This window comes from Halolamina pelagica, from assembly GCF_001307315.1.
GTDB classification, from domain to species: Archaea; Halobacteriota; Halobacteria; order Halobacteriales; family Haloferacaceae; genus Halolamina; species Halolamina pelagica_B.
On sequence record NZ_LGUC01000001.1, the window covers coordinates 2,075,730 to 2,297,074 of the forward strand.

Genomic DNA, 221,345 nt, shown 5'->3' on the forward strand with positions numbered 1-221,345 from the left:
AGCTCCAAGACGTCGAGGAACAGCGCGCGGCCGAGGACGACCGTGAGCTCCGCTACGAGCTCGCACGCGCCATCGAGCACGTGAACCGGTTCGCGCTGCTCGACGCCGAGGAGTCCCGCGAGCTGGTCGAGCGACTCAAGGAGCTCGACAAGGTCGACAACCCGACCGCCCACAAGATCGCGGATCTGCTCCCTCGCGACCGCGACGAGCTCCGGACGGTGTACGCCCAGGAGCGCTACTCGCTCTCCGGCGACGAGCTCGACGCGATCCTCGACATCGTCGCGGAGTACGCCTAACTTCTCGCGGACCCGGCCTCACACCGGGCAACAGTTTATCCGTCGCGGTGACTTATCAGGGGCATGAGCGATGCAGAAGAGTCCGACACGGCCGAGGAACCGGCCGAGGACACAGCGGTCGAGCACGCGGTCGTGCTCGACCACCTCCCCTACGGTCGCCCCGACGACGACCGGCCACAGCACCAGAAACCCGAGATCGCCTACGCGGTCGGCGAGGAGCAGTTCGACCTGTTCGAACTCACCCTCGTCGACGGCGCCGACGTGAGCATCGGCGACCGGATCGTCGTCGCGCCCGACGCCGACCGTGACCTGGTCGATCGCTACCGCGAGATCGACCACGGTGACCTCTCCAGGGGCGCCGAACAGGAGCTCGACTACGTCATCGAGGAGATCGTCGACCGCCACCCACAGCGCTTCCTCGACTACTTCAACGACGCCCAGCCCCTGACCCTGCGGCTCCACCAGCTCAACGTCCTGCCCGGGATCGGCGACAAGCTCCGGGACGACATCCTCGAGAGCCGCAAGCGCCAGGGCCCCTTCGAGAGCTTCGAGGACCTCGAAGAGCGTATCTCCGGGCTCCACGACGCGAAGGGCGTCGTCGTCGAACGGATCATCGAAGAGCTCACCGAGGACGTGAAGTACCGCGCGTTCGTCGGCGACGAGTAGCCGTCCCGCCCCGCACTGACAGTCGCCGGACAGATCGAACGAGGCCGGAGCGGGGCTTTTAACGCCGGTGGCGCGCTATCGCGGGTAATGACTGGGCCCGACGACCTGCGGGACCCCGACGCCCTCATCCGCCGTGCCAAGCGGGGGAACCCGGAGTTCGACCAACACTTCCTCGTCGACGATCGGGTGCTCGACCGGCTCCCGAGCTACCTCCCCGAGTCTGCCGACCGCAGCCACGTGCTGGAGATCGGCGGCGGCACGGGAGCACTCACCGACCGACTGCTCGCAGCCGCTCCCGACGACGGCGAGGTGACCGTGGTGGAGCGCGACCCGGATCTCGTCGCGTTCTTGCGCCAGGAGTTCGCCGACGCCGTCGACGCCGGCGAGCTGACCGTGGTCGCGGGCGACGCGCTGGAGGTCGAGCTTCCGGAGTTCTCTGCCTCGGTGTCGAACCTCCCCTACGGCGCCTCCTCGGAGATCGCGTTCGACCTCCTTCCCCGGAAGCGGCCGCTGGTGTTGATGTTCCAGCAGGAGTTCGCCGAGCGCATGGTCGCCGAGCCGGGCGAGGACGACTACGGCCGGCTTTCGGTGTCGGCCCAACACTACGCCGACGTGGAGATCGTCGAGCACGTGCCGGCCGACGCGTTCGATCCCCGGCCGCGGGTCGACAGCGCCGTCGTGCGCTGCACGCCGCGTGCGCCCGAGTACGAGGTCGCCGACGAGGCCTTTTTCCTCCGGTTCGTGAAGGCGCTGTTCACCCAGCGCCGGAAGACGATGCGCAACGCGGTCCGGAACACCGCCCACATCTCCGGGCTCGCGGATCCGGACGCGGTCGTCGACGCGGCCGAGGAGTCCCTGATGAGTCGGCGCGCGGGAACCGTGTCGCCCGCCGAGTTCGCCGAACTGGCGGCGCTGGCCCGGCAGGTCGATCCCGGCGTCGAGAGAGGTGGCTGAATGGCCACGAACCCCATCCGCGAACTGATCTGGGCCGCGACGATGTCGACGGGGGCCCGGATCCTGGCGACGGTGCTCGTGCTGGCGCTGTTCGCTGGCATCAGCGTCGGCGTTCGCCGGCTCGGAAGCCGACTGAAACAGCACGTCGGCGACACCGTCGCGGAGTCCGCGCAAGCGACGGTCGTCGCGCTCGCGAGCGCGGGGACGGCGATGGTTCTGGTGGCGGTCTGGCGGGCTGGCTGGCTGCTCAAGCAGGGGTTCGATCAGATCGACCCGTCCCGCCAACAGGTCGTCGCGATCGTCTTGAGCGGCGTCATCTTCGTCGCCGCGTACCTGCTGACACGGTTCACCAAGAACAGTATCCGTCGACTCTCGAAGGAGCGCGGCGCCATCACCGACCACCAACAGGAGGTCGCCCACCACCTCGTCCAGCTGTTGATCTTCGGGATGGCCGTGTTGGTCGTGCTGGGGATCTGGAACGTCGATCCGGGCCAACTGCTGCTCGGGGCCGGGGCCGCCGGTGTCGTGATCGGCCTCGCGGCTCGGCAGACTCTCGGCGCGGTGCTCGCGGGGTTCGTCGTGCTGTTCTCGCGACCGTTCGACCTGGGCGACTGGGTCGTCATCGGCGAGGAGGAGGGGATCGTCACCGACATCAGCGTGTTCAACACCCAGATCCGCACGTTCGACGAGGAGTACGTGATGATCCCCAACGACATCGTCACGGACACGGAAGTGCGAAACCGCACGCGGAAGGGTCGGCTGCGCCTCGAAACCGACGTGGGCGTCGACTACGACACCGACGTGGAGCACGCGATGGACGTCGCCGCCGAGGCGATGGCGGACACCGAGACGCCGATGGAGCGCCCGGACCCCAACGTCGTGCTCGCGGAGTTCGGCGGCTCGAGTGTCGTGCTCCGGCTCCGCTACTACATCGACAACCCCAGCGCCAGGAAGATGTGGAAGGCCCGGACGGAGGTCATCGCCGCGGTCAAGCAGGCGTTCGCCGCCGAGGGCATCAAGATCCCGTTCCCGCAGCGCGAACTCTCCGGGCGACCGGAGACGGGGAACTTCGCTGTCTCCGCCGGCGCGAACGAAGTGGCCGACGACGGCGACGATGGGAGCGACGACTCGGACCGGGTGGAACGTGCGGACGCCGCCACGGACGGCGCCGGCGACGACGACACGGGGGCACAATGACCGCGAACGACTCCGAGGAGACCGAATCGACCGCGACCACGCTCGCGGACCGTCGCGGGCAGGAGACGAAAGTGTACCAGCCCGCGGAGGACTCGGGGCTACTCGCCGACGCCGCCGAGGAGTACGCCCGCGGGCGGACACTGGAGGTCGGCACCGGCTCGGGCTGGGTCGCCGAACAGGTCGCCCCGCACGTGCCGCAGGTCGTCGCCGCCGACGTGAACCCCCACGCCTGTCGGCAGGCCCGAGAGCGCGGCATCGAGACGGTCCGGACGAACCTCTTGGACGCGTTCGCCGACGGGAGCTTCGAGACGGTGCTGTTCAACCCCCCTACCTCCCGACCGATCCGGAGAACGAGTGGGACGACTGGATGGAGCAGGCGCTGTCGGGCGGCGAGAGCGGCCGCGAACTGATCGAGCCGTTCCTCGACGACCTCGGGCGCGTGCTCGCACCCGGCGGACAGGCGCTGCTGCTCGTCTCGTCGCTCGCCGGCTACGAAGCGGTCGAGGAGCTGGTGCGCGACGCGGGCTTCGTCCCCGAGGAGGTTCGCCAGGAGTCCTACCCCTTCGAGACGCTGTCGATCCTGCGGCTCACTCGGTTTACGCTGTGTGGCAAGCCGTCGGCCGGGGAGATCGAGTAGGGCGTCGACGCCCGGTGGCGCCGCTGTTCGAGTCTAAGTGTTGCGAGGGAAGAACGCTCTGTGAGCGCCCTCCCGCATGGGTGCGTGGTTGCGCACCGACATGCGAGGGAAGGGATTTGAACCCTCGGACCTCTACAGGAGCGGATCTTGAGTCCGCCGCCGTTTCCCAGCTTGGCTACCCTCGCACGCAGTCTGGGGAAACGGCCCATCGCGGTTTAAGCCACCGATTCGGGCTGACTCCCCGCGGGCCCGGGCCTGGGTTCACACTCGCCGCCTGCTCGGCCCGGCGATAGTTTCACACTCGCCGCCTGCTCGGCCCGGCGATAGTTTCACACCCCCGCCCGTTCTACCGGTCGACGATGGACGAGCACACCCGCGACCCCGGCGTCGCACCGCCGTTGGGGATCCAACCGGGTGGCGCGATGATCGCCGCTGGGAGCACGCGACGCTCCGCCGGGCCGCCGAACACGGCGTTCGGTTGTACAACGACGGCGCCTACACCGAGAGCTACGACTGCTTCAAGTTCGAGTGGTACAACTACGGCCGCGGCACCGCGGAGTCGGCGTTCTGCCACGGGATGCAGCAGGTCGCCGCCGGCACGCACAAACACGCCGCCGACTGCGGCCGCGGCGCCGACGCCGGCGACGCCGGGATGCGCTCGTTGTTCTCGACCGCGCTGGGGTATCTCCAGGGCGTCCCGGACGACTTCTACGGCGTCGACGTGGCCGCAGTCCGGCGCCGCCTGCTCGTCGCCATCTTCGAACCTCAGTTGATCGACGGCTGGCGCATCGCCATCGACGACCACACCCCCGACGCCTACCCGGCCGACTACGAGTACGCCGCGGGGCTGGGGTAACGTGCTGGCGCCCGACCGCGTCGCGGCCGCCGAAAACGCTAAGCGGCGCGTGCTCGCCGACGTGACCGAGACACGCTTCGGGACGTTCGTCCACGACCCGGCCCACGAGAACCGCGCGGCGGCGACCCAGCTCCTCGACGCGCGCCTGCCGCGCGTCGACGCCCCGCCGGCGCCCGCGCGAGACCAGGCCGCCCGGGCGCTCTTCGGCCGGCTCAACGCGCTGTTCGACCGTCACGGCCTCCCTCACCGTATCGTCGCGGGCGTCGACGCCGAGACGGCCGCCCGGCTCGCACCGCTAGCCAGATCGCGTGGGTACGAACGGGAGGACTACTGGGCGCTGGTCGGGCACGGCGTCGACGCGCCCGCAATCCCGGACGGCCTCCGGCTCGAAATCCGACCTCACGGCAGCGACGCCGCAGGCCTCGTCCACGAGTCGGTGGGGCGCGACCGCGACGGCGTCGCGTACGCGGCCGCAGTCGCGAGCGAACTCGGCGGGCAGGAGCTGCTCGCGTTCCGTGACGGCGAGCCAGTGGGCGCAGCGGGCTGGTACGTCCACGGTGACGCCGACGATCCGGTGGCGCGGCTGACCCACGTCGGCGTCATTCCCGCGGCACAGGGAGCGGGCGTTGGCTCGGCGCTGGTCCGTGCGGTCGTCGACCGCTGCCCGCTGCCGGCCGATCGCGTCGTCGTCTGTGCGACCGCCGCCCGGGCGGGGTTCTACGAGCGACTCGGGTTCGTCCGGAACGCCGCCCTCTGGCGGTTCGCCCGGCTCCCCTGAGCCGGCGAGGGTCGCCCCGACCGGAGCGCCTTTGCCCGCGCCGGGAGAGTCTCGGGTATGCACGACCGCGAGCTGCTGTTCGATCTCTCCGCGGCCGCCGGCCCGGTGGGCTACGAGGACGGCGTCCGTGAGGTGGTCCGGGAGGCGCTGGCCCCCCACGTCGACCGACTCCAGACGGACGCGATGGGGAACGTCGTGGGGACGGTCGACGGTGAGAGCGACCGCGAGGTCGTCGTCGCCGCGCACATGGACGAGATCGGCTTCATGGTCGCAGCCGTCACCGACGACGGCTTCCTGAAACTCGACTCGCTGGGCGGCTGGAACGCGCAGATCCTGCGGGCCCAGCCTGTGACCGTGCACACCGAGGGCGGCGAACTGCCGGGCGTCATCGGCGCCGAACCGGCCCACACCCGCGACGAGGACGACGTCGAGGGGTCGACGATCTCGCGGTGGATCTGGGACTCGACGGCGACGCCGCCGCCGACGCGGTCGCCGTCGGTGACGTGATCACGCTCGACACCGAGCCGCGCGTGCTCGGCGACTGCGTGACCGGGAAGGCGCTCGACGACCGTGCGGGCGTGTACGCGCTGCTCGCGGCCGCACGGGTCGCCGAACCCGACGCGACGGTCCACTTCTGTGCCACGGTGCAGGAGGAGGTCGGCCTCCGCGGCGCCCGCGCGATCGCGACCGACGACCAGTTCGACCCTGACCTCGTGATCGCGCTCGACGGCACACTCGAACGGAGCGTGCCGGGCGTCGACGAGGCCGAGACGATCACGACGCTCGGCGACGGCGTCGGCATCAAGCGCAAGGACGCCTCCGTGATCCCGACGCCGATGGTCGTCGACTGGCTGACGGATGTGGCCGAGGACGAGGGCGTCGAACACCAGCGGGAGGTGGCCTGGAACATCGGCACCGACACCGGCGCACTGCAGAACGCCGGCGGCGCCGTGCTGTCGGGAGCGCTCTCGGTGCCGGTTCGCTACCACCACTCGCCGGTCGAGACCGCCCATCGCAGCGATCTGACAGCGACGGTCGAACTGCTCGCGGCAGCGCTCGCGCGAACCGGCGAGCTGGTCGACTGACGGCCGCTCGATCGCTGCCGGCGACGCAGTCCGGAGGCGAGCCCTTCTTGCCCGTTCGTCCCGTCTCGGAGTGTATGCAGATCCACCAGTTGGGCGAGGGACAGCCCGAACTGGCCGTCGTCGCCGGGATCCACGGGGACGAGCCCTGCGGCGTCGAGGCGGTCAAGCGCCTCGTCGCCGACGACCCAGCGGTCGAGCGGCCGGTGAAGCTGATCATCGCCAACGAAGAAGCGCTCGAGGCCGGCGAGCGGTTCCTGGAGGAGGACCTCAACCGCGCGTTCCCGGGCGATCCGGACGGCGACACCCACGAGTCGCGGCTGGCACACGAACTCGCCCGCGAGGTACAGGGCTGTACGGTGCTGGCGCTGCACTCCACGCAGTCCTACGCCGAGCCGATCGGGGTCATCGACACCGTCGACGAAATCGCGCGCTCGCTCGCGCCGTTGTTGCCCGTCGACGTGCTGATCGAGACGGACAACCACACCGACGGCCGGCTGATCGAACACGCCCACACGATCGAACTGGAGTGTGGGCTCCAGGGGACCGACGAGGCCGCCGACAACGCCTACTGGCTCACACGGTCGTTCCTCTCGGCGACCAACGCGCTGTCGGTGCCGGTATCGGACGACCGACTCGCCCAGCCCGGCCGCGACGAGGTGCAGGTGTTCCGCCTGGACGGCCCGATCGCCAAGCCGCCGGGCCGGGAGTACGACGTTGTCGTGCCGAACTTCGAGCGCGTCGAGGCCGGCGAGCGGTTCGCACTCGCCGACGGCGAGGCGCTGACCGCCGACGAGCCGTTCTACCCCGTGTTGCTCTCGGCGGAGGGGTACGACGACATCTTCGGCTACGCTGCCGAAGCCGTCGGCACCATCGAGTAGGCGAAGCGACCGACTGGCACGGCGTCGGCGGTTCGGTACGTTTATTTCCGGCACCGGGGTTTGAGTGACCATGAGTGGACGCCCGCTCGACGTGCTCGAGGAGTCGCTCTCGGAGCCGGTGACGGTCCATCTGAAGGACGGCGAGTCCTTCTACGGGACGCTCTCGGGCTACGATCAGCACATGAACGTCGTGCTCGAAAGCGCCGACGCGAACGAGGCCGTGCTGGGCGAACTCGACGTCGAGGAAGTGGACAACACAACGATTATCCGTGGGGACAACGTCGTTTCGGTAACTCTATGACCGGCGCAGGAACACCGAGCCAGGGGAAGAAGAACAACACGACCCACACGAAGTGCCGTCGCTGCGGCGAGAAATCCTACCACACCAAGAAGAAGGTCTGCTCGTCGTGTGGCTTCGGGAAGTCCGCGAAGCGACGCGACTACGCGTGGCAGTCGAAAAGCGGCGACAACTAACGGATCTCTCTGCGGCCGTTCTCTACTTCGCTAGCGACAGCGCTCTCCGTGCCTTCGTCGTCGACGACACCCACAGCGACAGCGTCGTGTACGGGTGGCTATCCACGATAGTGCATACTCTTTGGAAGTGACGGCGAGTATGTAGCACGATAGCGGGGGTTTTTGGTTCCCGAACCCGGACCGACAGGTATGCACGAGGGTTCGGCTGGGAGGCCGGCCGGCGAGGACGGGATGCGAGACAAATGCGGCGTCGTCGGCGTCGCACTCGAAGACCGCGGGGCCGCCCGCCCATGCTACTACGGGCTGTACGCGCTCCAGCACCGGGGCCAGGAGTCCGCGGGGATCGTCACCCACGACGGGTTCCAACAGCACGACCACGTCGAGATGGGGCTGGTCGGCGAGGCGTTCACGGAGGACGACCTCGACGGCCTCCAGGGGGCGACCGGCGTCGGGCACGTCCGCTACCCGACCGCCGGGAGCGTCGACAAAGCCTGCGCCCAGCCGTTTACCGTCTCCTTCCGCTCGGGGTCGCTGGCGCTCTCACACAACGGGAACCTGGTCAACGCGGGCGAAATCCGCGAGGAACTGGCCGGCGAGGGGCACGCGTTCACCTCCGACGGCGACACCGAGGTGATCGCCCACGACCTCGCCCGGAACCTGCTCGATTCGGATCTCGTGCGCGCGGTCAAGCGCACGATGGACCGCATCCACGGCTCCTACGCGCTGACGGTGATGCACGACGAGACCGTGCTGGGCATCCGTGACCCGCAGGGGAACCGCCCGCTCTGTCTCGGCAAACTCGACGACGGCTACGTGCTCGCCTCGGAGTCGGCGGCGATCGACACCCTCGGGGGCGAACTCATCCGGGACGTGAAGCCGGGCGAGCTCGTCCTGCTCGACCCCGACGGCACCGGCTACGAGAGCTACCAGCTGCTCGAGGAGGAGAACACCGCCCACTGCTTCTTCGAACACGTCTACTTCGCGCGGCCCGACTCGGTGATCGACGAGGAGCTCGTGTACGACACGCGCCGCGATCTCGGAGCCCGTCTCTGGGCGGAGTCGGGCGTCGAGAGCGACGTCGTGATGCCCGTCCCCGACTCCGGACGCGCGTTCGCGGGCGGCTACGCGGAGGCAGCGGCCGAGGAACTGGGCGACGACGCCCCGGAGTTCGCGGAGGGGATGATGAAGAACCGCTACGTCGGCCGGACGTTCATCATGCCGACCCAGGACCAGCGCGAGCAGGCAGTCCGCCTCAAGCTCAACCCGATCCGCTCGACGGTCGAGGGGAAGTCGGTCACGCTCATCGACGACAGCATCGTCCGCGGGACGACGTCGACGCAGTTGGTCTCCCTCCTGGAGGAGGCCGGCGCCGCCGAGGTCCACCTCCGCATCGGCGCGCCACAGATCGTGGCCCCCTGCTACATGGGGATCGACATGGCCTCCCGCGACGAGCTGATCGCGGCGGGCCAGGACGCCGACGGGATCCGCGAGACCGTCGGCGCCGACACGCTGTCGTATCTCTCGGTCGACGGCGTCGCCGAGGTGCTGGGGGAGTCGCGCGTGGACCTCTGTCTGGGCTGTGTCACCGGAGAGTACCCGTACGACATCGACGACGAGGAGACGGACCGGGACGTGACGCGACCGGATATCGACGCGGTCGTCGCCGACGACTGATTCGGCGGGCGGCTCCCCGGCTGACAAACTGAGCCGGCACAAGACGTTTGTCCTGTCGAACAGACCGATGGCGCATGCAGACGTTCTCGCCGGAGGAGGACGCCACTCGGCAGTCACTCTCGGACGCCCTCGACACGACCGACGTGGCGATCAATCGGTACCGACTCCCGGCGGACGAGGGCCTCCCGGGCGGGCTCCACACCCACCTGAGCCAGGAGGAGGTGTTCGTCGTCCTCGACGGGACGGTGCGCTTCGAGACGCTCGCGGACCCGGTCGTCGTCGACGCTGGTGCGGCAGTCAGGTTCGCACCCGGCGAGTACCAGACCGGTTTGAACGACGGTGACTCGCCGGCGGTAGTGCTGGCTCTCGGTGCACCGAAAGCGAGTGAACTGCGCGTCCCGCTCGACTGTCCGAACTGTGGCCACCGCGGGCTCTCCCCGAAGTGGCAGGACGGCGAGGTGATGCTCGGCTGCCCAGATTGTGACGCCGACCACCGGACGCGGGGTTGTCCGGAGTGTGAGCGAGAGGAGATGCAGGCGGCGCCGGGCGGGAGCGACGGAGAGGCAGTCGTCGTGTGTCCGGACTGTGGGGCGGTCCGGTCAGAACCGCAGTGGGTGTAGTTAGCCGACCACGTACACCATCAGGTACACCACGACGCCGAGGGCGAACGAGATCGCCCACAGCGGCGCCGCGACTTTCCCGACCTTCCGGTGGTTCGTCGCCGGGATCTCGCTCACGGGGTGGCTCCAGGCCAGCAACAGCGTGTAGAACAGCAGCGGCACGGAGAGCACCGCGAGCGTGATGTGGATGCCGAGGATGGCAAAGTAGACCGTCTCGATCAGCCCCGATCCGGGGAACTCCGTCGGGCCGATCAGGGCGACTCGGTAGAGGTAGCCGACGAGGAACACGACGAACAGGCCGAACGCCGACCCCATCAGCTTCCGGTGGCGGTCGATGTTCCCGTCGCGGATGGCGCGGACGCCGACGATAATCAGAACGAACGCGACAGCGCTGACGGCGGCGTTCACGTGCGGGATGGCGTCGATGATCACCGAGGGCGCACGCGGCAGCGCTTCGGCGGGGACGACTCGCAACGCGGCGGCGAACACCAGCGCGACCGCGGCGGTTGAGAGCACCGCCGCGGTACCGAGGGTGTGGTCTCGAACGGCAGCACGGAAGTCCATACCGGACCGTCGGCCCGGAGGGGATTAAACGTGTGGCGACGGCACGGGCGGACCCGGAGGTCGGCCCCCTCGGATAGCGCCGTCGCCCGAGGGGAAAGGGAAGCCCTTTTACTGGCCCGACGGCAACGAAGGAATGCAGCAAGAACACGCGAGCGTGGGTAGCCAAGCTAGGCCAACGGCGCAGCGTTGAGGGCGCTGTCCTGTAGAGGTCCGCCGGTTCAAATCCGGTCCCACGCACTCTCCTAACAGTACGAATCCGCTAGCCGGCGCTCTCGCTACCACGAGGTGTTCGGCATGAGCCGCGGTCGCTTCCCGCAGTTCAACGCCGCGGCGCAATCCTTCCTCGAGGCAGATGTCGGGCCTGTCGACCCCTCCACTTCCTGTGGGCTAGGTGCCTGTAACACAGCCGCCGTCTACCGCGTTCCGTGGCACAGCGTCGGCGGCCATCGCCTACTGCGGCTACCATCTCGCTCGGTATCGCGAGCGGCATCCCGATCTGTTCCAGCGCATCCAGGAGGCAGTCGACGAGGACCTGACCGCGTTCGCGACACGCGGTGACCGCTTCCTCACTTTCGACGCCGTTCCCGAAACGCTGTTTGAAGAGAAGTTCGTCGCCATCGCGCTGCTCGCGAGCGGTCACGCGCTTGGTCGGGCACTCTGTTACGACGCAGCGGTAGTACTCCTAGCCGACAGGAGACTCGAAGGAGACACCGGCTTTTTATCATCTGTATTGGAAGCGTATAGCGTTCAGGAGATGTTTGATGCGAATCTACCGCTTCTACTGTCGCTCCTGTTACGCGTTTTGGGAGTCATTCTCTCACTGTTTCTGTTACGGCAAGTCGGAGACCGACGGTTCGTATTCTTCACCGCACTGCTCTCTCTGATGGCGATTCGGCAGGCCATCACGGTGTTAGGTGCACCACCGGGGCTCCGCGAGGTGCCGGGGTTCATCGTCAGCATACTCACAGTTGTACTCGTTCTCTATCTGCTGCAGTATGTCCGGCAAGAAGCAGCCCTCAAAGACCGGCTGCAAACGATCAACGACGAACTCCGCGCGAATCAAAACCGTCTCCAGGCCGTCCTTGAGGGATCGCCAGACACGATTTTCCTCGTCGACGAGGCCGGTCGGTGTCGCGAGATACTCGCGGGGACTGAAACGTTCCTGGATGAGGAGGCGGCAGCCTCCGTAGACCGTCCGATCGACGAACTCCTGTCTGACGAGGCTGCGACTGCGATCCAGGAGGCGGCCGAGACGACACTCCGTACAGACGACAGCGAGCGCATCGAGTACTCTGTCGAACGGTCCAACGAACAGCTCGCGTGGTACGAAGCGCGGACGGCCCCACTCGAGCATCCGACCAAGGAGTCCGATCTCGTCCTGTTCACGGCACGCGACGTGACCGAACGGAAAGACCGCGAACAGAATCTCAGGCGTTTCCGCCGCGCGATCGACACGGCCGGGCACGCTATCTACATTACCGATCACGACGGCACGATCGAGTACGTCAATCCCGCATTCGAGGAGGTTACCGGCTACGCGCCCGAGGAAGCTCTCGGTCAGACGCCGAAGTTGCTCGACTCCGGACGGATGGCTGATGAGTACTTCGTCGACTTGTGGGAGACGATTCTGGCGGGCGACGTGTGGGAGGAGAACGTGCTCAACGAGACCAAAAGCGGCGCGCTCTATCACGCCCACCAGACGATCGCACCGATTACCGACGAGTCCGGCACCGTCGAGGAGTTCGTCGCTATTCAGACGGATATCACACCGCTCAAAGAGCGCGAACGGCAACTCAAAGTGCTCTCGCGAGTCCTGCGACATAATCTTCGAAACGAGATGAACGTAATCCTCGGGAAGGCAGGGGAGATTCAACTGACCGCCACTGGGAAGACTGCAGCGGATGCGGCACAGATCGAACAGACCAGCGAAGGGCTGTTGTCGCTCGCCGAGACATACCGTGACATTCTCGATCTCATAGAGACGTCGGAGTCCCCGCGTCCGATCTCGCTCGTCGACCGCCTCCGAACGCAGGTGCAGCAGTTCCGACGGGAGTATCCTGAGGCACGCGTGACTGTCGAGATAGACTGTCCCGAAGAGACGGCTGTCGTCGCGATGCCAGGCATCGAACGGGCAGTCGGAGAGCTACTCGAGAACGCTGCTGTGCACGCGGAGCAAGCGCATCCAGCGGTCACGCTGCGAGTCGAAGACCACACCGACACAGTTCGGATCCAGGTCGCCGATACCGGTCCAGGTATCCCCGCTGTAGAGCGCGAGACACTGCTGGGCGAGACCGAGATTGGATCGCTGTCTCACGGGACCGGGCTCGGCCTGTGGTTCGTGTACTGGATCGTCAGGCGGTCGAACGGCCACCTGTCGTTCGAAGAGAACGATCCTCGAGGGAGCATCGTGACGATAGAACTGGAGCGATCGACGAGGGAGTAACAAACGAGGGAGTTCAGCTTACTTACTAGAGAGGGTGTCATAGAACGCTTCTCACACCGAGATGATCGTGCTTCCCGGATCGTCTCCACGTTCGTAGTTAGTGATTGCGACGAGGAGGCGAAGCCACAGCGCGAAAATCATCTTGCAGGGTCGCTGAACTCATCCACCTCAGCATTCACCCTGCTCTTTGGTGTGCCACTCGTTCTATGACACCCTCGGGCGAGTGGCAACTCGGCTCCATATGAACCGTCTGTACTTAGCAATCTTCTCAGTCTATTTCAGCCACTGTAGCGTGACTGATTCGCATCTCTCATCTACCGGCTGTTTCAGATGAGAACCTATCCGGAGAAGAGGATTTCAACAGAGCCACTGACTCCACCGACTATCTTGATTTGTTGAAGAAGACGACCTGCTCCAACACTACCCAGCATATCCCGACGAGATTTCCTTGGATTACTGTACACGATCTGTTCTCTGGGATAACGAGTGGCGGTTACCGTCTACACAAGAGAAGAGCTCCACCCAGCAGCGAGACGAGGGCTGATACAATTCCGAACCCTGGTGCGGACGTCCCGGTTGTCGTTGGTGCCGGCGTTGTTTTAGTCGCCGTGTCAATTGAGGGTACGGGTTCAGTCGTCGTTGGTGTCGTCGTTGACGTGCTAGTCTGGGTGCTAGTGGTAGTCGGTGTAGTGGTCGTTGTTTGTTCAGGTGTGTCCTCTACGACGACAACGAATGTCGGGAAACTCTGTGTGTCGATCCTATACGTATCGTTTCCGAGATACGTTTTTTCAGTTTGACCCCACGTCTCGCCGTCCGCGTGATAAACATCGACTGCTGACGGGTCATCAGGCATCTGTTCTTCTGGGACCCGTACTGTAATTTCACCGTTCGTGACTCTATCTGCGAGATTCCCGTCGATAGTAACACTCACGTAGCCCGTCTGCTCAGCATCACTGTATTCGGGGACACCTTGTGGTGGTTCCGTTCCGGCTTGGACCTTCATATCGTTGTGGATGTTTGTCCCCATGTCGAAGGACACGTTTACTCGCTCAACGACGATTGTTTTCGTATCCACGTTTTCGGTCGGAACGGATAATGTATCCCCGATTTTGTACCCAGTAATAGTGCCCTGCATCTCTCCATCTTCGGTCGCGGTTTCAGTATCCTGCTCATCGATCTCGAACCCTGTCGAAATACTACTACCACCCCCGCCAGTGGACGGATCCGTCGTATCGACATCATACGTCGTCGACACCGCACTGCTCATCTCATTCCCGTCTAGGTCTTTCGCTCCATCGACTTCCAAACTTACTCCCGTTACCTCCTCGTTGTCATCCGCAAATTGAACGTCCAGTTTAAAGGTTTGAGCATCAGTCCAGCGTTTATTCTCGACTGTCGGAACAGTCGATAAGTCACCGTTGACGTCCGGCGTGACTGTGACATCATCCGTATTTTGGGACATTCTTTCGCTAAATGACACGGTGACCGTAACCTCATTGCCATCACCGGTCTCCGCATTAGTTATCGGCGTGGGTGAGAGAATCGGCGTGCTTCCCGTCGGGTTCGTCGTACTGACGACGAACGTGTTCGACGTATCCGGACTGCTCATCACGTTTCCGTTCGAATCGGCAGCCCCGCTCACCTCAATCGTTGCTGTCACGTCCTCGTCATTGTCCGCGATAGTGACCGCCCCTGTCCAAGTGGAATCACTGAACGAACTCTCAGAGACTGTGATCGGACCACCACTCACACCCGTAATCTCGACTATTGGAGTCGTCGATGTATCCATCGATTCTGCAAACTCAACAGTGACTATCTGCTGATTTCCTGCATTTCCATCAGTTATCGGCGTGTTCGAGATCGAGGCGCTGCTCACTTTCGGGTTCGTCGTATCGACATCATACGTCGTGGACACCGAACTGCTCATCTCATTCCCGTCTAGGTCTTTCGCTCCATCGACTTCCAAGCTTACCCCCGTTACCTCCTCGTTGTCATCCACAAATTGAACGTCCACTTTAAAGGTTTGAGCATCAGTCCAGCGTTTATTCTCGACTGTCGGAACAGTCGATAGGTCACCGTTGACGTCCGGCGTGACTGTGACATCACCCGTATTTTGTGTCATGTCCTCGTCAAACGTTACCGTTACTGTAACTTCATTCGTGTCGCCCGTCTGGGCATCCGTGATCGGAGTCGTTGAGAGTTTGGGTGTGGTTCCGGTCGGAGAGACAACAGCATCGCTCGTTTTTGCTGTTGCCGCTCCACCGAAGAAGTTGAACGAACCTGCCTCATTTTCGGTTACGTTGATCGTGATTTTCTCTAACGTCTTGTCCGAGTTAGCAGAGATTGCAAACCCCCAGATTCCGGGAGCATCTGCATCCTCGTAATATGAGGGGTAAACCGACGGATCACCCTCATGGTACCATCGGTCCATTCCATCTTTGAGGACGTATCCCGGATTGTTAGGCGGACCTCCATACCAATCCGGAACTGTGAATTCTTGAGACGTGTAGGAAGTGCCATCACTATAGTGAAGTTTGGCCCTGAATTTTGCAGGTGAACCGGCGCCAGCTCCCCCGGCAGAGGCAATCACGTGAACCGTTTCATACTGTCCATCTGAAACAGTGAACGTATTTTCATTCGTTGTGGAGACTTGCCATGCGTTGTTACCAGCGTTGCCATGAGTAGTAGCGAGTTCTATCCTTGGGTGGGTCGAAGTTGAAGGGAAAACGCCATCATCCGGTAATCCATCACCTGAATTCGCATTATTACCTGCAACAGTATTTGTAACTAACGCTCCCCAGCCATCAAAGTCCCCGGACTCATCTTCTCCATATACGACGTCTGCATTGTAGGCTGAAGAAAAGTCGAATTGAACTGTATTACCGGCTGCACTCGCTGATCCTGAGACGGCTACAACACCGACGAATATCGACGACACGATCATTAGAGACAGCCACACAGCCCCTAGTTTATCTACACTTGACATCACTCCACCCCCCTCAGTTGATCCGCGAACCGTGCTCTCATTGGTGCATCTCCTTGCGCGGACAATACTGAACACTCTGTAGACTTCCGACCGAGCGACAATCCCCCCAATCATGAACACGAGCCGGCCCTTTCGTGCCACCCCGCAACCGAGCCTTCCCGAGATCTAGTCCTCCGTCAGTCCAGACGGTAACGGACTCATTGATTCCCAAGACCTCCCGCGGCTCCCCCTTCCTTTGGCTTCTTGGTTCGCCCCCGGCGAGCGAGCGAACAATGTCAGGTACAGCTTCAGGTTGGTGTCCATTTTGTACGTCGCTCGCGCCACGCCTAAGCATGTTTAACGATTACATACCTATACCAAAACCGTTTTGGCGCTCATCCATTTTGAAACCGCTCACTGCAATATATTGTAAGGTAGGAGTCCCGTGATCTAGACGGTCAGTGAGTAGATTTCAGCCAAAATAGTCGGGGATCATATAATTGTCACGGCCACTCGGCGATCACTGGTCCAAAGAAGAGCAAAAGGCGGGTCAACAATCAAGTATGGCCTACGCCGAGCGGCTGTTTCAGAACGCCGAAACTGTCGCTATCCCTTTGTCGGTCTTCGAGCGCAAGAAAGTATTGCGCTCGCCAACCAGGCGGCCTCCACCATCCGGGCCTTGCCCACCCAAAATCCGTCCGAACGATAGCCAACGAGCGACAGCGATATCCTGCGGAACTATGGGTCAGGACTCCCGAGCCACGCGTATGCCCGGTCGATCCAGCGACTCCCCACTGCTTATCGTCATCGGACTGGCCGTCGCGGCCATCGCGTTCGTCGGAACCGCGGTCTTCGGCTGGGAGTTCGGTGCTACCAGCGGTCCAGTCCCGGTAGTCATCGGTGTCGCCTGTGCTATCCTCGGTGTGGTCGTCTATCTCCGACAGTAACTCGACGACCAGCCAGCAAGGCATCGTGTTCCCGGTCGCCGACGCTGCGATGCTGTCTCAGCAGGGCAATCCGGATCGACCCACCGACGTGGTCGACGAACCGCCGGCGTCGTGAGTCGACGGCGCCACGGCTCTGCGGTCGGCGTCGAAAGAAAGCGGCACTGTCGAAGCGGTCGAGAGCGGAGAGCCGGTTACCCGAACAGCTCGCCGAGGCCTTCGCCGCCGTCGCCTTCGTCCTCGTCTTCTTCCTCTTCCTCGGCCTCGGCCTCCTCCTCGGCCTCGTCCGCTTCGTCCTCGGCCTCGTCGGCGCCGCTGGCGCCGCCGGCGGCCGCACCGCCCGCGGCGGGCGCAGCGGCGGCCGTCTCGATGGCCTCCTCGATGTCGACGTCCTCCAGCGCGGCCACCAGGGCCTTGACGCGGGACTCCTCGACGTCGACGCCGGCGGCTTCGAGCACCGCCGTGACGTTCTCCTCGTTGATCTCCTCGCCCGATTCGTTCAGCGTGAGTGCAGCGTAAACGTATTCCATTGTACTGAGTTACCCGAACATCTCGCCGAGCCCTTCGCCGCCGTCGCTCCCGTCGTCGTCGGAGTCGTCCTCCGGTTCGGAGTCGTCGGCGTCCTCGGCGTCCGTTGCTTCGTCGTCCTGTGCGTCCTCCTCGTCGGTCTCCTCGGTCGCTGCCGGGGCTTCGACGCCCTGCAGCTCCTCGGGGAGCGCCTCCTCGTCGTCGATCTGGGCGGCCAGCGCACGCAGCTGTGCGTCCGCCTTGCCGATCAGATCGGGGGCCAGCTCCTCGTTGACGATCGTCGCCTCGAGGCCGACGGACTTGGCTTCGCCGGCCGCCTTCGCGAGCAGCGTGCCCGCGTTCTCGGCAGTCGGGTAGGCCGCGTTGACCGAGAGGTTGCGGGCGGCCGCGGCGGCAGCCTGCACGTCCTCGCGGTACTCGTCGACGTCGATGGCCAGCTCGTCAGGCTCGAACAGCACGCCGTCGGCGTAGACGGCGCGCAGGTCGAGACCGACCTCCTTGGGCTCGATGCCCATCTCGGCGAGCACGTTCGCCAGGTCCTGGTCGACGACCTCGCCGGCGTCGAGCACGTGGGAGTCCTCGGTGACCTTGATCGACCCCTCCATGATCCGCGCGGACGCGCCGATCGACTGGAGTTCGCCCACGAACGGACCGGGGTCGATCCCGGTGTCACCCTCGGGATGACGATGTCGTTGGGCGCGGTCTCGCCGGCGCCGATCGGCGCCGGCGTCTTCGAGGCTTCGAGCTCCTTGAACAGCCCGAACGGGTTGTCGTTCGTGCCGACGAAGGCGACCTCGCCGGCGATCTCGGCGGCGAGCTGCTCGAGGCCCTCGTCGACCTGCTCGACGGCGCGGGTCATGAGCGTGTTGCGGCTCATGCGCACCTCGGCGGTGCCGTGGAGCCCGCGGCGCATGCTCTGAAGCTGCCGCGAGGGGATGCCCGTGACGCCGACGATGCCGACGGCGTCGTAGCGCTCGAGGAAGTCGACGAGCTCGTCGACTTCCGCCTGCTTCCACTGGGGCACCGTCTCGGTCTTGCGGACGTCTTCGGCTTCGCTCATGCGGGCACCTCCACGGACGGCCCCATCGTCGTCTTCACGAAGATGGAGTCGATGTTGAGGGGCCCCTTCTCGAGGTCAGCCTCGAGCCGTCGGACGATCACGTCGATGTTGTTCGAGACCTCCTCGGGCGTCATGTCCTGGGCGCCGACGCGGGTGTGGAACGTCCGGCGGTCGCCGGAGCGGATCTGAACGGTGTTTTTCATCCGTTCGACCGTCTCCACGACGTCGTCGTCGGGCTGGAGCGGGGTCGGCATCTTCCCTCGCGGACCGAGCACGGTCCCGAGGTAGCGGCCGATATCTTGCATCATCGCGGCCTCCGCGATGAAGAAATCCGTCTCGTCGGCGAGGTCTTTGGCCTCGTCGTCGTCGTCGCCGAGGTCCTCGAGCTCGTCGGGGCCGAGCACCTCGTCGGCGACGTCCTCCGCACGAACGGCGGTCTCACCGGTCGCGAAGACGACGATACGGGTCTCCTGTCCGGTACCGGACGGGAGAACGACACTCTCGTCGACCCGGTTGGACGGGTCGTTCAGGTCGATATCGCGCAGGTTAATCGCGAGGTCGACCGTCTCGGTGAAGTTCCGAGCCGGGGCGTCCTCGAGTGCGCGGGATACTGCTTCCTCTATTGAATCTGCCATCTTTCACCTCCGTAGTACGCGTAGGCGGCTCCTACGGGTGAGTGAAACAGGCTACGCCTGTCTCGTCGGAGAAGACGGCGATGCGAGACTTAAAGCCGTCGAACTGGGGAGCCGTCGAAACCCCGGGATGGCACCGGCTCGAGCCCTGTGACCGCGTCCCGTGGCGGGGCCGCGAGGAGAGCTTGCGGCCCGGGACTCCGTCGGTGAGCGCCGCCCGACAGCAAGGCCTATACCCCGAACTGCACAATCGGGCACAGAGATGGAGGACCGCACGCGTAACTACCTTCGGGGCCGCTTCGGCGACTACTACGCCGATGCCGACCTCTCGGTGCCGCCGGCGCCCGACGCCCGCGAGTGGGGGCACATCCCCTACACCGAGAGCGCCGGGACGACGATGGTGCGCCACCGCTCGCTGTTGGACATGGGCGGGGATGCACAGTCGATCCGGGAGTTCCTCGAGCGTGAATCGCCCCGACACGCCTACTTCTCGGCGGCGCGCTACGACGACCCCGGCGCCCGGCAGATGCCCGAGAAAGGGTGGCGCGGCGCGGACCTCGTGTTCGATCTGGACGCCGACCACCTTCCCGGCGTCGACGAAACCGAAGCCAGCTACGCCGAGATGCTCGACGCCTGCAAGGACGCGCTGCAGCGCCTGCTTGATCTCCTCCGGGAGGACTTCGGCTTCGACGACGACGAGCTGCTGATCGTGTTCTCCGGCGGCCGCGGCTACCACGTCCACGTTCGCAACGACGCGTTGCTCGAACTCGACAGCGAGGCGCGCCGCGAGATCGTCGACTACCTGCGCGCGGTCGATCTCGACCGCGACGACCTGATCCGCACGGTCTCCTACGACGGGACGACCCGCCGCGAGCTCAAAACCAGCGGGGGCTGGGGTCGGCGGGTCCACCGCGAACTCGTCGAGTTCGTCGCCGACCTCCGAGAGCAGAGTCGCGAGGACGCGATGGACCGACTCACCGCCTTCGACGGCATCGGCGACGGCCGCGCGGGCACCATTCTCGACGCCGTCGAGCGCAACCCCGAGGCGATCCGCGAGGGGAACGTCGAGGCGGGCGGCCCCGGCCTGCGAAAGCTGGTCGAGGCGCTGAGCGCGCAGGTGGTCGGGAACGAGACCGCGCCGATCGACGAGCCGGTCACGACCGACGTACGCCGGCTGATCCGCCTGCCCGGCACGCTCCACGGCGGCACGGGGTTCGTCGTGAAACCGATCGCTCCGGCTGACCTCGACGCGTTCGACCCGCTCGAGGACGCCGTCGCCGACCGGTTCCGCGGGCAGCGGATCATGGTGAACGTGACCGAGCCGGGCCCGATCGACGTTGGCGCCGAAACAGCTATGGACCCCGGTCCGCAATCAGTTGAAGAGTACGTCGGCGTGTTCCTCATGGCGAGGGGGCGCGCCGAGAAAGCCGCAGAGTAATCGAACAGGCCCGCAGGCCCCCGGCGGTACGCGCACAACGACACCAAACATGGACATCGACGAACTCCAAACCGTCCAAAGCAAGGAGCGCCAGAAGGACAGCCTCCAGCACCTGCGGGACTCCTTCTACGAGGACGTGGCGGCCTACATCGAGGAGCTGAAGCAGGAACGCAGCCGCGTCGCCGAGGCGACCGACGATCCGTTCTCGGATCCGGAGGTCTCCCAGCTCTCCGACGACATCGAGCGCGCGGAGGACGTGGTCGAGGCCATCTACGAGCGCCGGGTCGGCAAGGTCGTGAAGATGGCCTCCTTCGCCGCCGCGGACATGCCCGTCGAGGAGGAGGGCCTCACCACCCAGGAGCGGGACCTGTTCGAGGACATGGTCGGCCGCATCGGCGAGAACCGCTCGCGGGTGCTCGACATCCTCGCCGGCGAGGGCGACAGCGTGCCCGCATCCTCCGTCGGCGCGCCCGGCGCCCAGCCCGAACCGACCGAGTCGGCGACGCCCGAGGAGCCGGCCCCGGCGCCCGAGGAAGCGGCGCCGACGCCCGGAGAGTCCGTCCCGACGGGCGACGAGACTCCCTCCCGGGACGAACCGGCAGTCGGCACCGGCACGACGGCTGCGTCGCCCGCCGGCCCGCCCGAGGAGTCGGACGACGTTCCCGCGGCGCCGCCGGACGCGCCACCGCGCGACGCCGACCAGCCGTCGTCGCCGCCGGAGGAGCCGGCCGATCCCCGATCCGACGGCGGAGTTGCGACCGCGTCGACGCCGGAGGGGTCGCCGGCATCCACCGAGGACGCCGACACCGACCGGACGACCGTCCGTGTCACCGAAGACGTGGGGCGCCTGCTCGGCGTCGACGACCGCGAGTACGAGCTCAAAACTGCGGACGTGGTCGCACTCCCCGACGACAACGCCGAGGCGCTGCTCCAGCGCGAGGCCGCCGAAGAGCTCTGGTAGTGAAGCCCCCTCGGGGAATCACCGGTTCGGTTTTCGTTCCTGTTCGGGGTGGTCGGCGATGAACACGCTCGTTTCGTCCGGGACGTCTTCGGTCACCCACGAGTTCGCCCCGATGCTCACGTGATCGCCCACCGAGACCGTGCCGAGGACGTTGCTTCCGGCGCCGATCACGACGTGATCGCCGATGTCGGGGTGGCGCTTGTACCCTTTCGCCAGCATGTGTTCCTCCCCTTCCTCCTCCTCGAAGTGCAGCGCACCGAGGGTGACGTTCTGGTAGATCCGCACCCAGTCGCCGACCGTCGCGGTCTCGCCGATCACCGTCCCGGTGCCGTGATCGACGAAGAAGTACTCCCCGATCTCCGCACCGGGGTGGATGTCGATCCCCGTCTCCGACTTCGAGTACTCCGCGAGCTCGCGGGCGTAGCCGACACAGCCGTGCTCGTAGAGCCCGTGCGCGACGCGATGGGTGAGGATCGCGTGGAACCCCGGGTACGATCGGATGATCTCGCAGTACTGCGTCGCCGCCGGGTCGCCCTTGTAGGCGGCCTCCACGTCCCGTTTCAGCTTCTGCCTGACTGTGGGCAGCCGGTCGAGCGTCTCGTCGACGATCGCGGCCGGCGCCGCCGACCCGCCCGAGTACGCCCGGATCCCCCGGCGCATACAGCGCCCCAGTTCGGTCAGCTGGGCACGCGTCGCTCCGGGGTCGCCCAGCAGCTCGCCCCCGTTCCAGCACCGCGGGAACAGAAGCCGCTTGAGCAGCGGTGGTTCCTCGCGTAAGGAGTCCTGACGCGGGTACGCCGACGGCGCGCCCGTCGGGAACGGGGACTCGTCCGCGCGGTACGATTCGACGAGCGCCGTGTGTGCGTCTCCGTCGTACTCGTAGGCCATTCGTGTGACTGCTTCGTGGGGGCGCGTAATCTCTTTACTGCCTCTCCCGGCGACGCCACGGCCCGTGGTTGTCTGGGTAGTGGATGGGTGGCTGTGGCCACACCGCTGGTAGCGGAAAGCGTTAGTCCCCGCCGCACGCAGTTCCGGCCATGCTCGAACCCGGCGACGACGCACCCGAGTTCTCACTCCCGAACCAGAACGGCGAGGAAGTCTCGCTCGCGGCGCTGCCCGGCGAGTACACGGTGGTCTACTTCTACCCCCGCGCGGACACGCCTGGCTGTACCACCCAAGCCTGCTCGTTCCGCGACGACTGGGACACCTACGAGGCGGCCGGCATCTCCGTCGTCGGGATCAGCGACGACCCCGTCGAGGATCTCGCCGACTTCCGCGAGAAGTACGATCTCCCCTTCGATCTGCTCTCCGACGAGGACGGCGCGGTGTCGGCGGCGTACGACTCCTACGGCGAGAAGAACGTGTTCGGCAACGAGGTGATGGGCGTGTTCCGCAACACGTTCGTCGTCGACAGCGAGGGTGAGATCGTCGCCGTCTACGAGGGCGTCGACCCCGAGAACCACGCCGACGAGATCCTGGCGGACCTCGACTGAGTGTCAGGCCGTCAGTTTGCCGAGCTCCGCACTCACGGCTTCGCGGTTCAGGACGAGGAAGCCGACGAGAATACAGCTGAAGCCGGCGATCGCCAGCGGCGGTAGCCGCTCGTCGAGCAGCGCCCACCCCGTGACCGACGCGACCGGCGGCACGGCGTAGCTGACGAGGTTGGCAGTGAACGGCCCGCGCCGCCGCATCAGCGTGAAGTACGCGCCGTAGCCCACCGAGCTCGCGACGACGCCGACGTACGCCACGGCGAGCAGCGTCCACTTCCCGGAGGGGACCATCGGCGACTCCCCCATCGCGAGGCTGGCGGCGTGGAGCATCAGTGCGCCGACGGCCATCGCCCAGCCGGTCGTCGGGAGGCTCGCCATCGGCGCCTCGATCCGGCGCAGCAGCACGCTCCCGGCGGCGACACCGATGACGGCACAGAACACCAGCGCCGCGCCGACACCGTCGGGGCCGAGCACCGCAAAGGCGGTCGAGAGGAACTCCGGCGCCTCGGCCGGCGCGGTGTTCGTCGCGGCCGGGTCAGGGCGGGCGATCAGGAGGACGCCGATCAGGCCCAGGCCGACGCCGACGGCGTCCCGAGCCGCGAAGCTCGTCCCCGAGAGCAGGAGGGCGGCGAAGCCGACGGTCAGCACGGGGTTGAGGCTGTAGACGACCGACGCGATCGAGCCGGAGGTGTAGAGCTGGCCGACGAAGAGGAAGAACACGTTGGCGAACACGAGCAGGGCGGCGGCGACGAAGATAGCGTACCAGTCGGCCCGCACCTGTGGGCGGTCCAGCCGCCCGAGCGCCGCGAGCGCGACCAGCGTCACGACCGCACCGATGTCGAACCGGAAGCCGCCGAACAGGATCGGGGGGATCGTCTCCAGCCCGACTTCGATGGCGGAGAAGCCCGCCCCCACGCGACAGCCAGCACCGCGAACAGCCCGGCGTCCTGGTAACGAGACACGGCGGACCTCGTGGCGGCGGCGGCTTGAGCGTGTTCATCGCGGCCAGTTGCGTGGGCGGCCTCAGTGCATGATCTTCTCGAACAGCGGATCGACGTACTCCCACTTGGCGTCCACGAGGAACGGCAGCGCGAACAGCACCAGCACCGTGAGGCCGCTCGCGATGTTCCCCGGCAGCCCGAACGTCGGAAGGATCGACCCCGCGAACGCGCCGGTGTGGGCGCCGGCGATGACGAACAGCAGTTGGCGGACTGAGCGGCGGCGACGGTCGCTGGGCGTCGACTCCATGGGCGCTCGTCGCCGTGGGTCCGTAAAAATCGATGCGGCTCGGGGCTCAGTAGCCCCGGTTGATCAGGTAGTCAGCCAGATCCGCGAGCAGGTGGCTCGCCTGATTGTCCGGCAGCACGTCGAGATGCTCCTTCGAGCGGGCGGTCAGCTCCTCGGCCTTCGACCGGGCGTACTCGATGCTGCCCGCGTCTTCGAGCGTCGCCACGGCGTCGGCGACCTCCGTCTCGGTCAGCTCGTCGGCGGTCTCGGCGTCGACGAGGCCGTCCACGTCGACGCCCTGCTGGCGCGCGTGGAGCGTGATCAGCGTCTCCTTCTCGCCGACGAGGTCCGAGCCGCGCTGCTTGCCCAGCTCCTCGCTGGGCACCGTGAGGTCGAGCACGTCGTCCTGGATCTGGAACGCGCGCCCGGAGTCGATGCCGTACTGTCGTAGCGCCTCGACGGTGTCGTCGTCGGCGCCGAGCAGGATGGCGGGGATGGCCGCGGAGGCGCCGTACAGCACGGCGGTTTTGAGTTCGACCATCTCCAGATACTCCTCGGGCAACACGCCGTGACGGTTCTCGAACTCCACGTCCAGCGCCTGCCCCTCGCAGATCTCCGTACAGGTGCGCGCGAGGCGGTTGGTGGCGGCGACGGAGAGTTCGGGCTGGCTCCCGGTGTCGGTCATGAACTCGAACGCCTTGGCGTACAGCGTGTCGCCCGCGAGGATCGCCGTCGCCTCGTCGTACTCGCGGTGGACCGCCGGCACGCCGCGCCGGAGGTCGTCGTCGTCCATGATGTCGTCGTGGATCAGCGTGAACGACTGGATCACCTCGATACTGACGGCGGCCCGCAGCAGGTCGACGTTGCCGTCGAACAGCGCCGGGAACTCGCGGTAGTCGGCGCTGCCAGGCTCCACGTCGGCGAGTGCCTCGCCGACCAGGAGACACACCGTCGGCCGGAGGCGCTTCCCGCCGGCGTCGAGGAGGTAGCGAGACGCCTCGTACAGCCGTTCGGGCTCCTGGATCGGGAGCTCCTCGGTGATCGCGTCGTTGACCCGCTCGCGGCGCTGTGTCACCGCGGCGAGCAGCCGTTCGACCGTCGCTTCGTCGCTCATCGTTACTCAGTCAGCGTGTGGACCGTGCCGTTCCGGGAGAGGTGGACGTCGTCGCCCAGGCTGTACCCCTCGGACTCACAGAGGTCGACATACTTCGCCAGGTTCTGGAGGTTCTGGTGGGCCGGGATCACGTTCTCGGGCTGGAGCGCCTCCAGCATCTGGTAGTGGCCCTCCTGGCTCAGGTGGCCCGAAACGTGGATGTCGTCGTAGATGTGCGCGCCCTGCATCCGGAGCAGCTGCTCGGACTGGTAGCGCTGGCCCTCGTTGGTCGGCTCCGGGATGACCCGGGCGCTGAAGATGACCTTGTCGCCGTCCTCGATGTCGTAGGGGTCTCGCCGCGACCCATCCGGGTGAGCATCGCGCGGGGCTCGCCCTGGTGGCCGGTGACAATGGGGAGGTAGTTCTCCTTGCCCTCCTTCATGATCCGCTTGAACGTGCGGTCGACGGACTTGCGGTGGCCGTACATCCCGAGGTCGTCCGGGAAGTCGACGAAGCCGAGGCGCTCGGCCGTGCCGGAGTACTTCTCCATCGAGCGACCGAGCAGCACCGGCTCGCGGCCGATCTCCTCGGCGAACTCGACGAGGCTCTTCACGCGGGCGATGTGGCTGGAGAAGGTGGTGGCGACGATGCCGCCGTCGTAGTCCTCCAGACTCATCATCACGTCACGCAGGTGCTCGCGGGCGACGCGCTCGGAGGGCGTCCGGCCCTTCTTCGAGGCGTTGGTACAGTCCTCGATGTATGCGAGGACGCCCTCCTCCCGGCTGATCTCGCGGAACCGGTCCATGTCGATCGGGTCGCCGATGACCGGCGTGTGGTCCATGCGCTTGTCCAGCCCGTACACCACGGCGCCTTCGGGGTGTGGAGGACGGGGTTGATCGCGTCGATGATGGAGTGGGTGACGTTGACGAACTCGAGTTCGGTGTCGTCGCCGATCTGCATCGTCTCGCCCGGATCCATCTTGATCAGGTCGTTGTCGACCTGGAACTTGGACTCGCCCTGGATCTGCTGTTTGACCAGTTCGATGGTGAACGGCGCCGAGACGATCGGCGCGTCGTAACGGTGTGCGAGCTTCGAGATGGCGCCGATGTGGTCGAGGTGACCGTGCGTCGGCACGATGGCCTGCACGTCGCCCTCGATCTCGGACATCACGCGGTCGTCCGGGATGGCACCCATGTCGATCAGGTCGAGGCTGTGCATCTGCTCGGTCTCGACGTTGTCGTGGATCAGGACCTTACTCAGGTTCAGGCCCATGTCGAAGATGACCACGTCCTGTCCCGCGCGGACCGCGGTACACTGTCTACCGACCTCTTCGTAGCCGCCGATTGTTGCGATTTCGACTTCCATGGTTGGATGCACTCAAAGCCACGTTTGTGGCGGTGTGCGTACTGAAACAGCCGCGAGTTTGGGGGTCGTGGACCCCGGCGTCTTACAGCGCGTCGGTCACCGATCCCCGCAACGCCTCGCTGGCGTTTACCCGCGGGATGTTCTTACCCGTCCTTCTGGGCCAGGGGGTAAAAATGGCGCGGGTCCACCGTCGACGGCTCGGCCGGGCGTCGGCGACGCCCGCAGACACCGCCTCAGACTCCGAACACCGAACGCAGCAGATCTCGCGTCCCCGGGCCGAGACCGACGGCGCTGACCGCGATCAACAGAAGCGTCGTGTACCGCGGCGTCTCCTCGACCAGTTCGGGTTCGAACACCCAGATCAGGAACGTCGCCGCCGCCATCTTCACGACCAGGAACGGCCACGCGGCGCCGAAGAGATCGACGATGAACCGGTTCGCGGGGTGTTTGGGGGTCAGGTTGTACGGGACGCCGAGCGCCATCAGGTAGTCGAGTCCGATCACGTTCGCCGCGCCGTCGACGGCGTGAGCGACGAGCACCATCGCGCCGGCCAACCCGGTCCCCTCGTTGATCTTCGGGGCGAACGCCTCGATGGCGTACCACGTCCCGGCCGCGGCGGCCGCACTGAGGCCGACCATCGCGAGTAGCACCAGCGGGTAGAACGTCACCTGCGGCTCGGTCGCCGCCAGCATCGTGAGGTACGCGACGGAGGCGAGGAAGGCGAGGCTCCCCATCGCCGTCAACGGACGCACGTAGTCGTCGACGTAGCCGCGCCGCGACAGCCAGAGCGCGAGGAGGATGCTCCCGAGTGCGATCACGAAGATCGTGACGTAGATCGTCGGACTGATCAGCAGCGTGTTCAGCGGGTAGTCGAACCAGCTGTCGCCGATCGCGTTGTGGGCGTCTTCGACGGTTCGGAGCGCGCCGCCGAGGAACATGAACGGCACCATCGCCCAGAACAGCCCGCGGTCCTCGCCGATGTTCAGGTACTCGAGCAGCAGCACGACGCCGGTGATCGTGATCAGCAGCGCGACGATGTAGCCGATCTCGCTGACCACGGTGTAGCCGGGCTCGGCGACGGGCTCGGCGGCCGCCTGACAGGCCGAGGAGCTGTAGAGGTACTCGACCGTGCTGCCGGGCCGGACCGCACAGACCGCGTTGTGGGCGTCGGCCTGCACTGGCCCCAGAAGTAGTGCCAGACGAAGCCGTCGTACACCGTCTCGGGGAACAGGATCGAACCCCCGATGAGGGCAGCCAGAAGCGTCCCGACGACCGCAGCCCAGGCTCGTGCTGGGTTCTCGGCGGCGCGCTCGCGGAGGGAGAACATACCCCAACAGCACACAGCGCGGGGCTTCAGGGTTGCGGTATCCCCGACCAGTAACGTTACTCCGGGCGGCGCCGCCACCGTCGATATGGTCACGCCGACACCGATGTTCGTCGCCGCCGGCGTCGTACTGGCCGGGCTCGTCGTTTACGTCGCCTACCGGAAGGGAGAGCGGACGGAATCCGGCAGGCGCAGCGGGCAGCCTCTCGCGAGGCCCACGAGAACGCGACCGACCGCGAGCCACCCGTCGAGATCGGCGAGCGAGTCACGCTCGGCATCAAGGAGTTCAACGCCCACCACTCCGGCGAACGCGTGGCGGTCTGCAAACGGGAGGGGTTCGTCATCTTCGTCGACGGCGTCCCCGAGCGCGCCGACGTGGGCGACGTGGTCGACGCGGAGATCGTCTCGTTCGGTCCGGACCGCAACTCCGCGGAGGCTGAGTACGTCGGCAACTGAGTCCGTCGGTCAGATGGGCAGGCCGTCGGCCTCGTAGTCGGTGCCGAGGACGATCATCGTCTGGGAGCGGGTGAACCCCTCGGTGTCGGCGATGTGGTCGAACATCAAATCCCGGAGCGCGTCGGTGTCCTCGGCGTGGAGTCGCACCATCACGTCCCACTGCCCCGTGGTCAGGTGGACCTCCTGCACCTCGGCGAGGCCGGCCAGATGCGCGAGCGCCTCCTCCTCCCGGCCCTGTTCGGTCCGAAGCCCGACGAACGCGCTCACGCCGTAGCCGACCGCCCGGGCGTTGACCTTGGCGTGGTACCCCTCGATGACCCCTGCGTCCTCCATGCGGTTCACCCGATCGTGGACGGTCGCGCTGGACATGTCGATCCGGCGCGCCACCTCGCTGAACGGCGTCCGGGCGTCCTCCTGGAGGATGCGGAGGATCTGCCGGTCCGTGTCGTCGAGTTCCATACCCGGAGGTGAGAGGTGGGGCCTCTTTGGGGTTGCGGCTGTCGCGGCGGCGACGGGGAAAACCGGATTACTGCTCGGCGTCGATCTCCTGGGCCGCGTCCAGCAGCACGTCGTGGAGTTCGCCGTTCGAGACGACCAGTCCGCGGGCGTCGTGGTGCCACGGCTCGCCCCGGAGATCCGTCACCGTGCCGCCGGCCTGTCGGACGAGGTGGACGCCGGCGATCGTGTCCCACGGCTTCGTCTGGACGTTGGTGATCACGCCCTCGACGGCGCCGGCGGCGACCATCGCGAGTGCGGCCTGTGCGCTCCCGGGCCGGCGGAGATCACCGAACCGGGAGACGATGGCCTCGCAGGCGCGGGCGTACTCGTCGCGGCGCGCCTGTGGCCACCAGACCGTCGGGATCACGGCGGCGCGCTCGGGGTCCGCGACCGTCGAGACCGAGATCTCGGCGCCGTTCCGGTAGGCCGCCTCGCTGTCGGCGGTGTACACGTCGTCGAGTGCGGGTAGGACGTTACAGGCCGCGACAGGCTCGCCGTCGACGACGCAGGCGACCGCAGTCGCCCAGGTCGTCAGCTCCCGGACGAAGCTGTTAGTGCCGTCGATGGGGTCGACGACCCAGGCGGGCCCCGCACTCGGCACCTGCTTCAGCGCCTCACCCTCCTCGCCGACGAACGGTTCCGCTGGATGCTCCGCGCGGATGGCCGTCTCGACCGCCCGCTGGGCCGCGCGGTCGGCCTCCGTCACCACGTCCGTCTTCCCGTCTTTCGTCTCCACCGCGACGCCGGTGCGGAAGAACTCCGCGGCGACCTCGCCGCCCGCCACCGCCGCACTGTGAACCAACGCGGCGCGGCTGGTCGCTGCGTGCTCGTGCATGGCTTTCGACATCTGTGAGCCAGCCCCAAGAACGCTCGGGTCCTGCCTAGTGACGAACTGTCGGTAGGTCGATATCGGTGTGGGGTCCCCGTTCGACCGGTTCCAGGCCTCCAGCGGGCGGTGCAGGTGAAAATCCCGGATACTGGGACGCGGCGACAAGCTTCAAGGCCTCGCCGCGGGAATCAATACGTGTCTATGGACATCTCTGATATCGCTGTCAAGGAGTTTGTCGAGGTCGAGGCCGACACCCGGGTTGCGAAGGTGCGGTCGCTGTTCGAGCGGGAGAACCCGAAGGGGATCGTCGTCATGGACGACGGCGACTGTATCGGCGTCATCCGTGAGAAACAGCTGATCCAGTCTCACGTCGAAGACGACACCAAAGCTGGGGCGATCGTCCGCTCCTCCCGCAGCGGCGGGAGTCCGCCGAACGTGCGGCGCTACGACGACGTCCGCGAAGTCAGCCGGGTGCTCGTCGAGGGCGACGTGAAGATCGCGCCCGTTTACGAGGGGAGAACCTCTGGGGCGTCGTGACCGCCGACGACATCCTCCGCGCAGTCCACGAGAACCTCAAGGCGATCACGGTCGGCGACATCGCCTCCGAGTCCATCGTCACCGTGACCGAGGACGACCACGTCGGGAAGGCGATCAACCGCCTTCGGGAGAACGGCATCTCCCGGCTCCCGGTCACCAACGAGAGTGGGGGACTCACCGGCATCGTCACGACCAACGACATCGTCGACTTCGCGGTCCGTGACGAGGAGCGCCAGGGCGAGGGCGACCGCCGCGGCGAACTCGACCGGATGCTCGACATCCCCGCGTACGACCTGATGTCGAGCCCGGTCCAGACGATCACCGCCGGCGAGACCGTCGACGAGGCGGTGTCGGTCATGTTCGAGAACGGTATCTCCGGGCTGGTCGTGACGGCGACGCCCGACGGCTCGGAGATCGAGGGCGTCATCACCAAGACCGACGTGCTGCGTGCGCTGACGCACACCGAGGAGGAGTCGATGGACGTCCAGATCACGAACGTCAATCTGCTGGACGTGCTCACTCGGGAGGACATCGTCGCCGACATCACCAGCGTCGCCGACAAGTTCCAGGAGATGAACGTGCTCCACGCCCACGTGCGCTTCACCCAGCACAAGGAGAAGCTCCGTGGGACGCCGCTGCTGCGCTGTCAGATCCGCCTGCGGACGACGCAGGGCCAGGTCGCCGGCTCCGGCGAAGGGTACGGCGCCGAGCACGCCTTCCACGTCGCGCTCGACCGACTGGAGCGTAACGTCCTCGAACTCAAAGGTGTGAAAGCCGACGAGGAGTACCGCGGCCAGCTGATGCGGAAGCTGAACGAACTGTAGAGAGGTGCCGACCCACCGCTGACGAACCGCCTCCTTTTTTCCCGACCCGTATGGTCGTAACCCGGCGTGTCTCGTCGAGGATTTCTCCCCGATGTGGCGTGCTGCTCTATCGGGTGCCCTCGTTGGAACGATGCTGCTTCCGCTCGGAATCGCGTTTGTCGGTACCGCGCCGGACCTGCTGTTCTGGGCGTGCCGTTCGTCGCTGGCGCTGTCGCCGGCTTCGTGGCACCGAGATTGACGCCTACGCGAGGAGGACGGGCCGGCGCCGTCACCGCGCTCCCGTTCCTCCTCGTGCTCCTGTTCTTGTTCGGCCGGAGTCTGCTCTCGGGGCCCACGTCGAGACTCGCGTAGTCGCCGCCGCATTGGGATACGTCGCCTTCGGTGTCGACCTCGGCTACCTCGCCGGCGGACCGGCGCCGGAATCGGCGGCTGGCTGGCGGTCCAGTTCGGCAGCAAAGGGCCCGCTTAGAACTCCTCGGTCGGCTCCAGTCCGGCACCGGTGATCTGGAAGGTCGCCGAGTCACCGGTCGGCTTGGAGCGGTGTTTCTCCAGGGACGCGCGGCGGTTCCCGCCCCGGAACCGCTCCAGCCGCAGCACCACGCCCGTCCAGTGCTCCAGCGTGTTGCCGCCGAGCCCGCGGGTCCGGTCGGCGTCGGGGTCGCGGAACACTTGGTTGGTGATGACGACGGCGAGCTCGTGTTTTCGGGCCAGCGAGAGCAGGTGGGTGACCTGGTCGGCGACCTTCCGGAGCGACTCGCCGCCGGAGTCGTCGCCGGCGCGTTCGAGCCGGTAGAACCCCGTCGCGGAGTCGAGCACGATCAGGTCCGCAGTATCGGCGAACTCCGCGGCGTCCCGGACCGCCTCGGCCTGCTCGTCGAAGTCGTGGGCCTCCGAGACGACGATGCGGGAGGCGACTTCCTCGAAGTCGGCCTCGCCGTCGGTCTTCCCCTCGACGATCTGGCGGAAGCGGTCGATCGATAGCCCCTCGGTGTCGATGTAGAGCGCGCGGCCACCGTTGACGGCTGCTTCGACCGCCGCCGCGAGGACGAGGTTGGTCTTCCCCGCCGCGGGTTCGCCGTAGACCTGCGTGACGGTGCCGCGCTCGAAGCCGCCGCCGAGCAGGTCGTCGATCGGGTCGCAGCCGGTGGGGACGGGGTCGCTCATCGGGCGTGGGTAGCGCGGGGGGTACGAAAGCGCTCGGGACTCGGCCCAGCACCGCCGACTCCCGGCGGGCGCTCAGTCGCCGAACGCGTGCCAGGGTGGAGGGATCGTGCCGATGACGGTCAGGACGACGGCGGGGAACCAGTAGATGCCGACGACCGCCGGCGTGAGCTCGCGACGGACTGCCAGCCACCCACCGAAGCAGAGGAACGGCAGCACGAACACCGCCCAGACCGCGACGGTCCGTTGTCGTTCTTCGTCCACATCGGACAGGTGGGTGATTCGTGTCACTAAGCTCCGACGGAACGTGGTCGCTACTCCCGGACTGCCTCCTCTGCCCGCCGAACGACCTCCCGGACCGCCACGCCCGTCTCCTGGGCAACCTCGAGAGCGTCGTCGTACTCCGCGCTGCGGTCGAACACCACGCCGTCGTCGTCGCTCGCGACCTTTACCGACAGTTCGTAGCGCTCGCCGTCGATCTCGATCTCGGCGGTCTCGAACTCGCGGTTCGCCACCCACCGGTGGCCGGCGCCGTGTTCACGGATCCCCAGCGTCCCCGTCTCCTCGGCCAGTCGACGCGCCACGCGCTCGGCGTCGTTCGGGCGGCAGATCACCTTCACCAGGTGGCCCGGTCGCGATTTCTTCATCGTCGTCGGGACGATGGTCACGTCCCGCGCGCCGGCGTCGGTGAGCGTCTCCTGCAGGCTCCCGAGCACCTCCGGCGTGGCGTCGTCGAGGTTCGTCTCGAGGACGGAGATCCCCTCCCGAGTGAGGCTCCCGTCGGTCTCCCCGATCAGCGCGCGCACCACGTTCGGGTGCTGCTCGAACTCCTTCGCCCCGGCGCCGTAGCCCGAGGCAGCGACGCGCAGTTCCGGCAAGCTCTCGACACCCTCCGCGACGGCGGCGAGGATCGCGGCGCCCGTGGGTGTGAGCAGCTCGGAATCGATCGGCCCGCCGCGCAGCGACCAGTCCGCGCGCTCGGCGATCTCGACGACCGCGGGCGAGGGAACCGGGTACGTGCCGTGGGAGAACGTCACCTCGCCGCCGCCCGCGCGGACGGGTGTGGTCACGACGCGCTCGACGCCCTGGGCCCGGAGGTCGTCGAGGAGGAGCATACAGCCGACCACGTCGGCGATGGCGTCGTCGGTGCCGACCTCGTGGAACCCCGTCTCCGCGAGTTCCATGCCGTGAACCGACGCCTCCGCCTCGCCGAGGATCCGGAACGCCTCCAGCGCGTCTGCCTCGACCGAATCGGGGAGCTCCATCGACTCGACTAGCTCGACGACCTCCGCGTAGGTGCGCGTGTGGCCGTGCCCCTCGGCGTCGCCGTGGTCGTGGGAGTGACTGTGAGAGTGATCGTGGCCCTCGTGAGAATGATCGTGAGCGTGGCCGTCGTGGCTGTGGTCACCGTGCGTGTGGTCGGACTCGCCAGCCTCGGCGTCCTCGTGGACCACTCGAACCCGTGTCGCGCGGATGGCGTTCCGCATCACCTGTTCGGCCTCGAACTGGATCGGCATCGACGCCTCGACGGGATCGAGCACCGCGCTGTCGGCGCCCGCCGCGAGCAGGGCGCCGAGCAGCATGTCGCCTGCGGCGCCGGTCCGGCCGTCGAACGCGAGCGTCTGCATACCGACGCTGGGTCGCCGTCGGAGAAAGAGGCCACGATTCGGTACCCGAAATGGTTGCAGAAAACTCGACCCTAACGCCACACTTATGCGCGGACACCCCTTGGTTACACGTAACTCACTCCGGGTCACTCATGAACGAAGTTCAACTGGAAGTCGCGAAAGCGTACCCGAACGACTCGGGCCGTGGCATCGCTCGGCTCGACCCCGACACCCTGCTCCATCTCAAGCTCTCCCCGGGGACATCATCGAGATCGAAGGCGCCGAAACAACCGCTGCGAAGGTCTGGCGCGCCGACCGACAGGACTGGAACACCGACACAGTCCGCATCGACGGGTTCACCCGCCAGAACGCCGACGTGAGCATCGGCGAACGCGTCACCATCCGGAAGGCCGAAGCCGAGACCGCCGAGAAGCTCACCCTCGCGCCGCCGGAGGAGGCCTCGGTGCAGTTCGGCTCCGAGGCCGCCGGCATGGTCAAACGGCAGATCCTCAAGCGTCCGGTGGTCGAACGCGACATCGTCCCCGTGATGTCGAGCACGAACCACCCGTTCATGCGCTCGCCCGGGCAGGCGATCCCGCTGATCGCCGTCGACACCGAGCCCGACGGCGTCTGTCTGATCACCGAGGAGACCGAGGTCGAGCTCCGGGAGGAGCCGATCTCCGGGTTCGACAAGACCGGCGGCGGGATCACCTACGAGGACATCGGCGGCCTCGAGGACGAGATCCAGCGCGTCCGGGAGATGGTCGAACTGCCGATGAAGCACCCCCAGATCTTCAAGAAGCTCGGCATCGAGCCGCCCCAGGGGTGTTGCTCCACGGCCCGCCCGGCACCGGGAAGACGCTGCTCGCGAAGGCCGTCGCGAACGAGACCTCCGCGAGCTTCTTCTCCATCGCGGGCCCGGAGATCATCTCGAAGTACTACGGCGAGTCCGAGCAGCAACTCAGGGAGATCTTCGAGGACGCGAAAGACGAGAGCCCCGCGATCGTCTTCATCGACGAACTCGACTCGATCGCGCCCAAGCGTGAGGACGTGACCGGCGAGGTCGAGCGCCGCGTCGTCGCCCAACTGCTGACGATGATGGACGGGCTCGACTCCCGCGGGCAGGTGATCGTCATCGGCGCCACCAACCGGGTCGACAGCGTCGATCCCGCACTCCGCCGGCCGGGCCGGTTCGACCGCGAGATCGAGATCGGGGTCCCCGACGAGACCGGCCGGAAGGAGGTCCTCCAGATCCACAGCCGCGGGATGCCGCTGTCCGACGACATCGACCTCGACCACCTCGCGGCCGAGACCCACGGCTTCGTCGGCGCCGACATCGAGAGCCTCTCGAAGGAGGCCGCGATGAAGGCGCTGCGGCGCTACCTCCCCGAGATCGACCTCGACGAGGAGGAGGTCCCGCCCAGCCTGATCGACCGCATGATCGTCAAGCGGGAGGACTTCCGCGGCGCGCTCAACGAGGTCGAACCCAGCGCGATGCGGGAGGTGCTCGTCGAACTGCCGAAGATCACGTGGGACGACGTTGGCGGGCTCACCGACCCCAAACAGCAGGTACAGGAGGCCGTCGAGTGGCCGCTCTCCACCCCCGAGAAGTTCGAGCGTATGGGCGTCGAGGCGCCGAAGGGCGTGTTGCTGTACGGCCCGCCCGGCACCGGGAAGACGCTGATGGCGAAAGCCGTCGCCAACGAGACCAACGCCAATTTCATCTCGGTCCGCGGCCCCCAACTCCTCTCGAAGTGGGTCGGCGAGTCCGAAAAGGCGATCAGGCAGACGTTCCGGAAGGCCCGGCAGGTCTCGCCCACGATCATCTTCTTCGACGAGCTCGACTCGCTCGCGCCGAGCCGGGGCGAACAGTCGGGGACGAACGTCTCCGAGCGCGTCGTCAACCAGCTGCTGACCGAACTCGACGGGCTGGAGGAGATGGGCGAGGTGATGGTCATCGGCGCGACCAACCGCCCGGACATGATCGACCCCGCGCTGATCCGCTCGGGCCGGTTCGACCGCCTCGTGATGGTCGGCGCGCCCGATCAGGGCGGCCGGGAACAGATCCTCGACATCCACACGGGGAACACGCCGCTGGCGCCCGACGTGAGCCTCCGGGAGGTCGCCGAGATCACCGACGGCTACGTCGGCTCGGATCTGGAGTCGATCTGCCGTGAGGCCGCCATCGAGGCGCTGCGCGAGGACGACGACGCCGACGAGGTGGAGATGCGCCACTTCCGACAGGCGATCGAGGCCGTCCGCCCCACCATCACCGACGACCTGATGAACTACTACGAGAGCGTCGAGGAGGAGTTCCGCGGCAGCTCCAGTGCGAACGTCGACCGGGGCAACCGTCTCGGCTTCCAGTAGGCACAAACCGGCCTTTTTGCCTCCACAAGCGCCTTTTCGCTCCCCGCCGGAGTCATGCGTATGCGACGACGTGCCCTCCTCGCCACGCTCGCGAGCGGGAGCGCCCTGCTCGCCGGCTGTGGCGCCACCGAACCGACCGATACCGGAACCGACCCCGCGACGGACCCCGGAACCGACACGCCGTCGGCGACGCCGCCAGGGACGCCCGACGAACTGGTCGAACTGGACGGCAACGCGCTGTTCGGCGCCAGCGTCGTCGACCTCGACACCGCCGACCGGACGTACGCGCTGTCGCCGATGCGCTACCGCACCGAGCGCGGCGCCGAGATCCGGATGCGCTTCGACGCGACGGCGACCGCCGCCCACCCCGCACGGATCGTCGCGTCGGTCCAGAACGTCGAGACGTACCCAGAGCAGTTCGAACTCGACTGGCTGCCGCCGTTCGGGCGTGCCGCGAGCGAACCGCCGCGCGAGCATCACGAGCGACTGATGGGCGCCGGCCTCCGCGACGAGGGGAGTCTGGTGCTCGCGCCGACCGACAATCACGGTCTCGTCGACGATCCGCCCGCGGTCGAGCGCGACGGAGACGGGCTCTGGCGGCTCGCGGGCGAGATCGACCGGTGGCTGCCCGAGACGCTGACGCTTGACGCCGGCGAAGCCGTCCGCGGCGAGTACGCCGTCGTCGGCCACCCCGAGGGCTCGGGCCGGCCGACGGGCGTCTACGAGTTCCTCGGCGGCCGCGACGCCGAGGACGTCGGCATCACGGTCTGGGAGACGAGCGCGCCCGGCCCGGACGAGCAGTCGCGGTTCGCGGGTGAGTCGGTGCCGTCGATCGACGGCGACGGCGAGGCCGGAGCCGGCTGGTACCACACCGCCGACGCGTCCTCGGGGACGTATCTGCGCCCCGAAACCGAGCGGGCCGAGCTCCCCGCCGGGATCACGTTCCAGTTCGTCAACCACACCCGCGAAGAGCTGGGCTGTGGCCACTGGTACGTGTACAAACTCCACGACGGCGAGTGGTTCGACCTCGGACCGTACGTCCGGACCGACGATTGCCGGAAGGTCCCGCCGGCGGGGGCGAAGTCCTGGACGCTGCACGCCTACCGCGGCGGCGGCGACCTCCCGCCTGCCGACGGGCGCGCGTACCCCTACCTCGGCGGCGGGCGCTACGCGGTCTCGGTCGGCTACGGCGCCGAGTCGTCGTCGAGCACGGCGATGGTCGAACTCGTCGGCGACCCGATCGAGATCGTCCCCACCGACGGCGTCGAGCACGAACGCGACGGGAGTACCGTCACGGTCACCGCGCCGGAGTGGGACGGCGGCGAGAGCGAGGAGGACGTGACGGTTTCGGTGACGCGGGCCGACGAGGCCGAGGAGAGCCTGATCCGCGAACAGGTGATGCGCAGGTGGTACCGCGGCCTCCGGAACACGCTCCCCTTCTTCGAGGACGGCGTCGACGAGGTGGTGCTCCGGAGTCAGAACCAGGTCACATACGGGATGATGGGGTTCGACGAGCCCGAGTATCGGTTCGAGTTCGAGGGGCAGCCGTACGAAGTGACCACGGTCGACCAGTAGCGCTGCCGGGAGCACAACGCCCAACCACGCCGCTCCCCAGCCCTGCCGTATGGTCCAGAACCAGAGCGACACGTTCGAGATCGGCGAGCACACCGTCAACCGACTCGGGTTCGGTGCGATGCGGCTCTGTGGCGAGAACATCATCGGCGCGCCCGAGGACGAGGAGGCGGCCCGCGAGGTCGCGCGAGAGGCAGTCGACCTCGGCGTGGACTTCATCGACACCGCCGACTCCTACGGCCCCGGCACCAGCGAGCGACTGCTCAGCGAGGCCGGCGTGGTGGACACGGGTGCGACCGGCGACGGTCGGCCGGGCGCGGACGACGCGCTGGTCGCCACGAAGGGCGGCCTGCTCCGGAACCCCGACGGCGACTGGCTCCCCCTTGGCGACCCGGACTACCTCCGCAACGCCGCGTTGGCGTCGAAGGACCGCCTCGGCGTCGACAGCATCGACCTCTACCAACTCCACCGCCCCGACCCCGACGCCGACTTCGAGGAGTCGGTCGCGACGCTCGGGGAACTCAAAGACGACGGCCTGGTCGACAACGTCGGGCTGAGCAACGTCTCCGTCGAGCAGTTGGAGACTGCCCGCGACCACGTCGAGGTCGCGACGGTCCAGAACGAGTACAACCTCGCGAACCGGGAGCATCAGGACGTGCTCGACGCCTGTGAAGACGCCGGGATCGGGTTCATCCCCTACTTCCCCATCGGGGCGGGGGATCTCGACGGGAAGGCCGCGGTCGTCGACGAGGTGGCCGAGGCCCACGACGCTTCGCGCTATCAGGTCGCGCTGGCGTGGCTGCTCGGGAGTTCGGACGTGACACTGCCGATCCCGGGCACGTCGAGCATCGAACACCTGCGGGAGAACGTCGCCGCGAGCGCGATCGACCTGAGCGACGACGAGATCGCGCGGCTGGGGGAGTAACGGGCGGCGAGCGCGTCCGGCGGCTCAGTAGATGAGTTCGTCGGAGTTCTCGACCATGTACAGCGTCCGCGCGGCGACGTTGACCGTGTGGTCGCCGACGCGTTCCAGGTCGCGCACGGTGAGCAGCAGCCGGGACACGTCGGCCATCAGGTCCTCGACCTCCTCCTGATCGCTGGCTTCCTTCTCGATCAGGTCCCGAACGATGGTCTCGGAGGCGTCCTCACACAGCGCGTCGAGATCGTCGTCGTGCTCGGCGACGGCGAAGCAGCCGTCGGCGTCCTCGTCCTCGTAGGCGGCCATCGCCATCGCCAGCATCTCCAGGGTCTCGTCGCCGATGCGCTGCACGTCGACGTCGGGGAACACCTCGTAGCGGGCCTCCTTGGCGTACTCGCCGAGGTTGGTCGCGAGGTCGGCGACCCGCTCGAGGTCGGTGATGATCTTGAACGAGGAGGCGATGAAGCGCAGGTCGCCGGCGACCGGCTGCTGGAGCGCGAGCAGGTCGATGCAGTCCTGTTCGAGTTCGAGGTAGAGCTCGTTCACCTCGCTGTCGCGGTCGATGACCTCCTGACCCAGTTCGCCGTCCTGCTGTTCGAGCGCGTCCAGCCCCATGCGGAGGCGCTCGGCGACGACCTCGCCCATGTAGAGCACGTCCTCGCGGAGCGATTCGAGTTGCGCTTGGTAGTCCTCTCGTGGCATACGCGGGGTAGCGGCGGTGGGTTGATAACTGTTCGAGACTCGAAACTCAGTACCGTGGGAAACGTAGACAACCGGTCCAGTCCGGAGTCCGCGGCCGGCGACGGCCCGGCGAGCTACCCGAACTTCCCGGTGATGTAGTCCTCGACGCGGTCGTTCTCGGGGTTCTCGAACACTTTCTCGGTGTCGTCGAACTCCACGAGCTCGCCGCCGGTGAGGAACACCGCGGTCTTGTCGGAGATGCGGGCGGCCTGCTGCATGTTGTGCGTGACGATGACGACGGTGTACTCCTCGGCCATCTCGTCGATCAGGTCCTCGATCTTCGAGGTGGCGACGGGGTCGAGCGCCGACGCGGGCTCGTCCATCAGCACCACCTCGGGGTCGACGGCGATCGCGCGGGCGATACAGAGTCGCTGCTGTTGCCCGCCCGAGAGGTCGAGCCCTGACTCGTCGAGTTGGTCCTTGACCTCGTCCCAGAGCGCGGCCTTCCGCAGCGCCTCCTCGACTTTCTCGTCCAAGTTCTCGGTCCGATCCTGCAGGCGCAGGCCGTAGGCGACGTTGTCGTAGATGCTCTTGGGGAAGGGGTTGGGCTGCTGGAACACCATCCCGATGCGGCGTCGCAGCGCCACCGGGTCCACGTCGTCGTCGTAGACGTTCTTCCCGTTGAACAGCATCTCGCCCTCGACGCGCGCGGCGTCGATCAGGTCGTTCATCCGGTTGATGCTCCGGAGATACGTCGACTTCCCACAGCCCGAGGGCCCGACCATCGCGGTCACCCGCTTCTCGGGGATCTCCATGCTCACCGACTGCAGCGCCTGGTTGTCGTTGTACCAGACGCTGAGGTCGCGACTCTCGATGATCGTCGACGCCGCGCCGTCGGCGTCGCGATCCCGCCCCCGTCCCTCGGGGACGCTGACCGCGTACTCGTCGCCGCTCGATCCCTCGCTCACGTCAGTGCTCTGGTCAGCGTTGCTCATAGTGGTTGCGCACGTAGATGGCTATCGAGTTCATGCTCAGCATCGCCGTCAGCAGCACCACGATCCCCGCCGCGAGGACGGTGGTGTAGAACGCCGGGCTGGCGTACGTCGACGCCCAGACGTACAGCTGCAGCGGCATCGCACCGATGGTGGAGGTCCAGGAGTCGGGAACGCCGAACACCTGGGCCGCACCGATCACCAGCAGCGGCGCGGTCTCGCCGATCGCTCGCGAGAGCGCGAGGATCGTCCCCGTCAGGATTCCCGGGAACGCCCGGGGCAGGACGACGTTTTTTACGGTCTGCCAGCGCGTCGCGCCCATCCCGTAGGACGCCTGCCGGGCGGAGTCGGGCACCGCACGGATCGCCTCCCGGGCGGAGATGATGACGATCGGGAACACGAGCAGCGCGAGCGTCGCGCCGCCGACCAGCAGCGTGCCGGTCGGCTGGCCCCCATACCGGACGAACAGCCCCAGGCCGAGCAGCCCGTACACGACGCTCGGCACCCCGGCGAGGTTGCTGATGTTCACGTCGATGATCCGGGTGAACCGCGTGTTCGGCGCGTACTCCTCCAGGTACACCGCGGCGCCGACGCCGGCCGGGACGGCGATCGCGGCGACGACGAACATCAGCAGGATCGTGCCGACGATGCCGGAGTAGATCCCCACCGAGCGGGGGTCGCCGCTCTGGGTCGTGCTGGTCAGGAAGCTCCAGTCGACCCAGGACTCGGGCCCGGCGAAGCCGAGCGCGCCGACGAGTAGTTCGCCGGCGACCATGCCGACGACGATCACCGCGGGCAGCAGCAGGCCGATCCGACGGTCGGGGCGCTCCCGAACGACGATGGCGGCGTACAGCCCCGTGGGAACGAGCGCGAACAGCGTGAGGGCGACGCCCGGGACCGCGCCGAACCCGGACACCATCCCGACGACGCCGCCGACGGCGCTCCCGACTAGGATCGCCGCGCCGGCGATCCAGCCGTCGCGACGGCCCCAGCGTCCCTCGATCCAGCGACCGAGCAGGAACGCCTCCGGGAGCCCGAGGGTGAGCACGAGCACCATCCAGTCCGCGGGCACCGTCGGCAGCCCCTGGACGAGGCCGGGCACCACTAGGAGCGAGCCAACCGTGACGCCCAGCACCGCGCTCAGTTCGGCGAGGAACGGGACCGAGCGGTCGGTGCGGCGGAGTGCGACGATGACCCCGGCCGGGATCGCGAGCGCGATCACGAACGAGAGCCAGACGAGCGTCGGGATCACGTCGATGAACAGCGCCGCGAGTCCGCCGGCGTACAGCGCCGCGATCCCCGGCATCACGATGCCGAGCAGCCCCGTCGCGAGCGTGCCGTAGCTCCGCCGGTAGCTCAGCCAGCCCGTCGCCAGAGTTGGGACGACGAGCGTGAGCAAGAACACCAGGTGCCAGCCCGGATCGGCCGTCAGCGGCTGGAACGCGTCGTTGGCGACGTACACGAGCAGCACCGCGAGCGTCAGGATCCCCGCCAGCGTCGACGCGAACAGCACCCCCCGGAACAGCTTGCCGATCCGGCGACTGACTCGGCCGAACCCGTCGTAGCTGCCACTCATTGGTAGTCCTCCTGGTACCGTCGAGCGATTACGTCACTCAGTACGTTCATGCCGAGGGTGATTACGAACAGCACCAGCCCCACCGCGAACAGGCTGCGGTAGGCCAGCCCGCCGCCGGTCACGTCGCCGGTCAGGAGCTGGATCATCGCCGCCGTCATCGTCATCCCCGGTTCGAGGTAGGAGTCGGGGTCGAACAGCGAGAGGTAGGAGGCGAGACTCGTCGGGTCGAAGCTGCGGGCCAGCGAGCCGCCGGCCAGGGTCACCGCCATCGTCTCGCCGATCGCCCGCGAGAGCGCGAGGATGAACGACGAGAAGATGCCCGAGGCCGCCGCGGGGACGACGATCCCCGTCGACACGTCGTACTTGGTCGCCCCCATCCCGTAGCCGGCCTGTCGGAGGTCGTCGGGCACCGCCTGCATCGCGTCCTCGCTGACGGACGCGACCATCGGGAGGATCATGATGCCGACGACGATACAGGCCGACGCGACGTTGAACAGCCCGTCGACGCCGAACAGCGTGTCGAGCACGGGCGTGATGTACGCCACCGCGAAGATGCCGTAGATGATCGACGGCACCCCGGCCAGGATCTCCAGGGCGGGCTTGAGGTACGACCGCGCCCGCTCGCTCGCGTACTCGCTGAGGTAGAGCGCGGTCGCGACGCCCAGCGGGATGGCGATCAGGCCGGAGCCGATCGTCACCATCAGCGTCACCGCGACCAGGGGCATGACCCCCAGGTTCGGGCCCTGGAGCCCCCACTCGCTCCCGGTGAAGAACTCCGTCAGCGTCGCCGTCGGGCCGTCGATGCCCAACAGCGGCGCGGAGATCGTGAAGAACTTCGCAGCCTCGTACACGAGGAGGCCGATGATACTCAACGTCGTCGCGACCGAGAGCGCCGCACACCCGAAGAAGAACGCTTTCGCGAGCAGTTCCCGCGAGGAGTTCTGCGTCCGGCGGGTGAGCCCATCAGTCGCTCCGTCCCCGCTCATAACGTATTCCTCATCGGTGCTTCGTCGAAAAAGCGCTTCGTTGTGTGGCTCACGACTCGGTAGCTACTCCGAGGCGGCCTCGATAGCCGAGTCGAGCCGGTCGAGCATCTCGTCGCGTTCGTCCTCCGTGTTCGGGACGTAGCCGACTTCGTCGGCGACGATCGACTCGCTGGTGCTGTTCTCGAGCCAGAAGCGAGCGAACTCGGCGACGTGCTCCTCGGCCAGCGCCGACTGCGCGGGGTAGGTGAACAGCGGCCGGGAGAGCGGCTGGTACTCGCCGCTGCTGGCGGTGTCAAGCGTCGGCTTCACGCAGCCGTCGCCGTTGTCGATCCCGAGTGCGGTCACGCGGTCGGTGTTCTCGGAGTAGTAGGCGAAGCCCATGTAGCCGATCGCGTACTCGCTGTTGGCGACGCCGTTGATGATCTGGTTGTCCTGCTCGGTCGACTGGTAGTCCGTCCGGTGGCTCCCTTCCTCGCCGATGACCTCCTCGATGAAGTAGTCGAACGTCCCGGAGGCGTCGGTCGGGCCGTAGAGCTGGATCTCCTCGTCCGGCCAGTCGCTGTTCACGTCGCTCCAGGTTGTCGGCTTGTCCTCGGCCGACCAGACCTCCGCGAGCTGCTCGACGGTGAGACACTCCTTGCCCTCCTCGCCGAACCAGTCGGCGTCGTTGTTGACGACGACGGTGAGCGCGTCGGTGGCGACTTTCAGCTCCACCGGCGTCACGTCGTTGTCCGAACACTGCCCCTCCTCGACGCCCTTGATGGGGCGGGAGGCGTTGTTGAAGTCGGTGTCGCCGGTACAGAAGTAGTTCGTGAACCCGCCACCGCTCCCCGTGGAGTTGACCGAGATGTCGACGTTGGGGTGCATCTCCTCGGCCGTGAAGTCCTCGCGCATCGCGACCGCCAGCGGGAACACCGTCGAACTCCCCGAGATGTTGATGTCGCCCGAGAGCCCACCGTCGGTCTCGGTGCCCGTGTTACTCGTACAGCCGGCTGCCGCGACTGCCCCGGTCGCGGCGGCGCTAGCCAGGAACGTTCGTCGGGAAACGCCGTCGGTCTGTTTTGCCATCACTACACGCCAGCACCCTCGACGGTAAATACACTACTATGAAATCTATATAGCCGAACGTTTGTAAAAGATACCCATACCTCATTCTCCCTAACGCGACACGCTACCCGCCACCCTTGTTCGATTCGCCGGGCGAATCCTCTCCAATAGCGTCTACCAAACTGTCGCTATCCGCGAACGTCCGTCCCGGGTCGTTCCGTTCGTACGGCGCCGTCGTATCGAAGTATATAGCCGAAAGGAATGTTTAAGACCAGCGGGACGTCTACGTACCGTCGATGGTTGAGACCCGGAAGGTGCAGGTCACCGGCGGTTCGACGTTCACTGTTTCGATTCCCAAAGACTGGGCCACCGGGAACGAGGTCGAAGCGGGGACGCGTGTCGAGTTCCACCCGGAGGGCGACTCACTCATACTCACGCCAGTCAGCGACGAGGGGCGCACGGAAGGGAGCCTCGAGGTGGCGGGGCTGGAGGGCGAAGAGCTCCGCCGGGCGGTGATGACGATGTACGTCTCGGGGTTCGACGTCATCTCGCTCGAAGCCGACCGGATCACGACCGATCAGCGCCGCTGCATCCGGCAGGCGACCCAGAGCCTCGTGGGGCTGGAGGTGCTCGAGGAGACGAGCGACCGCGTGGTCGTGCGGGACCTGCTCGACTCCTCGGAGCTGTCCATCCACAACGCCGTCGACCGGATGCGCCTCATCGCGTCGTCGATGCTCGAGGACGCCGTCGAGGCGCTGGCGGAGGACGACGCGGATCTCGCGCGGGACGTGATCCAGCGCGACGACGACGTCGACCGGCTCTACATGGTCGTCTCCCGGATCTTCCGGGCGACGCTGCGCAGCCCGACCGCCGCCGAAGAGCTCGGGCTCCCCGCGAGACCTGCTTCGACTACCACTCGAGCGCCCGGCAGTTGGAGCGGGTCGCCGACCACGCGACCAAGATCGCCCACCTCTCGCTGGAGCTCGAGGGGACGCCGCCGGCGGAAGTGACCGAGTCGCTCCGAGCGCTCCAGTCGGCGGCGGCAGCCGTCATCGAGGACGCGATGGCCGCACTGGTCGCCGAGGAGAACGACGAGGCCATCCGGCTGGCCAACGGCGCCCGCGAGCGTGTCCAAGAGATCGACGGCAACGCCCGCGAGATCGACGCGCTCCTGCGGGACCTCGACCCCGCGCGGGCACAGCTGCTCGGGCTCATCGTCGACTCGCTCTCCCGCTCGGCCGACTACGGGGGAACGTCGCCGAGACCGCGCTGCAGAAGGCGGCGCCGACGCCCTGATCGGGAGATACGGCGTCGAACCGACTGACGGCGGACAGCGCCGGCGGAACAGCGCGGCTCCGGTGGTGCCGACCGGGCCAGCACGGCGGTTCTTACTGCGGAAATAGCTCACTCCACGACAACGTCGAATGCCCGTCCGCTTGACCGGTGGCGAAGCCGCCCTACGTGTCGGTGCCGGAGTCGTCGGTGTCAGTGTCGGTGTCGTCCCCGCCGTCTGGCGGTTCCGGAGTCGATTGGTCGGTGGCAGGCTCGTTGCCGGGCGTTGCCGTCTCGGTACCGGTTTGGTTGTCAGGCGTTGCAGTGGCAGATTCGTTACCGGGTATCGGCGTCGGAGTGGCGGTTTGGTTATCGGGCGTAGGCGTCGCAGTGGCAGTTTGGTTGTTTGGTGTGGGCGTTGCAGTGGCAGTTTGGTTGTTTGGTGTGGGCGTTGCAGTGGCAGTTTGATTTTCCGGCGTTGGCGTCTCGGTAACAGTTTCGTTGCCGCTTGCCGTCTCGTTGGCAGTGGCGCTTTCGTTGCCCGACGTGGGCGTTTCGGCAACCGTTTCGTTAGCGCCGGCGGGTGTTTCGGTGACAGTCGCGTTGCCGCTCGCCGTCTCGTTCGCACTGGCAGTTCCGTTACCGGGTGTCGGCGTCGCAGTGGTGCTTTCGTTGCCGGGCGTCGGCGTCGCGGTGACGGTCATGTTGCCGTCGACGGTCTCGTTCCCGGACTCGTTCCGCTCGCCCGCGATCGGCGGCGATAGCTCCCCGCCGAGTGCCGTGACGCCGGGTTCAGGGACCGCAGTCGGGGGGTCCCCGCTGGCGACCAGCGGCGCCGACGCCGTCTCGCTGTCGGACAGTAGGGCGACGGTCACCCCGCCGGTCAGCGCCGCGACGGTGACGAACACCGCCACGAACACGACGACAGCGTTACTCCGCATCGTGCATCTCCTCCTGCGGGACGCCCGCCGGTGGTGTGTTCCCGGCGGCCGACGGTGCGTGGCGGACCGGCGGCTCGACCGTGATTGCGCGACCGTTCGCTGCGGGGCTGGCCGGACTGTCGACGGGGGCGCCGTCGGTCGCGGTCTGGACGCCGACCGGGGCGCCCGTCGGCTCCCCGCTTACGCCCGTGGCTTCGTCGGCCGTGGGGGTCGGGTCGTCGGCGGTAACCCGGAGGTAGCCGAGGAACGCCAGACAGACCAGCGCCCCGGAGAGCACGGACATCGTCTCCGCGCGGGGGGCGCCGAAGCTGTCGAACTGCCAGTACGCGTTCCAGGCCGCGTACGTCGTCAGCCCCGCCGCGAGCAGCATCGACGCCGTCATGTCCCGGCTCGTGACGCCGCCGGTGCCGGCGAGCGCCTCAGCCTCGCGGAGTCGGTCCGCCGCGGCGTCGTAGTACGCTTCGGCGGCCTGTACCGGGTCGTAGATCGCCGGTAGCTCGGCGTCCACTGCGGCATCCTCGCGGCGGCCGACGACGGCGCTGTAGCCGACGTCGAGCACCAGCAGCGCGAACGGGACGACGACCAGCGCGACGAAGCCGTACTGGCTGTTCGCGGCCGTCATCACGCTGCCGACGTAGGGGATCGAGAACGTCACGACGCCGATCACTTGATCGGCCCCGACGAGGCCGACGTCGGGGTCCTCGTTGGCGTCGCCCTGCGTGCGGAACAGCAGGTCGCCGTCACGCTCGACGATCTCGATCACCCGGTGGGTCGTCGGCACGTCACCGCCACGGTCGAACGTGACCACGTCGCCCACGCCGATGCTCGCCGTCGGGACGGCGCTAACGAACACTACGGCGCCCGGGTCGATGGCCGGGCGCATACTCCCGGTGAGCACGATGTAGCTCTCGTCGGCGCCGACTACGCCCGGCACAGTGTAGGCCGCAAACGGCGCGACCAGGAGCAGCAGGACGAGCAGCCCGACGACGTGCCGGGGCGAGATGGCGTCCAGACGGCTCATTCGTCACCTCCGTTCCCGGCGGCGTTCCCTTCGGGGGTAGCCTCACCAGGTCCGTTGCGTTGGTCGCTGTCGGTCCCCTCGGGGGTGCCGCGCTCGTCGACGCGTGGTTCGGAGACGAGATCCGCCGGGCAGTCGCCGTCGACGGCCGGGCGGCAGACGCCGACGGTGACGTGGCTGATGGCGTAGCGGTCCGTACCGACCACGGCCAGCGCGGCGTCGTCCTCGTAGCGGAACACATCGGCGTCAGCCTCCGGCCCACGGCCGGCCTTGACGATGACTTGACAGGGGTTGACGACTGTCGTCGGGTCGTCGACGAGGACGACACGGAAGCGCGCGGCGATCGGTTCGCCGTCGTCGTTTGTCACCACGTCAGTCACCGAAAGGCGGTGCTCGGTCGTGCCCTCGGTGAAGTCGTAAAGGCCCGGGACGAGCGTGTCGCCTTCGATCTCGTACTTCCCGACCAGCGGACAGCACGTGCACTCGGTAACGGCTGCGCAGTCTGCGCCGCCAAGCGGGACGGCGAACGCGGGCGGCCGCTGGCTCGGGTCGACGCGGCGGCACTGCACGGCCGCGCCTTCGATGAGCAGGCGCGTGGCCTCCGAGCCGACGTACGTGGGCGAGAGTTCGTACGCGAGTTCGAGGCGGGCGGTCGTCCCTGGGGAGACGCAGCCCTGCTCGCCCGCCAGGACGGCGGCGCCGGTGGCGTCGAGCGGGACGCCGTCGCCGAGCGCGTCGAGCAGCCCCGCGAGGTCGCCGTCGTACAGCGTCGCCGCCCGTCCGTCCACTCGCGAGAGCGTCACAGCGAGCTGGTCGCCCAGCCCGCTCGTGGCACCACAGCCGACGCGGAGCCAGAGGTACGCGGGGTTGACCGACGCCTCGTCCGGCACGTCGAACGCGAACGCCACGGTGCCTGCGTCCCCCGCGTCGAGCGCGGGGAACGGCAGTTCGATCGGGCCGCCGACGGCGTCCGTCGGGCCCGTTCCGGTATCGACACGGAGCTCGACTCGGCCACCCTCGACGCTTCCGGCGAGAGTTTCCCGGTCGGTCAGCAACGCCGCGGTACCGACGCCCGAGAGCGTGCCGGCCGCCCCGGCGGCGGTGATGCCCGCAAGCAGCTGCCGGCGGGTCACGGGGGTCACGCCCCACCTCCGTGAAGGGGTTGGCGTCGTCGCCACACGCCGTGGCGACGAACTCCAGATCGAACGAGAGCGCGTCGCTCTGGATCAGGTTGCCGGCGGACTCCGGGATGGCCCACTGGAAGCCGACACAGCGGTTCCCGCCGGCCGGGAGCGCGTCGGGACAGCTCTCGCCGCCGTCGAACGGCAGGCGGACGCCGTCGCCGAAGTCGTCGGTGACCGCCCCGAACGTCCCGGCGGCCGCGGTGTCCGCGGCGGTGACCAACTGCGGTTCGAAGAGGCCGCGCTCCCCGTCGCAGGCGCCGAAGACGACGCCGTTGTCGAGCCAATACGCTACCTCGGTGAGGCTGTCGAGTTCGCCGTCGCCGTCCGTGTCGGCGCCCTCCGCGAGCAGTTCGGGCTCGGTCTGGCCGTTCTCGGCGTCGACGGTTATCCGCGGGCGAATCCAGACGTTCAGGTCGGCGTCGACGGCCTGGAGACCGACGACCAGCGTGCCGCTGTCGCCGGGGAGCACGTCGTCGAGCGAGACCACCGCGCTGGGCGCCTCGTCGACGTACGTCGGTGCGGTTTCGGGGGCGAGCGTGTCCACGGCGTCGGCGTCGACGCCGCCGCTGCCCTCGATCGGTTCGCCGTTGTAGCGTTCGTACCAGGAGACGCGGAGCGAGCCGCTCCCGGCGGTTGACTGTGCGAGCGTGTACCGCGAGAACGGCGGTCGCCTGCCGGCGACGAGCCTCGGCCCGGCGACCGTGCCGAGGCCAACGCCCCCGAGCGCCGTCAGAACGCCCCGTCGTGTGAGATAAGTCATGGTGGTGTGCCGCGTCCGCCGTCGCGGGCGCGTTGATAGTCTACTGGGCCTGTGGAAGCGTTAGTACGAGCAGCCACCCACGGAGTACGGTGGCCGGTGTCGGTCAGTACGGCCCGCGCCACTCGGGGGTACGGTCACCCTGCCGGTGTCGGCGTGGCGGGATCGCCGGCCGTCAGTGTGCAACACCCCAGGGTCTCGTCGTCGGTTCTGAGAGCGCCGATAGCGTCCCGACGGGTCGCCGGGGCGTCAGCAGGGGAAAGTGAGAAAAAAGAGAGTTAGGCCGAGATGAAGGGGTTCGTCGGCTCCGCGTTGTGGCGGCACTGGACCGCGGCGAAGTCGAAGTCGAAGCTGACCGAGTCGCTCTGGATCTCGTTGCCCACCTCGGGGTCGATCGACCACTCGAACGCCACGCAGTGGGTGCCGGGGTGGAAACAGATCTCGTTCGTCGTCGCGCCGCCCAACAGCGGCGCCGGGTCGAGCGCGATCCCGTCGGCGAACGCGTCGCCGAACTCCCCGAGCGTGCCCTCGAACAGCACCTCCTCGGCGACCACGATGGTTTGGAGGATGGAGTCGAAGATATCGACCGCAGCGGTCGCGAACGAGGCGTCGGCGCTCTGGTAGTAGTCGGTGCCGTCGCCGTCGCCGGCGGTGGTGGTGGTGGTGGAGCCGGCCATGTCTCGGAGGAGCTGGGGCTCGCCGTCGCCCGCATCGTTGATGTCGATCATCACGATCCGGGTGCCCTCGGATTTCGCGGCGTTTGCCGCGGCGAGTTCGTCGATGTTCGAGTCGAACTGCTCGCCGTCGGTCAGGACGACCAGCACGGGCTGGGCGCCGCTGCGGCCGTTGTTCTGCAGGAAGTCGTTACCCGCCTGCACCGCGAGTCCGAGCGCGGTGCCACCGACGCCCTCCGCGGCGGCGTCGACGCTCCCCACGGCGGTGTCGAACGTCGACTCGTCGTTCGTCGGTGCGAGCGCGATGCCCACGTCGTCGCCGGCGGGGGTGTCGTCGCCGATGTAGTCCTCGTTGCCGAAGGTGAACAGACCCATTTCCACGTCGGCGGGGCTGGCGAACGCGGTGTCGCCGAACGCCTCGATGGCGTCTTTGGCGACGGCGATCTTCGTCGTCGTCCCGCCGCTACCGTCGTCGATGACGCCGCCGTTGCCGGCGTACTCCATCGAGCCGGAGATGTCCTGCACCACCAGCACGTCGGCCAGGCCGGTGTTCTCGTCGTACGTGTTCGAACAGTCCTCGTCGTACCACATCCGCACGTCGATGAGCTCGGAGAGTTCGCCGGCGTCGAGAGTGGAGTCGACTTCGGCCTCGGGCTCGGTCAGCCCGTTCTCGGCGTCCGCCCCCACGTTGCCACGGAAGAAGACGTGCGCGGGGTTGTCACAGATGTGGAAGCTCATCGTGACCTCGCCGTAGTCACCGGGCTTCACGTCGTCGAGGTCGAACACCGGCATCGCCTCGCCGTCGATGAGGCCCTCAGTGTCACAGGCGAACCCGAGGTCCGCACGTTCCTCCCAGGTCAGCGGGCCGTCCATCGCCTCGCCGTACTGATCGATCAGCTGCTGTTCGCTCGGCGCCTGGCCGATCAGCTCCGTGCCGTTGGGGCCGTCGTAGCTCGCCTTGTAGTCGAGCTTCAGGTCGAGCGTGCCGGCCTCCAGCGTGTTGCCGCTGAAGGATTCAGTGTCGCTGAAGTAGGCAGTGGTGCCGAGGCCCGCGCCCGCGGAGGCGAGGCCGACGGCGCCCATGCCGGCGAGGATCTGGCGTCGAGTCGTGTTGTACCGTTTCTTGTCTTGGCTCATGGTTGTGAATCGCTCGCGACAGTCGCGAGCTACGACCCGGAGACGGAGTCGAACCGTCGAGGCGGGCGTCGGGTGCCCGCTTCGCCGGCCGGGTCAGTGGGTTCGGCGTCGTCGCTTACTCGACGCTGATGTCGAAGGCTACGTCCTCGTCGCCGCCGGGGAAGTCGCCCTGGATGTCGACGGTCACGTCGCCGCGGATCTCGAAGGCGTCGGCCACGTCGGCCGCAGCCGTCTCCACGACGAGGTAGCTGACCTCGCGGTCGCCGTCGTCGTTGGCGGTAGCGTCGTCGTTGCTCGCCGAGACCATCGCCGGTCCGTCGAGCGTGACGGCCTCGCCGGCGAGGTCCAGTTCGAGGTTCTCGACGGCGATCGTCGCCTCGTCGGCCTTGGTCGTGATGCCGAGCTTACCGTTGGCGGCCGGGACGGCGCCGCTCACACTGTTCCCGTCGAGTGTGAACGTCGCGTTACCCATGCCGTCACTGACGTAGCTGAACGGGACCGACTGCCCGGGCGTCCAGACGTAGTTGGCCTGATCGAGGATGTTCGGCGTGGGGTTGCCGGGCGTCCCGAGCGCGACCTCCCACGCGCCCGATGCGAGATTGTCGCCGAACCGGCCGCGGGCGAAGGCGCTCTCGATCCCCGCGTCGAACTCCTCCTGCTTCAGGAAGCCCTGGCCCGTTCGGGTGGTGATCTCGGGGGTGGGGTCGTTGTGGCGGCACTGCTCGGCATCGAAGCCGAGGTCGAACGCGATGCTGTCACTCTGGACCTGGTTGCCGACCTCGGCGGGAAGCTCCCACTCGAAGCCGATGCACTGGGTCGTCGCGCCGGGGTAACACTGCACGCCCTCGGCCTGGCGGTCACCGTCGAGGTCGATCCCGTCGGCCAGGAGGCCGAACACCTCGGCCATCGTGCCGCTGGCGATCTTCTGTTCGCCCTCCAGCACGACCTGCGCGATCTCGGCGTAGACGGTGTCGAGGTCGGCGGGGTCGGGCGCGAAGAAGGCGTCCCCGGGTGAGGAGGAGATGTCGGTCACGAGCGCGGTGTCGACGCTGTTACCCAGACCGATACCGAAGACGCGAATCCCGGCGTCCTTGGCGTCCTGGGCCGCGTCGCGAGCGTCGCCGATGTTCTCGAACCCGTCGGTCAGGACGATCATCACCTTCGAGGCGCCGCCGGTCGCGTTCGTCCCGTTGAGGAGCTCGTCCTCGGCGACGACGATGCCGCCCGCGACGTTGGTGTTGCCACCCGCGGTGTAGTTGTTGATGGCGTTCTGGACCGCGGCGTAGTCCGTGGTCAGCTCCTGGTCCAGCGAGGTGCTGGTGCTGAACGAGACTGCGGCCGCCTCGTCGGGCGAGGAGAGGTTCCCCACGAAGCTGGTGGCGGACGACTTCAGGGCGGTCAGGTTCGCGCCGCTCATCGAGCCGGAGGTGTCGCTGACGAGGGCAACCTCCAGTTCCTGCTGCTGGCCGGTGCCAGTGGGCTCGTACACGTTGTCACAGTCTTCGTCGTACCAGACACAGACCTCAATCTCGTCGGCCAGTTCGCCGACAGCGCCGGCGTTCAGGTCGAGAGCCTCCATCTCGGCCTCGTTCATGCCGTTCTCGAGGTTGTCGTACAGCGCACCGTTCATGGTCACCCACGCGGGGTTGTCACAGATGTGGAGGCTGACCGTCACTTCGCCGGAGTCGCCGGGCTTGATGTCCTCGAGGGAGAACACCGGGATCTCGTCGCCGTTGACGAGGTACTCGTCTGCTTCCGGCGAACAGAAGTCGAACTCGTTGCTCTGTACGAGGTTCTCCCACTCGATTTCGTCTTCGGGTGTCGGCGCCTGTCCGAGGAGGTAGCGGCCGTCGCCGAGATCGGTGGCGTCGGGGTAGCCCATCGCCTGCACGTGCTCGAGACGGCCCGGGCCACCCATGTAGGTGGATTTGTAGTCGAGCTTCAGGTCGAGCGTGCCGGCCTCCAGCGTGTTGCCGCTGAAGGATTCGGTGTCGCTGAAGTAGGCAGTGGTACCGAGGCCCGCGCCCGCGGAGGCGAGGCCGACGGCGCCCATGCCGGCGAGGATCTGGCGTCGAGTCGTGTTGTACCGTTTCGGGTTGTCGTCCATTGGTGTAGTTTGGGGTTGTTCGTCTGGCTGTCTTCCCGCCCCGGCGGCGGCGTTCGTCGTTGAATTGGGCCGGGGGCCCATCGACGTACGTCCCTCCGTCGGGGGCCCACTTACTCATGGACCGCCACGCCGTTCCCGAACCGCCCCTTCGGTGCCGCAAAGCCGTTTTCGGGGCCATATACGGGACTCGACAGGACACGCCTGCCACCCAGAGCGCCGGAGTAGGAACCGCATACCCGCTTTCCGCCGGGTCGACACCGTCGAGGCGCAGGGCGGCACGAACACCCTTCCCGACTCGCGGGGCGACACTACCGGCGAGAGGGTCGTGCTACCCCCGAAGCAGTGGGCATCCCACGCTGGACGTGGCTCCCCGTTCCGTCGCGAGTGGCTGTCCGTGATTAGGAGTCACGGGCGCGTAGTGGGCGTGAACGCGGGGCCGTGGCGGATCACCGACGGCCGACCGCGGGTACATCCCATGAGCCACACACTCACTGACTCGGAGTTCTACCGCGTACTGAGCTGTCAGCGCCGACGGCTGGCCATCGAGTTCCTCTGGGACGCAGCCGTTCCGACGCCGCTACCGGCCGTCGCCGACGCCGTCGCGGCCGTCGAGGCGGGCGTCGACCCCGCACCGCGGGCGCTCAGAGAGAGCGTCTACACCTCGCTCCGCCAGACGCACGTCCCGACGCTCGAACGGTACGGGCTCGTCGCCGACGCGGACGGCGGCCTGCGTGCGACGCCGGCCGCCAAGCGCGTCGTCCGTCGGCTCCGTGACACCGGCCCGTTCGGCCTGCGCTGGAGCGAGCAGTACCGCGCCATCGGCGTGCTCGGCCTCTGCAGCGTCGTCGCCGCCCTCGCCGGCGTTCCGCTGTTCGCCGCGTTCGACCCGCTTCTGCCGGCGATCGTCTCGCTGGCGGCGTACGCGGTGACCTCGGCGTACCACGCGTGGACGCTGTACCCGCGGGGCTCCCGTTCGCCGCGGGGGCTGGCCGTCGAGGAGGAGTGGGCCCCGACGCGGGCGTGACTCGGCGATGCTGCCTCGTTCTTGCGACCGCCCGACGTGGAGCTGAAAAAGGAACGCTGACCGATCAGGCGCCGGCCTCGCCGCCGGCGATGGCGGCGTCGATCTCGAACAGCCGACTGTTACAGCTCTCGCAGGCGGCGACCAGCACCTCGTAGGAGCGACAGCACGACTCGGCGGTGTCGCTGCCGAGCGTCACGTCGCCGTCACAGGCCGGGCAGGTGTCGAGCGAGAGTCGCAGTGCGCCGAGGAGGCTCGCCCGCGTATCGGCGGGGAGCGCCCGCCACCCGCCGACACGGTCGGCGAACAGCTCGTGTGCCGCGAGATCCGTCGCAAGCGCGACCCGTGACTCCCAGCGGCCGGCAGGCTGGCCTCCGACGCGGGCGCTGTACCCTACGCCCTCCGGCTGGACGGTCACGTCGTCGGGGTCGAGCGCGAGTGTCTCCGCGAGCGCGCGAGCGAGGCGTTCGTCGCTGTCGAGTGCGGCGACGCCGTCGATGAGCGCCACCCGGGTCGCCGGCGTCAGCGCCAGGTCGCCGTCCTGGCCGTCGGTGACGGCGCCGGCCGCACGGAGGTACGCTTCGGGGTCGATACCGCCGAGCGCGTCCCCTGTCGGCGCCTTGTCGAACCACGCGAGCACGCTGTCGGGAAGGTATCGCTTGGTGAACGCCGGCGTCCCGGGCACCACGTACCCCCGGAGCCACGTCGTGAGCAGGCCGCCGGCGCCGACGAGCGCGCCCGTCGGCGGCGAGACGAGCCCGACCGCGACCGCCGCCGCGGCTGTCAGGCCGAGGTTCACCCCGGTACAGGGGAGACAGCGGTTCGCGCCGGTGTATGCGGGGTTTCGAAGGCGCGAGATCGCCGTGTCGATTCGGCCGCGAACGCCGCCGGTTCGATGTGTGCCGCTCATGACGCCTCCGTACGACAGGTAGCCTATTCAACAGGCACCGCCAGCGGGAGTAGAAGGATGTCCCTACCGTCGCAGGCAGTAGCTTACGGGCTATCGATTTGTGGGCTAGACGGCCTGAAAAGCCGGAATTCCTGCCAATCGGCGAATGACTTATGTTGGCAACACACTACCTTCTTCTTGCCGAGTCGGCGGTCGGCCGACAAGTGGCGGAGCCAGGAACTCGATGAAAGACCAACTACTAATTCAGGACGACAACGGGGTACCGGAGACGAAGGACCGTCCTACCGAAGGGGATACGTCGCTCCAACGCGACGTCGCGTACACGCTACTAAGCAGCCGGCGCCGACGGAACGCGCTCCACGCGCTCTACGACGCCGGCGGCGAGTCGACGGTCGCCGACCTCGCCCGCCAGCTCGCTGCGTGGGAGACCGACCAGACACCAACCACGATCAGCTCCAAGGAGCGCAAGCGCGCCTACACCGCGCTCAGGCAGACCCACCTCCCGACGCTCGCGAAACACGGCATCGTTGACTACGAGGCCAACCGCGGGACGGTTCGGGTGACCGACAGGGGCGGCGGTTCCGCCCCTACCTCTGGTCCCCGGTGGAACACGGGAACCCGCTCCTCGGAGGCGTCGCCCTCGCCTGCTCGTCGATCGTCGTCGCGCTCCTCTCCTGGCTCGGCGTCGTGCCGTTCGCGCTCCTGAGCGGCTACCAGCTCGCCGGCGTCGTCACGCTCTCGTTCAGCCTCCTCGCAGTGGGGTTCTACCTCAACTACCACCCGACGCGGATGAACCGCCTCGCGAAGCGCCACGACACGGATTACGGTTGCGACGACGACTGAACGACACGTTCTCCGGCGGCGCGGCAGCGGTACCCAGTGTGTGCTTAATACCGCCCGACACCATCTGTCCCCATGGTACCACTGTTCGGCATGATACCCGGCGGCCCGGAGTTAATTATCCTCCTCGGCATCCTCGTGTTGCTGTTCGGCGCGGAGAAGGTCCCGAAGCTCGCACGCTCCAGCGGCCAGGCGATGGGCGAGTTCAAGCGCGGCCGCGAGGAGTTGAAGGACGATCTACAGGAGACCGTCGAGGAGGAACGCGAAGCGATCACGGCGAGCGACTGACCGACGAACCGCAGCTCGTTTTTCGACCGCCGAGCTCGCGGACGATCTGCCGACGGCTCCCGGCGTCTGCTATCCGGCGACGGATCGCGTCGCCGCGAGAAACCGACCACTGCATCGATAGAGGTGACAGGATCGCGCTGCCACGTCGGCACGAACAACTGCTCCAACGCGCCTCGTGGTCGAGGCAGGGCGCCTCGACCACGACAGGCCTTACTCCTCGACGACGACGGCGCTGACCTGGCCGGACTGGCCGGGTCGCGAGGTGACACGCGCCGTGCCGGCGCTGGTCTCGATGACGGCGCCCTTCGTGATGATGTTCCGTCGGACGTAGTTGACGTTCGCCGGGTTCTCGGTCACGTCCTCGATCTCGGCCTCGACGGTCTCCTCGCCGTCGGCGACCTGTGCGACGTTCGTCGAGAGCGCGCGGATCTTGCGCTCGTTCCCGCGGGCGTCGACGGTGCGGAATCGCGGCTCGGCAACCGTGGTCTCGGTGGGCTCGTTACCCAGCTGGTGGCGCTTCTTCTTTCGGGATCGGACGCGTCGCCCCCCGGTTCGCTTGCGCGGAGAGGGTCCCTGGTCTTGCATACTCCGGGGAACGGCCAGCGAGCACTTGAAGCGTTCGACTCCCGACGGCCGCTCCGCAACGCTTAGGCCCGCCGCCACTCGGCACACGAGTATGAGTCTGGAGACCACCGTCGCCGTCCCGTTCCGTCAGGAGGGGCGGGACCGACTCGGCGACGGCGAGTTCGTCGTCGCGCTCTCGCTGGATCGGGACTGGTTCTCCCCGGATCAGGCGAAACGCGTGGTCGACGTGGCGCTCGGCCGCGGGCTGCTCGAACGCGAGGACGGCGACCTGGTCGCGACGTTCGACCCCGACGGCGTCGACGTGCCCGAGGAGTTCTCCCCGGACGCCGACGTGCTGCGTGAACAGAGCGCCTTCGAGCAGGTGCTCGACCGTGTTACCGACGCCGGCGTGGAGAAACAGGCCGCCGTCGCGGGGATCAACGAACTCCAGCGCGAACTGGGGCTGACGATCGAAGCCGCCGCCGTCGTCTACGCGCGCCGGGAGGGCGTCGACGTGCGTGACGCCGCGGGTGCGGCCCGCAACTCGGTGCTGGGCGAATGAGCGCCGACCGAATCGACGACGGCCACCGGCTCGCCCAACTGCTCGCCTCGGAGCTGGAAAGCGGCGCCAGCGCCGACGCGTTCGCGGTCACCGACGCCGACCCCGACGTGGATCCCACGCCCGAGGGTGCGCTGGCGTACCGCGTGCGCGACACCACGATCGACGAGCCGATCGCGACCGTCTACGTCCAGCCCGACCGCGCCCGCGTGGAGTTCCGCGCCGCGCCCGCGGCGGTCGCCGACGCCGCGACGGCGGCGGGACTCCGCGTCCGCCCGAAAGCCGCCGAGCCGCCCCAGACCGTCGTGTTCGTCGAAGACGGCGCCCAAGTGAAGCGCGTGCTTCCGGCGTTCGAGGCCGCGCTGGCGGCGGGCGACTGATCAGGGTTCGAGCCGGGCCAGAATCGGGATCTCCGCGAGTCGCTCGTCGTCGAGTTCGTCCCAGTCGATCCCCGCGGGCTTGGCGGCCGGCGCGTCCGTCCGGATCGACCGTTCGGGCGTGCACAGCCAGTCCATCGGCACGTCCAGCGGCGTCGTCGGAACGTCGTCGTCGACCACTTGGATCTCGTGCACCGTCGTCGCCGTGGTCGTGTCATCGTCGACCAGCCCGCACTCCCGCAGGACCGCGAACTCGAGGTCGCTGTACCCCTCACCCTTCCCGACGCGGCCGCCCGCCTCGGTCACGGCGACGCTGCCGGAGACGATCAGGTCGATCGGCGCCATCCCGTCGGGGGCGACCTGCACCCCGAGCTCCGCGGAGCCGCCGATCGTCGTGGCGTGGTCGATGTCGTCGATCTCGGCGGGGTCGAGCCGCAGAAAGCAGTCCTCGTCGCGGAGCCGCGGGACGGCCATGTACACCACCTTCCCCGCCTCCAGCGCTCGCCGTCGGACGGGCCGTTGGGGCGCATCCGGGTTCGCCTTGATCACGTCCGCGGCCGCCCAGTCGTCGGTGGCCGCGAGCCGTTCGGCCGCCCGCTCGGCGCCGGCGAAGTTGGGGATCCGGCCGTGGGGCGGGAACGGAAAGCGGGCGTCGCCGCTGGCGTCCAGTTCGTCCCACACCCGCTCGCGGAGCGCTTGCTTCTCCATGTCGCCCCGTGGGAGCGCCAGTGGCTTAGCCCCCGGACGACCGCCCCGACGGCAACGCTTTTTCCGGGGCGGTGGGATGTGGAGGCGTGAACGTCGGTCAGTTCCCCGACCCGATCCGGTTCCTCGGGTCGCTCATCGATAGGGTGGCCCCCTGTTCCCCAACTGGGGGAGCTCTCCAGCCGTGAGCTTCCTGATCCTGGTGCTGTTCACGGCGTTCGGCTACGGGCTGTCTCGCTACGTCGTGCGGCTCGTCGGTCGGCAGGTCGCCAAGCGCTTCCGGCGCCAGAGCGTCGCCCAACAGATCCTCCGGCTGATCCGGGCGCTGGTCTCGCTGTTTTTCTTCCTGATCGGTGCGGGGCTGGTCGGCCTCGAACTCGGCAACATCGTGCTCTCGGTGACGGTGTTCTCGGCCGTGATCGGGATCGTGCTGGCGCCGCTGGTGGGGTCGATGGTCAACGGGCTGTTCCTGTTGGCCGACGAGCCCTACGAGATCGGCGACATGATCGAACTCCCCGACGGCACCCGGGGGTTCATCGACGACATCACCATCCGGTACACCAAGATATTCACGCTCAACAACACGTTCCTCGTGATCCCCAACGACGTGATCCGACAGGACAAGGTGACGAACCTCTCGGCGGAGGACGAACGGACCCGCCTGTCGCTCTCCGTCGAGGTGACCTACGAGAGCGACGTGGCGACCGCGCGTTCGCTCATCGAGAGCGCCGCCAGGAAGGTCGACGAAGTGATCGAGGGCGGGCCGGACATCCGGATCGGCTCGGCCCGTTACCCGGCGCGGCCCACCTGCTACATCGACGAGTTCCACGACGACGGCGTGATCCTCACGCTTCGCTACTGGGTGAACCGCCCGTACAAACTCATGAACGCCCGATCGCGCGTCCAGACGGCGATCTGGGACCAACTGGAGGAGGAGAACGTCGACGTGGAGATCGCCTACCCGCACCGCCACCTCGTGTTCGACGACACCAGCGGGGAGGCTCGGGTCGCGACCCGGGAGGCAGCCGAGCGGAAGTCCGTCGACTCCGCGGCCGTCCGCGGTGATGCCGGCGATTCGGAGACCGGCGACGCCGAGGGCGACCGCTGACCCCGTCACCGGTTCGCGCGGGCGCGCGCCCGAACCGTTACCTTTCTGCCTCGCCGGCCCCGAGTTAGGGGTATGACTACAGGGATCGCCGTGCTCAACTTCGGTGAGCCGGCCACAGCCGACCGGGCGGTCGTCGAGGACTACCTCGAACGGATCTTCTTCGCGAACATGGATATCGAGGGGAGACCACCGAAACGGCGGCCCGCGAGCGCGCCCGCACGCTGGCCGAACGTCGCGCCCCCGGCCTGATGGAGGAGTACGGCGAGATCGGCGGGTCGCCGTTGAACGCCCACGCGCAGCGACAGGCCGACCTCGTCGAGACCGAGCTCCGTGACCGCGGCTACGACGTCCAGACGTACGTCGGCTACCAGTTCATGGAGCCGTTCATCGGCGACGCCGCCGAGGCCGCCCACGAGGACGGCGTCGACCGGCTCATCGGCCTGCCGGTGTACCCGCTGTGTGGCCCCTCCACGACGGTGCAGGCCCTGGAGAAGCTCTCGAACGCGGTCGACGAGCTCGACTGGGACGTGCCGTACACCGAGATCACGGGGTACCACACCCACTCCGCGTACGCTCGCCTCCGCGCGGACAACATCCGCCAGACGCTGGATCGTGAAGGGCTCGAACTCGACGAGGACACGCGCCTGATCTTCTCGGCCCACGGGACGCCGACGTACTACCTCGACGAGGGGAGTCGCTACGTGCAGTACGTCGAGGAGTACTGCGAGATGGTGGCGGGGATGCTCGGCTACCCCGACTACGAACTCGGCTACCAGAACCACGCCAACCGCGACGTGGAGTGGACCCAGCCCGACGTGGAGGACGTCGTCGAGGAGATCGACGCCGAGCGCGTCGTCGTCGACCCGACGAGCTTCATGCACGAACAGAGCGAGACCCTCGGCGAACTCGACGAGGACCTCCGCGAGGACGCCGAGGAGGCGGGGCTGGGGTTCACCCGCGTGCCGGTGCCCTACGACGACGAGCGGTTCGTCGGCCTGCTCGCCGACCTCACCGAGCCGTTCATCGCCGACTTCGACCCGGATCTCTACGGCCTCCAGCAGTGTAAGTGCCGGCCGGAGCCGAACGCGATGTGTCTGAACGCCCGACGCAACGAATGAGCGACACCACCGCCGCGGCCGACGACGCCGACCCCAGCGTCGCGATCGTCGGGGGCGGGTTCACCGGCCTCTCGACGCTGCACGCCCTCGCCGAGCGCGGCGTCGACGCCGCCGTCTACGAGGCGACCGACGAGGTCGGCGGCGTCATCAAGAGCCGCGAGATCGAGGGGAAACTGCTCGAAGTCGGCCCCCAGCGCCTGCGGATGACCGACGCGATCCGGGCGATGGTGACCGATCTCGACATCGCCGACGAGGTGGTCACGGTCGACGACGACCTGCCGCTGTTCGTCTACGCCGACGGGAAGCTCAGGGAAGTGCCGCGGTCGCTGTCGGCGTTCCGCCGCACGGATCTGCTGTCGGTGCGGGGGAAACTGCGGCTGCTGGCCGAACCCCTGACGGACCCGATCGGCCCCGACGAGTCCGCACAGGACGCGTTCATCCGGAAGTTCGGCGCCGAAGCGTACACGAACCTGCTCTCGCCGATCTTCGGCGGCACGTACGGCTCCGATCCGGCGGCGATGCCCGCCGAACACGCGCTGAAGCCGATGATGGGCCTCGAGCGGCAGAAAGGGAGTCTGCTGCGGGCGGCGCTCTCCCGACTGGTGTTCTCGGAGGAGGAGACGCCCCCGGCCGCGAGCTTCGAGTCGGGGCTCCAGCGGCTCCCGTCGGCGCTGGCCGAGGCGTACGCGGATCGGGTCCAGCGGGAGACACCGGTGACCGGCATCGAACGCGCGGGGTCCGGCGCCGACGGCGAGTGGCTCGTCCACACCGAGGACGGGAGCCAGCGCGTCGACCACGTCGTGGTGACGACGCCCGCCGACACCACCGCCGACATCGTCGAGGGCGTCGACGCCGAGAGCGCGGCCGCGCTCAGGGAGTTCAACTACAACCCGCTGGTGCTGGTCCACCTGGAGAGTGCGGCCCGCGCCGACGGGTTCGGCTACCAGGTGCGCCGAACCGAGCCGATGCGCACGCTGGGCGTCACCTGGAACACGAGCCTGTTCGACCGCGACGGCGTCTACACCGCCTTCCTCGGCGGGATGCACGATCCCGAGGCGATCAAGCGCGACGACGAGACGCTGGGCGAGACGGCGGCCGAGGAGTTCCGGCGCGTGATGGGCGTCGACGCCGAGGTGCTCCACGTCGAACGCATGCCGCGAGCGTTCCCGGCCTGGGACGACTCCTGGGCGGCCATCGAGCGCGTGGATCTGCCGGAGGGTATCACGCTCGCGACGAACTACACCGGGCGAATGGGGCTCCCCTCCCGGGTTCGCGAGGCGCGCCGGCTGGCGGGGGAGCTCTCGAACTCGATCAGCGAGTAGCCGGCGCGTCGGTCCGACTTACTCCCACTCCCAGTTTTTCGCCGTCTCGACGAACGCCTCGACACCCTCGATCGGCGTGTCGCGGTTGACGCCGTGGCCCAGGTTGAGGATGTGTCCCGCCGGCCCCGCCGCCTCGATGATCTCCGCGGTCCGCTCGCGGACGGTGTCGGGGTCGGCGAACAACAACGACGGGTCGAGGTTGCCCTGGACGGGCCGCTCGCCAAGTTCCGTCCGCGCGGTCGCCATGTCGACGGTCCAGTCGAGTGCGATCACGTCGGCGCCGGTGGCGTCGAGACTCTCGAGGCGCCCCCCATGTTCCGGACGAACTCCACCGTCGGGAGGTCGACGCTTTCCACGATCTCGCGGTGGAGCGGCAGTACGTACTCCGCGTAGTCGGCGGGGGCAACACGCCGGCGTACGTGTCGAACAGTTGGACCGCGTCGGCGCCGTGGTCGGCCTGCATCTGGAGGTACTCGGCGACCACGTCCGCGAAGCGCGCCATCAGTTCGCGGAACGCGTCGGGGTGGCGGGCGCGGAACTTCCGAACCGCCTTCCGGCCGCGGTCCGGGCCGCCGGCGACGACGTAGGAGGCGAGCGTGAACGGGCCGCCGGCGAACCCCAGGACGGCGTCCTCGTCGGCGACGCTCTCGGCCAGGCGGTCAAGCAGGTCGGCGACGAACGACAGCTCCTCGCGCACGTCGCCGCGGCGGCGGGCCACGTCGTCCGGCCCCTCGACGGGGTTCTCGATCACCGGACCCACGCCGGACTCGATGTGGTAATCGAACCCCAGCGGTTCGAGGCAGGTGAGGATGTCCGAGAACATCACGACGCCGTCGACGCCGTAGCGCTCGTACGGCTGGAGCGTGATCTCCTCGGCGACTTCGGGCGTCTCGATCGCCTCGCGGAACGAGTACTGTTCGCGGAGGTCGCGGTACTCGGGCAGGTGGCGGCCGGCCTGTCGCATCAGCCAGACGGGCGGGCGCTCGGTGCGCTCGCCGCGGGCGGCGCGGACGAGCAGCGGATCGGTCATAGTGGGGTTCGGCGGGTCGGGGTTAGTGCGTTTCCGTTCGGGCTGTCCGATCGCGGGACTACTTCCACTGCTCCACGTCGGGTTCCGACTGGAGTTCGCCCTTGGCCTGCCGGCCGTGCGGCCAGAACGTGAGCAGCAGCACGCTGCCGTAGAACACGCCGACGCCGAGGAGCACGGCCACGCCCGGAAGCGCACCGACAGTTGCCGCTCGAACGAGACTCGTGAAGCTCCCGAACACGGTCAGGCGGACGGCCCACGCGCCGACCAGCACGGAGATCAGCGGGAAGTACACCCGGCGGAGCCGGCGGGAGGTGGCCTCGAACCCCGAGATCTTGATCGTCGGCTCGCGCAGGTCCTCGCTCAGCAGTTCACGCCAGTTGGACTGGACGGCGCCGTCGGGGTCGAGCGCGTTCGCGAACACGTTCTCTTCGAGGAGCCGGAGCCGGGAGCGCCAGATGTCGTACACCCGGTAGCGCCGCACCTCGATCCAGAGGAAGATCATCACCATCGCCATCCCGATGAGCAGGATGTAGTGGGGCCGTGAATCGGCGGAGAACGCCCAGGTGAGCAGCGTCGCGGTCACGACGACGGCCCAGTTGGTCGTCCGGTCGATCCGGGTCCGCCAGGCGCTCATCCGGGAGAGCTCCCCGCGGTAGCTGTGCCCCATCAGCGAGAGGAAGTCGGACCGGTCGGTGGCTGCCTCCCCGGCGATCTCGCGTTCCTCCGGGGACTCCGGGTCGAAATCGGGCGGGATGTCGGTCACTCGCGAAGCTACACCCGCCGCCTGTATAAGCGTGTGACACCAGCCCACGCGGATCTATCGGGGCGAGTCGCCCCCCTCAGATCGGGCGCAGGTGCTCGCAATCCCCCGCCGTCACGCGCTCGCGCTCGCCGTCGTCGGTCTCGACGAGCAGCGCGCCGGGGAAGGTCACGTCGACGGCCTCGCCGACGATCTCGCCGCCGGGCGTGTCGACCCGCACGCGCTGGCCGAGCGTCGCCGCGTGCTCGCGCCAGGCGTCGAGGACCGAGTCGGGATCGCTGCGGAGATCGTCGAACGTCTCCAGGAGGCGCTGGGTGAAGGCGCGGCGGTCGACCGGCTCGCCGCGCTCGATCTGGAGCGACGTGGCCCCCTCGGGAAGTGAATCGGCAGCCACGTTGGCGTTGATCCCGATGCCGGCGATCAGCCACGCCACGCGGTCGGCCTCGCCCTCCATCTCGGTGAGGATCCCACAGAGCTTCTTCCCGCCGCGTTCGCCCGACCCACCCAACACGTCGTCGGACGAGTCCGACTGGCTCTCGTTCGCCGGGTCGCCGGCGGCTTCGCCGCCGCCTGCAAGCGGAACCTCCGGTTCCGCCCTGCTCACGAGAACGTCGTTTGGCCACTTGATCCGCGCGTCGACGCCGGCCTCCCGCGCGGCGCGAGTCACGGCGACCGCGGCCGCGAGCGTGTAGATCGGCGCGTGGGCCGGCGGCACGTCCGGGCGGAGCAGCAGCGAGGTGTAGATCCCGCCCGGCGGGCCGGTCCAGCCGCGGTCGAGCCGCCCGCGGCCGGCGGTCTGCTCGTCGGCGACGACCGCCACGTCCTCGTGGCCTTCGGTGGCCAGTTCGCGAGCGCGCTCGTTCGTCGAGCCGATGCTGTCGTGGAACTCGACGGCGAAGCCAGCATCCAGCCCGAACTCGATCGCGGCGCCGCCGAACTCGGGCACGTCGGTCACGCGGTAGCCGTCGTCGGTGCTCTCGATCCCCCAGCCCTCCTCACGCAGCGCCTCGACCTGCTTCCAGACCGCGGCGCGGGAGACGCCGAGGCGCTCCGCGAGTGCGGGGCCGGCGACGGGGCCCGCCGCGAGCGCGTCGAGGAGTGCGCGGCGCGTGTCAGTCATGGGTGCGGCTGGGGTCGGCGGGGTAAAGCGGCGATGATGTCGGTCGACCGGAGCCCCGATCCGGGATCGCCGATCGTTCGACAGGTGACGTACCCGTCGTCGGACCCTGGTTCGCGGGGGCTCCGTTCCCCGCTCGGTTCTCGGGGGAGTCCGCCTCCGCACCACGTTCGGGGTCGCTCCATCGTTCGGAATCCTTTTGCGGCACGTGGGCGACCCTCCGACAATGACTGCAGGTGGTCCACAGTGACGATGGAGGACCGCATCGAGGAACTCCGAGAGAAGCGCGAAGAGGCCCTGAAAGGTGGGGGCGAAGCGCGTATCGAGCGCCAGCACGAGAAGGGGAAGATGACCGCTCGCGAGCGGATCGACTACTTCCTCGACGACGGCACGTTCACGGAGTTCGACCAGTTCCGAACCCACCGCAACCACAAGTTCGGGATGGAGGAGAAACAGCCGTACGGCGACGGGGTCGTCACGGGCTACGGCGAAGTCAACGGCCGGAAGGTGTTCGTGTTCGCCCACGACTTCACGGTGCTGGGCGGCTCGCTCGGCGAAGTGTTCGCCGAGAAAGTCACGAAGGTGATGGACAAGGCGATGCAGGTCGGCGCCCCCGTCGTCGGCCTCAACGACTCCGCGGGCGCCCGGATCCAGGAGGGCGTCGACGCACTCGGCGGGTTCGCGGAGATCTTCCGCCGGAACCAGGAGGCCTCCGGCGTCGTCCCGCAGGTGTCGGCGATCATGGGCCCCTGTGCCGGCGGCGCGGTGTACTCCCCGGCGATGACCGACTTCACGTTCATGGTGAAGGACACGAGCCACATGTTCATCACCGGCCCCGACGTGGTCGAGACGGTCACCGGCGAGGAGGTGACGTTCGAGGAGCTCGGCGGCGCCGTCACTCACGCCTCCACCTCCGGCGTCGCGCACTTCGCCGAGGAGAGCGAGGAGGACGCGCTCGACAACATCGCGCGCCTGCTCTCCTACCTCCCGCAGAACAACGTCGAGGACCCGCCGCGAGTCGATCCCTGGGACGACCCCGAGCGCGCCGACGAGTCGCTCAACCAGGTCGTGCCGGACGAACCCCGCAAGCCATACGACATGCACGACGTGCTCACGTCGGTCGTCGACGAGGGCTCGTTCTTCGAGGTGCACGAGGAGTTCGCGAAGAACCTCGTCACCGGGTTCGCCCGGATGGACGGCCGCTCGGTCGGCGTGCTCGCGAACCAGCCCCGAGTCAACGCCGGCACGCTGAACATCGAGGCCAGCGAGAAAGGCGCCCGCTTCATCCGCACCTGTGACGCGTTCAACGTGCCCGTCCTGACGTTCGTCGACGTGCCCGGCTTCATGCCCGGCACCGACCAGGAGCACAACGGGATCATCCGCCACGGCGCGAAGCTGCTGTACGCCTACTGCGAGGCGTCGGTCCCGCTGCTGACGACGATCACCCGGAAAGCGTACGGCGGCGCCTACGACGTGATGGCCTCGAGCCACGTCGGCGCCGACGTGAACTACGCGTGGCCGACCGCGGAGATCGCGGTGATGGGCCCCCGCGGCGCGGTGAACATCCTCTACAGCGACGAACTGGAGGCGGCCGACGACGCCGAGGCGCGCCGGGAGGAGCTCATCGACGAGTATCGCGAGGAGTTCGCCAACCCCTACACCGCCGCCGACCGCGGCTACGTCGACGACGTGATCGAACCGCCGGAGACTCGCGCGCGCCTGATCTCCGACCTGGAGATGCTGCAGGGCAAGCGCGAGCAGACGCCCCAGAAGAAACACGGCAACATCCCGATATGACCGACGCGGAGTCGGGCGACCCGGCTGCGGGCGAGTCGGCGGCGGGCCTCGTCGACCGCCTCGATCTCCCGGACGACGCCGACGCGGCGGAAGCCGCGGCCATCGCTGCTGCGGTCTCGGCCCACATCCGGGATCAGGAGGCTGCGGCGGCCGCCGCCGCGGCCGAACGCGAGGGGGAAAGCTGGCAGGACAAGCGCTGGGGGTTCGCAGGTCGCGTGGAGTCACTCCAGCGCCGGACGGTCAGAGTCCGGGACGGCACGCCCACCGACGCCTGGAGCGCCGCGGGCCGTGCGGATCGACTCTGAGTCGGCTTTTCCTCAGTCACCGAAGTAGAGGTACGCCCGCGGGGCGACGATGCCGAGCAGGATGACGATCCCGAAGGCGATCCACTCCGGTACGTCCGTGAGCACGGCGACACCGACGCCGAGCACCGCCGCGACGACCGCGAAAACGAGGCGGACACGGATCTCCCGGTCGAAGTCGAGTTCGCTCATGGCCACTCTCAACGGGCCGGGCCCCTGAACGCGTCGGTCGCTACTCGCTCGCCACGACGGCGTCGCCGACGGCGATCTCTCCGCCCTCGACGACTGCACACCGCAGGCCGCCGCGGTGGACCAGCGCCTCCTGGACGCCCTTCTCCTCGAGTTTCCGTTCGAGATACGTGCAGGGCTCACAGAGTTCGGTCCCCTCGACGACCGCGTCGCCGACGCGGAACCGCTCGCCGAGCAGGCGGTTCAGGCCGATCCCCCGAACCGTGAGGTTTCGCCGGTGGGCGCCGGGCTCGAACGCCACGTCGTACTCCGCCTCGGCCTGTTCGATCGCTTCGGCCTCGATCAGCGTCACGTCCTGCTTGCTGCTCTCCCCCTCGCCGGAGAACGTCCCCTCGTTCTCGAAGTAGCGATCACCCTGCAGCCCCTTCCCGACGACGGCGTCGACGGACTCCCGCTGTTCCGGCGGGGCGCCCGCCTCGTCGGCGACGTGCACGTACTCGACGGTTCCGGTCATGCTCTCGGGTCGGTACTGGCGGTCAATAAGCGCGCGGGTGGCGGCGACTACTCGGCGCTGACGAACTCGTCAAGCGTCGACGCCCGACCGCGGCGCTCGCTCACCAGCGCTCCCTGCACGTCCAGATCCAGTCGGTCGACCGCCTCGCGGCCGACGCGTTCGGTCGCCGTCCCGACGGTGTAGACGCCGAGGCGCCACTGCTGGTACTGGGCGGTCCGGAGCGCCTTCACCAGCGGGGACTGCCGGCCCAGCCGACGGATCTCGTCGCCGACCATCACCCGGCTCGTGGATTCGGTCATCGACGGCTCCGCCGGCACGTCGACGAGCACCTCCCGCGGGTCGAGATCGCAGGCCGCCGCGATCTCGGCCTCGAGCGTCCGGACCTCCTCGTGGTCGGCGTCCAACAGCCAGTCCGGCACCCCGCCCAGCTCCGCCCAGACCGCGCGCTTGTACAGGTCTCGCTCGGCGTAGCGCCGGGCGAACTCGGCGGTCTCCTCACAGAGCCGCAGTGCGACGATGAGGCCGTGGTCGTCCATCCGCCGGAGCTCGGTGGCGGTCAGCTCCGGATCGCTCCGGAGCAGTCGTTCGGCCGCGCTGCGGAGCATCGCCTTGCTGATCCGGGCGACGTGGTGGGAGTAGACGGTGGGGTTCATCAGCGCTCGAGCGACGAGCAGCGACTCGGCGCTCTGGACGTTCCCCGGCGCGAGCACGAGTTCGCCGTCGACGAACCGCAGCGCCCGCACCAGTCGGCCGGGATCGATCGTCCCGTACGGAACTCCGGTGTGGTGGGCGTCCCGGACGAGGTAGTCCATCCGGTCCACGTCGAGTTCGCCCGAGACCAACTGGCCGTACTGCCCCTCGCCGGCGACCAGCCCGGCGACCCGCCCGGGGTCGAGGCCGTTCGCCCGCAGCACGTCGCCGACCTGCCCCTCGGCGAGCAGGTCCGCGACGTCGTCGTGGTACTTGCCGGTTTTCCGGTGGGTCAGCGACTCGATGTTGTGCGAGAACGGGCCGTGGCCCACGTCGTGTAGCATCGCCGCCGCGCGGACGCGCTCGGCGTCGATACCGTCGACCGCCATCTGGTCGAGCGCCTGTTCGGCGAGGTGGTAGACGCCCAGCGAGTGCTCGAAGCGGGTGTGGTTCGCGGAGGGGTAGGCCAACTGCACCGTCCCCAACTGCTTGATGTGGCGAAGCCGCTGGACTGCGGGGGTGTCCAGCAGGTCGGCGGCGACCCCCTCCACCTCGATGTGATCGTGGACGGAGTCCTTGATCGTGGTCATACGCCGGCTTTCGGCGGCATCCGGTAAAAATGACGGCAGCCTGGGCCCACGTGGCGCCCCTACTCGGCCTCGAACTCCCGCTCCCCGAGGTGGCTGCGCAGCGTGTCCACGTCCTTGTTCCCGGCGCCGGTGTTCAGGAGCACCACCGTGTCTTCGCCGCCGAGCTCGCCCGATTCCGCCAGGTCGAACGCGCCCGCGGCCGCCGCGGCGCAGGTCGCGCCCATCTCCACGCCCTCGGTCCGGGCGATCTCGACGGCGGCGTCGAGAATCGCCTCATCGCTCGCCGCGACGGCGCCGCCGCCGCTCTCTTCGAGCGCGTCGAGGATCATCGGGCTCGCCCCCGGGTCGGGGACGGCGATCCCGTTGAGCACGGTCGAGATGTTCTCGTCACCCCACGCCTCGTGGGCCGACTTGCCTTCGTCCCACGCCCGCACCACGGGCGCGCAGCCGGCGGCCTGGGCGGCGTACATCCCCGGCAGGTCGTCGATCAAGCCGAGGTCGCGGAACTCCGTCGCGCCCTTGTGCATGCCGACGAGGCCGACGCCGCCGCCGGTCGGGTAGACCACCGCGTCCGGGACCTCCCAGTCGAGCTGTTCGACGGTCTCGTACAGCATCGTCTTCTTCGTCTCGTGGCGGTAGGGGGTGACGAACGTCTTCGTCGAGTACCAGTCCTCCTGCTCCATCCGCTCGGCGTAGCCGGCGCCCGCGTCGGTGATCTCCCCCTCGACCACGTGGAGTTCGCCGCCGTGGACCTCGACCATCGCCTTCTGGGTGTAGCCCGCGCGCTCGGCCAGCCAGACGTGGGCGTCCATGTCCGCGCGGGCGGCGTAGGCGGCCGCGGCCTGCCCGGCGTTCCCGGCGGTGTTGAGCGCGATCGTGTCGGCGCCGTGCTGGGCCGCGGCCGTCACCGCGCCCGTCTGGCCGCGGTCCTTGAACGTCCCGGTGGGGTTGTGCCCCTCGTCTTTGATGTACACCTCGCCGACGCCCATCGCGTCGGCGAGCGCGGGGCACTCGACCAGCGGCGTCGCCCCCTCACCGATCGAGACCGCGGCCTCGCGGGGAACGGCAACAGCGCGTCGTAGCGCCACAGCGAATCGAACGGCTCGGCCGCGAACGTCTCCCGGCTCACGTCGACGGCGTCGTAGTCGTAGGCGGGGTCGAGGATGCCGCCACAGTCCGGACAGCGGTGGGTCGCCGTCTCGGCGTCGAACCGCTCGCCGCAGTCGATGCAGTCCAACCCGACGAACGCGTCAGTCGTCTCCATACCCCGGGCTGGGTGCGCCACGGGTAATGGGTTGTGCGATGCGGCAAGGTGTGTCACTCCTCGGCGGGCGAGGGAGGCCGTTCGAGCATCGCGTCGGCCTCAGCCGCGTCTGGCGCCGTCGCCGACGGCTCGTCCGCAGCGAACGCCCACGCGTCCGCGGTGAGCCGCCCACAGTCGACCGACCGCACCTCGACGGGCATCGCCCCGTCGACGGTGGCGTCACAGACGAGGTCGAGTTCGACGAGCACGGTCGTCATCGGCGGGGGTCGTCGCCGGGCGCGGCCGGCAGCGAGCGCGAGAGCAGTTCCGCGGGCGTCGTCGCGTCGTCCGTCCCCGGGCGGACCAGCCCCTCGCGGACGAGGTCGAGAAACGTCGGCGTGACGCGGGCGTACGTGAACGCGTCCGCGGCCGGGCCCGCGTCGCGCTCGGCGGCGACGAACAGCGGCATCGCGCCGGTTCCGGTGTCGAACTCGACGAGCTCACGCAGTCGGAACGACGCCGCCAGCCGCGAGCGCGCGTCGGCGGCCGCCTCGGCAGTCAGCAGGCTGCCGTCGACGGCCATCGAGAGCCGCCCGCAGGGAGCCAGCCACTCGCCGGCCCGGTCCAGAAACAGCGTCGATCGGTCGGCCACGCCGGTCGCGGTTTCGCCCCCTCGACCGGTCCGGACGCGCCCTCGGGAGCCCCTGTCGGCGCGTCGCTCACGACGAAGCCGAACCCCTCGCGGGATCGTACCGTGGCGGCCTGCTCGCGGCGACGGGCCCGGTCGCCGTGTGCCGCGCCGGTGTACTCCCCCCGCCCGGACTGGAGCGCGTCGGCGCGATAGACGCCGAAGCGGCCGAGCGAGAACTCGTCGTCGGCCGCGGCCGCGTCGCTGTGCACGTCGATGGTTCGGAGCAACAGCCGACTCTCCGTGAGGTGGACCGCGTACGGGTGGCGGTCAATCCCGTGGATCCGGTCGCGAACGGTCGACAGCGTCGCCGCGGCCGTCGCGTCGGTCCGGGCGAGACGGTCGAGCAGGCGGTCGGCCGCGCCGACCAGCAGGCTCCCGTCACCGCAAGCGGGGTCGAGCAGGTCCGCGTCGGCGTCGTCGATCGTCGCGTCGGCCGTGTACCCCGCGCGATCGAGCAACAGCCCGGCCGTCGACGGCCGCGTCGCGCCACGGACCAGCCGCGCGTCGGCGTCGAGATGTGCCTCGAACGCCTCGGTGAGTTCGCGGGCGGAGAGGTCGCTCACGTCGATGGCCGCGAGCGCCGACACCGCGTCGGCGAACGCGTCGGCCACGTCGGCTTCGAACACCCACGCGAACGTGCCGTCGTCGGTCGCGCCCGCGCTCACCCCGGCGAGCTCCTCGCGGACCGCACGCACCATGTCGGTGGCGTCGCGCTCGGCGTGCTCGGCCTGATCGGCCCAGAACTTGCGGTAATCGCCGAGGTCGCCGGCGAGCCCGCGGTCGGCGGCGACGCGTGCCAAAAGCAGCGTGTCCAGCGCGACCGCGGCCGACTCGACGGCGAACCGGTCGGCGGCGGCCGCCTCGTCGTCGGCGTCGACGACGCGACGCCAGCGGGCGAAGCCGGCTTCGAGCCGGCGGGCGGTCGCGTACGCCTCGCGGAGCTCGAACAGGTCTGCACGGAGATCCGTCACCGCCGGCTCGTTGCCGGCGGCTTTCGCCGCCTCGATCCGCGCCTCGATCTCGGCTTCGCGGTCGGCGAACTCCTGGATACGGTGGGTGAGCTGGTCGAACGCGTCCGAGACCGCTGGTCGCAGGATCTCGGCGAGCAGCTCCGTCAGCGTCTCCGCGAGCGACGACGGCGTGGCCGCGGCCGGCGACTCGTCCGTCGTCGCGAGCCCGCCGAACGTCGGCTCGGCGTCGGCGCCGGCCGACCCCTCGGGCGCCGACGAGACGGCGTCGCGCTGGAGCGCGGTGAGTTTCGCGAAGGAGAGCTGCTGGCCGGGCGTGAGCGCCTCCGCGATCGAGCGATCGCCCACGCGCTCGACGGTCGCCCGGAGGTCGATCTCGGTGAGTTCGCGGGTGGCGACGCCACGGCGCTCGGTGGCGTCGGGGTGGCCGGGCTGGGCGCGGGCGAGCACGACCAGGCGGTCACGGTTCGTCGCGACGGCGTACCGCGCCGCGGGCTCGGCGTCGAGCGCGTCGAGCGCCCGCCGGCGGGCGGCCCGGATGTCGTCGCCGGGGGCGCCGCGGCGAGCACGACCGCCGGCTGCCCGTCCTCGTCGACGAACGTGACCTCGCGCCACTGCTCGCACTGGGAGTAGGCGATGTCGTCGTAGCCGAGCACGTCGCCGAACAGCTGCCGGACCAGAAGCGGCACGTAGTCCGCGGCCTCGACCGCGGCCGAGCGACCGAACAGCTCCCGAACGCCGTCGATCGCGCGGAAAACGAACCCGCCTCGCGTCCGTGTGCGTGTCATGGCCTGGCCCGAGTTGTCGGAGCCACGTGTCGGATTGACTTAATCCCGCGGGTCCGGCGGGCGCGAGAAGCCGACTGCCACTGGCGGCAGAGTTAGGTAGACACAGCCACACATAATCACCGTGTACGAGCGTTCCGTCCGCCGCAGTCAAACCGCCGGAGGTGGGCAGGGTCGATGAGCGACGACGCTCGGTCGGACGGCGGCGACGCGGCCGTCGAGACCGGCGGCGACCCCGGCCCGTCGGCGTTCGAGCCGCTCTCGGTCGAGGCCGCGGCCGACCTGATCGGGGAGATCGTCGACAACGTCGAGCGCGTCATCGTCGGGAAGCGCGACGCCGTCGAGCATATCCTCGTCGCCACGGTCGCCCGCGGCCACGTGCTGCTCGAAGACGTGCCCGGCACCGGGAAGACGATGCTCGCCCGCGCCGTCGCGACCTCCGTCGACGCCTCCTTCCGCCGCGTCCAGTTCACCCCCGACCTGCTGCCGTCCGACGTGACGGGCGTGAACGTGTTCAACCAGAAGACCCAGGAGTTCGAGTTCCAGGCCGGCCCCGTGTTCGCGAACGTGGTGCTGGCCGACGAGATCAACCGTGCGCCGCCGAAGACCCAGAGCGCGCTGCTCGAGGCGATGGAGGAACGGCAAGTGACAGTCGACGGCGACACCCGCCCGCTCCCCGAGCCGTTCGTCGTGATCGGGACCCAGAACGACGTGGAGTCCGGCCGTACCTACGAGCTTCCGATGGCCGAGATCGACCGCTTCGCGAAGAAGCTCCGGCTGGGCTACCCGGACGACGAACAGGAAGCCGAGATCATCGGCCGCACCGCCGGCCACCACCCGATCGAGGAGCTCGAGCCGGTGACTGACGGCCACACCCTCCGGCGCGCCCGCGAGACCGCGAGTCAGGTGACGCTGAGCGAGCCGGTTCGGGAGTACATCGCCCGGCTGGCCGAGCACACGCGGAACACGGCCCAACTCGGCGTCAGCCCACGCGGGAGCATCGCGCTGGCTCGCACCTCGCAGGTCCGGGCGCTGCTCGACGGCCGCGACTACGTCACGCCGGACGACGTCCAGGCGGAGGTACGGACGGTGTTCGCCCACCGCATCCGTCCGCGAACCGGCAGCGAGACCGGCGAAGACGTGGTCGCGTCGGCGGTCTCGTCGGTCCCTGTCGAGTGATGCTCACGCGCCGTGGCCGCGCCGTCGTCGGCGTCGCGGCGCTCGCGGTGGTGCTCGCTGGGACGTTCGGCCCGCGGTCGCTCAACGCCGTCGTCGCCCCCGCGGCGGTCGTGCTGGCCGCCGGCTACCTCCAGGTTCGGAACACCCCGGACGTAGTCCTCGACCGAACGCCGCCAGCGAACGCCCACGTCGGCGAGTGCCGAACAGCCGAACTCTCGTTCCGCCGACGCGACGGCAGCGCGCTCGCCCGCCCCTTCCTCGCCGACGTGACCGAGCGCGTCCAGGGTGGCCTTCGCCCGGTCGAATCCGACGACGCCACCGTGACCGAGCGCGCCGACGGCGACGCCGAGATCACGTTCGAGACGACGATCGGCGACGACCCGCTGCGCTACGAGGTGGCGTACGAGGGCCGCGGCCAACACGCGCTCGGCCCGGCGACGCTGACCGCGACCGACGCGTTCGGCCTGTTCGAGCGGGAGATCGAGCTCCGGGGCACCGAGACGACGATCGTCTACCCGCAGGTCCGACGCCTCGGCACTGTCGGCCGTCGCTCGCTGGGCCGGTTACAGGAGTACAGCCGAAGCGACCAGCGCGGGGAGTTCGAGGAGCTCAGAGAGTACGTCCCCGGCGATCCGCTGCGTGACATCCACTGGAAAACCACGGCCAAACGAGACGAACTCGTCGTCACGGAGTTCGCCGCCGAGACCGACGCGGAGTCGGTCACCGTCGCCGCGGGCGCCAACGCCGACGGCGCCGACACGATGGCCGAGGCGACCGCGAGCGTCGTGCTGGGCCTGGTCGGCGAGGGCGTCCCCGTCGAACTCTCGCTGCCGCGCGGCGAGCTGCGGATCGGCCCGGAGTACGGCGGCCAGCAGGCGATGCTCCGGACGCTCGCGGTGATCGAGTCGGGGCCGATCCCCGATCCCGACGCCGACGTAGTGATCAAGGGACGGGCGAGCGACGCGAGCGTCGACGTGCGTGGGAGCCAACACCGGTTCGCCGAGTTGATCGACAGCCGCGTGGCGGTCGATCCAGCCCAGCCGGCGGAGGTGGAGTCGTGACGACCGCCGCCGGGGCGGAGGGAGAGTCGCAGCCGAGCCCGTGGGGGCGGACCGACACGGACTGGTCGCTCCGTGAGGCCGTGGTCCAGCCCGCGATGCTGGGCGTTCTGCTGCTGACGGCGTCGTACCTCCGAGTGCTGATCCACGTCACCGACGTGGTCGGCGGGACGACGCTGCTCGCGGCCGAAGTGGTCGCGGTGGTCGCGCTCGGCGCGGTGCTGGCCGCCCGCGTCGACGCCCGGACGGCGTTGCTGGGCAGCGCCGCCGTGCTGGTCGGGGGATGCTGACGTACTACTTCTCGATCCCCGCCAGCCAGCGGGCGCTGATCGATTTCGGCGTCGTGATCCGCGATCTCGTGGCGCTGCTCAGCGGGCTCTCGGTGTTCCGGCTGGTGCAGGCCGATGTGTGGGCCCTGGCGGTGCTGCCGGCGCCACTGCTCGGCTCGTGGCTGCTCGCGCTTCGGGGCCGGTACCCGACGAGCGTCGCCGTCGGCGGGACCGCGCTCGGCTTCTTCGTGCTGACGGGTGACGCCGGCTCGCTTACCACGCTGACGGGGGTCGTCGGCGCCGCCGTCGCCGTCGGCTTCGGCGAACTCGGGCCGCGGCGGGCGATCGCGGCCCACTGGGACACGATCGCGCTCGTCGTCGCCGTCATGGTGGTGGTCACGTCGGCCGTCTCGGTCGTCCCCGGGGCGGGCCGAGCCCGATCGTGTCCGGGAGTTCGGCACCCACGCTCGAGGGGAACGTCGTCGACAACGCCGACTCGGTCGGGATCGTCGGCTCGATCCGGCTCTCACCGGAGGTCCGCTTCACCGTCGAGGCCGAGCGCAGCTCCTACTGGCGCGTCGGTGCGTACGATCGGTTCACCGGCGGCTCCTGGGTACGGACGGGCGACACCCGGAGGTACGACGGCGAGTTGGCGTCACCGCCGGGGGTGACCACCACGGTCGAACAGACGATCACCGCCGAGACGACGCTCAACTCGATGCCCGCGATGTGGAAACCCGTCTCCGTCGGCGGGAACGTCCAGCAGGCGACGCAGGTGACCGCCGAAGGAGGCCTCCGGGCGGCGGCGCCGATCGCCGAGGGCGAGTCCTACACCGTCGTCAGTGAGCGCCCAGCGTACACCACGCGGGCGCTCCGGAACGCAGGAACCGACTACCCGGACGCGATCCGGAACCGGTATCTCGGGCTCCCCGACAGCACGCCCGACCGCGTGGGCGAGCGGGCGGCAGCCGTCGCCGACCGCGCGAACGCGTCGACGCCGTACGCCACCGCGGTCGCGATCGAGGAGTACCTGGAGTCGGACAAGGAGTACTCGCTGAACGTCGAGCGCCCGCGGGGCAACGTCGCCGACGCCTTCCTGTTCGAAATGAACGCGGGCTACTGCACGTACTACGCGACGACGATGGCGGTGATGCTGCGAACCCAGGGGATCCCGGCCCGGATGGCGACGGGCTACACGACCGGCGAACGCGTCACCGAGGACGAGTGGGTCGTCCGCGGCCTCAACGCCCACGCGTGGGTCGAGGTGTACTTCCCGGAGGTCGGCTGGGTCGCGTTCGACCCGACGCCGAGTTCGCCCCGCGAGGAGACGGGCGAGCAGCGCCTCTCCCAAGCCCGAGAGGCCGGCGAGGCGGGCGTCGACACCAACCAGAGCGGCCCCGGCGAGTGGACGCCTACCCCGACGGCGACGCCGGCGGGGAGTCAGGGGCGAACGACACGGTCGGCGCAACGTCGACGCCCGATCTGGCGGCGATCGCCGGCGGGCAGCGGACCGCCGGCCCCGGCGAGCTCGGGAGCTTCACCCCCGGCGGGGGCGGCGGGTCGAGCGGGATGTCGCTGCCAACGCCGGAAGAGGTGGGCTACGGGCTCGTGCTCCTGTTCGGCGCGGTCGCGGCCGGACGGCGGTTCGGCGTCGACGACCGGCTCTACCGGTTCGTCTGGCTGCGCTACCAGCCCCGCACGGGCCCGGTCGCGGACGTGGAGCGGGCGTACGACCGCGTGGAGACGGTACTGACGACCCAGCGCCGCCCGCGACGGGCGGGCGAGACCGTCGCGGACTACCTCGACAGCCTCGGCGTCAGGGACGCCCGCGTCCACCGCGTCGCAGCGCTGTACGAGCGGGCCCACTACGGCGGCGACGCCAGCGCGGCCGACGCCGACGAGGCGGTGCAGGCGGCGGACGCGGTGGTCGGGGAGACGACGCCCCTGCTGGGCCGACTCCGTCGTTCCGGCTGAACTGCCCGCAACGCGGAAGTTCAGTCGTTACCGAACCATTTAGTTCCTCCATGTGATATAGCTACACATGTCCGGCCTGTTGCCGTCCGAATCAGACACGGTCACCGCCGGCGAGGCTGACGAGGAGGGGGGCACGCGGCTGCTCTGGCTCGACGACGACGAGGTCGAGCCGCTGATCGGGTCGCTCTCCTCCGAGACGGCCCGCTCGCTGCTGACGGCGCTGCACGAGGAGCCGCGGACGGCCTCCGAGCTCGCGGACGCGATCGACACGTCGCTGCAGAACGCCCGGCACCACCTCAGCAACTTACAGGACGCGGATCTCGTGGAGATCTCCGAGACGCGCTACTCGGTCAAGGGGCGCGAGATGAAGGTGTACGCCCCCGTCGACGATTCGCTCGTGGTCTGTGTCGGGAACGAGGACGAGCGGTCGGGGCTGCTCGACTCGCTCCGGCAGTACGTCGGCGCCGCCGTCGCCGTGCTGGTCGGGGCAGTGCTCATCAACGCGACCGTCTCGGTGGGCACCGGCGGGATCGCCGGCCCCTCGAGCCCGCGGGTCGCCGACTCCATCGACTCGGGGGCGCTGTTCGGCACGGTCCCCCGGCGGCGCTGTTCCTCGCTGGCGGCCTCGTCGCGCTCGCGGCGGTCGCCGTCCAGTACCGCAGATCGGGATGAGTCCACGACCGGAGGTCACGCGATGAGGATCGAGACGGCCGCAACGCTGTTCGTCGTCGTCATCGTCGTCAGTAGCGTCTCCTTCGCGGTGCCAGTTGGATCGAGCAGCGCCGTCCACGACCGGCCGATCGGCGCACTCTCGAGCGACACCGGCCCGGCCGACCAGGTGTCGACCGTCGATCCGACCCCTGCGACGAGCGATCCGGCGACGCTCTCCGGCTTCAGCGCCGTCCACGCCGCCGGCGTCACCGGCGACGACGTACGGGTGGGGATCGTCGGCAGCCAGTTCGCCGCCGACAACCGTCGAATCAGCGACGCCGTCGCCGCTACCCGTCGGTTCGCCGGGCGCTCGTCCGGCCTGTTCGCCGACACCAGCCACGACACCGCGGTCGCGGAGATCGTCAGCCGGACAGCGCCCGACGCGGAGCTCTACCTCGCGAGTATCGGCCCCGACGGCGGCCCCGAGACGTACGCCGAGGCCGTCTCCTGGCTCCGCGAGCAGGAGGTCGACGTGGTCGTCGACGCCGGGAGCTACTTCCCCAGCAGCGCCGACGGGATGGCGAAGCTGAACCGGGTCGCGTCGGCCGCCGCCCGGAACGACACCGCCTTCGTCACCTCCGCCGGGAACTACGCCGATCGCCACTGGCACGGTACCGGGAGCGAGGGCTGGCTCGCGTTCGAGAACGGCACCCGGTACAACACGCTCGGCAACGGCGAGATCGGTGGCGCGGTCTCGTTGCGGCTCTACTGGCAGGGCGACGCGGACTACGACCTGTACCTCTATCGCGCCGTCGACGGCGAGGACCCGCTGGTCGCCAAGTCCGCGGCCAACGCCACCGGCCAGACCGAGGCGATCGACGCCACGGTCCCCACGGGGGAGTACTACGTCGCGATCCGGGGCGGCCCCGACGCGAACGACACCAGCGTCGACCTGTTCGCCTCCCACCACGAACTCGGGATCAGTAGCGACTCCGGGGGATGGTCGCGCCCGCGACCGCGGAGGGCGTGATTGCCGTCGGCGCCGCCGACGCGGTGAGCGGTCAGCGCCGCCCCTACAGCTCCACGGGGCCGGCGCTGGACATCTCGGCGCCCGACGGCGCCGACACCAGCGCGGCGGGGAGCTGTACGGGAGCTCCGCGGCCGCGCCGCTGGTCGCGGGCACGCTGACGCTGATGCTCGCCGGGAACGAGAGCCTCACTCCACGCGAGGCACAGCGCGTGCTGCGAGCCACCGCAGTCAGCCACGACGGGGAGCTCTACCTCGACGCCGCCGGCGCGGTGCAGGCGGTCTCGACGACGGAGCGGGCGTTCGATGATCCGGCGCTCGACTGGTACAACGAGACGGTGAGCGAGGGCGGGCGTTAGGAGAGCGCGGCGGGCTCGTCGTCGGCGTGGGCCCGCACCCAGAGTTCGCCGATGCGGGACAGCGACGTGCGGTGGGAGTTGCCGTGTGCCTCCTGTTCGACGTAGGCTTTCCCGCCGGGGCCGAGCCGGTCGACGTTGTAGATGACTTTCGACCGGAAGCTGTCGGTGTACTCCTCGCCCATGTCGGCGGCGAGCGTCTTCGCGAGTTCGCTCACGCTCTCGAACTCGCCGTGTTCGCCCAGCGTGAACAGGATCACTTCCTCGAACGGCTCGACGCTCGAGAACGCCGCGACCGGGAGTTCGACGATGTGGTTGTCGCCGATCTTCTTGGCGCCGATGGTGGTGCCCCGCTCGTCGAACTCCGAGAGCAGCCCCTCGATGCTCTCGAGTCGGTCCGCGAGCACGGCGTCGTCGACGCCCCCGTCGCCCCGGAGTTCCGCGAGGAGATCCCGCGTCTCCCGGAGCTCCTCGGCCATCTCGGTCTCGAGGTACTTCTCGGGGCCGTGTAGTAGGTGTGGATGCGGTGGCGGTCGTCCTGGCGTTCGAGCGTGATGGAGTGGGCCGCGGTGGCGAACGCGAAGCTGACGGGCCGGGGCATCGAGGAGATGTTGACCCAGACCTCCCGGCCGGTGTCCAGGTGGGCGTTGATCAGGTCGTACGCCCGCTCGAACGCGGCGTCGTAGTCGTACACGTCAGTGAGTGCGACGCGTTCGGTCTCGGCGCCCAGCAGGTTCTGGAAGTCCTGTTCGAGTTTGCCCGCGAGGTTCTGGGAGTACTCCACGTTGGCCTCGCTGCCGACGGCGCCCTCGAGCAGTACCACCCGGTCCACGTCGAACTGGTCGCGGATCAGCGGCGCGATCAGCCGGTCGTAGTCGAAGCCCACGGGGACGATGTGGGTACCCATAGCTGTGGATGGGGCGGGGGCCCGTAAAAAGGGACAGTTCGTCGCCCCCGGCGGCTCAGACCACACCCCGGGCCAGCGAACCGAACGCCGGGAGGAGGAGCCCGATCCCCAGCGCCAGCCAACTCGGCTGCCCCATCGCGAGCGTGGGCCCGACGGTCCCCGCCAGCGCGAGTTGGGCGAGGAAGGCGGCGACGACCAGCCCGCCCATCGCGACGCCGGCGGCGACGCCCCGCCGGAGCGACCGCTGGGGCAGTGCGATCAGCGCGCCGGCGAGCAGGAGTCCCGACCAGTGGACCGTCGCGAGCGCCAGCCCGAGGCCGACGGCGGCGACGGTCGCCGCGAGCCGTCTCTCGCGGTCGGCCCGGAGTCCGGCAAGCGCGCTCATCGGTCACCCTCCGTGAACTGCAGATCCACGCTCTCGGGGAGCGTCCGGCGCATCGACTTGTACTCGCCGTTCGCCCACGTCGTGAGCTGGTCGTCGTAGTGGTCCGAGAAGTAGTCGCCGGAGTTGCCGCCGGGCAGCACCGCCCGGGAGTCGCCGTCGAACGTGGCGACCATCCGCCAGCTGGCGCCCGTCGACGCCTCGCTGTGGAAGTTCCGCACGGTTCCCGCGGAGCCGGCGGTCGGGTGCTGGTCGTAGTTCAGGAACGGCTCGTCGAAGGGGTGCTCGAACCGGACCCGGTTCCAGTCGCCGTACCGTTCCCACTGCTCGTCGTCGATCCGCTTGCGGACCGTCCCCAGCGCCTCGGCGGCCACCGCGGCCCGGTCGCCGTCGAAGTAGTCGCTGTCGGCCGGCAGCGTCCCCAGAACCCAGTCGTTCGGCTCCGCGAACTCCACGGGGAGTTCGGCCTCGCTGAACTCGTCGATGAACGTCAGATCGCGGAACGTCCGGAGCCACTGGTCGAACAGCAACGGCTCCGCGAGGTCGGGGCGCATCTCGCCGTCCCACTCCAGCAGCGACTCGCCCGTCGGCGCGTCGAGGTCGTCCGACCCGGCGGAACCGGCCGCCACAGCCTCCTCGATGATCGGCCGGAACAGCTCGTACCGACCGTCGACCACGTCGGTCTGGAGGTCACGGTGGAACGCCGCATCCATCGGCTCGTCGCTCTGGGCGCGGGCGTCGAGCCGGTCGTAGATCCGCTGCCCCCGGAACGGCGGCGCATACCCCTCCGAGAGGTAGTGCTCGGGGTCGTTCGTGATGCGCTGGTTCGCGGTGGCGAGGTAGTCCGGGTTCCGGACGCCCGGCTTCTCCTCGAAGGGGACGAACCCCTCCCACGACGACTCGCCGTAGGGCGTGTAGCCGTCGCCCCACTCGCCCTCCCGTGCCGAGCCGTCGAAGATCCGCGTGCCACGGACCGGCTCGCCGTCGGTTCGCCGGATCGGGATCTGACCGGTGACCCAGAAGTAGGTGTTGCCGGCGTCGTCGGCGTAGACGAAGTTCTGGGTCGGCTCGTCGAACTTCCGGATCGCCGCTTCGGCCTCCTCGAGCCCGTTCGAGCGATTGAGCTCGCGGACGGCCTCGACGGTCCGGGTGGCCGAGAGCCCAGTCCACGCGACGCCGAGTTCGTCGGCGACCGCGAAGCCGTCGCCGTCGGGGTACTGCGTGAGGACGGCGCCGTGGACCGAGCGCTTCACCTCGATATCGACGTTCTCTCCGCCGTCGACCGCGATGGTCTCGGTTCGGGTATCGAACTGCCGTGTCTCGTCGCCGTACCGGTAGGCGTCGCCGTCGTCGACGGTCTCGTAGGTGTAGAAGTCGATGGCGTCGGCGCCGGCGTTGGTGAACCCCCACGCACCCGCGTGGTTCTGGCCGATGACGACGAACGGGACGCCCGGGAAGGCGACGCCCCGGGTGTCGAACTCGGCGCCGACGACGTGCTGTTCGTACCAGACCGGCGGCACCGAGAGCTCGAGATGCGGGTCGTTCGCGACGATCGGGTCGCCCGAGGCGGTGTGCTCGCCCGAGACCACCCACGAGTTCGAGCCGATCCCGGGGTCGGTCTCGAAGTCGGCGAGCCACGAGACCAGCCCGGGATCTGGCACGGCGGCGTCGGCGACACTCTCGGCGAACGACACCTCGCCCTCGCGGAGGATCGGCGTCTCGTGGTCCAAGAGCCGCGGGTAGAGCGTCGCCGTCGCCTCGCTGCCGAGGCGGTCACGGGCCAGCGCACGTCGGAGGGTGCGAAACGAGCCAGTCAGCCCCCACGCGATCTGCTTCGAGACCAGCAGCGACGCGGTGGGCGTCCACCCCCGGGGTTCGGCCTCCAGCAGCCGGTACTCCAGCGGCGTCCGCTCGGCCTCGCGAGCGTGATTGACGCCGTCGACGTACGCCTCGACGACATCACCGGTCTCGGTGCCCTCGGTTCGTTCCCACGTCGCCTCGGCGGCTGCCTTGAAGTCCATCTGACGGTGGAAGGCGTCGGAGTCGACCGTCGACGCGCCGACCAGTTCGGAGAGCTGTCCCGTCAGCAGTCGGCGGTAGAGATCCATCTGGAACAGCCGGTCGGCGCCGTGGCAGTAACCGGTCGCGTAGTACGTCGCGCGTTCGCTGTCGGCCTCGACGTGGGGACGTGGTAGTCGTCGTACCGGACGGTTGCGGGGCCGTAGGGGCTCGATAGCTCGGCGGGCGCGTTCTCAGTCGCCGCGCTCCAGACGCTTCCCGACCCGGGCGCGAAGCGCTGCAGGTACGATCGGGCGTCGGTCAGCGCCATCCCGCCGACGCCGGCGCCGAGCACTGCCGAGAGAAGCGCTCGGCGAGTCGTTTCGCTGTCCATAGCCCGTACAGAACGCGGGAAGCCTCGTAAAGTTTGTCCGGGCGGTGCTACTGAATCCGGTAGCGCAGCAGCGCGGCGATGCCGCCCAGGTTCGACAGCTGTTCGCCGGGCGCGAACTCCGAGGAGAACACCACCACGTCGCCGCCTTTCTGCTCGACGGTTTCGATGATCTCGTTGGCGTCGCGCTCCCAGTCGCCCTCGTCCTGGCGCTCGGTTCGGAGGCGGTCGTCGACGACGAGCAGCGTCTCGACGGCGCCGAACTCGGCGGCTTCGGCGGTCTCCTCGACGCCGTACGTCGCCTGCTCGCCGGTCGCGATGCGTTCGGTGAGTTCGTCGATGAGTTCGCTCTCGCGGGCGATCCGGGTCTGGTCCTGCACCTCCTCGACGGCGCCGCGTTTGAGTACCTCGTGAACCCCTCTGTCGCCGGCACCGGACGTGTCGACGGTCGTCGTGACTTTCTCGGCCACCTCGGGGTACTCCTCGGTCAGGTAGTCGAGCGCGTCGCGCTTCGTGAAGCCGGGGCCGGCCATGATGATCGCCTCGGCGTCGACGTGCTGGAGCGCCGAGCCGAGCTCCTCGAACAGCCGATCTCGGGGCTGTGCGTACTCGCCTTTCCCCGTCGGGGCGGTCAGCGAGACGTACTCGTCGGTGCCGTACTGCTGGACCGTGTGGACGTAGGCCTCGCCTTCCTCGACGGTCGCGATCGCCACGTCGGGGGCGTCGGTTGCCTCGGCGGCCTCCTCGATCCGGTCGCGCTGGTCCGGTTTGAGGAACTTCTCGATGGTGAGCTCCTCGTGGGTCTCGACGTTGATCGTGTGGTGGAGGCCGATCTGGTCCTCCATCGAGCAGTGCTGGATCACCCCGCCGACGCGCAGGCGGTTGGCGAAGCGGGCGAACTCCACGTCCTCGACTTCGAGGGTGACGTGGAGGTGTTCGCGCTCGCCGCCGGTGTCGCGCATCTGGTCGTCGTTGCGCTGGATCCGGCGGGTGGTGTCGCCCTCGACGAGGTCGCCGGGTTCGAGGACGTGCGAGAGGTGCCAGAGGTCGTCGACGGTCTCGGGGACGAGAGTCACCCGGTCACGACCCTCCGCGCCGTGACCGCGCTGGACGATTCGCATGCCCGAAACTGGGGTCGCGGGGGTCACGACTCTTTCCCTCTGACTGTCCGGTGGGTCGAGCGGAGCGAAGCCGGAGGTCGGGCGCCTCGCGACGCTCAGGCCCGCATGACCCGAGGGTTGAAGAAGCGAACGAGACGGTCGAACTCGTCGACGATCTCAGCGGCCGCCACCTGGTCGTAGCTGGCGAACTCCCGACTGCCGTAGAACCCGTCGTAGCCGTCCGCCACCTCGTAGCCGAGTTCGGACTCGATCGCCGTCTCGTGCTCGCGGATGAGCGCGCGCATCTGCTCTTTTTCGGCCTCGCTGCCGCCGTAGATGTTCACCGCGAAGTCGACAGTCCCGTCGGACTGGACCCGCAGTCGGTAGCGGAGCACGCCGCCGGCGTAGGCGGGGTGATCCGGTCGAACGAGCAGTTCGCTGCCGCGCTCGACGGAGACCACGTCCGCCGGGTCGGCGTCGAACGTGCCGACCAGCCGGTCCCGAACCCCCTCCGAAACCGCCTCGAGCAGCACCGGGAGATCCAGTGGCTCGTCCGCGGCCGCGCCGTCGCTTGCGGGCTCCGCCGTCGACTCGGCGTCCGCTGTGGCCTCCGCGGTCACTGTGCCGGCGTCCGCGTCACCGTCGGCCGCATCCGCGGCCGCGTCGGTCGCGTCGGGGGCCGTGGCCGACGACCCGGCCGCGTTCGTGCCGGCAACCCACTGATCGCCCGTGGCGTCGTCGGTGTCGGTGTCGGCTTCCGGCTCGGCGTCGTCGCCGTCGATCGCGTCGAACTGGACGAGGAACTCGTCGCTGGTGGGGGCGCCGAACGCCTCGACGCGGATGGGGTCGACAGCCACCTCGCGGTCGCTCAGGAACCGCGCCAGATCGATCGCGTCGCCGGCGAACGCCGGGCCGACGAGGCGAACGCGCTGGTCGTCGTTGAACGCCTCGGGGGCGAGCGGCTCGCGATCGAAGTAGTCGGCGTGGGCCTCGCGGAGGGAGTCGCCCGCGTAGCGCTCGTCGAGTGCGTCGTAGGACTGTTCGGCGACGGCGCTCGCGCGCTGGAGCGCGTCCGTCACCACCGCGCTGCCGACTTCGCTGTCTGCCGCACCGACGACGACGGCGTCGCCCGCGGCGTCGAGCGCGATCGCGGTCGCGGTGCCGTCGTCGACGGCGGCGGTCACGAACAGTACGTCCTCGGCGCCGAGGGCGCCCCCGGGACCCCGGAGGAGCGCGGCGGCGAGCCCCGTCGTCGCCCCGGGATCGAGCGGCTCGACGGGGACGAGCCCCGACTCACTGGTCCGATAGAGGTTCATACCGTACCCACTCCCAGCCAGTCAATCAAGGTTACGCAGCGAGTAACGCGGGGGCGTCGTCCCCGGATTCGACAAGAAAGCTTATGCCGGGTCCGCAAAAACACTCAGGTGGACGCCGGTACGGTACCTGGGTAGGGGTACTTTGGTACCACGCCGGCCCATTCATCTCCGCAGTATTCACGTCGACGAGCGACGGCTATCCCTCATGGAGTTCCACGTCTGGGAGCCCGTCTACGAGCGCATCCTCGCCGACTTCGGCTTCGACCGTGCCGGCGACGAGCGCGCCCGCGACCGACTGGCCGCGATGAGCGAGCCGTTCGATCTCGACGCCGTTCCCGGGTTCAGCGGCGCCACCGTCGCCGTCGCCGGCGCCGGGCCGACCCTGGCCGAGGAGGTCGAGACGGCCGCCGCCGCCGACTACGTGGTCGCCGCGTCCGGGGCGGCGGCGACGCTTCGGGACGCCGGCGTCGAGGTCACGCTCGCCGTCACGGATCTCGACGGGGCGCCCGCCAGACTTGCGACCGCGAGCCACGACGGCCTCCCGGTGGCGGTCCACGCCCACGGCGACAACGTCGACGCGCTGGAGCGGTGGGTGCCACAGTTCGCCGGCGACCGACTGCTGCCGACGACTCAGGCCGCTCCCGCCGGGCCGGTGCGGAACTTCGGGGGTTCACTGACGGCGACCGCGCGGCGTTTCTCGCGGACGCCCTCGATGCGGCCACGCTCACGTTCGTCGGCTGGTCGTTCGACGATCCGACGGTGAGCGATCTGAAAGCACGGAAGCTGCGGTGGGCCGAGCGGCTGCTGTACTGGCTGGAGACGCGCCGCAAGGAGCAGTTCCCGGTGCTCGACGGTCGCCGCAAAAACCTGACGCTACCGACGGCCGACCGTCGGTAGCAGCCGCCTACACGTCCAGCAGGTCGCTCCCGCCCGGCGGCAGGAACTCCTGGATCCTGTCCGCGCTCGCGATCTTGCGGACGAACGACTCGTCGGTGAACCGGGACTTGAACTCCCGGTAGCACTTGACGGCGGCGTCGTTCTGGGCGAACTTCCCGGGTTCGAGCGTAATCGTCGTCTCGGCGTCCGGTTCGATCGCGCTCGGGGGGCCGCCGATGACTCGCGTCTCGTCGGCACAGGTGATCCCGACGGCGACGCGGCAGGGCATGTCCCGGAAGTACTCCCGGTCACCGCGGATCGCGAACCCGCCCTTCTCGAGATACTCGCCGGACTCCGGCGTCTTGCTCACCTGGTCCGGTTCGACCATGTAGGCGTCGCCGGCGCCGCGACCGTCCTTCCAGACCGAGGAGTACGCGACCGCGAACTGGGCAGCCTCCTGCAGGCTGGCGTCCGGGAAGTCGACCGGGCTGGACGGCTCCGAGGGCCCGCTGGCCTTGAGGATCGTCACGGGACCGCCGTGGGCCTGCGTGTGGAAGAAGCGGTCGTGCTTGTCGAGGTACTTCTTCACCAGCGCCTCGTTCTGGTCGGCGTTGCGCCCGCCGATGACGAGGTAGCCGTCGCTGGTGTGGAACCAGCGGAACTCCTCGTACCACTGCTCGGGCTGCCGGACCGGGATGCTCTCCCTGGCGAGCCAGTCGGTCTCCTCGTGCTCTCCCTCCTCGGGTTCGGGCTCCGGTTCGGGTTCGGCCTCCCACTCCTCCCGGCGTCGTTTGACGGCTTCGAGGCGCTCGCGCGTGTCCTCGATCGCCTCGCGGGCGCCCTCCTTCTTCCCTTCGACCCGTTTGGCCTCCTGGTAGAGGCGGTCGGCGTTCTTCTCGACGCCTGTGGTGGCGTCGAGCGTGATGCGTTCGTCGTCCACGTCGACGGTCACCGTCCCCTCCGCACCGTCCACGTCGACGACCGCCTCCGCTGCGGGGATGCCCTGCTCGGCGCCCTGCTCCAGCGTCTCCTGGATGTCGGCCCACGGGGTGTTCCGCTCCCGAGCGGCCTGAATCGTCGAGAGCACCTCGTCGATCAGGTCGTAGCGGGCGTAGCAGATCTCGGCCTTCCGACGGAGCTCCGCGGCCTCCTCCTCGAACCCCTCGATCGCCTGCTCTTGCTGTTCGATGATGCGCTTCTCCTTCTCGATCTCGGCCTCGAAGTCGGGTCGTTCGCGGCCGCCGCCCTCCTCCTCGCGCTGGGCCTGCTCTTTCAGGCGGTAGAAGTACTCCTCCAGCGCGGGGTTGAACGAGTCGAACGCCTGGCTGGGCAGCTCCGACCGCTCCTCCAGCACGACGGGGCTCACGTCGACGACCGTTCCGCGTTCGGTCAGCGGCCCGTCCGCGTCGTCGTCGCCGTCCTCCTCGTTGTCGCGTTCGACGTACACCCGGGGATCGAACTGGCCGCTCCGGAGCGCGTCGGCGAGATCCATCAGCTCGCGGTGGATCGCGCGGAACTCGTCCTCGCCGGCGTCGGCGATCTCCATCGTCTTCTCGACGCCCGCACGGGTACAGAGCTCCTCGCCCCAGAAGCCGCCGAGGTTGAGCTGGGTGGCGACGGTGCGCACCACGTCGGTGTCGGACTGCTCCATCCGGGCTTCGAGCGTGTCGTAGTCGACTTCGAGCGGGTTCAGTCGGGACTTGGGAAACTCGTACTGGCTCCCCGGGGCGACCGTACGGGACTTGAGCCGCACGGTCTCCAGCGAGCGCACCACCTCGCCGTTGCCGTCAAGGACGGCGACGTTGCCGTCGCCGAACAGTTCGACCACGAGCGTGGTGTTCTGGTCGGGACGCTCGAACTCGAAGACGAGAATGCGGTCGAACTCGTACTGCTCGACCGAGACGAGGTCGGCACTCTCGATGCGCCCGCGCAGCATCATCGCGAACTCCGGGGGGCGACCCGGCGCGTCGGGCACCCGCGAGGGGTCGGCGACGTGGGCCTGCTTGTTCTCGCCCACCTCGATCAGGAGTTCGATCCGGCCGCGGTCGAAGTCCCGAAGCTTGAGCCGCAGGAGGTCCTCGTCGTAGAGATACGCCTTGTCGAGCTTGGCTCCCTCGTAGCGGGAGAGCTCGGTCGCGAGCGCCGCGAGGTCGACGCTCGACAGTTCGCGTTTCGGCTCCATACGCCGAACGTCTCGTGCGATGGGGAAGGGCGTTCCGTTCCAGACGTTCCGCAAACTCCCTCGCTACTCGTCGAACCGTCGTACACCCCGGCCCACTGCGAAGCCGGCGACGCCGACCGCGAGCGAGGAGAACGAACCCACGGCGAGGATCCACAGCGTCGCCTCGCCGGGGTCCCGGAGTTCGAACACGATCGCCGGGGCGTAGAAGCCGACGCCGACGCCCGCCGCGAGCGCGATGGAGACGAGGACGCCGCTGTTGACGTAGGCGCCGACCGCGGCGACGACGAGCATCACCGCCGCGACGACGCCGATCACGACCCCGTCGCTCGTCGTGATGCTGCCGAGGTAGCGGACGGGCAGGTGCGCGAACAGTGCGAGGAAGAACAACGCCCCGGCGACGCGGACGAACTGCGCCGACAGCGCCGGCTGCTCGCCGAACAGGAGCGTGTCGACGGTGTCCCGGGAGGGCATCGTCGGGCACGACGGCCGGCCGGTGGTTAGGCGTTTCGGGAGGCCGCTGTGGCTACCGCTCGCGTTCGACCGCCCGCTCGTCCCGGCGGGCGTACGCCTCGGCGTCCTCCATCGTCTCGGTCTCGAGTAGCTGATCGAGCTTGCGTTCGAACTGCGCCTCGCTGAGCTCGCCCTCCGCGTAGCGCCGACGCAGCGTCTCGAGCGGCGTCTCCTCACTCTCGCGCTGCTCGGTTTCGGACACGCCGTGGTCGTTTTCGCCGAGCCACTCCGCCCTGTCTTCCTCGTCGCCGAACAGGATGGCCGTCACCGGGACGAGCGCGACGTAGCCGACGAGCATCGCCGCCAGCCACCAGCTCTGGCCGGTGAACATCGCCCCCAGCCAGATCGCGGTGACGAGCGTGCTCACGATGCCCGTCGCGTTCTCCCGGAGTCGATGACCGAGCGAGTCCCGTTCGCTGCCGCCGGCGTCGCGCATACGCGTGCCGTTCGGCTACGTTGACAAAAATGCCACCCCTTCAGAGCCGCTTGGAGACGTACGGACCGTCCTGGTGGTAGCCCAACTTCTCGCGGTAGTACTCCCGGACGCCGATGCCGGAGATGATGCTCAGCTTCCCGTAGCCGGCCTCGCGAGCCTGGCGCTCGGCCTCCCTCACCAGTCGCTTGCCGTAGCCGCGGTGCTGCCACTCCTTCCCGTCGTCGTCGTCCCCGCTGCCGTCGAAGGTGGCTTCGGAGCCGTAGACGTGGAGTTCGCGGACCAGCGCCGCGTCCGTCAGCTCCCGTCGGACCGGATCGTTCGGGAACCGCAGCCGACAGAAGCCGATCAGGAGGTCCCGAACGGGGTCCTCGAAGGAGATGAAGCGCTCGGTGCCGCCGGCGGCCTCGTACTCCATCGTGTCCAGCGTGATCTCCGCCGGGTCGGGGTCGGCGTCGTTGTGGCCGACCTCGCGGGCGCGGATGTCGCGGATCTCGTACCCCTTCTCCTCGGCGCGCTGCTGGGCGAGCTGGCGGAGGTTCGACTTCCAGACGCCGCCCTCGATGAAGTCCGCCGGGATGTCCCGCTGGACCCGCTGGAGCCGGCAGTACTTCGGGATCTCGTTCATCGCGTCGGCGACCACGTCGGCGGCGGTCTCGTTGTCCAGCGGCTCGAAGTCCTCGCGCTTCCACATGTCGTAGACGCGGGTGCCCTCAACGACCAGCGTGGGGTAGATCTTGAGGTAGTCCGGGCGCCACTGCGGCGAGTCGAACAGCTGGCGGAAGTCCTCGCGGCACATCTCCTGGCTCATGCCGGGCTGGCCCGGCATCATGTGGAAGCCGACCTTGAACGCCGAATCTCGCAGGCGTCGGTTGGCGTCGATGGAGGCCTGGGTGCCGTGCCCGCGGTGCATCTCGCGGTTGATGCGCTCGTAGGTGGTCTGGACGCCGACCTCGACTTTCGTGCCGCCGAGATCCAGCATGCGGTTGATCTGTTCGGGGTCACACCAGTCGGGCTTGGTCTCGAACGTGATGCCCGTCACCCGGATGTCGCCGGTCTCGTTCCGCGCGATCACGTCTTCGAGGTACTCGAACTCCTGCTCGTCGGGCGACTGAGCGAAGCTCTCGGTCTGGCTGGGGTTCGGATCGGCGTCGAGGTCGTACTCGTTCATCGCCTGCAGCGCCCGCTTGACGAACCACTCCTGGTAGTCGTGGCTCCGGGCGGTCATCGTGCCGCCCATCAGGATCAGTTCGGCCTTGTCGACGGGGTGGCCGATCGCCCGGAGCTGTTCGAGCCGCAGGGTCACCTGCCCGTACGGGTCGTAGTCGTTCTGCTCGCCGCGGGCCGCCGCGGGCTCGTGGCCGGTGTAGGACTGCGCGGAGGAGAACTCGGAGGCGGGGCCGCCGGGGCAGTAGAGACACTTCCCGTGCGGGCAGAGGTGTGGCGAGGTCATGATCGCGATCGGCGAGACGCCGGAGGCGGTCCGAACCGGCTTGCGCCGGACGACCGACTTGACCTCCTCGCGCCACTCGTCGGGCGCGTAGCTGAGGATGTCCCCGTTGGTGGGCACCTTCGGCGCGCCGGTGTCGCTGCAGACCTCCCGCTTGGCGGCTTCGAGGTCGTCGCGTTCGAGGCCGTCCTCGATGATGCGGCGACAGAGCTCTTCGCAGGCGTCGACGAACGCGGGGGGTCGCCGTTTTCGGTTTCTGCGGCGTCCGTGCTCATTATCGGTGTGTGGGTGGGTTTCGGGGTTAAGGGTTGCGAGCGAGGGAGGTAACCGTCGTGACCGGAGAGAACGACGGAAACCCCCTCGTTAGGCGAGCGGGGAACGCAGTGACCCGCGAGTTGCGGGGCGTCGCGGGAGAACATGAGGAAACGAAGCGATGGGGGAACCGTCTCGAAAAGCGAACGGCAAATCCGGCCGAGTTCGCTCAGAGACAGCTACTGTGAACACGACCGCGGAGTGAGCATGACCACTTGTGACCGCAACCGCTCCGCACAGCCCTCACACCTCCCCGGCCGACTCGCTCCCTTACGGTCGCTCGTCCCTCGGGCTGAGGGGTGGGGAGTCGGCGCTGTGCCGGGCCTCGTGCCCAGCCCCTGCGGTCGCAAGTGGCCAACGGACGAGATGCCGTTGCCGTCGCTGTCCACGGTGTGAGTTCCGCAACCGCGAAAACCGGAACCGAAGGAGACGCGCTATCGGTCGAACTGCTCGACGACGGCGCCGACGACCGCGATCTCGACCTCCTCACGTGCGCCCGAGAGGAACTCGATGCGCCCCTCGCGCAGGCCAGCGGCCGTGAGGCCGGCGTCCGGCGCGTTCGAGGCGGCCTCGCGGGCGACCTCGCGGAGATCGAGGTCCGTGTCCGCGCGGACCCACAGCTCGTCCATCGCGACACCGATCGTCACGTCCGCGTCGCCGCGGCGGTGGAGCTCGTCCAGCAGGAGCGAGCTCGGGGGAAGTCGTACTTGTGGGTGTACTCCTCGGTGTCGAGCACCGCCACGTCGACGCCGCCGCTCTCGCTCCGCTCGAGGTTGGCCTGGGCGGTCTCGACTTCGGTGTCCATCTTCTCCCGGAACTGGGTGGCGATGTGGCCCGCCAGCGTCTCGCTCTCGGCGGCGTCCTCGGGCGCGCCGGCGGCGACGGCCTCGGGGCTCTCGCCGAACAGCAGGTCGCCGACCAGTTCGCGCTTCTCGTCGTAGGACTGGTAGAACGCCTCCAGCGCGATCGCCTCGCGCAGTTCCGTCACGGCCTCCTCGTCGAAGCCGGCTTCGCGGGCCGCATCGAGGTAGGACTCGGGCGTGTTCTCCCAGTAGCTGACTGCCGGCAGGTGGGCGATCTCCTCGCGGATCTCCGGGGCGACCGTCGTCGCCACCGACGACGCGAGCGCGCCGGTCGAGAGGCCGTCGGCCGTCGGGTTGACCAGTACGTCCGCGGCGTCGGCGATCTCCGGATCCGCCGGCGTGGCGTCGACGACGACGCGGTCAGCGCCGTAGATCCCCAGCATCTCCAGGCCGTCCTCGCTCTCCACGGTGGAGGCGGTGCCGGCCAGCACCACGAGCGGCAGCTTCTCGTCGTGCCGGTCGCGGTCCTGCAGCATGCTGGTCACGTCGTTGGTCGCGTCGTTCATCTCGTACACCGCCTCCTCCAGCGGGCGGCGGTTCACGTAGTGGTACTCGGCGTCGCTCTCGGCGTGCTCCTCGCGGACCATCGGGAGGATCGCGCGTTCGAGCGCCACGCCGGCGACGTAGCCGTCGGCGGTCGCGGCGTGGCGGACGACGATCGGCCGTGACTCGAGCACCGCACGCCGGATCGCCTCCGCGGCATCGAGAAGCGTCTCCTCGGCGCCGGCGACCGACTCGTCGTCGGCGACCAGCGTCGCCTCGTCCGGGCGGGCGCGCTCGGTCATCGCTTCGGCCAGCCGTCGTTCCACGGCCTCGCGCTCCTCACCGGACAGGGCGACCAGCGCCTCGGTTTCGACCTGGAGCTCCTCGCGGCGGATCTCGACCTCGCCGTCGAGGCGGACGATGTCGCCGACCTCGATCTCGGGGTAGGCGCGCACGCCGGCCTCGACGAACGCGGCGCAGTCGACCACGCCGGTCTCGTCGCGGAGTTCGAACACGGTCGGCCCGCCGGTCTGTCGCGCGCTGACGACCTCGCCCTCGATACGGACGTTCTCGCCGACGCGGTCGGAGAGCTCGCCGATGTCGCGGCGCGTCACCGACTCCGCGTCGGCTGCCGTGGGTTCCTCGGCTGCGTCGTCGTCGGTATCAGCTTCCTCTTCGGTCGTGTCAACTTCCTCGTCGCCCGCGTCGGTCGCCGACTGGTCGGTGTCGTCGGAGGTTTCGGACGGCGCGGACTCAGTCGCCGCAGCCCCGGCGCCGCTGCCGTCGGTCTCTGTCGACGCGGCGGACGCCGGCTCCGAGGTGGACGGTGCGACGTCCCGCTCACGCCCGTTTCCCTCTTCGGCCTCCTCGCCGTCGGCCGCCTCACTCCCGTTTCCCTCTTCGTCCTCCTCGGGGAGCAGCTCCTCGGTGCCGTCCTGGATGAGCGAGCCGCGGAACTCGCGGTCGGCCTGTCGGATGGAGGTCGTCAGGTCGACGTTCCCGTTGTCGCGAACGTTCTTGACCTGGACGAACACGGTGTCGCCCGCCTCCCAGTCGAGGCTCTCGAGACGCTTCTCGAGTTCGGAACGGTGGAGCAGCCCCGTGACGCTCGGGGAGAGGTCGATGAACACGCCGAAATCGGCGTAGCCGTCGACGACGCCGCGGTAGAAGCGGTTCTCGACGAGCTGGTCCGGGCTGTCGCCCCGGAACTGGAAAACGACGTCCTCTTCGTGTGACTGGCAGATGTGGCCCTCGGTATCGGCGCCACAGATGATACAGTTACCCATTTGTGAGAAACCACACGGTCCGCCCTAAAGGCGTTGTCGAAAGCTACTGCGAGCCGCGAGTGACGCCGACTCAGAGCCCCGCGGCCGCAAAGCCGCCGTACCCGTAGCCGAACACCAGCACCGCCGGCAGCGCCGCCGCCACCGCCGCCCGCGGAATGCTGGTCCGGTGGCGCACCGAGGTGCCGACGACAAGCAGGGCGGTTCCGTACAGACAGCACACCACCCGCAGCGTCGGCGACGGCACCGCGGTCAGCAGGCAAGGGGCGGTCGCGTACGCGATCACCTGCACCGTCTCGCTCACGCCGCCACGGTCGGGGGCGACCAGCGTCAGCCCGATCGTCTCGATCGCCGCCGAGAAGTGAAACGTCGCCGGGGCGAGAAAGAGGCCGACGATCAGCAGCACCAACACGGCCTGCAACAGCGGGGACTCGGGCACGAACGTCGGCGTGACGTCGACGCTCTCGAACGTCGGGAGATCGCCCGTCGCCAGTCGGCCGCCGACGGCGGCCAGCGCCACGAGCACGCCGAACACCAGCCCCGGCGCCTGATCGGCGGGGGCGATCCCGTTCCGGAAGAACCGCTTCGGGCGCACGAGCACCTCCGCCCACGCGCGAGCGAGCGCTCGCGGCCCGCGGTCGCGTCCCCCCTCGGGGTCGGCAACCCACTGTGTCACTGTCGGCGCACCTCGATTCCGTGCATCAGTCGGTCCTGAGCGTGTGACAGCTGCGGCAGCGTGCCTCGTAGGACTCGTCGGCGCCGACGACGATCGTCTCGTCGTCGACATGGGCGGGCTCGCCGTCGACCAGCCGCTGGTTCCGGGTCGCCGGCTCGCCACAGACGGTGCAGATCGCCTGGAGCTTGTCGACGTACTCCGCGATCGCCATCAGCTCCGGCAGCGGCGTGAACGGCTCGCCCCGGTACGTGATGTCGGTGCCCGAGACGATGACGCGCCGGCCGTCGTTGGCGAGCACGTTGCAGACGTTGACCAGGTCCCGGTCGAAGAAGTTCGCCTCGTCGATGGCGACGACCTCCTCGCCGTTGAGGTAGTCCTGTAACTCCCAGACGCCGTCGCCGTCGTTGTCGATGACCTGTGCCTCCCACTGCCGCCCCTCGTGGGAGCCGATGGTGGTCTTGCCGTACCGGTCATCGATGGCGGGGGTGAACGCGGCGACGCTCTGGCCGGCGATCTCCGCCCGTCGGAGCCGCCGCAACAGCTCCTCGGTCTTCCCCGAGAACATCGAGCCGGTGACCACCTCGACGAAGCCGCTCCCGGTGATCTCGTGCATACTGGGACCGGGGAGGGGAGGGGTAAAGGGTTGCTGAAGCGGGCCCGCGGATCGTCGCACCGGGACGACTGTCAGCCGTCGCCGCGGATCGTCGTCCCCGGCCCGTCGCCGGCCAAGAACGCCCCGATGTCGTCGGGGCCGAACACCGACGCCGGCGCACCGAGATCCAGCAGCTCCCGCACTTTCGCGGCCATCCCGCCGGTCACGTCCTCGCCGGCGTCGCTGCCGCCGAGGGCGTCCGCGGTGTCCTCGTACGCCGTGATCTCGGGGATCACCTCCTCGTCCGTGTCGAGCACGCCCGGCACCGTCGAACAGAGTCCGACGCGCTCCGCGGAGAGGGAGGCCGCGGCCGTGGTGACGATCTCGTCGCCCGAGAGCACCGTCACGCCCTCGCCCTCGGTCGCGATCACGTCGCCGTGCAGCACCGGGACGAACCCCTCGCCGAGCATCGTCGCCGCCTGGGACAGCGGCAGGTCGAGGCCGCCGTCTGCGTTGCGGGCGCCCGCCGAGAGCGGGTGGACCGGCAGCGCGGGCACGCCCCGGTCGTGGAGCCGCGAGAGCACGAACTGGTTGAGCGTCTTCATCGCGCCGTGGATCGCGACGGCGTCGGCGGCGGCGTCGGTGCCCTCCGTCGTCGTCACGCCCGCCGCACTGGCGTGGTGGTGGCCGAAGCTCCCGCCGCCGTGGACCAAGATCAGGTCGGACACGTCGCCGCACTCCATCGCCGCCGCGACGGCGTCGGCTGCGGCGTCCAGCGCGTCGCCGTCGAGCGTCTCCGCGCGGTCCTTCTCGGTGATGACTGAGCCGCCGAGTTTGAGGATCGTCGGCGTCATTCCTCCGCGCGCACCCCCTCGGTCGCGAGTTCGGCCCGGAACGTCTGGTCACAGCCCGGCGAGTACTCCAGCGCGCGCCGAGTGGCCTGCCCCTCGTCGAGTGCGACAATACAGCCGCCGCCGCCCGCGCCCGTGAGCTTCGCGCCCGTAGCGTCGGCCTCGCGGGCAGTCCAGACCATCCGGTCCAGCGAGCGCGAGGAAACGCCCAGCGCGGACAGCAGTCCGTGGTTGAAGTCCATCAGGTCGCCGAGCTCCTCGAGCAGCACCGGGCCGGGATCTCCGTCGGGGTCGGCCGCCGCCAGCAGCTGCTCCCCCTCCCGGGTGAGGTCGCCGATGGTCTCGACGGTGTCGGCGGCGAAGCCGTACTCCTCTTTCAGCGCACGGACGCCGGCGACGAGTTCGCCGGTGTCGCCCGCGCCGCCGTCGTAGCCGATCACCAGCGGGAGTTCGGGCGCCTCGATCGGCCGGGTGTCGTCGCCCTCGACACGGACTGCGCCGCCCATCGCCGAGCAGTACGTGTCCGCCCGGGAGGCTTCGCCGCCCTGGACGGTCGACTCGGCCTGATACGCGCGGTCGGCCAGCTCTTCGGGTTCGATCGTCTCGCCGCTGGCGCGGACCGCGGCGTCGATAGCGGCGACGACGACCGCCGCCGAGGAGCCTAGCCCGCCGCCCAGCGGGATGTCGCTCTCGATCGTCACGTCGAACCCAGCCTCGGGGTCGCCGATCGCGTCGCGAGCTTGGGACAGCGCCTCGTCGACGTACCCCGTCGCGGCCTCGACGAGGTTCGACGGCACGTCCACGTCGTGGTGCTCGTCAGCCGGCCCGCCCCACTCGACGGTGAAGCCGTCCAGCGTGAGGTCGTCGGACTCGACGCGGACGCGGTGGTCGTCGCGTGGTTCGACGCTCACCCGCGCCCGGCGCTCGATCGCGCAGGGCACGGCCGGCTCGCCGTACACCACGGCGTGCTCCCCGAACAGGTACACCTTCCCGGGAGCGCTCGAAGTCGTCATGCGTCAACGCTCGCTCTCGATGGTTACAGTCGTTCCGACTGGCGGCGAGCCCCCGGCCGATCACGCCTCGCCGTGGGGGTCGTAGACGTGCACGTCACCCTCGGTCTGTGGCGCGCCGACAGCGAGCACCTCCGCGGCCCTGTCGGCGTCCGCCGGACAGTACGCGCGGTGGGGACTCCCCGCGTCGGCCGCGAACAGTTCGTCGGCGCCGACCGCGAACGTCCCCTCGGGCGTCTCGACCTCGATCTCGCCGGCGAGGACGTAGAACGCCTCCTCCTGCTCGTCGTGGTAGTGGTAGGCGAGCGGGATCTCCTCCCCGGGGGCAGCGCTGTAGCGGTTGAGCGCCACGTGTTCGAGGCCCGCGGCCCCGGTCAGTCGGCGAAGCTCACAGGGGCGGTCGGGCGTCGGCTCCACGGCCGCACTGTCGACAGTTCGGTAACCCATAGGCACAGCCTCGGCGACCGGCCGCAAAAGCCCGTCGAGGGGCGCAGTTTTCACGAGTGAGACACGCGGCGGGGAACTTTTGTACCACTCCGTGCAGGGTAGGGGTGTGGCGACACGCTGCCGCGGCGTGTCGGACGCGACCCCGTCGCGTCGTCGCCGGGCGTCGACTCCCCCAAAGACGCCCGGTGACCCGACTCCCGTCGGTCGGGTTTCCGACCGACATCCCCATCCGCTTTCGACCGTCGCGAGCGGCGGCGCCGTCGCTACTCGGGCGTAAAAACGATCGCAGAAACGTTCTCGACGGGCCTAGAGCCCGGCCTCGAAGTCTTCGAGGGCGTAGCTGGGCTCTGCGCCGCGTCGGTCGAGCGTCTCGTTGGCCAGCAGCCAGTAGACGACCGAGAGCGCGCGTCGGCCCTTGTTGTTGGTCGGGATGACCAGGTCGACGTTCGAGACGGCGTTGTTCGAGTCGCACATGGCGATGACGGGGATGCCGACCGTGATGGCCTCCTTCACCGCCTGGGCGTCACCGATCGGGTCGGTGACGACCACGACGTCCGGCTCGATGTAGCCGTCGTACTTCGGGTTCGTCAGGGTGCCCGGGATGAACCGACCCGTGCGGGCGCGGGCGCCGATGGCGTCCGCGAACTTCTCGGCCGGGAAGCGGCCGTACTGCCGCGAGGAGGTGACGAGCACCTGCTCGGGGTCGTAGTTGGAGAGGAACTCCGCGGCGGTCCGGATGCGGCCGTCGGTCTGGCTCACGTCGAGCACGTAGAGGCCGTCGTCGCGGACGCGGTGGATGAACCGCTCCATATCCTTCGTCTTCTGCTGGGTCCCGATGTGGACCCCAGCGGAGAGGTAGTCCTCGACCGGAATGAGGAGGTCTGCTTCCTCCTCGCCCTCCGGCATGACGTTCTCGTCGAACCGGGACTCCTCTTCCTCGGCCTCGTCGGCCTGTTCTGTCTCTGCCTCGTCGCTCGAGGCGCTCTCTGCCGCCGCCTCGGAGTCGGCGACCTCGTCGGTCACTTCCTCCTCGGCGGGTTCTGTGTCGTCGTTCTCGCTTTCGCTCATACAGCGTCCTCCGCGATGCGGATGAGTTCGTTGAGTTTGGCAGTTCGCTCGCCCCCGACAGTGCCCGTCTTGATGAACGGTGCGCCGGTCGCGACGGCGAGGTGTGCGATGGTCGTGTCCTCCGTCTCCCCCGATCGGTGGGAGATGACGGGCGTGAACCCGTTGCGGGTCGCGGTTTCGATGGCGTCGACCGCCAGCGAGAGCGTCCCGATCTGGTTGGGCTTGATCAGGATGCTGTTGCCAGCGGCCATCTCGATACCCTGCTGGAGTCGCTCGGTGTTGGTGACGAACAGGTCGTCACCACACAGCAGCGTCCTGTCGCCGACTCGATCGGTGAGTTCGGCGAACCCCGCGAAGTCGTTCTCCTCGAGGGGATCCTCGACGTACGCCAGTTCGTACTCCTCGACCAGGTCGGCGACGTAGTCGATCTGCTCCGCGGGCGATCGACTCGTCTCGCCGTACTGGTAGGCGTCGCCGTTCCAGAGCTCCGAGGCCGCCATGTCGAGGCCGAACGTGACCTCGAAACCGACGTCCTCGGCGACTCGCTCGCAGGCCTCGGCGACGATCTCAAACGCCTCGGCGTCGTCGATCGCCGGCGCCCACGCGCCCTCGTCACCTTTCGCGGCCGGGACGCCGCGCTCGGTGAGGAGTTCGCCGACGGTCTCGTGGACCGCGGCGTTGGCGAACGCCGCCTCCGCGACGGAGGGGGCGCCGACCGGCGCGGCGAGGAACTCCTGGATGTGGGTCGCGTCGGCGGCGTGCTCGCCGCCGCCCACGACGTTGCCCAGCGGTACCGGGAAGTTCTCGCCCCGGAAGGCGCCGCCGAGATGCTGATACAGCGGCGCCCCGAGCACGTCGGCGCCGGCCTTGGCGGCCGCCATCGAGATGGCGACCGCGCTGTTGGCGCCGATCTCCGAGAAGTTCTCGGTGCCGTCGGCGCCACGCAGGGCGGCGTCGACCTCGCGCTGGTTCCCCGCGTGGACAGTCTCCACGAGTCGGGGGACCGCGTGCTTTCGGGCCGCGGCGATAGCCTCACCGGGCGGGAGCTCGATCGCCTCGTGCTCGCCAGTGCTGGCCCCGGACGGGGCCGCCGCGCGGCCGAAGCCGCCCGACACCGTCAACACGTCGGCCTCCACCGTGGGGTTGCCACGGGAGTCGAGCACGCGTCGGAGCGAGACGCCGCTGATGCGCGTCATTTGCCCTCCCGTCGAACGGTGAACGGCAGCACACCGGCATCGTACTCCTCTGCCGCGATGAGGTACGGTTCGGTCCGCTCGGTCTCCACAAGCACCGGCGCGCCGTAGGACAGCTGCAGCGCTCGGGCGCCGATGATGCGGGCCTTCTCGTACCGGTTGAACTCGGTGTTCGTGCTCATTGGTAGGGGGAGACGACGTCCACCAGATCGCGGTGGCTGACCATCATGCGCCGGCAGCAGTGCCGATCGACGCCGAGGTCGTCGAGCACCGCTGCTGGGTCCTCGTCGCCGTCACGCGCTCGGTCTTCGAACTCCTCCCAGTGTTCCCCGATGACTTTGCCACACGAGAAACACCGGACGGGTATCATCATGGTTTGATCACCTCAGCGGTAGGACTTCTGGTAACGGGCACGCGCGCCGGGCCCGCCCCACTTCTTCGGCTCGGACTGCCGGGAGTCGTTCACCAGCAGCGAGCGGTCGAACTCCATGTAGGCGTCGCGGAGCTCGGCGTCCTGCAGGTGCTGGACGAGTCCACGCGCGATGGCGGTGCGGGCGGCGTCTGCCTGTCCCGCGAACCCGCCGCCGGAGATCGACACGTCGATGTCGACCCCTCACGGAGTTCGTCGCCGGCGATGCGGAACGGCTCCAGCATCTTGAGCCGGGCAAGCTCCGGTTCGACCAGCTCGACGGGCTGGGAGTTGATGCGAACGCGACCCTCGCCCTCGCTCACGGTGGCGCGGGCGACGGCCGTCTTCTTCTTGCCGGACGTGTTCGTTACCATGTCTTGTTGGCGCCGAGGGTCTCGGAGATCTCACCGAGAGTGGTGAACTTGATGTTCGAGAGCCGGTCGAGCGAGGTGCCCTCGAGCACCTCGCCGTCCCGATCGTGGGGGTTGCCCACGTAGATTCGGATGTTCTCGAAGGCCTCGCGGCCACGGTCCTGCTTGTACGGAAGCATGCCGCGCACGGATCGCTTGAAGATGCGGTCCGGGCGCTTGGGGTAGTACGGCCCCGAATCGGAGCCCAGATTCGCCCGCGTGCGATAGGTCTCCATCGTGGCCTCCTCGTTACCGGTGATCACCGCCTCCTCGGCGTTGATCACGGCGACGCGGTCCCCGGCGAGCGCGCGCTGTGCGATCTCGCTGGCGACACGGCCCATGATGCAGTCACGGGCGTCGACGACGACGTCGGCCTCCCACTCGGCGACGCTCATCGAATCACCCGCACGTTGCTGCCTTCGGGGTTGTTTTCGAGTGCCTGTTCGAGCTGCACCGCCTCGCCGACCTGGTCGATCTTCTTCCGGGCGGTGCCGGAGAAGCTGACCGCGGCGACGGTGACGTCCTTCTGGAGCACACCGCTGCCGAGTACCTTGCCGGGCACGACGACGGTCTCGTCCTCCTGGGCGTATCGCTCGATACGACCCAGGTTGACCTCGGCGTGCGTGCGGCGCGGCTTCTCGAGTCGGTCGGCGACGTCGGCCCACACGTTGGCGCCAACGTCACGCGAGACCGACTTGAGCTCGGCGATGAGGCTCCCTAGTCTCGGGTTCGTCTTGTTGCTACTCATGGATTAACCTCTAGCGTGGAGTTGCCTCCGGAAAACTGAGAGTGCAGGGAGCAGGATTTGAACCTGCGGACCTCTACAGGACAGCGCCCTGAACGCTGCGCCGTTGGCCTGACTTGGCTATCCCTGCCTGCACTCTCGCCTACTCGATGTCCCTTGAAAGCGGTTTCGGTCCGCACCCACGACGCGCCGGCGCCGCGGCTCCCGGTTCGGGGGCTGGCGTCGGAGTGTCGTGGGGTCCAGGTCATCAGACTGCGACTTTCTCTTGCAGTTCGTCCGCGCGCGACTCGATCGAGTCGATACCGCGGAGCACCAGTTCTTCGACCGTCATGGAGCCGTCCGTCTCCACGTGGAAGACGAACGCCCCGGGGACGTCCTCGACTTCGAGTTCCTTCCCGGGGTAGCGCTCGGTCAGGTCGTGATCGAACTCGTCGGTGGGGACCAGCTCACCCTCCTCGGTCTCGATGACCCCGCGGAGAATGTTGGTCTCCTCCTCGTCGAACTCGCCGCGGTCGCCGACGACCGACACCTTACGCAGGTGGCGGTAGCCGACCGCGACGCCCCCAGACTGCTTGGCGTGGCTCTTGCCGTCGTCGAGGACGGCTTCGGCCTCCAGCTCGATGCGCTGGTTCTCGCCGCTAGGGTTCTCGTTGAGTTGGATGATCGGGATATCTTCGTCGGCCGGCTTGACGTCCGGATCCGAGGACTCGAGATCCCCGGAGTACGCCGTGTCCGGCCCCTCGACGTCGAGCGAGAGGGTGACGGTGTCACCGTACTCGAAGTCGTCGGGCGTCGTCAGCGGGACGAGCCCGAGTCGGAGCCCGATCATCTCGTCGAACATCACCGAGGAGTTCTCGACGACGCGGAGCGTGTCGATGCTCAGCGTGGGCACGTCCGCGATCATCGCCCGGCGAAGCCCGTTGGCGAACGCCGGGGTGAGACCGCGCACGAGGATCCGCGCCTCGCGGTCGTCGCCTCGGATGAACTCGACGTCGAATTCGTCTGCCATGTGTTACAGTCGGTTCTTCTTGGGTGCGCGCGTCCCGTCGTGGGGAAGCGGGGTGACGTCCTCGATGCGACCGATCTCGAGCCCGGCGCGGGCCAGCGCACGGATCGTCGCCTGCGCGCCCGGCCCGGGGACTTGGTGTCGTTGCCGCCCGGTCCGCGAACGCGGACGTGGACGCCGCCGATGCCGGCGGCCTTCACGTCCTCGACGACCGCCTCGGCCATCTGCATGGCCGCGTACGGCGACGCCTCGTCGCGGTTCTGCTTCACGACCGTCCCACCGGAGGACTTCGCGACCGTCTCGGCGCCGGTGGCGTCGGTCACCGTGATCAGCGTGTTGTTGAACGACGCGAACACGTGTGCGATGCCCCACTTCTCGCCGTCGGCTGTGGTCTCGCTCTCGCTCATTCGTCTTGACCCTCCGCACGTGCGGGGTGGAGTTCGTCGGCCAGCACGGAGTTCTCGTCGAACTCGATGCTGTCCTCCTCGTCGACGGTCACGAACTTCGAGGGCTCGGTCATCCGAGCGCCGTCGACGGTGACGTGGCCGTGGACGAGGAACTGTCGAGCCTGCTGGGGCGTCGACGCCAGCCCCTGCCGGTAGACGACGGTCTGGAACCGACGCTCGAGCACGTCGGTTTCGTCGAGGTTCAGCACCTCGGTGATGTCATCGTTCTCGTTGAGGATGCCGATCTTCCGGAGCCGGGCGACGAACTCGCTACCGCGTTCGTTCGCCGTCTCGACGTCGCCCTGTGCGTCGCCGAGCAGCCGTCGAGCCTCGCGACGGAAGTCACGCAGGCGCGACTGGGCGCGCCAGAGCTCCTCTTTGCTCTCGAGTCCGTAGCGATCGACCAGCCCGGCCTCCTCGGCGATACGCTCGCCCTGGAACGGGTGGTTCGGTGTCTCGTAGCGTTTGGTTGCGTTTCCGGTCGTCATTCTTCATCACCGGCTGCGTCTTCTTCCATCTCCTCGCGGATCTCCTCGATGTTGACCCCGATGGTCCCCTCGGTTCGACCCGTGGACTTGGTCCGCTGTCCGCGGACCTTCTGCCCGCGCTCGTGGCGGACGCCCTTGTAGGAGCTGATCATCTTCATGCGGTTGATGTCGTGGCGCCGGGACTCCTCGAGGTCGCTCCCGGTCACGTGGGTGGTCTCGCCGGAGAAGAAGTCCTTCTGCCGGTTCGCCATCCACGAGGGAACGTGATCCCCGAGGTTCTCGACGACCTCGACGACACTGTTGATATCGTCGTCGTCGAGGCGTCCGAACGTCGCCTGCCGGTCGACGTCCGCCTCGTCGGCGACGATGCGCGCCATGCGCTTGCCGATGCCTTTGAGTTCGCTGAGGGACCGCTCGACGGATTTCGTCCCGTCCAGGTCGGTCTGCCCGATCCGGACGAAGTACTGGAGGTCCTCCTCCTCCGCCTCGCCGTCCGCTGGTTCTTCTGCACTCATATCTGGTTGGTGTCGGTGCGAGCGTTGCGGCGGGGATTTGAACCCCGGAGGCTGTGCGCCACAGAGTTAGCAACCCTGCGCCTTGGGCCAGGCTAGGCTACCGCAACCCGCGTGCTGGTATCGTCGCCCGTCGAGCCAATCCGACTCGTGGACTCGGGACACGGCGCCCCTACAGTTCACTACACTCTTCGATTCCGGGACTGGATACTTAAACATCACGGAACGGGGGAGGTGTGTGAGAGGCAAACACCGACGGACGGCGTCGACGTGTTTGCGGTCCCGACGACACAGTACCGGGGCTCGTTCTCGAGCGAACATCGTCGTCGCCAATCTGTCCCCCGCACGTCGCCGCCCGAGGAACTCGCAGGTGTCGGGTGCCATCTCGGTCACACCGACCGGCACTCACGACGCTCGGTACCACACTCTACGAGGCCGTGCTGATAGATCACACACCCCCGGCGGACCGCCGGATTTTTTCCGCCGTTCCGGGTAGGCCGGCGCGTGCCCGCCGACGGATCACCCGACGAAGAAGCTGTTGACGACGTGACTCGTCGGCTCGACGACGCCCTGGAACGGGTCGCCCACGGCGCCGCGGTCTCGGTGCCGAGCATCCTGCTCCAGCGCGGGCTCACCGTCGTCTTCACCGCCGCGCTCACGAACGGCCTTGGCGCGGCGCCGTACGGCCTGTTCGCGCTCGCTCGGCGCATCCAGCGCTTCCTCGCCCGTATCGTGCTGGGGTTCCGGAACGGGCTGAGTCGCTTCCTGCCGACCGCCGACCAGGAAGAGCGGGACGCGCTGGCGACGTTCGCGTCGCTGCTGCTGCTCGGGGTCGCCACCGTCTTCGGCGTCGGCCTGTTTCTCGCGGCGCCGCGGATCACGTCGATGGCGGACCAGACCGCGCAGTTCGAGCTGCTCGTGCGGGTGTTCGCGCTCGGGATGCCCGCGAGCGTCTGGCTGTTTACCGTGACCGAGGTGCTGCGCGGCATCGAGGCGGTCGCGCCCCTGAACCTCACGCTGCGGCTGGCGTTCCCCGCCGCGCAGTTGGTCGTCGGCGTCGTCGGCGCCTTCGTCGTCGGCGACATCGTGTTCGTCGCCGGCGGCGTGCTGGCCGTGATGGGGCTGACCGGCGTCGCGGCCGCAGTCTGGATCGTCCGCGCACGCGGGTTCCGCCCGCGCCTGCGCGGTCCGGGGCTCCCCGCGCTCCGCCGTCGCTACCTCGAGTACACAGTCCCGCTGTTTCTCGGCGGCATCGCGACCACGACACAGCGCCTCGGCTTCTACCCGCTGATCGCCGTGTTCCTCTCGGGGGTGGCCGGCGGCGTGTTCGCGGTCGGCGTGCTGGTCTCTCAGCTCGTTCGCCTGCCGCTGATGGCGATCAACCAGTTCATCCCGCCGGTCGCCGCCGCGCTCAACGAGGAGGGCCACGACGACGCGCTCTCGCGGCTGTATCACGTCACCAGCCGGCTCGTGCTCGTCGGCGTCGTCGCCGCCGCCGTGCCCGTCGTCGTCTACCGCGAGACCGTGATGGCCGCGTTCGGCCCGACGTTCACCGAGTACGCGCCGCTGTTGACGCTGTTCGTGCTGGCCCAGATCGCGGCCTGCGCCGCTGGCAGCGTGGGGATCCTGCTCCGCATGACGGACCACCAGCAGGCGCTGCTCGTCACCAACGTCGGGATCACGACCGTGCTCGCGATCGTCGCCGTCCCGCTCACCGTGGAGTTCGGGCTCGCGGGCGTCGTCTGGACGTACCTGCTGATGCTCACGCTCAACAACGGGATCGAGGTCGCCGTCCTCTACCACCTCGAAGGGCTCCAGCCGTTCACGAAGCGCCACAGCTACCCCCTGGTGGCGGCGCTGCCGTTCGGGGGGTCGCGCTCGTCGCGCGGGCGCTCGCTCCGGGCGTCGTCGGCGCCGTCGTCGGCACGCTGCTCGGGCTGGCGGCGTTCGCGGCGACGCTCAGGACGTTGGGGTTCACGCCGGTCGAGCGGCGGCTGGCGTCGACGTTGATCGAGCGGTACGGAGAACTGCTCCCGGGGCGATAGCGGACGGCTCAGTCCGCGGCGGAGATGTACTTCTCGTTGATCTCGTACTCGCCGCGCTCGTTCTCGACGAGATACTCCCCGTAGTAGGGGACGCGCTCGGCGACGACCTGCTCGAACGCCTCGCGGATCTCCTCGCGGCTCATCTCGCCCATCGACTGCAGGTCGTCGTTGCGGTTGAGACAGCCCTTCAGGTACCCCTCGTGGGTCACCCGGACCCGGCCGCAGTTGGCACAGAAGTCGGCGTTCTCGACGGGATCGACGATCTCGATCATCCCGCCCTGGAACTCGTCGAGCTCGGACGGCTGGGGGTCGGCGGCGACGGATTCGGCGGCCTCGGGGTTGACGAAGTAGCGCTTCCGGTCGTGCATCTCCCGGTGTTCGACGTGGTCGGCGATCTCCGCGAGCCAGTCGTGGACGCGCTGGATGTCGATGTTCCACTCCGGCCGGCCGGTGAGTTCGGGCATGTACTCGATCAGCTGGAGCTGGAGCCCCTCGTTCTCGGCGACGTGGTCGACCATCCCCTCGACGTAGCCAGCGGTGTGCTCGAACACGACCATGTTGAGCTTCACCGGCGCGAGCCCGGCGTCGACGGCGGCCTGGACGCCCTCCATGACCTTGTCGTAGGCGCCCGATTTGGTGATCTCGGCGAACTCCTCGGGGTCGAGCGCGTCCTGCGAGACGTTCACGCGGTCGAGCCCCGCCTCCTTCAGCTCCTCGGCACGGCCCGGTAGAAACGTCCCGTTGGTCGTCATCGAGACCTCCATCGAGTCCGGGGCCCGACGGATGATCTCCGCCAAGTCCTCGCGAAGCATCGGCTCGCCGCCGGTGAGCTTCACCGAGTCGACGCCGTACTCCGCGACCACATTCAGGAAGCGAACCACGTCGTCGGTACCCATCTCGTCGTCGCCGGGCTCCATCGGGCCGCGCGTGTCGCCGAGTCCCTCGTTGTGGCAGTAGACACAGTCGAAGTTACACCGGTCGGTGAGGGAGACGCGGACGCCCGTCACCTCGCGACCGAACTCGTCCGAGAGCGGCATTAGCTAACTGTTCGTCCGAACGGGCTTAAGGGTCCGGGTGGCGACACCCAATTTGTAACTGGTTCCGGTTACTTCAACCCGGCTGTGAACGCGCGAGCGGGTTCAAAATCGGCCTCGGAGCGAGGGGGCACTAATACCGGGTTCAAAACCCTCATTAGCGGAACGCGCTACCTCCCGCTATGGACGAAGCCGCCGTACGCGACCTGCTCGCGGAGGTCGAGGATCCGTCCCTCGGCGACGATCTCGTGTCGCTGGGACTGGTCAACGCCATCGAGGTCGAGGACGGGACCGCCAAGATATCGCTGGCCCTCGGCGCGCCGTACGCGCCTCACGAGTCGGCGATCGCCGCGGAGGTCCGGGAGAAGATCCAGGCCGCCGGCCTCGCGGTCGACCTCTCGGCCAACATCCCCGACGACCAGGCCGACGACGACCAGGTGCTGCCGGGCGTGAAGAACATCATCGCCGTCGCCTCCGGGAAAGGCGGCGTCGGCAAGTCGACGATGGCGGTCAACATCGCGGCCGGGCTGTCGAAACTCGGCGCCGAAGTCGGCCTGTTCGACGCCGACGTGTACGGGCCGAACGTCCCGCGAATGCTCGACGCCGACGAGGCGCCGCGGGCGACCGACGAGGACACCATCATCCCGCCGGAGAAGTTCGGCGTGAAACTGATGTCGATGGCGTTTCTCTCGGGCGAGGACGACCCCGTCATCTGGCGGGGGCCGATGGTTCACAAGCTCCTGACCCAGCTCGTCGAGGACGTGGAGTGGGGTGAACTCGACTACATGGTGCTCGACCTGCCGCCGGGGACGGGCGACACCCAGCTGACCATCCTCCAGACGCTGCCGCTGACTGGGTCGGTCGTCGTCACGACGCCCCAGGAGGTCGCCGTCGACGACGCCCGGAAGGGGCTGCGGATGTTCGGCAAGCACGAAACGCCGGTGCTCGGGATCGCCGAGAACATGGCCTCGTTCCGCTGTCCGGACTGTGGCAGCGAGCACGAGATCTTCGGCGAGGGCGGCGGGCGGACCCTGGCCGACGAGAACGACCTGCCGTTCCTCGGCGGCATCCCCATCGATCCGGCGATCCGCCAGGGCGGCGACGAGGGGAAGCCGGTCGTCCTGCGCGAGGGCGAGACCGCCGACGCGTTCCGCGTGCTGACCGAGAACGTCGCGAACAACGTCGGCGTGATCCGTCGACAGAGCGTCCAGCAGCATGGCTGGTGAGGACGGCGACGACGCCGCCGGGAACGGGGACGACGACTGGCAGATGGCGCCCGACGCCGAGGCGACGTTCCCCGAGGACGCCCCGAAGCGGGAGACGCTGCGGGAAGTCGCCGACGAGATCCGCGCCCGCGACGACTCCTCCGAGGCGGCACAGATCGGGGCGTTTCTCTACCGCGTCTCCGACCTCTACAAGGAGGGCGAGGAGACCTCGATCCCGGAGATCTACATGAACATGCGCCACATCCTCGAAGTCCGGGAGCAGGGCGGGCTCAACCCCGACGAGGAGTAGCCGGCTCGTTCTCGCTGTCGGTCGCCCGGAACCGTTTTCCCCCGCGGTCGGCAACCACCAGCGAACGTGGACGCCCACCAGGACGAACTCGCGAACCCGTTCGCGATGGACGAAGACTGCCGGAACTGTCCGGCGCTCGCCGACTGCCGCAACCAGGTAGTGCACGGCTACGGCGACGCCGGCGCGGAGTTCGTCTTCGTCGGCGAAGCCCCATCGTCGGGCGCCGACGCGACCGGGGTGCCGTTCACCGGCGACGACGCCGGCCAGCGAGTGCAGCGCATCCTCGGCGAACTCGGCTTCTCGCGGTCACCCCGGACGCCGCGGAGCCGGACCTCCAGAACGTCTACCTCACCTACCTCTCGCGCTGTCGCAACCCCGAGCGGGCGGCAACCGACGAGGAACTCCGGAACTGCGAGCCGTTTCTCAACGCCGAACTCCGGATGATCAACCCACACATCATCGTCCCCGTGGGCGACCGGGCGCTCCGGGCGCTCGCGATCGAGTACACCACCCGCGCGCCCGAGAGCTTCGACGTGGTCGAGGAACACGCGACCACGGTCCGGGGGCGTGGGTTCGAACTCGTCCCCATGATCCCGCCCGCGGCCCAGACCGACGAACAGGAGGCCGCGTTCGTCGAGCACGTGAAAGAGAACGTGTTCTCGCGGGACTATCGGCAGACGAAAGGTCGCAGGAGCCGGTAACGGTCGCGACGGTTCGCTCGGGAGTTACGACCAGTAGGCGGTTTCTGTCGGCCGATCGCCGGTGCCGGCGGCGACGCCAACGACGACGGCCACGACACAGAGTGCGAACGTCGCCCCGCTCGCCGCCATCGTCGGCGAACCGGGGAGCAGTCGGACGAACGTCGCGAGCCCGCCCAGCGCCAGCGCCGAAATGACGCCGGAGGCGAGCAGGCCGAGCGCGCGGGAGTCGAGCATACCGGGGGATCGGCTGGCAATCGCTTAAGCGCGGCGCTCCCCGTGGCGTCGACGCCCGCCGACCGCGACCCGCCGGATTGAAGCGCGCCGCGAGCCGAGAGTGACCGATGACAACCGTCGTCCTGCTGGCCGACCCGCCACGTCCCGGCCTCCGGTTTCCCGACCTCGCGGCGACGAGCCCGTTGAACGAGTCGGAGGTCGCCGAACTCGCCGGCGCGATCGATCGCGACGCCATGCGGGCCATCGAGCGCTCCGGCGCCGACCTGCTCGTGAACTACCGCCCCGAGGACCTGCTCGACGAGGCCCACCGCACCGAGGTGTCGCCCGAGGCGGAGATCCGCGCGCTGGCTGCTGACGCCGTCTCGGACGTGGGCGAGGTGCGCTTCGAGCCACAGGTCGGCTCGACCCCGAGCGCGCGCGTCGGCAACACCGTCACCCACCTGCTCCGCGAGGAGGGGGCCCGCTCGGTCGCGGTGCTCCCCGGCACCACCCCGTTCATCACCCGAGCGGGGATCGACTCCGCGGCGATGAAACACCGGAGCAACGACGTGGTGCTCGGTCCGGGCCCGGGCGGGTCGGTGTACTACGCCGGCTTCTCCGACACCGTCGACTTCACCGACGCGATGACGCCGCCGGCGCTGAACACGATCGCGGAGCTGGCCCGCGGCGAGGACCACGAGACGGCGTTCCTCCCGACACAGCCGACGGTCCGGACCGGCGACGAACTCGCGAGCGTCGTCGCGGAGCTCCGTGCCCGCGTCGCCGCCGGCCGCGCCGTGCCGGATTTCACCGCGGCGCTGATCGAGGAGTACGGGCTGATCGTCGACGAGGACGGGCTCACGCGGCAGTAGCGCCAGCCCAACGGTTTTCACACCGCTCGGCCAATCGGGGACCATGTCGGTACGAAACGGCAAGCGTCTCCGCTACCCCCTCGGTGTCGTCGCGCTCGTCGTGGGGATCGGCCTCCTCCAAGGCGTGCTCGAGCTACTCGTCCAGCGAGCCGTCGCCGGCGGGCTCCCCACGTGGCTGCCGACGCTCGGGACGACCGGCCAGACGGTGACGGCGTACGTACTGGCTGGCAACGCGTACACCTACCTGCTCGTTCCCGCGGCGGCGTTCTGGCTCGGCGTGCGTTACGCCCGGGCCGCCGCCTGAGGGTGGTCCGATAGCTTCAACCCTCCCGAGGGGAAACGGAGGGTTGTCTGGTGGGATGGCAGAGTGGCCTATTGCGCCGGTCTTGAAAACCGGTGGCGTCAGCCTCCTGGGTTCAAATCCCAGTCCCACCGTCGTCTCCGAACGAACGTGAGGAGCGACGCGTGTCGGATTTGCTCCCTGCGAGACGCGCACAGCGGCGGAGCGAGCACGTCTCGATCCGGTTCAAATCCCGGTCCCACCGCATCCAAACCACCGAGCGGTTCGCTTCTCGCTAGCGGCGCCGAACCACGTCGAACGCAAAGGCTTTGGGCCGGTCGGGCCAACCCCCAGATAATGAGCGACGCCGACGACTGGCCCCACGATCCGGACGGCGAGGAGGGAAGCGAAGGCCGGCGCAAGTACGGCCACGCCGTACTGGCCAAGAAGATCGACGAGGACGAGGACTTCCCGCTGACTGCCGAGGAGTACGTCGCCGACTACGGCGACCACCCGGTGCGGATCAGCTACGAGCAGGTCGTCTCCGTCGAGGAGATCTTCGAGAACGTCGAGAAGGAGGAGTTCGCGGACTTCGTCGAGTTCCACGAGACTCTCGGGGAAGTGATGCGCGAGAACGGCTACTGGTTCTACGAAGGCGCCGAGCAGTTCGTCGACGCCTGAACACGGCCCGCAGTTCTCTGTCACGCGTCCCCCGAAGCCGTGACGCCGTGCTCCGCCTCTTTTGGGCCGACCTAAAAGCCGAAACCACTAAATGCTTTTAGGCAAGCCTAAAGAGTATGCGACGGGCAGGCATCCACACACTCGCCGACCGATCCAGCGGACGCGCGGGCACCCCCTCGGCCCCCGCAAGCGCCGGTGGCCGGCCTGGGGTGGAGCGATGACGGAGGGGAAGCTCTGCCGTCTGCGTGAGCGTATCGAGTCCCTCGCGAGCGACGGCGGGGAGTACTACCTCGTCTGTGGCCGCTACGGGGACCGGCCGGTACCGGCCGACGCCTGTCGGTTCGACGAGCCGACGGCGGCGCGGCGGGCGGCGACGCTGACCGAGGAGTATCGCGCCGCGCTGCGGGAGTACGACCCTGCCCTCCCGCAGTACGACATCGTGGTTCGCCAGACACCCGACATCGGCACAACGGCCTCGCCCGCGGACACCATCGAGTCGGCGCCGGAGGACGGGCGATGATCGAGACGCACGTCGACGGCGCGACGGAAGCGGTCGAGCGGGAACGGGCGGCGCTCACCGAGCAGGGGGCCGCCTACGAGGAGTTTCGCCGCCGAGTCGCGTCGCTGTCGACGACGGAGAGACGCCCCGGGAGCGCTGGGGCGACTGTTCACGGGGGCGGCGCGGCGCGGACCGCCAGGGCCGACACCGGCGGGGCCGCCTGCGAACGGGTCCGGGAGACGTTCGCCGAGACGGTCCGACCGCACAGCATCGACGACGTGGGTGAGGAGCCGCTGCTCGAGACGATCCGCGAGGAGCTCGGCGACGGGGTCGCCCTGGCGCTGGCGCCGACGACCGACGCGGGGTTCACGCCCAAGACGAAGCAGGCGGTCCTCACGGCCGCGCGAGAACGCTCGAGGGGGATCGAGGCGACGCTCGCATCTATCGACAGCGAACTCGAGTCGCTCGAGGGGGCCGCGGACGTGGTGGCGGAACTCACCGAGTGGCTGGTGGCAGCGGACGAGACCCCGCTGTCGTCGCTGGGGTTCGACGCGCTCCGCGACCGCCACGAGCGACTGGCCGCCTATCGCGCGCGGTGTGACAGCCTCCTCACCGAGCGCCAGGAGCTGTTGGCGTCGACAACCGGGCGGAACCGGTCGGCCGACGTGACCCACCGGTCGCTCGTGCGATATCTCTACAGCTCGTTTCCGGTCGTCTACCCGGTACTCTCGACGGTGACGCGACTGGTCGACTTGCTCGGCGACTGCCAGCGGGCGGTTCGATCCCACCTGACCCGGCGGGCGTGAGAAGGGAGTCGGCGCCGCCATCGGCGACCGGTCGCCGAGCCGTGAACCGCTGGGTCGATCACTCGTTGTCGAGCGACATCCGCTCGCCCAACTGCTGTTCGATCGCCCCGCGTTCCCACGTGCGGGTCCCCTCGCCTTCGACTTCGGACTCGATCTTCTCCTCGAGGAGGTTCACGGCCACCGAGTTCGCGCCCTCGGGATGATCAGGTCGGCGTGCTTCTTCGTCGGTTCGATGAACTGCTCGTGCATCGGTTTCACCGTCGAGAGATACTGGTCCATCACGTCTTCGAGCGCCCGGCCGCGCTGGACCACGTCGCGCTTGATCCGCCGAAGGATCCGCACGTCGGCGTCGGTCTCGACGTACAGCCGGAGATCCATCATGTCGTTGATGGTCTCGTCGTACAGCGCGAGGATCCCCTCGACGATGATCACGTCGGTCGGGAGCACCGTGACGCGCTCGTCCTTGCGGTTGTGGATCTCGAAGTCGTACTGGGGCATCTCCACGGCCTGGCCCTCAGAGAGCGCACGCAGATGCTCACACAGCAGCTCCCACTCGAACGCCTCGGGGTGGTCGTAGTTGATCTCCTCGCGCTCCTCGCGGTCGAGGTGGCTCAGATCCTTGTAGTAGTTGTCGATCGGGATGCGAGTTACCGACTCCCCGACGCGCTCGGTGATCAGGCGGGCGACCGTCGTCTTGCCGGCGCCGGTGCCGCCGGCGATGCCGACCACGAACGAGGGGATACTCATCGCACGGTGCGAGGAGAGCGCGGCGTTTCAAACTGCTGTTTCGGAGCGCTCCGTGGGTTAGCCGGCCAGTTCCAGTTCGTTCGCGACGAGGAAGGCGCCGGCGACGCCGAGGGTGAGAACCGCCCCCAGAACGCGATCACCGGCTCGCTCCAGCCGTCGACAGCGGTGACGGCGGCGATCCACCCCAGCAGTCCGGTCCCGAGCACGAATCCGGCGTCGAACTTCTCGACCATACGCCCGCTCGCGGCCGGCGGCTACGTTAGTGTGACGCTCCGGCGTCGACCAGCGAGGCGCTGAGCTGCTCGGACTGTCGGGAGCCGTCGGCCGTCCCCGTCACCGGCCCGGACAGCGCCGCCCGCGCGATCGTCGCCGCGAGCCCGTCTGGGTCGTCGACGACCGGCGCCAGCGCGGCACGGAGCGTGGTGTCCTGCACGTCGACAGTCGGACTCGTGCCCTCCTCGCGGGCGCGCTCGGCTCGCGCCCGCAGTTCCAGCCACGCGCGCACGGTCGTACCGGTGTACTCCCGCGCCAGCGCGACCGGGTCGTCGACGCCCGGCACGGTCGAGAGGAAGCGCGGCCCCGGGCCGTCGGCGTCGACGCGCTCGGCGACCCACTCGCGGACCCGTTCCGACGACGCGTCGGCGGCCAACTCGGTCGTCGCCCGCTCCAGCAGGTCGGCCTCCCGTTCGGCCACGCGGTGGAACGCGTCGCCGACGACGACGGTGTCGGCGCCAGCCTCCCGGACCGCGCGCACGTCAGCGGCGTCCGCGAGGCCCCCGCCGTACCACACCCGGGAGCGTACCAGCGCGCCGTCCATCCGTTCGAGTATCTCGACGGCCTCGTCGCCGCCGAACGTCCCGGAGTACTCCAGGTAGACGATCTCGGACTCGAGATGGCGGTCGGCGGCCATCGCCCGGCGTTTGGCGTCGGTCGCATCGAGTCGGTCGGCGGCCGTGACGCCGGACTCGCGAGCGGCCGCGCTGTCGGGGTTCTGGACGATGTACGCCTCGAAGGCGGCCTCCGAGAGCAGCAGGGAGGTGGCCACGCCCGCCAGCCAGTCGGCGAGGCGGGCGGGGAGCCACGACGCCGTCCGGCGGATCAGCTCGGGGGCGAGCTCCTCCCGGACGCTCTCGATCGCGAGCCCCAGCGTCCCCACGAGCGCCTCGCTGTCGCCGTTGAGCACCTCGGGAATCAACAGCAGATCGGCGGCGTCCTGGCTCTGCTCGGTGACGTGGTCGGCGCCGCTGGGCTCGTGACAGACCGGCGTCGACAGCGGCGCGAGCAGATCGAACGCGGCCGCGGTGTTGGCCGGCGTCACGTCCGAGGAGCCGCCGACAGAGATCGCGTCGGTCTCGGCGAGCCACAGCGGGTACAGCAGCGGGAGCTTCTTTGCGCCCTCCGGATCGACTTTCGTCACGTGGTCCCAGTCGGGCACCGGATTGGTGTCGAGCGCGCTGCGAGCCAGCAGCCGCGCGCCGTCGACTGCGCGCTCGCCCCACGCCGCGAGATCCCGTCGCATACGGACACCTCGCTGCCGGGAGGCAAAAACCCGGTCGGTTCGGGGATGGACAGCTTCAAACCGCTGGTCGGCTCACTCCGACCCATGTCCGGACCGCTCCGCGGGATCGCCGACCGCCTCGCGGGCGTCGGCGCGCTGCCGACGCCCGCCCGCGCGGTGTTCAGTCACTACGCGGCCGGCGGCTCGCTCCAACTCAGGGCGATCCGCCTCCAGCGGCGCGTCGAAGCCGAAGTGGAAGCGATGATCGAGGACGCCTACGCGGACGTCGAGGCCGCACTCGCCGACGAGTTCGGCCGCGAGTCCGTCTCGTTCGACTACGACACCAAGCTCACACTCCCGGTCGAGCTCACGCTCGCACACGTCTATCGTCGGGCTAGCGCGGCGACGCCGCCGGGGGTCGATCCGATCTCCGGCCGCCGGGCGACCGACCCGATCTCGCGGCTCCGTCGCCGCCGGTCCACGACCGAGGTCGACGCCGCCGAACTCGTCCGCGAGACCCGCCGCGCTCGCGAGGTGGCGGAACTGGTCGTCGTCGCCCTGCTGGACGGCGACATGCGCGACGCGATCAACGACGGCGAGTACGAGGACTTCGAGGTCGACTTCGCGGTCGAGGACCGTGCCCGCGTCGCCGAGGTCGCCCAGGAGGTGCTCCAGGCCGCGGTGCAGGAGCAGTTCGCGGCGTTCGACGACGAGGTGCGCGCGTGCTACGACGCCGCCGTCGACCGCTCGGAGGCCCACCAGGACCGGGATCCGCATTTCCGGGAGCTGATGGCCGGCGCCGTCGCCGCCGCCGAGGCCGACGCCGTCGCCGACGTGACCCCCGCGGACGTGGACGGCGAGAGCGGGAGTCGCGATCCCGAGACCGCCCGCGAAGCGCTGGGGGCGGAGTACAAACACCGCGCGTTCGAGGAGCCGCCGGCGCTGTTCGAGACGGCCGAACTCGATCTCCCCTACCTCGTCACGCAGTACGGTCGTGTCGGCGTCATCTACCACGGGATGGTCGAGATGTTCCGGGAGGCCGGCATCGAGCTCTCGCGGGAGTTCGAGCGTGCGGTGGTGCTCTCGATCATCGCCGCACAGATCTGGCTCGACGACGTGGACGACTTCGCGGCGGACGTCCGCGAGGGGCAGCTCACCCCCGTCACGGCGGAGTACCTGTTGGCCGAAAGCGACGCCGTCGCCTACGACGCCACGGTCTCGATCACGGAGGCCTACCTCGACGCCGCCCGCGACGCCGCCGACGCCTCCGACGCGCCCATCACGGGGATCGCCGTCGAGTACATCCGCCACGACGGCGAGCCGGCGAAGCTCCCGCGCTGAGCAGCAATCACGACCGTTATTAACTCCAAACTCGTTGTTCATAACAGATGGATACAGAGGAGAGTCCGCAGTCGCGCCGCGGTGAGCGGATCGTCGGGGCGATCGGGGTGCTGTCGATGCTGAGTGTCACGGTGATCGCGGCGCTGACGGGCGCGTGGAAACCCATGCAGATCGGCTGGGTCGCGTTCATCGCGATGGTCGGCGGCGTCGCGCTGGCACTGCGAACCGAGAAGAACCAGGCGGGCGCGCTGGTCTGGGGCTCCGGGCTGGCCAGCGGCGCGATGATCGTCAGCGTCGGGCTGTTTCTGCTCCCCGACGCGCTGAACCACCACCCGCGGTTCGGCGGCCTAGGCGTCGCGTCCGGCGTGATCGTCGGCTTCGCCGGCCACGCGATCGGCCACCGGCTCTCCCACATCGAGCTCCCGATGGACGCGACGGTGGCGCAGTTGACCGCCCACACGATCGCCGCGGGGGCGATCATCGGCATCGTCTACGGCAACATGCCCGAACTGGGGCCGCTGCTGGGCGTCGCCATCGTCTCCCACAAGGGGCCCGCGGGCTACGCCGCCGCGGACCGACTCACCCGGAACGGCCGATCGTGGCTTCCCATCCTGCTGCCGGCGGCCGGCGTCGGCGTCGTCGCAGTGCTGGCCAGCATGGTGAGCCTGCCCGCCTCGGCGCCGCTCAACGGCCTCGTGTTCGGCTTCGCGACCGGCGTGTTCCTCCACGTCGCGATGGACTTCCTCCCGCGGTGTGAGCTGGGGAGCGAGGTCCACGACGCGCTGAGCGTCGAGGGCGACGCCCACGCGATGCTCGACCGGCTGCGCCTGCACGCGGTGGCGTCGACGCTGCTCGGCGGGGCGGTCGTCGTCGTCCTGTGGTGGACGGTCGCGCCGTAGCTACGCTCGGAGCCGTCGCACCTGCCAGACCATTCCCGTCCCCACCAGCAGCAACACCACCAGATTGAACGCCGCCTGGAACAGCGAGCGGTACTCCCGGCTGATCCACTGGTTGATCGTCGTGGACACGTTCAGGTACAGCTGGAGCGTCGCGATCAGCGCCAGGAGCGAGAGCCCCGCGAGCAGCACGTAGTTGAGCGTGCGCCGTAGGTCGCGTCCCTCGTCCTGTTCGGGTCGCTCCTCGTCCTGTTCGGGTCGCTCCTCCACTCGGTTCCGGGCTCCGTCGTCGGCAGCTGTGTCGGTCATGGTGTCCTCCGTTGGGGATCGGTCGTCGTCGCTCATCGTCGCCTCCGTGCCAGCAAGCCCGCGCCCAGCAGCGCGATCACGGCGACGGCCGGCCCGAAGCCGGGCGTCTGGGCCGCCGTCTCGCCGGTCTCGGTCGCCTGGTCCGGTCGCCGGCCGTCGCGGTCGAAGTCGCTGGCGTTGAACTCGACCTCCTGTCGGCGCTCGTCGCGGTCGATCGTCTCCGTCGGGTCGAGGTTGACGACGCCGCCGGCGGTGTCGACGATCACGCCGTCGCGGGTGAGGATGGCGTCGACGTAGTAGTTGTACTCGCTGGGTACCGACACCTCGGTCGTGACTGTCTCGCTGCGACCCTCGCCGAGCCCGCCGGCGTCGACGCTGGTGCGGGCGGCGACGACGTTCGACTCGGCCTGGCGGACGACGAACGTCACCGACAGCGAGTCGGCCTCGCTCGGGCCGACCGCGGTGAGCCAGCCACCGAGTTCGAGCGTCGTGCGCTCCTCACTGGCGTCGACGATCGACACCGTCACCGGTTCGAGCACGGGGTCGTCGACGAAGCTCACGTTCGACTCGGCGTACGGCGGCGTCAACGCCCCGACGCCGCTGACTCGCCGACTGAACTCGTCGACGCGCGTCCCGTTGCGGTAGACGACGCCGGTGAGTTCGTAGCCACCCTCGCGGGGCACGGTGAGCGTGGTCGAGACGCGGCGTTCACGGTCGGCCGTCAGATCGCCCGCCGTGACCACGTCTTCGGCGACGAGCAGACCGGACTCGGCGTCGGTCGCCTCGAAGCGCACCGTCACGTTCTTCGCGGGGTTACCGCGGTGCTCGAGCGTCGCGAACAGATCGAGTTCGGCAGTCTGGCCCGTGATCTCCCCCGTCGCGATATCCGCGTCGACGACCCGTACCGGGCCCGGTCGAACCGGATCGTCGTCGGGCGGGGCGACGGCGCCGGGGACCACCGCGGCCGTGAGGAGGGCGGCGACGACGACCACGGCGGCGCCGCCGAGGAGGGCTCGTTCGTTGTCCATAGCCGATACGTCTCCTGACGGTAACAAGTGTTTTGTGCCTCGTTCACACGGTCGCTACAGTTCGGCGTCGAGGAAGGCGAGTTCGTAGCGCAGCGTCCGGTCGAGTTCCTCGCCGTCCAGCGCGCCGTAGTGGGAGGCCGGCACGCGGACCAGCGAGGCGTTCCGGACGCCGTCGCTCGCGGCGACGACCGACGCCGGCGGCGCCACCGCGTCGTGCTCGCCGGCGACGAACAGCGTCGGACAGGAGAGCTCCTGGACAGCCTGGCGCACGTCGTGGCGCTGGAGCGTCACGAGCGAGCGGGCGGGCGCGGTTCCGGGCTCGCGGCCGAGCACGTCGCCGACGGCGCGCGCGGCGCCGTCGGCGGCGATGGCCGCGACCTCGTTGGGCTCGCCGAACAGTGGCACCCGCAGCCCCCGCTCGTCGGCGTCGACGCCGCGGAGCCGATCCACCGCGGCGGCGGGGTAGTCCGCGACGCCCCGAGTGAGCCCCCGAGTCGTGGCCGGACCCACGCGGGGAGGACAGTGGCGCCCGAGAGTACCGGGAACCGGGCGATCACGGCGTCGACGGCGAGGGAGTCCGTTGCGGCCGCAAGCGCCGTTCCCGCCGAGAGATCCATCCCCCAGAGCGCGAGGCGCGTGCCGTCGACTTCCGGCGCCTCGCGGGCCGCCTCGACGGCCGCGTCGAGATCGGCACGCTGGCGACTCGGCGAGAGGAGGTGGTCGCCGTCGACGTGGCCGAAGCCGCGGTGGTCGAACGCGAACACGGCGTAGCCCCGCGCCGCGAGCCGCTCGGCCGTCGACTCGAGCGCCGCCCGCCACGGGAGCCCCGCGCCGGGCGCGAGCACGACGACCGGGGCGTCCGCGGGCCGGTCGGGGGTGAACAGGTGGCCGGTGCGGCCGTCGAACTCGACACGGCGAGTCGAGAACGCGTACCGGCTCGGCTTCTCGCGGCGAGCGTAGCTCACGGTCGCCCCGCGTGACGCCAGCGGTCGTGACGGACTCGGTTCATGTCGGCAGTTGCACTGGCGAGGAGTAAAACGTTCCCGTGAATGTCGGCCCCTCACCGGAAGGGGGCGAGGGGCCCACATCGTGCGGAGGGTGGGTTATGTCAGAGGCAGTCAGTTTCCCTCTCGCACGTACTCGATACTAGACACGCACCTATCAAAAACGCTCGGTGAACTGTGTTTCACTAGTCCGAGCGAGATAACTGCCACCATGGAGCGGGGTGATCGCGTATTCGTGCTAACAGTTCACCTGCGGAAACTCGACGTTTGACCGAAGCTATATATCGCTGCGCCGTGGGGTTCCGTCCGAATGAGCGACGATGGGTCGATCGAGGCGTTCGACCTGCTGTCGAACGAGGTCCGGCTGGACATCCTCCGGACGCTCGGCGAAGCGATGGCCGCCGGCGAGAACCCGCTGGCCTTTACCGAGCTGCAGCACCGCGTCGGCGTCGAGGACAACGGTCGGTTCAACTACCACCTCACCCGGCTGGTCGGGCAGCTCGTCGGCAAGGACGAGGACGGGTACGAGCTCAAACCGTCGGGGACAACATCTATCGAGCGATCGTCTCCGGCGCCTACACCGACGACGACGGCCTCGATCCCGTCCCCGTCGAAGGGGAGATCTGCCCCTACTGCGGCGCCGACGCGGTCGCGTGGTACGAGGACAGCCACTTCCACCTCGGCTGTAGCGAGTGTGACAACCTCGTCATCCGCTACCCGATCCCGCCGGCCAGCTTCGACCGTGACCGCCCCGAGTCGCTCCTCGTCGCCGGCGGCGCCTTTATCCTACGGGACCAGACGGCGATGCGCAAGGGCGTCTGTCCCTACTGTGCGGGCACAGTGTCGGGAGCGCTCACCGAGGAAGGCGGGGGGCTCGAAGAGTTCAACGAGCGGGTCTACTCCTCGGTCGCGCGGTACGTCTGTGAGCGCTGTAGCTGGTCGATGCACTGTGGCGTCCCGTTCGCGTTAAACATGGAGCCCGCAGTGGTGAGCTTCTTCCACGACCACGGCATCGCTATCTTCGATCGCCACCCGTGGTCGATCTACCAGTACGCCGACGACCGCGTCTGCTCGCGTGATCCCTGGCGCGTGGAGGTGACTTGCCGGATCGACGGCGACGTACTCCGAATCGTGATCGACGGCGACGTCGACGTGATCGAGACGGCGATCGAGGCGGCGGCCTGAGCTACCGTCCCAGGAGCCCGCGGAGCCGTTCGAGCGCCCCGCGGTCGCGCTTTCGCTCGGCCAACAGCACCGAGCAGTCCACATCGTCGACCACGTCGGGGACCAGCGAACCGGTGAGCACTCGTGAGAGCACGCCCCGCTGGCTGGCACCCATGATCACCAGCGTGGCGTCCGCCGCGGCCGCCTCGATCGCGGTCTCGGCGTCTCCGGTCTCGACGCGGAGTTCGGCGTCGACGCCCTGGGCGTCGGCCCAGCCCTCCAGAAACTCGCGCCCCTCCCCCTCGTCGTCGGCGACGTGCAGCAGGGTGAGTTCGGAGCCGAACTCTCGCTGGAGCAGCTCGCCGATCTCGACGGAGAGCGCCGAATCCGGCCCGCCCGCGGTCGGAATCAACACGCGCTCGGGATCGAATCCGCGGTCCTTCAGCATCAGGAAGTCACAGGGGAGGTCGCTGGTGAGCTCGTCGACCGCGCCCTCGACACGGCTCCCGCTGTCGGGCCCCCAGCCCATGACGGCGAGATCCGCCTCGTGGTCGGCGGCGGCGTCGAACACCTCCTCGATCCCGCGGTGGGAGATGATGGTGTGGGTCTCCACGTCGACGCCGAACGTCTCCGCGTCGGCTTCGGCGTCGTCGAGCACGGAGCGGTGGTCCTCCTCGATCCGGCTCACGTGGTCGGCCGCATAGCTCAGCGAGGTCTGGTCGGGAACGGTGATGACGTGGACCGCGTCCACGATGCCGTCGCGCTGTTTGGCGATCGCGCTCGCGAGCGTGATGAGCTCCTGCTCGTGGGCCGGGTTCGCGAGCGGCACCATCACGCGGAACTGGGTATCACCCGTGGGCTGGACGCTCTCGACGGCGTCGACGGCGGCGTCGGGCATCTCCTCCTCTCGAGAGAGGATGTACTCGCTCAACAAGCCTTGCTTCTCGGTCTTGGTCCGGGCGTAGGCGAGATACCAGATCGCGGCGAACAGCACGATACCCCGCCGACGAGCCGGGGAACGGGTTCAATGTAGTAGATGAGCGCAAAGGAGAGCAGTCCGCCCACGATGGGGGTGAACGGGTACAGCGGCACCGTGAACGACGGCTCGTAGTCGATGGCGTCGGCCTCCCGCATCACCACCAGTGCGATGTTGAGCAGGCCGTAGATGACTAGATGAAGGAAGCTGCCAATGGACGCCAGCGTGTTGATGGGTGCCGCGACGATGAACAGGAGGATGAACGACCCAGTCAGCGCGATAGAGCGGTACGGCGTGCCGAAGCGCTCGTGGATCTCGTTGAGGTTCGGCGTCACGATGCGGTCTCGGCCCATCGCGAAGTTGATCCGCGAGGACGCCATGATCGACGCGTTCGCCGAGGACGCGGTCGCGAGCAGGCCACCGAACAGCATCGCGCCCGCGCCGATGGGGCCCATCAGCAGCCGTGCGACCTCGACGACCGCGATGTTGTTAGCCTCCGACTGGGTCTGGATGAAGCCGGGTTCGACTGCCGCACTCATCACGACCAGCACCAGCGCGTAGATGAGCGTCACGATGACCACCGAGCCGATTATCGCCCGCGGGAGGTTCTTCCCGGGCTCCTTGATCTCCTCGGCGACGCTAGTGATCTGGACGAAGCCGAGGTAGGAGACGAATATCAGCCCCGTCGTCTCCAACATCGGCGTCAGCCCCTTCGAGCCGGGAATGTTCGCCGGGGTCGCGCGTGTCGCGCCGTACACGGTGAACACGCTTAGGATCAACACCAACACGACGACGATAACGTTCTGCAGTCGCCCGGTCTCCTTGGCGCCGATGTAGTTGACGAGCACGAACAGCGTCGCCGCCAGCAGGCCGATGAACTTGATCCACGGCACGGTGACGCTGGCGACCACGAACCCGTCCGGGAGGCCCGCGATAGCGACGACGTACTCGCCGAATCCGACCATGTAGAACGCGCTGGCAAACGCCAGCCCGAGCCAGTTGGCCCACCCCGCGATCGAACCGAACAGCGGCCCCAGCGCCTCGTTGACGTAGAAGTACGCGCCGCCGGAGCGGGGCATCGCCGTCCCGAGCTCGCTCGCCGACAGCGCCGTGAACAGCGCGATCCCGCCGCCGAGAACGAACGAGATGATGGCGAACGAGCCCGCCCGAGTGATCGCCTCCCCTGGGAGGACGAAGATGCCGGCCCCGATCATCGTCCCGATGCCGATGGTCAGCGCGGCCAGCGGGCCCAGGTCTTTCGCGAGTTCCTCGTCGCCGCTCATCCGCTTCGGCCCGGGAGCGTGATCACCGGCCGGTCGGCGTCAGTCACCAGCCGGAGCGTTCGATCGCCCGCGAGGAACTGCTCGAGCCGGCCACCTTTGCGTGGTTGGAATGCGATGGCGCTGGCCCCCATCTCGGCGGCGACGTCGACGATTCCCTCGACCACGTCCCGGCTGTACACCATCTCGGTCTCGGCCTCGGGAAACCGCTCGCGGAACGCGTCGAAGGCAGCCTCGGCGACCGACTCCGACTGTTCGACCGGCGTCTTGTCCGGGACGCCGCCACCCTTCTCGACGACGTGGACGACAGTCACTCGTTCGGGGTCGTACATCGCCAGCGCGACTGCAGTCTCGCGGGCGTCTTTTTCGGTTGCGACGGGAACGAGCAGGTGCGATAAAAGCGAGGCTGACGAGTCGTCTGTCATAGCGGGGGTTTGTCTCGCGTCCCGTTTAACCCTACCCTCTGCGGCCCACCGGATCGGAGACTCGAAGGGATGGCGGTCGAACCGAAAGCCGGCCGGAAAGCTATCGGATCTCGTCGAGCGAGACCGCGCTGTCGAGGTCGGCAGTGACCCACTCGGTCGTCGACAGCTCCTCCCCCGGGAACAGCGTAACCTCGGCGGGGTCGTCGTCGTCGTCGTACCGACAGCTCAACCCGAAGTCGGGGTACGATCCCAGCAGCTCACCCGACGGCGTCTGTCGTACACTCATAGTTTCCTCGCCGGCGCGTGTGATCCGCGCCTCACCTCCCCGTAGTCGCAGTAGACGGATAAATGCTTCAGAACGAGATCGGGTGAATCGAACCCCATAATCGACGGAGTACGGACTGGTGGGGCTGGCTGTCGGGAGTAAGCGGTGCGGTCGCAGACTCAGTCCGCGGTGGCGGTGACCGCCTCGGTCTCCGCCGTGTTCTCGTCGCCTTCGAGTTCGTCGGTGACGCCGTGAATCAACGCGAACACGGCCGCTTTGTGGTCAGTTTTCGAGCGGTGGATCGAGGTCGGCTGCACACCAAGCTCTCGGTACTCCTCGGAGACGGTCTCGCCCGCTGCGTCGAACTGGCTCTGAAGTTCGGCGAGAAGACCGTGCAGGTGGATGAGCTCCTGCTTCTTCATGGACAATGGCTGTATCGGCCGGAGGGTTATAACCTTACTCTGAGTCGGAGTACCAAGGCTCGTACGCGGTCCGTTCGACGCCTGCTCGTGGGTCCGGTGCCGAGGCCAACCGGTCCGTACGTGGCCGACCGGCGGCGACGATCAGCCGGCGATCGACTCGACGAACGCCCGGATGCGGTCCTGGTTGTAGTAGCCGGCCACCGAGAGGACGGCGACGAGCGCCAGCAGCCCCAACGCCAGCCCGGCCCGGCCGTTCGCGAGTTCGTCACCCGCGTAAACGGTGAGCGCGTAGGAGGGGAGCCGGCCCAGCGCCATCACGGGGAGGAACGTCCGGAGCCGCCACGTCGTGAGCCCGCTCAGGAAACAGATCATGTCGTCAGGGAGGCCGGGCACGACGACGAACAGGAACAGCCCCGGCACCCCGATCCGCTCGACGAACCCGTCGAACCCGGCGACGATCTCCTCGTGGAACACGCGTTCGACGAACGGGCGACCGAACCGCTTGGCGAGTTGGAAGGCGATCGCGCTCCCGATCAGGACGCCGAGCAGACTGTACACCGTGCCGGCGACGGGCCCGAACAGGTACCCGCCCATGAGCGCGATCGCCTGGCCCGGGATCGGCGCCACGACGACCTGGACAGCCTGCACGATCACGAACGCCAGCGGTGCCAAGGGGCCGAACTCCGCGACCCACGCCCGCAGCGCGCGGGCGTCCATGAGGAACGGGAGATACTGGCGGACGGCCACGTAGAGGCCGACGAACCCCACGAGCACTCCGAGGAGGGCGAGCAGGGCTCGCCTGCGGTCGGCCGGCGACGAGAAGACGCGCATACAGACACGTCGCGGTAGGCGGTGTTGAATCTATCTCCGAACGTCGCGAGGCGGCGAAGAAGGAGTGCGCCGACTGTGGTGGCGCGTTACTCCGAACCGAACATCTGGCGCATCATCGGGTGCATCTCCATCAGCTGCTCCTCGGCGATCTCCTCGTACAGCTTGTACGTAATGGAGACCGTCAGCAGCAGCCCCGTCCCGGAGACCTGCCCGATCGTGCCGAGCATGTTCGCCATCACCGCCAGCAGCCCGACGAGGGCGCCGCCGATGACGGTGACCTGTGGGATGTACCGCTCCATCACCTTCTCGATCACCTGCGGGTTGCGCCGGAAGCCGGGGATCTGCATCCCGGAGTTCTGGATCTGCTGGGCGGTGGCCTCCGGGCCCATCCCGGTGGTCTCCACCCAGAAGATCGCGAAGATCGCGCCGCCGACGATCATGAACGTCAGGTCGACGCCGATCCGGAGCATGACCTGCCACCAGTCGGCGGTGACGGTCGCGCCCACGAACCACATCCACTCCTCGGGGCTCTGGATCGGTTTGAGGTACCAGAACAGCCCCTCGGTGACCTGGCCCTGATCGCCGTAATCACCTAGCCACGTCGGCATGCCGCTCCACTGACTGTGGAGGATCTGTCCGAGGAACTGCAGGTTCGCCTGCAGCGCACGGACGAGGATCATCGGCAGGACGCTCGCGTAGATGAGCTTCACGGGGAACTTCCCGCGGGCACCTTTCACACGTGCGTGCGAGAGGGGAATCTCCACGCGAACGCTCTCGGCGTAGACGACCACGACGAAGATCAGCACCGTCGTGATCATCGCGAGGATCATCCCCTGGCCGAGGAAGATGGCGCTCAGGCCGTCACTCGTGAGCGGCGAGCCCGGCAGCTCGGTGCTCCCAGTGAGGATCCCGATCCAGACGGCGATGAAGCCGTCCGAGGAGGTCGGGGTGAGACCGCTCCAGGAGAACAGTCCGCCCACCAGTCGCTGGCTCACGCCGGCGATGATGAACAGCCCGACCCCGGAGCCGACCCCCCACTTGCTCACGATCTCGTCCATGAACAGGAGCAGGATCCCGCCGACGGCGATCTGGGCGAAGATGATGCCCTCGACGCCACGGGTTCCGATCCCGAGCTGCTGGACCACCTGCGGGTCCGCGTTGAGCAGCGGGCTGGCGAACACCATCGGTGCGCCGGTCAGGACGATCATCACGCCCACCAGCAGCTTCTGGAGCCCCTGGTAGAGCACCTGATCGCGCGGGTCGTTCTCGGTGTCGAGCCCGAGCAGGTCGGCGCCGCCGAGCAGTTGGAGCACGATCGACGCCGTCACGATCGGCCCGATCCCGAGCTGCAGGATCGAGCCGGACGCGCCGGCGAGGATCGAGCGGAACTGCCCGTAGAAGTCGCCGCCCTGGGTGGTGGTCTGGAGCCCGTACAGCGTGACGTTCGTTAGGAAGAAGTACATCACGAGGATGCCGGCGGTCCACAGCAGCTTCCGCTTGAAGGGCACGTGCCCCTCCGGCCGCGCGACCGTGGGCATCCGCGTGAGCACCGGTTCGGCGGTCTCCTTCCAGCTCATGGTTAGTCCTCGCTCTCGTCGTCAGCGGCCTGCTCGGCCTCCCGCTCGGCGCGCTCCTGGGCGCGCTCGGAGACGGTGGTCGAGCCGCCGGCGTCCTCGATGAGTTCGGTCGCGGCGTCGCTGAAGTCGTCGGCGGTGACGTGCAGCTCCTGGCGGACCTGCCCGTTGCCGAGCACCTTCACCACGTCGGCCTCCCAGCCGTCCTCGGCGACGTCGCGCGCGTCGATCGTGTAGGCGCCGTCGTCGTTCTCGGCGACGCCCTCGGCCGCCAGCAGCGCGGCGTCCTCGTCGATCTTCTGGACGCGTACCTCGGCGACGTTGTCCTGTACCTCATCGGGCTGGGTGAAGCCGTGCTTCGCCCAGGGCCCGTAGTGGTGCATCTCGTGTTTGCGGCTCCCGGCTTTGCCGCGGCCGCCACGGTGACCGGCGCCGCGCCGGTTCTTGTGGCTACCGCCGCCGTGCGTGCGGGATCCGCGCTGTCGTCGTTTCTTGCTCGTCATTATCGCATCGCCTCCAGGAGCGGGTCGATGTCCTCGTGGGGACCGAGTTCACCGCCCGTGCTGTCGGGGTGCTTGATGCCGTCGTGGCCGCCGCGTGGCGGGTGGAGTCGCAGCGTCGGGGAGATGTTCTGCTCGCGCAGCGTCGTCTCCTCCTCGAGCAGCGCCTCGGCGAGCGCCTCGAAGCTGTCGTAGTCGGTCTCCTCGGCGAGGTACGCCTCGTCGACGGCGGCGTCGGCGTCGAGCGCGTCCGCACGCTTCTCGAGCACGACCGCCAGCGTCTCCGCGGACGGCTCGCCGTGGGCGACGAAGTCGTTGACCTTCGCCACCATCCCGTCGTACGTGTCCGTCTCGGGGACGAGCGCCGCGTGGTTGACGCGGCCGAGGTTGAGCATGTCGAGCGTGTCGCGCTGCCCGGCGGTCATGTCGACCTCGCCGCGCAGTTGGACGATCGCCCGCATCAGTTGCTCACCCCGTCCTCGGCCTCGCGCTGGACGCGTCGCGCGCGGTCAGGCGTCCGTGCCTGCGAGGCGTTCTCGAGCGCGTTGAACGTCGCTTTCGCGAGGTTGACCGTCGTCCGGGTGTTGCCGTTGGACTGGGTCCAGGCGTCCTGGATCCCGGCCAGTTCGAGGATGTTCCGGACGGTCTCGGCGCCGGCCAGCCCGAGCCCCTGCGGGGCCGGGATGACCGAGACCTCGACGGAGCCGGCCTTCCCCTCGGCCTTCCGGGTCAGCGAGTTCACGCCGCCGGCCTGGTCCTCCCAGGAGCCCGAGCCGCGGTCGACGCTGATCACGTTCAGCTTGGCCACCTCGATGGCCTTCTGGATCGCGCCGCCGACCTGGTCGTCGCGGCCCTCGGCGTAGCCGAGGTAGCCGTCGCGGTTGCCCACGACGACGACACAGCGGAACTTCACCCGCCGGCCGGAGTCGGTCATGCGCTGGACCATGTTGATGTCCAGTACCTCGTCCTCCATGCCGGGGAGGAGCTGGTCCACGATCTCGTGCTCCTTCAGCGGGAGCCCGGACTCCAGCGCCTCCTCCATGGAGGAGATCTCTCCTTCCTGCACTTTCTTGCCGAGCCGGGTAACCGGCTCCCAGCCGTCGTTATGGCTCATTCGTAGTCCTCCTGGAGCGCCTCACGCACGTCGTCGAAGTGCGCCGGCAGCTCCGTGGCGTCGAACTCCCCGCTGTAGAGGTCGCCGTCGACCTGTTCGGCGTACTCGGCGATGTGCTCGCCGCGGTTTCGCGACCAGTCCGCCAGCACGCTGTCGCTGTGGGGGATTTCGAGCCCTGCGTCGATTGCACCTTCCTGTACTGCGAACACCTTGTTGCCGGGCGTCGCCGTGTTGAGACCCAGGTCGAGCACGGCCTCGGAGAGGCCGGCGTCGACGGCTCGCAGACCGGCGAGGAAGCCCGTCAGGTACGCGCTCGGGAGATTGCCCGTGGGGGCCTCCCAGCCGTACTCCGACAGGTCCTCGCTGGACGCTGCGGCGTGGATCTCGTCGCCGTCGGGTCCGGGACTCGCCAGCTGCGCCCTGACGTGCTTGTTGCTCACCCGGGCGACCAGGCGAGGCTTGCCGGATTTCAGCAGGCGCAACCGCTGATGGTAGTCCGTCCGGACCTCACGGCGACGACGCATCGGCACCTTGTATCGTGGTCCTGTTGCCATTAGTCGTCGCCTCCGATCTCGACGTCGTAGTTGTTCTCCGCGAAGGCCTCGAGACGAGCGACGCTGTCGAACTCGCCACCGCTGGCCTTGTTGTAGAGCTCGCGGTACTGGGAGGCGTCGAGAACCTCCTCGTCGTCGCGAAGCTCCTTGAGTCGGGCGCGCTGGGCGCGGATCCGGCTGACCCACTCGTCCTTGCTGTCCCGTCGCGCGCCGGCTTTCCCCTTCCGGGAGCCAGCGCCGGTTCGGTGCCCGTAGTCGCGCTTCGCCTGCCGCTCGCGGGCGCGACCGCGGGAGTTGGACTTCGCGTCCTCGGCGCGGATGGTTCCGTCCGCGATCAGATCGCGGATGTCCTCGCGGGTGATCGCGTCCGCGAGCTCGTCCTGTGCCTCCGGGTCGAACCAGACGCGGTTCTCGCCCACGTCCAGCTCTTCGGCTGCGAGTCGCTTCTGTGCGCTCAGATCCGTCATTCCTCTACCTCCACTTCGACGTAGGTCGGGTTGAGGACGCGAATGCCGGCGTCCTCACACTCCTCTTCGATGCGCTCGCGCTTGCGGGCGCCGACCTTCGAGGCGATACGGACCGCCTCGGTGTCGCCGTCGACGCCGTCGAGGTCGTCGACGTTGTGGACGTACACTTCCTCGAAGCCGCTGGGGTGCAGGCCACGGGCGGCCGTCGGCGAGCGGAAGCCCGCCTGGACTGTGTCGCCCTTGCCCTTGATGCCGCGTCGCTGCTTCGAGAGGCCGCCAGTCGGGCGTCGCCACGAGGTGGGGACGCGCTTTTTCTTGTGGTAGTCCTGGCGGTTGAACTGCGGCTTGCCCTCGCGGTGCTTCTGTGCGAGTGCGGCCGCGGTGTCGTCGTCCAGGTCGGGCGTCTTGTCGGCGTGACCGCGAGGCTGGAGTTCGGTTTCGACCGCCTCCTCGTCGGCTTCGGCCGCTTCCTCGCTCTCGTCCTCGATCTCGGCCTCGGTCTCCTCTTCGACTTCGAGACCTCCGACGTCGGCCTTGATACGGGCGGCGAGCGCGTTCCCGACGCCGTCGACCTCCGCGAGTTCGGACTGGGAGGCAGCCTTGAGGTCCTCGACGGAGTCGTAGCCGGCCTCGGCGAGCGTCTCGGCCTTCGAGGGGCCGACGCCGCTGATGTCCTCGATCTCCTGGGGTTCGTCGTCAGCCATCAGGCATCACCCGTGGGTTTCTGCGTGATGTACACGCCGTCCTGGAAGACGCGGTTGTCCTTGTCGCTCACGCGAGTGAGCTGTTCGATGTCGGCGGCAGTCTGGCCAACGGCCTCCTTGTCGGAGCCCGAGAGCGTGATCTGCTCGCCGTCGATCTCGACCTGCGTGTCGCCCCGGATCGGCGTCCGCCGCGGGGCGCGCTCGCCGAGGAAGTTCTCGATGACGACCTCCTCGCCCTGCACTTCCACCTGCATCGGGAAGTGGGCGTAGAAGACCTCCATCTCGTAGGTCCATCCCTCGGTCACGCCGTGGAACATGTTCCGAACGTGGCTCTCGAAGGTGCCGACCGTCGCGCGGGTCTTCGCGTCCCCCTCCTCGGGGGCCTCGATGACCACGGTGCCGTCCTCGACGCTCACGTCCACGTCGGGGTACCAGAGGCGTCGGGTGACCGAGCCGTTGGGACCCTCGACGGTGAGGTCGAGGTGGTCGAGCTCCGCGGAGACGTCGTCCGGGATTGTGAGTTCTGTTCTGCTCATCAGTAGACGTATGCGATGACTTGGCCACCGATGCCCTTCTCGCGGGCCTCGTAGTGGCTCATGACGCCGTGGCTGGTCGTGACGATGAGCGACCCGTAGTCTCGGGCCGGGAGGAACCGCTTCTCCCACTGCTCGTACTCGTCAGCGCCGACCGAGTAGCGGGGCTTGACCGCCCCGCAGTCGTTGATGGCGCCACTCAGTTCGACCTCGAACTTGCCCGATCGGCCGTCGTCGACGAACTCGAAGCCGCCGATGTACCCGCGGTCGTAGAAGACCTCGAGGATGCTGCCGATCACGTTCGAGGCGGGTGCTACCGTGTGGTCGAGGTGCCCGACGCTCTCGGCGTTGTCGATGCCGGAGAGGGCACTCACCAGTGGGTCGTTTCCTGCCATAGTTATCGATACTTCCGGAAGCCCATGCTGCGGGCGATCTCTCGGAAACACTGTCGGCAGACGAAAACGCCGTACTTGCTCACCAGGCCCTCGGTGCGCTCGCAGCGGCGGCACTGCCGCTCCTGCGTGCTGCCCTGGGTGGCGTGCTCGCCGGTCTCTTCGTTGCCGGTGTGTTCGCCGTCTAGTTCACTCATTCGTCGATCTCCACGTCGAACTCGTTCTCGAGGAACGCGATGGCGTCCTCGGCGGTCATGCGGTGCTTGTCGGGGATCGACCGCGTCACCTGATCGCGCTTGGCGACACGGTAACCCGGACGGACCAGCGTGACGGTCACGTCGAGCCCGTAGATCCCGGTGTTGGGGTCGTACTCCTGGCTCGGGAACGCGGTGTGCTCGTCGACGCCGAAGCTGACGTTGCCGGCGTCGTCGAACTGCGAGGCGCTGATGTCCGCGAGCGGGAGCGCAGTCTCGAGGAACGCTTCCGCGTCCTCGTTCCGGAGCGTGACCTTCGTGCCGATCGGGTCACCCTGCCGGATGTTGAACGCCTGCACCGTTCGCTTGGCGCTGGTCCGGACCGACTGCTGGCCCGTGATCTCCTCGATGATCTCCTCGGCGTTCCCGAGGTCGCGCCCGCCCTGCCCGACGCCCATGTGGACGACGACCTTCTCGATGGACGGCTCGCGCATCGGGTGGAACTCCGACTCGGCCTCACTCATCGTCATCACCCACGAAGTTCTCGTCGATGGTGACGACGTACTCCTCGACGGTCTCGAAGGAGCCGTCGTCGGTCGAGACGGTCACGGCGTTGCGGCCGGAGCCGGGGTGACGAGGATCTCCTCGACCTTGCCGATCTCGCCGGCGTGCTGGCCGTCGACGGCGGTGACGAGCGCGCCCTCCTCGTACTCGAAGTGGGCCACGATCTCCTTGTCCTCGTTGTCGATCACGAGGGAGTCGCCCGCGCTGTACGCGTCGGCGTCCGCGATCTGGATCGTGGAGCCGTCGTGCAGCGAGAGCTGGTAGTCGCCGCCGCTGACCTGGCGCTTGCCAGTGATCTTCCCGAGGCGGGAGGCCGCGCTCTCCTCGTCGATCGGGGTGAGCGCGAGGCGGCCGCCCTCGCCGGGGAACACGCGGAAGTACTCGTCACGGGCCGGGAACGCCAGGATGTCGAACATCCCGATCGGCCGGGCCTCGTCGGCGACGGCGTCGCCGTTGACGAGCACCGCGTCGTTGTTCAGCGCGTAGCGAGCCTCCTTGCGAGAGTCCACGTAGCCGAGCACGTCGCGCAGGACGATCAGGAGGGGAACCCCCTTCTCGCCGTGCGGACCCGCGTCGGCCTTGACCGTGAACGTCTCCTCCTTCCGTTCGACCGGCCAGGAGTTCGGTACCGAGAGTCGCTTCTGGTGGTTCGTCATTCGTTGTCCTCCTCGAGACGCTCCTGCCGGACCTCGTCCTCGAGGTCGAGCTCGGTCACGCGGACGTTCGAGGCGTCGAGCGGCCGGGGAACCTCTTCCCCGTCCGTCTTCTCGACGGTGACCTCTTCGACGTGGATGACCTCGTCCCGAAGGTCGACCTTCAGGACCTCGCCCTCCTCGCCGGCGTGGTCGCCGCGGAGCACCTCGACGGTGTCGCCCGCGTTGACGCGGACGTTCCGCTGGCCGTACTCCTCGCGGAGGTCGGCCGTCAGCGTGGCCCGAACCTGCTTCTGCTTCTCGTGCAGGGGGCGTCTCGCTTCTTGTTTCGTTGTTTGCGTGGCTGTCGTGTCATGCTTAGACGATCATCGTCGCCGTGCTGGCGATGGTGCCGAACCGCTCTGCGACCTCGCGAGCGACGGGCCCCTTGATCTCCGTGCCGCGGGGCTCCTCGTTCTCGTCGATGATGACGGCGGCGTTGTCCTCGAACTTGAGGCGCTGGCCGTCGGGTCGGCGGATCGGCTTTCGCTGGCGAACGACCACCGCTTCGAGCACCTGGCGACGCATTTCGGGCGTGCCCTTGGTGACCGAGACGGTGATCTTATCGCCGAGACCGGCTTTCGGGTGACGGTTCTTCGTCCCCGAGTAGCCGGCGATGCTGATGACCTTGAGCTCGCGGGCGCCGGTGTTGTCGGCGCACGTGATCTTCGAGCCCTTCTCGAGACCCTGCGTGACGTCGGCTTTCAGCGCCTCCATCATTCACCCCCGTCGTCGACGACTTCGACGACGACGTGTGATTTGGTCTTCGAGAGCGGTCGAGTCTCTGCGATACGGACCGTGTCGCCCTCCTCCGTGTCGACACACGGCGGATGATGGGCGGGAACGCGAGAACGGCGCTTCATGTACCGGTCGTACTTCGGTACACGAACGTCGTACTCCCGCTCCACGACGACGGTCTTGTCCATGTCGGTGGAAGCGACTTCACCCTCGAGCACCTGCCCGCGCACGGAGAGGTCTCCGTGGAACGGACAGTTCTCGTCGGAGCAGGTCTCCTCCGGTTGTTCTACGTTTAGTCCGATTGCCATGTCGAATCACCCCCGCGCTCGGTTCGCGCGGCGGGTCGTGAGAGCAGTCTCGCGCCATCCACCGTTACGTAGACCGTATCCTCGCACTCGCCTGTCCGGGGAAACAGTCCCCCTCGAACTGGCTCGCCCCCGACCCTGACTCCGGGGCGGGGCGGACGGGCCAGACTTGCCGGGGCGGACCCCGGCAGTTTCCGTCCCGAGTTGGGATACGGACCCGGACGCCTCGGCGGCGCCCGCGGCTTCATCTGCAGCGGGAGCGACGCTGGCTCTCGCAGCGTCGTCCGTGTTCCTGATAGCGAACTCGAAGCGGCTCCCCTCCTTGGGGACCTGTCGCACCCGACGCCCGTCGTCGACGTGGAACGTCTTCATCGTCTCGATCACGACGCGGCCGCTGATCCCGACCAAGTCGGGGTTGGCGGCGTCGGCCACCCGAACGGGGAGGCCGTTGAGCTCGTGTCGTGTGAGGGTGTCGGGTGTGAGTGCCATCGTGCGTTACTCCTCGTCCGCGTCGGCTGCGTCGTCGCCTTCCTCGTTCTGGATCGTCTTGATCCGGGCGATCGTGCGACGGAGCTCACCGACGCGACCCGGGTTCTCCGGGGCGCCACCCGCCGCCTGGACGGCGCGAGCGTTCAGGAGCTCGGTCTCGAGCTCCTCGCGCTCGGCCTCCCGCTCGGCGGGCGTCATGTCTCGGATCTCTTCGGTGTAGAGAATCGCCATGTATTACTCCTCCGTTTCCTCGTCGTCTTCGTCGGGTTCGGCCTCCTCCTCGGCCTCCTCCATCTCGGAGACGAGGTCGGCGGCTTCCTCCTCGACGTCTTCTTCGAGCTCCGGCTCGTCCTCGGGCTCGGCCGCCGCCGCGTCCTCCTCGTCGGCGGGTTCGACCGGCTCCTCGTCCTCGGCGGCCTCGACGACTTCCTCGACGACCTCCTCGTCGATGACCTCCGCGGGGTCCTCGTCGGGGATCTCGGGCTCCTCGTGCTCGGGCGCCTCGGGGATTTCCTCCTCCTCGACGTCCGCGAGCAGCTCCTCGACGCCCTCGCCGGTCTCGACCTGCTCGACCTCGGGGCCTCGTCGGTCTCCGTGATCTCGAAGTCGTCCGGGAGCGTCGCGTCCGGCCCGATCACCTTGACGGTGACGCCGATGGTGCCGAGCTTCATGACGGCGACGCCCTGCCCCTCGTCGACGACCGACTGGGCGGGCTCGCCGTTGTGCTTGATGTAGCCGCGGTTGAACTTCTCCACGCGCGAACGGGCGCCGGTGACCTTCCCCGACAGGACGATCTCCGCGCCCAGCGCGCCGGCCTCCATCATGCGGTCGATGGTGGTGTGGCCCGCCTTCCGGAAGTACCAGCCACGCTCGAGCGCGTTGGCCAGTCGGTCCGCGACGATCTGTGCGTTGAGGTCGGGTTCGTCGACCTCCTGCACGTCGATCTGCGGGTCCTCCATGTCGAAGCGGTCCTCGAGCTCGGTGGTAATCTTCCGGATGTTCTTCCCACCCTTCCCGATCACCATGCCGGGCTTCTCGGCCTTGAGGACGATCTGGGTCCCCATCGGCGTCTTCGCGATGTCCATGCCGCCGTAGCCGGCGCGGCTGAGCTCGTCCGCGAAGAACTCGTCGATCTGGCTCCGCTGGAGCCCGTTCTCGATGAACTGCTGTTCGTCCGCCATCAGTTATCCTCCTCCTCGACTTCGAGGATCATTTCCACGTCGACTTCGACGGTGTTCCACGGGTCGGCGGTCCCCATCGCACGGGGCTGGCGACCGACCTGTTCGCCGACCTTGTGGGCGGCGACGTGGGCGATAGTCATCTCCTCGCCGTCGAAGCCCTGGTGGTCGGCGTTGTTCTTGGCGTTGGTCAGCAGCTTGAGGAAGTCCTCGCTGGCCTTCTCGGGGTACCGGCCGGCGTCCCAGCCGTCGATGTCGGATCGGTGTCCGACGCCGCTGTTGTGCTGCTTGAACGGCACCGAGCGGTCGCCCTCGATGACTGCGTCGAGGTACTCCTCGGCCTCGGTGACCGTCTTGCCTTTGATGGCCTTCGAGATGGCCTTGCTGTGCTTCAGGCTGATCTGACGCTCCCGCAGCATGGCTTTCGCCGTTTTCTCCGGGTCGGCGTCGACGCTGTAGCTGATTCCCATAGGTTACTTGAGTGGCACGAACTTCGAGGACCGGGTCGCGCCGATGCCGGCCTGACCGTGCTCGACGGTGGATCGGGTGAGGTGGAACTCACCGAGGTAGTGGCCGATCATCTCCGGCTCGACCTTCACGCGGTCGAAGCTGTGGCCGTTGTACACCTCGAAGGTGAGGCCGACGAACGACGGGAGGATCGGCATGTCCCGGAGATGCGTCCGAAGCGGATCGTTGGCCGTCTCCTCCTCGGTCGCTTCCTGGGCCTCCTCGGCCAGCTTCCGGTGGTCGATGCCGAGTCCTCGGTCGATAGTTCGCCGCACGCGGGCGGGTAGCAGTTCCACGACCTCGTCGAGATCCATCTCTTCGAGGTCCTCGAGCGTGTGACCGCGGTAGGTGAACTCACCTTCGCGGCCGGTTCGGTATTCCGAGCTCATGGTGTTACTCTCCCCCTTGCCACCGCTGCGGCCGGTGCGTTTGGAGGCGATGTCGCCAACCTTCCGTCCCGGCGGGGCGTCCCGCGAGACGGACTTGGGCTGGCCGGGGTGCTGGCGGCCGCCGCCACCGAACGGGTGGTCGACGGCGTTCATCGCGACCCGCGGACACGCGGGTATTTGGTCCCGCGAGCCTTCATCTTGTGGTGTTTGTTGCCGGCTTTGACGAACGGCTTCTCCGTCCGCCCACCGCCGGCGACGACGCCGATGGTGGCGCGACACTCCGGCGGGAGCCGCCGGACCTCGCCGCTGGGCAGCTGGACGACCGCAACGTCGCGGTCGTGGCTCATCAGCTGCGCCGAGACGCCGGAGGCGCGGGCGAACTTCCCGCCGTCGCCCACCTGGCTCTCGACGTTACAGATCGGGACCCCTTCCGGGATCTCCGCGAGCGGCAGCGTGTTGCCGGGCTTGATCTCGGCGGAGACACCCACCTGCAGGGTGTCGCCGACGGTGATACCTTCCGGAGCGAGCACGAGCCGGCGGTCGCCGTCCTCGAACTCGACGTCCGCCAGCGGCGCGCTGCGGGCGGGGTCGTGCTCGATGTCGACGATCTCGCCGGAGATCGTGTCGTGCTCCTCGCTTTTCTTGTGTTCGAGGTCAGCTTTGTAGCGGTGCGACGGCGCACGGAACGTCGGCGTCCCACGGCCACGTCGCTGCCCCTGAATTCGTCGTCCCATTATCAGAACACCCCGATTCGCGAGGCGATCTCCTGTGCGTCGTCGTCCTCGGAGAGGCGGACGACCGCCTTCTTCTTCCCCTGCGGCGTGACCATCGTGTTCAGCGACTCGACGGTCACGTCGTAGCGGGACTCGATCTCGTCTGTGATCGACGGCTTGTCGGCGTCGATGTGGACGATGAACTGGAGCGTGTTGTCGAAGTCCATCTGGTCCATCGCCTTCTCGGTGACCAGCGGGTGCTCGATGATGCCGCTCATCGGTCGGCCACCTCCTCGAGGGCGCTCTCGGTCCAGACCGTCAGTCGACCGGCGTCGGTCCCGGGCGCGAGGTCCTCGGCGTTGACGTTCTCAGCCGTGGCGACGTCGACGCCCGCGAGGTTACGCGCTGCGCGCGACGGCTCCTCGCTGGTGACGACCAGCACGGACTTGGGCTCGTCGTACTTTCGACCACGGGTCGTCCCGCGACCGGCACGGACGCTCTTCCCCTCGTCGGCGCGCTCGACGTCGTCGTGGATGCCGAGCGACTCGAAGGCCTCGACGGCCTCCTTGGTCTTCTGCAGGTCCTCGAACTCGTCGCTCACGACGAGCGGGAGCTCGAGGTCGTCGTCGAAGGCGTGGCCGCGCTCGGCGACGCGCTCGGCGTCGGCCGTGGCGGCGATGGCAGAGCGGGTCGCGAGCTTGCGCTCCTTGTCGTTGACCTTCTTGCCCTGGTCCTTCTCCGCTTTCGGCGGGTGTGCCGCGCGGCCACCGACGGCCTGCGGAACACGCCGTGCGCGTCCGTTCTCCTGTGGCACGTGCGCCATGCCGCGGCCCGACCCCATCGACTCGGCGGGGGTGCGGAGGCCGGCGTACTCGTCGGCGCCGTAAGCCTGCTTTCGGTTTGCCTGGGCGGCCTGCACGGCGCCTTTGATGAGGTCCGGGCGGAACGTCGTCTCGAACACCGCCGGAAGCTCGATCTCGTCGCCGTCCGAGCCGTCCAGGTTTCGGATTGTTGCTTGCATGGTTGTTACCCTTGGTTAGAGGCCGTCGAGACGTAGCGCACCTCGGGGTCGAGGCGCGGCTGGTCGTTCGGCCGAATCGCCGGGCGGAACCGAATGAGACGCTGGTCGGGGCCCGGGAGCGAGCCCTTCACGAGCGCGTACTGCCCGTCGACCTCGCCGTAGTTGACGAAGCCGCCGTCGACGGAGGCATCGTCGCCCTCGCCGAAGTCGATCAGGCGCTTGTTGAGTTCCGTCCGCTGGTGGTAGCCGGTCTGACCCTGCTGGGGAACGGTCGAGCGAACGCGGCTCGGGTTCCACGGGCCGAGGTTACCGATGCGGCGCCGCCAGCCCTGCCGGGCGTGCTTGCCCTTCCGCTTCTGGACGCCCCAGCGCTTGACGGGACCCTGCGTCCCTTTCCCTTTCGTGATCCCCGACGCGTCGAGGTACTCGCCCGCGCGGAAGACGTCGCCGAACTCGTGTTCGCCGCCGTCCTCGACGAGGTCGAGCGCGAAGTCGACGCGCTCCTGCAGGGAGCCACCGCCGACTCGAGTCTCCATCACGTCGGGTTCCTTCTTGGGGACGTTCTGCAGCGTCGCGGGGGTGGTGTGGGTGATGACCCGAAGGTCGTCGACCGCACCCTCCTCGACGAGCGCTCGCAGTTCGTCAGCGTCGCCCTCGAAATCGTTCTCCGCCGGCAGGTCCAGTGCGCGGTCGAGCTCGTCGTGGAACTCGGACGCCCAAACCTCGGTTGCCGGCTTCGATCCGTACGCCGTATCCTCGTAGGCTCGCACGGCGATCGCGTGCATCGGGGGGTCTCGACGACGGTAACGGGGACGGACTCCTCCATCCCGTTCCGCGGCGAGTCCTCCTCGTCGTTGACCATCACGACGTGGGTCATGCCGGCCTTGTAGCCAGCGAAGCCCTGCAGTGCAGGGGAGCCCTCGTCGTCCGGCCACGAGCGGATACGCGGCACTTCCGACGCCGCACGCGTTCGCGGGCCGAAGCCCAGCGAGCCTTTTCGTGGTCTGCTTGGTTGTGGCATGTTCGTTTTCCTCCGCGCTCAGTCCCTGAGCGCGAGCGGGGCGAGCGTGGCGAACACCGCTTCCTCGGTGCGCACCACCTCGCTGCCCTGATTCGGAACCGTATTCAGCCAGAGGTCGAACCCGGGCGAGTCGGGTTCGACGGGGAGATCGTCGGGGGACACCCCCAAGATCTCCGGAAGCCCGCGGCCCGGCGAGCCGAAGACGACGGTCGCGCCGTCCCGGTAGCGCGGGGCGAGTTCGGCGAGCCGCGAACGGGTGAGTTCGTCCCCGTGGCGCGACGTGCCGATGCAGAGGCCCGCGTCGTCGCGGGCGAGGGCTTCCTGGATGTCCCCGCAGGCGTCGACGGTGAACCCGGGTGGGTTCTCGTCGACGAGCCGTGCGCGGACGGGTTCTCGCGAAGAGACCCTGACTGTGACGCGCTCCCCCTGTTCGACCGTCATCGACGACGGGACGAGCAGGGAGATCGGGTGTTGCAGTCCGCAATTGACCCGGACGCGATCGTCAGGTCCGACCTCGGTCACGATTCCTTCTCTCGACTCCGGGGTTTCACCCTCGGAGCCGGTCCGTGGAGAGACACGCATGGGGGGAGGACGCCTGCGTAGCGCAGTTCGTCGCGTTCGTCCCAGACCTCCTGTCGGAGGTACGGTGGGGTGGCCGCGTAGGCCAGCACCGTGCGGACGAACGCCCCGCCCCAGCGGCCCTCGGCTTCCCGATCGGGGAAGACGAGGATTCGGTCGGTCCGGTAGATGACCGCCGCGCGAGCCACGTACCCGAGCTTCCGGGTCGCCTCGCGCTTGTCCTCGGCCTCGCGGACCAACGACGACGGAACGACGAGTGTGTTGTCGCCCGTCATGTGCCTCGCCACTGGACTGTACCAGGAATACCGAACGACACCGTAAAAGGGTAGCGACTCAGCATCGGGGCTGTGACGGCGTCACACGCCTCCAGACGCCCGCTGGCGACTTTATTTCGTTCGTGAACATCGTTCGGCGATGTCGCTCGAGGCGTCGACGCCACCCCCGCGCGGCGGTCGATTGGGAGCGTTTCGGAAGTCTTAAGAAGAGAACCGCACTTGGTTGGAGTGCGAAGGAACGCGCTGGTAGTGTAGTGGTATCACGTGACCTTGCCATGGTCACAACCTGGGTTCAAATCCCAGCCAGCGCATTTCTGTTGGGACCGATCTTCGAGCGACGAGCGTCCCGATTCGGCGTCGACGGCTACAGATCCGCCTCGGAGAACACCAGTTCCGCACTGTGCTCCCGTAACCACGCCCGGTGCTGCTCCCACTCGGGGTCGAACTCGCCGACGATCTCCCAGAACGCCTCGCTGTGGTTCATCTCCCGCAGGTGGGCGAGTTCGTGGACGACGATGTAGTCGACGATGGCCGGCGGCGCCTGCATCAGTCGCCAGTTCAGCCCGAGCGTACCGGTACTCGAACAGCTCCCCCACTTCGTCTTCTGGTTTCGCACCTCGATCCCCCGTACTCGACGCCTATCCGCGGCGCGTAGTGGTCCGCACGCTCGGTAAACTCCTCCCGCGCGACCGAGCGGTAGAAGTTCTCCAGCGCGCGCTTCACCGACGACTGCTCGACGGCGCTCCGCCGGAGCCGGATCGTCTCGTCGGTGAGTTCGTGCCGCCGAGCCGGCTCGACCACCAGTTCGCGATCCGTGCCAAACACCGGAAACGTCTCGCCGGGTTCGAACGTCCGATCCGGCACGCGATCACGGTAGCGTTCGAACTCGCGGTGTTTCTCGACCACCCAGTCAGCCTTCTGCAGAAGGAGTTCCTTCGCCCGCACGCGGGAGCCTTCGGGAAGCACCACCGTCACCCCGTGCACGTCGACGTCGATGCGCGCCCGCGTGGCGTCGGCGCTGTGGCGGATCTCGTACTCGACAGTGGCGTCAGCGAGGTCGACCCGCCGAACGTGGCCGTCCGCTCGCGCAGCGTTCCCCCCGCCGCTGTGCCCGCCCTCAACGCTGCCGGAGTCCTCGGCGGGTGGCGCCATACCGCGACCGTCCGTGCGGAAGGAGTTATCTGCTCCGGTGGGGTCGATGCCATCGATGGCGGACGATTTTTGTCGGATCGGTCACGAGCCCGGCACATGCAGATCTCGCCGACCGTGCGGAGGGTCGTCACCCTCCTGATCGCACTCCCCGTCGCGTTCCTACTCTCGTCGGTGTTCTCACCACCGGCCCAGTTCACGCAGCTGCTCCACGTCGCGCTCCTGACGGTGTTGGCCTACCCGATCATCGCCCAGCTGCAGAAGTGGGTGTAGGGCCGCTGCCCCGACCGCTTATGCCGAACCCGTCCGGACTCGGAACCATGGAGCCCAGCCACCTCGACCACGCCAACCTCACGATTCCGGCCGATCGCGTCGACGACGCCGTCGCGTTCTACCGCGACGCGCTCGGCTTCGACCTCGAGGATCTCGACGCCTACCGCGCGGGCGACCGGCCGATCTTCTCGATCCGCCTCTCGGCGACCAGCCTGATCCACGTCCGCCCGAGCGAGGAGTTCGACCCCCGACGGGGAGGAACTTCGACCACGTCGCCGTCGTCGTCGCGGAGTCGATCGACGCGATCCAGCGGGAGCTATCGGAAGCAGGCGTCGATATCGAACGCGCGGCTCGCGACCTGAAGGGGGCCACGGGAACCGCGCCGGCGGTGTACGTCCGCGATCCGTTCGGCTACCGCGTCGAGATCAAGGCCGCGGGCTGACGACGCACCGCTCAGACCTCCCGCGGCGAGTCGTCGGCCCCGCCCTCGCCGAGGTCCGCGTCGACGGTCTCGTCGACGCCCCGTTCGAGCGTCGCGTCGGTCTCGACGCGAACCACGCCATCGAGCGAGCAGAGGGCGTCGACGCCGGCCTCCGGCAGGCTGACCAGCCAGCAGCCAAAGCCCAAGTCGTCGACCAGCTCGCCGTTCGCCGCCGCGACGGTCTCCCGCAGCGACGCCGGCTCCGCGTCGTCGCCGAGCTCGACGACCAGCCCGACCGTCGCCTCGCCGGGGTCGTTCCGCATCCGCCGAACCGGGTGGGAGAGGTACACGGTCGACGGTGGGTGCGCGGTCGGGCAAAAGCGTTCGGTCGGGGCCGGAACGTTGAAGCCCGCAACAGCCCGAGATGGCGTGTGTTCGACAGTATCACGGTCGGGGTGTGGCCGTGACCATCTCGATCGCGGCCCGCGATCCCGAGTCGTCGCAGTACGGCGTCGCCGTCGCGTCGGCGTTCCCCGCCGTCGGCGCGGTCTGTCCTTGGGTGAGCGCCGACGGCGCCGTCGTCACGCAGTCGTGGGACGCCGGCGCCGACTACGGCGAGTCGCTCCGCTACCTGCTCGGGCGCGGGTTCTCGCTCCCGACGGCCGCCGAGGCGCTGATCGCCGGGCGCGACGGCTCGGTCGGCCTCCAGCTCCACGGCATCGACGCCGCCGGGAACACCTACGCCCACACGGGCGAGAAGTGCGTCGATCACGCCGATCACTTCACGGCCGAGGAGTACACCGTCGCGGGTGACCTGCTCGCCAGCCCGGACGTGATCGACGCCGTCGCCGCCGCCTTCGAGCGCGCGAGCGGGCGGTTCACCGACCGCCTGCTGACCGCGCTCGAGGCCAGCGAGTCCGCCGGCGGCGACAAGCGCGGCGACAACCTCAGCGCGGCCGTGCTGGTGTACGGCGAGCCCGCGAAGCTCTACCACAACCTCCGGGTCGACACCCCGGGCCAGCCCATCGCCGACCTTCGCGAGGCGTACGAGTCCGCGTTGGAGACCGAACGGGGGATGGACGACGAGAAGATGCAGACGTTCTGGGGCGACGACGTTCCCGAGACGATCCGTCAGTACCCCATCCGGTACTGAGCTACAGCAGCAGCGACTCCCGCAGCGCCTCGCTCCCGCCGTTCTCGTGGATCCGACGCTGACGCTCACTCCCGCTCTCGCGATCGAGGAGCGTCGCGAGCGCGTCGTCGCCGATCCGGTCGCAGGTCCGCTCGACCGCCTCGGCCAGCCCGATCGTCGACTCGCCGTCGCGATCCACGAACGTGGCCTCGTGGCCGTGACGCATCGCTCGCCACTTGTTCTCGTCTAAGAGCTCCCGGCGCAGCCCCGCGCCGAGCGGTTCGCGCTCGCCGTCCTCGTACCGCTCCGCGAGGTCGACCACGAGCGCGTGGATACCCTCGACGAACGCCCGGACGACGGCGGGATCGGCCTGAGCGTCGGGCGTGCGGACCTCCACAGTCCCGTGGCCGGTGTGGGGGCGTACGTCGTACCAGAGTTCGCCGCGATCGTCGATCGATCCCTGTTCGACCATGCGGCGCTCGAAGCGCTCGTAGGAGTCGTAGTCCTCGAAGCGCGTGGGCATCCCGGTGTTGGGGAGGTTCTCGAAGATCTTCGACCGGGCCGACGCGAGCCCGGTGTCGAACCCGTTCCAGAACGGGGAGTTGGCCGACAGCGCGAGCATCGGCGGCACCTCCCACCGAAGTTCGTTCGCGATCCAGACCGCCTTGTCGGGGTCGTCGACGCCGACGTGGACGTGCAGCCCCGCGGTCGTGTTGCGGTGCTGAGGGTACTGAATCCGCTCCAGTTGCGAGCGGTACCGCGGCTTCTCGGCGTGGTCGAGTTCGCGCCAGCGAGCCTCCGGGTGGAGCCCCGCGGCCGCGATCCGGTAGCCGCGGGTGTCGGCGTAGTCGACCAACGCCTCCCGCACCGCGAGCAGGTGGTCCTCGGCGGCGCCCACGCTCTCGATCAGCGGCGTCTGCGTCTCGATCGTGAACTGAAACAGCTCGTGGTCGAGCCGGTCCGCGAGCGGTGCCGGCGGCTCGTCGTCGCCGTACACCAGCTCTTTCGTGCCCGAGACGGGCATCCCGTCGTCGTCGACGACGTAGAACTCCTCCTCGACGCCGAGGGTGCCCATCCGGTCGAAGTTCGCCCGGGAACCCAGTTCCTCCATTTGCTGGGTTCTGCGGGCGCTCACGTAAATAGGGTGCCGGCTCCGGAACGCTGAGCGCGGGTCGGCGGCAGCGATTACCGCTTCCGGGCGACGATCCCGAGGTGATCGTCGTGATACGGCTCCAGTCGCTCGGTTTCGAGGATCTCGTAGGTCGTCGACAGCGTCTCCCGCACCTCATCGAACACGTCCGCGGGCTCGGCGACCACGTCTTCGCTGCGGGCCTTGATCGCCGCGAGCAGCAGCCCGCCGTCGCTCAGGAACTGCCCGTTGCGGTTTGCTACCTCGGCCTGCCCACGGGTCGCCACGTCCTGGACGATGCAGTCCAGTCCGGCCTCCACGACGCCAGCGTACTCCCGGGGGTTCCGCGCGTCGGCGAGCAGCGGGAACAGATTGGGGCGGCTCTCGGCTACGTCGACCAGGTCGCGCACGGGTCGGGGGCGAACTCCACCGCGTACGTCGGGCCCGCGAAGTCGGCGACGTGGCTCACGGTCGTTCCCGAGGCCGCGCCGAGATACAGCACCGACTCGCCACCCTGCAGGTGGGTGTCCATCCCGAGTTCGAGCATCGCACCCAGCTTCGACCGCCCGGCGTCCCACACGCGCCGGTCGTCGACGGTCGGCTCGCCGTACACTGGGTCGCCGGCCGTGGTCAGCCGCTCCTCACCCGCGACGGTGCGGCGCTCGACGCCCGCGGGGAGCTCACTCATCGGCCACCTCCCCGGCGTCGCCGTCAGCAGCCTCCTCGCCCGCACGCGCACGGATCGTCTCCATCCGGTCGCGCAGGTCCTCGTGGACGCTCTCCCGGCGCTCGCCGGAGTAGTGGTCGATCCGGGCGGCGATGGCGAGCTTGCCCGCCAGCGCACGCGCCGCGGAGCCGCGGTCGTCGGGCCGGGTGCCGCGAACGAACTCGTGGGTGAAGATGACGCCGTGTTTGGGCGAGGGCGCGTGGCCACGGAGGTGGGCGAACAGCGCGTCCTCGGCGCCGAGCACCTGCACGGTGCCCGAGGGTTTCTTCGCCAGCGAGCCGAGGCCGCCGGCGAGCGAGATCAGCCGCGCGGCCAGCACCGGCCCGGCCATCTCGGCGAGGTTGGGCGCGACTTCGGGGGCGCGACGCTCGACGAAGGCCCGCAGGTCGTCGCGCTCGTCGCGGAGGTCGACCACGCGCTGGGCCAGCGAGACGGCTCGCTCCTCGGTCGTGTCGGCGGGCTCCATCCCCGCGACGACGGCCGCGAAGTCGAGCCCGGTGGCGGGTTCCTCCACGTCCAGCAGTGCGCCGGCCCACTCCTCCAGCCGTTCGGCGAGCTCGTTCGCGGTGCGCTCGGCGTCGTCCATCGCCCGCAGCGCGTGGATCAGTTGTTGATCGTCGGCGCGCCCGGCCGCCCGTGCGGCCTCGCGAGCGGCATCGACGGTCGCTTCGTGGAGGCGGTCGTAGTACTGGTCCTCGTCCGCGGCGAACCCGGATTCGACCGCAATCGCGGGCCAGTCGCGGGGCTGCTCGGCCTCGCCGTCACGGATCGCCGCCGCCGCGGCGTCGGCGTCGCCGGGGTCGACGCCGGCGAACCAGGCGTCCTCGGTCTCGGTCATTACCGGCCCTACCTGCCGTAGTCGTTTAGTCGTTCCCGAAACGGCCGGGGCGTCGACGCCACGGCCCGCGCGGGGCGCTAGCGGCCCATCGTGTGGAACTCAGCGTTGGGGCGCATGTCCGCGAACATCGCCATCCGGTTGCTGAGGTTGAAGAAGGCAGTGACAGCGGCGATGTCCCACATCTCCTCCGGGCTGTAGCCCACCTCGGCGAGGCGTTCGAGGTCGGCCTCGGTGACGCGGTCTGGCTGTTCGGTCAGCGTCACCGCCACGTCGAGCATCGCCATCCGTTTCTCGCTCACGTCGGCCTGCCGGTAGTTCGCCACCAGCTGGTCCGCCAGCTCCGGGTCCCCCGAGTAGATCCGCAGCAGCGCCCCGTGGGCGACGTTGCAGTAGTAGCAGTGGTTCCGGCCGGAGACGGCGACGACGAGCATCTCCACCTCCTCGCGGTCGAGCGCGGTGTCGTCGACGAGCGCGTCGTGGTAGTCAAAAAACGCCCGGAAGTGACTCGGCTTGTAGGCGAACGCCGAGAACACGTTGGGCGTGAAGCCGGCCTCCTCGGTCTCCGCGGTGAGCCGGTTCTGCAGGTCTTCGGGGAGCTCTTCGAAGTCGGGCACCTCGAAGCGAGTCATCGCGTCGTCGTCGAGTTCGGGGTCGGCCATCGGCGGCTGTTGGGCGGGCAGCCACTTCAAGCCGCACGGCGAGTGCGCCCGCGAGAAACGGTTAAGCCACCCTGCCGCTTCCCTGCAGTATGAACGCTGTCACGTCGGCGCTGAACGCGCTGCCGCCGACGGTCGGGCTGGCGACGATCGTGGCCGGGAGCCTCGTCGCGGCCCTCGTCGTCGAGCGCGTCGTCGTCCGACTCCTCCGGCGCCTGGGTCGGTCGACGGAGAACGGCTTCGACGACATCGTCGTCGACGAGCTCCGACTGCCGCTCGTGGTCACGGCGGCGCTCGGTGGCGTGTTCCTCCTCACTGGTGACGGCGGCGTGCTCGACGCGCTGGCCGTCGACGCCGCCACCCGGGATGCGCTCCTCAGTCGCCCGACGCTGACGGTCCTCGTCCTCGTCTGGGCGTGGGCACTGAACGCCATCGTGAACCGTGCGGTCGACTCGGTGAAGGACGCCGGCCCCCGGTTCGACTTCGCGCCGGTGTTCTCGAACGTCTGGACGCTGGTCGTGATCGTCGCCGCCGGGGTCGCCGTCCTCTCCGTCTGGCGCATCGACGTGACGCCGCTGCTCGCCGGCGCGGGGATCGTGGGCATCACCATCGGCTTCGCCGCGAAGGACACCGTCGCGAACTTCTTCGGGGGATCGCGCTCTACTTCGACGACACCTACAAGATCGGCGACTTCGTCGTGCTCGACTCCGGGGAGAAGGGGACCGTCGTGAAAGTGGGGGTCCGCTCGACCACGCTCCAGACCCGCGACGAGGTGCTGGTCACGGTCCCCAACGCCGTGCTCAACGCCGCGAAGATCGTCAACGAGTCCGCCCCCGGCCGCCGCAAGCGCATTCGCGTCCCCGTCGGTGTCGCCTACGGCACCGACATCGACGCGTTCGAGGCCGCCGTCGTCGCCGTCGCCGAGGCGGAGTCGCTGGTGCTCGACTCGCCCAAGCCCCGGATGCGGTTTCGCTCCTTCGGCGCCTCGGCGCTCGAGTACGAACTGCTCTGCTGGGTCAGGAGCCCCGTCCGCGGATCGAAGGCGACCCACGAACTCAACCGCGGCATCTACCATCGACTGACAGAGATGGGCGTCGAGATCCCGTTCCGGCAGGTCGACGTGACCCTCGTCGACGGCGGCCCCGATCCGGGCGTGGGCGGCGTCGGCCACCCCTCGGTGGGCGATGACTGAGCCCCAGAACTTTGCCGCTCGCGGCCCAACTGACCGTCGATGCCGCTCGCGCCCGGCACCGAGGACCGGATCGCCCGCCACTGCGCCGAGCGGCTGAACTGTTCGCCCGCCGCGTTCGAGGAGTCGGCTGCCACGGTCGTCGAGAGCGAAAACGAGGGGACCGTCCGCCTGCTCCGCCGCGGTGACGCGCTCGTCGTCGCGGCGCCCGCCGACTACCGGGACGCGCTCGCGGATGCCGGCGGGGCCATCCTGGCGGCCGAGCTACCGGCCGCGGATGCGGTCTCGACGGCGCTCGCCGGGCACACCGGGGCGACCGTGGAGTCGTCCTACGGGCCGTACTTCCTCGGCTACGTCGACGAGCCGTCGTTCTCGCCGGTCGACTCCGAGGCGCGACTGCTCGTCGGCGCCGATCGATCGGCGTTCGAAGCGCTCCGGGAGCGCGTCCCCGACGCCGACTGGTCGCGCGCGTCGCCGGTGTTCCGGCCCGGACAGACGGCGGGACTGTTCCGGGACGACGCCCTCGTGGCGGTCGCGACGCTGACCCACCTCCCGTTTCCGGACGTGGGGGTCGTCGTCGATCCGGCGCATCGCGGGCGCGGGTACGGGCGCGCAGTCGTCTCAAAGATGACGGCGACGGCGTTCAGTATCGACGCGGAGGCCGTCGTCCGCTACCGGACCCGCGAGTCGGCGGCCGCGTCAGTTGCGTTGGCGACGGCGCTCGGGTACGAGCAGTGGGCACGGAGCGCGGTGCTGGTGCTGGATCAGGGGAGCCCCTGAACCGCCAACACGCCCGCGGCCGCGACGGCGAACACACCCAACAGGAACAGACCGTAGTTCGCGACGGTGTTGTCCGCGCGGGTGAGATAGAGGCTGAACTCCCGGCCCCAGGGCCAGAACAGGTTCACTCCGGCCGGCGTGAGCACGTCGCCCAGCAGGTGGGCGCCGACGGCGACGAAGCCGACGAAGAAGCCGAACGTCGTCAGGCGCATACGATCGACGACGCCGACACCCCGGCGAGCAGCCCGCCCGCGCCGGCGAAGGCGACGCCGATCAGAACCGCGAACAGCAGCGAGTGGGTCGGCCCCCGGTGGGGAATCCACGGAATGCGGTGGTCCACGTCGGGCAGCATCGCAAGCCAGAGCATCGCGCCGCCGGTCAGCAGCGCCGCGATCGGTTCCCCGGCGGCGAGGAACAGGTAGCCGATCGGAGCGAACACCAGCAGCGACACCCCGAGGTGACCGGTGCGATACATACCCACCGCTGGTAGCGCCACTGCCCTAAAGCACTCGGCCGAGCTGTCAGTCGGTTGTGTCGTCGTCGCCCGGCTCGTACGTCAGCGTCTCGCCGTCGGCGAAGGTGACGCTCGCGATCTCGCGGCGCTCGCCGTCGACGTAGCAGTAAACGCCATCACCCTCGTCGTCAGTCCGACGGTGGGAGCCGTCACAGAACGGGTGCTCGTCGCTGAGGCCGCAGCGACAGACGGCGATGTCGCCGTTCTCCGGATCGATATCCTCCTCGTCGAGGTACGTGGGCGAATGCGATTCCCGAGTCACATGACGGGTCATACCGGTCGGTAGTCGCCGGTGCCGATAGTTCTTGGGCGCCGGGCAGCGTTTGGGCGTCCCGACAGCGGGCGTGCCGGCGGTTTTTAATCCCGGCCCGAAATACGCGGTGTATGGCGAACCCGGCACGGCGGGCGGGGCTCTACCTCCTCGGGACGGCAGCGGTGATGCTCGTCTACGCGCTCCTCTACCAGCTCGGGATGGCGCGGCTGGAGGGGATCGACGTGCGGTTCATCGAGTCGCTCCACGTCGTCGCCGAGACGTTCACCACCGTCGGCTACGGCGAGCAGGCCGACCAGTGGGAGTCGACCGCGATGCTCGCGCTGATGATCGCGATGCAGTTCACCGGCGTCGCGCTCATCTTCCTCACGCTGCCGGCGTTCGTGCTCCCGCTGTTCGCGGAGGCGCTTGCGTCCGGACCGCCCCGATCGTACGACGGTACGGGCCACGTGGTGATCTGCTCGTTCTCGCCGACGGTCGACACGCTCGTCACCGAACTCAGGGCTCGCGGGCAGCCGTACGTGGTGGTCGAGCCCGACGCCGACACCGTCGAGTCCCTCCAGACCGACGGGGTCGAGGTCGTACAGGGCGATCCCGAGGACGGGGAAGTGCTCTCGGCCGTCTCCGCCGACGATGCCGAGGCCGTCGTGGCCGGCGACGACGACGAGACCAACGCCAGCGTGATCCTGGCGGCCCAGCACGTCGCCCCGGAGACGCGGGTGCTCAGTCTCGTCGAGGACGAGAGTCACGCCGACTACCACCGCTACGCGGGCGCCGACGAAGTGATCCAACCCCGGAGCGTGCTCGGCGATTCGCTGGCGGGCAAGGCGTCGTCGTCGGTCTCCACGGAGCTCGACGGCGCGGTCGAGATCGCCGCCGACCTCGAGATCAGCGAACTGCTGATCCAGCCCGGATCGCCGCTCGACGGGACCACGATCGGGGACTGCGGCATCCACGAACTGCGGGGCACCCACATCGTCGGCGCGTGGTTCCGCGGCGAGTTCGTCTCGCCGCCGAGCCCGACCAGAGTCATCGACGAGTACACCGTGTTGCTCGTCGTCGGCCCGGAGGACGGCGTCGAAGAGATGAAGCGGCGGAGCCTCTCCCGGGACGCCCCCCACAGGGCCACATCACCGTCGCGGGGTACGGCGTCGTCGGCTCGGCGGTCGCGGAGGCGGTCACCGCGGCGGGGCTGTCGGTGACCGTCGTCGACATCGAGGACGAGCCCGGCGTCGACATCGTCGGCGACGTGACTGATCCGATCACGCTCGAGGAGGCCGACGTGGCCTCCTCGGAGGCGATCGTCCTCGCGCTGTCGGACGACACGACGGCGCTGTTTGCCGCGCTCGTCGCCCGGCAGGTCGCCCCGGAGACGGGGATCATCGCACGGGCCAACGAGGACGACTCGACGCCGAAGCTCTACCGTGCCGGCGCGAAGTACGTCCTCTCGCTGCCGACCGTCAGCGGCCGGATGCTCGCCTCGAAGCTGCTGGACGAGGAGGTGATCACCCCGAGACGCAGGTGGAAGTCGTCCGGCGAGAGGCGCCGGCGCTGGTGGGCCGAACCCTCGGCCAGGCCGACGTGCGCGCCCGGACCGGCTGTACCGTGATCGCTATCGAACGCGACGGGCAGAGGCTGACCAACGTCGACGCCGACCTCCGGGTCCGGGATGGCGACACGCTGGTCGTCGCCGGCGACGACGACGCCATCGACGCCTTCGCCGAACTCGCGACGTAGCTACGTGGGTTGGCCGGGGCGCTCGGGACTGAGGGCGACGACCCAGACGCCGAACAGCACGGCGCCGACGAGCTCCGGCACCGCGATCCCCTCGCCCAGCCACCCGAGCCACACCGGCCACGCGACGGGGGCGAGCACTCCCGTGAGCAGCGAGAGCTTCCCCCTGGGGAGTCGCAGCCGGGCGACGCCGTCGACGACAGCGGTCAGCGCGGCGAGACTGAAGAACGCGAGCGCGAACGGAACGTGGAGGGGGTGCCCGGCGGGCGCCAGCCCCACGCCGGCCATCGACACCAGCGCGAGCAGAAACGCCACCGCGCGGATCTGGCTCAGCCGGTCCGACGTTGCGCTCCACAGCGCCCAGGCGTAGGGGAGGCCGACCAGGCCGCCGCCGATCAGCAAGCCGTTGAACAGCCACGCGGTCCCGGGGGCGACCCCGAGATCCGAGAGCGCGCTGGTTTGCCAGGCGAACGTCGGTGAGACTACCGTCGCAGCGACGATACCAGTGAGGGCGATGGCGACCGCTGCCGGCCCGCTGAGCCGCGCGAGACGGCGCCGCGTCGCGCCGGCCAAAAACGAAGCTGACACGTGCGGCGGGACGGACGCCGGTTAGTTAGCCCTTCGGGCGGCAGCCTCCCACCCGCCACGGCGAGTGGGTGGATTGATGTACGACGCGCCGCTCTCTCGACTGTGAGCGAGCGCTCGACGACGCTGTTCGCCTACGGGAGCCACCTCCAGCCGATCCGGACCGGCCGGGCCGCCGACGCCGCGAGCGCACTCGCGTGGATCGTCGGCGCGGCCGCGACACTGGGACACCCGGCAGGGCTCGCCCTGGCCGGGTTTCTGCTCGGGATCGTCGCCACGTCGGTCGAGCGCGCGGTCGCCGCGGGCGCGAGCTTCGGCATCTCCGTGGCCGCCGCCGGCGTCGTCTGGCTGACCGTCACGGGGTCGATGCCGCCGACGGCCGGGTTCACCCCCATCGAGCTGCTCGGGCTGGCGTTGGTCGGCCCGCCGACTGTCGCCGCGATCGTCCGCGCGCTCGGCTGACCGCCGAAACCCATCAAGCGGCTGTCTAGAGGCCGGGGGAACGCTCCACAAAGTATTTTGAGGGCACCGGGCGAGTAATCTTCTAAGATGAAGAGTGAAACGGTCGAGCGGGTGACCGAGTGGGACTCGGAGCCGTTCTCCGGCGGGCACGCGGGACTCCGTGAGTTCGCCGATCGGGAGTTTACGGGCGCCGTCACCGACGGCGGGGCGTGGCTGTTCATGCTGAACGGGCGAGTGCTCGGCGTGTTCGACGGCGGGATCGATCGGTTCGCCGACGCCGACGGCACCGCATACGTCGCCCCCGACCGATCGCTCCCGCTGCTGTTCGCCATGCGCGAGACCGGCGGGGAGGTCCGCGGCGAGTACTACACCGAGGAGACGCCGCTGTCGGAGGTCGACCGAACGCTCCAGTCGGGCAACTTCACTGGCTACGTGGAGCTCTCCGAGAACGTCCTCTCCGGCGACTACTTCCTGGCGTACTACGGCGGTCGCCGGATGCCCGTCGCGTTCGTCGGCAACCAGGAACGCCGGCTCACCGGCGACGAGGCGTACGAGCGCGCGGCCGACGAAGTCGGGATCTACCGCGTCAAAACCGTCAACGTCGAGATCGTCGACGTGCCCGAACCCGCCGGCGCCGGCGGCTCGGCGGCCGCGGGCGGCGCTGCGACAGTCGACGAGGACGCCGATTGGACCGACCAGCCCAGCCCAGGCGAGGAGAACGCCACGGCAGGTAGCGACGGGCAGGAATCGACGACAGGGACGGAGTTCGCGACGGCGCCGTCCACCGACAGCGAGGGGCCGGCAGAGGAAGAACCCGAGGCGGCGCCGTCGTCGGACGGCCAACAGCCAGCGGCCGAATCACGGCACGATCCCGCGCCCACCGACAGCGCCGGCGCGGGATCGGCACCGGCCACGGAGTCGGCGTCGGCCGGGCCCGAACGGTCCGCGACGGAGGCCGCCGAGGCGGCGATGGCCAACGGCGCGGACGCGACGACGACCAACGGCGCGGACGCGGCGACGACCAACGGCGCGGACGCGGCGACCGCCGACAGTGAGGACGCGACGGCGATGGACTCCGCGAACGACCGCGGCGGAGGAACTGCGAGCCAGTCCGGTTCGACCAGTCGCTTCGAGGGCGAGTCCGAGTGGCGCGAGACGACGACGATCCCCGCGCTCGACCCCTCGGAGTCGGTGTCGATGGAGGCCGCGAGCGAGTCGGCCGAACCCCGGCCTCGGAGAGCGCGTCGGAGACCGCGAGCACTGCCGAGCCAGAACCGGCACCCAGTGAGACGGTCACGGCGCTACGCGAGGAGCGCGATCAGCTGCAGGAGCGCGTCGAGGAGCTCGAGGCGGAGACCGATCGCCTCCGCAACGAGCGCGACCGGCTCGAACGCGAACGCGACGACGCGGCGGCGACGGCCGACGAGCTCGAGACGGAAGTCGCGGAGCTCCGGGCGACCGTCGACGAGCTGGAGAGCGAGCTGCGTGGCGCCGAAGCCGAACTCGAGGCCGCCCAGGAGTACCTGCCGGAGGGCGACCACGAGGTCCCGCCCGAGGAGGCGATCGCCGGGACGAGCCTGTTCGTTCGGTACGAGCGCAAGGGCGGCCCGACGCTCGAGGACGCCCACAACGGCGACGCCGACCGCGAGGCGGTCAACGACAACCTCCGGCTCGAACACCACACCGAGTTCGACGACGACGGCGCCGTCGTCGACGGCGAGCCGTTCGAGGCGTGGCTCCGAACCACCGTCGAGTACGAGTTCGTCGAGTGGCTCACCCGATCGCTGCTGCACGACGTGCGCGAAACGCGCAACCAGACCGCCATGGGGAAGCTGTTCGGCGCCATCCCGGAGATCGACCGGATCGAGTTCCGTGGCAGCGTCGACCTCGGCGAGGAGGCCGATGAGGACAGCGCCGCCTTCGACGTCGTCATCCGGGACCGGATGGGCCAGCCGCTGATCGTGACCGACCTGAACAGTTCACGCGAGCCCGCGACCGAGCCGATGCTCGAGTCGCTGCTCCGGAACGCGACGCCGGTCGGCGAGACGAACGAGCAGCTCGCGGCGGCGTTTTTCGTCACGTCGAGCTACTACGAGCCGGGCGCGCTGGAGACCGCCGAGGAGGCGACCGGCGGCGGGTTCCTGGGCCGTGGCAAGCACAAGAGCTTCGTGAAGCTCTCGCGCAAGGACGGCTACCACCTCAGTCTCGTGGAGACCCGCGACGGCGAGTTCCACGTCAGCGTGCCAGAACTGTAAGCCGCAGTAAAAGTTAGTTCTCGGCTTCCGGCGCGGAGTCGATCCGCATGTCCCGCAGCTTGTCGACGGTGTCGTCGAGCTTCTCGTCGAGATCCTCGACGAACTCGGCGGTGTGGTCGGTGGTGATCGCCCCTGGCTCGACGGCTCGATCAGGTTCTCCTCCTCGAGCACGCGCAGCGAGTAGCGAACCTTGTGGTGGGGGTAGCCCGTCTCGTTCGACATCTTCACGATGCCGATCGGTTCGTTCTCGATAACCATCCGGAGGACCTGGAGGTGTCGCTCCAGCATATCCACTTCTTTCTCCAGTCGATCTATCATGCTGTATGTTAACTTCTCTTGGGAGAGGTTAAAACTTCCCCTCGCCGCCAGCGGGCTGGTGAGTGAACAGGCTACACACGGAGGGGTGTTAACGGTTCTGGCGACGGCAGGGGGCCGAAGCTGTGTCCGCCCTCCGATCCGGCCGCCGATGGGCGCATCGTAATCGGTTTAGCCGGGGCTAGTGAATCGCCGCGTATGACCGTTACAATCGTCGGGGCGCAACTCGGCGACGAAGGGAAGGGCGCCCTCGTCGATCGCTGGGGCGAGGAGGCCGACACTGTCGTGCGGTATCAGGGCGGGGACAACGCCGGGCACACCGTCGTCGAGGGCGGCCAGGAGTACAAGCTCTCGCTGGTCCCGAGCGGCTGTGTCCGCGGGAAGACCGGCGTGCTCGGCAACGGCTGCGTCGTCAACCCCCGGACGCTGTTCGACGAGATCGAGACCCTCCGGGAGCAGGGGCTGGAGCCCGACGTGCGCGTCGCGAAGCGCGCGCACGTGATCATGCCGTACCACCGCGTGTTCGACAACATGGAGGAGGCCGACAAGGAGGACTCCGACATGAAGGTCGGCACCACCGGCCGCGGCATCGGCCCGACGTACGAGGACAAGGCCGGCCGGCGCGGGGTGCGCGTCGGCGACCTGCTCGACACGGACGTGCTCCGGGACCGACTGGAGTACACCGTCTCGAACAAGCGCGCCATCGCCGAAGACGTGTACGGCATCGACGCCGGCGTCGAGTTTGACATCGACGAACTCGTCGCGGAGTTCGCCAACTACGGCCAGCGTCTCCGGGAGAACGACATGCTCGTCGAAGCCGGCGACTTCCTCTACGAGCAACACCAGGCGGGCGGGAACCTCCTCTTCGAGGGCGCACAGGGGACGAGCATCGACATCGACCACGGCAACTACCCCAACGTCACCTCCTCGAACCCGACCGCCGGCGGCGCCGCCGTCGGCTCCGGCGTCGGGCCGGGCGTCGTCGGGGACGGCGAGATCGTCGGCATCGTGAAGGCGTACCTCTCCCGGGTCGGCGAGGGGCCGCTCCCGACCGAGATGACCGACGGCGACGAGGCCGAACTGGCCGACGAGATCCGCGAGAAAGGCGGCGAGTTCGGCACCGTCACCGGCCGGCCGCGCCGGATCGGCTGGCTCGACGTGCCGATGCTGCGCCACGCCGCGCGGCGCTCGTCGTTCACCGGGCTGGCGGTGAACCACGTCGACGTGCTCGCGGGGCTGGAGGAGCTGAAAGTCTGTCACAGCTACGAGCTCGACGGCGAGACCCGCGAGACGATGCCCGCGACGACGGAGGAGTGGGCGCGCTGTGAGCCGAACTTCCGGACGTTCGAGACGTGGAGCGAGCAGGACTGGAGCGCCGTCGCCGACGAGGGGTACGACGCGCTCCCGGCCGCGTGTCGCGACTACCTCGAGTATCTCGAGACCGAGCTCGACGCGCCGGTGTACGCCGTCGGCGTCGGCCCGGACCGCGATCAGACGGTCGAGCGACACACCCCCTGGGAGTAACGCCGCGACAGCGGGCTTTTCGAACGCGGATGTGGGGCGTATTTAGGGGAGAACGAAAACGGTTGGAGTAGACACTCGATGACCGGAGCGTCCAACCCGGAGACACCGCCGGAGGGGCTGGCGGGCGAACCCGGAACCGAGTCGGTCGAACAGTCGAGCGACGTCGAGTACGGCGTCGACGAACGCCCGCCGATGGTCGAGTCGGCGCTGCTGGGGCTCCAGCACTACCTCACGATGGTGGGCGCGAACATCGCCGTCCCCCTCGCGCTCGCGACGGCGATGGGGATGCCCGCGGAGTACCAGCCGCTGTACATCGGGACGTTCTTCGTCGTCTCGGGCGTCGGCACGCTGCTCCAGACGGTCGTCGGGAACCGCTACCCGATCGTCCAGGGGGCGACGTTCTCGATGCTCGCGCCCGCGCTGGCCATCATCGGCTTCGTCGGGACGGGCAACTGGGAACAAGCGATCCTCGCGCTCCAGGGTGCGATCATCGTCGGCGGGCTCGTGGAGATCGTGTTCGGCTACCTCGGCGTCATGGGCTGGCTCAAACGCTACCTCTCGCCGGTGGTTATCGCCCCGACGATCGCGCTCATCGGCCTGTCGCTGTTCAGCGCGCCGCAGGTCGCCGCCGCCCAGCAGGCCTGGTGGCTGCTCGGCTTGACTGTCCTCCTGATCGTCGGCTTCAGCCAGTACGTCGACGACGCCCACCGCGTGTTCCGGCTCTACCCCGTGCTGCTGGGGATCGCCGTCGCGTGGGTGCTCGCGACCGGGCTCTCCGTCGTCGGCGTCATCCCCGCCAGCTCCCCCGCGTTCGTCGACCTCTCGGTCGTCGCGAACGCCAGCCTGATCCAGGTGCCGGCGCCGCTGCAGTGGGGGATGCCGACGTTCCGAACGTCGTTCGTGATCGGGATGTTCGCGGGCGTCGTGGCGTCGATGATCGAGTCCTTCGGCGACTACCACGCCGTCGCGCGCCTCGCGGGCGAGCGCGCGCCCTCCGCACGCCGGATCAACCACGGTATCGGCACCGAGGGCGTGGCGACGGTGTTCGCCGGCATCATGGGCACTGGGAACGGCTCCACCTCCTACTCCGAGAACATCGGCGCCATCGGCCTCACCGGGGTCGCCTCCCGGTTCGTGATCCAGGTCGGCGCGGTGTTGATGCTGATCGCCGGCTTCGTCGGCTACTTCGGCGCGCTCATCACCACGATCCCGGACCCCATCGTCGGCGGCCTCTACGTCGCGATGTTCGGCCAGATCGCCGCGGTCGGGCTCTCGAACCTGAAACACGTCGATCTCGACTCCTCGCGCAACGCCTTCATCGTCGGCATCTCGCTGTTCCTCGGGCTCGCGATGCCGGCGTACATGGGGAACGTCGGCAGCGCGGCCGCCTTCGCGGAGGGCGTGGCGGCGACGCCCGTCGTCGGCCCGACGCTCACGGCGTCGGTGCTCCCCGACGCGACGCTGCAGATCGTCGCCGACACCGTCTACGTCGTCGGCGGCACGGGGATGGCCGTCGGTGGCATCGTCGCGTTCGTCCTCGACAACACGATCGAGGGAACCCGGGCCGAGCGCGGCCTCGACGAGTGGGACGAGCTCACCGAGGAGTCCGGCGCCTTCACCTCGGCGTACGAGCGGTTCCTCAAGTAGTCCCGCGGAACCCGCAGCCTTTTGCCCCATCCGACCCCAGTTGCAGCGCATGAAGGAGTCGCTGATGGAGATCGTCTGCTGCCCGATGGACAAACACGACCTCGAGCTCGACGCCGACGAGCGCGACGATGGCGAGATCATCTCGGGGACGCTGACCTGTACCGACTGCGGCGAGTCCTACCCCATCGAGGACGGGATCCCGAACCTGCTGCCGCCGGACATGCGCGACGACGCGTAGGCGGGAAGCTTTTTGCCCGCGTCGGCAGAACTGCCGCCGTGCTCGAACCCTCCCTCGAGAGCCAGCGACGCGGGGGCGCACTCGCGTTCGAACTCACTGTCGAGAACACGGGCGACGACCCCGTCGAGCTATCGTTCACGGACGCCCAGCGCGTCCGCGTCTCGGTGTACCCCGCGGGCGCCGACGAGGACGCGACCCCGCTCTGGCGCTCCGACGCCGACCGGATGTTCGCCCAGGTGATGGGCTCGGAGACCGTCCCCGCAGGCGAGAGCCGCACGTTCGACGCCGCGTGGTCGGACCCCGACCCGGGCGAGTACTACGTCGTCGCCGAGCTTTGCTGTCGGAACCGGGAGCTCCGCGCCGAAGAGACGGTGCTGGTCTGACGGCGTCGTCGCCGCCCCCGCTACCGGAGCTCGTCGTAGAGCTGTTCGGTCGCGCGCCGAACCGCCGCGTCGCTGTCCTCGGGCACGTCGTGGCCCAGTTCAGCGAGCTTCGTCGTGTCCAGTCGCATCTTCGGCACGTCGCCGGTCCAGCCCCGGTCGCCGCCGGTGAACTCGTACTCGGGGACAGGCCCATCACGTCGGCGACGATGTCGGCGATGTCGACGACGGCGGTGGTGGTCTTCGAGCCGAGGTTGTACACGTTGTAGTCGTCCTCGGCGTTCTCGACCACGTCCCGGATCGCGGCCGCACAGTCGGCGACGTGGAGGTAGGACTTCTCCTGTCGGCCGTCGCCGAGGATCGTGAGCGTCCCCGGGTCGTCCTGCAGCTTCTGGATGAAGTCCGGGATCACGTTGCCGCGCTGGCGCGGGCCGACGATGTTCGCGAAGCGGAACACCCACGACTGGATGCCGTAGGAGTGCGCGAACGTCGACACCACGCCCTCGTCGGAGAGCTTCGAGGCGCCGTAGATGCTGATCGGTTCGAGCGGCCCGTACTCCTCCGGCGTCGGCCGCGGCGCCTCGCCGTACACCGTCGACGAGGAGGTGAAGGCGAGTGCGTCACAGCCGACCTCGCGCATGCGCTCGAGGACGTTGTACGTCATCTCGGTGTTCTCCTCGAACACCCGGCGCTCCGCTTGGGGGTCGTCGACGCGCACGTCGGTGTGAGCCGCGAAGTGGAACACCACGTCGGTCTCCTCGTCGATGACGCGGGCCACGTCGTCGGGGTCGAGCACGTCCGCCTGCTCGAAGGCGACGCCGTCGGGGACTGCCTCGCGGGCACCTTTCGAGAGGTCGTCGACGGCCAGCACGTCGTTCTCGTCGGCGAGCATCCCCGCGAGGTGGGAGCCGACCAGTCCCGCGCCGCCGGTGACGACCACGTTCTTGCCGCTGAGTTCCATGTCGGCGACTGTTCGGGTTCGGGGAAGTGCGTTCCGGAACACGGCGGCCCCCGACGGCCACCGAGCGGAAACCGAAAGCGCCTCCCCTCGGCCGCCACTCCCCGTCGGTATGCAGGAAGCGCCGGAGTGCTGCGTGCTGCGGTTCGGCCACCGGCCGGGCCGGGACGACCGCATGACCACTCACGTCGGCCTCACGGCCCGCGCGCTGGGTGCCGACCGCGTGGTCTTCCCGGACAACGCCGGCCAGTCCGCGGAGACCGTGCGGGACATCACCGCGCGTTTCGGCGGCCCCTTCGAGGTCGAACTCCGCGAGGACCAGCGCGCGATCATCCGGAACTGGGCGGGGACGGTGGTCCACCTCACGATGTACGGCGAGGAGGTCCAGACCGTCCAAGACGAGATCCGCGAGGCCCACGTCGACGAGCCGCTCCTGATCGTCGTCGGCGGCGAGAAGGTCCCCTTCGAGGTGTACGACCACGCGGACTGGAACGTCGGCGTCACGAACCAGCCCCACTCCGAGGTGGCTGGGCTCGCCGTCTTCCTCGATCGGCTGTTCGACGGCGACGAACTCGACCGCGAGTGGGCGGGCGGCGAGCAACGCGTGATCCCGATGGAGACCGGCAAGCGCGTGGTCGATCCGGAGGACGTGGACGCGGACGGGAACGTCGACGACGGCGCGATCGACGACGAGTGAGTTCGCGGGCGGCGACACCCACGGGGACAGTTCTGCAGTGGCGCGAGAGCGGGCGCGGGCTTTCACGGAGGTGCTGATTCGGGCAGCAACGACAACTCCGCCCACAGAGCGACCCGACCCTCCAGCGCAGTACACCCGGAACCCACAACGTTGAAGCGGTTGCCCCTTTTACGTCACCGCAATGGCTTTTGAGGAACTCTTGGAGGACCCGGTGATTCAGAAGTACCTCCACGACCTGGTCGGTCCGACGGGGATGCCCGTCGCCGCCGCCCCGCCGGACGGCGAAGTGACCGACGAGGAACTGGCCGAGGAACTCGGCCTCGAACTCAACGACGTTCGTCGTGCGCTGTTCATCCTCTACGAGAACGATCTGGCCGCGTACCGTCGGGTCCGTGATGAGGACTCGGGCTGGCTCACCTACCTCTGGACGTTCCACTACGAGAACATCCCGGAGAACCTCGAAGAGGAGATGCACCGTCTCGCGGACGCACTGGAGCAGCGACTGCAGTACGAGAGCGAACACCAGTTCTACCTGTGTGAGAACTGCTCGCTGCGCTTCGAGTTCGAGGAGGCGATGGAGTTCGGCTTCGAGTGCCCCGAGTGTGGCACCCAGCTCGAGGCGATGGAGAACACCCGCATGGTCGAGGCCATGGAGTGGCGGCTCGACCAGCTCCGCGACGAACTCAACCTCGAGGCTGCCTGATGGTCGTCCTCGCAACCAAGTGCTACGTCGAGGGCGACGCCCGCGAGCGCGCGCTCGACAGCCTCGACTCGCTGGTCGCCAACGACCTCGCCGAGCTCGCCGTGGAGTGGACCATCGGCGTCCTGGACACCGAGTTCGTCTCGGTCACCGTCGACGGCGACGACGAGACGGTGGCCCGGAACCTCCTCCGGGAGCGCTGGGGCGAGATCACCGACCACTTCGACGACGGCGAGACGTACGTCGGCACGCTCCGGTCGTGGGACGACGACGGCTGGACGCTCGACGCCGGCGAGCCGATCGAGATCTCGCGTGACGACCTCGGCCTCGGGCCGGGTGACCCCTCGCAGATCCGGGACCGCTTCGGCGTCGTCCAGCACACGCCGCTGCGGTTCGTTTACGACGCCGACGGCGGCCACCGACTCGCCGACGAGAGCCGGGATATGCTGTACGACTGGAGCCGCAGCGACGACGACGACGGCGCGAGTTCGGGCGGCCGCCTCAACGTCAACTCCGCGACCCGCGGCGAGGTGCGTGCGACGCTCAACCGCGCGGGCCACGCGCGGGACGTGATCACCGTCGAGCGACTCGGCCTGCTCGAACAGAGCGTCGTCTGTGCGGAGGGAACCGATCCGCCGGGACTGCTCGCCAGCGTCGGCGAGTACCTCCCGGCCGAACTGAAGGCCGTCGTCCCGTAAGGATGAACCGTCGACACCTCGCGTTGATCGCGCTCGTCGGGATGCTGGCGCTCAGCGGCTGCCTCGGCGGCGGCCCGACCAGCGCCGACCGACTCGACGAGGCGCCCGCCCAGCCTTACGACTGGGACGCCGAGGGCGACGTGCACATCACCGTCACCGACAACGTCACCTATCGCGCCGTGTACGACGTGTCGGCAGTCAACGACAGCATCGAACTCTCCCGGCCCGGCTTCCTCGGCACCGACGAGCCGCTCACGATCAGTGCGCTGCGGTATCGATACCCCAACGGTACCGTCGTCAACGGCTCGGCGTTCGAGGCCCACGGCGGCGACGTACGCACCCAAAACAACCAGCTGGTGATCGAACCGCCGGGCGAGGACGGCCGCCTGGCGTACTCCGGCGAGAGCACGCCCAAGCAGTTCACCCACCCCGTCGCGGTCGAGGAGGGCAACTACACCGTCGTCCTCCCCGAGAACCGCGAGGCGTCGGTGCCGCTGTTCGGCCGGATCGTCCCGACGCCGGACGCGAAGACGGTCGTCGACGGCCACCTCACGATCGAGTGGACCGAGATCTCTCGAAACACGCTCTCGGTGCGGTTCTACCTCCCGCGTGACGTACAGCTGTTCGCCGGGCTGCTGGCTGGTCTCGTCGGCGTCGCCATCGTCGGCGTCGGCTACTATCGGCGGAAGATCGGCGAGCTCCGATCGCGTCGTGAGGAGATGGGGCTGAACGTCGACATCGACCAGGACGACGACGAGGGGCCGCCGCCGGGGATGCGCTGAGTGTGGCGACGTGACGCGGCTCTTTTGCGCCCCCGGCCGTTACGCCGAGTATGTCCAACCGGAACGACGTAGCTCCCGGCACCGTCGGCGTCGACCTCCGCGAGGAGGGTGTGGTCGTCGAGTACGACGACGGCCGCGACACGCTCTACCGGGGCGTCCCCAGCGCCGAGGCGGGCTCGGTCCGGACCGGCCCGGGGAAGGAGTGCCACGTGCTCGTGACCGATCCGACCGAGACCGAGGGGGTGATGCTCTACATCAACGATCTGAAAACCGAAGACGAGATCCTCGAAGACACCGGCGTCGGCCGGGTGATGCTCGAGTCCGGGGCCGAGGAGGAGGTGTTCCCCGGCGTGACCGCACGACACGTCGAAGGCCGGCGCATCGAAGTCGAGGCCGACCCCGAGGAGGCCCGCGGCCGCGTGTTCGTGTTCGTCGAGGACGACTGGGGGGAGCAGAGCTTCGAGATCGTTTCCCCCGACTCGTAACGCCCGGCGCTGCCGCCACTACCAAACGCCCGGCTGTCGGTCCGGGGAGCGGTGGCTGGCTCCAGCAGGGGTCGACCGATGATGAGTGGTCGGCCGGCGACTGAGTCGTGATCGGCCTCTTTGGCCTTCCCGTCGCGGGGGTCGTGCTCGTCGGCGACACAGCGGCAGTGTCGGTGACACAGGGCCTCGGCGTCGTCATGGGATGCTCGCCGGCGCAGCGGTCGGCGAGTGGCTCCGCCTGGCGCTCCGGACGCGAGTTGGGACACGGGAGCGGGGGCTCGCCGGCTACTGCAGGTAGTCCGGCTCGTCGCCGGCGCAGTTCTCCTCGTGCTGTCGGGCGTCGCTCTCGTCGTCGAACAGCAGGCCGCAGTTCTCACACTGGTACCACGTCATCCCGTCGCGCTCTGTGGCCTCGACCATATCCGGACGTGGGGCGGGCCGCGGTAAATCGGTTCCGCCAGGTGTCACGTCCGCGTCCGGTGGTCCTGCGCGTCGGCTCGTGTCGCTCCTTCCGTAACGTGCAAATGGGTGGCCCGCCGAGCCAGCGTATGCGCGGAGTGCCCACCGATTCCACACAGCCTACACAATGACGCTCACTAAACGGGTCATCCCCTGCATCGACGTGGACGTAGACGAGAACGGCGAACCGGCGGTGTACACCGGCGTCAACTTCGAGGATCTGAAGTACACCGGCGACCCGGTGGAGATGGCCAAACGCTACAACGAGGCCGGCGCCGACGAGTTCGTCTTCCTCGACATCACCGCGAGCGCGGAGGGGCGGGAGACGATGCTCGACACCGTCTCGGCGGTCGCCGACGAGGTGTTCATTCCCCTGACCGTCGGCGGCGGCATCCGCACCACCGACGACATCAAGGAGACGCTGCGCGCCGGCGCGGACAAAGTCAGCATCAACTCCGGCGCGATCGAGAACCCCGATCTGATCGACCGCGGCGCCGAGGCGTTCGGCTCGCAGTGTATCGTCATCTCGCTCGACGCGCGCCGCCGCTACGACGAACAGGGCGAACACTACGAGCGCGTCGACGGCGAGTCCTGCTGGTTTGAGTGCACCGTCAAAGGCGGTCGCGAAGGGACCGGCATCGACGCCGTCGAGTGGGCCGAAGAAGCCGAGTCCCGAGGCGCGGGCGAGCTGTTCGTCAACTCGATCGACAAGGACGGCACGAAGGACGGCTACGACATCCCGCTGACCTCGGCAGTCTGTGACGCCGTCTCGACGCCGGTGATCGCCTCCTCGGGCTGTGGCTCGCCCGCGGACATGTACGAGGTGTTCACCGAGGCCGACGCCGACGCCGGGCTCGCGGCCTCCATCTTCCACTTCGACGAGTACACGATCGAAGAGGTCAAGCAGTACCTCGCCGAGCGCGGTCTCCCGGTCCGGATCTGACCGGCGCCACGGCGCTCACCGGACAGGAGCTCGTCAGAACAGCGATCGCCTAGAGTCGAGCGCCGGGAGAGATCGAGAACGGCGTTACGCGGTCGCGGAGTTGAACGCGCTGCGGAGGGATTCGGTTTTCTGGCTCACGTCGCCAGCGGCGTCCTCGAGCACGTCGAGCGGATCGGCGTCGCCCTCGGTCGTGATCGAGAGGATCGGTTCGGTCTGGCCCCCGACTGCTCGGGGTTCACGTCGTAGGTCGCGGCGGCCACATCGTCGTTCTCCAGCAGCGTCCCCTTCAGGACGTTCATGAACGTGTGTCCCTCGCCGGCGACCTCGATGCGGAGTTCCTTCTCGGTTTTCTCGATGACCCGCAGTTCCATGGCTATCGCTTGTCGGGGTCCGCGTTTGAGTGTTTCGGGACCGAGACGCGGTCGCTCGGGGATCGAGCCCTGGACGGGCCGGAACCACACGACTCAATTACGCAGCTTCCCTCCCCAGAACCATGGACGCGTTTGCCCCGGCCAGCGTGACGGCCGTGTTCGCCCCCGACGAGGTCGACACCGGCTCTCGCGGCGCCAGTGTGGCGCTCGAAGACGGCGTAGTCGTCTCGGTCGAAGATGCGGCCGAAACAACGGTCGCCGTCGACGGCGAACCGGTCGAGTTCGAGCCGGTGAGTCGCGTGCTGGACCGTCTCGGCGTCTCGGCCAGCGTCGACGTACAGCCAGAGGTCCCGCTCGGCGCGGGCTTCGGCGCCAGCGGCGCCGCCACGCTCGCGACGGCGCTCGCTGCGAACGAACGCTTCGACCTCGGCCGGTCCCGTGACAAGCTCGTCGAGCACAGCCACGAGGCCGAAGTCGCCGCCGGAACCGGGCTCGGCGACGTGTTCGTGCAGGACGCCGGCGGCCTTGTGTACAACGTCGGCCACGGCCGGCAGCGAGTCCCGACCGACCAGCCCGTCGAATACGCCACCTACGGCGGGCTCTCGACCGCCGACGCGCTCGCGGACGAAGAGCTGATGGACGTCGTGCGGGAGGAGGGCGGTTCCGTGCTCGATTCGCTGTCGGATCCGCCGACAGTACGACCCCTGATCGAGCGCTCGTGGCCGTTCGCGCGGACGCTCGGCCTGCCGACCGAGCGCGTCGCCGAAACCGTCAGGCGTGTCGAGGCCGCCGGCGGCGTCGCGACGATGGCGATGCTCGGGGAGACGGTCGTCGCCGCCGACTGCGAGGGCGTGCTCCCCAACCGGACGCGTGTCTCCGCCGAGGGCGCCCGCCTGCGGTAGGCGTCCCGGAACCGCCGGGACCACCACCTTCAAGCCCCGGAGCCGACCCTGTAGAGACATGGACGGCCACGCCGCCGCCCCGGTGCGGGGACGGTGCTGAACGCGCTCGCCACCGGCCGCGGGTCGGCGTTCGCACTCGACTTCGAGACCAGCGCGCACGTCGACCTCGACGACTCGGGCGAGGTCGTCGGCGAGATCGACGGCCAGCCCGACGCCGACACCGAGCTGATCGAGCGCTGCGTCTCGCTCACGCTGGCGCGCTGGGGTGACGACCCCGCGGCCGCCGAACTCCCCCAGCCTGTCGGCGGCACGGTCCGCACCGAGAGCGACGTGCCGACCGCCGCGGGGCTGAAAAGCTCCTCCGCAGCCGCGAACGCGACCGTGCTGGCGACCGTCGACGCGCTCGGGCTCGCAGGGATCGTGGATCACGAAGCGGCCTGCCGGGTCGGCGTGCAGGCAGCCCGCGAGGCGGGCGTCACCGTCACCGGCGCGTTCGACGACGCCAGCGCGTCGATGCTCGGGGACTCACCGTCACCGACAACACCGCGGACGAACTGCTCGCCCGCGAGGAAGTGGCCTGGGACGCGCTCGTCTGGACGCCCCCGGAGCGAGCGTACTCGGCCGACGCCGACGCCGATCGCTGCGGACAGGTGGCGCCGATGGCCCGTCTCGTGGAGGAGCTCGCCTTCGACGGCGAGTACGCTCGGGCGATGACCGTCAACGGGCTCGCGTTTTCGGCGGCGCTCGGCTTCTCCGCCGACCCCGCGGTCGAGGCGATGCCCCACGCCGCGGGCGTCTCACTCTCCGGGACGGGACCGAGCGTCGTCGCCGTCGGTGCCGCCGACGGCCTGGAACGCGTCGAAGAGCTGTGGGCCGACCGGCCGGGCGAGACGCTGCGGACGACGACCCGCTCCACTGGAGGTCGATACCTATGACCGATCGAACACCCGACGACATGACGCTTGAGGAACTGCGCGAGGAGATCCAGCAGATCGACCGCGAACTGGTCGAACTCATCGCCCAACGGACCTACGTCGCCGACACCATCGCCGGCGTCAAGGACGAACAGGGGCTCCCGACCACGGACGAGGATCAGGAGCAGGCGGTGATGGACCGCGCGGGCGAGAACGCCGAGCGCTTCGACGTGGACTCGAACCTGGTGAAAGCGATCTTCCGGCTACTGATCGAACTGAACAAAGTGGAGCAAAGAGATAATAGGAAAACTGAGTGACGGCGGTACAATTGGCAGTTTTCAGAACACCCCATTAAGTAGGGTTTATACGCGAATTTCAAAAACCGACTTACTGTGCGCCGGTGCCAAAACAGCTGGCTCTGTTGAAATCCTATAGACTCGACACTATCTTCGGTGAACATCCGGTAAGCGGGTATGCGAACACACCGTTACAAATCATATTTTGAGGGGTCACAAAGTGCGATGCGTACTTCGTCGTCAGAGACGCTGTATATCACGACTTCCAACCCGTGTTTAGTGGCGATGTTGCGTATGCTTTCCGGGGCATCTTCCGGGTCGGCTTCCACAGTATTACTCCCCGGTAGCGCGTCGAGAATCCGTATCCAAAGTGGTTGGTTCTCGTGTTTCAATCCTCCATCGCGTGGGATATTACCGGATACCCACTCACCGGACAGTCCCGACACAGCCGTATCGCCGCTATCGAACTCGAATCCAGAATAGCCCGCCTCTTTGAGTTCTTGTCTCACACGCTCCCAATCGGTCATTAGTCGTCGAATCGAACAATGCCGATGTAAATATGCCGCCTGCACTTACCACAGAGAGTGGGAAAGCTGGTTGACCGATTCGCGCGTCTATTCACACGACCTCGATAAATCATCAGTGAGAGAGGGTTTCAATAGGGTTAAACACCTCTACAGACCTAACGGGAATACGTCTCGTCGGTAAGAATCCTCGACTTGCTCGTAGTGCATGTGGATATACCGGTGCATAGCTGACCGACGTGTTCCGATATCGGGACCCTGCTTGTCCCCCCGTAGATACTGAACCCACGGTTCCGGGAAATCCTTCTCCGCCCGGAACCACGACGACATCCAATGGCGTGAATAGTGCGGCACGATAGAGCGGTACTTGTCCTCGTCACCGTACTCAAACTCGGGATGCCAGTGTTTCTCCCAGACATATCGGAGTGAACTCTTGTCTACCGGTTTCCCTTTCTGCGTAAGGAAGAGATGGTCGTCGCCGTTGTCTGGTCGTATCAACAGCCAGTCGACGAGCGCCTTCCGTGTCTCATCGTCTATTGGGATGACTGTCGGTCGTGTACGCTTGTTGCCCTTCCTTACTTTGTGAGGTGGAATGTATACCGCGTTCTCAATTCCATCCAGTTGGTCACTCGTACCGATACCGAGTGGCTCGTAGTGGTCCATCACGTCATGGTTCGTTAGTGTAATCTCTGGAAACCGGACATTCCCCAGTTCTGACGAGCGAACTCCCGTCTTTAATTGAAACACTGTCATCGCACGCTCCCCCACATGCTTGATACTCTTGACTACCCGGCGGATATCCTCAATTGTCACCTTCGGGAAGTCCTTCGCTTCCTTGCTCTTCAGCTGGCTCTCGTAGCGGTCAAGCGCGTCGTAAAACGGATTATGGTCGGCTGGGTGTGGGAGACGATTTTCACGTTGCATCCACTCGTAGACTAACTTCACGTGGTTGAGCTTCACTCTGACTCGCTCACCACTCATCGAGACAAGCTTCTCCATGATGAAGGAGTCAAGATGGCTCTCCGCAGGTAGCGTGGGGTGTCGACCCGTTCCGGACATGTGCTCTTTCCAGTCGTCGAACGACAGTCGGTAGTCATCCTTCGACTCTTGGACGATGTCTTTGTTTGCGATGAATTTCTCGTAGTAATGGTCAAACCAGTCTACGTCTGTGGCCTGCATCCCTTCGTTCAGTTCCGCAAGTGGGTCACTGGTACGACCGAACAGTTCTGCAGCTCGGTCCTCAGGGCTCTGCTCCAAGTTCCCTTCTTCAGGACTAGACACGGCTTCCCTCCACAGTTGGGTCCTGTTTTCGGTCCGATAGTCGGGTTTTCCAAACGCGATAGACTTCACCACGGAATAAGACCGCCATTAGTGTCGGGTTGTACGTGTGGTCATAGTCCGTGTGAAAGGCCATCCATCGATACCAGAGATATAGCGGCCGGAACCGAATGTCGTGTACCGATTTATACGTTGACATACCTGCCTTCTGGGCCGCGATATGGTCCTCAATTGAATCAGGCGTCGCAAGTGCAGGGTGAACGTCGTTCTGTTCGCAGTACGACCACCACTCACGCTTAGCCTTGCCATAGCGGTACTTCCTCGTAGAAGTAGAGATATCGCTCAGTTCAGCTATCTCGAACGCTTCCCACGCTTCTTCGGCATCCACCTTACGTTCGAAGTTGCTGAGACGGTAGGGCAATGGCACATCCTTGAGCCGTTTCCAGATTCCGAGAAAGGCCTTGGCGTCCTGCTCAACAAGGTCGCCGCGGTGGTAACCACTCGTGTAATCGTAGTCCGTCTCAATCATTCGTGTACACTCTCCCTTCTTCGTCGAAGACTAGCTCGTCCCCCTCCAACTCAGTGAGGAGGTTTGTGACACGCGAGGAAGCAGTCCTCTCGATGTGTTCGATGATATCGATGTAATCGGCGCCTTGATTCTTTTCAACAAAATCGAGAATCGCTTCCTGTTCTGATGGGTATGCTTTGTCAAGCAGACGCCCTATCTCCGCATGCTGCTCCTGAACTTTCACCCTCAGGTCCTTGACTTCCTCACGGAGCTCTTTGTTCGAACGGCGAGGACTCAGCTCGCGATTGAACTTTTTTCGTCCTGCTTCGACCATGGACTGGACCCAGTATGAGAGGGACATCCCCATTGCCTCGGCCGAGTCTTCCCAGTCTTCTTTTTGCTCACCCCCGACGTACGTGGCTACGTGTTCTTCTGGCATACTGGCCTCCGAGAAGCCTTACGAGGTATTGAAACTACGCACCGGCCGGCTCAATGACGAGACCGTTCTCGCCCACGTTTACGCTGATGGCTGTAACCCCGTAGGGTACGCCAAGTTCCCGCAGCATCCGGCTGTTCAGCCGAATCTTTGCGTATTCAAACTGTCCGTCACAGAGCGTCTCTACTGGTACCTCACGTCGCTCCGAAGTCGTATCGGTTTCCAGAACGTCCGGCCCAGTAAACAGCTCCCCGTTGCTTTTCTCTTCTGTACTCATACTTCTCCGTTGGGTGGCAGGGTATCTATACCCTTCTAGTTTTTTCTGACAGTTCAGTAAACACGCCTCTGTTACTCGATTACTGTATTGAAAAACTACTAATCTACCAGAATAACATACATCGGATGGAGGGTTATCGTACTCACATATATTCATGGGGAAACGGCTGCAGAGTGGGTTCTATCCCCACTAATTGAATCCACTGAATGCACTTATCGGAGGTGTTCGAGAATCTGTAGAATCCGAAATCCGAGCTCACCGTAATCCTTCTCTGTCTGTCCTGCTTTTTCGCGCAGTGCGCTAATGCGCTCGCTGTATTCCTCGTTGATTACCAGCTCAAGCTCGGCACCCGTTTCATGCTTGAACTCGTCAGCCATGTCGTAGAGACCCGTCAGGAGGTACTTCTCGTCGCGGTTTCCACGAACGATGGGTGACCAGAATTGGAAGACGTAGGAGTCGGCATCAAACAGTCTAGTAACGTATTCCCTGTCTGTGGTGAATTTCCGCCACAGCCGTTCAAGGGTGTGCTGATAATTGGCGTTCCCATACTCTTCCCAGCGGTCAGAATCCGGCGTCCCTGAGTAATAGAGGCCGTCGATGTGGGTCACAACCTCGCAAGTATAGATGACTTGCTCCCCCTCATCCGTATTGTCTACCCCTATCACGTCGATTTCGAGTTGGTCGCCTTGTTTTTGCGAACGCTGGTTGTACATCACCAACTCACATCCCTCTATGAGCCGGAGATACGAGCCAACAAGAAGTTCCCCTGATTCGGGCTGTTCTGTCATACAGCTATGCTGGACTCCTCGCTAAAAAGCGTTCAGTGTGAACTGCTTTTATTCTACTTCCACCCCGGCATTCGAATATTTATTTATTAGCATGACATTAGATGCGGACATGATAGCAGACCTGCTTCAGTACGTGTCGAACCATCTCGACTCTATCATGACTGGTCTGACAATGGCTGTTATTGGAATCAGCGTCTACGAAGCCCGAGATGGGTTCTTCCAATTTTTCGGCAAGTTCAGAGGTAAGTACGTTGCGTTGATGGTTTTCGTAAGCGCGCTGTTCGGCTCCTCCCTCGTCACGCCGATAGTAGGTGATATCTGGGCACAGTCGCTTCCGTATATTCCTCCCGGTCAACTACTTGGTGCTATTCTCATCCTCGGTATGGTCGGAGTCAACAAGGCTGCAGAGTGGAACTTCTTTGATGGGAAGTCGGTTCTTGTGTACGGACTGGGGGCTGTTCTCTTAGCGAACCCTGAATTAATCTACTCTGTAGCGTAGGGGGCTAAGGCCGGGCACTCGCCACTTGGTAACTCTATCAACAATTCTCATTCATAGTCTCTCCCGCGTAACTCGCGTAAGAGTTCTGTCGCCGACTTGTCCTCATCGGATTCTTCGGCGAGTGCCTCACGGAGGTCGTCTGGCAAGAGGCGATGTGGGTCCTCATCAGTCATAGTCATCCCAAGATTGGGCCTGTTCAAGGAAGTCTCCCCGCCGCACTCGCGTAAACAACTCCCCTTTCTCCTCTTCCTCAGATACTGGTTTGTGCTCTTCACACCATGCGTAGAGCTCTGGTTCGCGTGGGATGACGAGACGTGCGACGTGTATCTTCAATCCCTTGTCGCCCACGACGGCGCCACACACGCCGCATCGTAGGTCATCAGGCCACTCAATGTCGGGCAGGTCGACCATACGTCCCCTACGTGCTCAGCCCCGATATATGTCAGCTTACTGTATTGAAACACCACTATCTTGCTTATCGATTGACTGCCGTTGCGTTCTCGACTGCCGTACTTGCGTACACTCCACGTTCAACAGACCCTTTCTAACACATATCCTATCAAGAGTGATAGGTAGGCCTCTCAACCTTCGCTCGCAAGTCGGGAGAGCTACGTCTGCATGGGAGGGGGCGTTACTACACCAAGATGTGCCTATCCCGTGAGCCCGTATACTTACAGAGGGAACTGTGAGAAGTGCCGCATAGACGGGGGTGTGTCTATGGGTAGTAGTCGGAAATCATCACCTACCCTCTCGAACCCAGTCCCAGACCCTTCGAACCACACCCTTTGGTGGGGTCTCACAGCCTGTTATCACAGGGCTCGACACAAACCCTTTGCAGAGGGTTCGCGCACCCTTTCAGTATGAGATTCACGCCAGAAACTATCGCGTTCATCGAGGCTATTGATGCGAACGACGGACGCGCATCCATGCGAGAAATTCGGAACCGAACCGATTTGACGAGTGGCCAACGCCAACACCAGTTTAGAAAACTCGAAGACGCCGGATATATCGAGGTAGAGTACACTGATTGGGGGTCGTCGTCGACGGCTCCGATGAAAGTCGCTGTGTTGACTGAGAAGGCAGTAGAGGCTAAGAAAGCCGGGTGGTATCGGTCGCGCGCCGAGAAGGTTCGTGACCGAACGAACGTCGATGTCGCCGACCTCGCCGTCTCTGTCGACGAACTCGAAGACAGAGTCGAGATGACACAGACTTACGTCTCGGAGAGGTTGTACGATAAGCTTGAAGCGCTCGAAAGGCGCGTTGACGAGTTGGAGGCGACGAGTGGTTGAATCGAACACCAAATAGCGCTGTTTGTAGGATTAAGTGAGTCGGGGGTAATCGCCACGTATGGCTATCCATCATAATCCGTCGCTCGGCCAACGTGAGCCACGAGACGGCGATTTAGTGTTGTTCGAGGACTTGGAACCGGGAGATACGGTTTCATTCTTCGAGTGGCCCGTAGAGCCACTCACAGTCATTGCTCGCGAGGAGGATGCGAACGTCGGCGAACGAGTCCGGGTTGAAGCGGAGGGGAGCGAATCGTTCCTGTACGAGGTAGACGGCTATCTCTGGCATTACGTCCCCGAGGAGGAATATGCCGGCGAGGATAATCCATTCCCCGTCGAGAACCTCGTCCACGATTCTACGGACTGAGGAAGTTAGATAACTGGATGAATAATTATCTGAGTATCTATCTAGGTACTTACTGAGATAATCACAATAAATCAGGCTTCCCACGATACCTTCCCGCCAGATTCTGACTTTTCCCTATTCGCCTGATATGTGGTTTTCACGCCTATTCTCTACGTATAGGGCGAATCAGAACACGCACTGAAATTGAAATGCCCTCACATTCACCCACATACATGGAACACGCCCCTGTGCCCGACAACTACTATATCGAAGATATCTGGCATGATAGCCCACTCACTGACGACGAACGCAAAGCCTTCCGTGACCAAATACGCCAACTAATCCTTGGTATCAAGGAGAACACCCATATCGACCTTGGCCACTCAGCAATCGGCGCTATCGACTTCAACAGCTTTCGAGATGAATCCGATGTCAGTATCACTGTCTATCTGAAACCGGACGAGCTAGAGACCAAGCCCGCTGGAGACGAGAGTTTCTGGGATGAAGGAGAGGACCCTGACGCTGATGAGGCGCATTACCTTCGAGACCTCGGACACGAATGGGCGGCACTCGAATACGACATCATCAGTGAGCTCGTCTTGATGCTTGACCTCCCGGAGGTGCCGGTAGAGCTCTCTGATTATCTACTCATTGGTGAAGAGCATGGACCGTGCCTCTTCTGCACGTCTAGCGGTCCGTCACAGGCCTGCTTCTCAATCACCGCGCATATCCCGGAAATAACGCAGCGAATCTACGATAACGCCGAGTTCGAACTCGCTCGCAGGCTCAATATCCCCATCGACGGCTCGGATAAGTAACTCGAACGGCCCAACATTTATTAGAACTAGCTATTACAGTATAGGTAATAGATGTCCGACTCCACATTCACGGATGAGGAAATTGCTATCCTCTACCGGCATGGCGTGAAAGGATTCATCGCTAATTCAATTAGAGAGGCGAAACTAACCACTATCAGAGAATGGAGGGCGAACGACCAAAAAAGAGCCCTGCTCGAAGAGTACGATGAATCCCCGCTCGACATGAGCCATATCCTTCTAGATACGCTTGCTCACACAGAGCGGAATACCCCTCTGGAACCCGGCACCGAAGCCATTGAATTCGTCTTCAGCGACTATCTCATTTCGATTGCCGATTCGATAGCTCAAGATGTATACGAGAATTTCTGCGAACTGATGGAGAAGAAGCAGCAGTCGTCTCTTCTTTCAAAGAAGCAGTTCATCGTGTATATTCTGTTATGGAATGACCCACCGGAGACTCCAGCAACATCTCGACAGTGCACTGAACAAATGGTAGCGGATATGCTCGAAATCGCTGTCGGGACCGTTCGCAGTCACCACGGTCGCGCTAAGGACAAAATCGAACGTGCTCGGAATACGGTCGACCTCGTTGATTACGCGAAAGTCGACTGGGACACGTTCCCCGACGAATCTTCAGAACTAATCTCTAAAGCGTAATCGGGACAGGAGGATGAGGCCCTACGAAAACGATTCTTACCTAAGCGCCTGTTCTTCGATGCCGTAGAAGTCTTCGACAGTTTCCTCGCGTCCGTTTTCGCGTGCTTCGTCGTACTCAGTAGACATGACTAAGACGACATGCCAGCCGACTACATCCGTCACGTCTCGGCGAAGCGATTTACAGCGAAAACGCAGGGTCAGTTACAGCGGAAACGTGGGGTCACTCATTCTGAACGGGGAGTGTAGCGGGGGTTTTATCGGATATTCAACCCTTGGTCGTCGTACTGCGATGGTCGCGCCCCAATATTTCTTCTCCACGTTGGCCCAAGCGAGCGCCGCTATCGTCGGGTTCGTGATTGCAGTTGCCGCTGCTCTCTACTCCCTAGAACGCCAACGAGTCGAGCGCAGAACAGACGAGTACCGGGAAGCGCTGACCGATTTCAAGAACAGGTACGGGTTTGCCCTGATGACGCTGGATTCGATGCTGGAGGGAGAGGGAGGGGACACGACACATGAGATGACCGACGACCTCTCTCTGAACAACGACGAGTTGGAAGAGCTCGTACGTGAAGAATACGACGAGAACCCAGTCACATCGTTGTACTTAGCTCACGTCCGTAGAGTTCTCGGAATCTTCCATCAAATTGGGCCAGAGAACGACTACATCCTCTCACCTGATGAGCTGGAAAAACTCCGGCAAAGCGTCTACTGGATGTATATCCAATTCAATAATATTGGAGATGAACCCAACTCCGCGATTAAGGAGTTCATCAAGGAAGCCACCGGGAAACATTACTCTGAGCACGACAAGTCAGCAGGCATCACGCTATTCGGCGATTACGGGGACATAACCGGCTTCGGTCCGTTCCAGCTTCAGGAGTGGTTCGAGGAAAGGAGAGCCGTTGAGTCCGAGGTACTCAGACCAACTCCTGATGAAGATGATGTACTTGATATTCGAGATGAATACATCACTGGGGATAACTTCTGGTCGATTAAGATACTCTCTGAGTACCTGCATAATGATTTTCAGAAGGTGCGGCGCGAGGCTGTCGGGACAGCGATTGATTACGATTCCGGGATTCGCCCAGTAGTGAAAGTCTCTTCGTACCTCATTCTCGTCGGTGTGATACTCCCTACGACGTTCTTGTTCAGTGCCCCGGTGACGCTTCCGACGTGGTTCATCCTCCTGAGTCAAGTACTGCTCCTTCTGGGAACGCTCGCATTGGCTCTAACGCTCGTTGAGTTCGTCTTTCGGTCGGCGGAACCGACGAATCAGATGGGAGAGACAGAGAACCTCAGTAAGTTCTCTTCAGTGGTGATGGAGATACTTCCAAATCTTCCGTTCTAACGGTTACAGCCGAAACACGGGGTCTGGGCGAGGACTTATCAGGTCAGATAGGTTGCTGATTCACATGGGCGAAGATATTGAGGATATCTTTACCAAAGGAGGGCTCGTCATCGTTTTCTTATTTGCTGGTCTCGTCTGGTACCCGTCTATCTTAGAGCATGCAGAGAACCCGAGTGAATCTGCGAATATTCTGAGTGATGGCATTGTCTTGCTTGTCTACTCTGTATTCCCGGTGAGCCCGCTGGCGGTGTACGTGGATTTGGCTGTTGCAGTCGTTTCCTCGTTTGTCGCTGCAAACTCACTGAATGCTCGTGGGAAGGGAATCATCTTCGCTGCGGGTGCTGGATGGGTTCTCGCGAATATGCTGATGACCGCGTTGAACCCGCCTGTATAACCTTCCTCCCCTACTCCGGACTATGCGCACACGCGAGGAAGCTTTGGTTTCAGTTATCTGCCCTCGTGTCTAGGCCGGTTCATTACACCATTAATCTACAAAGCACCAAAGCAGTCTAAGCCCGTTTCCGTTGTATGATTCGACGGTCCCCGAACATCCGCAGCAAGCACTTCGAGGTTGATGAAAAGGAAGGCGAATACACCTGCAAGACGTGCGGCGGCACGTACGAGGAAGTTGATGCCATAGTCCACCTCATGAAGGTCCATGGCTACGAGACAGTGGACATCATCCTTGATGAGCCACTGGACGACTAACACAATTTTCACTCGGCGAATTCCACCCTTTTACAGGATGCTTACCGACTCTTTCAGATTTTACTGGCGGCGTCGAGAAGCATCCGTGTTGACATCACGGCTTTAGTCGGACGTATCCTCGGCATAGGTTAGACCTCCCGGTCGGCAGCTCGTCGATGAGGAAGGAGAATCGAGGCATCAACTCGATTATCCCGAATCGGCACGGTCGCCGGTTGGTCAGAACAACATGAAAGAGAACGACTCGAACCCGCATAAGCGTAGCGGGAACACGCCTGAATCGCCCGAAAACAGAGAGAAGACCCCAATTAAGGTTATTGACTATACCCCCCGGACACACGGGGTAGACGTGTTTTTCCAGCTTCTGGATGACAACGAGCTCTACGACGCTCTAGCGGACCTACAGCGTCAACACAACGAGAAGAACGGCTACCGTGGCCGAAGTGGCCACCCGCACCACGTCGGCGATATCAATCCATCATGGACGCCCGGTGACGAAGAGCACCACGTCGGCTTCTACTCCAGTTCGACAGGCATCGGCCACCTCAACGAGAATGGAGATTTCGTCTGTTACGAAGACCAGCGCCTGCGTCTCTTCGAGAACATCGACAACGGAAAAGCTGCGACCACCGCCGCGAAGTGTACTCTCACGCTCGAACCTCGTGGACCTCACCTTGTCAACAGGGAGAAAGAGCCCTTCGGATATCCAAAGGCCGTCGACGGTCAGCGCTACACTGGGACGTACATCAAAGCGCAAGTCTCCTACGCGACAGACCTCAGTGAGTCTCTCGGCTGGATTCGCGAATACTTCGAGCACCTCGACAACGAGCTCGGAACGTCCCTCATGGCCTACTGGGACCCCATCCCGGAGACGCTCTACTTCTCCGGTCTCGAACGCTACGTCCGACACGACCTCGCGTCGATGGGACGCATCATCAGCACTCAAAGAAACACAGCGCGACTCATCCACACCGGGAACGAAGGCGAGGAAGGGACCGTCAAAGAAGACATCCGACACGGAGAACATTCGATTTTCTCCGTGAGCTCGACAGAGTTCGAGCACCTCGGCTATACCGCTGGGCCTCGCAGTGATAGCGGCCGGCTCAGAGTCAAGAAGGACAAAATCAAGACTTACAGAGCGAAGAACGCCGACCGATATTCCGAGGAGAACTATCGTTACCATCCAAAAACCGAATCGAAGGCGTTGAAAGGGAAACTCCATGCGAGCGCATGGAGTGAAGTCGTCGACCGCCTCGACTCGATTCTCCTCCATCACCTCGAAATGGCCGCCATCGGCGAAGACGACCTCGTCTCTGACGACTACTTCCGACCAGTCGACAAAGATGGTGAGCCCGAAGACGACGAGACCTTCGAGACTCGCGAGTATCAAGCGCCAGAGGGTCGAATCGCCTCTCTGCGAAAGGCATGGGAGGGAGAAGATGCGCGACGCAAACTGGAAGGCTTCATCCTCCACTCGAAGACTGAGTCGTATCGAGATATTCTGAACATCCTCATGTTCGACCCCGCTCACGGCGGGCGGAGTGTCACATACGAGTATCTTCAAAAGAAGACTGGACTCTCCTACAGTGCCGTTCAGCGGAACGTTACGAAGCTCACTGACGCACGAATTCTCCACAAACTACACGAAGGGTGCATCTTCGTCAGTTGGGCCAGTCAAACTGCCTTCGAACGTGTCCGTGATTGGCTCCGAGACTACTTCGACCCGAAGGGAGTCCTCACGAAAATCAAGGAGCGCGCGGAGGACAGAGTCTCTGCACGCATTGGTAGGAATGACGAAGCGGAAGAAGTCAAGCAGGAGTCTGACGAAGCAGTCGTTGAAGACGAAGACAGCGATGGTGTCGACTTTGTCGACATCTCCGGTGGAAGCATGCTGGACGAGGATACTCAAGCCGGGCTCGACGAAGTCTTCGCCGAAGCCCGCGAGAAAATGGAGTCCGGAGAGTGGGACGACTTCGGGTCCGGTCATGCTATGACTGACGGCGGACCCGACTAAGCTCAGAACTCACCCGCTACAGCCTCGGTCGACAGCGGTAGCTCTGGCGTTTCTGGCGTCTTTTCGGTGGGTTAGTAGTCTCCGAGTGGAGAATCTCTCGCAAATTTTCTAGACCATCCCTTAATCTCGACTGAACACTCCATTTCTCAGCCATTACCCACGACATCCCTCGCACACAGTTGTTCAAAAATACAGTAAGCTACCTACAGTTACCTCTGGAGTCCGAGGGAGATACGCTTCCGCCGGTAGGATTCGGTCGTTCTCGGACCCATTCACGGGTTCGCTCTTTTCGGTTCGGTTGCAATATCCCCTTAGTCGTTAAGCCGCTAACAGCAAAATCTGAATTGAACAATCGAGAGTCCGTTCTCTGTAGGGAAACAGGGCTATGACTCAGGTATAATCGGTGAAATTCGGGCGCGTAGTGCTATTTTTCCCCGTTTAGAGTGTAGTTCCCTTCGTAGCACGGTGGGATTACGTTTGGTTTGCAAAACTCTCTTAGCCACCAACACAATTCTCGGGCCGACCTACGAATCTGGGTAGACAAGGTGGTCTTTCCATTGGGGAATCGCGCGGCCGTACTTCTGGCCGAACGACTGACCACATCCGAGGCAGACCCAGTGGCCTGAGTGTTCTAACTGGAGTTGCGGCTTTTCGTCCTGCATTTCCGGGCAGTATGGAGGCATGCCCTCTAGAGAGTACGAGACTGCAAAGGGATATCCCGGGACGCTGGTCCAGTAACAACACGCCTACAACTATACAGGCTCCATCAGAATAGTCGACGTGGATATCTCGCCATCAATCGACCGACTGGAACGTCGATTCGTAGAGCGACCGGCAAACTATCTCGTAGAGGCTGAGCTCACTTTCGAGCTGAAGGAGATTCTCAACGACCAACTACAGCCAGCACGTCTCTCCGGAACTCACGATTCAGGCGGTTCCCGCGGAGACATACCGGACCATTCTGAGTACGCTGACGCAGTCATCTCCACAGAGAGTATCGACCGAGCCCACTGTGAAGTGAGCGGGACGAACTTCGGGCTCGGAAGCAGTCAAATGAAGCTTGACCTCGTACTCTTCGACGAAGAGGTTCACCTATCCCTCGAAGGGGGAAGCAAGAAGTTCCGAGCCGAAGACCTCGTCACAGCTGTCGAAGTCAAGTTCATCAAGAACGCCAAGTACCTCCGAGAAGACTCCAAGCGGTTCAATCTCATCGCGGACGATATCGACCGGTTAGCCGGCCTCCCTGACCACGTCGACACTTACTGCCTCGTCTTTGGAAACTTCGACCTCGCACGTCGGCCGGATACTGAGGAAGCTCTCACGAGCCTGCAGCAGAGGGGAGAGGGCGTCGAGGTGCGCCACACGCATCCGCGGAGTAGTGTTGGGTCGGACTAACTATCGTATCGGCGTAGCCAGTCGGTTACCTGTCTCCGGCCGACCGATTCGTCGGGGAGCGGAACGTCAAGCGTCAGCCGACGCTGGGTTTCCGTTGCGTACGTCGCAACATCAGCCTCTGAGACGGCAGAGGGCTCCGTCCAAACACGCGGGCCGGCTTCTCCGACTTTCCCAGCTACACGAGTCACTTCATCCTCGATAGTCTCGCCCAGCTCCTCGATGAGGACGTTCAACAGGTGGTCGAACAGTTCGTGCTGGGGAAGGGGAATGACGACCGAGGGGTACCACTCCAACACCCCGGGTCGAACGAGACCAGCACCTCGTCGTCGTCGGCGTACATCGACTGGACCGTGTCCTCTGGCGGGTCCGAAGATATCGGCGGGTTAGTGTTCTCAGGGATAGTCAGCCGGTAGAGCTTCTGGTAAGGGGCATCCTCGTCTTCAGTTAGCTGTCGGTCGAGCATCTCGAACGTCCAGCCCTCGTTCCGGAGAACCTGACTCTGCGTGAAGAGCCGCTTCACGACCTCCGGGTCGATGAGCGGTTCGAACGGCCGGTTCGGATAGCCGATTTCGCCTACGTCAGGATGGGATTCGGTCCACCCGTAGAGCTTGGCCTCCTCGATGATATCCTCCGGCTGAATCTCGTCGAGGTCCTGTGCCAATCCGACCTGCTTGGACTTCTGTTCGGCTTCCTTCGACTGTGCCTGCGCGCTGTCTGCGATGTCGGAACCGGACTTCGCCGATTCTCCCATTGCGACACTCTCGACCTCTCCCTCAAGACCATCGAGAATTGGGCGGAGTGGGCCCACAGCCTGCTCGAAGAGGTTGATGCGCTCACCCAGTCGCTCGTAGATGTCCTCCTCGACGGTGTCGTCGTAGATGTAGTTCCAAACGAGCACCTTCTCGTTCCGCTGGCCGATTCTGTCGATACGGCCGATTCGCTGCTCCACGACCTGCGGGTTCCACGGCATATCGTAGTTAATCATCGCGTCGCAGGTCTGGAGGTTCAGCCCTTCACTGGCGGAGTCCGTACAGACGAGGACGGAAAGGTCGCCGTCGGGGTCCGTGAACTCACGCTTGACGCGCTCTTTGCTCACGTTCTGCCACTCCCCGTCGTCGGCGTCGAAGACCTCGCCACCGTCCCCGGAGTACGTGCCTACGTCGTTGTGGCTGACTTGGACTTTCTCCTTGATGGCGTCGAGCGTGTCCTTGTATTGGGTGAAGATGATGACCGTGTCACGGGCGAGTGCACTGAGTTCCGAGAGGTCCTGCATCAACTGCTCCAGCTTGGGGTCCTCCGGCACGTCGTACAGCTGTGAGATGAATTCCTCCAGCTCACTCAGCTCGAACTCCCGAACACGCTCCCCGTCAGAACTGTTCGCACCAATTTGGTCCACGCGAAGTCCGTACTCACGCCGGAGCACTTCCTCCCGTTCGGAGATGGCTCCTGTCTGAAGGTCGCTTTCGGAGACCTCGGTAGCGTCGCTCAGTCCGGAACGGAGGTTCTCGCGTCGACGCTTGAGGGACTGCTCGATTGCGTGGAGGCTGGAGGTCAGGCGCTGCCGGTAGGTTGTCATCACGAACCCGATAGCCGTCTTCTCCTTGCCCTCCAGCAGCTTCTTCGACTGGTCGTACACGTCGCTGATGTAGCTCTCTACTCGGTCGTAGAGCGGCTCCGCGTCCCCGAGGTCGACGGACCGAGTCTCGATGTCCCTCCGGGGAATGTTCTCGTTGAGGAGCCCTGCCCGCTTACACATGCGGAGGGTCTGCCGCGTGTTTCGGAACACGCGAGACTTCACGGGTGTCGTCTCCTCCCCGATGTCGAGGAGGAACCGAAGGCTCTCGACCGAGAGCTCCGAGAACTTGTCCTCCCACCCGCGGGTTCCGAGCTTCCCGATACCGAGAACCCGCTTGAGCCGTCGTCGTTCGCTCAGGGAGAACCCTTCGTCGTCGACGCGCTCCTCGACCCATCGGGCTACGTCGTCGTGGGACTGCACGAACGACTGAATCATCCCCGCCCACGTCTGGAGATGGGTGATGCCCTCGTACGGCTCGTAGTTCCACTTCGACGCGAGGTCCGGGAGAACTTCTTCGACAGTCAGCCTGTCGGCGGCGCCGATGTCGTCGAGGGCCTCTGCGAGCTCCTGCTGCATCTCGAAGTACGTGTCGAACGACTCCCGCTCGTTCCAGCCCTCCGGGAGGTCGCACACTCTGAGGAGGTCGAACAGCTCGGTGATTTCCAGCTGCATCGGCGTCGCCGTCAGGACGTAGCTGCAGGCCGTGTCGTTCTGGAGTTCGGTGAGCAGGTCGTAGAGGTTCGTCCCCTCGCGACCGTGGTGCGCTTCGTCGACGAGCGTCAGGTCCCACTCGAAGTTGTCCTTCGGTGGGTCGCCGGGATGCTCCTCCTGCCAGTGGACGCTCGGCGAGAACATCCCCATGTTCCCCGTCCGTCGGGCCGTGTGCCACGAGGCGAGGACGACCGTCGGCTCGTCCCGGTCGTCGACGAACTCGCCGATGTGCGAGTCGTCCCACGCGTCGAGAGTCTCGTACTCCGAGAGGGAGTGCTCGACGCCGTAGGCGTCCCGCAGGACGCGCTGTGCGCCGCTGTACTCGTAGGAGTAGGCGTTGATGTTGAACTTCTCCAGCAGCTCCTCCTGCCACTGTGGCTGGACTGTCGCCGGGACGAGCAGCAGGGCGTCACTCACCTCGCCGATGGTGAGCAGTCGAGAGATGGTCAGCCCGGCCTCGATGGTCTTCCCGAGCCCGACCTCGTCACAGAACAGGAGGCTCTCGGGGTAGATGCTCGCCGCGGTGTCGGCGATGACGCGCTGGTGAGGCCACGGCTCAATCGAACTGATGTCCTCGGCCATGTGCATCGCGCCGGGGAGCAGCCCGTGTTCGTCGGCGATACGGGTGACCGTCGCCTCGGAGGCTGGCGGCTCGCTCGACTTCTTCAGGCGTTCGACGTGCTCCTCGACCTCGTCGTCGGATTCGGGCTGCCAGTCGAGGATGTCCTCCTCGATGGCGTCGTCGATGGCCGTAACCTCGACATCCTCGTGAGTCTCGTTCCAGAGTCGTTCGAAGGTCGCCACGTCCTCCTCGACGTACTCGTTCTCGACCTCGTCCCACGAGCGGTGGACCTTGAACCGCTCGTAGTTCCGGTACCACGCGTTGTACGTCTCGTTGATACTCCCCTCGAACGTGATGCGGTTCCCGTCGGCGTCGGTCGCGATGCCGAGCTTCGGGTGGAAGATGCCCGAGTCGGAGTTGTTCCGCGGCTCGCCGATTTTGAGTTGCAGTCGCCCTTCGTCCATCATCTGGGCGATGAGCGCGAGCCGTGACTCGCCTTCCTCAGAGAGTGGTGCGTCGTCGGTGAGGACCGGTTTGTTCTCCCGGCTCAGCTGTTTCGAGGCGATGATGCGGATTTCACCGTCGGACTCGAACGCGGACTCGATGCCTTGTAGGGCGTCGGCGAGGTTCTGGAGGCTCAGGTAACCGGCGAGGCGGTCGTATTGTAGGGACTCCTTCAGCAGAGGACGATAGAAGGTTGTGACAAGTGTTTCATCGCCTCTGAAAGAGCTTTCATACACGCGCTTCCAGCCATTGTCAGATAACCCCATTAGGATTGGAAGTCCTGAAGAGTCGTACGGCTACTTTCCTCCGATTCTGTACTCGTTATAGATGCCTCATCAATATCTAATAGGTCTCCTGTTTCGCCTGAGGCTAGATTCACAAGTAATTCTCGGTCCGGATGTTCATCAGGTAATACTTGAATCAGACTTTCAGCAGTCCTTTTGAATGAAGTCGAATTCTGAAGGTCCCTGTCTTGCAACCAATTCCACGTGAAGTCGCTGCCCTTTGTCTTGAGTACGTTAAGTGCTGCGTGGACTGCGTCGATATCGTACTCAAAGGAGCTGTCAGTCGGGTCAACAGGGTATGCTCGCTTTCTTCTCTTTTCCCCAGCCTCTAGTGCCGAGAAATCTCTGACGCGGTAGTCTTGGCCCTTGATAACCACGTCATCACGACTTTTACTCCATATTTTTGTGCCTTGTTTCACATCATCAATCTGAACTCCGACACCGAGGCCTAATTGACGAGCTTCATCGTAGGGCACATTTTCTGTCCCATACACTAACCACGTCAGTACATACCACGTGCTAAGTGAGTCAACAGATTCGAGGTCGCCAGATAATTCGTGTTTAATAATCACCTCGGTTACTGCTGCTCTCGCTTCGGTTAGTGCCTCTTTCGGCCGTACTGGGTTATCTCTGTCATCTACGACTGGATATTCTTGAGTGAAGACTTGCAGAGTGGGGCCGAAAGCACTGATAATCATGTCCGTCTTCGTGAGGTTATAGTCGGACTCTAGCAACTCATTGGCCTTTTGACGTGCTACAGACCGCGTTTCATCCTTAATATCTCGCCATAGTGTCGGTGTCCGGTTTTTCGGTTTCTGTTTAGGCTTCCGACAGGTGAGAAGAAGCGTACTGTCGGCAGAAGCATTTTTTTGGACACCAATCCGATTTGGCACTTCACTAGTAATAGTGTGAGTTGCTGAGATTATGAAGCCGGAGCGTATAATGGACATAGTAAGAGAATCCCACGCGTTGACCTCTTTGTCGGTAAAGTAGATGGTTAGTGTTCCCCGGGCTGTAGAACTCGAAAAGCCTCAGAGAAGATATCACCCATTTTGTTCTCATATCGTTCTCTTGCGGCTTCTGCAGTAGATTGACCTTCTTCCGGATTCACAATAACCGGATTCTCCACCGCTTCATCGGTCTTGTTGGTCTCTGGAGGTCCAAAAGCATCTACGAAGATATCTCCCAAATATTCTCGGAGCCAAACATGGAATGCATCCGCTATCTCAGAATACATTATATTATCTCCGTATGGAGGGTCTATGACAACGCTCTGGACGGATGCGTCCTCTAAAGGAAGGTCACCAGCATCGCCTTGATGCACGTCCGCTGCATCGTCAATATGGTCCACGTAATCTGCCGTATCTTCATAACTTTCTAGAACGTTATCGGCCTCCGACTGATAGCTGTACGTGCCCGTCATCAGATTGCTTTCCCCGAAGTGCCACTGGAATGAGAAATTATTGTTCCCCAGCATATTGTCGGGAGAGCCATAGTCTGCAGTAATAGGATTGAGCCTTGAATTCCGACGGATTAGTTTTACAGAGATGAATGAAAGGAGTATGAGTATCAGCTCTGACTCCTTCTCAGAATGCTGCTTGATTATATCAGCCTTCACTTCTTCAAAGGCCTCCAGATATGTAGCGTGCGTCAATAATTGTCTTGGGCTGTACACATCACGCCATTGCTCTACACCGTATGGAACTGCTCGGTCGTAATACCCCTCATAGCGCTCAGTAGCTAGTAGAGTTGAAAGTCGTAGGTCAGAGTCGACCTTCTCTCTCGCCCTTTGTATGGCCTCTTTATCAGCTTTCCTTGGTGAATGGTACTTGGTTCCTGCAATGGTCTTTTCGTACCTCACACCACACACTTCAAACTCAAATTCTCCATTATTGAACAATTCAACAATTTCTGACCGTTCCGTTACTACCTCACAAAATGGACATTCTGCGTCTCCTCCGCTCACAGAACCACCGCTCGGGTCATAACCTTCTCTGGTATCCGTCTTTGAGGGGTCAATAACCTGAAATTCAAGCTCCCCTTCGTTCAGAGTTGGGTAGATTGCAGCATCGCGTCTCCGATTAAAGTACCATCTATTCGATATTGGGAGCCTTTCACCACATGATGGACACTTGATACTGTATGCTCGGTAATAGTGGTCTGGGGCGATACCATTTCGCTTCGGGAAATATTCCTCCAGTTCTTCCCGAACCTTTGCTTCAATGTCCTCCATCCATTCACGCACATCGGATTCAATTGACCCCACCGTGGGTGCGTAGTCTAGGATGACTTTGTTCAGCAACCATGCAACCGGATTCAGTTCATTCGCAATTGTGGGCAACCCATATCTCAAAGATTCGAGAGGTATTGTGCCTCCTCCCGAAGTGGGGTCAATAACCGTTGGAAGCTCTCCGTCCCACTGCTCTCTCAGAGTGTCATGGAATTCAGATAATCTATTCTCTGATGGGACTCGGCGGTGGGGATAGTCATATTCAAAGTGTTCTTCTATGCTACCGCTGCGATTGTCCTTTGTCGAGTACTTCTGAAGAACATAATCGGAGATACTCCCACTTAGTTTCTTATTTGGCCCGACACACATGAGCTTCAGTAGCTCATCGTTTGTCGTGTCCTCCGGGAGGATAGACGCTAGTAACGCTAGTCGAGTTGCTGCAGTAGGCCGGCGTGCAAACCATTTGAAGATATTCCGATGGGGAGACATTGTTTCAGGATTTGCCTCCTTCAGACATTCAATCCCTACTGTTTTCGTAGGAAGAATAGTCTCAGCTTTCACTGGCCGAAATTCACTATCGTCGGATTTCATGGGTTTGTTATTGTTAGTCATTATTACAGATGTCCTGCTAGAAGTACTCTGAGTGCCTTGATGCCATTTTCGCTGGATGGAGACCGGCACTTCGCGTGCCAGTAGTAGCACTCCTCCAGACTCATCCGGGCGATACTGTCCGCGACGGTCGTCAGCTTCTCGTACTTCTGGAGGCGCTTCATCGCGAGGAACGCGATAGTCAACCGAACCCCACCGCTCTCCGAGAGGACGACCGAGCCCTCCCCGCGCATCACGAAGTCGGTGTCAATCCCGCTGTCGGTCAGCACGTCGCGGACCAGTCGGTGGACCGCCTGCTGACGGCTGTCGGCGAGGGTGGTGATTTTCAGCGCGCACCAGTCGTCCCAGTTCCAGTCGTTGGGCGCACGGGCTGACGGCGCGCCAACGCCGGAGAGGTCGAGGACGCCGGTTGAGTCCTCCTCCGCGTCCGGAATCGCGTCCGTGATACCGGTCCGCGTGAGCCGCCGATTGCTGTTCGCGCGGCTGAACCGCTTCTGGCGTCCGTCGGCGAGGTCCTCGGGAATCAGTTCGTAGAGCGTGAGGCCGGCGTCGTCGCCCAGTCGACGCGTCAGGGCGAACGTCGGTCGACCGCCGTACATGCTGCTGCCGTAGGCGAACGACTCCGCCTCGACACTCATGCACTCACCTCGCCGCTCTGTTCTGACGCCTCTTTCACGATACCCGAGACCACCAGTTCGAGGTTGTTAATCCCACCGAGGGAATCGAGTGCTTCCTCCAGCGCGTTGAGGGTGGCCTCGCGGGAGTTGTCCTCCATCGACGCCGCGTCGACCATCAGGACAGCCTCGCCTTCCGAGTCGCCGCCGGCGCTAATGAAGCTCTCCGGGATGTGGCTCGTGCCGAAGTGGTTCGCGAACTCGTCGACGGAGCCCTCGAAGCCAGCCTCGAAGACGCTACCCGCGGTGTCGGCACCTTCCGCGACGTACTCGAACACGATTGAGGTCGCGTCGCCGATACCCTCCAAGTCCTTGAGCGTGTTCGAGATGAACCACGCTCGCTCCCAGACTTGGTCGCCCTCCAGTTCGATTTCGATGGAGTCGACCTCGACGACGATGTCGCTGCTGGACACGTCGTAGTTGTCCCGAAGGCTCATCTTCCGCTGGTCGATGGCACTGTTGACCTCCGAGAACGCCCCGGTTACGGCCTTCGGGGTGTCCGTTCGAGCGTTGAACGAAAGCTCGGACCGCGTGGTCGGTTCGCTGATTCCGCCACCGCCGCCACCACCACCGCCGCTGCCCCGCCGCCGATATCGTCCTCTTCCTCTTCTCCACCTTCGTCGTCTTCTTCCTCTACCGGGAAGGTGAGCTCCTGTGCGTCAAGCAGCTTCTCGCCGTCGCCGTAGATGTGGTGCTCGTCGCTAATCAGAACACTCGACATCGGGAGGCTCGTGGCCATCTCCTCGGCGTCGGCGAGTGTCTTCTCCCCTTCGGGAGTGGTGACCGACATAATCTCCGAGCAGTACCCCTGCTCGGCGTCCTCGTCCCAGAAGACGAACGAGGACATGCTGGTCAAGTCCTCGTCGTCGCCGCCGTCCTTCCCGACGGTGATGTCGCGGATGGTCGCGCGGAGCGGTCGCGGGTCGAGGAGAATTCGGATGTCCGTTCGCTTGGAGACGAGCTTCCGGATTTCCAGCGTGGTCATCGAGTCCGGGTCCGACTGCCAGATACGGGTTCGGAACCACGTCGTCCCCAGCGCGCCTTCGTCCTGCGTGATGAGCTTGTCGAGGCTTTCGAGGTTCTCGAAGACGATGTCGTGCAGGTCCGAACTGTCGTTGACGGAGTCGATGGTCTCGTTCGACAGCCCGCCGGAGTCCGGGTAGTAGAGGTGCCGGTAGGACTGTCGGACGGATTCCCCGAGGAGGGCAGACTCCTTCTGAAGACGTTCGTCGAGGTCGTCCCGCTGGGCACTGTTGAGCTCGGCCTCCCACGCTTCCCCGTTCAGAATCCGCTCCATCGCTTTCACGCGACGGGCGTGGTTGAGCGCGCCATCCGTTTCCTGCTCGCCAGCGACGAGGAACACGACGTTGTTCCGGTAGACGCGCTTCTTCTCCGAGCCCGGAGAGTTGCCCGTCTTGTTGGCCAGTGTCTGCAGGAGTTCAGGCGGCTCGTCGAGGTCACCCGTGACGGTCACCGCGTCGAAGCCCATCACACAGAGCCGCACTGTGTCGTACTCGTCTGGGACCTCATACGGTGCCTGTGGGTCGTAGATTGTCTCGAAGACGCCACCACCGAGCGCGCCCCGAATCGACTGTTCGAGTCGGTTCCGGGCGACACCGGCCTCGATTTGCTGTGCCTCGTTCGTGATGAGCTTCGAAATCTTGGGTTCGCCCTTGAACCGGAGGAGACCGTTCTCCGTCTCGTACAGGAAGAACGCCTCCGTATCGGGGTTCGAGCCCGTCTCGTTCAAGTTCTTCAGGGCGTCGCGGTAGTGGTCGAGTTCGACGCCGGGCTCCAGAATCATCTCCCAGAGCTTCCGGCGGTTCACCCCACGGCCACGATTACCCCGGATACGATGCTCTTCCAGAGGATGCTCGTCCCCAGATGGGTCGCAATCGGTGGGTGACCCATCGGCGTCCAGTTCTCGTCCTCGTACTGGCAGGCCGCCTTACCCTCCCTCGTGAACACGTCGGACTTGGAAGCTGTCCGGAGGTCTTGGTCGATGTGTTCGAAGAGTTCGAGAAGCGTCGACCAGACGTACTCATCGGACGGATGCATATCGAACGCCCGCACGAGGTGACGCTGGTCGTTGGTCCCCTCGTCGTCGTCCCAGATTCGGTGAACGGCTCGTGAGACTAGCTTGAGTGCCCCGCGGGTCCGCTGGAAGTTCGGCAGCGTGTCTATCTCCTTCCCGAGCAGGTCGATGAGGGTCGGGTGGAATGGGTACGTCCGTTCGAGCTGGTCACGGAACTCCGCCTTCGTCACCCTGTCCGGGAGCTCGTCTTCGAATCGACGGTAGTAGTTCTGGTACTCCTCGGCGACTTCGGAAGCCACGCTGTCGTCGACGGACTCGAACAGGCGGTGACGGAGGACAGCTGCCACCTCGTCGTCCTCAGTCGGCGTGACGGAGTGCTCTGTGCGCTCGGAGATGTCGTCGAGGTCGTCGATGAGCTCCTGAACCTCCTGCGCTCGCTCCTCGAACGCGGTGGCGGAGACCGAGAGGATGACCGTCACTGCGTCGCTGTTCTGACTGGCACGCATCAGCGACCACAGGAAGGAGTTCGTCTGGTCGGCCAGCGTCGACTCTTCGACGCCGACGGCCGCCGCCTGTTCGAAGTATTGCGCGACCTCGTCGATAAGGACGAGACCCGGGTCGTCGAGCGTATCGAAGAGGTCGACGATGTCGGACTCTCCGGGGGCGATTTGCTCGTCGTCGTACTCGCTGAATTTCGCGTATCCTTCTGCACCCGCCAGCTGGTAGGCGAGCTCGCCCCACATCGTCTGCGTATTGGGGGCGTTCTCGTCTTCCTTGTTGCACTTGGCGTTGGTCGCGCTGACGTAACCTCCCTCGAACACGGCAGTCCGAACAGAAAGGTCGTCTTTGATGCTCTCGAACTCCTCCCGCACCTCTTCGTCGACGATGTACTTGTCGAGGTCTTCGACTGCTCCCGGGTTTCGAGAGAAGTGGTAGGCGGCTATCTGCGAGTGGGTCTTCCCGCCGCCGAACACGGTGTCAAGCGAGAGCAGGCCGTCCGCCCCGCTGAACTCACCAGCTTCCTTGCCGGCGTATCGCTTTGCGAGGAGGGTGAGCAAGTCCTGCAGACCGTCAGTCGCGTACGTTTTCGAGAAGAACGTATCCGGGTCACCGTAGATGTCCGGTGCTTCGTCGGGCCTGAACACCACGTCCGAGAGCTTCGCAGCGAACTCGTTCTCCGAGAGCGTTCCCGACAGCACGTCGTCGTGGGGAACACACGACTCGAAGAGGGTAGGAATTTCAGGAGCCATCTGGTGTTGGTAGTAGCGATGTAGGGGGTCAGTAAATTAGTTGCGTCTGTGAGATGAGTCTCACCTACTGTTCCCATAGCCTCATTCGATAAGGAAGGGAGATACTGGAAGTGTTCGCACCCAAGGAGACGAATGTCGTCCCAATAGGTGGGACCACCCTGTTCCACAGATGCCACTATTCAAGCGGTCTACGGTATTGTGGCACCACAAATCGATAGACTACGAGGGATTCAAGGGGAAAGTATATTTTCGGATACACCATCAACCATAGTGTTAGTTCCCTGTCTGGCGTTCACTGCGGTTCGATTCCGTGGCGAGGATTGCCCTGAGAAAGGGTGTGAAATGCAATGTCCGTAAATTGGCAACAGAAACTGGAGAAAGTACAGCAGATAGAGGTGACCGACAACCTCGTTCAGAGAATATACGAGTACGTTAATCAAGATGCACCCGACCCCAGAGACTTCCACGGAACGTATCGAGTCCTGTTCACGGAGTCAGAAGAAGAACACGAGGTCGAAATGTTTTGGTGGGAATCCGGCACCGGCTGGCTGGAATACCCCGATGGCTATCTGCTAGATGTCGGATTTAGCTCGTACAACCCGGACCACTCTCGTGAGAGTATCCAAGAGCGTCTCCAAGAGGTGATTAGTGCCCGAACCCGAGAGATTGAGTCGTTTATCTCATCTGATTACTGAATTTTGGGACAACTCACCTATGTCGATAATTTCTATTATTTCTGGAGGTATGGTATCTCTTCTCTCCCGACAAGAGTCACACCATCTTGTATACAAGAATTGCTACTGAGTAGATGATTGGGTGTTACTCTGTCCTAACTACTTTGGACTAGTTTGCGAGCATTTTCGACGCTTGGCACAAGGTCGGAGAGCACTACGAACGGAATACCCAACTGTCGGATAATGTCTTCCGGCTGAACATCGCCTGCTACCGCACGTTCGGCCCATCCTTCAGGGATTTCACCTTCCTTTTCCCACTGTTTAATCGCATTGTATGGGCCGCCATCGGGTTCTATCGAAAACTCATCGTGGTCGTAATCTACAGCGATAATGATATCTGCGACATCATCCTTTGACTTCACGTCCAAGGCCTCGTCAATAGAATTCCATCCGTGACCTTCCCCACCGGATTCTTTCAGTTGCTGTAGTGCCACTGAGGGTTTTGTTTCAATTTCAATCGAGACGCGAGGGTAACTCGCATCCTCTAATTCTTCCTCTGGGATGTTTTGTCCTCCTGCTTCAATGAGAACCGTCTTATATAGATACGCTCGCAAGTCACAGCGATGGTGGTCGGAGTCTCCTTCCGGAAACTCATCGATACTCACGGAACCCACCAAACCGAGCTCACGCTGATTCTCTGTTAGAATCAGGTAGGCGGTCTTAGTGGTCTCACCACACTTTCCACCCATCTGGTCGGACGGTTTAGTGAATCCGTTGAACACTGGAGGACATTCACGAGGCTGTCGTAGGGGATACTCAGTCTCGTCTCCAGTTGGTTGGTTACGCTCACTTGGCGGCTTGAATCTGTCTGGTGTACAATCCAGACAGAGTGTCCGCTCTATCTCTGACGTGTCTACGCTGAACGACTTTGTCATCGGTGGTTGCGTGCTACCACAGTTATCACAGCTATCGGTCATTGATATCTGGAACCCACTTGTTTTCCGCGGTTTGTTCGTTGAATTTCATCTAAAGAGAGCAGGGGACGTGGGTACTTAAACATGTAAGAAATCATATATGCTTATTTCGGGAATGGCAGAGTGCGACGCCTTACGATTTGCCTGTGACAAAATGTGCTGAGAATGTAGGGGCATTAGCGGTGTTGTTACCCGTGTTATCTACCACACCCTTCTCGCAGTTATGGGGTTCATCTCTATCTCAGAGGCCCTGTTGAATGGGCAGTACATCCCGCCCCATATTCGTCAGAATATACCAAACAGGAATTGGAATTTCACCTATTGCGACCTGTTCTTCAACTGGAAGTGATTTCTCCCAGTGATTGAAAAGTGTTGACTCAATCGAATTTATGAGGACCTTTGCTACCAATCCTGACGGAATTACAACCTACCAGTGTTGGCAGGTGGATTGCGAGGATAACCGACAGTGGGGCCCCGTGGGACCCCCTGTAGGTAGTATACCCTCGGCTAACCGAGGTTGTGTAATAGGGAAGTACAGAGAGTTTCCGGCGTGATTGTTGCTTATTTTCTTTGTTTAGTACGCTGGACCGGGGGTCTACTACCAAAACTCCGCGAATCGGACCTGCCAACACTGGTAGGTCGGTAGTTCCCCGCAATCGAAGGGGCCTCGGCTCCCTCTTCGGCGTCTCTACTGTACTAATTCGTACGTCTCAGGCGTATATACTGTTTCCGTATTGAGTATGGATACCACGGTTTGACGGCACGGACAGGATACTCCCTCGCATACGTAGCATACCTAATACAAACGACGCGTATCCGGAGCAACAGGTATGGAGAGAAGAAAATACCTACTCAGCGCCGGGACAGTAGCAGTATCGGCGGTGGCAGGTTGTCTAGGAGGAGGGTCCGTTGAACCGACTTTCGAGATTATAGCCGACCCACCCACGCAGGTGCAGGTGACAGACATCACTGCGGAGCCGGATTCAAGCGAGCTAACGGGAGAGGGTCTCGTCGTATCCGGCACGCTGGAGAATACTGGAGATGTCGATATCCGTGTCCCACGGATTGATGCAGTATTCTACGGCGAAGAGGATGTCCGGTTGGATGATAGCTACAACTTTGGCGAAACCAGCGAAACAATCGCTCCCGGAGAGAAGGTGCGATTTGAGGTAGTCTATCTCGGAGACCCGTCGGAGGTCTCCCGGTACACACTCGCGTTTTCTGATTCAACACCGGGGTACTCGACGACTTCGACGCCAACCGACACGGAGACCCCAACGCCAACTCCGGAACCAGTGGAAGAGTCTTTCTCGGATGGCTTCGAGACAGTGGAGATTGATTCCAGCCCAGACTGGACTCTCGACCTACGAGATAAACGAGCAACCTCCCAGCTGGAAGCGGATGCGAGAATTGTTGCAGAGTCGGCCCCGACGGCGGAGACCACTCTCTCGCGATTTCGACCTCCAATGGAGGTTATTCGATAGTCTCGACATCACAGACGTTCCGATGGGATGCACCGTGGGTCTTCACAGGTCTGTTCAAAGCGGATGTGGCCGACCCGCGCCGTGCAACCCATCTTCTCCGCCTCTACGGAGGCAATATAGAACTCAGATTAGGGTTCGATAGGTCAGTTGCTGGCGTTTGGGGAGAAGCTGTCCAGCCAACCGATGTTGATATCGGTGAATGGACAGACGACACGTGGTATTCCTACACCTGTGAACACGACGGCGACGGAGAATATGCCCTCTTCGTCTGGGAAGCCGCCGATTCACGCCCTGAGGACCCGACTGTGACTGCAAGGGTAACCCCCAAGTGATGACGAACAACGCTTCGAGATATGGACGTACGCAGGTGGGGAGTTCAGTGTGAATCACGCGTTCGTCTCATACGAGACCTTGTAGCAACTCTGGAGCCCCCTTCGGGCTCATCCCCCAGTCCGTCTATATGTTGTATCCTTACCTGACTCGGCAAAACGCATTCAGTCACCCTAAGGTCGTAAGCGCGAATCCCAACCAGACTACACTCCCAATCCAAACATTTGGAGTGGCCCAAATTATTTGAGTGACGGCTGTCTAGCATGGCTAGAGATGGTGAAGGCACCCACCGGGTCGTGGGAGGACGACATGACCGGGCGTGAGCGGGTCCGTGCAGTCGTCGAAATACTCAACGGCGCTGCCACGGTCTCGGAAATCGCGGACCGTGCAGAGGTCTCTCCGACTACTGCGGGCGATGAGTTAGAGCAGCTCGAATCAGACAATCGGGTTCGGAAGACCCTCGTCAACGACCAGAAGGGCTACGAGCTGAATCCAACGCGGCTGTTCTTCGATGAACTCACGGAACTTATCGAGGGGAACACCCGGGACGAACTCGAAGCACGGCTTGAGCAGCTGAAGTCAGAAGAGGAGGAGCTGCACGAAGAGTTCGAAACCGATTCCCTCGATGAGCTTCGCGAACGCTTGGCGGAGCAGGAGCTATCTGCGGACGAGACCAGAGAGATTCGAAACGTGGTCTCGACGTGGGAGGCCGTGAACACCGAGCTCACGCTGGTCCGTCACGCCTTGCGGCTCTACGATGACGTAACGGAACTCGATACTGCCGCGGGGTCGTCAGCAGCGACAGTCTAACAGCAACGTGATTTTTCTCGCTAACCGCGCCAATCTCCAGCTTCGGCGACTACACAGGGAACGAATCGTCAACCGCTTCGAGTCGGACGGTCGGTTCGAGAACGTAGAGTTCTCTCGGGCGGGTATCCGCTCGCCGGGACAGTACCGGGTCGTTTCGGAGGTCAACCCACGAGTCTTCCTCGATGAACCATCGTATCCAAGTGAAAATGCCCGAATCGAGGTGGGCTTCGACCGAGTCGGAAGCGCTGGTATGGACCACTACTGGATAAATTGGGTCGAACCCGAGCGGTCGATGTTGGTCGGGTGGCATCAAGACGACACGCATCCGGAGTTTGGAGAGGTGCACCTCCAAGTGAACGATGGAGACACGACGGTCGAGCATTCTGCGGCAGAGTTCATTGATTCACACCCGATGGATGTCTTGAGTCAGCGTCTGAGGCAACTGCCAGACGTAGTCACTGCTGTTCAGTGGCGGGAGGGCCAACCAACTGGATTCAATTTCTGAGATGAACTTGAACTCAAACTGCTAACGATAGATAGAGAGTCGGATACGGAGCCATGAATAACGTGGGTCAGACTTCGTTGATTTTCTCTTCCCACATCTGGGCTTCCTCAACGATTTTTCTCGCAATTTCCTTCGGGCGAGAAACTCCAACATCCCTAAGCCCCTGAGTTAGCGGTTCAACGCTACTCTCGTCAGCCATCTCCCGTAGACTACCGTCGCTCAAACCTTTCTTAACGACTTCACTCTGGTCTCGAATACTGTTCAGGGCGTCTTCATCCAGACTATCTGGGAGGAAGAACACAAGCCGACCAGATTTCACCTCTTCTAGCATGTTGACATTCTCCTTAGCTAGTGCTTCATAGAAATCGGACTCGGTGAACTCATCATCGTATTCAATCAGGTTTTCAGCAAACTTACCGAGTTTCGTCTCTTCCTTTGTGATGGAAAAGATGGAGCTCACGTCCATCAACCCCATCAAGAGCACGTTAGCTTGGAACTCTTCGTCACCGTAGTAATCGTAAACGTTCTCACGAAACCAGTCTCTCAACTCATTACGAGTTGCATTCTCGAGGCCTTCTTCAGCGACGACACTCGGCGGTAGCATCCAAGTGAACGATGAGATGGTCTCTCCATCGTATTCCTCCTTTGTACGATACCGAATGAACTTGTTCTGGTTGTTTTCATTCTCCGTTTCGTACTGGTCGTGGTCCTCTGGAGCTTCTTGGTCACGGAATACGAGTAACGCAATCTGGCTCGACTCAGTCTGATTATCAATGAGCTTCGCGAGGTCCACATCTCGGTGTTTTAGGATGCGAGTCATCCGCTGATATTCTCGGAGATTTGCCTGTGCCTCATCCCGTTGTCTGCGTGCTTCGCGTTCTCGTTCAACCGCCTTTGCTACCTCGCCGAATCGTTCATTATCGTGTTCCCGCTGCTCGGTTTGATAGTTGAGATATGTACCACCGACCCCAGTTAACAGGGTAAAGCCAACTCCGATAATTGATATCGTACGTGCGAATGGGACTGGGAGAAGATACGTAGACCCGAATACGGCTAAGGTGAATGCACCGCCGACAACCGCAGCTTTGACACCATGTAATCTAATCTCATCTGCAATACTTTCAGCAACCGGAGCCATCTACAATCAGACAGATAGTCAACACACTTAGTGATTGGTTGTGTCTGCGCCTTGTTCAACACCACCCCATTGACGTAACTATACACCTATTCTACTCAAGGTTCACCGAGTCTTCGTCGTTTGGCTCCTCCAGAGTGAAGTCGTAGCTGTCCTACTCCGGGTTACGAACTGCGTCGAATCCGAACACGTTGACAGGATTTTTGCCCTCCGCTTCGGAGACTCGGGTTGGGGATGGCGAGAGCCGCTCCGTGTTCCCGAACCGTTTGACTATATCCATCCACTGTTCGTCCCGCTTGCGCTCGTGATTTCCCACGATGGCGAGAAACGGGATGTCTTCAGAGTCCAACCGAGAGACAGCGTCAAGACAACGATTTACTGTGGGAATGTTCGGAGAGGGGTCGTCGAAGAGGTCGCCAGTGTGAACGACGGCTTCCACTTCTTCGTCAATGGCGATATCCACGGCGGCGTCGAACGCGTCCGCGAAATCGAACCGCCTGACTTTGTTTCTGTACTGCCGCAGTCCGAAGTGGGTGTCGCTGACGTGGAGTATCTTGGTCATCTTTTTGTAGAAAACAGAATGGGATACCGGCATAAGTGTTGTTAAGCAGATAGTTATCTCACAATACCGTATTTTGGATGGGGAGCTGGAGCGTGGTTCTTTGGGTATCGGTTCCTTCAGTCGTTGACTGGCGAACCTTCCTTTCGATGGGTCACGTGGATGCCTCCATCGTCTGTTACGGTGAGGTCGTAGTGATGGTCTGGTTCATCGGGGTCACCTGTGTATGCACAAATCCAGAGCCCATCGAAACTCATTCGCTCAATTCGGAAGTTACAGTCCTCGATATACTGGTCAATGTCAGTATCCGGTGGGTGCTCGGTTACGCGGTCCGTGTCTATGTCGAGGTCGTCGAAGTCAGTCATGTGCTGGAGTTGGGAACGTGTTCGAATGATTTTGTCGGAGGTTGTGCCTTTACTCCCGGAATTCGCAAAATAATTAGCACGGAGAAGCGGATATAGAGATGCCCAGATACAAGCTCGATATTTCTTTCACCGGTAAGGGAACGGCCCAGCACCATGTCTTCGACCTCGATGAGCCAGATACCGGGGCAATTGGCACGTGTGAGGTCGGGTCAAAACTAGATAGTAAGGAGCAACGGGAAGCGTGGAAACGATTCCACAGCAGCGACACGTTATGAGATACCGGAATGACGGAATATCCCATCTTCTTGTAACGTGCCGTCTCACGTAGACAATATCGACGACCGATGGAGAAGCTTAGCCTACGGGGGCGACTGGAGGACCACCTCACATTCGGAGCTGGCTATGTGCCATTCCTTGCTATTCCGATACCTGTGTTCTTTCCCTTCGTGTTCGGACTAATTCGATTTCAAGACGTACGCGCACCCTTTGGGCCGCTCTCTCCGAGCCTCTACGCTAGTATTACGATTGTTGCGCTCATCGTCACCTACCTTCTTCTTCGGCAGGTTGGTCGCTGGACGTTCGCACCCTCACTTCACTGTCCGAAAAACATCTTGCTCACGGTTGGTCTGTACGTCGGTATTGTTCTTGCTGTGGTATTCATCGGCTACCTGATTACCAATCCACACCCTGATGCTGTAACTCGACTTAGTCTCCCAGATGTGCTCGTCGGTCTCACCGTGGCCAGCGTCTATTCGGCTCTCCTGAGCGCAGTCATCCTACGACAAGACCTTGCCGGCCTGTATGGGAAGCCGATTGACCGATTTCGGAGTATCGAAGAGTGGTTGGAAGCAGTAGATACGGCGGCTAACACTGAGATATCCGGAGAGACACAGGTGAGTGAGTATCAGAAAATCATCGATGAGGGAGAGGCGTTGCTGGACGAACTAGAAGGTGCGAGAACAAACGAAGGCAAGCGACTGCATAGTATGTTCGAGAAATGGCTCACCGATTTTCGACAGCGAAGTTCCAGCGTAAGTCGTGCAGCGATACTAACTGGCGAGACAGGAAACGACCGTCTGCTCGATAAACACCAAACGTTAACATGTCTTCGCCAACAGGTGGCAGGCATCGGAGGTGACGAGGGTGGAAGAATATGATTCGATAGAAGACGTAGAAACGCATGATGAAGACCTCGTCATCATCTGTGAACGAGAAATGCTGTTCGGTACGCCGGTCGATGAACTGGTCGCTGCTATTCGGGAGGAAATTATTGGCGACCAGCTGACGCTCGAACAACATCCAGAAGGTATCGACCGACTAGACCAGCACGGTTGGCTGGTACAACACAGTCTCTGGCTTATTCACTGTGAACAATTGATTGGGGACGAAGGCAACCGAAGGCTCGACTTTTATCTCTCAACGAAGTCGATTCCTAAGAACACGGAGATTCTCGTGTGTATCGAAGATGGGAGTGAAGAGAAACGCGCTCAACTCGAAAAGGAATACGGGAGCCGAATTAGAGTCGTCACAGGCAAGCGTTTGCTCGTCGCAAAGGCCTCTTCATATCTCAACACAGCCAACCCTATAAAGGGAAGAGCGGGGAAGGAGTATATCTTGGCGTGGAACAACGCGGTGTGCACGCTCCTCGATGAGTTCGGGGAGGCCAACTATGGTTAACGAGTGGGCAGCTCTGGAACGCGCTGGTGAATGGGCAGGCTTAGAGGGTAATGCCCTAGACGAATATGTCGTCTTAGTCGCCGACATCTACAACGCGGAGATGGCTACCTATGACGAGTTCGAGAACTATGAGGAAGAATACTTCCAATTCCTGAATAATCGGGTCTTCTCGAATGACCGAGTCGTCGACTTGCTTCGCTCGATGGATGTAGACGATGAGGCAGTTCAGGCGTTCCAAGCTGGTCGTGTGCCTGTTGCTGAGACCTATCGAACAGAGCGGATGCTTGACCACGGTCTTGATGAGCTCGTTGACCTAATCATGATACTAAAACTGGTCGAGCGGTACACGACGGTGGCAAATCAAGAGTATATCCAGTCGCGATATCGGTTCCAAAAGTTGCTGTTCGCTACAAATCTGGACCTCAAGGAGACACAGACAGGGTCGATTGTCGACGAGAGCGAACTCGGCCTTTTAGAAACAACAGGCTATCGCTATTCGTTCACAAAGCGGCGCTCAGGCCCGTTCTCGAAGGACGCGTATGCTGACAAAGACCGACTCTACGCTAATGGTCTTATTGAGGAAGATGTGATTGCCGACGAGGGAACTGATGAGGTCGCAGAACACGAGCACACATACGGAATCAAGCTCAGCTTCAACGGAGAACTCCTCTTGAATCGGTTTAGCGACTTACTGGAGAACTTCAGTAGCGATATTCTGTTTTACTGGAACCAGTCACAAGAGAAGGCCATCGAGGCACTAGTAGGCCGCACGCATGACGAAATTAGCGAGTATATCAATGAACGTGCTGATATCGAAGACCGTGAAACTGGTGCAACACTACTACCACCGCGACAGGCCCAATTTGAGGATTCAGAGGACGAGGGAGTTGGCGGAATCACCGAGGTGATGACAAATGCCTGAACGTGAAGACTTTGTTGACCGTATCAAGCAACAGCTCCAAGAGGAAGAAATATTCAACGAGGAAGATATCGAGGAGTGTGTTGACTTGCTCACGGAGCGGGAACAGCGAACGACTGCCGACCGAGAGTCAGTTCAGCTGAACCGCATCATCGCCAAGCAGTTCAAGGCTATTGAAGATGAGCGCGATGTCCCGCTCAATCGGGACGATGTAGTCATTTCAGGCCCGAATACGAGCGGAAAGACCTCACTTATTGAGGCGATTCGGTTCAATCTCCTCGGGCGTCAGGAGCACCAACGCATCACCCTAGTTGACCCAGTCACCGAAGGGTACGACACTCTCTACACAGATGGCTTCTGGCAGGTGAACGGGGATGAATATCACATCCATCGTGAGTTGTCTGAAGATGGGCAAGGTTACGCCGACCACGACCGACCGAAACTAACGAGGAATCCAGATGGGCGTGAGGTGTCTCTGGCTGCACGCGATGAGCAGCGGGACGTATCGGAACTAATCGGGTTTTGGCCCTACGAAGCCCGTGACTTCGGCCGGTATAATATGTTCTCTCTGTTCTTTCTTGATTCGGAGGATGCGAGGGGGTTCGTTGATTGGCGGGACAAAACCCCATTCCTTGACCTACTGTTTGGGTTGGACCTGACAAAGGTGATTGAGGCAAGCGAGACACGCAGGGCAAACGCGTATGAGCCGGCTGACGAGGAGGAGTCAGCTCCGCAAGAACTCAAAGCAGCTGAAGACCGCCTGCACGAGTTGGAAAGCGAGGTGGAAGCCCTGAGAGAACAGCGAGAGCGGGTCCAAGCCAAGTTGAACCAGCGGAAGGAGGAGCTCACGTCGGTGAAAGAAGTTCTGAGTGGTGAGAATGAGCTGGAGCAACTACGGTCTGAGAAGGCCCGCCTGAATCGTCGGATTAACAGTTTACAGTCTGACCGTCTGGATAAGCGGGATGAACTACGTCAAACCAGACAGCAGATTTCCCGGTATCAGGAATCCGAACTCTCGCGCGAAATTGAGCCATTGGCAGCAGACCTGCGGGAGATTATGAGCCTGCCCGACCGGTGTCCCATATGCACGAACGACATCACCAGCGAGCAGGCTCACCGGCTGATTGAGCATGGTGATTGTCCGCTATGTAACAAGGATGTCCCGGAGGAACGAATCGAAGTTGGAAGCGAGACGGACGCCGAGGAGCGGGCATTAGAGCAAGAAGAACGCAACAAGGAGTTAGACCGTCTCCAAAGCAAAGAGGGGGAGTTGGAAGGTGAAATCCGGATGCTGGAGCAGCAGGTCAGTGAACTTGAAGAGCAACTAGAGCGAGTAGAGGAACAAATCGAGGAAACAGACCTGACTGAATACGTAAACCGACGAGACAACCTCGAAGACGAAGTTGCCGAGTTAGAACAAGAAGCGACGAGTATCCAAGTAGAGCTCAACGCGAGAAAAGAAGAGCTGGAGGAAGTGCGAGAACGGATTGAGGAACTGCGAGAGCTGAAGAAGCAATTCGATAGGAAATCACACAAGCAACAGATGTTGCGGTCATTCGAGAAACTCGTCACAGCTGAGATTGATTACGAACGGGGGAACATTCACGGGGAGTTGGAGACAATAATTGATAATCTGCTTGACTACTTCAATCGGGGGCTGTTCGCTGATTCGACAGGAGTCTCATTCAACAGCGAGAGCTCCTACGAGTTCACGATTTTCCGTTCAGAGGGAGAGAACAAGCCGTCGAGCCGGCCCAACGCGGATTCTGTCGAAGGCCTGATGCAGTCGTTATTGTTCCAGACAGCAGTTCTGAAGTATCTTGATTCGCTGGAAGGGTCCCTTCCGATACGGTTGTTCATCGTGGATTCTCCGTATGCAAAGGAGCCCGACGGTGGAAATGCACAGGATATCACATCCTTCGTCAGTCAGCTCCCGAACGAACTGGAGAATTTCCAGATTATCGTGACCGTGGCTACGACCACGCTGGCGGCGCTAGACGAATACGAGGACAACTATGAGATGCTTGACTTCTGAGCAGCAGTGTCATGACTAGTCAACTGTATGAGTCTAACTAGCTTTCTGAAGGATGCGGATGAAGTGCGTATTGTTCTTGACCAAACCTTCGAGAAGCCAGATATTGAAATTACGAAAGAACGGCTCGCTGAACCACAGACGACCAACTACGCGCTAATCGGGACTGCGTTTGACTACGTTCTTCGGTTCTGGCTTGAGCGAGAATACAATCAGGCCGAATCAAAACCGTGGGTCGCGCATAAGGGTGTGAATCTCGCTCACCTAATGGAAATGAAGACGACCACCAAGGACGGTCGAGGGTTCAACGAGGTTATGGCTTCTATTGAACAGAGGCATCAAGAATATCTTGAAACCGGTGAGATGACTGACGAGCTATTGGCCTCAACCCTCGACCTTGCGCGCTTTGATTGGATATATCGTTCTGGAAAGCCTCCAGAGAATCTCGGAGAAGCATTAGATGGAGATATTGAGGACCTCCGCTGTCTGTACGACATCATTCCAAGAGATGAATTCCGAGGAGCGAATCACATACTGCTCAATCCAACGTTCGGGTCTGCATCACACTTGGTGAGTGGAGCAGATGCAGACATCGTCCTTGACGAGATGCTCGTCGACATCAAGACTGTCAAGAACCTAAAATTGAAACCGGATTACTGGCGTCAGCTTGTTGGGTATGTCGTGTTAGCTGACCTCGCGGGAGAGGAGTTAGATGAAATGCCTCGTTTCTCTGATGTCGGCATCTACTATGCTCGCCACGGGGTACTGTGGAAGTCGCCTGCCACGGATATCTACGAACACGAGAAGTACGAACAGTTCAAGCATTGGTTTTGTGAGAAAGCCGAGGAACATTTCGGAGAAACAATATGAAGGCCGCATCGTCCGTTAGTAGCAGAGCCTGCTACCTCCTACCGTCCTTAGTCGAACACAGACAATATCTCCACGTTGAGCACTCATAGATTACCAACCCGGCGCATCACTGAGATATTGATTGCTCTCTCGGGACACGCGGGCCATCTCTTCTTAGAGGGTTTCCGACGCGGCTCGATGTCGAGAAGTTCCTCCAACGAAATATGCGTCATCAGAGTTGTCATCTCTCCATCATCGTATAAATTTGCCCGGCTGGCTATCGATTACCCGTCTATTCCAAGATAGAGGGGGAGAATAAAGGATGAGTAAGAAATACCACTCAACGTGATTCCCGAGCTCTCATCTATGTCACTACAACCGGTTTTCCAAACGCTTGCCATAATTCAGACTACTGTTCTTAGCATCATCATAGCGATTTACGCCCTCAGTACCCAAATTGCCGCAGATAGATTTACAACTCGCATCATCTCTTCAGTTACAGAAAACTCGTCATATCCAAACACGATTCTGCTGTTCACTGCCTCTATTTTTCTGGACGTGCTGGGTCTTCTAATCTTTCCAATCGCACCTGTATGGTTGAATTGGTTACTCCTGTTAGTGGCTGTGCTGGGAGTTTGCCTGACCTTTGGGTCGCTATTCTACCTTCGAGATGAACTATTGTCTACCACCGAAGCACCGTCAGTCGCCGAAGTCATACGGAATGGGATTAGCAAAGAGGCATTTGAAAGCGCAGTCGGTGATGATGAAACGACTATTCCATTCTATAGCTTCTTCGAAGCTGGGCGTTCGGCCATCCGAGAAGAAGACAAAGATGCGGCGAACCAATTAGTAACCGCCCTGTGTGAATCTACTTCACGGTTGTTCAAGGAGGCGGACGAATCGGAAGAGGCCTTACCCGATGAGCAGGTGACAGGGCTTGTTCAAATTCTCTCGGAGGAGAAGTCGTTAGCGGATGAAACAATAGAACAGGGGTACCACGGGCTAACCAGCTATCTCATCCGAAGTCTGGCCTCGAAAATTGAAACATCAATTGAGCATGGCCAAGATGCAATTGCCAGTCACGGTGTTAGTCTATGTTCCGGAATTAGTGAAGAGGTGATTGAGAGAGGTCAGTTAGTGAAACCAGCATGGCTGATTTGGGAGGATATTCTGGAATCTGCCGCAAGAGAGGGACTCGAAGACACTCTACATATTGGCACATCCTCTGTGAGCAAACTAATCGATATTGCAGTTGAGAATAGTGGCGAACTCGACAGTAGAAATCTGACCATTGCCTATGTTTTGCTGACTAGGTTTTTGAAAGGGTGGAACACTTTAGTTGCGAATCACGGGGAACATATCACGGAAGACGACCGGGTAGAGACCGCTCCTGAATTTCTTTGGTACCGTTTCTTCGAGCGGAACTTCGAGAGTACGGCGAGAATTATCGTCTCCCACAACGCTGACCTCCAGATTCCTTCTGCCGGTATGTTCAAACTCCAGCAAAATATGTTACAGGAACTCTCGAATGTAGCGAAATCTGCGGCTGAAGTCCAGAATGACTATCTAACGAAAAGACTCGCTAAGATGGTGATAGAGGCGGGCTTAGGGTTCGAGGATAACCAACGGACCAGAAGGCAAATCGTCTCTGGGCTTACCGGAATCAAATCCACGAATGATTGCGGCGCATTAGCTGTTCAACAAGCCCTCTCAGAACTTCAGACACCCGCTGAAGTGAACGATGACGACGACTCCCTGATGCCGATAACTGCCCCGTGGGTACTCAATTTCATCAACTACACTTTTGAAGGGGAGGAAGGTTTAATCGAGGCAGTCAGTCAAATTGAAACGGAGATGAGTTCCGGCGATACCGAATAGAGTGTAATCCGATTTTACCCGGGAATGTATAATGCATTTCCGCTACCTGAACAAGGTCGAGCAGCGGGAGAGTCGCTGAGAAAGCTCACCCCGGATCGCTGTCTATCGCGAAAGGGAACCCGAACCACCCGCTTCTCACCGGGGAGTGAGCTACGCCACAGTTCTCGCGGCGTGGGAACTGGTGGGGAGTATTTACGTCCTGTGCCAGTATTGTGGCTATGACACAATATCCATCGGGTACACTGAAGATAGGTTCCGTCCCTTCGCTCGGGTGGGTCGCGCTCGGACTCGTGTTCCTAACGGGCGTTTTGCACGTCTACGCCGGGGTCGTCGAGGGGCGGGCCCCCGTCACACTCGCTGGGGTTGGATTCCTCGGTGCGATCCTCCTCTACCTCGTCGACTACCGCCGCCCGCTCCTCTATCTCGTCGGTGTCGTCTACACGGCGGTCCAGATTCCACTCTGGTACGTGGCCAAGGCGGGCGAGTTCACGACCGTCGGTTACGTCGACAAGGCGGTGCAGGTCGTTCTCGTCGCGCTGCTCGTCTACCTCTACTGGCACACGCGGGCGGCGAAGAACACCTCTTCCGCCCCGTAGCGGACGAAGCCCCCTCGAGAAGGACAGACGGGAGGCGCTGCCCCGGTGCGGCACTCACGCCTCACCAGTCCCGAACTTGGGGTTTACACGGTAGACGGCCCATGGCCGACTTCAGCCCCCTTTGAAGGTGAAACAGCGGGAGACCCGATAGCCTGAGCCGACCCTCGTCGCCGAGATCGATCGCTCAGTTAGACGTACGGCTCGGGGTCGAGATCGCGCTCGTCACGGTACTGGTCGACGAACTCGGTCACGTCGAACTCGAGCATCTGCTCTTCGAACTCGGTCATCGCGCGGTCGCTCTCGGCGTGGGAGACGGCGTGTTCCATCATCTCGATCACCAGTTCCACGATCACCTCGTGGAGCCGGCGGGCGTCGAACTCCGAGATCCACACCATCGCAAACCCCACGTCGCCCTCGTCGGTCGCGTCGGCGACGGCGATCTGTTCGGGGAACTCCTCCATCACCATCCCCATCAGGTGTGGGGTTCCGAAGTCCGGCATCTCCTCGCTGGTGGTCTCGACGACGTCGTCGAGAGTCTCCACCAGGAACTCCGGGAAGAACCGCGTCGGCGGATGCATGTCCATCACGACTCCATGGCTTTCCCCGCAGTCACAGTCGAGTTCGCGCATCCCGAGGTCGAGCGACGTGAGCGCGACCGTCTCGCCACACGGTAGCTCCAGTCGCTCGCCGCCTGCGTTCGACATAGTCGAGAGAGGGGGCTGGCGGGCTAAAAGGCCGCCGCTCCGGGCCTACTCGTCGGCCGTTTCGCCGGCTTCCTCCTCCCGCTCCGCTTCGTCTTCACTCTCGGCTTCCTCCTCGGCCGCGTGTTCTTCCTCGCCCGCTTCCTCCGCTTCCGCGTCCTCTTCACCCTCTGCGTCTTCCGCGTCCTCTGGTTCCGCATCCTCCGCTTCCTCTGCTTCTGCTTCCTCTGCTTCCGCGTCTTCCTCCTCACTCTCTGCTTCCGCGTCTTCCTCTGGTTCGAGACCCTCGATCTCCAGTTCGACCTCGATTTCGATCCCCTCGGTTTCGAGTTCGGTCTCGACGTCCCGCTCGTCGCCCGACTCGATCTCGAGTTCGTGGCTGTCCACCTCGACTTCTACCTCCACGTCGACGTCGATGTTCGGCTCGTCGGCCATACGCGAGAGTTCGGGCCGATCCGTCATAGTTCGTGCGGCCAGCGTGGTGTCGACGCGTCGCGGCGTTTGTGGCGGTACCGCCATCGTTCGCGGGTCACGCCGCACCCTTCTCCCCTGCGAGGTCGTTTCCTTCTCGCTCCGTTCGGGGACACGGCTTCGCCTCCGACACGCTTTACCCCGGAACACCCCCACCCTAACGCATGCAAGAGGAAACCCGCGTCGAGTGGCGTCAGTGGGGCCAGGACGCCTTCGACGAGGCTCGCGAGCGCGCCGTTCCGGTGCTACTCTCACTCTCGACGACGTGGTGTGTCGACTGCCACGAGATGGACGCGACCACTTACGCCGACCCCAACATCGCGGCCAACGTCAACGACCGCTACGTCCCCGTGCGCGTCGACGCCGATCGCCAGCCCCGGGTACGCGAGCGCTACGCCGCCGGCGGCTTCCCGTCGACGGTGTTTCTCACCCCCGACGGCGAGGTGCTCTCGACGGCGACCGCGCTCGCGCCCGACGGGATGCGGCAGGTCCTGAACCGCGTCGGCAAGGCCTACGCCGAGAAGGGCGACGACGCTGGCCGCGTCCCGCGCGCGCTCTCGGGCGACCTCCCGCCCGCGGGGACGGTCGACGCGGCGATCGAGGAACAGCTGGCCGGCCAGCTCGGCGAGAAGTTCGACGACCGGTTCGGCGGGTGGGGCCGGGACGCGAAGTTCCCGCTGGCCCGGACCGTCGAGTTCGCGCTCAAGCGTGAGCGCGACCAGGCGCTCCGCACCCTCGACGCCGTGCGGGACCATCTCCACGACGAGGTGGCCGGCGGCTTCTTCCGGTACGCCGGCCGGCAGGACTGGGGCGACGTCCACTACGCGAAACTGCTGGACACGAACGCGACGCTGCTGCGGGCGTTCGCCCACGCCTACGTCTACACGGGCGAGGACGCGTACCGAGAGCCGGCCGAATCGACTGTCGGGTTCCTGACCGACGGTCTCTGGGCCGGCGTCGCCGTCGGCGGCAGCGTCGGCCCCGGCGCCGGCGCGGAGCACTGGCGAAAGGACGCCGAGGGACGGGCGGACGACCGCTCGCCCCGGACTGACCTCACCGCCTACGCCGGCGGCAACGCGCTGGCCGCCGACGCGCTGCTCACCTTCCACGGCTACACCGACGACGAACGGGCCCGCGAGTACGCCGATCGCGTGCTCGACTATCTCGAACGCGATCTCCTCGAACACGGGTCGGTCGTCCACTTCCGCGAACGCGGGCAGACCGGCCCGCGGGACGTGCTCGCCGACATCGCCGCCGTCGTCGGCGCGTTCACCCGCGCCGAGCAGATCCTCGGCTACGGCGCCGACGTGGCGAGCACCGTCGCGGATCACGCGATCGAGTCACTCCACGAGGACGGCTCGTTCCGTGACGGGCCGGCCGAGGGTGCCGGCCTCCTCGATCGCCCGCTGCGGCCGCTCGACGGCAACGCCGCGATGGCGAACGCCCTGATCGACCTCGCGACGCTGACCGGCGACGACTCCTACCGCGAGGTCGCCCGGGAGACCGTCGGCGCCTTCGCCGGCGCGTCCCACCGTGTCGGCGTCCAGGTCGCGGAGTACGGAACCGCCGCGGGCCGACTCTGCCGCAACCCGCTCGTCGTCGCCGTCGCCGACGATCCCGGAAGCGACCTCCACCGTGCGGCGCTCCGGATCGCGGACCACGAGAAGGTGGTCGTCCCCAACGCCGACGAGTCGATCGCGCCGGAACTGGATCGTGGCACCGCACGCGTCGTCGGCGTCGACGACCCCGCGAGCGATCCCGAAGCGCTGATGACCCGGGTCGCCCAGCGAGAGTAGCCGAGAAAACTCGACGAAACGCTCTCCACGAGTAAACGTCCGGTGAGTTTTTGAGGTCACAGCGTGTGATACGTGATCATGGCAAGCTTGCGCGATCTGGGGCTCTCGGAGTACGAAGCCCGGGCGTATCGGGCGCTCTTGGACGACTCTCCAAGCACGGCGAAGGATCTCTCGAAGTCCAGTGACGTCCCGATGGGGCGCGTGTACGACGTGTTGAAAGATCTCGAGCAGCGGGGCCTGGCCCGGAGCCAGGCGGCCAGCCGGCCCAAGAAGTACGTCGCCGTCGAGCCCGAGGCCGCGCTGGACCGTCTGCTCGAGGCTAAGCGCGACGAGTTAGCGGAGCAGGAGTCCCAGTACGAGGCGGCAGTCGACGAGCTGGAGGGCGATCTCGAGGCCGGCGTCCCGACGGAGGAAGGGTTCTGGACCGCCGTCGTCGGCCCGGAGGAGAGCGCCGACCTCCTGCTCGAGCGCCTCGACACCGCCACCGAACACGTCGTCACTGTCGCGGGCGGGCCGACGCCGCAGTTCGACGTTGGGGAGTACGGCGACGAAGTGACGGCGGCGCTCCAGCGCGCGCTCGACCGCGGTGCGGAGGTCGACGTCCTCCTCGGCCCCGAACTGATCGAGACGCTACCGAACACGGTGTTGAAACGCTACGAGAAGGAACTGGCCGACCACCCCGCCTTCGAGGTGCGGACGACCGAGCAGGTCAGCGGCTCGTTCCACCTGATCGACGGGGTCGAAGCGTGTATCGAGATTCCCAACCCCCTGACGCCGCGTGATCCGTTCGCGATGCTCGATCTGAAAGACCGGGCGTTCACCAGCGACGTGCGGGAGACGTTCGACCCGCGCTGGGCCGACGCGGAACCGTTGACGACTGATTAAGCCGAGAGCTCCTCGCGGAGTCGCGCCATCGAGACCTCACGCTCGGCGACGGCGTCGTGCTGGTGGATCGACTCGTCGTTCTCCTGTTTCACGTAGATCACTGCCTCGTCGTCGAGGCCGGGGTAGGCGTCGACGACGCCCTCGGCCAGCGATCGCACGCAGTCCTCGACGAACTTCGCGTTCGCGTGGGCCGCGTACGTCATGTGGTCCTCGTCCGGCCGTTTGGCCATGTTGTAGATCCGGGCGCTCATGCTGTCCCGCGCGATGTCGATCAAGTCCATCAGGTCGACCTCGGGTTCGCCGTCCTGTGTGACTGTCAGCGTCGCGTGCCCGCGCTGGGAGTGGCCGGGCTGGGGCACTTCGTCGAGGAACGCCTCGGCAGTCTCGTCGTCGACGCCCAGATCCGCCAGCGTCTCGCGGGCGCGGGACTCCGACATCCCCTGCGAGCAGGGACAGACCGTCATCCCCGTGACCGTACAGCCGATCTCCTCCTCGATCCCCTCCTCGGTGGCGGTCGCGGAGGCGACGATGTCGACGGTGCTCTGGGTGGGCCGGCCGCTGGCGGGTGTCTCCTCCTTGAGCATCCACTCGGCCTCCATCTGCACTTCGGCGGTGGTGGTGTACTCGTGTTTGGCCAGCAAGCGCTCCGCGGCCTCCCCACAGAGCGCCTCGACCCGATCAGTTTCGCCCTCGACGGCGTCCTCGAGCACCTCGTCGATGACCTCCATGTTCCGGCTCATGTCGATCCCCTTGCGCCGGCTGGGGAGATCGACGTAGACCGAGAACTCCGCGGTCAGCACGTACGGGCGGTCCTCACCCTCGAGTTCGACGAGTTTCTCGACGCCGGTGACGCCGACCTGACTCAGCCCCACGGTCACGTCGGGCTCGTCCGCCTGCACGTCCGGAAGCTGATGACTCATTATCAACACTCTGTTCCCCGGAGCGATTAGTGTTGTTGGAAGCGGCACGCGCGCTGGCGCACGCGCGGGCGTGGGCGCCGATTTACGGCGAGAGATCACCGGTCGTTCTTGGCCAGGGGAGCGTCCCGATGGAGCGACACGACGGTCGCTCCAGTTCGTGTGTCGATGTTGGCTACGACACAGCCACGGCAGCCTCCCGATGGAGCGGCACGACGGTCACTCCAGTTCGTGTGCCGTGGTTGGCTACGACACAGCCACGGCAGCCTCCCGATGGAGCGGCACGACGGTCACTCCAGTTCGTGTGCCGTGGTTGGCTACGACACAGCCACGGCAGCCTCCCGATGGAGCGACACGACGGTCGCTCCAGTTCGTGTGCCGTGGCTGGCTACGGCCAATCGTCCCGCTGGTCGCCTTCCTCGAAGTGGTCCGTCTCGTCGTCATCCGCGGCCATCTCCCAGCCCGCCGCCTCGGCGGCGTCGTCGAGCGGGAGGTACTCCCAGCCGGTCGCCTCCGCCTGTTGGCGGTGCTCGTCGTCGGTGCCGACGAACACGTGGCGCTCGGTGTCGAACTGGCGTTTCACGTTCTCCAGGCTCTCCTCGACGCCGCGGGGGCCCGAGAAGAAGTCCTGTCGGATGCGCTCCTTTCGCGTGAAGTTGGTGACGACGTAGGTGGGCTTGTCGCTCACCACGCCGACGTAGCTCGTCCACCCGCGGGCGTCGTTGAACACCGCGTTGGGGTCGGCGAGCGACTTCAGCGCGTCCAGTTCGAACGCGAGCGTCATGTCGGAGGAGCCACCGGAGTCCATAGGCGCACTGGGGGCGGTCTCCGCAAAACGACTTCGGTGTCGTCAGCGCGCGACGAGGCACTCGGTCGGGAGAAAAAGTGGTCGGCGTAGTGATCAGTCGTCGTCGCCGGCTGACAGCCTGCCGGCGAAATTAATCGTCCGCGACCGGGGCTTCCAGATCGTCGACGCTGAAGGACTTCTCAACCAGCGCCTCCTTCTCGTCGCCGACGTGGGTTCCCTCACGCATCAGCTGCTTGTACGCCGACTGGGGCGAGAGGTCGCCGATCAGGACGCCGCCGACGATGCGGCCGTCCTTGAGCGCCAGGCGGCGCCACTCCGTGTCGGAGTACTTCCGCTCGACGCTGTCGTCGCCCATCGTCGGGTGACCGAACGAGAGGAACGGGAAGTCGAAGTGGGTGATGGAGTACGAGGAGACCCAGCGGAACTCCTCGTCACCGTAGTCGAGCATGTTCTTCGCCGCGGTCTCGCCCTGGGCCTTGGCCGAGCCCCACGCGCCGTTCTGGGCCTGCTCGCCCAGGATCACGTCGTTGAACTTCGTACAGTCGCCGGCAGCGTACACGTCGTCGAGGTTCGTCTGCATGTACTCGTCCACGACGATGCCGCCGTCGTCGTGTTCGATCCCCGTCCCACGGAGGATCTCGGTGTTGATGTTCAGGCCGATAGCGACGCCGGCGAAGTCGGCGTCGAACTCCTCGCCGTTGGGGTCGACGGCGCTCTCGACGTGGCCGTCGTCGTCGACCTCGAAGTGGTCGACGCCGGACTCGAAGACGGGCGTAACCCCACGCTCGCGCATCGCGTCGTGGAGGATCTCCGCCCCCTCCTCGCTAAGCGCGTAGCGCCACCAGGAGTTCCCACGCATCAGGTAGTGGGCCTCGACGTCCTGTGCGCCACAGATCGCCGCGAAGTCGATGCCCAGCAGGCCCGCGCCGACGATGACCCCCGTGTCGGCCTGCTCTACGTCCTCCTTGATCTTCCGGGCGTCCTCGAACGTCCAGAAGTGGTGGATGCCATCGGCGTCGGAGTTCTCCACCGGGAGCTGTGTGGGCGTCCCGCCGGTGGCGAGCAGCAGTTTGTCGTACTCGTACGTATCGCCCTCGTGGCTCGTGACGGTGTGGCCGTCGGTGTCGATGTCGACGACAAGCGTGTTGAGCCGGAGGTCGATCTCCCGCTCTTCGTACCACTCCTCGTCGTGGATCGAGATGGGGGCTTCGGGGAGCTTCCCCTTCGCGAACTCCTTGATCAGAATACGGTTGTAGAGAGCTTCCCCCTCGTCGGTGATGACCGTGATGTCGGCGTCGGGAGCGTTCTCCCGTAACGTCTCCGCCGCCGAACTCCCAGCGACCCCATCGCCGATGATCACGAACGATTCGCTCATGGCCTCCAGTTTGGCAGTGGGAGTTAATGTGGGTTGCCATACGGCTTTCGGTAGGGGAGCGATACCCACATTCCGCGTTCTCGGAGGGTTGAAGGCCGTCGCACTGCAACGTCCGACCGATGAAACTCCGCCAGAACGTTCGCCACTTCGCGGCGAAGCAGGCGCTGACGATGCCGGTCGTCGGGGAGAAGATGAACGAGAAACTGGTCGATCTCCACGTCAGCGTGTTCGGCGACCGCGCCGAGGACGGCGCCCGCGAAGCACGCGAGCCCCGCATGGAGGCGTTTTTCGACTGCACGATGGCCACCTACCTCGCCGCGCTGTCGGACGGCTACCCGGAGGCCGAGGCGCGCGAGATCACCCACCTGCAGGCGAACTTCGACTTCTACAACCACGGCTGGACGGAGATGATGGAGTTCCCGGTCGACGAGGTCGAGGAGCACTACGACCGCTACGCCGCGTTCTTCGAGGCCCACGACATCACCATCGACGACCCGCTGGGGAGTTCCGAGATCGTGAGATCCCCGACGCACCCTCGACGCCGGCGAAACTCGACGATCCCGAGCACCCCCACGCCGCGGAGGGGTTCGCCGACGACGTGTACGTCGAGACCGAGTACGGCGTCGTTCGGGGCGATCGGTCCGACGAGATCCAGGAGACGGCGGACTGAGCGAGATCGGGCGTCGCTCGGCAGTCGCCGAGCGGTTGGCGAACAGGTGACTCGAGTTGGTGGTCGACACCGACGAACGCGACGGACGGAGCCACACACCCGCAAAGCCCGCCGCGGCGGGAGGTCAGGTCACGGTGGGCCTGGCCGCGTTCTCCTACTTGAACTCCGGGGCGACTACTCCGCGTTCCGGTCGATCCGCTTTGCACACTCGAACCCGGCGACGATGCCGCCGTCGAGGCTCCGCTCGGGGTATTGGGCCTCGCTGGCCATCCCGGCGTAGTAGAGCCCGTCGGCGACCTCGTTCTGCAGGTCGTAGGGCACGACCATGTCGAGATACCCCTGCTCGTAGATCGGCGCCGCACGCGGCGCCTTCGCCAGCCGGAACTCCTCGACGTGTTCGCGGTCGAACGCGGGGTACATCTCCCCGATCGCGTCGAGCCACTCCTCCTCGATCTCGTCGTCGTCGGCCGTCGCCAGCCACTCCTCGTCGTTCTGGACGTACGAAGCGACGTAGAGCAGATGGTCGCCGCCGTACCGTTCCGGCGGGACGAAGTTCGTGTGCTCGATCAGCGCGCCGAAGGGGGCCTCGTCGGCGATGTTGAGCCAGTAGGTGTCCGTCAGCGGCCGGTCCATCGTCACCACCGCACAGACCGCCCCCTGGAAGTCGATCTCGCAGGTGTACCCCGTCAGTTCTTCGAGGACGTTGGGCATCGTCGCGACCACGACCCCGTCGGTGTCGTGGGTGGTCGTCTCGCCGTCGGTCTCGGTCGTCACAGTCGTGACACCGCCGTTTTCGATGCCGAGATCGGTGACGCGGGTGTCGGTCCAGACGGTGTCACGCCCGACTGCGTCGATCAGCGGGTCGAGCAGCGCCTCGAACCCACCCTCCGGGTAGCCGAGGATCTCGCCACGGAGCAGGTCGCGCTCGCCGCGGAACTTGATCCTGGCGAGCAGCCACGCCGCGCTCACGTCGTGCTTCCGGTCGCCGAACTTCGCGTCGAGCAAGGGCTCGAAGAACGTCTCGTAGACGTTCTCGGTCGTGTGCTCTTTCGCGAACGCGACGGCCGACTGGTCCTCGAAATCCTCGAGTCGCTCGTAGGTGTCGAAGGAGGGAATCCCGCCACGCACGTCCACGTCGAGCGTGAGCATCCCGAGCCGGAACTTGTCGTAGACGCTCCAGTGCGGGAACGCGAGGATCTGCCACGGCGTGTCCATCGGGTAGGTTTTCCCCTCGATGTGGTAGGCGTTCTCCCCGATCAACCACTCGATCCGGTTACCGACGCCGAGTTCGTCGGCGAGCTTGACGATCGTCTCTTCGGACTTCGAAAGGTGGTGGTAGAACTTCTCGATCGGATCACCCGCGGTCTCGTAGCTCGCGGCGAGGCCGCCGAGATCGCTGCTGCCCTCGAAGATCGCCACCTCGTGGCCGCGCTGTTGGAGGCTGTACGCGGCCGCGAGTCCGGCGATGCCGCCGCCGACGACGTGATACATACAGTGAAAACGGGGTGGGCGGGAGAAAAACCCTCCCGGTATCGCCGGCCGCCGTCGACGCCGCCCGCACACGACCCTTTTTGTTCGATGCGCGGCAGTGGCCGGTATGGACTCGTCGCACACGAACACCGCCGCCCCCGACACCCGATGGTAGACCTCGCGCTGTCGCTCGGGCGGCTCGCCCTCGCGCTGTTCCTGGTCGTGCTGAACGGCTTCTTCGTCGCCGCGGAGTTCGCCTTCGTCAGAGTGCGCGCCACCTCGGTCGAACAGCTCGCCGACGAGGGGCGTGCCGGCGCAGGGGCGCTACAGGACGTGATGACCGACCTCGACAACTACCTCGCCGTCACGCAGTTGGGCATCACCCTCGCCTCGCTGGGGCTGGGGTGGGCCGGCGAGCCCGCCATCGCGTCGCTGCTGGAGCCCGTTCTCGGCTCGGTGCTCCCGCCGGCGCTCGTCCACCTGGTCGCGATCGCGATCGGCTTCTCGATCATCACGTTCCTCCACGTCGTGTTCGGCGAGCTCGCGCCCAAGACGTTCGCGATCGCCCGGACCGAACGCCTCTCGCTACTGCTCGCCCCGCCGATGAAGCTGTTCTACCTGCTGTTCTACCCCGGCATCGTCGTGTTCAACGGCGCCGCCAACGCCTTCACGAGCGGGCTCGGCGTCCCGCCGGCGTCGGAGTCCGACGAGACACTGGGGAGCGAGAGATCCGGCGCGTCCTGGCTCGCTCCGGCGAGGAGGGCGACGTGGACGTGGCGGAGGTCGCGATGATCGAGCGCGTGTTCGAACTCGACGACACCGCCGTCCGGGAGGTGATGGTGCCGCTGCCGGACGTGATCAGCGTGCCCGCCGACGCGACGCTTTCGGACCTGCGCGAGACCGTCTTCGAGTGGGAGCACACCCGCTACCCCGTCGTCTCGACCGACGACGCCACGCAGATTGCCGGGTTCGTCGACGTGAAAGACGTGCTGCGGGCGAGCGAGACCGATCACGACGGGGAGACGACCGCCGGCGACCTCGCTCGGGAGGTGCTCGTCGTACCCGAGACGACGACGATCAACGACCTCCTGTTGCAGTTCCAGGCCGACAACCAACAGATGGCCGCCGTCATCGACGAGTGGGGCGCCTTCGAGGGGATGGCCACCGTCGAAGACGTGGTCGAGGCCGTCGTCGGCGACCTCCGGGACGAGTTCGACGCCGCCGACCGGGAGCACTCGATCCGGCAGGGCGACGCCGGCGAGTTCGAGGTCGACGGGGGCGTCACGCTCTCGGCGGTCAACGACGCGCTCGGAACCGAACTCGACCACGAGGCGGTCGAGACCATCGCGGGGCTGATCCTCAGCCACCTCGATCGCGCGCCGGAACGCGGCGACAGCGTCGCGATCGACGGCTACGAGGCCGAAGTGACCGGCGTCGACGGCACCCGGATCGAGACGGTCCGGATCTACGAGCGTGCGGACGACGAGACTTCCGAGGACGGGAACTGAGCAGTCCCCGTTGGGAGGTTTTTCAAGAGGAGCGGTCGGCGACGAGCCAGCAGTCAGTTCCGGGCGACCAGCAGCGTCGTCGCCTCGCCGTCGAGCAGTCGCACGTCGGTCAGGCCGGCGGCCTCAGCGGCTGCTCGGAGTGCGTCGGCGTCGTGAACCGGGACGCGAACCGTCTCGCTGGTCGTGGCGGCCTCACCGCTCGACTCGTCGGTCGCGCGGTAGCCCATCCGGAGGTCGACGCCACCGTCGGTCGGGAGATCCGTCACCGAGCGCTCGAGTCGGTAGCCGCTGCCGGAGAGCACGCCGACGGACTCGACCGCCTCCCGGATCGCCCCTGCGTCGGTGACCGCCCGCAGGAGGAACGTCCCCTCGGGCGCGAGTCGCTCGGCGGCCGTCTCGATCAGCGCCGCCGGCCCGTCGACGACCGGCGGCGCCACGGGGCCGGCCATCGCGACGACGGCGTCGAACGTCTCCTGGGTCGGTGGATCCAGCGGGTCGCCCGTCGCGACCGCGGCTGCCGGCGCGCGGTGGGCGGTGAACCTGAGCAGGTCCTTGTTGGCGTCGACGCCCAGCGCGCGGTCGAAGCGGTCGGTGAGGTGGGCGAGCAGCGCGCCAACGCCACAGCCGAGTTCGAGCGCGTCGCCGGACTCGGGAGCGAACGCCCGGACGGCCTCGAAGTCGCCGGCGACGCGCTCCTCGTCGGTCAGGCGGTCGAACACCGGCGCGAGCGTCGTGTACAGCGAGTGCTCGCCGTCCGGCGCCCGGAGCAGCCGCTCGCAGGCGTCCGCGAACGTGGGGGCGGCGGGTCGGGGCATCAGGCCGAGCCGTCGCCCTCGTCCTCGCGCAGGCGAACGCGAACGCTCTCGGCGTGGGCCTCCAGACCCTCCGCGTCGGCCAGCGTGGTGACCGTCGGCGCGAGGTCGTCGAGGGCGTCGCGATCGAGTCGCTGGACCGTCGAAGAGCGGAGGAACTCGTCGACGGAGAGCCCGCCGTGGACCTTCGCGCCGCCGCCGGTCGGGAGCACGTGGTTCGTGCCGGTGCCGTAGTCGCCGGCTGCGACGGGAGCGAACCCGCCGAGGAACACGCTGCCGGCGTTGTCGATCCGGTCGAGCAGCGCCTCGTCGTCGTCGGCCTGAATCGAGAGGTGTTCGGCGGCGTACTCCTCGGTGAACAGCACCGCCTCGGGCATCGACCGGGCAACCAGCACGCCCGAGGCGTCGTTGTCGAGGGCCTCGCGGATGATCTCCTCGCGCTCGCGCTCGCTGGCCTGGCGGTCGAGTTCGGCGACGACCGCTTCGGCCAGGTCCGCGTCGTCGGTGACGGCGACGACGCTAGCCTCGGGGTCGTGTTCGGCCTGGGCGAGCAGATCGGCGGCGACGAACTCGGGGGCGGCCGACTCGTCGGCGAGCACCAACACTTCGCTCGGGCCGGCCAGGAAGTCGATCTCGACCTCGCCGCGGACCTCGGCTTTCGCGGCGGTGACCCAGGGGTTGCCCGGGCCGACGATCTTCTGGACCGCGTCGACGGTCTCGGTGCCGTAGGCCAGCGCGCCGATGGCCTGTGCGCCGCCGACGGAGTACACCGCGTCGGCGCCGGCCTCGTGGATCGCCGCCAGCGTGACGGGGTTGATCTCCTCGGCGGGCGGCGTCGCGACGGCGACGTGGTCGACGCCGGCGACTTTCGCGGGCACGACGCCCATGATGGCACTGGAGGGGTAGGCGGCGGTGCCGCCGGGGACGTAGACGCCGACGCGCTCGATCGGCCGGAACCGCCGACCCAGTTCCCGGCCCTCGAACTCCTCGCGCCAGTCCGCGGGGCGCTGGCGCTCGTGGAACGCGCGGACGTTCTCGATGGCGTCCCGAATGGCATCGAGCGTGTCGTCATCCACCTCGTCGACCGCGCGCTCGGCCTCGGCGGTCACGTCGAGGTTGGCGACTTCGACGCCGTCGAACTCCGCGGAGAACTCCCGGAGCGCCACGTCGCCCTCCTCGCGCACTCGCGGCAGGATCTCGCGAACGTCCTCGCGGGCGCTTTCGACGCCGGCGTCCCGATCGAAGAAGGCCCGGCGCTCGGCCGTCGAGAGCTCCGCGATCGATCGTGGTTGCATGGCTCGGCGTTGCGCGGCGCGGCCTAAGGCGGTTGCGGATAGCCACCGCTACAGGGTGTTGCTGCGGCGACGACGCCCGAGGGCGCCGTCGCTAGAACGTGTGAGTTCAGGGGGTCCGCGGAGCGGACGCCCGAATAGTTACTGCGCTGCGAAGAACCGAATCCGACTTACAGGCGGGTCAGGTTCGTCGCGCGGGGGCCCTTGTCGGCCTGTTCGATGTCGAACTCGACCTCCTGGCCCTCCTCCAGGTCGGGACCGCCGACGTCTTCCATGTGGAAGAACACGTCGTCGTCCGCGTCCTCAGTCTCGATGAATCCGTAACCGCCCGTGTCGTTGAAGAAATCAACCGTACCAGTCGCCATTACATTCCTACAAACCTGCCGATGGATGTTAACCCCTTCGGTCCGCCCTCGTCAGCGGTGGGGTGTCCCAGTCGGGTGCCAGGATCGGGCCGACGGGTCTTTACTCGCTCGTCCACGATCAGGGGACAGTGAACCCAGAGGACGTGCGCGAGGAGTGGGCCGAGCGGACCGGCGAGTTCTCCCCGACGTACTACGCCCACAAGGGCCCCAACGAGGCCAGCGAGTCGATCCGCGACCTGCTGCTCCATTTCCTCGACCCCGCTGCCCGCGTCCTGGAGATCGGCTGTAGCTCCGGCCGCCACCTCGCCCACCTCCACGACGGCGGCTTCGACGATCTCCACGGCATCGAGATCAACGAGGACGCGATCGACGTACTGCGGGCGGAGTACCCCGGGCTCGACGCCGATGCAACGTTCCACGTCGGCGACGCCGGCGAGATCCTCCCCGGGTTCGACGACGGGGCGTTCGACGCCGTCTACACCGTCGAGACGCTCCAGCACATCCACCCCGACGAGGCCGAGACAGTGTTCGACGAGGTGGCCCGTGTGGCCGACGACCTGCTGATCACCGTCGAAAACGAGTCCGCCCGCGGCGCGGGCGCCCGCGAGGACGCCGACGTATCCTACGTCAACGACGAGTTCCCGCTGTACCACCGCGATTGGAAGGCGATCTTCGAGCGTCGCGGGTTCGCCCAACTGCTCTCAGAGTCGAGCATGCGCCGGGACAGGCTGCGTGCGTTCCGTCGGCCTTGATCGGCGCGGAACTGCGTGTATTCCGTCGACGGTAGCTGCCGCTAGTTCTCGTGCGGGACGGAGAGCACGACCGCCTCGCCGTCGATCACCGTCTCCGCGTCGTCGCCGTCGACGACTTCCGCGACCGTCTCGACGCGGACGCGGTCGTCGCCCACGTCTTCGACGACCTCGGCAGTCGCCCGAACCGTATCACCCGGCCGGACCGGCGCCGCGAAGTCGAGATCCTGCGAGAGGTAGACGATGTCGCCCGGCAGCGCCGCGAGCGCGGCACTGATCAGCCCCGCCCCGAGCATCCCGTGGGCGACCACGCCGCCGAAGAACCCCTCGGCGGCGTACTCGGGATCGGTGTGGAGCCGGTTCTCGTCGCCGGTCAGGTCGGCGTACTGCTCGATAGTCTCCCGCGTCACGTCGCGCTGTACCTCGGCGTCGTCGCCGGCGGCCGCAACAGGCATAGCTCGATCCACTCACGGCGACACCGTAGCCTCCCCGGTTCACATGTGAATACGGCCCTTGATACACGCGGGGGAACACGACTCGGGTATGCCAACCGCACACAACGGCGACGTGGCGCTCTCCTACGACCGGGAGGGGCCGGAGTCGGCGCCGACGGTCGTCTTCGTCGAGGGACTGGGCTACGGGACGTGGATGTGGCAGTTCCAACGCGAGCCGCTCGCCGAGTCCTACGACACCATCGTCTTCGACAACCGCGGGACTGGGGACTCTGACTGTCCCGAGGGGCCGTACACGGTCGCCGAGATGGCTGCCGACCTGGCGGCCGTCCTCGACGACGCCGGCGTCGAGTCGGCCCACGTCGTCGGCGCCAGCATGGGCGGGATGATCGCCCAGCGCTTCGCGCTGGAGTACGACCGCGCCGAGTCGCTCGTGCTGCTCTGTACCTCCCACGGCGGCGAGGACGCCGTCCCCGTACCTCCGGAGACGCAGGCGTTCATGTTCGACGTGCCGGCGGACGCCGACGAGCGGGAAGCGATCCGCTACAAGATGACGCCCGCCATCTCGGACGGCTTCGCCGAGGAGCACCCCGACCTGATCGAGGATATCGTCGACTGGCGGCTGGCGTCCGACGCCAGCGAGGCCGGGCGGAATGCACAGGCCGCCGCGGTGCAGGCGTTCGACGCCAGCGACGAACTCGACCAGCTCAGCCTGCCGACGCTGCTCATGCACGGCACCGACGACGAGGTGCTGCCAGTGGCGAACGCCCACGCGCTCGCCGAGGCGCTGCCCCACGCCGACCTCGAACTGTTCGAGGGGGGCCACACCTCTTCTTCGTCGAGCAGGCCGACGCGGTAACCGACCGACTCCGAACGTTCCTCGATACCCATGCCGAGTGAGGCGTTCTCGCCGGTCCACGGCCACAGCGCCCGACCGTACGACTGGGTCGGCGCCTGGAGCGGGAAGCGCGCCGAACTCTCCCCGGACCGCGTCGGCCTCGTCGACGACACGACGGGGCGGGAGTTCACCTACGCCGACCTCGACGCCCGCGCGAACCGGACCGCCCGCCTGCTCAGGACCCACGGCGTCGAAGACGGCGAGCGCGTGGCGGTCGTCTCCCGGAACCGGCCCGCGCTGGTCGACCTCTTTTTCGCCTGCGGGAAGACCGGCGGCGTGTTGGCGCCCCTGTCGCACCGACTCGCTCCGGGGGAGTTGGGCGAACTGCTCGCGAACGTGGACCCGGCGCTGCTGGTCGTCGAGGCGCCGTTCGTGGCGGCCGTCGACGACGCGCTCGCCAGCGTCGATCTGGACGCGACGGTCCGCGCGCTGCCAGCCGAGGGCGAGCAGGAGGCAGCGGTCGACTACCCCTCGCTCCTCGAGGAGCGACCTGCCGACGATTCGCCGGTCGAGACGGCCGACCTCTCGATGGACGATCCGGCGCTGTTCCTCCACACCGGCGGCTCGACCGGGGTTCCGAAAGAGACCGTGCTGACCCACGGCGGCCTGCTCTGGAACTCCTTCAACACGATCACCGCGTGGGGGCTGCGCGAGGACGACACCACGCCGATGGTGTTCCCGATGTTCCACACCGGCGGCTGGAACGTGCTCACGCTGCCGCTGTTCCACATGGGCGGGACGGTCGTGATCGCTCGGGAGTTCGACCCCAGTGAAGTCCTTCGGCTGGTCGAGTCGACGCGGGCGTCGGTGCTCGTCGCCGTGCCAGCCGTCCTGCGGATGATGACCGAACACGACGACTGGGAGACCACCGATCTCTCGTCGCTGCGGTTCGCCAAGTCCGGCGGCGGCCCCTGTCGCGACGCGGTGCTTCGGGCGTGGTGGGACCGCGGCGTCGACCTCTCACAGGGGTACGGTCTCACCGAGTGCGGCCCGAACAACTTCACGATGCCCGACAGCTGGCCCCGGGAGAAAGCCGACAGCGTCGGCGTGCCCGCGATGCACGTCGACGCCCGGGTCGTCGACGATAGCGGCGAGGAAGTCGAAGAGGGCGAGGTGGGCGAGCTCGAACTCGCCTCGCCCCACGCTGCCGACCGGTACTGGGGGAACGAGGCGGAGACCCGGGAGACGTTCGGCCCGACGGGCGACGCCGACGGCGGCTGGGTCTCGACGGGCGATCTCGTGCGCGTCGACGAGGCGGGGTACTACTACATCGAGGGACGGAAGAAGAACATGTTCGTCTCCGGCGGCGAGAACGTCTACCCCGCCGCCGTCGAGAACGCCCTCACCGACCACAGGAAGGTCGAAGAGGCGGTCGTGATCCCCATCCCCGACGAGACGTGGGGGAGGTCGGGAAGGCGGTAGTCGTGGGCGACGAGTCGCTGACACTGTCGGAGCTGACCGAGTTCCTCGACGGCCGGCTGGCGTCGTTCAAACACCCGAAGGCGCTGGCGTTCGTCGACGAGATGCCGACCTCCGGGCCGTCGAAGATCGACCGCAGCGCGGTCGACGATCGGTTCGGGGAGTAGGCAGGCAAGACGGGAGGGGGAGGTTACTCGTACGTCCCCGTCATCCCGCCGTCGAACAGCAGGTCCCCGCCGTTGAGGTGTTTCGCGTGCTCCGAGAAGCCGAACACGAACAGGTTCGCCACCTCGACGGGGCTCATCATCCGCTTCGTTCTGGACTGGCCGAGCATCACGTCCTCGACGACCGCCTGCTCGGTCAGCCCGCGCTGTTCGGCGGTGTCGGGGATCTGGCCGGTCACCAGCGGCGTCGAGACGTACCCCGTCGACACCGAGAACGCCCGCACGTCGCCGTCCCCCTCGGCGGCGAGTGACTGGGTGAGTCCCCGGATCCCGAACTTACAGACGTTGTACGCCACCTTGTCGCTCGTCGTGTAGTGGCCGTGCACCGACGCCATGTTGCCGACGGCGCCGCCGCCCGCCTCGCGCATGTGCGGGAACGCGTGCTTGGACAGGAGCGTGGGGGCGCGGAGCATCACCGCCTGCATCAGGTCGTACTGCTCGGCCGGGAACTCCTCGATGGGGGCGACGTGCTGGAGGCCGGCGACGTTCGCCAGGAAGCGCAGCTCCCCGAGCTGGGCCGCTGCGTCGACGATCCGCTCGATGTCGGCGTCGTCGGTCAGGTCCCCTTCGACCGGCTGGACCGTCCCGTCGGCGCCGATCTCGGCAGCGCGGTCGACAGTTCCCGCGAGCCCGTCGGCGTCCACGTCGGTCGCGGCGACGGTGCAGCCGTTCGCCGCCAGCGCGACCGCGGTGGCGCGGCCGATCCCCGAGGCCGCACCGGTGACCAACGCGACCGAATCCGCAGCGTAGCGGTCGTCGTCCACGTCGAGGACGTTCGCGGCGGTGAGCTCCGGCCCGTCGGCGCCCGGGATGGGGTCGTCGGTCATAGCGAACGGCAGTTCCCGAACCACCCAATAAGGGCGGGTTCAGGTGTGAACCCGTTCGGGGTGCCATCACGGAAACGCTTAAGACCGGTTAGGCGAATCGTTCATGATAGTCCAGTACCAACCCCCATGATCGATATCGCACTCGATATGCGGCAGTACGACTGCCCCTTCATCGACACGACCGACGATGCCGAGTTGAGCTTCGCGGCGTC

General features: G+C 66.0%; 215 protein-coding genes, 6 tRNA genes and 43 pseudogenes (2 of these 264 cut by a window edge). 111 read left to right on the top strand and 153 right to left on the bottom strand.

Annotated elements, in window-relative coordinates; translation table 11 throughout:
* From SY89_RS10760 to SY89_RS10780, 5 genes and pseudogenes are all read left to right on the top strand, one after another.
* A protein-coding gene (locus SY89_RS10760; RefSeq protein WP_054584216.1) for an RNA polymerase Rpb4 family protein crosses the window boundary here: on the top strand, nt 1–296 show its 3' portion. It extends 61 nt beyond the left edge of the window; 296 of the gene's 357 nt are visible here — the last part of the coding sequence; the start codon falls outside the window, past its left edge; it ends in the stop codon at nt 294–296.
* A 63-nt stretch (nt 297–359) separates the two neighbouring features.
* Nucleotides 360–962 carry a DUF655 domain-containing protein gene (locus SY89_RS10765; RefSeq protein ID WP_054584217.1) on the top strand — a complete coding sequence of 201 codons (603 nt, stop codon included), beginning with the start codon at nt 360–362 and terminating at the stop codon, nt 960–962.
* Nucleotides 963–1,067: 105 nt separating this feature from the next.
* Nucleotides 1,068–1,916 (top strand): 16S ribosomal RNA methyltransferase A, encoded by an 849-nt coding sequence (locus tag SY89_RS10770; protein ID WP_054584709.1) that lies wholly within the window; start codon nt 1,068–1,070, stop codon nt 1,914–1,916.
* The gene (locus SY89_RS10775) at nt 1,917–3,113 is read left to right on the top strand and encodes a mechanosensitive ion channel family protein (RefSeq protein ID WP_054584218.1); all 1,197 of its coding nucleotides are present in this window, start codon (nt 1,917–1,919) and stop codon (nt 3,111–3,113) included.
* Nucleotides 3,110–3,750: pseudogene (locus SY89_RS10780) on the top strand (HemK2/MTQ2 family protein methyltransferase). Before SY89_RS10775 ends, SY89_RS10780 begins: the two are co-directional and overlap by 4 nt.
* Nucleotides 3,751–3,851: 101 nt before the next feature.
* Here the strand turns inward: SY89_RS10780 and SY89_RS10785 are convergent.
* A tRNA-Leu gene (locus tag SY89_RS10785) sits at nt 3,852–3,935 on the bottom strand.
* Between the two features lie 174 nt (nt 3,936–4,109).
* Here SY89_RS10785 and SY89_RS10790 point away from each other — a divergent pair.
* From SY89_RS10790 to SY89_RS10825, 8 genes and pseudogenes are all read left to right on the top strand, one after another.
* A pseudogene (locus SY89_RS10790) lies at nt 4,110–4,606 on the top strand (DUF309 domain-containing protein).
* A 1-nt stretch (nt 4,607) separates the two neighbouring features.
* Nucleotides 4,608–5,384, top strand: a complete 777-nt coding sequence (locus tag SY89_RS17745; RefSeq protein ID WP_054584219.1) for a GNAT family N-acetyltransferase — start codon at nt 4,608–4,610, stop codon at nt 5,382–5,384.
* A 57-nt stretch (nt 5,385–5,441) separates the two neighbouring features.
* Nucleotides 5,442–6,469: pseudogene (locus SY89_RS10800) on the top strand (M42 family metallopeptidase).
* A 74-nt stretch (nt 6,470–6,543) separates the two neighbouring features.
* Entirely contained in the window at nt 6,544–7,347 is an 804-nt protein-coding gene (locus SY89_RS10805) for a M14 family metallopeptidase (RefSeq protein WP_054584220.1), read from the top strand.
* A 70-nt stretch (nt 7,348–7,417) separates the two neighbouring features.
* Nucleotides 7,418–7,648: an LSM domain-containing protein gene (locus SY89_RS10810; RefSeq protein WP_054584221.1), complete on the top strand. Its 231-nt coding sequence runs from the start codon at nt 7,418–7,420 to the stop codon at nt 7,646–7,648.
* On the top strand, nt 7,645–7,821 hold the full coding sequence (locus SY89_RS10815; protein ID WP_054584222.1) for a 50S ribosomal protein L37e: 177 nt from the start codon (nt 7,645–7,647) through the stop codon (nt 7,819–7,821). Before SY89_RS10810 ends, SY89_RS10815 begins: the two co-directional genes overlap by 4 nt.
* A 231-nt stretch (nt 7,822–8,052) precedes the next feature.
* Nucleotides 8,053–9,495, top strand: coding sequence for an amidophosphoribosyltransferase (gene purF / locus SY89_RS10820; protein ID WP_054584710.1), 1,443 nt, complete (start codon nt 8,053–8,055; stop codon nt 9,493–9,495).
* A gap of 74 nt (nt 9,496–9,569) precedes the next feature.
* Nucleotides 9,570–10,115: a cupin domain-containing protein gene (locus SY89_RS10825; protein ID WP_080506678.1), complete on the top strand. Its 546-nt coding sequence runs from the start codon at nt 9,570–9,572 to the stop codon at nt 10,113–10,115.
* On the opposite strand, the gene SY89_RS10830 is transcribed toward SY89_RS10825, so the two are convergent.
* The gene (locus tag SY89_RS10830; protein ID WP_054584223.1) at nt 10,116–10,679 is read right to left on the bottom strand and encodes a DUF420 domain-containing protein; all 564 of its coding nucleotides are present in this window, start codon (nt 10,677–10,679) and stop codon (nt 10,116–10,118) included.
* Nucleotides 10,680–10,831: 152 nt separating this feature from the next.
* Here SY89_RS10830 and SY89_RS10835 point away from each other — a divergent pair.
* Nucleotides 10,832–10,916: transfer RNA gene (locus tag SY89_RS10835), tRNA-Leu, on the top strand.
* A gap of 154 nt (nt 10,917–11,070) precedes the next feature.
* Nucleotides 11,071–13,122 (top strand): PAS domain-containing sensor histidine kinase, encoded by a 2,052-nt coding sequence (locus SY89_RS10840; protein ID WP_080506679.1) that lies wholly within the window; start codon nt 11,071–11,073, stop codon nt 13,120–13,122.
* Between the two features lie 493 nt (nt 13,123–13,615).
* Here the strand turns inward: SY89_RS10840 and SY89_RS16020 are convergent, their stop codons facing one another.
* Nucleotides 13,616–16,222 carry a PGF-CTERM sorting domain-containing protein gene (locus SY89_RS16020; RefSeq protein WP_080506680.1) on the bottom strand — a complete coding sequence of 869 codons (2,607 nt, stop codon included), beginning with the start codon at nt 16,220–16,222 and terminating at the stop codon, nt 13,616–13,618.
* 786 nt (nt 16,223–17,008) lie between these two features.
* On the opposite strand from SY89_RS16020, the gene SY89_RS17290 reads away from it, so the two are divergent.
* Nucleotides 17,009–17,149, top strand: coding sequence for a hypothetical protein (locus tag SY89_RS17290; RefSeq protein ID WP_189319151.1), 141 nt, complete (start codon nt 17,009–17,011; stop codon nt 17,147–17,149).
* 76 nt (nt 17,150–17,225) lie between these two features.
* Here the strand turns inward: SY89_RS17290 and rpl12p are convergent, their stop codons facing one another.
* The 3 genes and pseudogenes from rpl12p to SY89_RS10860 form a co-directional block, all read right to left on the bottom strand.
* A complete protein-coding gene (rpl12p, locus tag SY89_RS10850) occupies nt 17,226–17,561 on the bottom strand; it encodes a 50S ribosomal protein P1 (RefSeq protein WP_054584226.1) in 336 nt (111 codons plus the stop codon).
* Nucleotides 17,562–17,570: 9 nt separating this feature from the next.
* Nucleotides 17,571–18,619 (bottom strand): annotated as a pseudogene (locus SY89_RS10855) (50S ribosomal protein L10).
* Nucleotides 18,616–19,254, bottom strand: coding sequence for a 50S ribosomal protein L1 (locus SY89_RS10860; protein WP_054584227.1), 639 nt, complete (start codon nt 19,252–19,254; stop codon nt 18,616–18,618). The pseudogene SY89_RS10855 and the gene SY89_RS10860 overlap by 4 nt, the downstream one beginning before the upstream one ends.
* A 259-nt stretch (nt 19,255–19,513) precedes the next feature.
* Here SY89_RS10860 and priS point away from each other — a divergent pair, with 259 nt between their 5' ends.
* A complete protein-coding gene (gene priS / locus SY89_RS10865) occupies nt 19,514–20,689 on the top strand; it encodes a DNA primase small subunit PriS (protein WP_054584228.1) in 1,176 nt (391 codons plus the stop codon).
* 49 nt (nt 20,690–20,738) lie between these two features.
* Entirely contained in the window at nt 20,739–21,650 is a 912-nt protein-coding gene (locus SY89_RS10870; RefSeq protein ID WP_054584229.1) for a hypothetical protein, read from the top strand.
* A gap of 18 nt (nt 21,651–21,668) precedes the next feature.
* Here the strand turns inward: SY89_RS10870 and epsC are convergent, their stop codons facing one another.
* Nucleotides 21,669–22,538 (bottom strand): serine O-acetyltransferase EpsC, encoded by an 870-nt coding sequence (epsC, locus tag SY89_RS10875; protein ID WP_054584230.1) that lies wholly within the window; start codon nt 22,536–22,538, stop codon nt 21,669–21,671.
* 149 nt (nt 22,539–22,687) lie between these two features.
* Between epsC and bcp the strand changes: the two genes are divergently transcribed.
* Complete coding sequence (gene bcp, locus SY89_RS10880; protein ID WP_054584231.1) at nt 22,688–23,143, top strand: thioredoxin-dependent thiol peroxidase; 456 nt, start codon at nt 22,688–22,690, stop codon at nt 23,141–23,143.
* Between the two features lie 3 nt (nt 23,144–23,146).
* Here the strand turns inward: bcp and SY89_RS10885 are convergent, their stop codons facing one another.
* From SY89_RS10885 to SY89_RS10905, 5 genes and pseudogenes are all read right to left on the bottom strand, one after another.
* The gene (locus SY89_RS10885; RefSeq protein ID WP_080506681.1) at nt 23,147–24,055 is read right to left on the bottom strand and encodes a DMT family transporter; all 909 of its coding nucleotides are present in this window, start codon (nt 24,053–24,055) and stop codon (nt 23,147–23,149) included.
* A gap of 108 nt (nt 24,056–24,163) precedes the next feature.
* Nucleotides 24,164–24,388 carry a hypothetical protein gene (locus SY89_RS10890; protein WP_054584232.1) on the bottom strand — a complete coding sequence of 75 codons (225 nt, stop codon included), beginning with the start codon at nt 24,386–24,388 and terminating at the stop codon, nt 24,164–24,166.
* Nucleotides 24,389–24,434: 46 nt separating this feature from the next.
* Nucleotides 24,435–25,481, bottom strand: a complete 1,047-nt coding sequence (idsA3, locus tag SY89_RS10895) for a geranylfarnesyl diphosphate synthase (protein WP_054584233.1) — start codon at nt 25,479–25,481, stop codon at nt 24,435–24,437.
* 2 nt (nt 25,482–25,483) lie between these two features.
* Nucleotides 25,484–26,825: pseudogene (locus SY89_RS10900) on the bottom strand (RNase J family beta-CASP ribonuclease).
* Between the two features lie 233 nt (nt 26,826–27,058).
* Nucleotides 27,059–28,152 (bottom strand): annotated as a pseudogene (locus SY89_RS10905) (DUF63 family protein).
* Between the two features lie 309 nt (nt 28,153–28,461).
* On the opposite strand from SY89_RS10905, the gene SY89_RS17750 reads away from it, so the two are divergent.
* Nucleotides 28,462–28,605, top strand: a complete 144-nt coding sequence (locus SY89_RS17750; RefSeq protein ID WP_204374454.1) for a hypothetical protein — start codon at nt 28,462–28,464, stop codon at nt 28,603–28,605.
* A 9-nt stretch (nt 28,606–28,614) separates the two neighbouring features.
* Here the strand turns inward: SY89_RS17750 and SY89_RS10910 are convergent, their stop codons facing one another.
* The gene (locus SY89_RS10910) at nt 28,615–29,064 is read right to left on the bottom strand and encodes an Lrp/AsnC family transcriptional regulator (protein WP_054584234.1); all 450 of its coding nucleotides are present in this window, start codon (nt 29,062–29,064) and stop codon (nt 28,615–28,617) included.
* Nucleotides 29,065–29,131: 67 nt separating this feature from the next.
* Complete coding sequence (locus SY89_RS10915) at nt 29,132–29,938, bottom strand: inositol monophosphatase family protein (RefSeq protein ID WP_054584711.1); 807 nt, start codon at nt 29,936–29,938, stop codon at nt 29,132–29,134.
* 195 nt (nt 29,939–30,133) lie between these two features.
* Here SY89_RS10915 and SY89_RS10920 point away from each other — a divergent pair.
* Nucleotides 30,134–31,293 (top strand): annotated as a pseudogene (locus SY89_RS10920) (CBS domain-containing protein).
* A 465-nt stretch (nt 31,294–31,758) separates the two neighbouring features.
* Here the strand turns inward: SY89_RS10920 and radB are convergent.
* From radB to larC, 3 genes are all read right to left on the bottom strand, one after another.
* Nucleotides 31,759–32,457 (bottom strand): DNA repair and recombination protein RadB, encoded by a 699-nt coding sequence (gene radB / locus SY89_RS10925; protein WP_054584235.1) that lies wholly within the window; start codon nt 32,455–32,457, stop codon nt 31,759–31,761.
* Nucleotides 32,458–32,529: 72 nt separating this feature from the next.
* Complete coding sequence (locus SY89_RS10930; protein WP_054584236.1) at nt 32,530–32,718, bottom strand: hypothetical protein; 189 nt, start codon at nt 32,716–32,718, stop codon at nt 32,530–32,532.
* A gap of 50 nt (nt 32,719–32,768) precedes the next feature.
* Nucleotides 32,769–34,082, bottom strand: coding sequence for a nickel pincer cofactor biosynthesis protein LarC (gene larC, locus SY89_RS10935; RefSeq protein WP_054584237.1), 1,314 nt, complete (start codon nt 34,080–34,082; stop codon nt 32,769–32,771).
* Nucleotides 34,083–34,213: 131 nt separating this feature from the next.
* Here larC and SY89_RS10940 point away from each other — a divergent pair.
* The 3 genes and pseudogenes from SY89_RS10940 to SY89_RS10950 all read left to right on the top strand — a co-directional run bounded on the left by SY89_RS10940 (nt 34,214) and on the right by SY89_RS10950 (nt 38,928).
* Nucleotides 34,214–36,431, top strand: a pseudogene (locus SY89_RS10940) (CDC48 family AAA ATPase).
* 60 nt (nt 36,432–36,491) lie between these two features.
* Nucleotides 36,492–38,006, top strand: coding sequence for a hypothetical protein (locus SY89_RS10945; protein ID WP_054584238.1), 1,515 nt, complete (start codon nt 36,492–36,494; stop codon nt 38,004–38,006).
* A 49-nt stretch (nt 38,007–38,055) separates the two neighbouring features.
* On the top strand, nt 38,056–38,928 hold the full coding sequence (locus SY89_RS10950) for an aldo/keto reductase (RefSeq protein WP_054584239.1): 873 nt from the start codon (nt 38,056–38,058) through the stop codon (nt 38,926–38,928).
* Between the two features lie 24 nt (nt 38,929–38,952).
* On the opposite strand, the gene phoU is transcribed toward SY89_RS10950, so the two are convergent.
* The 5 genes from phoU to SY89_RS10975 all read right to left on the bottom strand — a co-directional run bounded on the left by phoU (nt 38,953) and on the right by SY89_RS10975 (nt 44,225).
* Complete coding sequence (gene phoU / locus SY89_RS10955; protein ID WP_054584240.1) at nt 38,953–39,624, bottom strand: phosphate signaling complex protein PhoU; 672 nt, start codon at nt 39,622–39,624, stop codon at nt 38,953–38,955.
* Between the two features lie 113 nt (nt 39,625–39,737).
* Entirely contained in the window at nt 39,738–40,598 is an 861-nt protein-coding gene (pstB, locus tag SY89_RS10960; protein ID WP_054584241.1) for a phosphate ABC transporter ATP-binding protein PstB, read from the bottom strand.
* Nucleotides 40,585–42,171 carry a phosphate ABC transporter permease PstA gene (pstA, locus tag SY89_RS10965; protein ID WP_054584242.1) on the bottom strand — a complete coding sequence of 529 codons (1,587 nt, stop codon included), beginning with the start codon at nt 42,169–42,171 and terminating at the stop codon, nt 40,585–40,587. Before pstA ends, pstB begins: the two co-directional genes overlap by 14 nt.
* Nucleotides 42,168–43,157: a phosphate ABC transporter permease subunit PstC gene (pstC, locus tag SY89_RS10970; RefSeq protein ID WP_054584243.1), complete on the bottom strand. Its 990-nt coding sequence runs from the start codon at nt 43,155–43,157 to the stop codon at nt 42,168–42,170. The genes pstA and pstC overlap by 4 nt, the downstream gene beginning before the upstream one ends.
* 63 nt (nt 43,158–43,220) lie before the next feature.
* Complete coding sequence (locus SY89_RS10975; RefSeq protein WP_054584244.1) at nt 43,221–44,225, bottom strand: PstS family phosphate ABC transporter substrate-binding protein; 1,005 nt, start codon at nt 44,223–44,225, stop codon at nt 43,221–43,223.
* A 275-nt stretch (nt 44,226–44,500) separates the two neighbouring features.
* On the opposite strand from SY89_RS10975, the pseudogene SY89_RS10980 reads away from it, so the two are divergent.
* Nucleotides 44,501–45,500: pseudogene (locus SY89_RS10980) on the top strand (PhoU domain-containing protein).
* Between the two features lie 161 nt (nt 45,501–45,661).
* Here SY89_RS10980 and SY89_RS10985 read toward each other — a convergent pair.
* From SY89_RS10985 to SY89_RS10995, 3 genes are read right to left on the bottom strand one after another with little or no spacing between them, the layout of a single operon-like run.
* The gene (locus SY89_RS10985; protein WP_144427190.1) at nt 45,662–46,390 is read right to left on the bottom strand and encodes a SipW-dependent-type signal peptide-containing protein; all 729 of its coding nucleotides are present in this window, start codon (nt 46,388–46,390) and stop codon (nt 45,662–45,664) included.
* Nucleotides 46,391–46,406: 16 nt separating this feature from the next.
* Entirely contained in the window at nt 46,407–47,438 is a 1,032-nt protein-coding gene (locus tag SY89_RS10990; RefSeq protein WP_054584246.1) for a signal peptidase I, read from the bottom strand.
* Nucleotides 47,435–48,568, bottom strand: a complete 1,134-nt coding sequence (locus SY89_RS10995) for a hypothetical protein (protein WP_144427191.1) — start codon at nt 48,566–48,568, stop codon at nt 47,435–47,437. The genes SY89_RS10990 and SY89_RS10995 overlap by 4 nt, the downstream gene beginning before the upstream one ends.
* Between SY89_RS10995 and SY89_RS11000 the strand changes: the two genes are divergently transcribed.
* On the top strand, nt 48,540–49,256 hold the full coding sequence (locus tag SY89_RS11000) for a hypothetical protein (protein WP_054584248.1): 717 nt from the start codon (nt 48,540–48,542) through the stop codon (nt 49,254–49,256). The genes SY89_RS10995 and SY89_RS11000 overlap by 29 nt on opposite strands.
* A gap of 398 nt (nt 49,257–49,654) precedes the next feature.
* Here SY89_RS11000 and SY89_RS11005 read toward each other — a convergent pair whose 3' ends face one another.
* Together SY89_RS11005 and SY89_RS11010 are read right to left on the bottom strand one after the other, a co-directional pair.
* Nucleotides 49,655–51,187 carry a vWA domain-containing protein gene (locus tag SY89_RS11005; protein ID WP_054584249.1) on the bottom strand — a complete coding sequence of 511 codons (1,533 nt, stop codon included), beginning with the start codon at nt 51,185–51,187 and terminating at the stop codon, nt 49,655–49,657.
* Between the two features lie 115 nt (nt 51,188–51,302).
* Nucleotides 51,303–53,294, bottom strand: coding sequence for a vWA domain-containing protein (locus SY89_RS11010; RefSeq protein WP_080506682.1), 1,992 nt, complete (start codon nt 53,292–53,294; stop codon nt 51,303–51,305).
* A 475-nt stretch (nt 53,295–53,769) separates the two neighbouring features.
* Between SY89_RS11010 and SY89_RS11015 the strand changes: the two genes are divergently transcribed.
* Entirely contained in the window at nt 53,770–54,318 is a 549-nt protein-coding gene (locus SY89_RS11015) for a DUF7344 domain-containing protein (RefSeq protein WP_144427192.1), read from the top strand.
* 64 nt (nt 54,319–54,382) lie between these two features.
* On the opposite strand, the gene SY89_RS11020 is transcribed toward SY89_RS11015, so the two are convergent.
* Nucleotides 54,383–55,225: a hypothetical protein gene (locus tag SY89_RS11020; protein ID WP_054584251.1), complete on the bottom strand. Its 843-nt coding sequence runs from the start codon at nt 55,223–55,225 to the stop codon at nt 54,383–54,385.
* A 223-nt stretch (nt 55,226–55,448) separates the two neighbouring features.
* Here SY89_RS11020 and SY89_RS16615 point away from each other — a divergent pair, with 223 nt between their 5' ends.
* The 3 genes from SY89_RS16615 to SY89_RS11030 all read left to right on the top strand — a co-directional run bounded on the left by SY89_RS16615 (nt 55,449) and on the right by SY89_RS11030 (nt 56,353).
* Nucleotides 55,449–55,931 (top strand): DUF7344 domain-containing protein, encoded by a 483-nt coding sequence (locus tag SY89_RS16615; protein ID WP_144427193.1) that lies wholly within the window; start codon nt 55,449–55,451, stop codon nt 55,929–55,931.
* Complete coding sequence (locus SY89_RS17295) at nt 55,913–56,068, top strand: hypothetical protein (protein ID WP_189319152.1); 156 nt, start codon at nt 55,913–55,915, stop codon at nt 56,066–56,068. Before SY89_RS16615 ends, SY89_RS17295 begins: the two co-directional genes overlap by 19 nt.
* Before the next feature lie 72 nt (nt 56,069–56,140).
* Nucleotides 56,141–56,353, top strand: a complete 213-nt coding sequence (locus SY89_RS11030; protein ID WP_054584253.1) for a Sec-independent protein translocase subunit TatA/TatB — start codon at nt 56,141–56,143, stop codon at nt 56,351–56,353.
* 210 nt (nt 56,354–56,563) lie between these two features.
* Here the strand turns inward: SY89_RS11030 and SY89_RS11035 are convergent, their stop codons facing one another.
* Nucleotides 56,564–56,938 carry a 30S ribosomal protein S8e gene (locus SY89_RS11035; protein WP_054584254.1) on the bottom strand — a complete coding sequence of 125 codons (375 nt, stop codon included), beginning with the start codon at nt 56,936–56,938 and terminating at the stop codon, nt 56,564–56,566.
* 91 nt (nt 56,939–57,029) lie between these two features.
* Between SY89_RS11035 and SY89_RS11040 the strand changes: the two genes are divergently transcribed.
* Together SY89_RS11040 and SY89_RS11045 are read left to right on the top strand one after the other, a co-directional pair.
* A complete protein-coding gene (locus tag SY89_RS11040; protein ID WP_054584255.1) occupies nt 57,030–57,479 on the top strand; it encodes a DUF2240 family protein in 450 nt (149 codons plus the stop codon).
* Entirely contained in the window at nt 57,476–57,856 is a 381-nt protein-coding gene (locus tag SY89_RS11045; RefSeq protein ID WP_054584256.1) for a hypothetical protein, read from the top strand. The genes SY89_RS11040 and SY89_RS11045 overlap by 4 nt, the downstream gene beginning before the upstream one ends.
* Here SY89_RS11045 and SY89_RS11050 read toward each other — a convergent pair whose 3' ends face one another.
* Complete coding sequence (locus SY89_RS11050) at nt 57,857–58,561, bottom strand: 5-formyltetrahydrofolate cyclo-ligase (protein WP_054584257.1); 705 nt, start codon at nt 58,559–58,561, stop codon at nt 57,857–57,859.
* A gap of 181 nt (nt 58,562–58,742) precedes the next feature.
* Between SY89_RS11050 and SY89_RS11055 the strand changes: the two genes are divergently transcribed.
* The 3 genes and pseudogenes from SY89_RS11055 to hemG all read left to right on the top strand — a co-directional run bounded on the left by SY89_RS11055 (nt 58,743) and on the right by hemG (nt 62,106).
* Nucleotides 58,743–59,666 carry a mechanosensitive ion channel family protein gene (locus tag SY89_RS11055; RefSeq protein ID WP_054584258.1) on the top strand — a complete coding sequence of 308 codons (924 nt, stop codon included), beginning with the start codon at nt 58,743–58,745 and terminating at the stop codon, nt 59,664–59,666.
* Nucleotides 59,667–59,738: 72 nt separating this feature from the next.
* A pseudogene (hemH, locus tag SY89_RS11060) lies at nt 59,739–60,784 on the top strand (ferrochelatase).
* Complete coding sequence (gene hemG / locus SY89_RS11065; RefSeq protein WP_054584259.1) at nt 60,781–62,106, top strand: protoporphyrinogen oxidase; 1,326 nt, start codon at nt 60,781–60,783, stop codon at nt 62,104–62,106. The pseudogene hemH and the gene hemG overlap by 4 nt, the downstream one beginning before the upstream one ends.
* Before the next feature lie 18 nt (nt 62,107–62,124).
* Here hemG and hemE read toward each other — a convergent pair.
* The 3 genes and pseudogenes from hemE to SY89_RS11080 all read right to left on the bottom strand — a co-directional run bounded on the left by hemE (nt 62,125) and on the right by SY89_RS11080 (nt 65,016).
* Nucleotides 62,125–63,136, bottom strand: a pseudogene (gene hemE / locus SY89_RS11070) (uroporphyrinogen decarboxylase).
* A gap of 58 nt (nt 63,137–63,194) precedes the next feature.
* Entirely contained in the window at nt 63,195–63,899 is a 705-nt protein-coding gene (locus SY89_RS11075) for a DUF2270 domain-containing protein (protein ID WP_054584260.1), read from the bottom strand.
* 76 nt (nt 63,900–63,975) lie between these two features.
* The gene (locus SY89_RS11080) at nt 63,976–65,016 is read right to left on the bottom strand and encodes a biotin--[acetyl-CoA-carboxylase] ligase (RefSeq protein ID WP_054584261.1); all 1,041 of its coding nucleotides are present in this window, start codon (nt 65,014–65,016) and stop codon (nt 63,976–63,978) included.
* A 249-nt stretch (nt 65,017–65,265) separates the two neighbouring features.
* Between SY89_RS11080 and SY89_RS11085 the strand changes: the two genes are divergently transcribed.
* Together SY89_RS11085 and SY89_RS11090 are read left to right on the top strand one after the other, a co-directional pair.
* Complete coding sequence (locus SY89_RS11085; protein WP_054584262.1) at nt 65,266–66,810, top strand: acyl-CoA carboxylase subunit beta; 1,545 nt, start codon at nt 65,266–65,268, stop codon at nt 66,808–66,810.
* Nucleotides 66,807–67,115, top strand: coding sequence for a hypothetical protein (locus SY89_RS11090; protein WP_054584263.1), 309 nt, complete (start codon nt 66,807–66,809; stop codon nt 67,113–67,115). The genes SY89_RS11085 and SY89_RS11090 overlap by 4 nt, the downstream gene beginning before the upstream one ends.
* A 12-nt stretch (nt 67,116–67,127) precedes the next feature.
* On the opposite strand, the gene SY89_RS17300 is transcribed toward SY89_RS11090, so the two are convergent.
* The 7 genes and pseudogenes from SY89_RS17300 to SY89_RS11120 form a co-directional block, all read right to left on the bottom strand.
* Entirely contained in the window at nt 67,128–67,304 is a 177-nt protein-coding gene (locus SY89_RS17300) for a hypothetical protein (RefSeq protein WP_189319153.1), read from the bottom strand.
* Between the two features lie 40 nt (nt 67,305–67,344).
* Nucleotides 67,345–67,815: an MOSC domain-containing protein gene (locus tag SY89_RS11095; RefSeq protein ID WP_054584264.1), complete on the bottom strand. Its 471-nt coding sequence runs from the start codon at nt 67,813–67,815 to the stop codon at nt 67,345–67,347.
* Nucleotides 67,816–67,862: 47 nt separating this feature from the next.
* The gene (locus SY89_RS11100) at nt 67,863–69,095 is read right to left on the bottom strand and encodes an HD domain-containing protein (protein ID WP_054584265.1); all 1,233 of its coding nucleotides are present in this window, start codon (nt 69,093–69,095) and stop codon (nt 67,863–67,865) included.
* 59 nt (nt 69,096–69,154) lie between these two features.
* Nucleotides 69,155–70,359, bottom strand: a pseudogene (locus tag SY89_RS11105) (threonine synthase).
* 53 nt (nt 70,360–70,412) lie between these two features.
* On the bottom strand, nt 70,413–70,616 hold the full coding sequence (locus SY89_RS11110) for a hypothetical protein (RefSeq protein ID WP_054584266.1): 204 nt from the start codon (nt 70,614–70,616) through the stop codon (nt 70,413–70,415).
* A complete protein-coding gene (locus tag SY89_RS11115; protein WP_054584267.1) occupies nt 70,613–70,921 on the bottom strand; it encodes a hypothetical protein in 309 nt (102 codons plus the stop codon). Before SY89_RS11115 ends, SY89_RS11110 begins: the two co-directional genes overlap by 4 nt.
* On the bottom strand, nt 70,897–72,621 hold the full coding sequence (locus SY89_RS11120) for an N-6 DNA methylase (protein ID WP_144427195.1): 1,725 nt from the start codon (nt 72,619–72,621) through the stop codon (nt 70,897–70,899). The genes SY89_RS11115 and SY89_RS11120 overlap by 25 nt, the downstream gene beginning before the upstream one ends.
* Before the next feature lie 338 nt (nt 72,622–72,959).
* On the opposite strand from SY89_RS11120, the gene SY89_RS11125 reads away from it, so the two are divergent.
* The 3 genes from SY89_RS11125 to SY89_RS18560 are packed head-to-tail and all read left to right on the top strand — an operon-like array spanning nt 72,960 to nt 75,309.
* On the top strand, nt 72,960–73,961 hold the full coding sequence (locus SY89_RS11125) for an AAA family ATPase (protein WP_054584269.1): 1,002 nt from the start codon (nt 72,960–72,962) through the stop codon (nt 73,959–73,961).
* A complete protein-coding gene (locus SY89_RS11130; protein WP_054584270.1) occupies nt 73,961–75,022 on the top strand; it encodes a DUF58 domain-containing protein in 1,062 nt (353 codons plus the stop codon). Before SY89_RS11125 ends, SY89_RS11130 begins: the two co-directional genes overlap by 1 nt.
* Nucleotides 75,019–75,309: a hypothetical protein gene (locus SY89_RS18560; protein ID WP_239685599.1), complete on the top strand. Its 291-nt coding sequence runs from the start codon at nt 75,019–75,021 to the stop codon at nt 75,307–75,309. Before SY89_RS11130 ends, SY89_RS18560 begins: the two co-directional genes overlap by 4 nt.
* A 4-nt stretch (nt 75,310–75,313) precedes the next feature.
* Here SY89_RS18560 and SY89_RS18565 read toward each other — a convergent pair whose 3' ends face one another.
* The gene (locus SY89_RS18565; RefSeq protein WP_239685600.1) at nt 75,314–75,676 is read right to left on the bottom strand and encodes a hypothetical protein; all 363 of its coding nucleotides are present in this window, start codon (nt 75,674–75,676) and stop codon (nt 75,314–75,316) included.
* Nucleotides 75,677–75,730: 54 nt separating this feature from the next.
* Between SY89_RS18565 and SY89_RS18570 the strand changes: the two genes are divergently transcribed.
* The 4 genes and pseudogenes from SY89_RS18570 to SY89_RS19415 all read left to right on the top strand — a co-directional run bounded on the left by SY89_RS18570 (nt 75,731) and on the right by SY89_RS19415 (nt 79,298).
* Entirely contained in the window at nt 75,731–77,041 is a 1,311-nt protein-coding gene (locus SY89_RS18570; protein WP_239685601.1) for a transglutaminase TgpA family protein, read from the top strand.
* On the top strand, nt 77,026–77,262 hold the full coding sequence (locus SY89_RS18575) for a DUF4129 domain-containing protein (protein ID WP_239685602.1): 237 nt from the start codon (nt 77,026–77,028) through the stop codon (nt 77,260–77,262). The genes SY89_RS18570 and SY89_RS18575 overlap by 16 nt, the downstream gene beginning before the upstream one ends.
* A 67-nt stretch (nt 77,263–77,329) precedes the next feature.
* Complete coding sequence (locus SY89_RS17760) at nt 77,330–78,943, top strand: helix-turn-helix domain-containing protein (protein ID WP_080506684.1); 1,614 nt, start codon at nt 77,330–77,332, stop codon at nt 78,941–78,943.
* A pseudogene (locus SY89_RS19415) lies at nt 78,913–79,298 on the top strand (S8 family serine peptidase). The gene SY89_RS17760 and the pseudogene SY89_RS19415 overlap by 31 nt, the downstream one beginning before the upstream one ends.
* On the opposite strand, the pseudogene SY89_RS11160 reads toward SY89_RS19415, so the two are convergent.
* The 5 genes and pseudogenes from SY89_RS11160 to SY89_RS11180 form a co-directional block, all read right to left on the bottom strand.
* A pseudogene (locus tag SY89_RS11160) lies at nt 79,295–80,202 on the bottom strand (HFX_2341 family transcriptional regulator). The pseudogenes SY89_RS19415 and SY89_RS11160 overlap by 4 nt on opposite strands.
* Before the next feature lie 55 nt (nt 80,203–80,257).
* Nucleotides 80,258–80,587, bottom strand: a complete 330-nt coding sequence (locus tag SY89_RS11165; RefSeq protein WP_054584274.1) for a hypothetical protein — start codon at nt 80,585–80,587, stop codon at nt 80,258–80,260.
* Entirely contained in the window at nt 80,584–82,818 is a 2,235-nt protein-coding gene (locus SY89_RS11170; protein WP_204374471.1) for a penicillin acylase family protein, read from the bottom strand. Before SY89_RS11170 ends, SY89_RS11165 begins: the two co-directional genes overlap by 4 nt.
* 205 nt (nt 82,819–83,023) lie before the next feature.
* The gene (locus SY89_RS11175) at nt 83,024–84,094 is read right to left on the bottom strand and encodes an mRNA surveillance protein pelota (RefSeq protein ID WP_054584275.1); all 1,071 of its coding nucleotides are present in this window, start codon (nt 84,092–84,094) and stop codon (nt 83,024–83,026) included.
* Between the two features lie 95 nt (nt 84,095–84,189).
* The gene (locus tag SY89_RS11180; protein ID WP_054584276.1) at nt 84,190–85,389 is read right to left on the bottom strand and encodes a hypothetical protein; all 1,200 of its coding nucleotides are present in this window, start codon (nt 85,387–85,389) and stop codon (nt 84,190–84,192) included.
* Between the two features lie 205 nt (nt 85,390–85,594).
* On the opposite strand from SY89_RS11180, the pseudogene SY89_RS11185 reads away from it, so the two are divergent.
* Nucleotides 85,595–86,286 (top strand): annotated as a pseudogene (locus tag SY89_RS11185) (6-hydroxymethylpterin diphosphokinase MptE-like protein).
* 7 nt (nt 86,287–86,293) lie between these two features.
* On the opposite strand, the gene rqcH reads toward SY89_RS11185, so the two are convergent.
* From rqcH to SY89_RS11300, 23 genes and pseudogenes are all read right to left on the bottom strand, one after another.
* The gene (rqcH, locus tag SY89_RS11190) at nt 86,294–88,447 is read right to left on the bottom strand and encodes a ribosome rescue protein RqcH (RefSeq protein WP_054584277.1); all 2,154 of its coding nucleotides are present in this window, start codon (nt 88,445–88,447) and stop codon (nt 86,294–86,296) included.
* Between the two features lie 63 nt (nt 88,448–88,510).
* The gene (locus tag SY89_RS11195) at nt 88,511–88,918 is read right to left on the bottom strand and encodes a hypothetical protein (protein ID WP_054584278.1); all 408 of its coding nucleotides are present in this window, start codon (nt 88,916–88,918) and stop codon (nt 88,511–88,513) included.
* Between the two features lie 52 nt (nt 88,919–88,970).
* Nucleotides 88,971–89,393 (bottom strand): SHOCT domain-containing protein, encoded by a 423-nt coding sequence (locus tag SY89_RS11200; RefSeq protein ID WP_054584279.1) that lies wholly within the window; start codon nt 89,391–89,393, stop codon nt 88,971–88,973.
* 40 nt (nt 89,394–89,433) lie between these two features.
* A pseudogene (locus SY89_RS11205) lies at nt 89,434–91,115 on the bottom strand (tRNA uridine(34) 5-carboxymethylaminomethyl modification radical SAM/GNAT enzyme Elp3).
* A gap of 471 nt (nt 91,116–91,586) precedes the next feature.
* Nucleotides 91,587–93,784: pseudogene (locus SY89_RS11210) on the bottom strand (DHH family phosphoesterase).
* Nucleotides 93,785–93,854: 70 nt separating this feature from the next.
* A complete protein-coding gene (locus SY89_RS11215) occupies nt 93,855–94,457 on the bottom strand; it encodes a YIP1 family protein (RefSeq protein ID WP_054584280.1) in 603 nt (200 codons plus the stop codon).
* Nucleotides 94,458–94,482: 25 nt separating this feature from the next.
* On the bottom strand, nt 94,483–95,070 hold the full coding sequence (locus SY89_RS11220) for a thymidine kinase (protein ID WP_054584281.1): 588 nt from the start codon (nt 95,068–95,070) through the stop codon (nt 94,483–94,485).
* A gap of 71 nt (nt 95,071–95,141) precedes the next feature.
* Nucleotides 95,142–95,903 carry an isopentenyl phosphate kinase gene (locus SY89_RS11225; RefSeq protein ID WP_054584282.1) on the bottom strand — a complete coding sequence of 254 codons (762 nt, stop codon included), beginning with the start codon at nt 95,901–95,903 and terminating at the stop codon, nt 95,142–95,144.
* Entirely contained in the window at nt 95,900–96,913 is a 1,014-nt protein-coding gene (gene mvk, locus SY89_RS11230) for a mevalonate kinase (protein WP_054584283.1), read from the bottom strand. Before mvk ends, SY89_RS11225 begins: the two co-directional genes overlap by 4 nt.
* A gap of 60 nt (nt 96,914–96,973) precedes the next feature.
* Complete coding sequence (locus SY89_RS11235; RefSeq protein ID WP_054584284.1) at nt 96,974–97,357, bottom strand: cupin domain-containing protein; 384 nt, start codon at nt 97,355–97,357, stop codon at nt 96,974–96,976.
* Nucleotides 97,358–97,663: 306 nt separating this feature from the next.
* On the bottom strand, nt 97,664–98,425 hold the full coding sequence (rpsB, locus tag SY89_RS11240) for a 30S ribosomal protein S2 (RefSeq protein WP_054584285.1): 762 nt from the start codon (nt 98,423–98,425) through the stop codon (nt 97,664–97,666).
* Entirely contained in the window at nt 98,422–99,621 is a 1,200-nt protein-coding gene (eno, locus tag SY89_RS11245) for a phosphopyruvate hydratase (protein ID WP_054584286.1), read from the bottom strand. Before eno ends, rpsB begins: the two co-directional genes overlap by 4 nt.
* Complete coding sequence (locus tag SY89_RS11250; protein ID WP_054584287.1) at nt 99,618–99,800, bottom strand: DNA-directed RNA polymerase subunit K; 183 nt, start codon at nt 99,798–99,800, stop codon at nt 99,618–99,620. Before SY89_RS11250 ends, eno begins: the two co-directional genes overlap by 4 nt.
* Nucleotides 99,797–99,991 (bottom strand): DNA-directed RNA polymerase subunit N, encoded by a 195-nt coding sequence (locus tag SY89_RS11255; RefSeq protein WP_054584288.1) that lies wholly within the window; start codon nt 99,989–99,991, stop codon nt 99,797–99,799. The genes SY89_RS11250 and SY89_RS11255 overlap by 4 nt, the downstream gene beginning before the upstream one ends.
* Nucleotides 99,992–100,003: 12 nt before the next feature.
* Nucleotides 100,004–100,401, bottom strand: a pseudogene (locus tag SY89_RS11260) (30S ribosomal protein S9).
* Nucleotides 100,395–100,832, bottom strand: a complete 438-nt coding sequence (locus SY89_RS11265; protein WP_054584290.1) for a 50S ribosomal protein L13 — start codon at nt 100,830–100,832, stop codon at nt 100,395–100,397. The pseudogene SY89_RS11260 and the gene SY89_RS11265 overlap by 7 nt, the downstream one beginning before the upstream one ends.
* On the bottom strand, nt 100,829–101,185 hold the full coding sequence (locus SY89_RS11270; protein ID WP_054584291.1) for a 50S ribosomal protein L18e: 357 nt from the start codon (nt 101,183–101,185) through the stop codon (nt 100,829–100,831). The genes SY89_RS11265 and SY89_RS11270 overlap by 4 nt, the downstream gene beginning before the upstream one ends.
* Before the next feature lie 42 nt (nt 101,186–101,227).
* Nucleotides 101,228–101,312, bottom strand: a tRNA-Leu gene (locus SY89_RS11275).
* 117 nt (nt 101,313–101,429) lie between these two features.
* Entirely contained in the window at nt 101,430–102,191 is a 762-nt protein-coding gene (locus tag SY89_RS11280) for a DNA-directed RNA polymerase subunit D (RefSeq protein ID WP_054584292.1), read from the bottom strand.
* Nucleotides 102,192–102,194: 3 nt separating this feature from the next.
* Nucleotides 102,195–102,595 (bottom strand): annotated as a pseudogene (locus SY89_RS11285) (30S ribosomal protein S11).
* Complete coding sequence (locus SY89_RS11290) at nt 102,592–103,122, bottom strand: 30S ribosomal protein S4 (protein WP_054584294.1); 531 nt, start codon at nt 103,120–103,122, stop codon at nt 102,592–102,594. Before SY89_RS11290 ends, SY89_RS11285 begins: the two are co-directional and overlap by 4 nt.
* Entirely contained in the window at nt 103,119–103,637 is a 519-nt protein-coding gene (locus SY89_RS11295) for a 30S ribosomal protein S13 (RefSeq protein WP_054584295.1), read from the bottom strand. Before SY89_RS11295 ends, SY89_RS11290 begins: the two co-directional genes overlap by 4 nt.
* 22 nt (nt 103,638–103,659) lie before the next feature.
* Nucleotides 103,660–103,744 (bottom strand) — tRNA-Ser (locus SY89_RS11300).
* 394 nt (nt 103,745–104,138) lie between these two features.
* Here SY89_RS11300 and SY89_RS11305 point away from each other — a divergent pair.
* Entirely contained in the window at nt 104,139–105,644 is a 1,506-nt protein-coding gene (locus tag SY89_RS11305) for a lipopolysaccharide biosynthesis protein (protein WP_054584296.1), read from the top strand.
* Between the two features lie 43 nt (nt 105,645–105,687).
* On the opposite strand, the gene moaA is transcribed toward SY89_RS11305, so the two are convergent.
* A complete protein-coding gene (moaA, locus tag SY89_RS11310; protein WP_054584297.1) occupies nt 105,688–106,716 on the bottom strand; it encodes a GTP 3',8-cyclase MoaA in 1,029 nt (342 codons plus the stop codon).
* A 179-nt stretch (nt 106,717–106,895) separates the two neighbouring features.
* Between moaA and SY89_RS11315 the strand changes: the two genes are divergently transcribed.
* The 3 genes and pseudogenes from SY89_RS11315 to SY89_RS11325 all read left to right on the top strand — a co-directional run bounded on the left by SY89_RS11315 (nt 106,896) and on the right by SY89_RS11325 (nt 108,929).
* Nucleotides 106,896–107,939, top strand: coding sequence for an Mrp/NBP35 family ATP-binding protein (locus tag SY89_RS11315; RefSeq protein WP_054584298.1), 1,044 nt, complete (start codon nt 106,896–106,898; stop codon nt 107,937–107,939).
* Nucleotides 107,929–108,228: a hypothetical protein gene (locus tag SY89_RS11320; RefSeq protein WP_054584299.1), complete on the top strand. Its 300-nt coding sequence runs from the start codon at nt 107,929–107,931 to the stop codon at nt 108,226–108,228. The genes SY89_RS11315 and SY89_RS11320 overlap by 11 nt, the downstream gene beginning before the upstream one ends.
* A gap of 105 nt (nt 108,229–108,333) precedes the next feature.
* A pseudogene (locus tag SY89_RS11325) lies at nt 108,334–108,929 on the top strand (uracil-DNA glycosylase).
* Between the two features lie 24 nt (nt 108,930–108,953).
* Here the strand turns inward: SY89_RS11325 and SY89_RS11330 are convergent.
* Nucleotides 108,954–109,163, bottom strand: a complete 210-nt coding sequence (locus tag SY89_RS11330; protein WP_054584300.1) for a hypothetical protein — start codon at nt 109,161–109,163, stop codon at nt 108,954–108,956.
* A 107-nt stretch (nt 109,164–109,270) separates the two neighbouring features.
* Here SY89_RS11330 and SY89_RS11335 point away from each other — a divergent pair, with 107 nt between their 5' ends.
* The 6 genes from SY89_RS11335 to SY89_RS11360 all read left to right on the top strand — a co-directional run bounded on the left by SY89_RS11335 (nt 109,271) and on the right by SY89_RS11360 (nt 112,280).
* Nucleotides 109,271–110,014 (top strand): hypothetical protein, encoded by a 744-nt coding sequence (locus tag SY89_RS11335; protein ID WP_054584301.1) that lies wholly within the window; start codon nt 109,271–109,273, stop codon nt 110,012–110,014.
* Between the two features lie 43 nt (nt 110,015–110,057).
* The gene (locus SY89_RS11340; protein WP_054584302.1) at nt 110,058–110,318 is read left to right on the top strand and encodes a hypothetical protein; all 261 of its coding nucleotides are present in this window, start codon (nt 110,058–110,060) and stop codon (nt 110,316–110,318) included.
* 49 nt (nt 110,319–110,367) lie between these two features.
* A tRNA-Ser gene (locus SY89_RS11345) sits at nt 110,368–110,449 on the top strand.
* Nucleotides 110,450–110,651: 202 nt separating this feature from the next.
* The gene (locus SY89_RS11350; RefSeq protein WP_054584303.1) at nt 110,652–110,975 is read left to right on the top strand and encodes a DUF5785 family protein; all 324 of its coding nucleotides are present in this window, start codon (nt 110,652–110,654) and stop codon (nt 110,973–110,975) included.
* Between the two features lie 217 nt (nt 110,976–111,192).
* Nucleotides 111,193–111,495, top strand: a complete 303-nt coding sequence (locus SY89_RS11355) for a DUF7552 domain-containing protein (RefSeq protein WP_054584304.1) — start codon at nt 111,193–111,195, stop codon at nt 111,493–111,495.
* The gene (locus tag SY89_RS11360) at nt 111,492–112,280 is read left to right on the top strand and encodes a DUF7260 family protein (RefSeq protein WP_054584305.1); all 789 of its coding nucleotides are present in this window, start codon (nt 111,492–111,494) and stop codon (nt 112,278–112,280) included. The genes SY89_RS11355 and SY89_RS11360 overlap by 4 nt, the downstream gene beginning before the upstream one ends.
* A 58-nt stretch (nt 112,281–112,338) precedes the next feature.
* Here SY89_RS11360 and udk read toward each other — a convergent pair.
* The 3 genes and pseudogenes from udk to SY89_RS11375 all read right to left on the bottom strand — a co-directional run bounded on the left by udk (nt 112,339) and on the right by SY89_RS11375 (nt 114,546).
* Nucleotides 112,339–113,027 (bottom strand): annotated as a pseudogene (udk, locus tag SY89_RS11365) (uridine kinase).
* Nucleotides 113,024–113,260: a hypothetical protein gene (locus tag SY89_RS11370; RefSeq protein ID WP_054584306.1), complete on the bottom strand. Its 237-nt coding sequence runs from the start codon at nt 113,258–113,260 to the stop codon at nt 113,024–113,026. Before SY89_RS11370 ends, udk begins: the two are co-directional and overlap by 4 nt.
* Nucleotides 113,261–113,286: 26 nt before the next feature.
* On the bottom strand, nt 113,287–114,546 hold the full coding sequence (locus tag SY89_RS11375) for a geranylgeranylglyceryl/heptaprenylglyceryl phosphate synthase (protein WP_054584307.1): 1,260 nt from the start codon (nt 114,544–114,546) through the stop codon (nt 113,287–113,289).
* Nucleotides 114,547–114,630: 84 nt separating this feature from the next.
* On the opposite strand from SY89_RS11375, the gene SY89_RS11380 reads away from it, so the two are divergent.
* Nucleotides 114,631–115,866: a hypothetical protein gene (locus SY89_RS11380; RefSeq protein ID WP_054584308.1), complete on the top strand. Its 1,236-nt coding sequence runs from the start codon at nt 114,631–114,633 to the stop codon at nt 115,864–115,866.
* A 47-nt stretch (nt 115,867–115,913) separates the two neighbouring features.
* On the top strand, nt 115,914–116,765 hold the full coding sequence (locus SY89_RS11385; RefSeq protein WP_054584309.1) for a ZIP family metal transporter: 852 nt from the start codon (nt 115,914–115,916) through the stop codon (nt 116,763–116,765).
* Here SY89_RS11385 and SY89_RS11390 read toward each other — a convergent pair whose 3' ends face one another.
* From SY89_RS11390 to SY89_RS11400, 4 genes are read right to left on the bottom strand one after another with little or no spacing between them, the layout of a single operon-like run.
* The gene (locus SY89_RS11390) at nt 116,766–117,107 is read right to left on the bottom strand and encodes a hypothetical protein (protein ID WP_144427197.1); all 342 of its coding nucleotides are present in this window, start codon (nt 117,105–117,107) and stop codon (nt 116,766–116,768) included. It abuts the gene before it with no gap.
* Nucleotides 117,104–118,099 (bottom strand): DUF7490 domain-containing protein, encoded by a 996-nt coding sequence (locus tag SY89_RS11395; RefSeq protein WP_054584310.1) that lies wholly within the window; start codon nt 118,097–118,099, stop codon nt 117,104–117,106. Before SY89_RS11395 ends, SY89_RS11390 begins: the two co-directional genes overlap by 4 nt.
* A gap of 54 nt (nt 118,100–118,153) precedes the next feature.
* Nucleotides 118,154–118,432: an alpha/beta fold hydrolase gene (locus tag SY89_RS17310; protein ID WP_189319155.1), complete on the bottom strand. Its 279-nt coding sequence runs from the start codon at nt 118,430–118,432 to the stop codon at nt 118,154–118,156.
* Nucleotides 118,387–119,064 carry an alpha/beta hydrolase gene (locus SY89_RS11400; RefSeq protein WP_054584311.1) on the bottom strand — a complete coding sequence of 226 codons (678 nt, stop codon included), beginning with the start codon at nt 119,062–119,064 and terminating at the stop codon, nt 118,387–118,389. The genes SY89_RS17310 and SY89_RS11400 overlap by 46 nt, the downstream gene beginning before the upstream one ends.
* 349 nt (nt 119,065–119,413) lie before the next feature.
* On the opposite strand from SY89_RS11400, the pseudogene SY89_RS19860 reads away from it, so the two are divergent.
* Together SY89_RS19860 and SY89_RS18580 are read left to right on the top strand one after the other, a co-directional pair.
* Nucleotides 119,414–119,641: pseudogene (locus SY89_RS19860) on the top strand (DUF7347 domain-containing protein); the annotation flags it as partial.
* A gap of 83 nt (nt 119,642–119,724) precedes the next feature.
* The gene (locus SY89_RS18580; RefSeq protein ID WP_463467458.1) at nt 119,725–120,288 is read left to right on the top strand and encodes a DUF7351 domain-containing protein; all 564 of its coding nucleotides are present in this window, start codon (nt 119,725–119,727) and stop codon (nt 120,286–120,288) included.
* A gap of 1 nt (nt 120,289) precedes the next feature.
* Here the strand turns inward: SY89_RS18580 and SY89_RS11410 are convergent.
* The 30 genes and pseudogenes from SY89_RS11410 to SY89_RS11550 all read right to left on the bottom strand — a co-directional run bounded on the left by SY89_RS11410 (nt 120,290) and on the right by SY89_RS11550 (nt 138,969).
* A pseudogene (locus SY89_RS11410) lies at nt 120,290–122,526 on the bottom strand (amino acid permease).
* A complete protein-coding gene (locus tag SY89_RS11415) occupies nt 122,523–122,948 on the bottom strand; it encodes a universal stress protein (RefSeq protein WP_054584313.1) in 426 nt (141 codons plus the stop codon). The pseudogene SY89_RS11410 and the gene SY89_RS11415 overlap by 4 nt, the downstream one beginning before the upstream one ends.
* Nucleotides 122,949–123,048: 100 nt before the next feature.
* Nucleotides 123,049–123,234 (bottom strand): DUF7511 domain-containing protein, encoded by a 186-nt coding sequence (locus SY89_RS11420; protein ID WP_054584314.1) that lies wholly within the window; start codon nt 123,232–123,234, stop codon nt 123,049–123,051.
* A gap of 158 nt (nt 123,235–123,392) precedes the next feature.
* Nucleotides 123,393–123,635, bottom strand: coding sequence for a UPF0058 family protein (locus SY89_RS11425; RefSeq protein ID WP_054584315.1), 243 nt, complete (start codon nt 123,633–123,635; stop codon nt 123,393–123,395).
* Between the two features lie 141 nt (nt 123,636–123,776).
* The gene (locus SY89_RS11430) at nt 123,777–124,466 is read right to left on the bottom strand and encodes a TVP38/TMEM64 family protein (RefSeq protein ID WP_054584316.1); all 690 of its coding nucleotides are present in this window, start codon (nt 124,464–124,466) and stop codon (nt 123,777–123,779) included.
* 86 nt (nt 124,467–124,552) lie between these two features.
* Nucleotides 124,553–126,043: a preprotein translocase subunit SecY gene (gene secY, locus SY89_RS11435; RefSeq protein ID WP_054584317.1), complete on the bottom strand. Its 1,491-nt coding sequence runs from the start codon at nt 126,041–126,043 to the stop codon at nt 124,553–124,555.
* Between the two features lie 2 nt (nt 126,044–126,045).
* A complete protein-coding gene (locus tag SY89_RS11440; protein WP_054584318.1) occupies nt 126,046–126,543 on the bottom strand; it encodes an uL15m family ribosomal protein in 498 nt (165 codons plus the stop codon).
* Nucleotides 126,543–127,001, bottom strand: a complete 459-nt coding sequence (locus tag SY89_RS11445) for a 50S ribosomal protein L30 (protein ID WP_054584319.1) — start codon at nt 126,999–127,001, stop codon at nt 126,543–126,545. Before SY89_RS11445 ends, SY89_RS11440 begins: the two co-directional genes overlap by 1 nt.
* Complete coding sequence (locus SY89_RS11450; protein ID WP_049980751.1) at nt 127,001–127,654, bottom strand: 30S ribosomal protein S5; 654 nt, start codon at nt 127,652–127,654, stop codon at nt 127,001–127,003. Before SY89_RS11450 ends, SY89_RS11445 begins: the two co-directional genes overlap by 1 nt.
* Nucleotides 127,651–128,208 (bottom strand): 50S ribosomal protein L18, encoded by a 558-nt coding sequence (locus SY89_RS11455; RefSeq protein WP_054584320.1) that lies wholly within the window; start codon nt 128,206–128,208, stop codon nt 127,651–127,653. Before SY89_RS11455 ends, SY89_RS11450 begins: the two co-directional genes overlap by 4 nt.
* Nucleotides 128,208–128,675, bottom strand: coding sequence for a 50S ribosomal protein L19e (locus tag SY89_RS11460; RefSeq protein WP_054584321.1), 468 nt, complete (start codon nt 128,673–128,675; stop codon nt 128,208–128,210). Before SY89_RS11460 ends, SY89_RS11455 begins: the two co-directional genes overlap by 1 nt.
* A complete protein-coding gene (locus SY89_RS11465) occupies nt 128,672–129,379 on the bottom strand; it encodes a 50S ribosomal protein L32e (RefSeq protein WP_054584322.1) in 708 nt (235 codons plus the stop codon). Before SY89_RS11465 ends, SY89_RS11460 begins: the two co-directional genes overlap by 4 nt.
* Complete coding sequence (locus SY89_RS11470; RefSeq protein WP_054584323.1) at nt 129,379–129,915, bottom strand: 50S ribosomal protein L6; 537 nt, start codon at nt 129,913–129,915, stop codon at nt 129,379–129,381. Before SY89_RS11470 ends, SY89_RS11465 begins: the two co-directional genes overlap by 1 nt.
* A complete protein-coding gene (locus SY89_RS11475; protein WP_054584324.1) occupies nt 129,915–130,307 on the bottom strand; it encodes a 30S ribosomal protein S8 in 393 nt (130 codons plus the stop codon). Before SY89_RS11475 ends, SY89_RS11470 begins: the two co-directional genes overlap by 1 nt.
* A gap of 2 nt (nt 130,308–130,309) precedes the next feature.
* On the bottom strand, nt 130,310–130,501 hold the full coding sequence (locus SY89_RS11480) for a 30S ribosomal protein S14 (protein ID WP_049980745.1): 192 nt from the start codon (nt 130,499–130,501) through the stop codon (nt 130,310–130,312).
* Entirely contained in the window at nt 130,498–131,022 is a 525-nt protein-coding gene (locus tag SY89_RS11485; protein WP_054584713.1) for a 50S ribosomal protein L5, read from the bottom strand. The genes SY89_RS11480 and SY89_RS11485 overlap by 4 nt, the downstream gene beginning before the upstream one ends.
* Nucleotides 131,015–131,718 (bottom strand): annotated as a pseudogene (locus SY89_RS11490) (30S ribosomal protein S4e). The gene SY89_RS11485 and the pseudogene SY89_RS11490 overlap by 8 nt, the downstream one beginning before the upstream one ends.
* A pseudogene (gene rplX / locus SY89_RS11495) lies at nt 131,715–132,070 on the bottom strand (50S ribosomal protein L24). The pseudogenes SY89_RS11490 and rplX overlap by 4 nt, the downstream one beginning before the upstream one ends.
* 2 nt (nt 132,071–132,072) lie before the next feature.
* The gene (locus SY89_RS11500) at nt 132,073–132,471 is read right to left on the bottom strand and encodes a 50S ribosomal protein L14 (protein ID WP_049980743.1); all 399 of its coding nucleotides are present in this window, start codon (nt 132,469–132,471) and stop codon (nt 132,073–132,075) included.
* Complete coding sequence (locus SY89_RS11505) at nt 132,471–132,800, bottom strand: 30S ribosomal protein S17 (protein ID WP_054584325.1); 330 nt, start codon at nt 132,798–132,800, stop codon at nt 132,471–132,473. The genes SY89_RS11500 and SY89_RS11505 overlap by 1 nt, the downstream gene beginning before the upstream one ends.
* A pseudogene (locus tag SY89_RS16035) lies at nt 132,785–133,286 on the bottom strand (ribonuclease P protein component 1). Before SY89_RS16035 ends, SY89_RS11505 begins: the two are co-directional and overlap by 16 nt.
* A 6-nt stretch (nt 133,287–133,292) precedes the next feature.
* A complete protein-coding gene (rpmC, locus tag SY89_RS11510; protein WP_049980740.1) occupies nt 133,293–133,517 on the bottom strand; it encodes a 50S ribosomal protein L29 in 225 nt (74 codons plus the stop codon).
* Nucleotides 133,518–133,520: 3 nt separating this feature from the next.
* Nucleotides 133,521–134,467, bottom strand: a pseudogene (locus tag SY89_RS11515) (30S ribosomal protein S3).
* Entirely contained in the window at nt 134,467–134,934 is a 468-nt protein-coding gene (locus SY89_RS11520; RefSeq protein WP_054584327.1) for a 50S ribosomal protein L22, read from the bottom strand. The pseudogene SY89_RS11515 and the gene SY89_RS11520 overlap by 1 nt, the downstream one beginning before the upstream one ends.
* Nucleotides 134,935–134,937: 3 nt before the next feature.
* Nucleotides 134,938–135,360: a 30S ribosomal protein S19 gene (locus tag SY89_RS11525; protein ID WP_049980737.1), complete on the bottom strand. Its 423-nt coding sequence runs from the start codon at nt 135,358–135,360 to the stop codon at nt 134,938–134,940.
* 12 nt (nt 135,361–135,372) lie between these two features.
* Nucleotides 135,373–136,094: pseudogene (locus SY89_RS11530) on the bottom strand (50S ribosomal protein L2); the annotation flags it as partial.
* 2 nt (nt 136,095–136,096) lie between these two features.
* A complete protein-coding gene (locus tag SY89_RS11535) occupies nt 136,097–136,351 on the bottom strand; it encodes a 50S ribosomal protein L23 (protein WP_054584328.1) in 255 nt (84 codons plus the stop codon).
* Nucleotides 136,348–137,094, bottom strand: a complete 747-nt coding sequence (gene rpl4p, locus SY89_RS11540; protein WP_054584329.1) for a 50S ribosomal protein L4 — start codon at nt 137,092–137,094, stop codon at nt 136,348–136,350. Before rpl4p ends, SY89_RS11535 begins: the two co-directional genes overlap by 4 nt.
* A 5-nt stretch (nt 137,095–137,099) precedes the next feature.
* A pseudogene (locus SY89_RS11545) lies at nt 137,100–138,115 on the bottom strand (50S ribosomal protein L3).
* Between the two features lie 18 nt (nt 138,116–138,133).
* Nucleotides 138,134–138,969 (bottom strand): annotated as a pseudogene (locus tag SY89_RS11550) (putative RNA uridine N3 methyltransferase).
* A 240-nt stretch (nt 138,970–139,209) separates the two neighbouring features.
* On the opposite strand from SY89_RS11550, the gene SY89_RS11555 reads away from it, so the two are divergent.
* Nucleotides 139,210–139,280: transfer RNA gene (locus tag SY89_RS11555), tRNA-Gly, on the top strand.
* Between the two features lie 53 nt (nt 139,281–139,333).
* On the opposite strand, the pseudogene SY89_RS11560 reads toward SY89_RS11555, so the two are convergent.
* Nucleotides 139,334–140,121: pseudogene (locus SY89_RS11560) on the bottom strand (M48 family metallopeptidase).
* Between the two features lie 96 nt (nt 140,122–140,217).
* On the opposite strand from SY89_RS11560, the gene SY89_RS17315 reads away from it, so the two are divergent.
* Together SY89_RS17315 and SY89_RS11565 are read left to right on the top strand one after the other, a co-directional pair.
* On the top strand, nt 140,218–140,391 hold the full coding sequence (locus SY89_RS17315; RefSeq protein WP_189319156.1) for a hypothetical protein: 174 nt from the start codon (nt 140,218–140,220) through the stop codon (nt 140,389–140,391).
* A gap of 47 nt (nt 140,392–140,438) precedes the next feature.
* Nucleotides 140,439–140,833, top strand: a pseudogene (locus SY89_RS11565) (VOC family protein).
* Between the two features lie 11 nt (nt 140,834–140,844).
* On the opposite strand, the gene SY89_RS11570 reads toward SY89_RS11565, so the two are convergent.
* Entirely contained in the window at nt 140,845–141,162 is a 318-nt protein-coding gene (locus tag SY89_RS11570) for a hypothetical protein (RefSeq protein WP_239685605.1), read from the bottom strand.
* 113 nt (nt 141,163–141,275) lie between these two features.
* Between SY89_RS11570 and SY89_RS11575 the strand changes: the two genes are divergently transcribed.
* Nucleotides 141,276–141,965 carry a DUF1028 domain-containing protein gene (locus SY89_RS11575; RefSeq protein WP_054584715.1) on the top strand — a complete coding sequence of 230 codons (690 nt, stop codon included), beginning with the start codon at nt 141,276–141,278 and terminating at the stop codon, nt 141,963–141,965.
* A 1-nt stretch (nt 141,966) separates the two neighbouring features.
* Here the strand turns inward: SY89_RS11575 and SY89_RS11580 are convergent, their stop codons facing one another.
* From SY89_RS11580 to SY89_RS11595, 4 genes and pseudogenes are all read right to left on the bottom strand, one after another.
* Nucleotides 141,967–143,055: a glutamate--cysteine ligase gene (locus tag SY89_RS11580; protein ID WP_054584331.1), complete on the bottom strand. Its 1,089-nt coding sequence runs from the start codon at nt 143,053–143,055 to the stop codon at nt 141,967–141,969.
* 74 nt (nt 143,056–143,129) lie between these two features.
* A pseudogene (locus SY89_RS11585) lies at nt 143,130–143,761 on the bottom strand (fibrillarin-like rRNA/tRNA 2'-O-methyltransferase).
* Nucleotides 143,754–144,638, bottom strand: a complete 885-nt coding sequence (locus SY89_RS11590; protein ID WP_054584332.1) for an NOP5/NOP56 family protein — start codon at nt 144,636–144,638, stop codon at nt 143,754–143,756. Before SY89_RS11590 ends, SY89_RS11585 begins: the two are co-directional and overlap by 8 nt.
* A 77-nt stretch (nt 144,639–144,715) precedes the next feature.
* Nucleotides 144,716–145,297 carry a peroxidase-related enzyme gene (locus tag SY89_RS11595; protein WP_054584333.1) on the bottom strand — a complete coding sequence of 194 codons (582 nt, stop codon included), beginning with the start codon at nt 145,295–145,297 and terminating at the stop codon, nt 144,716–144,718.
* An 89-nt stretch (nt 145,298–145,386) separates the two neighbouring features.
* Here SY89_RS11595 and SY89_RS16040 point away from each other — a divergent pair.
* Both SY89_RS16040 and SY89_RS11610 read left to right on the top strand, forming a co-directional pair.
* Nucleotides 145,387–146,486, top strand: a pseudogene (locus tag SY89_RS16040) (mechanosensitive ion channel family protein).
* Nucleotides 146,487–146,525: 39 nt separating this feature from the next.
* Nucleotides 146,526–147,263: a GNAT family N-acetyltransferase gene (locus tag SY89_RS11610; RefSeq protein WP_054584336.1), complete on the top strand. Its 738-nt coding sequence runs from the start codon at nt 146,526–146,528 to the stop codon at nt 147,261–147,263.
* On the opposite strand, the gene SY89_RS19670 is transcribed toward SY89_RS11610, so the two are convergent.
* The 3 genes from SY89_RS19670 to SY89_RS11620 are packed head-to-tail and all read right to left on the bottom strand — an operon-like array spanning nt 147,248 to nt 148,051.
* The gene (locus SY89_RS19670; protein WP_394325741.1) at nt 147,248–147,475 is read right to left on the bottom strand and encodes a metal-dependent hydrolase; all 228 of its coding nucleotides are present in this window, start codon (nt 147,473–147,475) and stop codon (nt 147,248–147,250) included. The genes SY89_RS11610 and SY89_RS19670 overlap by 16 nt on opposite strands.
* The gene (locus SY89_RS19675; protein ID WP_394325742.1) at nt 147,466–147,738 is read right to left on the bottom strand and encodes a metal-dependent hydrolase; all 273 of its coding nucleotides are present in this window, start codon (nt 147,736–147,738) and stop codon (nt 147,466–147,468) included. The genes SY89_RS19670 and SY89_RS19675 overlap by 10 nt, the downstream gene beginning before the upstream one ends.
* Nucleotides 147,739–147,784: 46 nt before the next feature.
* Nucleotides 147,785–148,051, bottom strand: coding sequence for a CDGSH iron-sulfur domain-containing protein (locus tag SY89_RS11620; RefSeq protein WP_054584337.1), 267 nt, complete (start codon nt 148,049–148,051; stop codon nt 147,785–147,787).
* Nucleotides 148,052–148,161: 110 nt separating this feature from the next.
* On the opposite strand from SY89_RS11620, the pseudogene SY89_RS11625 reads away from it, so the two are divergent.
* Nucleotides 148,162–149,785 (top strand): annotated as a pseudogene (locus tag SY89_RS11625) (potassium channel family protein).
* On the opposite strand, the gene SY89_RS11630 reads toward SY89_RS11625, so the two are convergent.
* Nucleotides 149,786–150,370, bottom strand: a complete 585-nt coding sequence (locus SY89_RS11630; protein ID WP_080506687.1) for a DUF998 domain-containing protein — start codon at nt 150,368–150,370, stop codon at nt 149,786–149,788.
* 102 nt (nt 150,371–150,472) lie between these two features.
* Between SY89_RS11630 and SY89_RS11635 the strand changes: the two genes are divergently transcribed.
* Nucleotides 150,473–150,829, top strand: coding sequence for a hypothetical protein (locus SY89_RS11635; RefSeq protein ID WP_054584339.1), 357 nt, complete (start codon nt 150,473–150,475; stop codon nt 150,827–150,829).
* A gap of 578 nt (nt 150,830–151,407) precedes the next feature.
* On the opposite strand, the gene SY89_RS11640 is transcribed toward SY89_RS11635, so the two are convergent.
* Entirely contained in the window at nt 151,408–151,854 is a 447-nt protein-coding gene (locus SY89_RS11640) for a hypothetical protein (protein WP_054584340.1), read from the bottom strand.
* Between the two features lie 120 nt (nt 151,855–151,974).
* On the opposite strand from SY89_RS11640, the gene SY89_RS11645 reads away from it, so the two are divergent.
* On the top strand, nt 151,975–153,084 hold the full coding sequence (locus SY89_RS11645; protein WP_054584341.1) for a DUF7527 domain-containing protein: 1,110 nt from the start codon (nt 151,975–151,977) through the stop codon (nt 153,082–153,084).
* A gap of 13 nt (nt 153,085–153,097) precedes the next feature.
* On the opposite strand, the pseudogene SY89_RS16045 reads toward SY89_RS11645, so the two are convergent.
* Nucleotides 153,098–153,402 (bottom strand): annotated as a pseudogene (locus tag SY89_RS16045) (hypothetical protein).
* A gap of 195 nt (nt 153,403–153,597) precedes the next feature.
* Between SY89_RS16045 and SY89_RS11650 the strand changes: the two are divergent.
* From SY89_RS11650 to SY89_RS11665, 4 genes are all read left to right on the top strand, one after another.
* A complete protein-coding gene (locus SY89_RS11650) occupies nt 153,598–154,923 on the top strand; it encodes an adenylosuccinate synthase (protein WP_054584342.1) in 1,326 nt (441 codons plus the stop codon).
* 78 nt (nt 154,924–155,001) lie between these two features.
* Complete coding sequence (locus SY89_RS11655; protein ID WP_080506688.1) at nt 155,002–156,570, top strand: uracil-xanthine permease family protein; 1,569 nt, start codon at nt 155,002–155,004, stop codon at nt 156,568–156,570.
* Between the two features lie 49 nt (nt 156,571–156,619).
* On the top strand, nt 156,620–156,808 hold the full coding sequence (locus SY89_RS11660; protein ID WP_054584343.1) for a methytransferase partner Trm112: 189 nt from the start codon (nt 156,620–156,622) through the stop codon (nt 156,806–156,808).
* 38 nt (nt 156,809–156,846) lie between these two features.
* Entirely contained in the window at nt 156,847–157,191 is a 345-nt protein-coding gene (locus SY89_RS11665) for a BsuPI-related putative proteinase inhibitor (protein WP_054584344.1), read from the top strand.
* A 20-nt stretch (nt 157,192–157,211) separates the two neighbouring features.
* On the opposite strand, the pseudogene SY89_RS11670 reads toward SY89_RS11665, so the two are convergent.
* A pseudogene (locus SY89_RS11670) lies at nt 157,212–158,149 on the bottom strand (NAD-dependent epimerase/dehydratase family protein).
* 109 nt (nt 158,150–158,258) lie between these two features.
* Between SY89_RS11670 and SY89_RS11675 the strand changes: the two are divergent.
* From SY89_RS11675 to SY89_RS11695, 5 genes are all read left to right on the top strand, one after another.
* Nucleotides 158,259–158,843, top strand: coding sequence for a tRNA (cytidine(56)-2'-O)-methyltransferase (locus SY89_RS11675; RefSeq protein ID WP_054584345.1), 585 nt, complete (start codon nt 158,259–158,261; stop codon nt 158,841–158,843).
* Nucleotides 158,844–159,024: 181 nt separating this feature from the next.
* On the top strand, nt 159,025–159,546 hold the full coding sequence (tfe, locus tag SY89_RS11680; RefSeq protein WP_054584346.1) for a transcription factor E: 522 nt from the start codon (nt 159,025–159,027) through the stop codon (nt 159,544–159,546).
* Nucleotides 159,546–160,241 carry a DUF2110 family protein gene (locus tag SY89_RS11685; RefSeq protein ID WP_054584347.1) on the top strand — a complete coding sequence of 232 codons (696 nt, stop codon included), beginning with the start codon at nt 159,546–159,548 and terminating at the stop codon, nt 160,239–160,241. Before tfe ends, SY89_RS11685 begins: the two co-directional genes overlap by 1 nt.
* Nucleotides 160,242–160,243: 2 nt before the next feature.
* Complete coding sequence (locus SY89_RS11690; protein WP_054584348.1) at nt 160,244–161,023, top strand: DUF5803 family protein; 780 nt, start codon at nt 160,244–160,246, stop codon at nt 161,021–161,023.
* A 50-nt stretch (nt 161,024–161,073) separates the two neighbouring features.
* A complete protein-coding gene (locus tag SY89_RS11695; RefSeq protein ID WP_054584349.1) occupies nt 161,074–161,508 on the top strand; it encodes a DUF5796 family protein in 435 nt (144 codons plus the stop codon).
* 285 nt (nt 161,509–161,793) lie between these two features.
* Here the strand turns inward: SY89_RS11695 and SY89_RS19105 are convergent, their stop codons facing one another.
* Nucleotides 161,794–161,928 carry a DUF7128 family protein gene (locus SY89_RS19105; RefSeq protein ID WP_054584350.1) on the bottom strand — a complete coding sequence of 45 codons (135 nt, stop codon included), beginning with the start codon at nt 161,926–161,928 and terminating at the stop codon, nt 161,794–161,796.
* A 166-nt stretch (nt 161,929–162,094) separates the two neighbouring features.
* Here SY89_RS19105 and hisF point away from each other — a divergent pair, with 166 nt between their 5' ends.
* Complete coding sequence (hisF, locus tag SY89_RS11705; RefSeq protein WP_054584351.1) at nt 162,095–162,910, top strand: imidazole glycerol phosphate synthase subunit HisF; 816 nt, start codon at nt 162,095–162,097, stop codon at nt 162,908–162,910.
* An 84-nt stretch (nt 162,911–162,994) separates the two neighbouring features.
* Here the strand turns inward: hisF and SY89_RS11710 are convergent.
* Nucleotides 162,995–163,281 (bottom strand): annotated as a pseudogene (locus SY89_RS11710) (DNA-directed RNA polymerase subunit L).
* Nucleotides 163,282–163,403: 122 nt separating this feature from the next.
* On the opposite strand from SY89_RS11710, the gene SY89_RS11715 reads away from it, so the two are divergent.
* The 3 genes and pseudogenes from SY89_RS11715 to SY89_RS11725 all read left to right on the top strand — a co-directional run bounded on the left by SY89_RS11715 (nt 163,404) and on the right by SY89_RS11725 (nt 165,414).
* Complete coding sequence (locus SY89_RS11715) at nt 163,404–164,183, top strand: GHMP family kinase ATP-binding protein (protein WP_054584352.1); 780 nt, start codon at nt 163,404–163,406, stop codon at nt 164,181–164,183.
* Nucleotides 164,184–164,241: 58 nt separating this feature from the next.
* A pseudogene (locus SY89_RS11720) lies at nt 164,242–165,118 on the top strand (shikimate kinase).
* On the top strand, nt 165,115–165,414 hold the full coding sequence (locus SY89_RS11725; protein WP_054584353.1) for a chorismate mutase: 300 nt from the start codon (nt 165,115–165,117) through the stop codon (nt 165,412–165,414). The pseudogene SY89_RS11720 and the gene SY89_RS11725 overlap by 4 nt, the downstream one beginning before the upstream one ends.
* 170 nt (nt 165,415–165,584) lie before the next feature.
* On the opposite strand, the gene SY89_RS16050 is transcribed toward SY89_RS11725, so the two are convergent.
* The 6 genes from SY89_RS16050 to SY89_RS11745 form a co-directional block, all read right to left on the bottom strand.
* Complete coding sequence (locus tag SY89_RS16050; protein WP_080506689.1) at nt 165,585–165,920, bottom strand: hypothetical protein; 336 nt, start codon at nt 165,918–165,920, stop codon at nt 165,585–165,587.
* A 147-nt stretch (nt 165,921–166,067) separates the two neighbouring features.
* On the bottom strand, nt 166,068–167,270 hold the full coding sequence (locus SY89_RS11730) for a tyrosine-type recombinase/integrase (protein ID WP_189319158.1): 1,203 nt from the start codon (nt 167,268–167,270) through the stop codon (nt 166,068–166,070).
* Nucleotides 167,191–167,724 (bottom strand): hypothetical protein, encoded by a 534-nt coding sequence (locus SY89_RS11735; RefSeq protein ID WP_054584355.1) that lies wholly within the window; start codon nt 167,722–167,724, stop codon nt 167,191–167,193. The genes SY89_RS11730 and SY89_RS11735 overlap by 80 nt, the downstream gene beginning before the upstream one ends.
* Nucleotides 167,717–168,142 (bottom strand): hypothetical protein, encoded by a 426-nt coding sequence (locus SY89_RS11740; protein WP_080506690.1) that lies wholly within the window; start codon nt 168,140–168,142, stop codon nt 167,717–167,719. Before SY89_RS11740 ends, SY89_RS11735 begins: the two co-directional genes overlap by 8 nt.
* A 34-nt stretch (nt 168,143–168,176) precedes the next feature.
* Complete coding sequence (locus SY89_RS16635; RefSeq protein ID WP_144427200.1) at nt 168,177–168,416, bottom strand: hypothetical protein; 240 nt, start codon at nt 168,414–168,416, stop codon at nt 168,177–168,179.
* A 212-nt stretch (nt 168,417–168,628) separates the two neighbouring features.
* Nucleotides 168,629–169,204: a hypothetical protein gene (locus SY89_RS11745; RefSeq protein ID WP_054584356.1), complete on the bottom strand. Its 576-nt coding sequence runs from the start codon at nt 169,202–169,204 to the stop codon at nt 168,629–168,631.
* A gap of 109 nt (nt 169,205–169,313) precedes the next feature.
* Here SY89_RS11745 and SY89_RS11750 point away from each other — a divergent pair, with 109 nt between their 5' ends.
* Nucleotides 169,314–169,703, top strand: coding sequence for a hypothetical protein (locus SY89_RS11750; RefSeq protein ID WP_239685608.1), 390 nt, complete (start codon nt 169,314–169,316; stop codon nt 169,701–169,703).
* A gap of 165 nt (nt 169,704–169,868) precedes the next feature.
* Here the strand turns inward: SY89_RS11750 and SY89_RS16640 are convergent, their stop codons facing one another.
* On the bottom strand, nt 169,869–170,114 hold the full coding sequence (locus SY89_RS16640) for a hypothetical protein (RefSeq protein WP_144427201.1): 246 nt from the start codon (nt 170,112–170,114) through the stop codon (nt 169,869–169,871).
* A 449-nt stretch (nt 170,115–170,563) separates the two neighbouring features.
* Here SY89_RS16640 and SY89_RS11755 point away from each other — a divergent pair, with 449 nt between their 5' ends.
* From SY89_RS11755 to SY89_RS16645, 9 genes are all read left to right on the top strand, one after another.
* Nucleotides 170,564–170,992, top strand: coding sequence for a helix-turn-helix domain-containing protein (locus tag SY89_RS11755; RefSeq protein ID WP_054584358.1), 429 nt, complete (start codon nt 170,564–170,566; stop codon nt 170,990–170,992).
* Between the two features lie 115 nt (nt 170,993–171,107).
* Nucleotides 171,108–171,356, top strand: a complete 249-nt coding sequence (locus SY89_RS16055; RefSeq protein WP_239685609.1) for a hypothetical protein — start codon at nt 171,108–171,110, stop codon at nt 171,354–171,356.
* 227 nt (nt 171,357–171,583) lie between these two features.
* Nucleotides 171,584–172,153 carry a hypothetical protein gene (locus tag SY89_RS11765; RefSeq protein ID WP_144427202.1) on the top strand — a complete coding sequence of 190 codons (570 nt, stop codon included), beginning with the start codon at nt 171,584–171,586 and terminating at the stop codon, nt 172,151–172,153.
* 51 nt (nt 172,154–172,204) lie between these two features.
* Nucleotides 172,205–172,810 (top strand): helix-turn-helix domain-containing protein, encoded by a 606-nt coding sequence (locus tag SY89_RS11770; protein WP_054584361.1) that lies wholly within the window; start codon nt 172,205–172,207, stop codon nt 172,808–172,810.
* 289 nt (nt 172,811–173,099) lie between these two features.
* The gene (locus SY89_RS11775; protein WP_054584362.1) at nt 173,100–174,158 is read left to right on the top strand and encodes a hypothetical protein; all 1,059 of its coding nucleotides are present in this window, start codon (nt 173,100–173,102) and stop codon (nt 174,156–174,158) included.
* Nucleotides 174,159–174,222: 64 nt separating this feature from the next.
* Nucleotides 174,223–174,552 (top strand): hypothetical protein, encoded by a 330-nt coding sequence (locus SY89_RS11780; RefSeq protein ID WP_054584363.1) that lies wholly within the window; start codon nt 174,223–174,225, stop codon nt 174,550–174,552.
* Between the two features lie 134 nt (nt 174,553–174,686).
* Nucleotides 174,687–174,866: a hypothetical protein gene (locus SY89_RS11785; RefSeq protein ID WP_054584364.1), complete on the top strand. Its 180-nt coding sequence runs from the start codon at nt 174,687–174,689 to the stop codon at nt 174,864–174,866.
* A gap of 226 nt (nt 174,867–175,092) precedes the next feature.
* Nucleotides 175,093–176,877, top strand: a complete 1,785-nt coding sequence (locus SY89_RS11790; protein ID WP_144427203.1) for a DUF7845 domain-containing protein — start codon at nt 175,093–175,095, stop codon at nt 176,875–176,877.
* 780 nt (nt 176,878–177,657) lie between these two features.
* Complete coding sequence (locus tag SY89_RS16645; RefSeq protein WP_144427204.1) at nt 177,658–178,272, top strand: hypothetical protein; 615 nt, start codon at nt 177,658–177,660, stop codon at nt 178,270–178,272.
* Here SY89_RS16645 and SY89_RS18600 read toward each other — a convergent pair.
* The 8 genes from SY89_RS18600 to SY89_RS18615 all read right to left on the bottom strand — a co-directional run bounded on the left by SY89_RS18600 (nt 178,269) and on the right by SY89_RS18615 (nt 188,656).
* On the bottom strand, nt 178,269–178,505 hold the full coding sequence (locus SY89_RS18600) for a hypothetical protein (RefSeq protein ID WP_239685610.1): 237 nt from the start codon (nt 178,503–178,505) through the stop codon (nt 178,269–178,271). The two genes, SY89_RS16645 and SY89_RS18600, sit on opposite strands and share 4 nt — an antisense overlap.
* On the bottom strand, nt 178,502–181,861 hold the full coding sequence (locus SY89_RS11800; protein WP_239685611.1) for a DEAD/DEAH box helicase: 3,360 nt from the start codon (nt 181,859–181,861) through the stop codon (nt 178,502–178,504). The genes SY89_RS18600 and SY89_RS11800 overlap by 4 nt, the downstream gene beginning before the upstream one ends.
* A 29-nt stretch (nt 181,862–181,890) precedes the next feature.
* Nucleotides 181,891–182,643, bottom strand: coding sequence for a hypothetical protein (locus SY89_RS16650; RefSeq protein WP_189319159.1), 753 nt, complete (start codon nt 182,641–182,643; stop codon nt 181,891–181,893).
* 263 nt (nt 182,644–182,906) lie between these two features.
* Complete coding sequence (locus SY89_RS16060) at nt 182,907–184,730, bottom strand: DUF1156 domain-containing protein (RefSeq protein ID WP_189319160.1); 1,824 nt, start codon at nt 184,728–184,730, stop codon at nt 182,907–182,909.
* A 23-nt stretch (nt 184,731–184,753) separates the two neighbouring features.
* Nucleotides 184,754–185,386 carry a DUF7680 family protein gene (locus SY89_RS11805; RefSeq protein ID WP_054584367.1) on the bottom strand — a complete coding sequence of 211 codons (633 nt, stop codon included), beginning with the start codon at nt 185,384–185,386 and terminating at the stop codon, nt 184,754–184,756.
* On the bottom strand, nt 185,383–185,859 hold the full coding sequence (locus tag SY89_RS18605; protein ID WP_239685612.1) for a hypothetical protein: 477 nt from the start codon (nt 185,857–185,859) through the stop codon (nt 185,383–185,385). The genes SY89_RS11805 and SY89_RS18605 overlap by 4 nt, the downstream gene beginning before the upstream one ends.
* 44 nt (nt 185,860–185,903) lie before the next feature.
* Nucleotides 185,904–187,250, bottom strand: coding sequence for a DUF499 domain-containing protein (locus tag SY89_RS18610; protein WP_239685613.1), 1,347 nt, complete (start codon nt 187,248–187,250; stop codon nt 185,904–185,906).
* A complete protein-coding gene (locus SY89_RS18615; protein WP_239685614.1) occupies nt 187,247–188,656 on the bottom strand; it encodes a DUF499 domain-containing protein in 1,410 nt (469 codons plus the stop codon). The genes SY89_RS18610 and SY89_RS18615 overlap by 4 nt, the downstream gene beginning before the upstream one ends.
* Nucleotides 188,657–189,102: 446 nt before the next feature.
* On the opposite strand from SY89_RS18615, the gene SY89_RS11815 reads away from it, so the two are divergent.
* Nucleotides 189,103–189,402 (top strand): hypothetical protein, encoded by a 300-nt coding sequence (locus SY89_RS11815; RefSeq protein WP_144427206.1) that lies wholly within the window; start codon nt 189,103–189,105, stop codon nt 189,400–189,402.
* A gap of 134 nt (nt 189,403–189,536) precedes the next feature.
* On the opposite strand, the gene SY89_RS16655 is transcribed toward SY89_RS11815, so the two are convergent.
* Complete coding sequence (locus SY89_RS16655) at nt 189,537–190,163, bottom strand: hypothetical protein (protein ID WP_189319161.1); 627 nt, start codon at nt 190,161–190,163, stop codon at nt 189,537–189,539.
* 1,022 nt (nt 190,164–191,185) lie between these two features.
* Between SY89_RS16655 and SY89_RS16660 the strand changes: the two genes are divergently transcribed.
* The 4 genes from SY89_RS16660 (at nt 191,186) to SY89_RS18620 (ending at nt 193,484) form a co-directional block, all read left to right on the top strand.
* Complete coding sequence (locus SY89_RS16660) at nt 191,186–191,839, top strand: FxLYD domain-containing protein (protein ID WP_144427208.1); 654 nt, start codon at nt 191,186–191,188, stop codon at nt 191,837–191,839.
* A 65-nt stretch (nt 191,840–191,904) separates the two neighbouring features.
* Nucleotides 191,905–192,171, top strand: coding sequence for a hypothetical protein (locus tag SY89_RS16665; protein ID WP_144427209.1), 267 nt, complete (start codon nt 191,905–191,907; stop codon nt 192,169–192,171).
* 271 nt (nt 192,172–192,442) lie between these two features.
* Nucleotides 192,443–192,979 (top strand): winged helix-turn-helix domain-containing protein, encoded by a 537-nt coding sequence (locus SY89_RS16065; RefSeq protein ID WP_080506693.1) that lies wholly within the window; start codon nt 192,443–192,445, stop codon nt 192,977–192,979.
* 250 nt (nt 192,980–193,229) lie between these two features.
* Nucleotides 193,230–193,484, top strand: a complete 255-nt coding sequence (locus tag SY89_RS18620) for a hypothetical protein (RefSeq protein WP_239685615.1) — start codon at nt 193,230–193,232, stop codon at nt 193,482–193,484.
* A 67-nt stretch (nt 193,485–193,551) separates the two neighbouring features.
* On the opposite strand, the gene SY89_RS11830 is transcribed toward SY89_RS18620, so the two are convergent.
* The 3 genes from SY89_RS11830 to SY89_RS16670 all read right to left on the bottom strand — a co-directional run bounded on the left by SY89_RS11830 (nt 193,552) and on the right by SY89_RS16670 (nt 195,543).
* Nucleotides 193,552–194,622 carry a hypothetical protein gene (locus tag SY89_RS11830; RefSeq protein ID WP_144427210.1) on the bottom strand — a complete coding sequence of 357 codons (1,071 nt, stop codon included), beginning with the start codon at nt 194,620–194,622 and terminating at the stop codon, nt 193,552–193,554.
* Nucleotides 194,623–194,773: 151 nt separating this feature from the next.
* The gene (locus SY89_RS11835; protein WP_080506695.1) at nt 194,774–195,181 is read right to left on the bottom strand and encodes a metallophosphoesterase family protein; all 408 of its coding nucleotides are present in this window, start codon (nt 195,179–195,181) and stop codon (nt 194,774–194,776) included.
* 116 nt (nt 195,182–195,297) lie between these two features.
* The gene (locus SY89_RS16670) at nt 195,298–195,543 is read right to left on the bottom strand and encodes a hypothetical protein (protein WP_144427211.1); all 246 of its coding nucleotides are present in this window, start codon (nt 195,541–195,543) and stop codon (nt 195,298–195,300) included.
* A gap of 344 nt (nt 195,544–195,887) precedes the next feature.
* Between SY89_RS16670 and SY89_RS16675 the strand changes: the two genes are divergently transcribed.
* The 7 genes from SY89_RS16675 (at nt 195,888) to SY89_RS11860 (ending at nt 203,494) form a co-directional block, all read left to right on the top strand.
* On the top strand, nt 195,888–196,700 hold the full coding sequence (locus SY89_RS16675) for a hypothetical protein (protein ID WP_144427212.1): 813 nt from the start codon (nt 195,888–195,890) through the stop codon (nt 196,698–196,700).
* On the top strand, nt 196,678–197,220 hold the full coding sequence (locus SY89_RS16680) for a hypothetical protein (protein ID WP_144427213.1): 543 nt from the start codon (nt 196,678–196,680) through the stop codon (nt 197,218–197,220). The genes SY89_RS16675 and SY89_RS16680 overlap by 23 nt, the downstream gene beginning before the upstream one ends.
* Nucleotides 197,213–198,142, top strand: coding sequence for a hypothetical protein (locus SY89_RS11845; protein ID WP_054584372.1), 930 nt, complete (start codon nt 197,213–197,215; stop codon nt 198,140–198,142). Before SY89_RS16680 ends, SY89_RS11845 begins: the two co-directional genes overlap by 8 nt.
* Nucleotides 198,135–200,174: an AAA family ATPase gene (locus SY89_RS11850; protein WP_054584373.1), complete on the top strand. Its 2,040-nt coding sequence runs from the start codon at nt 198,135–198,137 to the stop codon at nt 200,172–200,174. The genes SY89_RS11845 and SY89_RS11850 overlap by 8 nt, the downstream gene beginning before the upstream one ends.
* 27 nt (nt 200,175–200,201) lie before the next feature.
* Nucleotides 200,202–201,041 (top strand): hypothetical protein, encoded by an 840-nt coding sequence (locus SY89_RS16685; RefSeq protein ID WP_144427214.1) that lies wholly within the window; start codon nt 200,202–200,204, stop codon nt 201,039–201,041.
* Between the two features lie 324 nt (nt 201,042–201,365).
* Nucleotides 201,366–202,898, top strand: coding sequence for a hypothetical protein (locus SY89_RS16690; protein WP_144427215.1), 1,533 nt, complete (start codon nt 201,366–201,368; stop codon nt 202,896–202,898).
* Between the two features lie 218 nt (nt 202,899–203,116).
* Nucleotides 203,117–203,494, top strand: coding sequence for a DUF7475 family protein (locus SY89_RS11860; protein WP_054584375.1), 378 nt, complete (start codon nt 203,117–203,119; stop codon nt 203,492–203,494).
* A 188-nt stretch (nt 203,495–203,682) separates the two neighbouring features.
* On the opposite strand, the gene SY89_RS11865 is transcribed toward SY89_RS11860, so the two are convergent.
* Both SY89_RS11865 and SY89_RS17775 read right to left on the bottom strand, forming a co-directional pair.
* Nucleotides 203,683–204,198, bottom strand: a complete 516-nt coding sequence (locus SY89_RS11865) for a DUF5815 family protein (protein WP_054584376.1) — start codon at nt 204,196–204,198, stop codon at nt 203,683–203,685.
* 45 nt (nt 204,199–204,243) lie between these two features.
* A complete protein-coding gene (locus SY89_RS17775; protein ID WP_204374458.1) occupies nt 204,244–204,630 on the bottom strand; it encodes a hypothetical protein in 387 nt (128 codons plus the stop codon).
* A 200-nt stretch (nt 204,631–204,830) separates the two neighbouring features.
* Between SY89_RS17775 and SY89_RS11875 the strand changes: the two genes are divergently transcribed.
* Nucleotides 204,831–206,462 carry a DUF255 domain-containing protein gene (locus SY89_RS11875; protein ID WP_054584377.1) on the top strand — a complete coding sequence of 544 codons (1,632 nt, stop codon included), beginning with the start codon at nt 204,831–204,833 and terminating at the stop codon, nt 206,460–206,462.
* Nucleotides 206,463–206,540: 78 nt separating this feature from the next.
* On the top strand, nt 206,541–207,347 hold the full coding sequence (locus SY89_RS11880; RefSeq protein WP_054584378.1) for a TrmB family transcriptional regulator: 807 nt from the start codon (nt 206,541–206,543) through the stop codon (nt 207,345–207,347).
* Here SY89_RS11880 and mptA read toward each other — a convergent pair.
* From mptA to SY89_RS11895, 3 genes are all read right to left on the bottom strand, one after another.
* Nucleotides 207,344–208,267 (bottom strand): GTP cyclohydrolase MptA, encoded by a 924-nt coding sequence (gene mptA / locus SY89_RS11885; RefSeq protein ID WP_054584379.1) that lies wholly within the window; start codon nt 208,265–208,267, stop codon nt 207,344–207,346. The two genes, SY89_RS11880 and mptA, sit on opposite strands and share 4 nt — an antisense overlap.
* 385 nt (nt 208,268–208,652) lie before the next feature.
* Nucleotides 208,653–209,072 (bottom strand): DUF7124 domain-containing protein, encoded by a 420-nt coding sequence (locus tag SY89_RS11890; protein ID WP_054584380.1) that lies wholly within the window; start codon nt 209,070–209,072, stop codon nt 208,653–208,655.
* Between the two features lie 130 nt (nt 209,073–209,202).
* Complete coding sequence (locus SY89_RS11895) at nt 209,203–210,447, bottom strand: NAD(P)/FAD-dependent oxidoreductase (RefSeq protein ID WP_054584381.1); 1,245 nt, start codon at nt 210,445–210,447, stop codon at nt 209,203–209,205.
* A gap of 119 nt (nt 210,448–210,566) precedes the next feature.
* Between SY89_RS11895 and SY89_RS11900 the strand changes: the two are divergent.
* Nucleotides 210,567–211,117 (top strand): annotated as a pseudogene (locus SY89_RS11900) (DUF6149 family protein).
* 174 nt (nt 211,118–211,291) lie between these two features.
* On the opposite strand, the gene SY89_RS11905 reads toward SY89_RS11900, so the two are convergent.
* A complete protein-coding gene (locus SY89_RS11905) occupies nt 211,292–212,608 on the bottom strand; it encodes an NAD(P)/FAD-dependent oxidoreductase (protein WP_054584383.1) in 1,317 nt (438 codons plus the stop codon).
* A gap of 147 nt (nt 212,609–212,755) precedes the next feature.
* Here SY89_RS11905 and SY89_RS11910 point away from each other — a divergent pair.
* Nucleotides 212,756–214,095, top strand: a pseudogene (locus SY89_RS11910) (hemolysin family protein).
* 53 nt (nt 214,096–214,148) lie between these two features.
* Here the strand turns inward: SY89_RS11910 and SY89_RS11915 are convergent.
* The 3 genes from SY89_RS11915 to SY89_RS11925 form a co-directional block, all read right to left on the bottom strand.
* Nucleotides 214,149–214,910 carry a class I SAM-dependent methyltransferase gene (locus SY89_RS11915; RefSeq protein WP_054584384.1) on the bottom strand — a complete coding sequence of 254 codons (762 nt, stop codon included), beginning with the start codon at nt 214,908–214,910 and terminating at the stop codon, nt 214,149–214,151.
* Nucleotides 214,910–216,202: a histidinol dehydrogenase gene (gene hisD / locus SY89_RS11920; protein ID WP_054584385.1), complete on the bottom strand. Its 1,293-nt coding sequence runs from the start codon at nt 216,200–216,202 to the stop codon at nt 214,910–214,912. The genes SY89_RS11915 and hisD overlap by 1 nt, the downstream gene beginning before the upstream one ends.
* A 167-nt stretch (nt 216,203–216,369) precedes the next feature.
* A complete protein-coding gene (locus SY89_RS11925) occupies nt 216,370–216,564 on the bottom strand; it encodes a cold-shock protein (protein ID WP_049980416.1) in 195 nt (64 codons plus the stop codon).
* Nucleotides 216,565–216,692: 128 nt separating this feature from the next.
* Here SY89_RS11925 and SY89_RS11930 point away from each other — a divergent pair, with 128 nt between their 5' ends.
* Nucleotides 216,693–217,316, top strand: coding sequence for a class I SAM-dependent methyltransferase (locus tag SY89_RS11930; protein ID WP_054584386.1), 624 nt, complete (start codon nt 216,693–216,695; stop codon nt 217,314–217,316).
* Between the two features lie 41 nt (nt 217,317–217,357).
* Here the strand turns inward: SY89_RS11930 and SY89_RS11935 are convergent, their stop codons facing one another.
* Complete coding sequence (locus SY89_RS11935; RefSeq protein WP_054584387.1) at nt 217,358–217,768, bottom strand: MaoC family dehydratase; 411 nt, start codon at nt 217,766–217,768, stop codon at nt 217,358–217,360.
* Between the two features lie 88 nt (nt 217,769–217,856).
* On the opposite strand from SY89_RS11935, the pseudogene SY89_RS11940 reads away from it, so the two are divergent.
* Together SY89_RS11940 and SY89_RS11945 are read left to right on the top strand one after the other, a co-directional pair.
* Nucleotides 217,857–218,665: pseudogene (locus SY89_RS11940) on the top strand (alpha/beta fold hydrolase).
* A pseudogene (locus SY89_RS11945) lies at nt 218,655–220,249 on the top strand (AMP-binding protein). The pseudogenes SY89_RS11940 and SY89_RS11945 overlap by 11 nt, the downstream one beginning before the upstream one ends.
* Nucleotides 220,250–220,272: 23 nt before the next feature.
* Here the strand turns inward: SY89_RS11945 and SY89_RS11950 are convergent.
* Nucleotides 220,273–221,133 carry an SDR family oxidoreductase gene (locus SY89_RS11950; RefSeq protein ID WP_054584388.1) on the bottom strand — a complete coding sequence of 287 codons (861 nt, stop codon included), beginning with the start codon at nt 221,131–221,133 and terminating at the stop codon, nt 220,273–220,275.
* A 126-nt stretch (nt 221,134–221,259) separates the two neighbouring features.
* Between SY89_RS11950 and SY89_RS11955 the strand changes: the two genes are divergently transcribed.
* Nucleotides 221,260–221,345, top strand: partial view of a helix-turn-helix domain-containing protein gene (locus SY89_RS11955; RefSeq protein WP_054584389.1) — the beginning only. Its footprint extends 616 nt past the window's final position; the window shows 86 of its 702 coding nt (coding positions 1–86); it begins with the start codon at nt 221,260–221,262; its stop codon lies off the right edge, out of view.

Bases quoted from the DNA above. Each gene is read 5' to 3' on its own strand.
- SY89_RS10765 (WP_054584217.1), top strand. From the start codon at position 360: ATGAGCGATGCAGAAGAGTCCGACACGGCCGAGGAACCGGCCGAGGAC.
- SY89_RS10775 (WP_054584218.1), top strand. From the start codon at position 1,917: ATGGCCACGAACCCCATCCGCGAACTGATCTGGGCCGCGACGATGTCG.
- SY89_RS10805 (WP_054584220.1), top strand. From the start codon at position 6,544: ATGCAGATCCACCAGTTGGGCGAGGGACAGCCCGAACTGGCCGTCGTC.
- SY89_RS10810 (WP_054584221.1), top strand. From the start codon at position 7,418: ATGAGTGGACGCCCGCTCGACGTGCTCGAGGAGTCGCTCTCGGAGCCG.
- SY89_RS10815 (WP_054584222.1), top strand. From the start codon at position 7,645: ATGACCGGCGCAGGAACACCGAGCCAGGGGAAGAAGAACAACACGACC.
- purF (WP_054584710.1), top strand. From the start codon at position 8,053: ATGCGAGACAAATGCGGCGTCGTCGGCGTCGCACTCGAAGACCGCGGG.
- SY89_RS10825 (WP_080506678.1), top strand. From the start codon at position 9,570: ATGCAGACGTTCTCGCCGGAGGAGGACGCCACTCGGCAGTCACTCTCG.
- SY89_RS10830 (WP_054584223.1), bottom strand. From the start codon at position 10,679: ATGGACTTCCGTGCTGCCGTTCGAGACCACACCCTCGGTACCGCGGCG.
- SY89_RS16020 (WP_080506680.1), bottom strand. From the start codon at position 16,222: ATGATTGGGGGGATTGTCGCTCGGTCGGAAGTCTACAGAGTGTTCAGT.
- rpl12p (WP_054584226.1), bottom strand. From the start codon at position 17,561: ATGGAATACGTTTACGCTGCACTCACGCTGAACGAATCGGGCGAGGAG.
- SY89_RS10860 (WP_054584227.1), bottom strand. From the start codon at position 19,254: ATGGCAGATTCAATAGAGGAAGCAGTATCCCGCGCACTCGAGGACGCC.
- priS (WP_054584228.1), top strand. From the start codon at position 19,514: ATGGAGGACCGCACGCGTAACTACCTTCGGGGCCGCTTCGGCGACTAC.
- SY89_RS10870 (WP_054584229.1), top strand. From the start codon at position 20,739: ATGGACATCGACGAACTCCAAACCGTCCAAAGCAAGGAGCGCCAGAAG.
- epsC (WP_054584230.1), bottom strand. From the start codon at position 22,538: ATGGCCTACGAGTACGACGGAGACGCACACACGGCGCTCGTCGAATCG.
- bcp (WP_054584231.1), top strand. From the start codon at position 22,688: ATGCTCGAACCCGGCGACGACGCACCCGAGTTCTCACTCCCGAACCAG.
- SY89_RS10890 (WP_054584232.1), bottom strand. From the start codon at position 24,388: ATGGAGTCGACGCCCAGCGACCGTCGCCGCCGCTCAGTCCGCCAACTG.
- idsA3 (WP_054584233.1), bottom strand. From the start codon at position 25,481: ATGAGCGACGAAGCGACGGTCGAACGGCTGCTCGCCGCGGTGACACAG.
- SY89_RS10910 (WP_054584234.1), bottom strand. From the start codon at position 29,064: ATGGAACTCGACGACACGGACCGGCAGATCCTCCGCATCCTCCAGGAG.
- SY89_RS10915 (WP_054584711.1), bottom strand. From the start codon at position 29,938: ATGCACGAGCACGCAGCGACCAGCCGCGCCGCGTTGGTTCACAGTGCG.
- radB (WP_054584235.1), bottom strand. From the start codon at position 32,457: ATGAGCGACCCCGTCCCCACCGGCTGCGACCCGATCGACGACCTGCTC.
- larC (WP_054584237.1), bottom strand. From the start codon at position 34,082: ATGCAGACGCTCGCGTTCGACGGCCGGACCGGCGCCGCAGGCGACATG.
- SY89_RS10945 (WP_054584238.1), top strand. From the start codon at position 36,492: ATGCGACGACGTGCCCTCCTCGCCACGCTCGCGAGCGGGAGCGCCCTG.
- SY89_RS10950 (WP_054584239.1), top strand. From the start codon at position 38,056: ATGGTCCAGAACCAGAGCGACACGTTCGAGATCGGCGAGCACACCGTC.
- phoU (WP_054584240.1), bottom strand. From the start codon at position 39,624: ATGCCACGAGAGGACTACCAAGCGCAACTCGAATCGCTCCGCGAGGAC.
- pstB (WP_054584241.1), bottom strand. From the start codon at position 40,598: ATGAGCAACGCTGACCAGAGCACTGACGTGAGCGAGGGATCGAGCGGC.
- pstA (WP_054584242.1), bottom strand. From the start codon at position 42,171: ATGAGTGGCAGCTACGACGGGTTCGGCCGAGTCAGTCGCCGGATCGGC.
- pstC (WP_054584243.1), bottom strand. From the start codon at position 43,157: ATGAGCGGGGACGGAGCGACTGATGGGCTCACCCGCCGGACGCAGAAC.
- SY89_RS10975 (WP_054584244.1), bottom strand. From the start codon at position 44,225: ATGGCAAAACAGACCGACGGCGTTTCCCGACGAACGTTCCTGGCTAGC.
- SY89_RS10990 (WP_054584246.1), bottom strand. From the start codon at position 47,438: ATGAGCCGTCTGGACGCCATCTCGCCCCGGCACGTCGTCGGGCTGCTC.
- SY89_RS11000 (WP_054584248.1), top strand. From the start codon at position 48,540: ATGCCCGCAAGCAGCTGCCGGCGGGTCACGGGGGTCACGCCCCACCTC.
- SY89_RS11005 (WP_054584249.1), bottom strand. From the start codon at position 51,187: ATGAGCCAAGACAAGAAACGGTACAACACGACTCGACGCCAGATCCTC.
- SY89_RS11010 (WP_080506682.1), bottom strand. From the start codon at position 53,294: ATGGACGACAACCCGAAACGGTACAACACGACTCGACGCCAGATCCTC.
- SY89_RS11015 (WP_144427192.1), top strand. From the start codon at position 53,770: ATGAGCCACACACTCACTGACTCGGAGTTCTACCGCGTACTGAGCTGT.
- SY89_RS11020 (WP_054584251.1), bottom strand. From the start codon at position 55,225: ATGAGCGGCACACATCGAACCGGCGGCGTTCGCGGCCGAATCGACACG.
- SY89_RS16615 (WP_144427193.1), top strand. From the start codon at position 55,449: ATGAAAGACCAACTACTAATTCAGGACGACAACGGGGTACCGGAGACG.
- SY89_RS11030 (WP_054584253.1), top strand. From the start codon at position 56,141: ATGGTACCACTGTTCGGCATGATACCCGGCGGCCCGGAGTTAATTATC.
- SY89_RS11035 (WP_054584254.1), bottom strand. From the start codon at position 56,938: ATGCAAGACCAGGGACCCTCTCCGCGCAAGCGAACCGGGGGGCGACGC.
- SY89_RS11040 (WP_054584255.1), top strand. From the start codon at position 57,030: ATGAGTCTGGAGACCACCGTCGCCGTCCCGTTCCGTCAGGAGGGGCGG.
- SY89_RS11045 (WP_054584256.1), top strand. From the start codon at position 57,476: ATGAGCGCCGACCGAATCGACGACGGCCACCGGCTCGCCCAACTGCTC.
- SY89_RS11050 (WP_054584257.1), bottom strand. From the start codon at position 58,561: ATGGAGAAGCAAGCGCTCCGCGAGCGGGTGTGGGACGAACTGGACGCC.
- hemG (WP_054584259.1), top strand. From the start codon at position 60,781: ATGAGCGACACCACCGCCGCGGCCGACGACGCCGACCCCAGCGTCGCG.
- SY89_RS11080 (WP_054584261.1), bottom strand. From the start codon at position 65,016: ATGACTGACACGCGCCGCGCACTCCTCGACGCGCTCGCGGCGGGCCCC.
- SY89_RS11085 (WP_054584262.1), top strand. From the start codon at position 65,266: ATGGAGGACCGCATCGAGGAACTCCGAGAGAAGCGCGAAGAGGCCCTG.
- SY89_RS11090 (WP_054584263.1), top strand. From the start codon at position 66,807: ATGACCGACGCGGAGTCGGGCGACCCGGCTGCGGGCGAGTCGGCGGCG.
- SY89_RS17300 (WP_189319153.1), bottom strand. From the start codon at position 67,304: ATGAGCGAACTCGACTTCGACCGGGAGATCCGTGTCCGCCTCGTTTTC.
- SY89_RS11095 (WP_054584264.1), bottom strand. From the start codon at position 67,815: ATGACCGGAACCGTCGAGTACGTGCACGTCGCCGACGAGGCGGGCGCC.
- SY89_RS11100 (WP_054584265.1), bottom strand. From the start codon at position 69,095: ATGACCACGATCAAGGACTCCGTCCACGATCACATCGAGGTGGAGGGG.
- SY89_RS11110 (WP_054584266.1), bottom strand. From the start codon at position 70,616: ATGACGACCGTGCTCGTCGAACTCGACCTCGTCTGTGACGCCACCGTC.
- SY89_RS11115 (WP_054584267.1), bottom strand. From the start codon at position 70,921: ATGGCCGTCGACGGCAGCCTGCTGACTGCCGAGGCGGCCGCCGACGCG.
- SY89_RS11125 (WP_054584269.1), top strand. From the start codon at position 72,960: ATGAGCGACGACGCTCGGTCGGACGGCGGCGACGCGGCCGTCGAGACC.
- SY89_RS11130 (WP_054584270.1), top strand. From the start codon at position 73,961: ATGCTCACGCGCCGTGGCCGCGCCGTCGTCGGCGTCGCGGCGCTCGCG.
- SY89_RS18565 (WP_239685600.1), bottom strand. From the start codon at position 75,676: ATGACGGCGACGACGAGCGCGATCGTGTCCCAGTGGGCCGCGATCGCC.
- SY89_RS17760 (WP_080506684.1), top strand. From the start codon at position 77,330: ATGTCCGGCCTGTTGCCGTCCGAATCAGACACGGTCACCGCCGGCGAG.
- SY89_RS11165 (WP_054584274.1), bottom strand. From the start codon at position 80,587: ATGAGCGCGCTTGCCGGACTCCGGGCCGACCGCGAGAGACGGCTCGCG.
- SY89_RS11175 (WP_054584275.1), bottom strand. From the start codon at position 84,094: ATGCGAATCGTCCAGCGCGGTCACGGCGCGGAGGGTCGTGACCGGGTG.
- SY89_RS11180 (WP_054584276.1), bottom strand. From the start codon at position 85,389: ATGAACCTCTATCGGACCAGTGAGTCGGGGCTCGTCCCCGTCGAGCCG.
- rqcH (WP_054584277.1), bottom strand. From the start codon at position 88,447: ATGGAGCCGAAACGCGAACTGTCGAGCGTCGACCTCGCGGCGCTCGCG.
- SY89_RS11195 (WP_054584278.1), bottom strand. From the start codon at position 88,918: ATGCCCTCCCGGGACACCGTCGACACGCTCCTGTTCGGCGAGCAGCCG.
- SY89_RS11200 (WP_054584279.1), bottom strand. From the start codon at position 89,393: ATGCGCGACGCCGGCGGCAGCGAACGGGACTCGCTCGGTCATCGACTC.
- SY89_RS11220 (WP_054584281.1), bottom strand. From the start codon at position 95,070: ATGCACGAGATCACCGGGAGCGGCTTCGTCGAGGTGGTCACCGGCTCG.
- SY89_RS11225 (WP_054584282.1), bottom strand. From the start codon at position 95,903: ATGACGCCGACGATCCTCAAACTCGGCGGCTCAGTCATCACCGAGAAG.
- mvk (WP_054584283.1), bottom strand. From the start codon at position 96,913: ATGACGACTTCGAGCGCTCCCGGGAAGGTGTACCTGTTCGGGGAGCAC.
- SY89_RS11235 (WP_054584284.1), bottom strand. From the start codon at position 97,357: ATGGGTTACCGAACTGTCGACAGTGCGGCCGTGGAGCCGACGCCCGAC.
- rpsB (WP_054584285.1), bottom strand. From the start codon at position 98,425: ATGAGCGAAAGCGAGAACGACGACACAGAACCCGCCGAGGAGGAAGTG.
- eno (WP_054584286.1), bottom strand. From the start codon at position 99,621: ATGACGCGCATCAGCGGCGTCTCGCTCCGACGCGTGCTCGACTCCCGT.
- SY89_RS11250 (WP_054584287.1), bottom strand. From the start codon at position 99,800: ATGAGCACGAACACCGAGTTCAACCGGTACGAGAAGGCCCGCATCATC.
- SY89_RS11255 (WP_054584288.1), bottom strand. From the start codon at position 99,991: ATGATGATACCCGTCCGGTGTTTCTCGTGTGGCAAAGTCATCGGGGAA.
- SY89_RS11265 (WP_054584290.1), bottom strand. From the start codon at position 100,832: ATGAGCGTCGCCGAGTGGGAGGCCGACGTCGTCGTCGACGCCCGTGAC.
- SY89_RS11270 (WP_054584291.1), bottom strand. From the start codon at position 101,185: ATGAGTAGCAACAAGACGAACCCGAGACTAGGGAGCCTCATCGCCGAG.
- SY89_RS11280 (WP_054584292.1), bottom strand. From the start codon at position 102,191: ATGGCAGACGAATTCGACGTCGAGTTCATCCGAGGCGACGACCGCGAG.
- SY89_RS11290 (WP_054584294.1), bottom strand. From the start codon at position 103,122: ATGACGACCGGAAACGCAACCAAACGCTACGAGACACCGAACCACCCG.
- SY89_RS11295 (WP_054584295.1), bottom strand. From the start codon at position 103,637: ATGAGTGCAGAAGAACCAGCGGACGGCGAGGCGGAGGAGGAGGACCTC.
- moaA (WP_054584297.1), bottom strand. From the start codon at position 106,716: ATGCCGCTCTCGGACGAGTTCGGTCGCGAGGTGACGGGCGTCCGCGTC.
- SY89_RS11315 (WP_054584298.1), top strand. From the start codon at position 106,896: ATGGACGAAGCCGCCGTACGCGACCTGCTCGCGGAGGTCGAGGATCCG.
- SY89_RS11320 (WP_054584299.1), top strand. From the start codon at position 107,929: ATGGCTGGTGAGGACGGCGACGACGCCGCCGGGAACGGGGACGACGAC.
- SY89_RS11330 (WP_054584300.1), bottom strand. From the start codon at position 109,163: ATGCTCGACTCCCGCGCGCTCGGCCTGCTCGCCTCCGGCGTCATTTCG.
- SY89_RS11335 (WP_054584301.1), top strand. From the start codon at position 109,271: ATGACAACCGTCGTCCTGCTGGCCGACCCGCCACGTCCCGGCCTCCGG.
- SY89_RS11340 (WP_054584302.1), top strand. From the start codon at position 110,058: ATGTCGGTACGAAACGGCAAGCGTCTCCGCTACCCCCTCGGTGTCGTC.
- SY89_RS11350 (WP_054584303.1), top strand. From the start codon at position 110,652: ATGAGCGACGCCGACGACTGGCCCCACGATCCGGACGGCGAGGAGGGA.
- SY89_RS11355 (WP_054584304.1), top strand. From the start codon at position 111,193: ATGACGGAGGGGAAGCTCTGCCGTCTGCGTGAGCGTATCGAGTCCCTC.
- SY89_RS11360 (WP_054584305.1), top strand. From the start codon at position 111,492: ATGATCGAGACGCACGTCGACGGCGCGACGGAAGCGGTCGAGCGGGAA.
- SY89_RS11370 (WP_054584306.1), bottom strand. From the start codon at position 113,260: ATGGTCGAGAAGTTCGACGCCGGATTCGTGCTCGGGACCGGACTGCTG.
- SY89_RS11375 (WP_054584307.1), bottom strand. From the start codon at position 114,546: ATGCGACGGGATCTCGCGGCGTGGGGCGAGCGCGCAGTCGACGGCGCG.
- SY89_RS11380 (WP_054584308.1), top strand. From the start codon at position 114,631: ATGTCCGGACCGCTCCGCGGGATCGCCGACCGCCTCGCGGGCGTCGGC.
- SY89_RS11385 (WP_054584309.1), top strand. From the start codon at position 115,914: ATGGATACAGAGGAGAGTCCGCAGTCGCGCCGCGGTGAGCGGATCGTC.
- SY89_RS11390 (WP_144427197.1), bottom strand. From the start codon at position 117,107: ATGAGCGACGACGACCGATCCCCAACGGAGGACACCATGACCGACACA.
- SY89_RS11395 (WP_054584310.1), bottom strand. From the start codon at position 118,099: ATGGACAACGAACGAGCCCTCCTCGGCGGCGCCGCCGTGGTCGTCGTC.
- SY89_RS11415 (WP_054584313.1), bottom strand. From the start codon at position 122,948: ATGACAGACGACTCGTCAGCCTCGCTTTTATCGCACCTGCTCGTTCCC.
- SY89_RS11420 (WP_054584314.1), bottom strand. From the start codon at position 123,234: ATGAGTGTACGACAGACGCCGTCGGGTGAGCTGCTGGGATCGTACCCC.
- SY89_RS11425 (WP_054584315.1), bottom strand. From the start codon at position 123,635: ATGAAGAAGCAGGAGCTCATCCACCTGCACGGTCTTCTCGCCGAACTT.
- SY89_RS11430 (WP_054584316.1), bottom strand. From the start codon at position 124,466: ATGCGCGTCTTCTCGTCGCCGGCCGACCGCAGGCGAGCCCTGCTCGCC.
- secY (WP_054584317.1), bottom strand. From the start codon at position 126,043: ATGAGCTGGAAGGAGACCGCCGAACCGGTGCTCACGCGGATGCCCACG.
- SY89_RS11440 (WP_054584318.1), bottom strand. From the start codon at position 126,543: ATGACGAGCAAGAAACGACGACAGCGCGGATCCCGCACGCACGGCGGC.
- SY89_RS11445 (WP_054584319.1), bottom strand. From the start codon at position 127,001: ATGCGGGCGATCGTCCAACTGCGCGGCGAGGTCGACATGACCGCCGGG.
- SY89_RS11450 (WP_049980751.1), bottom strand. From the start codon at position 127,654: ATGAGCCATAACGACGGCTGGGAGCCGGTTACCCGGCTCGGCAAGAAA.
- SY89_RS11455 (WP_054584320.1), bottom strand. From the start codon at position 128,208: ATGGCAACAGGACCACGATACAAGGTGCCGATGCGTCGTCGCCGTGAG.
- SY89_RS11460 (WP_054584321.1), bottom strand. From the start codon at position 128,675: ATGACGGATCTGAGCGCACAGAAGCGACTCGCAGCCGAAGAGCTGGAC.
- SY89_RS11465 (WP_054584322.1), bottom strand. From the start codon at position 129,379: ATGGCTGACGACGAACCCCAGGAGATCGAGGACATCAGCGGCGTCGGC.
- SY89_RS11470 (WP_054584323.1), bottom strand. From the start codon at position 129,915: ATGAGCAGAACAGAACTCACAATCCCGGACGACGTCTCCGCGGAGCTC.
- SY89_RS11475 (WP_054584324.1), bottom strand. From the start codon at position 130,307: ATGGCAGGAAACGACCCACTGGTGAGTGCCCTCTCCGGCATCGACAAC.
- SY89_RS11480 (WP_049980745.1), bottom strand. From the start codon at position 130,501: ATGAGTGAACTAGACGGCGAACACACCGGCAACGAAGAGACCGGCGAG.
- SY89_RS11485 (WP_054584713.1), bottom strand. From the start codon at position 131,022: ATGAGTGAGGCCGAGTCGGAGTTCCACCCGATGCGCGAGCCGTCCATC.
- SY89_RS11500 (WP_049980743.1), bottom strand. From the start codon at position 132,471: ATGGAGGCGCTGAAAGCCGACGTCACGCAGGGTCTCGAGAAGGGCTCG.
- SY89_RS11505 (WP_054584325.1), bottom strand. From the start codon at position 132,800: ATGGCAATCGGACTAAACGTAGAACAACCGGAGGAGACCTGCTCCGAC.
- rpmC (WP_049980740.1), bottom strand. From the start codon at position 133,517: ATGGCGATTCTCTACACCGAAGAGATCCGAGACATGACGCCCGCCGAG.
- SY89_RS11520 (WP_054584327.1), bottom strand. From the start codon at position 134,934: ATGGGAATCAGCTACAGCGTCGACGCCGACCCGGAGAAAACGGCGAAA.
- SY89_RS11525 (WP_049980737.1), bottom strand. From the start codon at position 135,360: ATGAGCTCGGAATACCGAACCGGCCGCGAAGGTGAGTTCACCTACCGC.
- SY89_RS11535 (WP_054584328.1), bottom strand. From the start codon at position 136,351: ATGAGCGGCATCATCGAGCACCCGCTGGTCACCGAGAAGGCGATGGAC.
- rpl4p (WP_054584329.1), bottom strand. From the start codon at position 137,094: ATGCAAGCAACAATCCGAAACCTGGACGGCTCGGACGGCGACGAGATC.
- SY89_RS17315 (WP_189319156.1), top strand. From the start codon at position 140,218: ATGCAGATCTCGCCGACCGTGCGGAGGGTCGTCACCCTCCTGATCGCA.
- SY89_RS11580 (WP_054584331.1), bottom strand. From the start codon at position 143,055: ATGGAGGAACTGGGTTCCCGGGCGAACTTCGACCGGATGGGCACCCTC.
- SY89_RS11590 (WP_054584332.1), bottom strand. From the start codon at position 144,638: ATGACCGAGACCGAGGACGCCTGGTTCGCCGGCGTCGACCCCGGCGAC.
- SY89_RS11595 (WP_054584333.1), bottom strand. From the start codon at position 145,297: ATGGCCGACCCCGAACTCGACGACGACGCGATGACTCGCTTCGAGGTG.
- SY89_RS11610 (WP_054584336.1), top strand. From the start codon at position 146,526: ATGCCGCTCGCGCCCGGCACCGAGGACCGGATCGCCCGCCACTGCGCC.
- SY89_RS19670 (WP_394325741.1), bottom strand. From the start codon at position 147,475: ATGCGCCTGACGACGTTCGGCTTCTTCGTCGGCTTCGTCGCCGTCGGC.
- SY89_RS19675 (WP_394325742.1), bottom strand. From the start codon at position 147,738: ATGTATCGCACCGGTCACCTCGGGGTGTCGCTGCTGGTGTTCGCTCCG.
- SY89_RS11620 (WP_054584337.1), bottom strand. From the start codon at position 148,051: ATGACCCGTCATGTGACTCGGGAATCGCATTCGCCCACGTACCTCGAC.
- SY89_RS11650 (WP_054584342.1), top strand. From the start codon at position 153,598: ATGACCGTTACAATCGTCGGGGCGCAACTCGGCGACGAAGGGAAGGGC.
- SY89_RS11655 (WP_080506688.1), top strand. From the start codon at position 155,002: ATGACCGGAGCGTCCAACCCGGAGACACCGCCGGAGGGGCTGGCGGGC.
- SY89_RS11660 (WP_054584343.1), top strand. From the start codon at position 156,620: ATGAAGGAGTCGCTGATGGAGATCGTCTGCTGCCCGATGGACAAACAC.
- SY89_RS11675 (WP_054584345.1), top strand. From the start codon at position 158,259: ATGCAGGAAGCGCCGGAGTGCTGCGTGCTGCGGTTCGGCCACCGGCCG.
- tfe (WP_054584346.1), top strand. From the start codon at position 159,025: ATGGCTTTTGAGGAACTCTTGGAGGACCCGGTGATTCAGAAGTACCTC.
- SY89_RS11685 (WP_054584347.1), top strand. From the start codon at position 159,546: ATGGTCGTCCTCGCAACCAAGTGCTACGTCGAGGGCGACGCCCGCGAG.
- SY89_RS11690 (WP_054584348.1), top strand. From the start codon at position 160,244: ATGAACCGTCGACACCTCGCGTTGATCGCGCTCGTCGGGATGCTGGCG.
- SY89_RS11695 (WP_054584349.1), top strand. From the start codon at position 161,074: ATGTCCAACCGGAACGACGTAGCTCCCGGCACCGTCGGCGTCGACCTC.
- SY89_RS19105 (WP_054584350.1), bottom strand. From the start codon at position 161,928: ATGGTCGAGGCCACAGAGCGCGACGGGATGACGTGGTACCAGTGTGAG.
- hisF (WP_054584351.1), top strand. From the start codon at position 162,095: ATGACGCTCACTAAACGGGTCATCCCCTGCATCGACGTGGACGTAGAC.
- SY89_RS11715 (WP_054584352.1), top strand. From the start codon at position 163,404: ATGGACGCGTTTGCCCCGGCCAGCGTGACGGCCGTGTTCGCCCCCGAC.
- SY89_RS11725 (WP_054584353.1), top strand. From the start codon at position 165,115: ATGACCGATCGAACACCCGACGACATGACGCTTGAGGAACTGCGCGAG.
- SY89_RS16050 (WP_080506689.1), bottom strand. From the start codon at position 165,920: ATGACCGATTGGGAGCGTGTGAGACAAGAACTCAAAGAGGCGGGCTAT.
- SY89_RS11735 (WP_054584355.1), bottom strand. From the start codon at position 167,724: ATGATTGAGACGGACTACGATTACACGAGTGGTTACCACCGCGGCGAC.
- SY89_RS11740 (WP_080506690.1), bottom strand. From the start codon at position 168,142: ATGCCAGAAGAACACGTAGCCACGTACGTCGGGGGTGAGCAAAAAGAA.
- SY89_RS16635 (WP_144427200.1), bottom strand. From the start codon at position 168,416: ATGAGTACAGAAGAGAAAAGCAACGGGGAGCTGTTTACTGGGCCGGAC.
- SY89_RS11745 (WP_054584356.1), bottom strand. From the start codon at position 169,204: ATGACAGAACAGCCCGAATCAGGGGAACTTCTTGTTGGCTCGTATCTC.
- SY89_RS11750 (WP_239685608.1), top strand. From the start codon at position 169,314: ATGATAGCAGACCTGCTTCAGTACGTGTCGAACCATCTCGACTCTATC.
- SY89_RS16640 (WP_144427201.1), bottom strand. From the start codon at position 170,114: ATGGTCGACCTGCCCGACATTGAGTGGCCTGATGACCTACGATGCGGC.
- SY89_RS11755 (WP_054584358.1), top strand. From the start codon at position 170,564: ATGAGATTCACGCCAGAAACTATCGCGTTCATCGAGGCTATTGATGCG.
- SY89_RS11770 (WP_054584361.1), top strand. From the start codon at position 172,205: ATGTCCGACTCCACATTCACGGATGAGGAAATTGCTATCCTCTACCGG.
- SY89_RS11775 (WP_054584362.1), top strand. From the start codon at position 173,100: ATGGTCGCGCCCCAATATTTCTTCTCCACGTTGGCCCAAGCGAGCGCC.
- SY89_RS11780 (WP_054584363.1), top strand. From the start codon at position 174,223: ATGGGCGAAGATATTGAGGATATCTTTACCAAAGGAGGGCTCGTCATC.
- SY89_RS11785 (WP_054584364.1), top strand. From the start codon at position 174,687: ATGATTCGACGGTCCCCGAACATCCGCAGCAAGCACTTCGAGGTTGAT.
- SY89_RS11790 (WP_144427203.1), top strand. From the start codon at position 175,093: ATGAAAGAGAACGACTCGAACCCGCATAAGCGTAGCGGGAACACGCCT.
- SY89_RS16060 (WP_189319160.1), bottom strand. From the start codon at position 184,730: ATGAAATCCGACGATAGTGAATTTCGGCCAGTGAAAGCTGAGACTATT.
- SY89_RS11805 (WP_054584367.1), bottom strand. From the start codon at position 185,386: ATGAGTGTCGAGGCGGAGTCGTTCGCCTACGGCAGCAGCATGTACGGC.
- SY89_RS18605 (WP_239685612.1), bottom strand. From the start codon at position 185,859: ATGAGCCTTCGGGACAACTACGACGTGTCCAGCAGCGACATCGTCGTC.
- SY89_RS16660 (WP_144427208.1), top strand. From the start codon at position 191,186: ATGGAGAGAAGAAAATACCTACTCAGCGCCGGGACAGTAGCAGTATCG.
- SY89_RS16065 (WP_080506693.1), top strand. From the start codon at position 192,443: ATGGTGAAGGCACCCACCGGGTCGTGGGAGGACGACATGACCGGGCGT.
- SY89_RS18620 (WP_239685615.1), top strand. From the start codon at position 193,230: ATGGACCACTACTGGATAAATTGGGTCGAACCCGAGCGGTCGATGTTG.
- SY89_RS11830 (WP_144427210.1), bottom strand. From the start codon at position 194,622: ATGGCTCCGGTTGCTGAAAGTATTGCAGATGAGATTAGATTACATGGT.
- SY89_RS11835 (WP_080506695.1), bottom strand. From the start codon at position 195,181: ATGACCAAGATACTCCACGTCAGCGACACCCACTTCGGACTGCGGCAG.
- SY89_RS16670 (WP_144427211.1), bottom strand. From the start codon at position 195,543: ATGACTGACTTCGACGACCTCGACATAGACACGGACCGCGTAACCGAG.
- SY89_RS16675 (WP_144427212.1), top strand. From the start codon at position 195,888: ATGGAGAAGCTTAGCCTACGGGGGCGACTGGAGGACCACCTCACATTC.
- SY89_RS11845 (WP_054584372.1), top strand. From the start codon at position 197,213: ATGGTTAACGAGTGGGCAGCTCTGGAACGCGCTGGTGAATGGGCAGGC.
- SY89_RS11850 (WP_054584373.1), top strand. From the start codon at position 198,135: ATGCCTGAACGTGAAGACTTTGTTGACCGTATCAAGCAACAGCTCCAA.
- SY89_RS16685 (WP_144427214.1), top strand. From the start codon at position 200,202: ATGAGTCTAACTAGCTTTCTGAAGGATGCGGATGAAGTGCGTATTGTT.
- SY89_RS11860 (WP_054584375.1), top strand. From the start codon at position 203,117: ATGACACAATATCCATCGGGTACACTGAAGATAGGTTCCGTCCCTTCG.
- SY89_RS11865 (WP_054584376.1), bottom strand. From the start codon at position 204,198: ATGTCGAACGCAGGCGGCGAGCGACTGGAGCTACCGTGTGGCGAGACG.
- SY89_RS17775 (WP_204374458.1), bottom strand. From the start codon at position 204,630: ATGGCCGACGAGCCGAACATCGACGTCGACGTGGAGGTAGAAGTCGAG.
- SY89_RS11875 (WP_054584377.1), top strand. From the start codon at position 204,831: ATGCAAGAGGAAACCCGCGTCGAGTGGCGTCAGTGGGGCCAGGACGCC.
- SY89_RS11880 (WP_054584378.1), top strand. From the start codon at position 206,541: ATGGCAAGCTTGCGCGATCTGGGGCTCTCGGAGTACGAAGCCCGGGCG.
- mptA (WP_054584379.1), bottom strand. From the start codon at position 208,267: ATGAGTCATCAGCTTCCGGACGTGCAGGCGGACGAGCCCGACGTGACC.
- SY89_RS11890 (WP_054584380.1), bottom strand. From the start codon at position 209,072: ATGGACTCCGGTGGCTCCTCCGACATGACGCTCGCGTTCGAACTGGAC.
- SY89_RS11895 (WP_054584381.1), bottom strand. From the start codon at position 210,447: ATGAGCGAATCGTTCGTGATCATCGGCGATGGGGTCGCTGGGAGTTCG.
- SY89_RS11905 (WP_054584383.1), bottom strand. From the start codon at position 212,608: ATGTATCACGTCGTCGGCGGCGGCATCGCCGGACTCGCGGCCGCGTAC.
- SY89_RS11915 (WP_054584384.1), bottom strand. From the start codon at position 214,910: ATGCCCCGACCCGCCGCCCCCACGTTCGCGGACGCCTGCGAGCGGCTG.
- hisD (WP_054584385.1), bottom strand. From the start codon at position 216,202: ATGCAACCACGATCGATCGCGGAGCTCTCGACGGCCGAGCGCCGGGCC.
- SY89_RS11925 (WP_049980416.1), bottom strand. From the start codon at position 216,564: ATGGCGACTGGTACGGTTGATTTCTTCAACGACACGGGCGGTTACGGA.
- SY89_RS11935 (WP_054584387.1), bottom strand. From the start codon at position 217,768: ATGCCTGTTGCGGCCGCCGGCGACGACGCCGAGGTACAGCGCGACGTG.
- SY89_RS11950 (WP_054584388.1), bottom strand. From the start codon at position 221,133: ATGACCGACGACCCCATCCCGGGCGCCGACGGGCCGGAGCTCACCGCC.